The organism is Pelomonas caseinilytica (genome assembly GCF_021353235.1).
GTDB lineage: Bacteria > Pseudomonadota > Gammaproteobacteria > Burkholderiales > Burkholderiaceae_C > Pelomonas > Pelomonas caseinilytica.
In genome coordinates this window covers 165117-391427 of the sequence record NZ_JAJTWT010000004.1, presented here as the reverse complement: position 1 = coordinate 391427, position 226311 = coordinate 165117, and the positions used below count along the sequence as shown (strand labels likewise).

Annotated in this window: 205 protein-coding genes, 2 tRNA genes, 1 pseudogene and 1 riboswitch (2 of these 209 running past the window's edge); of the genes and pseudogenes, 82 read left to right on the top strand and 126 right to left on the bottom strand. The window is 70.8% G+C overall.

What is annotated here, in order from left to right:
• From LXT12_RS12445 to gspG, 17 genes are all read right to left on the bottom strand, one after another.
• Positions 1-835, bottom strand: the 5' portion of a protein-coding gene (locus LXT12_RS12445; RefSeq protein WP_233392482.1) for a ShlB/FhaC/HecB family hemolysin secretion/activation protein. The gene continues 818 nt to the left of window position 1, outside the view; 835 of the gene's 1653 nt are visible here — the first part of the coding sequence; the start codon lies at positions 833-835; the stop codon falls past the left edge of the window.
• 88 nt (positions 836-923) lie between these two features.
• Positions 924-2024: a PEP-CTERM sorting domain-containing protein gene (locus LXT12_RS12440; RefSeq protein ID WP_233392481.1), complete on the bottom strand. Its 1101-nt coding sequence runs from the start codon at positions 2022-2024 to the stop codon at positions 924-926.
• Positions 2025-2183: 159 nt separating this feature from the next.
• Entirely contained in the window at positions 2184-3638 is a 1455-nt protein-coding gene (locus LXT12_RS12435; protein ID WP_233392479.1) for a hypothetical protein, read from the bottom strand.
• Between the two features lie 119 nt (positions 3639-3757).
• Positions 3758-4513 (bottom strand): PEP-CTERM sorting domain-containing protein, encoded by a 756-nt coding sequence (locus tag LXT12_RS12430; protein WP_233392477.1) that lies wholly within the window; start codon positions 4511-4513, stop codon positions 3758-3760.
• 344 nt (positions 4514-4857) lie between these two features.
• Positions 4858-5364 (bottom strand): hypothetical protein, encoded by a 507-nt coding sequence (locus tag LXT12_RS12425; protein ID WP_233392475.1) that lies wholly within the window; start codon positions 5362-5364, stop codon positions 4858-4860.
• Positions 5365-5499: 135 nt separating this feature from the next.
• Positions 5500-7386 carry a methyl-accepting chemotaxis protein gene (locus LXT12_RS26920; RefSeq protein WP_349255019.1) on the bottom strand — a complete coding sequence of 629 codons (1887 nt, stop codon included), beginning with the start codon at positions 7384-7386 and terminating at the stop codon, positions 5500-5502.
• Between the two features lie 395 nt (positions 7387-7781).
• Positions 7782-8597 carry a helix-turn-helix transcriptional regulator gene (locus LXT12_RS12415; protein ID WP_233392473.1) on the bottom strand — a complete coding sequence of 272 codons (816 nt, stop codon included), beginning with the start codon at positions 8595-8597 and terminating at the stop codon, positions 7782-7784.
• A gap of 119 nt (positions 8598-8716) precedes the next feature.
• Positions 8717-9271 carry a type II secretion system protein gene (locus LXT12_RS12410; RefSeq protein ID WP_233392472.1) on the bottom strand — a complete coding sequence of 185 codons (555 nt, stop codon included), beginning with the start codon at positions 9269-9271 and terminating at the stop codon, positions 8717-8719.
• The gene (locus LXT12_RS12405; protein WP_233392470.1) at positions 9258-9638 is read right to left on the bottom strand and encodes a type II secretion system protein; all 381 of its coding nucleotides are present in this window, start codon (positions 9636-9638) and stop codon (positions 9258-9260) included. The genes LXT12_RS12410 and LXT12_RS12405 overlap by 14 nt, the downstream gene beginning before the upstream one ends.
• Before the next feature lie 5 nt (positions 9639-9643).
• Positions 9644-10159, bottom strand: a complete 516-nt coding sequence (locus tag LXT12_RS12400) for a type II secretion system protein (protein WP_233392467.1) — start codon at positions 10157-10159, stop codon at positions 9644-9646.
• Positions 10137-12305 carry a secretin N-terminal domain-containing protein gene (locus tag LXT12_RS12395; protein WP_233392465.1) on the bottom strand — a complete coding sequence of 723 codons (2169 nt, stop codon included), beginning with the start codon at positions 12303-12305 and terminating at the stop codon, positions 10137-10139. Before LXT12_RS12395 ends, LXT12_RS12400 begins: the two co-directional genes overlap by 23 nt.
• Positions 12302-12823, bottom strand: a complete 522-nt coding sequence (locus LXT12_RS12390; protein WP_233392463.1) for a hypothetical protein — start codon at positions 12821-12823, stop codon at positions 12302-12304. Before LXT12_RS12390 ends, LXT12_RS12395 begins: the two co-directional genes overlap by 4 nt.
• Positions 12820-13344 (bottom strand): hypothetical protein, encoded by a 525-nt coding sequence (locus tag LXT12_RS12385; RefSeq protein ID WP_233392461.1) that lies wholly within the window; start codon positions 13342-13344, stop codon positions 12820-12822. The genes LXT12_RS12390 and LXT12_RS12385 overlap by 4 nt, the downstream gene beginning before the upstream one ends.
• Positions 13341-14429, bottom strand: a complete 1089-nt coding sequence (locus LXT12_RS12380) for a PilN domain-containing protein (protein ID WP_233392459.1) — start codon at positions 14427-14429, stop codon at positions 13341-13343. The genes LXT12_RS12385 and LXT12_RS12380 overlap by 4 nt, the downstream gene beginning before the upstream one ends.
• Entirely contained in the window at positions 14410-15948 is a 1539-nt protein-coding gene (locus LXT12_RS12375; RefSeq protein ID WP_233392457.1) for a GspE/PulE family protein, read from the bottom strand. The genes LXT12_RS12380 and LXT12_RS12375 overlap by 20 nt, the downstream gene beginning before the upstream one ends.
• Positions 15945-17129: a type II secretion system F family protein gene (locus LXT12_RS12370; protein ID WP_233392455.1), complete on the bottom strand. Its 1185-nt coding sequence runs from the start codon at positions 17127-17129 to the stop codon at positions 15945-15947. The genes LXT12_RS12375 and LXT12_RS12370 overlap by 4 nt, the downstream gene beginning before the upstream one ends.
• Positions 17130-17134: 5 nt before the next feature.
• Entirely contained in the window at positions 17135-17560 is a 426-nt protein-coding gene (gene gspG / locus LXT12_RS12365) for a type II secretion system major pseudopilin GspG (RefSeq protein ID WP_233392452.1), read from the bottom strand.
• 137 nt (positions 17561-17697) lie between these two features.
• Between gspG and LXT12_RS12360 the strand changes: the two genes are divergently transcribed.
• Positions 17698-19560, top strand: a complete 1863-nt coding sequence (locus tag LXT12_RS12360) for a S8 family serine peptidase (RefSeq protein ID WP_233392450.1) — start codon at positions 17698-17700, stop codon at positions 19558-19560.
• A gap of 15 nt (positions 19561-19575) precedes the next feature.
• Here the strand turns inward: LXT12_RS12360 and LXT12_RS12355 are convergent, their stop codons facing one another.
• Positions 19576-20190: a hypothetical protein gene (locus LXT12_RS12355; protein WP_233392449.1), complete on the bottom strand. Its 615-nt coding sequence runs from the start codon at positions 20188-20190 to the stop codon at positions 19576-19578.
• A gap of 101 nt (positions 20191-20291) precedes the next feature.
• Here LXT12_RS12355 and LXT12_RS12350 point away from each other — a divergent pair, with 101 nt between their 5' ends.
• From LXT12_RS12350 to LXT12_RS12335, 4 genes are all read left to right on the top strand, one after another.
• Positions 20292-21170 (top strand): LysR family transcriptional regulator, encoded by an 879-nt coding sequence (locus LXT12_RS12350; protein WP_233392447.1) that lies wholly within the window; start codon positions 20292-20294, stop codon positions 21168-21170.
• Positions 21167-21547 (top strand): DnaJ family domain-containing protein, encoded by a 381-nt coding sequence (locus LXT12_RS12345; RefSeq protein ID WP_233392446.1) that lies wholly within the window; start codon positions 21167-21169, stop codon positions 21545-21547. Before LXT12_RS12350 ends, LXT12_RS12345 begins: the two co-directional genes overlap by 4 nt.
• An 82-nt stretch (positions 21548-21629) precedes the next feature.
• Complete coding sequence (locus LXT12_RS12340) at positions 21630-22355, top strand: NIPSNAP family protein (protein ID WP_233392444.1); 726 nt, start codon at positions 21630-21632, stop codon at positions 22353-22355.
• A 7-nt stretch (positions 22356-22362) separates the two neighbouring features.
• Complete coding sequence (locus tag LXT12_RS12335; RefSeq protein ID WP_233392442.1) at positions 22363-22857, top strand: DUF1579 domain-containing protein; 495 nt, start codon at positions 22363-22365, stop codon at positions 22855-22857.
• Here the strand turns inward: LXT12_RS12335 and LXT12_RS12330 are convergent.
• The 12 genes from LXT12_RS12330 to LXT12_RS12275 all read right to left on the bottom strand — a co-directional run bounded on the left by LXT12_RS12330 (position 22854) and on the right by LXT12_RS12275 (position 45231).
• The gene (locus LXT12_RS12330) at positions 22854-25367 is read right to left on the bottom strand and encodes a response regulator (protein WP_233392440.1); all 2514 of its coding nucleotides are present in this window, start codon (positions 25365-25367) and stop codon (positions 22854-22856) included. The two genes, LXT12_RS12335 and LXT12_RS12330, sit on opposite strands and share 4 nt — an antisense overlap.
• An 86-nt stretch (positions 25368-25453) precedes the next feature.
• Positions 25454-27031 carry a GH39 family glycosyl hydrolase gene (locus LXT12_RS12325; protein WP_233392438.1) on the bottom strand — a complete coding sequence of 526 codons (1578 nt, stop codon included), beginning with the start codon at positions 27029-27031 and terminating at the stop codon, positions 25454-25456.
• Positions 27028-28605, bottom strand: a complete 1578-nt coding sequence (locus LXT12_RS12320) for a family 43 glycosylhydrolase (RefSeq protein ID WP_233392436.1) — start codon at positions 28603-28605, stop codon at positions 27028-27030. The genes LXT12_RS12325 and LXT12_RS12320 overlap by 4 nt, the downstream gene beginning before the upstream one ends.
• Positions 28602-30038, bottom strand: coding sequence for an MFS transporter (locus LXT12_RS12315; RefSeq protein WP_233392434.1), 1437 nt, complete (start codon positions 30036-30038; stop codon positions 28602-28604). Before LXT12_RS12315 ends, LXT12_RS12320 begins: the two co-directional genes overlap by 4 nt.
• Before the next feature lie 160 nt (positions 30039-30198).
• Positions 30199-31557, bottom strand: a complete 1359-nt coding sequence (locus tag LXT12_RS12310) for a GH1 family beta-glucosidase (protein WP_233392432.1) — start codon at positions 31555-31557, stop codon at positions 30199-30201.
• A gap of 63 nt (positions 31558-31620) precedes the next feature.
• Positions 31621-33969 (bottom strand): glycoside hydrolase family 95 protein, encoded by a 2349-nt coding sequence (locus LXT12_RS12305; protein WP_233392430.1) that lies wholly within the window; start codon positions 33967-33969, stop codon positions 31621-31623.
• Positions 33966-36158 carry a beta propeller repeat protein gene (locus tag LXT12_RS12300; RefSeq protein WP_233392428.1) on the bottom strand — a complete coding sequence of 731 codons (2193 nt, stop codon included), beginning with the start codon at positions 36156-36158 and terminating at the stop codon, positions 33966-33968. Before LXT12_RS12300 ends, LXT12_RS12305 begins: the two co-directional genes overlap by 4 nt.
• Complete coding sequence (locus tag LXT12_RS12295) at positions 36158-37792, bottom strand: DUF5597 domain-containing protein (protein ID WP_233392426.1); 1635 nt, start codon at positions 37790-37792, stop codon at positions 36158-36160. The genes LXT12_RS12300 and LXT12_RS12295 overlap by 1 nt, the downstream gene beginning before the upstream one ends.
• Positions 37793-37855: 63 nt before the next feature.
• Positions 37856-40843, bottom strand: coding sequence for a TonB-dependent receptor (locus LXT12_RS12290; RefSeq protein WP_233392423.1), 2988 nt, complete (start codon positions 40841-40843; stop codon positions 37856-37858).
• A 172-nt stretch (positions 40844-41015) separates the two neighbouring features.
• Positions 41016-42332 carry a xylose isomerase gene (gene xylA, locus LXT12_RS12285; RefSeq protein ID WP_233392421.1) on the bottom strand — a complete coding sequence of 439 codons (1317 nt, stop codon included), beginning with the start codon at positions 42330-42332 and terminating at the stop codon, positions 41016-41018.
• A gap of 9 nt (positions 42333-42341) precedes the next feature.
• On the bottom strand, positions 42342-43814 hold the full coding sequence (gene xylB / locus LXT12_RS12280; RefSeq protein ID WP_233392419.1) for a xylulokinase: 1473 nt from the start codon (positions 43812-43814) through the stop codon (positions 42342-42344).
• Between the two features lie 166 nt (positions 43815-43980).
• Positions 43981-45231 (bottom strand): ROK family transcriptional regulator, encoded by a 1251-nt coding sequence (locus LXT12_RS12275; RefSeq protein WP_233392416.1) that lies wholly within the window; start codon positions 45229-45231, stop codon positions 43981-43983.
• Between the two features lie 331 nt (positions 45232-45562).
• Here LXT12_RS12275 and yicI point away from each other — a divergent pair, with 331 nt between their 5' ends.
• The 5 genes from yicI to LXT12_RS12250 are packed head-to-tail and all read left to right on the top strand — an operon-like array spanning position 45563 to position 53162.
• On the top strand, positions 45563-47836 hold the full coding sequence (gene yicI, locus LXT12_RS12270; RefSeq protein ID WP_233392414.1) for an alpha-xylosidase: 2274 nt from the start codon (positions 45563-45565) through the stop codon (positions 47834-47836).
• Positions 47837-47838: 2 nt separating this feature from the next.
• Positions 47839-49536 (top strand): glycoside hydrolase family 9 protein, encoded by a 1698-nt coding sequence (locus LXT12_RS12265; RefSeq protein ID WP_233392412.1) that lies wholly within the window; start codon positions 47839-47841, stop codon positions 49534-49536.
• Positions 49537-49558: 22 nt separating this feature from the next.
• Positions 49559-51112: a gluzincin family metallopeptidase gene (locus tag LXT12_RS12260; RefSeq protein ID WP_233392411.1), complete on the top strand. Its 1554-nt coding sequence runs from the start codon at positions 49559-49561 to the stop codon at positions 51110-51112.
• Positions 51109-52425, top strand: coding sequence for an MFS transporter (locus tag LXT12_RS12255; RefSeq protein WP_233392409.1), 1317 nt, complete (start codon positions 51109-51111; stop codon positions 52423-52425). The genes LXT12_RS12260 and LXT12_RS12255 overlap by 4 nt, the downstream gene beginning before the upstream one ends.
• Positions 52425-53162, top strand: coding sequence for a polysaccharide deacetylase family protein (locus LXT12_RS12250; RefSeq protein ID WP_233392407.1), 738 nt, complete (start codon positions 52425-52427; stop codon positions 53160-53162). The genes LXT12_RS12255 and LXT12_RS12250 overlap by 1 nt, the downstream gene beginning before the upstream one ends.
• Before the next feature lie 31 nt (positions 53163-53193).
• Here LXT12_RS12250 and LXT12_RS12245 read toward each other — a convergent pair whose 3' ends face one another.
• Positions 53194-54444, bottom strand: a complete 1251-nt coding sequence (locus tag LXT12_RS12245) for a D-alanyl-D-alanine carboxypeptidase family protein (protein WP_233392405.1) — start codon at positions 54442-54444, stop codon at positions 53194-53196.
• A gap of 197 nt (positions 54445-54641) precedes the next feature.
• On the opposite strand from LXT12_RS12245, the gene LXT12_RS12240 reads away from it, so the two are divergent.
• The 9 genes from LXT12_RS12240 (at position 54642) to LXT12_RS12200 (ending at position 65834) form a co-directional block, all read left to right on the top strand.
• Entirely contained in the window at positions 54642-56984 is a 2343-nt protein-coding gene (locus LXT12_RS12240) for a bifunctional salicylyl-CoA 5-hydroxylase/oxidoreductase (protein WP_233392404.1), read from the top strand.
• Entirely contained in the window at positions 56981-57718 is a 738-nt protein-coding gene (locus LXT12_RS12235) for an SDR family NAD(P)-dependent oxidoreductase (RefSeq protein WP_233392401.1), read from the top strand. Before LXT12_RS12240 ends, LXT12_RS12235 begins: the two co-directional genes overlap by 4 nt.
• A complete protein-coding gene (locus LXT12_RS12230) occupies positions 57718-58194 on the top strand; it encodes a MarR family winged helix-turn-helix transcriptional regulator (protein ID WP_233392399.1) in 477 nt (158 codons plus the stop codon). Before LXT12_RS12235 ends, LXT12_RS12230 begins: the two co-directional genes overlap by 1 nt.
• On the top strand, positions 58191-59030 hold the full coding sequence (locus tag LXT12_RS12225) for an enoyl-CoA hydratase family protein (protein ID WP_233392397.1): 840 nt from the start codon (positions 58191-58193) through the stop codon (positions 59028-59030). Before LXT12_RS12230 ends, LXT12_RS12225 begins: the two co-directional genes overlap by 4 nt.
• A 128-nt stretch (positions 59031-59158) precedes the next feature.
• Positions 59159-60289, top strand: a complete 1131-nt coding sequence (locus LXT12_RS12220; protein ID WP_233392395.1) for an acyl-CoA dehydrogenase family protein — start codon at positions 59159-59161, stop codon at positions 60287-60289.
• A gap of 108 nt (positions 60290-60397) precedes the next feature.
• Entirely contained in the window at positions 60398-62002 is a 1605-nt protein-coding gene (locus LXT12_RS12215; protein ID WP_233392392.1) for an AMP-binding protein, read from the top strand.
• On the top strand, positions 62002-62427 hold the full coding sequence (locus LXT12_RS12210; protein WP_233392391.1) for an acyl-CoA thioesterase: 426 nt from the start codon (positions 62002-62004) through the stop codon (positions 62425-62427). The genes LXT12_RS12215 and LXT12_RS12210 overlap by 1 nt, the downstream gene beginning before the upstream one ends.
• On the top strand, positions 62424-62828 hold the full coding sequence (locus LXT12_RS12205; protein ID WP_233392389.1) for a RidA family protein: 405 nt from the start codon (positions 62424-62426) through the stop codon (positions 62826-62828). The genes LXT12_RS12210 and LXT12_RS12205 overlap by 4 nt, the downstream gene beginning before the upstream one ends.
• Before the next feature lie 120 nt (positions 62829-62948).
• On the top strand, positions 62949-65834 hold the full coding sequence (locus LXT12_RS12200) for an MORN repeat-containing protein (RefSeq protein WP_233392388.1): 2886 nt from the start codon (positions 62949-62951) through the stop codon (positions 65832-65834).
• 34 nt (positions 65835-65868) lie between these two features.
• On the opposite strand, the gene LXT12_RS12195 is transcribed toward LXT12_RS12200, so the two are convergent.
• The 11 genes from LXT12_RS12195 to LXT12_RS12145 form a co-directional block, all read right to left on the bottom strand.
• A complete protein-coding gene (locus LXT12_RS12195; protein ID WP_255763584.1) occupies positions 65869-66384 on the bottom strand; it encodes a DUF1697 domain-containing protein in 516 nt (171 codons plus the stop codon).
• A 167-nt stretch (positions 66385-66551) separates the two neighbouring features.
• A complete protein-coding gene (gene fusA, locus LXT12_RS12190; RefSeq protein ID WP_233392384.1) occupies positions 66552-68567 on the bottom strand; it encodes an elongation factor G in 2016 nt (671 codons plus the stop codon).
• A 407-nt stretch (positions 68568-68974) separates the two neighbouring features.
• Positions 68975-69313, bottom strand: a complete 339-nt coding sequence (locus LXT12_RS12185) for a hypothetical protein (protein ID WP_233392382.1) — start codon at positions 69311-69313, stop codon at positions 68975-68977.
• Positions 69314-69431: 118 nt separating this feature from the next.
• Positions 69432-70982 (bottom strand): tryptophan halogenase family protein, encoded by a 1551-nt coding sequence (locus tag LXT12_RS12180; protein ID WP_233392380.1) that lies wholly within the window; start codon positions 70980-70982, stop codon positions 69432-69434.
• Positions 70979-71986, bottom strand: a complete 1008-nt coding sequence (locus tag LXT12_RS12175) for a cupin-like domain-containing protein (protein ID WP_233392379.1) — start codon at positions 71984-71986, stop codon at positions 70979-70981. Before LXT12_RS12175 ends, LXT12_RS12180 begins: the two co-directional genes overlap by 4 nt.
• Before the next feature lie 148 nt (positions 71987-72134).
• The gene (locus tag LXT12_RS12170) at positions 72135-72854 is read right to left on the bottom strand and encodes a SapC family protein (RefSeq protein WP_233392377.1); all 720 of its coding nucleotides are present in this window, start codon (positions 72852-72854) and stop codon (positions 72135-72137) included.
• Complete coding sequence (locus LXT12_RS12165) at positions 72851-74389, bottom strand: tryptophan halogenase family protein (RefSeq protein WP_233392375.1); 1539 nt, start codon at positions 74387-74389, stop codon at positions 72851-72853. The genes LXT12_RS12170 and LXT12_RS12165 overlap by 4 nt, the downstream gene beginning before the upstream one ends.
• 108 nt (positions 74390-74497) lie before the next feature.
• Positions 74498-77446, bottom strand: a complete 2949-nt coding sequence (locus LXT12_RS12160) for a TonB-dependent receptor (protein ID WP_233392372.1) — start codon at positions 77444-77446, stop codon at positions 74498-74500.
• 347 nt (positions 77447-77793) lie between these two features.
• The gene (locus tag LXT12_RS12155; RefSeq protein WP_233392370.1) at positions 77794-78843 is read right to left on the bottom strand and encodes a LacI family DNA-binding transcriptional regulator; all 1050 of its coding nucleotides are present in this window, start codon (positions 78841-78843) and stop codon (positions 77794-77796) included.
• Between the two features lie 154 nt (positions 78844-78997).
• Entirely contained in the window at positions 78998-80410 is a 1413-nt protein-coding gene (locus LXT12_RS12150; RefSeq protein WP_233392368.1) for a carbohydrate-binding protein, read from the bottom strand.
• A 286-nt stretch (positions 80411-80696) separates the two neighbouring features.
• Entirely contained in the window at positions 80697-82418 is a 1722-nt protein-coding gene (locus LXT12_RS12145; protein ID WP_233392366.1) for a glycosyl hydrolase family 18 protein, read from the bottom strand.
• 323 nt (positions 82419-82741) lie between these two features.
• Here LXT12_RS12145 and LXT12_RS12140 point away from each other — a divergent pair, with 323 nt between their 5' ends.
• From LXT12_RS12140 to LXT12_RS12120, 5 genes are all read left to right on the top strand, one after another.
• A complete protein-coding gene (locus LXT12_RS12140) occupies positions 82742-84031 on the top strand; it encodes an ABC transporter substrate-binding protein (RefSeq protein ID WP_233392364.1) in 1290 nt (429 codons plus the stop codon).
• An 802-nt stretch (positions 84032-84833) separates the two neighbouring features.
• Positions 84834-85730: a carbohydrate ABC transporter permease gene (locus tag LXT12_RS12135; RefSeq protein ID WP_233392362.1), complete on the top strand. Its 897-nt coding sequence runs from the start codon at positions 84834-84836 to the stop codon at positions 85728-85730.
• Positions 85727-86545 (top strand): carbohydrate ABC transporter permease, encoded by an 819-nt coding sequence (locus LXT12_RS12130; RefSeq protein ID WP_233392360.1) that lies wholly within the window; start codon positions 85727-85729, stop codon positions 86543-86545. The genes LXT12_RS12135 and LXT12_RS12130 overlap by 4 nt, the downstream gene beginning before the upstream one ends.
• Before the next feature lie 13 nt (positions 86546-86558).
• Positions 86559-87896, top strand: a complete 1338-nt coding sequence (locus LXT12_RS12125; RefSeq protein WP_233392358.1) for a GH1 family beta-glucosidase — start codon at positions 86559-86561, stop codon at positions 87894-87896.
• 34 nt (positions 87897-87930) lie between these two features.
• On the top strand, positions 87931-88833 hold the full coding sequence (locus tag LXT12_RS12120) for a glycoside hydrolase family 16 protein (RefSeq protein WP_304622764.1): 903 nt from the start codon (positions 87931-87933) through the stop codon (positions 88831-88833).
• A gap of 254 nt (positions 88834-89087) precedes the next feature.
• On the opposite strand, the gene LXT12_RS12115 is transcribed toward LXT12_RS12120, so the two are convergent.
• Complete coding sequence (locus LXT12_RS12115) at positions 89088-90161, bottom strand: ABC transporter ATP-binding protein (RefSeq protein ID WP_233392356.1); 1074 nt, start codon at positions 90159-90161, stop codon at positions 89088-89090.
• A 105-nt stretch (positions 90162-90266) separates the two neighbouring features.
• Between LXT12_RS12115 and LXT12_RS12110 the strand changes: the two genes are divergently transcribed.
• Genes LXT12_RS12110 through LXT12_RS12090 form a run of 5 tightly spaced genes read left to right on the top strand, consistent with a single transcriptional unit; the run spans position 90267 to position 95951 of the window.
• Entirely contained in the window at positions 90267-90938 is a 672-nt protein-coding gene (locus LXT12_RS12110) for a response regulator transcription factor (RefSeq protein WP_233392354.1), read from the top strand.
• Positions 90935-92326 carry a sensor histidine kinase gene (locus LXT12_RS12105; RefSeq protein WP_233392352.1) on the top strand — a complete coding sequence of 464 codons (1392 nt, stop codon included), beginning with the start codon at positions 90935-90937 and terminating at the stop codon, positions 92324-92326. The genes LXT12_RS12110 and LXT12_RS12105 overlap by 4 nt, the downstream gene beginning before the upstream one ends.
• A gap of 58 nt (positions 92327-92384) precedes the next feature.
• On the top strand, positions 92385-94403 hold the full coding sequence (locus LXT12_RS12100) for a molybdopterin-containing oxidoreductase family protein (protein WP_233392351.1): 2019 nt from the start codon (positions 92385-92387) through the stop codon (positions 94401-94403).
• A 2-nt stretch (positions 94404-94405) separates the two neighbouring features.
• The gene (locus LXT12_RS12095) at positions 94406-95455 is read left to right on the top strand and encodes an aminopeptidase (protein ID WP_233392349.1); all 1050 of its coding nucleotides are present in this window, start codon (positions 94406-94408) and stop codon (positions 95453-95455) included.
• The gene (locus LXT12_RS12090; RefSeq protein WP_233392347.1) at positions 95421-95951 is read left to right on the top strand and encodes a GNAT family N-acetyltransferase; all 531 of its coding nucleotides are present in this window, start codon (positions 95421-95423) and stop codon (positions 95949-95951) included. Before LXT12_RS12095 ends, LXT12_RS12090 begins: the two co-directional genes overlap by 35 nt.
• Positions 95952-95967: 16 nt before the next feature.
• On the opposite strand, the gene LXT12_RS12085 is transcribed toward LXT12_RS12090, so the two are convergent.
• From LXT12_RS12085 to LXT12_RS12070, 4 genes are all read right to left on the bottom strand, one after another.
• Positions 95968-96402: a putative toxin-antitoxin system toxin component, PIN family gene (locus LXT12_RS12085; protein ID WP_233392345.1), complete on the bottom strand. Its 435-nt coding sequence runs from the start codon at positions 96400-96402 to the stop codon at positions 95968-95970.
• Positions 96399-96653, bottom strand: a complete 255-nt coding sequence (locus tag LXT12_RS12080) for a hypothetical protein (RefSeq protein ID WP_233392343.1) — start codon at positions 96651-96653, stop codon at positions 96399-96401. Before LXT12_RS12080 ends, LXT12_RS12085 begins: the two co-directional genes overlap by 4 nt.
• A gap of 76 nt (positions 96654-96729) precedes the next feature.
• On the bottom strand, positions 96730-97689 hold the full coding sequence (locus LXT12_RS12075; protein WP_233392341.1) for an aldo/keto reductase: 960 nt from the start codon (positions 97687-97689) through the stop codon (positions 96730-96732).
• 87 nt (positions 97690-97776) lie between these two features.
• A complete protein-coding gene (locus LXT12_RS12070; protein WP_233392340.1) occupies positions 97777-98556 on the bottom strand; it encodes a tetratricopeptide repeat protein in 780 nt (259 codons plus the stop codon).
• Positions 98557-98687: 131 nt separating this feature from the next.
• On the opposite strand from LXT12_RS12070, the gene LXT12_RS12065 reads away from it, so the two are divergent.
• Positions 98688-99011, top strand: a complete 324-nt coding sequence (locus LXT12_RS12065) for a polyhydroxyalkanoic acid system family protein (RefSeq protein ID WP_233392338.1) — start codon at positions 98688-98690, stop codon at positions 99009-99011.
• A gap of 167 nt (positions 99012-99178) precedes the next feature.
• Here LXT12_RS12065 and LXT12_RS12060 read toward each other — a convergent pair whose 3' ends face one another.
• The gene (locus LXT12_RS12060; RefSeq protein WP_233392336.1) at positions 99179-99430 is read right to left on the bottom strand and encodes an acyl-CoA-binding protein; all 252 of its coding nucleotides are present in this window, start codon (positions 99428-99430) and stop codon (positions 99179-99181) included.
• 119 nt (positions 99431-99549) lie between these two features.
• On the opposite strand from LXT12_RS12060, the gene LXT12_RS12055 reads away from it, so the two are divergent.
• Entirely contained in the window at positions 99550-100965 is a 1416-nt protein-coding gene (locus LXT12_RS12055) for a wax ester/triacylglycerol synthase family O-acyltransferase (RefSeq protein WP_233392568.1), read from the top strand.
• On the opposite strand, the gene LXT12_RS12050 is transcribed toward LXT12_RS12055, so the two are convergent.
• The 4 genes from LXT12_RS12050 to LXT12_RS12035 all read right to left on the bottom strand — a co-directional run bounded on the left by LXT12_RS12050 (position 100962) and on the right by LXT12_RS12035 (position 103388).
• The gene (locus LXT12_RS12050) at positions 100962-101309 is read right to left on the bottom strand and encodes a hypothetical protein (RefSeq protein WP_233392334.1); all 348 of its coding nucleotides are present in this window, start codon (positions 101307-101309) and stop codon (positions 100962-100964) included. The two genes, LXT12_RS12055 and LXT12_RS12050, sit on opposite strands and share 4 nt — an antisense overlap.
• Before the next feature lie 130 nt (positions 101310-101439).
• Positions 101440-101778, bottom strand: coding sequence for a hypothetical protein (locus tag LXT12_RS12045; RefSeq protein WP_233392333.1), 339 nt, complete (start codon positions 101776-101778; stop codon positions 101440-101442).
• A 144-nt stretch (positions 101779-101922) separates the two neighbouring features.
• Complete coding sequence (locus LXT12_RS12040) at positions 101923-102696, bottom strand: tetratricopeptide repeat protein (protein ID WP_233392331.1); 774 nt, start codon at positions 102694-102696, stop codon at positions 101923-101925.
• Between the two features lie 14 nt (positions 102697-102710).
• On the bottom strand, positions 102711-103388 hold the full coding sequence (locus LXT12_RS12035) for a TetR/AcrR family transcriptional regulator (protein ID WP_233392329.1): 678 nt from the start codon (positions 103386-103388) through the stop codon (positions 102711-102713).
• Between the two features lie 143 nt (positions 103389-103531).
• On the opposite strand from LXT12_RS12035, the gene LXT12_RS12030 reads away from it, so the two are divergent.
• The 16 genes from LXT12_RS12030 (at position 103532) to LXT12_RS11955 (ending at position 114543) form a co-directional block, all read left to right on the top strand.
• Complete coding sequence (locus LXT12_RS12030) at positions 103532-104452, top strand: ABC transporter ATP-binding protein (RefSeq protein ID WP_233392327.1); 921 nt, start codon at positions 103532-103534, stop codon at positions 104450-104452.
• Positions 104449-105204 (top strand): ABC transporter permease, encoded by a 756-nt coding sequence (locus LXT12_RS12025; protein ID WP_233392326.1) that lies wholly within the window; start codon positions 104449-104451, stop codon positions 105202-105204. The genes LXT12_RS12030 and LXT12_RS12025 overlap by 4 nt, the downstream gene beginning before the upstream one ends.
• 39 nt (positions 105205-105243) lie before the next feature.
• Entirely contained in the window at positions 105244-105486 is a 243-nt protein-coding gene (locus LXT12_RS12020) for a BolA family protein (protein ID WP_233392324.1), read from the top strand.
• Positions 105483-106157 (top strand): ATP phosphoribosyltransferase, encoded by a 675-nt coding sequence (hisG, locus tag LXT12_RS12015; RefSeq protein WP_233392322.1) that lies wholly within the window; start codon positions 105483-105485, stop codon positions 106155-106157. The genes LXT12_RS12020 and hisG overlap by 4 nt, the downstream gene beginning before the upstream one ends.
• Entirely contained in the window at positions 106154-107470 is a 1317-nt protein-coding gene (hisD, locus tag LXT12_RS12010) for a histidinol dehydrogenase (RefSeq protein ID WP_233392320.1), read from the top strand. Before hisG ends, hisD begins: the two co-directional genes overlap by 4 nt.
• Before the next feature lie 150 nt (positions 107471-107620).
• Positions 107621-108241 (top strand): PEP-CTERM sorting domain-containing protein, encoded by a 621-nt coding sequence (locus LXT12_RS12005; RefSeq protein WP_233392318.1) that lies wholly within the window; start codon positions 107621-107623, stop codon positions 108239-108241.
• Between the two features lie 59 nt (positions 108242-108300).
• Positions 108301-108555, top strand: a complete 255-nt coding sequence (locus tag LXT12_RS12000) for a CopG family transcriptional regulator (protein WP_233392316.1) — start codon at positions 108301-108303, stop codon at positions 108553-108555.
• Entirely contained in the window at positions 108552-109010 is a 459-nt protein-coding gene (locus tag LXT12_RS11995) for a PIN domain-containing protein (RefSeq protein WP_233392315.1), read from the top strand. The genes LXT12_RS12000 and LXT12_RS11995 overlap by 4 nt, the downstream gene beginning before the upstream one ends.
• Positions 109007-110074: a histidinol-phosphate transaminase gene (hisC, locus tag LXT12_RS11990; RefSeq protein ID WP_233392313.1), complete on the top strand. Its 1068-nt coding sequence runs from the start codon at positions 109007-109009 to the stop codon at positions 110072-110074. Before LXT12_RS11995 ends, hisC begins: the two co-directional genes overlap by 4 nt.
• A gap of 8 nt (positions 110075-110082) precedes the next feature.
• The gene (gene hisB, locus LXT12_RS11985) at positions 110083-110670 is read left to right on the top strand and encodes an imidazoleglycerol-phosphate dehydratase HisB (protein WP_233392310.1); all 588 of its coding nucleotides are present in this window, start codon (positions 110083-110085) and stop codon (positions 110668-110670) included.
• A gap of 1 nt (position 110671) precedes the next feature.
• Positions 110672-111319, top strand: coding sequence for an imidazole glycerol phosphate synthase subunit HisH (gene hisH / locus LXT12_RS11980; RefSeq protein WP_233392308.1), 648 nt, complete (start codon positions 110672-110674; stop codon positions 111317-111319).
• 123 nt (positions 111320-111442) lie between these two features.
• Positions 111443-112192: a 1-(5-phosphoribosyl)-5-[(5-phosphoribosylamino)methylideneamino]imidazole-4-carboxamide isomerase gene (gene hisA / locus LXT12_RS11975; protein ID WP_233392306.1), complete on the top strand. Its 750-nt coding sequence runs from the start codon at positions 111443-111445 to the stop codon at positions 112190-112192.
• Between the two features lie 92 nt (positions 112193-112284).
• Entirely contained in the window at positions 112285-113064 is a 780-nt protein-coding gene (gene hisF / locus LXT12_RS11970; protein ID WP_233392304.1) for an imidazole glycerol phosphate synthase subunit HisF, read from the top strand.
• Positions 113065-113616 carry a 16S rRNA (guanine(966)-N(2))-methyltransferase RsmD gene (gene rsmD, locus LXT12_RS11965; protein WP_233392302.1) on the top strand — a complete coding sequence of 184 codons (552 nt, stop codon included), beginning with the start codon at positions 113065-113067 and terminating at the stop codon, positions 113614-113616.
• A complete protein-coding gene (coaD, locus tag LXT12_RS11960) occupies positions 113613-114107 on the top strand; it encodes a pantetheine-phosphate adenylyltransferase (RefSeq protein WP_233392300.1) in 495 nt (164 codons plus the stop codon). The genes rsmD and coaD overlap by 4 nt, the downstream gene beginning before the upstream one ends.
• 181 nt (positions 114108-114288) lie before the next feature.
• Entirely contained in the window at positions 114289-114543 is a 255-nt protein-coding gene (locus LXT12_RS11955; RefSeq protein ID WP_233392298.1) for a YfhL family 4Fe-4S dicluster ferredoxin, read from the top strand.
• Between the two features lie 42 nt (positions 114544-114585).
• Here the strand turns inward: LXT12_RS11955 and LXT12_RS11950 are convergent, their stop codons facing one another.
• On the bottom strand, positions 114586-115626 hold the full coding sequence (locus tag LXT12_RS11950; protein WP_233392296.1) for a S1/P1 nuclease: 1041 nt from the start codon (positions 115624-115626) through the stop codon (positions 114586-114588).
• 285 nt (positions 115627-115911) lie between these two features.
• Here LXT12_RS11950 and LXT12_RS11945 point away from each other — a divergent pair, with 285 nt between their 5' ends.
• Positions 115912-116481, top strand: a complete 570-nt coding sequence (locus LXT12_RS11945; protein ID WP_233392295.1) for a dihydrofolate reductase family protein — start codon at positions 115912-115914, stop codon at positions 116479-116481.
• 55 nt (positions 116482-116536) lie between these two features.
• Here the strand turns inward: LXT12_RS11945 and nifA are convergent, their stop codons facing one another.
• The 8 genes from nifA to truD form a co-directional block, all read right to left on the bottom strand.
• A complete protein-coding gene (gene nifA / locus LXT12_RS11940; protein WP_233392293.1) occupies positions 116537-118222 on the bottom strand; it encodes a nif-specific transcriptional activator NifA in 1686 nt (561 codons plus the stop codon).
• Positions 118223-118480: 258 nt separating this feature from the next.
• Complete coding sequence (locus LXT12_RS11935) at positions 118481-118780, bottom strand: ferredoxin family protein (RefSeq protein ID WP_233392291.1); 300 nt, start codon at positions 118778-118780, stop codon at positions 118481-118483.
• A 61-nt stretch (positions 118781-118841) separates the two neighbouring features.
• Positions 118842-120149 (bottom strand): FAD-dependent monooxygenase, encoded by a 1308-nt coding sequence (locus LXT12_RS11930; RefSeq protein ID WP_233392289.1) that lies wholly within the window; start codon positions 120147-120149, stop codon positions 118842-118844.
• 13 nt (positions 120150-120162) lie between these two features.
• Positions 120163-121296 carry an electron transfer flavoprotein subunit alpha/FixB family protein gene (locus LXT12_RS11925; protein ID WP_233392287.1) on the bottom strand — a complete coding sequence of 378 codons (1134 nt, stop codon included), beginning with the start codon at positions 121294-121296 and terminating at the stop codon, positions 120163-120165.
• Positions 121297-121506: 210 nt separating this feature from the next.
• Positions 121507-122358, bottom strand: coding sequence for an electron transfer flavoprotein subunit beta/FixA family protein (locus LXT12_RS11920; RefSeq protein WP_233392285.1), 852 nt, complete (start codon positions 122356-122358; stop codon positions 121507-121509).
• 21 nt (positions 122359-122379) lie between these two features.
• Entirely contained in the window at positions 122380-122721 is a 342-nt protein-coding gene (gene nifW, locus LXT12_RS11915; protein ID WP_233392283.1) for a nitrogenase-stabilizing/protective protein NifW, read from the bottom strand.
• Positions 122722-122747: 26 nt separating this feature from the next.
• Complete coding sequence (gene nifV, locus LXT12_RS11910; protein WP_233392281.1) at positions 122748-123908, bottom strand: homocitrate synthase; 1161 nt, start codon at positions 123906-123908, stop codon at positions 122748-122750.
• 194 nt (positions 123909-124102) lie between these two features.
• Entirely contained in the window at positions 124103-125128 is a 1026-nt protein-coding gene (truD, locus tag LXT12_RS11905) for a tRNA pseudouridine(13) synthase TruD (RefSeq protein ID WP_233392279.1), read from the bottom strand.
• Between the two features lie 171 nt (positions 125129-125299).
• Between truD and LXT12_RS11900 the strand changes: the two genes are divergently transcribed.
• Together LXT12_RS11900 and LXT12_RS11895 are read left to right on the top strand one after the other, a co-directional pair.
• Positions 125300-125593: a type II toxin-antitoxin system Phd/YefM family antitoxin gene (locus LXT12_RS11900; protein ID WP_233392277.1), complete on the top strand. Its 294-nt coding sequence runs from the start codon at positions 125300-125302 to the stop codon at positions 125591-125593.
• 7 nt (positions 125594-125600) lie between these two features.
• Entirely contained in the window at positions 125601-126056 is a 456-nt protein-coding gene (locus LXT12_RS11895) for a PIN domain-containing protein (protein ID WP_233392275.1), read from the top strand.
• A gap of 48 nt (positions 126057-126104) precedes the next feature.
• On the opposite strand, the gene LXT12_RS11890 is transcribed toward LXT12_RS11895, so the two are convergent.
• The 6 genes from LXT12_RS11890 to LXT12_RS11865 are packed head-to-tail and all read right to left on the bottom strand — an operon-like array spanning position 126105 to position 130838.
• Positions 126105-126473, bottom strand: a complete 369-nt coding sequence (locus LXT12_RS11890) for a 2Fe-2S iron-sulfur cluster-binding protein (protein ID WP_233392272.1) — start codon at positions 126471-126473, stop codon at positions 126105-126107.
• A complete protein-coding gene (gene hscA / locus LXT12_RS11885; RefSeq protein WP_233392270.1) occupies positions 126470-128386 on the bottom strand; it encodes a Fe-S protein assembly chaperone HscA in 1917 nt (638 codons plus the stop codon). The genes LXT12_RS11890 and hscA overlap by 4 nt, the downstream gene beginning before the upstream one ends.
• 13 nt (positions 128387-128399) lie before the next feature.
• Positions 128400-128723 carry a HesB/IscA family protein gene (locus tag LXT12_RS11880; protein ID WP_233392269.1) on the bottom strand — a complete coding sequence of 108 codons (324 nt, stop codon included), beginning with the start codon at positions 128721-128723 and terminating at the stop codon, positions 128400-128402.
• A 9-nt stretch (positions 128724-128732) separates the two neighbouring features.
• On the bottom strand, positions 128733-129152 hold the full coding sequence (gene erpA, locus LXT12_RS11875; protein ID WP_233392267.1) for an iron-sulfur cluster insertion protein ErpA: 420 nt from the start codon (positions 129150-129152) through the stop codon (positions 128733-128735).
• 26 nt (positions 129153-129178) lie between these two features.
• Positions 129179-129601 carry a Fe-S cluster assembly scaffold IscU gene (gene iscU / locus LXT12_RS11870; protein WP_233392265.1) on the bottom strand — a complete coding sequence of 141 codons (423 nt, stop codon included), beginning with the start codon at positions 129599-129601 and terminating at the stop codon, positions 129179-129181.
• A gap of 16 nt (positions 129602-129617) precedes the next feature.
• The gene (locus LXT12_RS11865; RefSeq protein ID WP_233392263.1) at positions 129618-130838 is read right to left on the bottom strand and encodes an IscS subfamily cysteine desulfurase; all 1221 of its coding nucleotides are present in this window, start codon (positions 130836-130838) and stop codon (positions 129618-129620) included.
• 349 nt (positions 130839-131187) lie between these two features.
• Here LXT12_RS11865 and LXT12_RS11860 point away from each other — a divergent pair, with 349 nt between their 5' ends.
• On the top strand, positions 131188-131559 hold the full coding sequence (locus LXT12_RS11860) for a hypothetical protein (RefSeq protein WP_233392262.1): 372 nt from the start codon (positions 131188-131190) through the stop codon (positions 131557-131559).
• 17 nt (positions 131560-131576) lie between these two features.
• Here LXT12_RS11860 and LXT12_RS11855 read toward each other — a convergent pair whose 3' ends face one another.
• From LXT12_RS11855 to nifH, 15 genes are all read right to left on the bottom strand, one after another.
• Positions 131577-132377, bottom strand: coding sequence for a TOBE domain-containing protein (locus LXT12_RS11855; RefSeq protein ID WP_233392261.1), 801 nt, complete (start codon positions 132375-132377; stop codon positions 131577-131579).
• A 4-nt stretch (positions 132378-132381) separates the two neighbouring features.
• Positions 132382-133458 carry a molybdenum ABC transporter ATP-binding protein gene (modC, locus tag LXT12_RS11850; protein ID WP_233392260.1) on the bottom strand — a complete coding sequence of 359 codons (1077 nt, stop codon included), beginning with the start codon at positions 133456-133458 and terminating at the stop codon, positions 132382-132384.
• The gene (gene modB, locus LXT12_RS11845) at positions 133455-134138 is read right to left on the bottom strand and encodes a molybdate ABC transporter permease subunit (protein WP_233392259.1); all 684 of its coding nucleotides are present in this window, start codon (positions 134136-134138) and stop codon (positions 133455-133457) included. The genes modC and modB overlap by 4 nt, the downstream gene beginning before the upstream one ends.
• Positions 134138-134890 (bottom strand): molybdate ABC transporter substrate-binding protein, encoded by a 753-nt coding sequence (modA, locus tag LXT12_RS11840; protein ID WP_233392258.1) that lies wholly within the window; start codon positions 134888-134890, stop codon positions 134138-134140. The genes modB and modA overlap by 1 nt, the downstream gene beginning before the upstream one ends.
• Positions 134891-134979: 89 nt before the next feature.
• Positions 134980-135420, bottom strand: coding sequence for a nitrogen fixation protein NifQ (locus LXT12_RS11835; RefSeq protein WP_233392256.1), 441 nt, complete (start codon positions 135418-135420; stop codon positions 134980-134982).
• On the bottom strand, positions 135390-135695 hold the full coding sequence (fdxB, locus tag LXT12_RS11830; RefSeq protein ID WP_233392254.1) for a ferredoxin III, nif-specific: 306 nt from the start codon (positions 135693-135695) through the stop codon (positions 135390-135392). The genes LXT12_RS11835 and fdxB overlap by 31 nt, the downstream gene beginning before the upstream one ends.
• Positions 135692-135889 carry a CCE_0567 family metalloprotein gene (locus tag LXT12_RS11825; RefSeq protein ID WP_233392252.1) on the bottom strand — a complete coding sequence of 66 codons (198 nt, stop codon included), beginning with the start codon at positions 135887-135889 and terminating at the stop codon, positions 135692-135694. Before LXT12_RS11825 ends, fdxB begins: the two co-directional genes overlap by 4 nt.
• The gene (locus LXT12_RS11820; RefSeq protein WP_233392251.1) at positions 135882-136340 is read right to left on the bottom strand and encodes a NifX-associated nitrogen fixation protein; all 459 of its coding nucleotides are present in this window, start codon (positions 136338-136340) and stop codon (positions 135882-135884) included. Before LXT12_RS11820 ends, LXT12_RS11825 begins: the two co-directional genes overlap by 8 nt.
• Entirely contained in the window at positions 136333-136749 is a 417-nt protein-coding gene (gene nifX / locus LXT12_RS11815; protein WP_233392250.1) for a nitrogen fixation protein NifX, read from the bottom strand. Before nifX ends, LXT12_RS11820 begins: the two co-directional genes overlap by 8 nt.
• A 19-nt stretch (positions 136750-136768) precedes the next feature.
• Positions 136769-138148 (bottom strand): nitrogenase iron-molybdenum cofactor biosynthesis protein NifN, encoded by a 1380-nt coding sequence (gene nifN, locus LXT12_RS11810; protein WP_233392249.1) that lies wholly within the window; start codon positions 138146-138148, stop codon positions 136769-136771.
• Position 138149: 1 nt separating this feature from the next.
• Entirely contained in the window at positions 138150-139568 is a 1419-nt protein-coding gene (gene nifE / locus LXT12_RS11805) for a nitrogenase iron-molybdenum cofactor biosynthesis protein NifE (RefSeq protein WP_233392247.1), read from the bottom strand.
• A 282-nt stretch (positions 139569-139850) separates the two neighbouring features.
• Positions 139851-140147: a hypothetical protein gene (locus LXT12_RS11800; RefSeq protein WP_233392245.1), complete on the bottom strand. Its 297-nt coding sequence runs from the start codon at positions 140145-140147 to the stop codon at positions 139851-139853.
• 23 nt (positions 140148-140170) lie between these two features.
• A complete protein-coding gene (gene nifK, locus LXT12_RS11795) occupies positions 140171-141730 on the bottom strand; it encodes a nitrogenase molybdenum-iron protein subunit beta (RefSeq protein ID WP_233392243.1) in 1560 nt (519 codons plus the stop codon).
• A 31-nt stretch (positions 141731-141761) separates the two neighbouring features.
• Positions 141762-143225: a nitrogenase molybdenum-iron protein alpha chain gene (gene nifD, locus LXT12_RS11790; protein WP_233392241.1), complete on the bottom strand. Its 1464-nt coding sequence runs from the start codon at positions 143223-143225 to the stop codon at positions 141762-141764.
• 59 nt (positions 143226-143284) lie between these two features.
• Positions 143285-144184 carry a nitrogenase iron protein gene (gene nifH / locus LXT12_RS11785; protein ID WP_233392239.1) on the bottom strand — a complete coding sequence of 300 codons (900 nt, stop codon included), beginning with the start codon at positions 144182-144184 and terminating at the stop codon, positions 143285-143287.
• Between the two features lie 344 nt (positions 144185-144528).
• Between nifH and LXT12_RS26740 the strand changes: the two are divergent.
• The 7 genes and pseudogenes from LXT12_RS26740 to LXT12_RS11750 all read left to right on the top strand — a co-directional run.
• A pseudogene (locus tag LXT12_RS26740) lies at positions 144529-144909 on the top strand (globin domain-containing protein); the annotation flags it as partial.
• Positions 144910-144957: 48 nt separating this feature from the next.
• Positions 144958-145566, top strand: a complete 609-nt coding sequence (locus LXT12_RS11775) for a hypothetical protein (RefSeq protein ID WP_233392567.1) — start codon at positions 144958-144960, stop codon at positions 145564-145566.
• 29 nt (positions 145567-145595) lie between these two features.
• Complete coding sequence (locus LXT12_RS11770) at positions 145596-146414, top strand: NAD(+)--dinitrogen-reductase ADP-D-ribosyltransferase (RefSeq protein ID WP_233392237.1); 819 nt, start codon at positions 145596-145598, stop codon at positions 146412-146414.
• Entirely contained in the window at positions 146407-147336 is a 930-nt protein-coding gene (gene draG, locus LXT12_RS11765) for an ADP-ribosyl-[dinitrogen reductase] hydrolase (protein ID WP_233392235.1), read from the top strand. The genes LXT12_RS11770 and draG overlap by 8 nt, the downstream gene beginning before the upstream one ends.
• Positions 147337-147346: 10 nt before the next feature.
• Entirely contained in the window at positions 147347-147580 is a 234-nt protein-coding gene (locus LXT12_RS11760; protein ID WP_233392234.1) for an FmdB family zinc ribbon protein, read from the top strand.
• 102 nt (positions 147581-147682) lie between these two features.
• The gene (locus LXT12_RS11755; RefSeq protein ID WP_233392232.1) at positions 147683-148003 is read left to right on the top strand and encodes a transcriptional regulator; all 321 of its coding nucleotides are present in this window, start codon (positions 147683-147685) and stop codon (positions 148001-148003) included.
• Positions 147987-148268, top strand: coding sequence for a helix-turn-helix domain-containing protein (locus LXT12_RS11750; RefSeq protein ID WP_233392230.1), 282 nt, complete (start codon positions 147987-147989; stop codon positions 148266-148268). Before LXT12_RS11755 ends, LXT12_RS11750 begins: the two co-directional genes overlap by 17 nt.
• A 23-nt stretch (positions 148269-148291) precedes the next feature.
• Here LXT12_RS11750 and LXT12_RS11745 read toward each other — a convergent pair whose 3' ends face one another.
• The 25 genes from LXT12_RS11745 to pth all read right to left on the bottom strand — a co-directional run bounded on the left by LXT12_RS11745 (position 148292) and on the right by pth (position 169006).
• A complete protein-coding gene (locus LXT12_RS11745) occupies positions 148292-148597 on the bottom strand; it encodes a 2Fe-2S iron-sulfur cluster-binding protein (RefSeq protein WP_233392228.1) in 306 nt (101 codons plus the stop codon).
• Positions 148598-148640: 43 nt separating this feature from the next.
• On the bottom strand, positions 148641-149495 hold the full coding sequence (locus LXT12_RS11740) for an SIR2 family protein (RefSeq protein ID WP_233392226.1): 855 nt from the start codon (positions 149493-149495) through the stop codon (positions 148641-148643).
• Between the two features lie 13 nt (positions 149496-149508).
• Positions 149509-150675 (bottom strand): DegT/DnrJ/EryC1/StrS family aminotransferase, encoded by a 1167-nt coding sequence (locus tag LXT12_RS11735; RefSeq protein ID WP_419964770.1) that lies wholly within the window; start codon positions 150673-150675, stop codon positions 149509-149511.
• A 1-nt stretch (position 150676) separates the two neighbouring features.
• Positions 150677-150889, bottom strand: a complete 213-nt coding sequence (gene nifT / locus LXT12_RS11730; RefSeq protein WP_233392224.1) for a putative nitrogen fixation protein NifT — start codon at positions 150887-150889, stop codon at positions 150677-150679.
• 22 nt (positions 150890-150911) lie between these two features.
• A complete protein-coding gene (locus LXT12_RS11725; RefSeq protein ID WP_233392222.1) occupies positions 150912-152075 on the bottom strand; it encodes a cysteine desulfurase family protein in 1164 nt (387 codons plus the stop codon).
• Positions 152072-152428, bottom strand: a complete 357-nt coding sequence (locus LXT12_RS11720; RefSeq protein WP_233392220.1) for a DUF3024 domain-containing protein — start codon at positions 152426-152428, stop codon at positions 152072-152074. The genes LXT12_RS11725 and LXT12_RS11720 overlap by 4 nt, the downstream gene beginning before the upstream one ends.
• A complete protein-coding gene (locus LXT12_RS11715) occupies positions 152428-152676 on the bottom strand; it encodes a nitrogen fixation protein NifZ (RefSeq protein WP_233392218.1) in 249 nt (82 codons plus the stop codon). The genes LXT12_RS11720 and LXT12_RS11715 overlap by 1 nt, the downstream gene beginning before the upstream one ends.
• A 10-nt stretch (positions 152677-152686) precedes the next feature.
• Positions 152687-153022, bottom strand: a complete 336-nt coding sequence (locus LXT12_RS11710) for a nitrogen fixation protein NifZ (RefSeq protein WP_233392215.1) — start codon at positions 153020-153022, stop codon at positions 152687-152689.
• Positions 153015-153818 (bottom strand): 4Fe4S-binding leucine-rich repeat protein, encoded by an 804-nt coding sequence (locus tag LXT12_RS11705; RefSeq protein ID WP_233392213.1) that lies wholly within the window; start codon positions 153816-153818, stop codon positions 153015-153017. Before LXT12_RS11705 ends, LXT12_RS11710 begins: the two co-directional genes overlap by 8 nt.
• A 13-nt stretch (positions 153819-153831) precedes the next feature.
• Positions 153832-154383, bottom strand: coding sequence for a hypothetical protein (locus tag LXT12_RS11700; protein WP_233392211.1), 552 nt, complete (start codon positions 154381-154383; stop codon positions 153832-153834).
• Positions 154384-154399: 16 nt separating this feature from the next.
• The gene (locus LXT12_RS11695; protein WP_233392210.1) at positions 154400-154783 is read right to left on the bottom strand and encodes a HesB/IscA family protein; all 384 of its coding nucleotides are present in this window, start codon (positions 154781-154783) and stop codon (positions 154400-154402) included.
• A gap of 2 nt (positions 154784-154785) precedes the next feature.
• Positions 154786-154980, bottom strand: a complete 195-nt coding sequence (locus tag LXT12_RS11690) for a 4Fe-4S binding protein (RefSeq protein ID WP_233392209.1) — start codon at positions 154978-154980, stop codon at positions 154786-154788.
• 24 nt (positions 154981-155004) lie between these two features.
• Positions 155005-156576, bottom strand: coding sequence for a nitrogenase cofactor biosynthesis protein NifB (gene nifB / locus LXT12_RS11685; protein ID WP_233392208.1), 1572 nt, complete (start codon positions 156574-156576; stop codon positions 155005-155007).
• Between the two features lie 140 nt (positions 156577-156716).
• Entirely contained in the window at positions 156717-158159 is a 1443-nt protein-coding gene (locus tag LXT12_RS11680; RefSeq protein ID WP_233392206.1) for a cobyric acid synthase, read from the bottom strand.
• On the bottom strand, positions 158156-159139 hold the full coding sequence (locus LXT12_RS11675; RefSeq protein ID WP_233392204.1) for an aminotransferase class I/II-fold pyridoxal phosphate-dependent enzyme: 984 nt from the start codon (positions 159137-159139) through the stop codon (positions 158156-158158). The genes LXT12_RS11680 and LXT12_RS11675 overlap by 4 nt, the downstream gene beginning before the upstream one ends.
• Positions 159136-160062, bottom strand: coding sequence for an adenosylcobinamide-phosphate synthase CbiB (gene cbiB, locus LXT12_RS11670; protein WP_233392202.1), 927 nt, complete (start codon positions 160060-160062; stop codon positions 159136-159138). Before cbiB ends, LXT12_RS11675 begins: the two co-directional genes overlap by 4 nt.
• Before the next feature lie 696 nt (positions 160063-160758).
• On the bottom strand, positions 160759-161328 hold the full coding sequence (gene cobO, locus LXT12_RS11665; RefSeq protein ID WP_233392200.1) for a cob(I)yrinic acid a,c-diamide adenosyltransferase: 570 nt from the start codon (positions 161326-161328) through the stop codon (positions 160759-160761).
• A 4-nt stretch (positions 161329-161332) separates the two neighbouring features.
• Complete coding sequence (locus LXT12_RS11660; protein WP_233392198.1) at positions 161333-162622, bottom strand: cobyrinic acid a,c-diamide synthase CobB; 1290 nt, start codon at positions 162620-162622, stop codon at positions 161333-161335.
• The gene (locus LXT12_RS11655; RefSeq protein WP_233392196.1) at positions 162619-163377 is read right to left on the bottom strand and encodes an ABC transporter ATP-binding protein; all 759 of its coding nucleotides are present in this window, start codon (positions 163375-163377) and stop codon (positions 162619-162621) included. The genes LXT12_RS11660 and LXT12_RS11655 overlap by 4 nt, the downstream gene beginning before the upstream one ends.
• The gene (locus LXT12_RS11650) at positions 163374-164354 is read right to left on the bottom strand and encodes a FecCD family ABC transporter permease (protein WP_233392194.1); all 981 of its coding nucleotides are present in this window, start codon (positions 164352-164354) and stop codon (positions 163374-163376) included. The genes LXT12_RS11655 and LXT12_RS11650 overlap by 4 nt, the downstream gene beginning before the upstream one ends.
• Positions 164351-165211, bottom strand: coding sequence for an ABC transporter substrate-binding protein (locus LXT12_RS11645; RefSeq protein ID WP_233392192.1), 861 nt, complete (start codon positions 165209-165211; stop codon positions 164351-164353). The genes LXT12_RS11650 and LXT12_RS11645 overlap by 4 nt, the downstream gene beginning before the upstream one ends.
• Complete coding sequence (gene cobU, locus LXT12_RS11640; protein WP_233392189.1) at positions 165204-165761, bottom strand: bifunctional adenosylcobinamide kinase/adenosylcobinamide-phosphate guanylyltransferase; 558 nt, start codon at positions 165759-165761, stop codon at positions 165204-165206. Before cobU ends, LXT12_RS11645 begins: the two co-directional genes overlap by 8 nt.
• Positions 165762-165763: 2 nt before the next feature.
• Positions 165764-167632: a TonB-dependent receptor domain-containing protein gene (locus LXT12_RS11635; RefSeq protein ID WP_233392188.1), complete on the bottom strand. Its 1869-nt coding sequence runs from the start codon at positions 167630-167632 to the stop codon at positions 165764-165766.
• Positions 167633-167707: 75 nt separating this feature from the next.
• A riboswitch (cobalamin riboswitch) is annotated at positions 167708-167941 on the bottom strand.
• On the bottom strand, positions 167937-168359 hold the full coding sequence (locus tag LXT12_RS11630; protein ID WP_233392186.1) for a hypothetical protein: 423 nt from the start codon (positions 168357-168359) through the stop codon (positions 167937-167939). (Overlaps the previous riboswitch by 5 nt.)
• Positions 168356-169006 (bottom strand): aminoacyl-tRNA hydrolase, encoded by a 651-nt coding sequence (gene pth / locus LXT12_RS11625; RefSeq protein WP_233392184.1) that lies wholly within the window; start codon positions 169004-169006, stop codon positions 168356-168358. Before pth ends, LXT12_RS11630 begins: the two co-directional genes overlap by 4 nt.
• Before the next feature lie 116 nt (positions 169007-169122).
• On the opposite strand from pth, the gene LXT12_RS11620 reads away from it, so the two are divergent.
• The 4 genes from LXT12_RS11620 to LXT12_RS11605 are packed head-to-tail and all read left to right on the top strand — an operon-like array spanning position 169123 to position 178343.
• Positions 169123-170598 (top strand): MdtA/MuxA family multidrug efflux RND transporter periplasmic adaptor subunit, encoded by a 1476-nt coding sequence (locus LXT12_RS11620; RefSeq protein ID WP_233392182.1) that lies wholly within the window; start codon positions 169123-169125, stop codon positions 170596-170598.
• A 12-nt stretch (positions 170599-170610) separates the two neighbouring features.
• Complete coding sequence (locus LXT12_RS11615; protein WP_233392180.1) at positions 170611-173820, top strand: efflux RND transporter permease subunit; 3210 nt, start codon at positions 170611-170613, stop codon at positions 173818-173820.
• The gene (locus LXT12_RS11610) at positions 173817-176933 is read left to right on the top strand and encodes a multidrug efflux RND transporter permease subunit (RefSeq protein WP_233392178.1); all 3117 of its coding nucleotides are present in this window, start codon (positions 173817-173819) and stop codon (positions 176931-176933) included. The genes LXT12_RS11615 and LXT12_RS11610 overlap by 4 nt, the downstream gene beginning before the upstream one ends.
• 3 nt (positions 176934-176936) lie before the next feature.
• A complete protein-coding gene (locus tag LXT12_RS11605; RefSeq protein WP_233392176.1) occupies positions 176937-178343 on the top strand; it encodes an efflux transporter outer membrane subunit in 1407 nt (468 codons plus the stop codon).
• Positions 178344-178427: 84 nt separating this feature from the next.
• Here the strand turns inward: LXT12_RS11605 and LXT12_RS11600 are convergent, their stop codons facing one another.
• The 6 genes from LXT12_RS11600 to LXT12_RS11575 form a co-directional block, all read right to left on the bottom strand.
• Positions 178428-179054, bottom strand: a complete 627-nt coding sequence (locus LXT12_RS11600) for a 50S ribosomal protein L25/general stress protein Ctc (protein ID WP_233392174.1) — start codon at positions 179052-179054, stop codon at positions 178428-178430.
• Between the two features lie 79 nt (positions 179055-179133).
• Entirely contained in the window at positions 179134-180096 is a 963-nt protein-coding gene (locus LXT12_RS11595; RefSeq protein WP_349255016.1) for a ribose-phosphate pyrophosphokinase, read from the bottom strand.
• Positions 180097-180156: 60 nt separating this feature from the next.
• A tRNA-Gln gene (locus LXT12_RS11590) sits at positions 180157-180233 on the bottom strand.
• Positions 180234-180271: 38 nt separating this feature from the next.
• Positions 180272-181165 (bottom strand): 4-(cytidine 5'-diphospho)-2-C-methyl-D-erythritol kinase, encoded by an 894-nt coding sequence (locus tag LXT12_RS11585; RefSeq protein WP_233392173.1) that lies wholly within the window; start codon positions 181163-181165, stop codon positions 180272-180274.
• Positions 181149-181682, bottom strand: a complete 534-nt coding sequence (locus LXT12_RS11580) for an outer membrane lipoprotein LolB (protein ID WP_233392171.1) — start codon at positions 181680-181682, stop codon at positions 181149-181151. Before LXT12_RS11580 ends, LXT12_RS11585 begins: the two co-directional genes overlap by 17 nt.
• A complete protein-coding gene (locus LXT12_RS11575) occupies positions 181679-183451 on the bottom strand; it encodes a tetratricopeptide repeat protein (RefSeq protein WP_233392169.1) in 1773 nt (590 codons plus the stop codon). Before LXT12_RS11575 ends, LXT12_RS11580 begins: the two co-directional genes overlap by 4 nt.
• A 41-nt stretch (positions 183452-183492) precedes the next feature.
• Between LXT12_RS11575 and mutM the strand changes: the two genes are divergently transcribed.
• The 4 genes from mutM (at position 183493) to LXT12_RS26735 (ending at position 187565) form a co-directional block, all read left to right on the top strand.
• Positions 183493-184311 (top strand): bifunctional DNA-formamidopyrimidine glycosylase/DNA-(apurinic or apyrimidinic site) lyase, encoded by an 819-nt coding sequence (gene mutM / locus LXT12_RS11570; protein WP_233392166.1) that lies wholly within the window; start codon positions 183493-183495, stop codon positions 184309-184311.
• A complete protein-coding gene (mutY, locus tag LXT12_RS11565; RefSeq protein WP_233392165.1) occupies positions 184296-185315 on the top strand; it encodes an A/G-specific adenine glycosylase in 1020 nt (339 codons plus the stop codon). Before mutM ends, mutY begins: the two co-directional genes overlap by 16 nt.
• Positions 185316-185318: 3 nt before the next feature.
• Positions 185319-185621 carry a hypothetical protein gene (locus tag LXT12_RS11560; RefSeq protein ID WP_233392163.1) on the top strand — a complete coding sequence of 101 codons (303 nt, stop codon included), beginning with the start codon at positions 185319-185321 and terminating at the stop codon, positions 185619-185621.
• A gap of 90 nt (positions 185622-185711) precedes the next feature.
• Positions 185712-187565: a methyl-accepting chemotaxis protein gene (locus LXT12_RS26735; RefSeq protein WP_304622763.1), complete on the top strand. Its 1854-nt coding sequence runs from the start codon at positions 185712-185714 to the stop codon at positions 187563-187565.
• Here the strand turns inward: LXT12_RS26735 and LXT12_RS11545 are convergent.
• The 6 genes from LXT12_RS11545 to LXT12_RS11520 are packed head-to-tail and all read right to left on the bottom strand — an operon-like array spanning position 187562 to position 194382.
• Entirely contained in the window at positions 187562-188725 is a 1164-nt protein-coding gene (locus LXT12_RS11545; RefSeq protein WP_233392161.1) for an FAD-dependent oxidoreductase, read from the bottom strand. The two genes, LXT12_RS26735 and LXT12_RS11545, sit on opposite strands and share 4 nt — an antisense overlap.
• Positions 188726-188741: 16 nt before the next feature.
• Positions 188742-190466 carry a M56 family metallopeptidase gene (locus LXT12_RS11540; protein ID WP_233392160.1) on the bottom strand — a complete coding sequence of 575 codons (1725 nt, stop codon included), beginning with the start codon at positions 190464-190466 and terminating at the stop codon, positions 188742-188744.
• Entirely contained in the window at positions 190466-190861 is a 396-nt protein-coding gene (locus LXT12_RS11535; RefSeq protein ID WP_233392157.1) for a BlaI/MecI/CopY family transcriptional regulator, read from the bottom strand. Before LXT12_RS11535 ends, LXT12_RS11540 begins: the two co-directional genes overlap by 1 nt.
• 52 nt (positions 190862-190913) lie before the next feature.
• Positions 190914-191828: an RNase adapter RapZ gene (gene rapZ / locus LXT12_RS11530; protein WP_414708904.1), complete on the bottom strand. Its 915-nt coding sequence runs from the start codon at positions 191826-191828 to the stop codon at positions 190914-190916.
• Positions 191825-193501 (bottom strand): DNA repair protein RecN, encoded by a 1677-nt coding sequence (gene recN / locus LXT12_RS11525; RefSeq protein ID WP_233392154.1) that lies wholly within the window; start codon positions 193499-193501, stop codon positions 191825-191827. Before recN ends, rapZ begins: the two co-directional genes overlap by 4 nt.
• A gap of 14 nt (positions 193502-193515) precedes the next feature.
• Positions 193516-194382, bottom strand: coding sequence for an NAD kinase (locus tag LXT12_RS11520; RefSeq protein WP_233392152.1), 867 nt, complete (start codon positions 194380-194382; stop codon positions 193516-193518).
• Positions 194383-194449: 67 nt separating this feature from the next.
• On the opposite strand from LXT12_RS11520, the gene hrcA reads away from it, so the two are divergent.
• On the top strand, positions 194450-195457 hold the full coding sequence (hrcA, locus tag LXT12_RS11515) for a heat-inducible transcriptional repressor HrcA (RefSeq protein ID WP_233392150.1): 1008 nt from the start codon (positions 194450-194452) through the stop codon (positions 195455-195457).
• A gap of 24 nt (positions 195458-195481) precedes the next feature.
• A tRNA-Ile gene (locus LXT12_RS11510) sits at positions 195482-195558 on the top strand.
• 277 nt (positions 195559-195835) lie between these two features.
• Here the strand turns inward: LXT12_RS11510 and LXT12_RS11505 are convergent.
• From LXT12_RS11505 to LXT12_RS26730, 4 genes are all read right to left on the bottom strand, one after another.
• On the bottom strand, positions 195836-196021 hold the full coding sequence (locus tag LXT12_RS11505; protein WP_233392148.1) for a hypothetical protein: 186 nt from the start codon (positions 196019-196021) through the stop codon (positions 195836-195838).
• A gap of 645 nt (positions 196022-196666) precedes the next feature.
• Positions 196667-197569, bottom strand: coding sequence for a nucleotidyl transferase AbiEii/AbiGii toxin family protein (locus tag LXT12_RS11500; protein ID WP_233392147.1), 903 nt, complete (start codon positions 197567-197569; stop codon positions 196667-196669).
• A complete protein-coding gene (locus tag LXT12_RS11495) occupies positions 197566-198165 on the bottom strand; it encodes a type IV toxin-antitoxin system AbiEi family antitoxin domain-containing protein (RefSeq protein WP_233392145.1) in 600 nt (199 codons plus the stop codon). The genes LXT12_RS11500 and LXT12_RS11495 overlap by 4 nt, the downstream gene beginning before the upstream one ends.
• A gap of 52 nt (positions 198166-198217) precedes the next feature.
• Positions 198218-198352 carry a site-specific integrase gene (locus LXT12_RS26730; protein ID WP_255763581.1) on the bottom strand — a complete coding sequence of 45 codons (135 nt, stop codon included), beginning with the start codon at positions 198350-198352 and terminating at the stop codon, positions 198218-198220.
• Positions 198353-198522: 170 nt separating this feature from the next.
• Between LXT12_RS26730 and LXT12_RS11490 the strand changes: the two genes are divergently transcribed.
• The 5 genes from LXT12_RS11490 (at position 198523) to LXT12_RS11470 (ending at position 203564) form a co-directional block, all read left to right on the top strand.
• Entirely contained in the window at positions 198523-199125 is a 603-nt protein-coding gene (locus LXT12_RS11490) for a TetR/AcrR family transcriptional regulator (RefSeq protein WP_233392143.1), read from the top strand.
• A gap of 96 nt (positions 199126-199221) precedes the next feature.
• A complete protein-coding gene (locus LXT12_RS11485; RefSeq protein WP_233392141.1) occupies positions 199222-199929 on the top strand; it encodes an SDR family oxidoreductase in 708 nt (235 codons plus the stop codon).
• Positions 199930-199990: 61 nt separating this feature from the next.
• Entirely contained in the window at positions 199991-200812 is an 822-nt protein-coding gene (locus tag LXT12_RS11480; protein ID WP_233392139.1) for an oxidoreductase, read from the top strand.
• A 113-nt stretch (positions 200813-200925) separates the two neighbouring features.
• Positions 200926-201912: an alpha/beta fold hydrolase gene (locus LXT12_RS11475; RefSeq protein ID WP_233392137.1), complete on the top strand. Its 987-nt coding sequence runs from the start codon at positions 200926-200928 to the stop codon at positions 201910-201912.
• A 5-nt stretch (positions 201913-201917) separates the two neighbouring features.
• Positions 201918-203564, top strand: a complete 1647-nt coding sequence (locus LXT12_RS11470; protein ID WP_233392563.1) for a GGDEF domain-containing protein — start codon at positions 201918-201920, stop codon at positions 203562-203564.
• 99 nt (positions 203565-203663) lie between these two features.
• Here LXT12_RS11470 and LXT12_RS11465 read toward each other — a convergent pair whose 3' ends face one another.
• Positions 203664-204272 (bottom strand): DVUA0089 family protein, encoded by a 609-nt coding sequence (locus LXT12_RS11465; RefSeq protein WP_233392135.1) that lies wholly within the window; start codon positions 204270-204272, stop codon positions 203664-203666.
• Between the two features lie 335 nt (positions 204273-204607).
• Here LXT12_RS11465 and LXT12_RS11460 point away from each other — a divergent pair, with 335 nt between their 5' ends.
• Positions 204608-205084: a hypothetical protein gene (locus tag LXT12_RS11460; protein WP_233392133.1), complete on the top strand. Its 477-nt coding sequence runs from the start codon at positions 204608-204610 to the stop codon at positions 205082-205084.
• Between the two features lie 45 nt (positions 205085-205129).
• On the opposite strand, the gene LXT12_RS11455 is transcribed toward LXT12_RS11460, so the two are convergent.
• A complete protein-coding gene (locus LXT12_RS11455) occupies positions 205130-205564 on the bottom strand; it encodes a hypothetical protein (protein ID WP_233392131.1) in 435 nt (144 codons plus the stop codon).
• A gap of 452 nt (positions 205565-206016) precedes the next feature.
• Between LXT12_RS11455 and LXT12_RS11450 the strand changes: the two genes are divergently transcribed.
• The 8 genes from LXT12_RS11450 to LXT12_RS11415 all read left to right on the top strand — a co-directional run bounded on the left by LXT12_RS11450 (position 206017) and on the right by LXT12_RS11415 (position 225414).
• Positions 206017-207717 (top strand): ShlB/FhaC/HecB family hemolysin secretion/activation protein, encoded by a 1701-nt coding sequence (locus tag LXT12_RS11450; RefSeq protein WP_233392130.1) that lies wholly within the window; start codon positions 206017-206019, stop codon positions 207715-207717.
• Positions 207718-207796: 79 nt separating this feature from the next.
• Positions 207797-219562 (top strand): YDG domain-containing protein, encoded by an 11766-nt coding sequence (locus LXT12_RS11445; protein ID WP_233392128.1) that lies wholly within the window; start codon positions 207797-207799, stop codon positions 219560-219562.
• 155 nt (positions 219563-219717) lie between these two features.
• Entirely contained in the window at positions 219718-220005 is a 288-nt protein-coding gene (locus LXT12_RS11440; protein WP_233392126.1) for a DUF2249 domain-containing protein, read from the top strand.
• A 33-nt stretch (positions 220006-220038) separates the two neighbouring features.
• Entirely contained in the window at positions 220039-222315 is a 2277-nt protein-coding gene (locus LXT12_RS11435) for a nitric-oxide reductase large subunit (protein WP_233392124.1), read from the top strand.
• A gap of 18 nt (positions 222316-222333) precedes the next feature.
• Entirely contained in the window at positions 222334-222786 is a 453-nt protein-coding gene (locus tag LXT12_RS11430; protein WP_233392122.1) for an Rrf2 family transcriptional regulator, read from the top strand.
• A complete protein-coding gene (locus LXT12_RS11425) occupies positions 222783-223121 on the top strand; it encodes a metal-sulfur cluster assembly factor (protein WP_233392120.1) in 339 nt (112 codons plus the stop codon). The genes LXT12_RS11430 and LXT12_RS11425 overlap by 4 nt, the downstream gene beginning before the upstream one ends.
• Entirely contained in the window at positions 223121-224233 is a 1113-nt protein-coding gene (locus LXT12_RS11420; RefSeq protein WP_233392118.1) for a hypothetical protein, read from the top strand. The genes LXT12_RS11425 and LXT12_RS11420 overlap by 1 nt, the downstream gene beginning before the upstream one ends.
• A complete protein-coding gene (locus LXT12_RS11415) occupies positions 224230-225414 on the top strand; it encodes an NnrS family protein (RefSeq protein ID WP_233392117.1) in 1185 nt (394 codons plus the stop codon). Before LXT12_RS11420 ends, LXT12_RS11415 begins: the two co-directional genes overlap by 4 nt.
• 763 nt (positions 225415-226177) lie before the next feature.
• Here LXT12_RS11415 and LXT12_RS11410 read toward each other — a convergent pair.
• Positions 226178-226311: the 3' portion of a DUF3079 domain-containing protein gene (locus LXT12_RS11410; protein ID WP_233392115.1), read on the bottom strand. 82 nt of this gene lie beyond the right edge of the window; only the last 134 of its 216 coding nucleotides appear in the window; its start codon lies beyond the right edge, outside the window; its stop codon occupies positions 226178-226180.

Sequence of the window (226311 nt, the reverse complement as noted above, 5' to 3'; positions counted from 1 at the left end):
CCTTGCCGAGCACACGTGTGCCGCCCAGGGTGTCGACGTCGCTGCTGCTGTGCACGCCGGTGAAGCTCAGCGAGTCGCCGTCGCCCAGGGGCACGAGGTAGTTGAGGACGAGCACCTGCGACTGGCTGGGCCGCATCGGGGCCGTCAGCGCGGTCAGCGACAGCGAGTGCTCGCGCTGGAAGAGGTTGTCGTAGTGCAGGTTGACGGCGGTGCGCAGGGCTTCGGTGTCGGCGGGGGCGGCGTTGTTCACCTCCACGCTGCCGCCCAGGGGCAGCTTGTCGCTGACCTTGAGTTCGGCCTCGACCGTGCCGGGCTCGCGGCCCGGCCTGAGCACCGGCTGGACTCGGCGTTCGGGTGTCTGGCTCAGTGCGGCCACCTGCTGCTGCACGACGTTGAAGTTCGGCACCTGGCCCTCGGCCAGCTCCGTCGCCACGGCGCGGATGCGGCCTTGGTCGTAGTAGCGCGAGCCGGTCACGTAGAGCTTGTCGACGCGGCCCTCCAGCACCGCCAGCCGCACGAGGCCGCCTTCGATGCGCTGCTCCGGCACGTCGACGAAGACGGTCAGGTAGCCGGCGCCCTGGTAGGCCTTCTCCAGCGCGGCGCGCGCGCCCTCGATGGCGGCCATGTCGCGGCCCTCGCCCAGAAAGGGCATCACGGCGGCCTCGACCTGCAGTGCGCTCAGCCGCGTGTTGCCTTCGATCTCGAACTCGAGGATGTCGAAGCGGAGGTTGGATTGGGCGAGGGCCGTCAGGCCATGGGCACACAGCACCATCGCCATCGCGAGCAAGAAGAACCAGCGGGCCCGCGGGCGGGCGCGCGTCGAAGCGGCGTCCATGAAGTCAGTGTCCCGAGGGCGGGTGAATCGGTCGTGAAAAACGGTGGCCGCCCAGGGGGCGGCCCATGCATGCGGCGGCGAAGCGCGCTCAGCGGCGGCGGCGTGCACGCAGGCCCACCACGGCCAGGCCCAGGCCCATCAGGCCCCAGGTGGCCGGCTCGGGGACGGCGGTGACGTTGTGGCTGCCGCCGAGATCGAGCGTGTCGCCGGCCGGCGACGCGATCAGGCGCGTGCGGCCATAGGCGGCGGCGAAATCGGTGCGCAGGCGCAGCAGAGCGCCTGCGGCGGTGCTGGTCGGCGTCACTGCGGCCTCGAGCGTGTAGCTGAGGATGTAGTTGCCGCTGCCGTCGACGCCCAGGCCCCAGTAGGCGTCATGGCCGCCGCCGGCGATCGTGCCGTTGTCGAACTCGTCGACGGCGATGGGTTCGGTGCTGTTGTCGCTGGTCACCGTGGCGGTGTAGAACCAGGACGAGCGGTTGACGGGATTGAAGATGTTCGGCGCGTGGTCGCCAGCGCCCGACAGCGTGTGGTCGGCCCTGAAGATGCTGCCGGCATACGCGGTCTGGCCCTTGACGTTGAGGTAAGAGCTGTTGTTGCCGTAGTCCGTGGCACAAGCGCCCGAGCAGCTCCCGGCCTGGGCGCTGATGTCGCCGAAGCTCTGGGCGAGCGTGCCCGCGCCGTTGGCGAAGTCGCTGTTGGGCAAGCCGAGCAGGTAGGTGTATTGCGGGTTGAGTGTTCCCGTCGGCGTCGCGGCGTTGAGCGTCGTGAAGAACGAAGTCCCCCCCGCGAACGCGGGCGCATTGGGGTCGTTCGAGACCGCGATGACCGCCCAGATCTGGTTGGCGACGTCCGTCGACTTGGACAAGAAGGACTGGAAGTTCGCGTCGGTGTTGAGCGGGTCGAACAGCTTCTGGTAGCCGGCGTCCTGCTGGCCGTAGATGAACAGGTTGGTCGACGGATCGCCGCCAGCGTAGTTTTCCTTGTAGACGGCGATGCCCAGGTCCTTGGTGTAGGAGACCTCTTTGACCGGGTCCCAGATGATGAGCGCGAGTTCCGGCGTGTTGCCCGCAGCCACGCCTTCGGGCGTGGAATCGCCGACGCGCAGCGCGGCATGGGCCTGCGCTGCGCAGGCGAGAAAGGTCGTCGAGATCGCGAGTCGGACGATGAAGGGCGGACGGTGGAAGTTCATGGGCTTGGGCGATCGTGGACTGTCGGGATGAGCCATCGGACGCGGGCGGATTGCTTTGGCATGCCTGCCGGGTGGCGCGCATGCCGAAGAAATTGCATTGCCTTGACGGAAAGCAGCGCGAAGGGCCGAAGCCCTTCGCGCCCGGGGACTGCCGGTCGATTACTTCGTCATGCGCACGAACGAGCAGCTGTTGGCGCTGATGCGGTTCGTGTGCGAGGTGTAGCTCTTGGTCGTGGCGTCGAGGTCGGACCAGGCGCCGGACACGGTCGACGGCAGGGCGGCCAGGCCGTTCTGCAGGTCGGGGTCGAGGCCCTGCAGGATCGCGGCCTTGCCCATCTCGCTGCGCATCTTGGTCAGCAGGGCCAGGGCGTCGGCGGACGGGGCGTTGGCGGCGCCGGCCTTGGGCCATTGCATCGAGGCCTCGACGGCGAAGTCGTACTCGCCCGAGATCAGGGCGGCACGGCTCGGCGTGGCGCCGCTGAGCTTGACGTAGCGGTAGCCCTTCTCGCTGGGCACTCCGTTGACGACGGCCTGCGGGTTGTTCTCACGACCCAGCACGCCGAAGGCATAGCCGCCGCCGGTGCTGTCGGCCAGGCCCTCGACCGTGCCCAGGCACGTCTCGACGGCGCCGGTGCTGCTGTTCTGCAGCGTGGTCAGCGAGCCCGTCACGGCCAGCGTGGCGGTCGTCGTGCCGGCGGTCGGGACGAACTGGTTGGCCGTGCCGCCGCAGGGGTTGTTGGCGAAGTAGAGGTTGGACGCGGCCTGCGTGCCGGAGCCGGGCGTGCGGCGGCAGACGTTGATGCGCTTGTTGTTGATGTTGCTGTCGACCGAGGCCGGGATCAGCAGGTTCCAGCCCTTCTTGTTGGAGGAGCTGCCGAGCAGCTGGCCCGTCAGGGCGCCGGCGATGAAGCTCTTCGGGATGCTGGGCTGGGCGGCGGCCGACTCGTCGATGTCGGTCGCGCCCGCGGCCACCAGGCCCTGGGCCTTCTGAAGGGCCAGGTAGAGCTTCTTGTTCACGCCGACGGCGAAGATGTTCTGCACGAAGCCGGCGGCGTCGAGGCCGGAGACGTCGAGGCCGGTGCCGCCGTTGACGGTGGCCTGCAGCAGGGCGGGCTCGACGTCGGAGAAGCCGGCGGTGGCCAGGCCGGTCGTCGTGCCGGAGCAGATGAAGCCAGCCTTCTGGATGTCGGTCGCGGGCGAGACGCCGCCGGACGCGGCCGTGCAGCTGGCGTCGACCAGCATGTGGGCCTGGGTGGCGTCGCCGCCGTTCAGCAGCGGCGTCACGCCCTGGGCGGAGCCGCCGGCGTCACGCTTGGTGATCAGCACCGGCGTGCCGACGGGCCAGCCGCCGATGGCGACCTTGGTCTTGAAGGAGTAGGCGCGGTGGTTGGAGCCGGTGGCCGAGTCGAAGAAGACGTCGAAGGTGGCGGGCTGGGCCAGGTCGGACTGGATGTAGGCGCCGACCATCAGGCGCAGGGCCGAGGCGCCGGCCAGGCGGATTTCCTTGAGCGAGCCGTCGGCGCGAGCCGCGGCGATCTCGGTCGGGGTCAGGGCGTGGGCGGCACCGAAGGAGGCCAGGCAGGCCAGAGCGATCAGGGAGGAACGGAGCTTCATGATGGGTCTTTCGTGAGAGACGTTCGGACAGTGCTCCGCCAGGCCGGCCCCTGGAGCGGGGACGGCTGGCGGTCGAAGCGGGAGAGGCCGGGCCGCACGGCCCGGCGGGTCGGCAGGCCTCAGGCCTTGCGGCGGCGGACCATGAAGCCGATGGCGGCCAGGCCGGCAGCCAGCATGGCGTAGCTGCTGGGCTCGGGAACGGCGGCCGTGATCGTCACGTGGGTGCCGTCGAAGTTGGCGGTATAGGCGTTGCCGGCGCTGTTGGCCAGCACGTTGTATTGCGAGGGGGCGTCGCTCGTGTCGCTGGACGGCGTCAGATAGACCATCTGGGCCGCGGTGCCGACCGCGTTGCGCGCGTTGAAGAAGCCGTTGAACGAGGTCACGCCGTTGTCGAAGTAGGTCGGCGTGCCGAAGGCCGCGGCTTGGCGGTTGTTGGCAACCTTCGGGTTGGCGGCGTTGTCGGCCTGCAGGAACCAGGTGGCCAGGTTGTTCGTGCCGTCATTGGACTGGCTGTTCTGGATCGTGCCCAGGGGCTGGTTGACGTTGCGGGTCGTCCAGGCGTTGATTTCGCCGGGGTTGAAGCCCACGTCCAGCGGCTGGGCGGCGATGATGGCCCAGGTCGTGCCCGTGCCGCCGAAGGCCAGGAACTTGTTCCACTCGGTGCCGGCAACGGATTGACTGAAGCTGCCCGTGGAATTCATCAGGGCGGCGACGGCGTCGGTCGAGGTGCCGAGATCCTGAAAGTAGGAGCCGGCCGCGTTGGTGGCGATGAACACGTATTCGGCCTGACCGATCGTGCCGCCCGTCTGGACGGTGGCGAAAGCGGGAGCGGCGACGGCGGCCAGGGCGGCCAGGGCGATGGAATGGAACTTCATGGAAGGTTCTCCGTTGGTCAGTAGTGATGGGACGTCAGCCCGGGATGGGCGGCGGTCCGTCACGCCTGGCTGCCTCCCCTGGATCGCGTCGTGCAATCGGCGGTGGCCTTGGGCGCCTGGGTCGGGTGACCCGATCAAAGAGCGGTGATCGAAAGATCGTTCAGCGGGCATTCTTCTGGCATGCGGTGACATCCGCACCTGGGCAACGTGGGATTAGCAGTCCGAAAGGACTACGCGCAAACCCGTGAGCCGTTCGGCACGGGTCTCTGGCCGGTTTCGACGGCAGGGGCCGCAGCCATGTGCAATGGCGCGGGTGACGGGCAACGGGCAAGACCGTCGGCGGGTCAGGCCGCGGCCTGCGCGACGCGCTCGCGGAACAACTGCGCCCTCTCGGCGCCGGACGCGGCTTCGATGCGGGCCGAAGCATCCGACAGCCAATCCAGGAAACGAGACTCGCTGTTGACCTCGCGCGCGCCGGCGCGCAGGTCGGCATCACGGCCCGCCAGCATGCGGCACGCCAGGTCGAACGCGAACATCTTGGCCTTCATCAGGCGCCGCAGCTCGTCGCCTGCCGATGCCGTGGCGGCCTTCGGTGCCGCTGCAGGAGGCTCCGCAACGAGCGGCGCGGAGGCCGCTTCCGGCAGGCCGGTGACGTAGCCCTCGCGCTGGAGTTCCTCAAGCGCCTGCGGGCCCAGGTTCAGCGCGCGTGCGATGTCCTGCAGTTCCGCGGCGCCACGCTGCCCGTTGACGTTGATCAGGAGCATACGCATCTGCGCGCTGAGCGTGGAACGGGAGCCCGCCAGCAGCACGCGGGCGGCGCGGGTCTTGACGGGATGCGAGCTTGACGACATGGCGGGCTCCGGGGATGCGCGCGCATGGTGTCCAGCGCGGTTGAGGCGCTGATGACAATGCGTTGAAGCCGTGCAAGAGCGTGACGTGCTCCGCATATCGGCCTGCCAGCCGTCGTTGCGGCTGCGCGAGTTCCTTCAGGGCGACGACCGACTCGTCAGGCGAAAACCCGAGGCCAGCGTGGACATCTGTTCGGCTTGATCGTTCATGGAATGCGCCGCCGCCGCCGACTGCTCGACGAGCGCCGCGTTCTGCTGGGTCATCTGGTCGATCTTCATGATGGTCCCGCTGAGGTCGTGCATGCGTGCCGACTCCTGGGATGCATCGGTGGCGATGCCGCGGATCATCATGCTGACCTGGTCGATGCCCTGGGTGACGCGGGTCATCGCGGCATTGGCTTCGCCGATCTGCCTCGAGCCGTTCTCGACCTGCGTGGCCGACGCCTCGATCAGCACCTTGATTTCGCGCGCCGCGGTGGCGCTGCGTTGCGCCAGCGCGCGCACCTCTGACGCCACGACGGCGAAGCCGCGCCCCTGCTCACCGGCGCGGGCGGCCTCGACGGCCGCGTTCAGCGCCAGGATGTTCGTCTGGAACGCGATGCCATCGATGACGCCGATGATCTCGGCGATGCGGCGCGACCCGTCGCTGATGCTCGTCATCGTGGACAGGAATTGCCCCACCACCTGGCCGCCGGCGTCTGCCGAGCGCGATGCGGCCTGCGCCAGGCGGCTGGCTTCGTCCGCCGCCTTGGCCGTGGCCGCCACGGTTTCGCTCAAGGCCTCGACATTGCTGGCCGCCATTTCCATCTGCGCTGCCGATTGCTCGCTGCGCCGGCTCAGGTCCTGGTTGCCGGATGCGATCTCGTCGGCGGCCACGTGGATTTCGCCCGAGGCCTCCTGCAGTTTGCGCACCAGCCGGCGCAAGCGTTGCTGCATGGCCTCGATGGCGTGCAGCACGCGCCCCATCTCATCGCGCCGGTCGGTGTCGACCTGGGTGCTCAAGTCGCCGGACGCGATGCGCTCGGTGGCTTCGATCGCCTGCATGACGGGCCGCAGGATGCCGACGATGGTGCGCCACAGCAGCAGGCCCACGACGCCGAGTCCGGCCGTCACGGTGCCGAGCAGCACCAGGGCATCGCGCTGCAGCCCGCGCTCGCGCGCGTCCAGCCGCTCGTCTACGGCGCCGAGCACCTGGCTTCCCAACTGCGCCTGCAGGTTGGCTGCCTCGACGAAGGTGGCGCTCATCTTGTCCAACGGGTAGTTCACGTCGGCGGCGGACGCGTTCAGCGTGTCGTTGACCATCGCCTGCTGCTTCACCGCGGCGTCACGCGTGGCGAGTTGATCTGCCTTGCGGTCGGGCTCCAGTCGCGCCGCCAGCTCGAGGATCTGGATCAGGCGATGGCTGCTGGCGTTGTAGCGCCCGGCGGCGGCCGCCACATTGGCTACGTCGTCGACCGAGGCTGCTGCGGCGATCGAGCCCAGTTCCGACAGCGCGTCGCCGATCTGCGGCGCGACCTGCAAACCCGCCAGGATCGCGTAGTGCGTGCCGGCATCGGCATCGACGAGCAGCCCCGCCTCGGCGTTCAGCTGTTCGATCTCGTCGATGACGCGATCCGCCAGGGCGCGGTGCCGTTTCAGCAGCATCGGAAACTGCAGGGCCCCCTGCGCCGCCGTGCTGCTGAGCGCCTTGAAGTCGGCGCGGATGGTCTGCAGTCGGTCGCGCCGTTCTTGCGACGCATTGGCCAGCGCTGCTTCGACGTCCGCGAACGCACGGTCGGTGCCGTCGGCAGCTCGCTGGCGCGCGGTTTCTCCGTCAGATGCTGCACGAACGACGGTGGCCGCCAGCCGATGCGCGCTCAAGGCCGAAAGCAGCTTCTGCCAAGCCTTGTTGGCCGGCAGCGCGGCGCGCTCGACCGAGACGGCCTTTAGCCGCACGCTGGCCTGCTGGCCCAAGCGCCAGGTGGGCACCGCGCACAACAAGGCGCACAGCGCCGCAACGAGCACCAGCCGCTGGCGCAGGGTCACGCCGTCGAAGGCTTGAACAAGTCTTTCCATGATGGCCGGGCGCGACCCGCTCCTACTGCTGCGTCGTGACTGCAATGCCCCGAATCGCGGCGCATTCTGACCATGGATGTCCCTCAATTTGGTGACAGGGTTTTCGCTGGAATGGGATCAGTGGAATCCCGCGAAATTCATCCAGACGTCATGAGAAGTCACTAGGGCCCCTGGACCGTTGTGCGCATCGCCACCGAGTGAGTGGCGCTGACATGAATACGACATGTTCGTCCCTCAAGCTGACGAAATTGCTGCACTGCAATATGCACGCGGCGACCCGTTGTCTCCTCCACCGCCTCGGTGGATTTCGCCCGCAGTGATCGTGGATTGCTGCGGGCGTTTTCTCCAGACGGCCGGCGCTTGTTTCAGGAGCGGGGACCGCGTTCGAGCAACTGCAGCGACATGGCCTGCGCCACGGCCTGCGTGCGGTTGGCAGCGCCGAGCTTGCGCAGGATCTTCTGCACGTGGTTCTTCACCGTCAGCGCGCTGATGCCCAACTGCTCGGCGATCTGCTGGTTGCTCTTGCCCTCGCGCAGCCAGCGGAGGATCTCGCGCTCGCGCTGCGTCACGCCACCGGCCTTGGCGGCGGGCACCTGCGCCGGCGCGATGCCGCCGAAGTCGCGCTCCACCGCCTGGACCCGTTGCCAGGCGCCATGGACATGGGGGATGAGCAGCTCCAGCCGGCTCATGTGCGAGTCCGGCGGCGCGCAGTCCTGTACGGCGAAAACGAAGAAGCTCTCGATCTCCTGCGGGCGCTGGGGCCGCGAGACGCCGTGCACCAGCAAGGTGGCGAAGCGCGCCGCCAGCAGCGCGTCGCGGACGTTGCCGAGCGACGCGAAGGGCAGCTCGGCGGCCTGCACGGCGGCGGGCCTGCCGCGGGCGTCGAGCCAGCAGGCCTGCAGGTGGCGCATGAGGAGGCTGCGGCCGTCGGCCAGGGCGTCCATCAGCACCGGCTCGAGGCTGACGCTGTTGAAGACGTCGAACAGCAGCTCGCGCGCCGCACGGTCGTAGCAGCCACAGACGGCCAGCTGGTGGGGCACCAGCCGGCTGAGGTAGCTCTGGGTCCAGACGAAGAACTGGTAACGCCGCCGCACCGTCAGCGCGGATTCGGCCGCGCGGACGATGGCTTCGACCGGGTCGTGCAGGGATGGGTTGGCGGGCTCGGCTTCGTTGAGTGTCATGGAGGGCCCGGGAAGGAGGAAGGCGTTACAAATCTTCGTAACGCGCTCACGAAGCGGAAACTTTAGGAACGGCGCGTGACTGGGCTTTGAAGGCTTGCCGAAGGCATGAGCCGTTCGGCTCATGGCTGCGTCGCGGCCGGCGCGGCGGGGGCGGCCGGCGCCGCCATGAAGACCCAGTCGTGCGCCGTGGCGTGGCCGGCGCTGGCCAGCAGCGGCCGGGCCGAGCGGCTGCGCACGCCGACGATCCCGGTACCCACGGCCGGCGTGGTCGGGCTCGGGGAAGCGCCGCCCTCGCCGGCCGCCCGCCCCACGACCTGCGCCTGGCCCGTCACGACCTCCCAATCCGCCTGGCCGGTGAAGGGGTCGGGATAGAGCTGGCGCAGGTGGCGGCGCTCGCGCGGGAAGCGCCGGTCGGCCAGCAGGTCCTCCAGGCGTTGCGGCAAGGGCAGGTGCCCGGCGGGCGTGGCCTCGGCATAACGCCCCAGGGCCGTGGCAATGGCCTCGCCGCGGAAGCGCAGCTCGGCCTCGCGGTCGCGGCGCTGGCGGGTCAGCTCCTGCTCGCCCAGGGCCGCCAGCGCCACGCCGCCCAGGGCGAGGGCGAAGAGCAGCCACAGATAGGTGAAGCCGCGCTGGCCGCCGGGCCGCGACAGGCGCGCCGCTTCACCAGTCGGCATAGAGGCTTCCGTCGGGCGCACGGCCGGCCGCGCCGCTGCGCACGTCGCCGACCTGGCCGGGCAGATCGGCCGCGGGCGGTGGCGGCAGCAGGACCCAGCTCGCGGCAGAACCGGTCAGCGGGTCTTCCGGCACGGCGCGCAGGTAACGGTCCTGCACGAGCTGATCCAGCGAGTCGGGATAACGGCCCTTGTCAGCGGCGTACTTGTCCAGTGCGTCGCGCATGACGGCCAGCGAGGAGCGCATGCTGTTGGCCTTGGCGCGGTCGACGGCGGCGAAGTAGCGCGGCGCGGCGATGCCGGCGAGCAGGGCCACGATGGCCATCACGACGATGAGCTCGATGAGGGTGAATCCGCGCGAAGCCCGCATGGCCGTCACCAATCGCGGTATCTCGTGCCGTCCAGGGCGGTGCCCTCGGCGCGCGAGTACACGTCGAAGACGTCGCGGCCCGGGGCGGGGGCTTCCGGCGGGCTGTCGTAGCTGCGCAGGCCCCAGGTCGCCGCTGCGGGCAGGGCGGCGTCCGCCATGGGATCGCGGGGCAGGCGGCGCAGGAAGTACAGGCGCCGGCGGCGCTGCGGGTCGCGGGCGTCGGGCACGCCCTGCACGAGGCTGTCGAGGTCGGGCGGGTAACCGCTGTCGCCGGCCTTCAGCGCGATGCGGCCCTCGTGGGCGGCCTGCCAGTAGGCGTCCAGCCCGCCGCGCAGGCTGCGCAGCGCCTGGCGGAGTTCGCTTTCGCGCTGGCGCTTGTGCACCCAGACGGCCAGCGGCTGGGCGGCGGCGGCCAGGATGCCGACGATGGTGACCACCGCCAGCACCTCGACGAGGGTGAAGCCGCGCGCCCGGCCCGGAGCGCGGTGCGGCCGGGCGTCAGTTGGCGCGGATTTCGACATGGCCTTCGCCCTCCACGCGCACCGGCAGGGCCTCGCCCTTGGCATTGGCGGCCCTGGCGTTGACGAACTCCACCATGCCGGACTGCCCCGCCGCGCCCGGGCGGGCGCGCAGCAGCAAGACCTTCTGGCCCTGCGGCGGCAGCTCCACGTCGACGCTGCCGCTGCTGGCCTCGGCCCCGCCGGCGTCGGCGCGGGTGAACAGCGACACGTCGTAGGTCAGCGTGCCCTTGACGCTGGCGGCGCCGGTGTTGGTGAGGCCGACGCTCAGCGTCTCACCGACGGCCGCGTTCGCGCTGGTCTGCATCTCGACGACGGCTTCGCCCGGGCTGCGCGCCACGGCAGCCGGGCCTGAGCCGGCGTGCGGTGGCGAGCCCGCCAGCGGCGCCGCGACGCTGCCCGGCGAGCGCAGGCGCAGGCCCTGTGCGCCGGGGTTGGCGTCGAAGCCGGAGGGCAGGATGGTCTGGCTCGCCTCCGGCAGGCCGATGTTGCGCAGCACATGGGGCGTGATGAGCAGCACGATCTCGGTCTTTTTGCGGCTGTCGGTGTGCACGCCGAAGAGGCGGCCCAGCAGCGGCGCCTCGGAGGCATAGGGCAGGCCGCTGACGTTCTTGCGGTCCTCGTCGTTGATGAGGCCGGCGAGGACCTGGGTCTCGCCGTCGCGCAGGCGCAGCGAGGTCGAGGCCGTGCGCGAGCCGATGCGGTAGGCGCTGGTCGGCTGAGGGCCGCCGGAGCTCTCCTTCGGGCCCAGGCTGCTCACCTCGAGATTGACCTTCATGATGACCTCGTTGTCGAGCTGCACGGTGGGCTCGACCTCCAGCTTGAGGCCCACGTCGATGTAGGTCACGGCCGTGGACACGCCGACGTTGGCCGTCGAGGTGCTGGTGAAGACCGGCACGCGGTCGCCGATCTGGATCTTCGCCTTTTCCTTGTTGCGGGCGCGCAGCTTGGGGCTCGCGAGCAGGTTGCTCGAACCCGAGGCGCCCTTGAGCCGTGCGGCGACGACGGGGTTGGCCACCAGGGTGCGGAAGCTGCCGCGGGCGCTCCAGGGCACCATGGCCGCGCCGTCGAGGCTGCCGAAGCTGGCATCGGTCGCCCAGTTGAGGCCGGCCTCGTCGGTGCGGTCGGTGCCGAGCTCGAGCACCTCCACGTCGAGCATGACCTCGGGCTCGGGCAGGTCCAGGCCGGCCACGAGCTGCTCGATCATGGCGATGACCTCGGGCGTGTCGCGCGCGACGAGCAGGTTGAGCCGCTCGTCGATGAAGAGGTCGCGCGTCTTGGCCATCATGCGCACCAGGGCCTGGGCCTGCTTCACGTCGGCGTTGTTGAGGTAGAAGCTGCGCGTCACCAGCTCCTGGTGCTCGCGCAGCTTCTGCGCCGTGTTGGGGTAGATGAGCACCGAGTTCTCGTTGAGCAGCTTGCGCTCCAGCTGCTGGGTGCCGAGCACCACGCGCATGGCTTCGTCGACGCTCACGTCCTTGAGGTAGAGGCTGACGCGGGCGTCCGCCTTCACGTCCTTGTCGAAGACGAAGTTGATGCCGGCCCCGCGGCCAAGGGCCTCGAAGACGGTGCGCAGCGGTGCGTCGCGGAACTCCAGGCTGACGGGCTTCTGGTAGGCCGCCGCCAGCGTGGACGGCAGGGGTGGCGGCGCATAGCGCTGGCGCAGCTTGCGCTGCAGCGCCAGGGCCTGGGGCTGCCCGGGGTCTTCGGCGAGCACGGCGGTGATCGCTTCGCGTGCGGCGTCGAGCTGGCCGGCCTGGAGCTGCTGCGAGGCCGAGGCCAGCCGGGCCTCGTGGCTGCGGGCGCGGCGCAGTGCGGACTGCAGCGCGCGGGTGCGCGGCGCCTGGGGGTCGAGGGCCTGCATGCGCTGCAGCAGCTCGTCGGCGACGTCGAGCTGGCCGCCGGCGCGGGCGTTCTCGGCCTGCGTGGCTAGGGCCAGCAGGCCGAGGTCGCGCTGGCGCTGGGCCGCCACGCGCAGCTCGGCGTCCTGCGGCGCCGCGCGGCTGGCCTCGCTCAGCAGCCGCCAGGCGCTTTCGTGCTCGCCGCGGCGGGCCAGGGCGTCGGCCTCGCGCAGGGCAGGGTTGGCGGCGCAGGCAGCCAGCAGCAGGGCGGGCAGGGCGGCAAGGGCGAAGGCGGCGATGCGGGTCATGCGGAAGGGCTGCTGGCGAAAGGGACGAACTGGGCCTGTCCCAGGGGCAGGTAGGTCAGGCGCAGGCCGCCGGCGTCGACGGCGTCGACCCGCCACTGGCCCTCCACGACCTCGCCCACGCCGACGACGGCGGTGCGCAGGGCGTTGGTCAGGATGGCGCGCGTCGTGCCGTCGCTCATGCGCCCGACGAACTGGTAAGGAAAGGGCGGCGGGGCGGGTGGTGCGGGGGGCTCGTCGGCGGCCTCGGCCGGCGCGGCGGGCGGGAGGGCGGGCCCTGCGGCCACAGGCGCAACCTCCCCCCAGGCGGCGCGGGCCTGGGGGGCAGGCGCGGGCCAGTCGCCGCGGCTGCGGGGCGTCGCGGTCGCCAGGGTGCCGGTGGATGCGGTCCGGGCCGGGCGCTGCGAGGCCTCGGGGGCGGTGGCGCCATCGTCGTCCTCGACGGCGAACCAGGCCGTCGCCGCCAGGCTCAGGCCGAGGGCGCCGAAGAGCACCAGGCGGCGCGGCGGCAGCCGGCTCACCGCGCCCCCTGCATGAGCAGCACCCAGGCCAGCTCGGCCCTGACCTCGCCGGGGCGCGCCGCGTCGCGGCGCAGGTGCACGCCGTCCAGGGCGAGGGCGGGGTCGCGCCTGAGGGCCTCGGCGACGAAGTCGCGCACGGCGCCGTAGCGGCCGTCGACCTGCATGGCGACGCGGTATTGCGCCACGCCCAGCTCGCGGTCGGCTTCGTAGCGGAACTCGCTGCGCGGCCAGGGCAGGCCGAGCTCGGTGGCCAGGCCCAGCAGCGCGGCCGTGCGCGCGGCGCGCTGGCTGTCCGGCGGCAGGGCGGCGCGCAGGCTTTCGGCATCGCGGGCCTTGGCATCGGCAGGCAGCCGGCGGGCGGCGAGGGCAGCGCGCTGGCGCGCGAGGTCGTGGCGCTGCGCCTGCAGGCCGGCCTGCCCGTGGGACAGCCAGGTTGCGCCCAGCGCCGCCGCCAGGGTCAGCAGAGCCGCCAGCGCCGCTGGCCAGCCGAGCCGCCGCCAGCGCTTCAGCCAGAGCTTCATCGGGCACCTCCGGGGCGCCGCATCACTTCGAAACGCAGGCCGTCGCCGTCGACCGGCGTGTCGGCCTTCTGCAGCCGGGTCAGCACGACCACGTCGCCAGGGGCGGCCTGCAGGCTCAGGCGGTCGACGAGGCGGGTCACCGCGTCGGGGTCACCGGCCCGCCCCTCCAGCCGCAGGGCCCGCCGGTCGAGGTCGAGGGCCGCGAGCTGCAGCCCGGCAGGCAGGGCGCGCTCGACGTCCGTCCACAGGGCCGCCCAGTCGGTGTCGAGCTGGCGGGCGGCGGCAGCCGCGCGAACGCCTGCCGCGGCGGCCGAGGCCTGGGCGGCGAGGGTGGCTGTGGCCGCGGCCGGGCGGCCGGCGCGCTGCAGGCGGTCGATCACGGCGGACTGCTCGGACAGGCGGGCGGCCTCCTGCCGCAGTTCACGGGCCTGGACGGCCACCAGCGCGCAGGCGGCGGCGGCCGAGGCCGCCCAGGCCCAGACCAGGGCGCGCGTGCGCACGGCCCGAGGCCTGGCGATGAAATCGGGCCACGGCGGTCCGCCGGGGCCCGAGAGCAGGGCGGCGGCGTGGAAGACGCTGGCGCCGTCGAGTTCGGCCAGCAGCGCCTCGTCGAGGGGACGCTGCTCCAGCGTCACGAGGCAGCCATCGCGGCGGACGAGGCGGGTCAGCATGCCGTCGTCGAGCACGGCCGCCTGGCCGTCGTCACTCGGCGCCAGCGTCCAGCTCGGGCGCAGCGAGAGCAGGCGCACGCGATGGGTCCGGGCGGTGGCCTGCAGCGTCGCGGGGTCTCCCTCGGCGAGGGCGCAGACCCCGCCCGGCCACGAGGCCAAGGGCCAGGCCTGGGCGGCGGGCCCGAGGTAGTGGGCGAACTGCAGCCGCGCATAGCCGAGCTGCGCGTCCTCGTCGGCCAGGGGCAGGTCGGCGGGCAGGAGCAGGCTGTGCATGCGCCCGGGTCCGGCGAACAGCTCCACGCGCGCGCCGGCATGGGCGGCGCACCAGGCGCCGAAGTCGGCCCAGGTCCGGCCGCGCGCGTCGAGCAGGCCGGTGGCGCCCAACAGCAGCCGCTCAACCGGCGAGCGTGACACGTTCGAGTTCCTCGGGCGTGGACTCGCCGGCCAGCACCAGCGCCACCGCCGCTTCGCGCAGCGAACGCATGCCGCGTGAGCGGGCCGCCTCCTTGATGCGGCCCAGGGGCGCGCGGCCGGCGATGAGGTCGCGCAGTTCGTCGTCCAGCCACAGCAGCTCGCTGACCGCCCGCCGGCCCTTGTAGCCGGTGCCGCGGCAGTGGCTGCAGCCGCGGCCTTGCTGCAGCGCGGCCGTTTCCGGCAGGCCGAGGGCCTGCCGCTGCTCGGCGGTGACGGCCAGCGGTGCGGCGCAGTGACGGCAGTTGATGCGCATCAGCCGCTGGGCGAGCACGCCGTTCAGGGCCGAGACGACGTTGTAGAGGTCCAGCCCCATGTGCATGAAGCGCCCGACCACGTCGAACGCATTGTTTGCATGCACGGTGCTGAAGACGAGGTGGCCGGTCAGCGCGGCCTGCACGGCGATCTGCGCCGTCTCGGCATCGCGGATCTCGCCGACCATGACGCGGTCGGGGTCGTGGCGCAGCACCGAGCGCAGGCCGCGCGCGAAGCTCAGGCCCTTCTTCTCGTTGACCGGGATCTGGACCACACCCTGGAGCTGGTACTCGACCGGGTCCTCGATGGTGATGATCTTGTCGCGGCCGGTGTTGACCTCGCTGATGGCGGCGTAGAGGGTCGTCGTCTTGCCCGAACCCGTCGGTCCGGTGACCAGCAGCATGCCGTGGGGCTGGCGGGCCAGGGTGCGGATCTGGGCGCGTGCCTCGGGTTCGAAGCCGAGTGCGTCCAGCGTGAGCGCGCCCTCGGCCTGGACCTGCGCGCGGTCGAGTACGCGCACGACGGCGTCCTCGCCGAAGACGCTGGGCATGATGGACAGGCGGAAGTCCACCTCGCGGCCTTGCAGGCGCAGCTTGAAGCGGCCGTCCTGCGGCAGGCGGCGCTCGCCGATGTCGAGTTCGGCCATGACCTTGAGCCGCGACACCAGCTGCTCGGCCGCCTGCACGCCCTCGATCTGCTTGACGTCGAGCATCACGCCGTCGACGCGGCTGCGTATGCGCATGCCGCGCGGCTGGCACTCGAAGTGCAGATCGCTGGCACCGTCCTGCAGCGCGTCGTGCAGGGTGGCGTCGAGCAGGCGCACGACGGGGCTGGCCTGCTCGGCCAGGTGCAGCGCAGAGAGCTCCTGCGCGGCCTCGCGCGCAGCGTCGCCGCCAAAGGCACCGTCCACCTCGCCCAGCGCGCGAAAGCCGGCCTGGCCGGCTTCCAGCAGGGCCTGCACCTCGGCCGGCTCGCAGGGCCACCAGAGGATGGGCTTCCTGAGCTGGGACTCGATGCGCAGCCTCAGCAGCGGCTCCAGCGGCCGGTCGGCCAGCAGCGCCAGGCGGCCCTGGCTGGATTGGGCCATCACCGCGCGCCAGCGCTGGGCCTCGGCATGGGGCCAGGGCGCGAAGGTCAGCGACCAGGGCGCGTCCGAGGCCGGCAGGCGCGCCAGCACGTCGGCATCGGCTTGCACGACGGCGCTCATTGCACCTGGTCCACGAGCTGGAAGATCGGCAGGTACATCAGCACCACCACCGTGCCGATGACCAGGCCCATCACCAGCATCAAGACTGGATTGACCAGGCGCGTCACCAGCTCCGACAGGCGCGACAGCTCCTCGTCGTAGAAGCCCGCCGCTTGAGCCAGCATGGCGCCCAGCTCGCCGCTGTGTTCGCCCACGCGCAGCATGCGCAGCGACACCGGCGTGGCCAGGCCTTCGCGCTGCAAGGCCACGGAGAGCCGTTCGCCCAGGGTCACGGCGGCGATGGCGCGCTCCAGGCCCTGGCGCAGGTGGGCGGCGGCCACGCCGCGCGCGTTGGTGAGGGCGGGCACGACGGGCACGCCCGCCAGCAGCAGCATCGCCAGGCAGCGGTAGAGCTGGGCCAGGGCCAGCAGGTGCAGCCGGGGACCCAGGAGGGGCAGCCGCCACAGCCGCGACTGCAGGGCCTCGCGCAGGCCGTGCCGCCAGGCCAGCACCGGCGCTGCCGCCAGTGCGGCGGCCAGCGCCAGCAGCAGGCCGGGATGGGCGCCGCTGAAGGCGCCCACCGCGACCAGGGCCCGCGAGGCCAGCGGCAGCTCCCCGCCCACGCCGTCGAGCAGGCCCGCGAAGCGCGGCACCACGAAGACGAGCAGGAAGATCACCACCGCCGAGCCGGCCGTCACCAACAGCGCCGGGTAGACCGCCGCGGCGACGAGCTTGCCGCGCAGCTGCTCCAGCCAGGCGAGGTAGGCCGCCTGTTCGAAGAGGGCCTGTTCGAGCTGGCCGCTGCGCTCGCTGGCTTCGACGACGGCGACGAAGAGGGCGTCGAAGGCCTGCGGTTGGGTGGCCAGGGCCGCCGAGAAGGCTTCGCCCAGACGGATGCGTTCGACGATGCCCCCCAGCGCGGCGGCCACCGCGGGCGGATTGTCCTGGGACTGCAGGGTTTGCAGCGACTCCAGCAGCGGGATGCCGGCGCGCAGCAGCACGGCCAGCTGCTGGGCGAACTGCCGGCGCGGGAAGCGGCCCGTGGCGGCCCTGCGCGCGGGTGCCGCGACCGGCTCGATCGCCAGCAGCGATGCGGCCGGCAGCCCCAGGGCCTTGGCGATGCCGCCGACGTCCGCCGCCTGCACGCACGCTTCGGCGGGCTGGCGCGCGGCGTCGAGGTAACGGACGCGGAATTCGGGCATCGGAGTCACCAACTGGTCAGGTCCGCGTCCTCGCCTTCGCCGCCGGGACGGCCATCGCGTCCGAGGCTCAGCAGGTCGTACTCGCCGTGCTCGCCGGGGGCGCGGTACTGGTAGTCGTGGCCCCAGGGGTCCCTGGGCAAGGCCTTGGCGAGATAGGGGCCAGCCCAGCGGGGCTCGTCCGACGGGCGCGTCACCAGGGCGCCGAGCCCCTGCTCGGTGCTCGGATAGTGGCCGACGTCCAGGCGGTACTGGTCGAGCGCCTTCTGCAGGCCATCGATCTGGGCGCGTGCGGCCTTGACCTCGCTCTTGCCGATCTGGGCGAAGAACTTGGGCCCGACGTAGCCGGCGAGCAGGCCGATGATGACCATGACGACGAGCAGCTCCAGCAGCGTGAAGCCGCGGCGGCGATGAAGGGTGGTGTGGGCGGTCATGGTCCGGACGGGTCAGGGCGGCGAAGGTTAGGAAGGCGCGGTGACCGCGACGTGAAAGACGGGACGATGACCATCGGCATGGGCCGTCCGGCTCATGTCATGGCCCCTTCACCGCGGCCACCTAACGTGCCGGCGCGATGAAGACCCGACCTCCCGCGCTCACCCCGCCGCCCCTCCCCGCCCCGCGCAGCCTGGGACTCAACCGCGCCGTGGCCATGGCCACCGTCGCCACCGTGGCCGTTTCGGCCGTGGGGCTGGCCTCGCGGCTGCAGCCGGCGCAGGCGGCCGTCTCGGCCTCGCCATCGGCATTGATCGTCAAGCTGGCTCAGGCGCAGGGCGACGATCGGCGCCAGCGGGCCGAGCTGAGCCAGGTGCTCGCCGACGCCGGGCTTCCGCTGCAGGCCGAGCGACCGCTGGGTTCGGGCTGGTGGCGTCTGCAGGCCCGCGTGGCGGCGGACGCGGCGAGCCGCGCGGGCTGGCTGGCACGCCTGCGCGGCGACCGGCGCCTGGCCCATGCCATGGGCGACCTGCGCGAGCAGCGCGCCGCCGTGCCCAACGACCCGCTGTTCCGCGCCGCCGCGGCCACCGACAGCCAGTGGTGGCTGGACGACCAGAACGATGCGACCAATCCGGCCGCGGCCGGATTCACCAAGGCCTGGGACACCACCCAGGGGTCGCCGTCGCCCGTCATCGCCGTGCTGGATTCGGGCGTCACCTCGCACGCCGACCTGAACGCCCACCTGCTGTCGGGCTACAACTTCGTCAGCCGTCCGGAGTTCGCCAACAACGGCGGCACCGGCCGCAGCGCGGGCGCCAACGACCCTGGCGATGCCCTGAGCCAGGCGGAGTTCAATGCCAATGCGGCGCTGTGGGACGGCTGCATCGTCAACCCCGTGAGCAGCTGGCACGGCACCTTGATCGCGGGCCAGCTCGGCGCCGTGACGAACAACGCCGGCGGCGTGGCCGGCATCAACTGGAATGCCCGCATCCTGCCGGTCAGGGTCTCGGGCAAGTGCGGCGCCTCGGTGGCCGACATGGTCGACGGCATGCGCTGGGCGGCCGGCCTTCCCGTGGCCGGCGTGCCCGCCAACCCCAACCCGGCCCGCATCCTCGTCATCGGCTTTGCGAGCGTGAAGCCGGTGTCCTGCAACCCCGCCGACGCCGACCCCGACGTCGCCGCAGCTGCGCGGATGTACGCGGACGCGCTGGCCGAACTGCGCAACCTGGGGGTGCTGGTGGTGGCCGCCGCCGGCAACCAGGGCGGGGCGGTCGGGCGACCGGCCAACTGCGCCGGCGTCTTCGGCGTGACGGCGGCCAATCGCGAGGGCTTCAAGGCCATCTACGCCAATTTCGGCTCGGAGGTCCAGCTGGCCGCGCCTGGAGGCGATGCCGGCAATGGCGCCGACTGCGACACCGAACTTGCCGATGCCGGCATCGTCTCGACGACCAACACCGGCACGACCTCGCCGGCCACGGCAGGCTATGGCGCCGTCAGCGGCAGCAGCTTCGCGGCGCCGCAGGTGGCCGGCGCGGCGGCGTTGATGTGGTCGGCCAACCCCGCGTTGACCCTGGCCCAGGTGGAGACCGGCCTCAAGGCGAGCGCCAGGCCCCATGTGACGGCTTATGCCCTGGGCTATTGCACGAGCCTGAACCACAAGCGCTGCACGCTGAATGCGACGACCGGCGGCGCCGGCCTGCTCGATGCGGCCGAGGCGGTGAAGTACGCCTTGAGCCCCGCGGGCTACGTCGCACCGGCGCGCAGCTCGCTGGGCCTGCAGAGCAGCGGCCTGACCCGCTGCGGCCTCGTGCAAGGAAGCACGGGCATTCCGGTGCCGGCGCCACCGGCTCCGGCGCCTTCGCCCACGCCGGCACCGCCGCCGCCGCCCAGCCCGGCTCCCGCGCCGGCTCCGGCTGGAGGAGGTGGCGGTGGCGGCGCCTCGCCGGCTTGGCTGGCTGCGCTGCTGGGCGCGGCGGCACTGCTGCGGCGGCGCGGCGGCTGAGCGCCGCGGGCCGGCTCAGCCGCCCCTCGGCCGCCCCTGGTCGCACAGGGTCGCGGGGTCGGCCCGGGTGAAGTCGGCCGTCCAGTTGGTCTCCCAGTGGGCGTCGTCGTAGGAGAAGGCCTGCTGCCAGCGGGCGTGGTCGCGGTCCAGGCTTTCCCAGATGAAGCGCACCTTGACCGGCTTGTCGCCGTCCTTGTCCTCGCCGTAGAACTCGCCACGGCGGCCCTCGAAGCCGCCGACGACCGGCACGGGGTCGAAGCGGCCCGATGGCGTGGCCACCCAGTGGATGGACCACTGGCGCTTGGCCGTGTCGAAGGTGCGCAGCGTCAGGCCGCGGCGCTTGAGCGTCGGCATGAAGAGTTCGTCGACGTTGGCGATGCCGTCGAGGTAGGGCGTCATGCACAGGTGGGCGGGGAATTCGTCCCAGTCGTGGCTGCCCACGCCGCGTGCCTTCAGCCGGCGCTGCACGGTGGTCCAGGCGCCGGCGAGGAAGTCGAAGTCGCGGGAGTCGCCGCGGCGCTCGAGGGTGTAACCCGGCGGTTGGGCGGCATCGGCGGCGGGCGAGGCCGCCGCCGCGAGAAAGGCCAGGCCGGCGAGGCAGCGGCGGATTTGGGCGGATGATGGCGTCATGCGGGCGTCCTGGGTTGGGGTGCGAGCCAGTCTAGGAAGAGCCCCGCGCTGCTCAAAACGATGAATGCTGAGCTTCACTTGAAGCCGAACTTCGGATCGCCATGACGCCGCCCCTGCCGCTGGAATCCCTGCGTGTGCTCGCGGCCTGCGTGAGGCATGGCAACTTCTCGCGCGCCGCCGACGAGTTGGCCATCACGCCCACCGCCGTCAGTCAGCGCATGCGGGCGCTGGAGGCCCAGCTGGGCGTGCGGCTGTTCACGCGGCACGGGCCCCGCCTCATCGTGTCGGAGCGCGCCGCGGCGCTGGCGGCCGGCATCGAGCAGGGGCTGGCGCTGATGCGTCGCGCGGTGGACGACTGCCGGTGTGCGCGCCCGCCGCTGCGGGTGACCTGCGCGCCCACCTTCGCCGCCTGCTGGCTGGTGCCGCGCCTGGTCGCCTACCAGGCCCTGCCGGGCGCCGACACGATCGCGCTCGACGCGGGCCAGGGGCTGTCACCGCCGGGCAGCTTCGACGTGGCCGTGCGCAGCGGCACGGGGCCTTGGCCAGGCTATCGCGCGACGCGGCTGCTGGCCGAGCAGGGTACGCCCATGCTCAGCCCGAAGCTGGCCGGCCGCCAGCGCCGCTGGACGGTGGACGAGTTGCTGCGGCTGCCGCTGATCCCGGACCCGCGCTGGGCCGCCTGGCTGGCCGCCGCCGGGCGGCCGGACGCGCGGCCGGACTTCGTCGCGACCCGCTTCCCGAGCTACGAGCTGGAAGCGCGCGCCGCGGTGCAGGGGCTTGGCGTGGCCCTGCTGTCGCCGCGCCTGTTTGCCGACCTCTGCGAGCGCGGCGAACTCGTCGCTCCCTTCGACACCGTCGTCGAGGGCCCCGACCGCTACTGGCTGCTGACGCCTATCGATGCCGGCGAGCCCCATTTCGCGCAGTGGCTCAAGGCCGAGTTCGGCCTTGGTGCGGCGCCCTCCACGCTGCCAACGCCATGACCCGACCGACCGATTCCGAGCGCCGCAAGCAGCGCGATGCCGCCATCCGCTCGCTGGATGAGACCATCGCCGAGCACCTCGCCGAGGCCCAGCGCAGCGGCGAGCTGCGGAGCGCCGAGAGCTATGGCCGGCCGCTCGCCGAGGCCGAGGGCTGGGCGCAGACGCCGGTGGAGTTCCGCCTGCCGTTCAAGATCCTGAAGAACGCCAACCTGCCGCCGGCGGAGGTCGAGATGTTCCACAAGCGCGCGCGGCTGCGCGCCGAGCTGGAGGCGGCCGGCGACGACGCCGCGCGCCGCCGGCTGCAGCAGCAGCTCGCCGAGCTGGAGCAGGCCATCGCGCTGCGGCTGGAGGGCATGCGGGCCAGCGGCCGGTTCTGAACGAGCGGCGGAAAACACGACACGGGTTGTCAGCTTAGGTGGCGCAGACTGCGCCCACCTTGAACTCCATGGACCGCCGCGCATGACGCCGACCCGACCTCCCCCGCCACCCCTGGCCGCCGACTGCCGCGTCGTCGAGCTGCGCCAGTACACCCTGCATCCCGGCCGGCGTGAAGCGCTCATCGAGCTCTTCGACCGCGAGTTCGTCGAGAGCCAGGAGGCCACCGGCATGCGCGTGCTGGGGCAGTTCCGCGACCTCGACGACACCGACCGCTTCGTCTGGCTGCGCGGCTTCGCCGGCATGGCGGGCCGCGCCGCGGCGCTGCAGGCCTTCTATGGCGGGCCGGTGTGGGCCGCACACCGCGATGAGGCCAACGCGACCATGGTGGACTCCGACGACGTGCGCCTGCTGCGCCCGGCCTGGGAGGGCGCTGGCCTGCCCGAGGCGTCGGGCGAGCGGGCCGCGCACGGCGCCGCCGGGCCTGCGCGCGGGCTGGTGCAGGCTCGCGTGCTGCCGCTGCCGGCCGCGCCTGTCGCCGAGCTGCTCGCGCTGTGCCGCGGCCCAGTGAGCCAGTGCCTGCGCGAGGCCGGCGCGCAGGTGGTGGCCTGGTATGCCACCGAAGACGCCCCCAACAACTTCCCGCGCCTGCCGGTGCGCGAGGGCGAGCCGGTGCTCGTCGCACTCGCGCTGTTCGACGGCGACTGCGCCTGGCCCGCCGCGGCCGATGCGCTGCTGCAGCCCTGGCTCGCCGCGCCTGCACAGGCCCTGCGCCTGTCGCCCACCACCCGCTCCACCCTCCACGCCTGAGGCCACCATGGACAGCACGACCTCCTCCACCGCGCAAGACTTCGACTTCCTCATCGGCCACTGGAAGGTGAGCCATCGCCGCCTCAAGGAGCGCCTGCTCGGCTGCCAGGACTGGGAGCACTTCGAGGGCCGCTGCCACATGCAGCCCCTGCTCGGCGGCCTGGGCAATGTCGACGACAACACGCTGGAGCTGCCCTCGGGCCCCTACCGCGCCGTGTCGCTGCGCACCTTCGACCCGGTGAAGCGGCAGTGGGCGATCTGGTGGGTGGACGGCCGCCATCCGCATTCGCTCGAACCGCCGGTCATCGGCGGCTTCGAGGGCGGCGTCGGCGAGTTCCAGTGCGAGGACGTGCTGCGCGGCCAGCCCATCCGCGTGCGCTTCCTGTGGACCGACGTCACCCCGGTCAGCGCGCGCTGGCAGCAGGCCTTCTCGGCCGATGGCGGCGCCACCTGGGAGACCAACTGGGTGATGGACTTCGAGCGCCTGGCCGGCGACCGCTAACCGTTCCGTTCACGGGCCACCGGGGCGATCCAGGCCAGCAGCGTTCGCACCAGCTGCCTGGCGTCGATGGGCTTGCTGACGTGGGCGTTCATGCCGGCGGCCAGGCAGTCCTGGACGTCACGCTCCATCGCGCCCGCCGTCATCGCGATGACGGGCAGGTGAGCGTGCTCGGGCATGGCGCGGATCAGCCGCGTCGCGGTCAGGCCGTCCATCTCGGGCATCTGCATGTCCATCAGCACGGCGTCGAAGCGCTCGTGCCTGAGCCTCTCGATCGCCGCGAGGCCGTTGTCCGCCACCCCGACCTCCAGCCCGGCCATGGCCAGGAAGGCACAGGCCACCTGCTGGTTGACGGGGTTGTCCTCCACCAGCAGCACGCGGGCGCCGCGCAGCGGCTGCGTGGCCTCGGCGATGTCGGCCATGCCGCCGCTCGCCGGCGGCGTCGCGCGGGCCTCCTCGAGCTGCAGCTGGATCACGGCATCGAACAGGCGCGAAGGCGTCACCGGCTTGACCAGCACCTGCGTGGCGGGCCGGCCCTGCAGCGCCTCGGCCACGCGCTCGCTGGCGTGCAGGCTGCCCAGGGCGATGACGGCCGGCGGCGGCGCGCCGCGCTCGGCGGCGATGCGCCGGGCCGCGTCGACGAAGTCGGCCCCGGCCGTCTTCCAGTCGAGCAGCAGCAGCTCGCAGGGGTGCATGGGGTCGGCCTGGCGCAGCCGGTACAGGGCCTCGTCGCCGAAGGAGGCCACGCCCACCTGGAAGCGCCAGCTCTGCAGGATCTGCTGCAGGATGAGGCGCTCGGTGGGCTGGGCATCGACGACGAGGGTGCGCATGCCGCGGATGCGGTGCAGGTCGATGCGCTCGGCGCCAGGGCGGGCCTTGCCGAAGCTGCAGCTGAAGCGGAAGGTGCTGCCCTGGCCCGGCAGGCTGCTGACCTCGAAGCTGCCGTCCATCAGCTCCACCAGGCGCTTGCAGATCGCCAGGCCCAGGCCGGTGCCGCCGTAGCGCCGCGCGATGGAGGCGTCAGCCTGGCCGAAGACCTCGAACAGGCGGCCGGCCTGTTCGGGCGTCATGCCGATGCCGGTGTCGCGCACGCTGATCAGCAGCCGCATGCGGCCGTCCTGCTCGCCGAGGAACTCGGCCCGCACGACGATCTCGCCCTTGGGCGTGAACTTGATGGCGTTGCCGACGAGGTTGTTCAGCACCTGCGTCAGGCGCAGGGCGTCGCCGACGAGGCGGTCGGGCAGGTGCTCGTCCAGCTCGAACAGCAGGTCCAGCCCCGCCTCCTCGAGTCGGGCGGAGAACAGGTGGCCGACGTTCTCGATCAGCTCCTCGGGGCTGAACTCCTCGGCCTCCAGCGTGACCTTGCCGGCCTCGATCTTGGAGTAGTCGAGGATGTCGTTGAGCAGGGCGAGCAGGGCCTTGGACGAGGTCTGGACCTTGGACAGGTAGTCGCGCTGGCGGGTGTCCAGCCGCGTCTCGAGCACGAGGTTGGTCAGCCCGATGATGGCGTTCATGGGCGTGCGGATCTCGTGGCTCATGCTGGCCAGGAAGAGGCTCTTGGCCGCATCGGCGGCCTCGGCGCGGTCGCGTGCGGCGGCCAGCGCCTCGCCCTGCCGGTGGCCGGCCTCGTAGGCGCGGAAGAGGTGGTTGTAGAGGCTGCTGTTTTCCAGCAGCAGCTCCAGCAGCACCACCGAGCAGGCCAGCAGGCCGTAGATGCGGCCGGCGTAGAAGCCCAGGTCGAAGCGGGCCTCGTTGAGCATGGCCGACAGCGCGATGTCGAACAGCCAGGCGAGGCTGACCACCATCAGCCAGAGGTCCAGCACCGTGCGCGGCTGCTGGCGCCATAGCGTCAGCAGCGACGCGAGGCTGAGCAGCCAGACGCAGCCCACCGTGACGCCGAAGTTCAGCGAATAGCGGCCACCCACCAGCAGGTCGGGCAGGGCCTCGTGGCCGAGGGTGGCCAGGGCCACCAGAGCGGTGGCGGCCACCAGGGTGGCCAGCAGCCAGGCCGCCGGCGGCGGCCCGGCCGGCGGGCGCCGCTTCAGCGCCGCGTAGCCCAGCACGAAGAGCGGAAAGCCGCCGTGCCAGAACATGTAGAGCCAGACGGTGGTCTGGCTGGTGGCGCCGAGCAGGCCGGTCGGGCTGAAGAGGCCCGGGAAGCTCAGCGCATGGGCGGTGGCCAGGGTCGCCGTGAACAGGTAGCCGCAGCCCAGGGCGAGCAGGGCCTGCGAGCGCAGGATGCGGTACTGGCCGAACAGCAGCACGGCCGTGATCAGGTCGGTCAGCACCAGGGCCGACTCGTAGATCGGGATGAAGGCCGGCACCGCCGGCAGCTTGAGCTTGGCGAAGGGCACCAGGGCCGCGAAGACGGCGATGGAGGCCAACGCCACGGCCACCGCATGGCGGCGTTCGCGCGGGCCCGCCGGCTGCGTCAGCAGAAAGGCCGGGCCGCCCGGCGGCGGCAACGGCGAGGAAGGGGCGACGCCCTGCGCGGGCGGGCTGCTTGCGTCCAAGTCGGCTCCCTGCTGCGCCCGACGGCACGGGCGGTGCTAACAGGATAGTCGAAGTGCGTCAGCTCCCGCGAGCGCGACGGGAATCGTTACAGCCTGGCCAGGCTCAGCAGCACGACGTCGTGGCTGCGCAGCTTCAGGGTCAGTGTGGCCGAGCCGTTCGCGCCGACGCGGACCTCGCGCTCCGATTCGGGCCGGTCGGTCGTGAGCCCCTGCAGGGTGGCGAGCTGCTGGGCGTCCAATTCCTTGGGCGAGCCCATCTTGAGGTAGGCCGTGTGGGCGTCGTTGACCTCGTAGCCGGTGCGGCGCTGCGTGACGCGGTAGCGGCCGGGCGGCAGATGCCGCAGCTCGACGGTGGCCGTGCCGACGTCGTGCGAGGGCCGCGGCTTGCCGAAGAAGCTGCGGTTGCTGACCTTCTGCTCGGGGTTGCGCCAGTCCCAGACGAGGGCCTGCAGCCGCTGGCCGTCGGTCGATGCCCAGGTGAAGGCGTCGGTCGTCGGCACCTGGCGGCCCTGCAGCGCGGCCATCTCCGCGAGGTAGCGGTAGGCGAACCACACGGGCTTGCGAATGCCCTCGCGCGTCATCATGCCGAAGCCGCCGTGGAAGGGGGCGTCAGGCGGCCCCGGCTCCTCGAACAGGTCGCTGTAGGTCCAGTAGCTCATGGACTGGGCCAGGCCCTGGCTCTGCTTGAGCTTGGTGAGCACGTAGGCCGCGCTCATGTAGCTGTCGTGCACGAGGTCGCGCGGGTTGTAGCTGGTGCTCCATTCGGTGAAGAACAGCGGCAGGCCCGGCAGGTGGGAGGCCTCGATCTGCTGGCGCACCCGGCGCACGTCGCCGACGATGGCGTCGGGGTTGGGCGACAGCATGCGGTCCTCCTGGCCGAACTCGTCCAGGTAGCCGTGGTCCACGCCGTAGGCATGGGTGGTGATGAAGTCCACCGGCGTGTCCGTCGCCTTGGCGTGGGCCAGGAACTCGGGCACCCAGGCCGCGCCGGCCGTGGACGGGCCGCCGACCCGCAGCTGCGCGTCGATGGCCTTGATGGCCTTGGCGGTGCGGGTGTAGAGGTCGAAGTAGGCCTTCTGGTCGGCCTTCTCCCAGAAGCCGTCGAGGTTGGGCTCGTTCCAGACCTCGAAGTACCAGCTGTGCACCTCGGCCGCGCCATAACGCTGCAGCAGGTGGCGGGTGAAGGCTTCGATCAGGGCCACCCAGCCGGTGGGCTCGGGATGCGAGGTGTTGCCCTGCCAGTAGAAGATCTTGCTGTCCGAGGTCTTGAGCGCCAGCGGCGTGAAGCCGAGCTCCACCAGGGGCTTGATGCGCCGGGCGAGTAGGGCGTCGTAGAGCTTGTCGATGCCGGAGAAGTCGAAGACGAGCTGGCCCGCGGCGTCGCGCGTCACGGTCTTCAGCACGTCGTGGAAGATGGCGTGGAAGCGCAGGTAGCGAAAGCCCAGCTCGTCCACGGCCGTCTTCAGCTGCGCGAGGGAGTCGTCGCGGTAGAGCGTGCCGGGGAAGTCGGAGCCGACGCAGTGGTCGAAGAAGCGGTCCAGCGGCTGCCGGGCCTCGGCCAGGTCGAGCACGATGCGGCGCCGGGGCGCGGCGGCGAGCGACGCGGAGGTCAGCGGCAGGGCCGCGGCAGCGGCCAGCAGCTGGCGGCGGTTGGGAGAACTCATGCGTTCAGTCCTTGGTAGGTGAATTGACGGAAGCGGACCTCCCCGGCGCCGGCACTGAACAGCGCCGGACGCAGGCTCAGGAAGCCGCCGAAGACGTTGTGGTGGAAGCCCGAGACCTCCATCTGCCAGTAGTGCTGCCGCCAGGTGCGGCCGTCATCCAGGGAGTAGCGCCAGGTCAGCACGTTCTCGCGGTTGGTGAGCTGCAGCCGAACGCGCTGCACCTCCATGGCCTGGCGCGCCCAGCGGTGCTCGCTGCCGTGGCCGTAGGTGAGCATGTGGCTGCGGCTGAAGCCCACGCCCGCATGGCCGCGCTCGTCGTAGAACAGGGCCATGCCGCCCTGGCCCTCGCCGTGGATCTCGAGCTCGACGCTGACGACGTAGCTGCGGTCACCGGCGATGCAGGTCAACGGCGAGCAGTCGGCCAGGGACTGGCCCTTGCCGCGCATCACGAGGCTGCCGTCCTCCCAGCGCAGGCGCGAGGCTTCGTCCGGCCCCGGCGCGTGGAAGCTCCACTGCACGCCCAGGCGGCTGCGCGAGAAGTCGTCGGAGAGGGCGGCGCCGGCGGGGCCGGCCTTGCCGCCGCGCGGCTTGGCCAGCGGCCGGTCCAGCGTGCCGCCGCGGGCGCGGAACCAGCCGTCGGGTGTCCATTCGATGGGCTGGAGCAGGGCCTGGCGGCCCAGCGTGCGAAAGCCGTTCTCGTAGCCGTGGTAGACCATCCACCAGTCGCCCCCCGGCCCTTCGACGACGCTGGCGTGGCCGCGCGACCACCAGGGCTCGTCGGCGCTCGTCGTGCGCACGATGGGGTTGTGCGGGCAGTGCTCCCAGGGGCCGTGCACCGAGCGGGAGCGGGCGACGGTGACCATGTGGCTGGTGGGCGGCCCGGCCGTGCCGCCAACGGCCGAGACGAGGTAGAACCACTCGCCGCGGCGGAACAGCTTGGGGCCCTCGGGCGCGAACATCTCGACGACCCAGTCCTGCGGGTACTGCCAGGGCGTCCAGGCCTTGTCTTCCAGCGGGCCGTCGGTGGCCAGGCCGTCGTCGGTCAGGCGCACGCGCCGGCCGCCGTTGACGAAGAGGTAGCGCCGGCCGTCCTCGCCGACGACGTGGCCGGGGTCGATGCAGCCCGGGATGTTCAGGTCGACGGGCGCGCTCCAGGGGCCGCGGATGTCGTCGGCGTGGATGACGAAGATGCCCATGCCGGCGTCGCGCAGCACCGGGATGTAGAGGTAGTAGCGGCCCCGGTGCTTGACCAGGTCCATCGCCCAGACCGTGCCGATGTTCTCGTGCAGGGCCGCGGTGACGGGCGTCCAGTTGACGAGGTCGGTGGAGTGCCAGATGACGGCGCCGGGGTAGGACTGGAAGGACGAGAAGGTCATCCAGTAGTCGGCGCTGTCCTTGAGGACGGTGGGGTCGGCGTGGTCGCCGGGCACGATGGGGTTGCGGTAGCTGCCGTCGCCGAGGTCGGCGCGGCGCTGGCCCTCGATGCCGGTGCCGAAGCGCGGCGCGGCGAGTGCCGGCGCGGCGGCAGTACTGGCCAGCGCCGCCTGCAGCGCCTGGCGGCGGGAAACGCTCATACGTGCCCCCGCGTCTCTTCGAGCCGGCGGCGGATGTCCAGCACGCGGTCTTCGGTCAGCTCGAAGCGCAGCAGCGAAATCAGCGCCAGCACCAGGCCGATGACCGGGATGCTCGACAGCAGGATGCGGATCATGAAGATGGCGTGCGGGTCCTGCACGGCCTGCTTGGCGTCGAAGCCGGTGAACTGCAGGATCCAGCCCGAGGCGCCGACGCCCAGCGCGATGCCGAGCTTGGAGATCCACGACTGGCAGGCCGAGAACGACCCCTCGCGGCGCTGGCCGGTCTGCTGCTCGTCGTAGTCGACCACGTCGCCCAGCGTGGCGTTGTAGAGCGTCCAGAAGCCCGCGCCGGTGAAGGCGACGAAGCCGCAGGCGAAGAGCTGCAGGTAGGGCCGCGCGGGGTCGTAGAGCCACCAGTCGCCGATGAAGGCGCAGATGGCCAGCAGCAGGGCCGTGGCCAGGCCGACCCGCTTGCCCCGGCGGCGCGCCACCCAGGCGAAGAAGGGGATGCCGGCGAACCCGAAGGCCATGCCCGCCAGGCCCATGGCGGTGTTCCACTGGGCGCCCTGCACCACGTCGCCGCGGCAGACGTAGTAGACCGTGGCGTAGTAGCCCAGCGTGCTGACCATGGCCGTGCCGGTGCCGTAGGCCAGCATCACGCCCAGGATGCGCCGGAACGGCCGGCAGCGCAGCGTGCGCCAGAGCGTGTCGGCGAAGGGGATGTGGGTCTGCGTGCGGGCCACCAGCTTCTCGTAGTAGCGCTCGCGCACCAGCAGGAAGATGGCGATGGAGGCGGCCACCATGATGGCGCCGAGGATGGCGCAGTAGGTCTGGGCGCCGCGCAGGATGTCGGGCTTGCCGTTGGCGCCGTTGAAGATGGCCAGCGTCGTGAACTGCGCGGCGAAGAACATCGCCAGCTCGGGCCCCTTCTGGATGGCGTTGCGAAAGGCCATCACCGTCGTGCGCTCGTGGTAGTCGGGCGTCATCTCCGCGCCCAGGCTGTTCCAGGGCATGTTGAAGCAGCTCATCACCGGCACGTAGATGATCATGCTGATCAGCATGAACACGAAGTACTGCGAGTCGGTCCAACCGCGGCCGACGGCGAACATCAGCGGCAGGCCGATGCCGGCGAGTACGCCGCCGACGAGGATGAAGGGCCGGCGCCGGCCGTAGCGGGTGCGTGTGTTGTCGGAGATCCAGCCGAAGACGGCATCGGAGCCGGCGTCGATGAAGATCTTGATCATCTGCACCGTCGAGATCAGCCCGGGGGCCACGCCGAGGAAGATGTTGAAGACCTGGTAGGCCAGCGACGGGTAGAGCCAGTGGCCCCACATGTCGAGGATGGAACCCAGGCCGAAGCCGATCTTCTGCCGCAGGGGCAGGCGGTCGGCGGGGCGAACGGCTTGGGTGAGCGGCAGATGTTCCGGTTTCATGGCAGACGTGGATTGGGTTTTTGCGGGCCGAGCGCGCGGCCGTTCCGGAGCCGGCCCGCGCTGGCGACGTGCTCGCGGCTCGATGCCGCGAGCGTCGCCGTCCCCTCGGGGGACCGGTCAGGCGCGCCTGCGTTCAGCACGGCGGGGCTGGACGAGGGGCTCACAGGATGCGGCGCTCGCGCATCACCTCGGCGTAATAGCGGGCCGACAGCTTGGGCGTGCGGACCTGCGTGGCGTAGTCGCAATGCACGATGCCGAAGCGGCGCTGGTAGCCGTCTTCCCATTCGTAGTTGTCGATGAAGCTCCACAGGAAGTAGCCGTGCAGCGGCACGCCGTCGGCGATGGCGCGGTGGGCCTCGCGCAGGTGGTTGCGCAGGAAGTCGCGGCGGTGCAGGTCCAGCACTTCGCCGTTCACCACCGGCTCGTCGTTGTAGCCGCAGCCGTTCTCGGTGATGTAGAGCGACTTGTGGCCGTAGAGCTCGGCGCAGAAGCGCGTGGCCCAGTAGATGGACTGCGGCGCGATGTGCAGCCAGGGGCTGTCGGCGCGCGGGTAGTTGGCCGGCAGCGGCACGGCCTCCCAGGCGGCGCCGTCGCGGCCGGCGCGCACGTAGGTGCCGGTGTAGATGTTCAGGCCGAGGTGGTCGGTGGGCAGGCTGATGAGCTCGAAGTCGCCGGGCAGCACCTGGGGCGCGTCGGCGCCCATGCGGGCCAGGTAGACCTCGGGATAACGCCCGGCATGCATGGCACCCAGCACGTGGGCGTTCTTCTCCAGGAACCAGGCCTGGGCCGCGGCGATGTCCGCGGGCGTCTCGGTGACGGGGATGCAGACGTCGCAGTTGTCGGTGAGGCCGACGACCGCGCCCGCGCCGCCGAACTCGCGCACCGCCCGCACGCCGTGGCCGTGGCAGAGCAGGGCGTGGTGGAAGGTCTGCGCCACCACGGCGGCGTTCTCCTTGCGGCCCGGCGCCTTGGTGCCGCTGCCGTAGCCCAGCAGGGTGAAGCAGCGGATCTCGTTCATCGTGATCCAGTGCTTCACCTCGCCGGCGAAGGCCTTGACGACGGTGTCGGCATAGCGGGCGAAGGCGTCCACGGTGACGCGCGAGGTCCAGCCGCCGCGGTCCTCCAGGGACTGCGGCAGGTCCCAGTGAAAGAGGGTGACCCAGGGCGTGATGCCGTGCTTCTTCATGCTGGCGAAGAGGCGGCGGTAGAAGTCAAGCCCGGCCGGGTTGAGCTCGCCATCGCCGTCCGGGTAGATGCGGGGCCAGGCGAGGGACAGGCGGTAGTTCTTGACGCCGAGCGAGGCCATCAGCGCGAAGTCCTCGTCGAAGCGGTGGTAGTGGTCGCAGGCGACGTCGAGGGTGTCGCCGTCGTGCACGGCGCCGGGGCGGCGGCAGAAGCGGTCCCAGATGGATTCGCCCTTGCCGTCCTGGAAGGCGGCGCCCTCGATCTGGGCGGAGGCGGCGGCGACGCCGAACACGAAGTCGGCGGGGAAGGGGCTGGAGTAGGTCAGTGCGGTCATGGAGTCAGGCGTGGCCGTCAGGGCGCGAGCCAGGGGGTGAGAGCGGTGATGGGCGCGGTCATGTCATTGGAAGTCGGAGGCCAGCAGGGTTCGCGCCTGGCCGGGCTCGAGCCGGAGGTCGACGAGGTGGCGGCCCCAGCGGGCCGTGCCGCCGCCGGCACCGGCGACCGAGCGGATGGTGGCGCGCGTCAGGCGGCCATCGGCCCAGGCGATGTCGACCTCGAAGCCCCCGCGGCTGCGCAGCCCCTTGACGGCGCCGTTCGGCCAGGCGGCCGGCAGTGCGGGCAGCAGCTCGATGATGCCGTCCTGCGATTGCAGCAGCATCTCGGCGATGGCGGCCGTGGCGCCGAAGTTGCCGTCGATCTGGAAGGGCGGATGGGCGTCGAAGAGGTTGGGATAGGTGCCGCCCTGGTTGACCTCGCCGCCGGTCCGGACGCTGCGGGCGCCGGGCGTGGCCAGCAGGCCGCGCAGCAGCTCGTGGGCATGGTCGCCGTCGCGCAGCCGGGCCCAGTAGGCCATCTTCCAGGCCATGGACCAGCCGGTGCTGACGTCACCGCGGGCCTGCAGGGTCTTGCGAGCGGCGGCAGCCAGCTCGGGCGTGCGGGCGGTGGAGATCTGCCGGCCGGGGTAGAGGGCGAACAGGTGGGAGACGTGGCGATGCGTGTCGCGCGGCGTGTCCAGCACCGGGTCGTGCAGTTCCTGCGGCCACTCCAGCAGCTGGCCCCAGCTGCCGATGCGCGGGCCGGCAAGGCGGTCGCGCAGCCGGGCGGCATGGTCGCGCGCGGCCCGGTCGCCCAGCACCTCGGCGGCCTGGGCGATGTTGTCGAACAGGTCCCACAGGATCTGCTGGTCGTAGGCCACGCCGTCCTGGATGGGGCCGTGCTCGGGCGACCAGCCGTTGGGTGCGACGAGGCGGCCGTCCGGCGCGGCGACCAGCCGGTCTTCCCAGAACTCGCCCACCTCCTTGAGCACCGGCCAGGCCTCGTCGCGCAGGAAGGCGCGGTCCTGCGTGAAGGCGTAGTGCTCCCAGAAGTGGCGGGCATACCAGGCATTGCCCGTCATGTTCCAGAGGTAGGTCTGGGCGCCGAAGGGGTTGGTCGCGGTGCGCAGCGTCCAGCCGCGCACGGGGCGCGGGTCGGACGCAGTTCGGCCTTGGGGGCTCACTGAGCTGAGGAAGGTCTCGACGGGCGGCTGCACCGAGTGGTCCCAGGGCGGCGTCTCGGGCGGCAGCGCGGCCGGGTCCTTCAGCGCCTGGGCGGCCCGCTCGGCGACGGGGCGGCGCCATTCGGGGATCAGGCGCTGCACGAAGCGGTGGAAAGGCCGCGCCGTCTCCGCCAGGTTGGTCGGTTCGGCCGGCCAGTAGTTCATCTGCAGGTTGATGTTGCTGTGGTAATCGGCATTCCACGGCGGTGTGAGGCTGTCGTTCCACAGGCCCTGCAGGTTGGCTGGCAGCCCGGGTTGCGAACTCAGCCGCGAGCTGCTGGCGAGCAGGTAGCGGCCGAACTGGAAGTACAACGCCTCCAGTTCGGGGTCGCCGCCGTCGCGGGTGTAGGCGGCCAGGCGCGCGTCGGTCGTCAGCGAGCGGCGCTCGGCGGGGCTGGCGCCGAGGTCCAGCTGCACGCGGCCGAGCAGGGCGGCGACGTCGGCCTCGTGCTCGGCGCGCAATTCGGCCCAGGGCCGGGCGATGGCGGCGGCCACCTGGGCCTGCACGCGCGGCAGCGGCGCCCCGCCGTCGGCAAAGCTGGTGCCGGCGCCGAGGATCAGCGTCAGCGCGTCGCAGCCGCGGAACACCAGGGCGTCGCCCTCGGCGCTCATGCTGCCGCCTTCGTGCAGCACGCGCAGCTGGCTGGCGTAGGCCAGGCCGTTGGGCAGGGCGCCCACGGCGGTGAGGGCGGCGCCCTCGGCGGACAGCGCGGCGCCGTGGCGGTCGGTCAGCCTGAGTCGGCCGCTGTAGCGGCCGGGCCGGTCGGCGGCGAGCCGCCAGACGATGACCTGGGCCGGATGGCTGGCGAAGGCGACGCGCTCGAAGTGCACGCCGCCCTGTTCGTAGGCGAGGCGGTGGCGGGCTCGGGCGAGGTCGAGTTCGCGGCGGTAGCCCTCGACCGGCGCCGCGCCGGCGTCGAGTTCGAGCACGACGTCGCCGAAGGGTTGGTAGGCGCCCAGCGCGCGGCGGTCGCCGGTCCAGAGGGTGATGTCGTTGAACTGCAGCCGGTCGCGCGCGACCTGGCCGAAGAGCATGGCGCCCAGGCGGCCGTTGCCGATGGGCAGGGCGCGCTGCTCCCAGCCCTGGGGCGTGTCGGGTGCGGCCTGGTCATAACGCAACAAGGGCTCGGCGGCCTGCAGCGGCAGCGTGGCGGCCAGCAGCAGAGCGACGACGGAATGCAGCCAGGGTCGCAATTTGAGTGCTCTCATGCTCGGGGCTTCCCGATGACGACGCCGCGCCCTTCGGGGGCGAGGTAGACGACGCCGAACTCCAGCGGGTCGGCCGCCATGGCGTTGAGGCGGCCGTAGCGGTGGCGGTCGTCGTTGATGCGCTGCCAGCTGGCGCCAGCGTCGGTGGAGCGGAACAGGCCTTCGACCGGATCGCCGCCGACCAGCACCCGTCCCCAGACGTAGACGGCGTGGTAGGCCGCGCCCTCGGCGGCCTTGCCGATGGCCACGCGCCAGGGCTCCACGACGCCGCGCAGGGTCTGGGCCCGGGCGTCGGCGCCGGCCACGTGCAGCAGGCCGTCGGGCAGGCAGAGCCAGAGGTCGCGGGCCTTGCCGGGCGCGCAGACGAGCTGGGCGTGCTGCCAGGCTTCGAGCTTGGGCAGGCCGGTGAGGGCGGGCGTGAACGTGGCACCGCCGTCCACGCTGACGAGGATGCGGCCGGCGGCACGATCGTGCACGTAGAACACGCCCTCGACGGCCCGGTCGGCGACGGGGCTGAGCACCACGTCGCGCTCGGCCGGCCAGCCTTCGCTCTGGGACCAGGTCCGGCCGCGGTCGCGGGAGAACAGGGCGGCCTGCCTCTCGGGCACCCAGAGCAGGAAGCCGCCGCGCGCCGAGACGGCGACCTGGCCGGTGGACGCGCGCCAGCCTTGCGGCGTCTGCGTGGCCCGCGAGGGCGAGGGGCCGAAGGGCTGCCAGCTGGCGCCGCCGTCGGTGGACAGGTAGCCGCCGTTCGGCGCCATGTCGGAGGTGCGGGCGAGGATGCCGGGGTTGAGTTCGGCCGAGGCGATGGAGCGGCAGGTCTCGCCAGCGGGCAGGAAGATGCCGCTGCGCGGGCCCTGCGAGAGGTCGTCCCAGGCGGCGCCCGAGACGTCGCCCATGGCGGCCAGCAGCGAGGCGCCGCCGGAGGGGCTCTCCAGGCCGAGGGTGGCGGTCTCCTCGATGTTTTCGACCGTGAAGTCCCAGTCCACGCGCTCGGCGCCGAGGTTGTGGGTCATCCACAAGCCGTAGCCGGTGCCGTAGACGGCATGCGCGCCGTCGTGGGGGTCGAGCTTGAGGTCGGCCAGCCAGTGGCCGAGGGCGTGGTGCTGCTTCTTCTGGTAGGCCTGCAGCCAGGGGTGGCGGCTGTCGTCGAAGCGCGAGCGCGGGCTCAGCGGCGTCCAGCTGGCACCGAAGTCGTCGGAGACGAAGATCTCGTCGCCCGGCTTCCAGCGCTCGATGGTGGAGACGACGAGGCGGCCGGGGCGGGAGGCATCGGCGTCCAGGCCCGAATAGCCGAAGGGCTGGGCGGCCGTGGGCTTCAGCGGCGTGATGTCGCGCCAGCGGCCGTCGGGCGAGCGGCGCCAGACGCTGCCCGTCTTGGCGTAGCTCGGGTTGACGACGCTGCCGGGCGCACCCGCCGCGAGGCTGACGTAGAGCGAGCCATCCGGGCCGAAGGCCGCACGCTGCGGCGCCTGGGCCGGCAGCTCGGCGATGCGGGCGAAGCTGACGCCGCCGTCCGTGGACACGAACAGGCCGGGCTGGTCGTGGCTGCCGGCGTAGACGGTGCGGCAGCCCGTGCCGCCCTGGCCGCTGCGCGGGTCGAAGAGCACGAGGGACACGTGCCGGGCCGGGAAGCCGGCCAGGCGGCTGAAGCTGCGGCCGCGGTCTGTGCTTTGCAGCAGGCCGTCCTGCGAGCTGCCCAGCAGCAGGCGCTCGGGGCGGTCGGGGTCGACCTGCAGGCGCTCGCCCGAGCCGCGTCCGGGGCCGTTGCCCAGCAGCTTGAGGCCGAGTTCGTGCTGCTGCCAGCTGGCGCCGCGGTCGGTGGAGGCGAGCAGGGCGGCGGCGCGGGCGCCACCGTGGGTGTAGAGGCCGCAGGCGGCATAGACGCGGTTGGCGTCCGTCGGGTCCACCGCCAGGCTGAGCACGCCCATCAGGTCGGAATCGGCCCGGCCGAGGTGGTCGAGCAGCGGCTGCCAGCGCCGTGCCGCGGCATCGAAGCGGTAGGCCCCGCCGATGTCGGTGCGGCAGTAGAGCAGGCCGCGCTCACGCGGGTGGAAGACGAAGCCGTCGATGAAGCCGCCGGCGCCGAAGGTCAGGCTGCGCCAGTCGTAGGCGGGCGCGCCTTCCGCCGCCCAGGCGGGCAGGCTCATCAGGCCGGCGGCCTGCAGCAGGTGGCGGCGGCGCAGCATCAACGAGGCCGTCCCATCTTGATCTTGAGCATCACCGGCTCGGCCGGCAGGTTCAGGCCGTAGTCGACCTGGTCGCCGTTCCAGACGCGCTCCATCTGCCAGCGGCCTTCGGCGTCGAAGCGGCCTTGCTCGGCGCGCAGCAGCATGCCGCTGGTGCCGGCGGCCGGCTCCATGCGCACGCGCACGCGCTCGCCGATGAGGATGAATTCGTCAGGCCCGATTTGCGCGATGGCGGCGCCGCCGCCGGGCTCCTCGGTGCCGGGCGCCGGCTTGGCGTAGTCGCCGCCCCAGCTGGCCTCGCCGAAGCGGCCGAGGCGGTAGGTCAGCTTGGCCGTCCAGCCAGGGAAGTCGAGCTGCTGGGGCTTGCGGTCGTCGCCCTCGCCAATGCCCTGGGTCCGGCCCTCGAAGGCCCATTGCGCCCACTGCCGCTGGAGGGGCGCGAACATGCGGTAGACCCGCTCGAAGGGCTGGACGATGGCCTTGTCGGTGGCCTGCGTGCCCAGCGGGTGGTTGGTGTAGTCGAAGTAGTCGATGCCGAAGGGCGAGACGCCGATGGCGCCGCGGCCGAGCATGGCGTAGAGGAAGCGGCCGTAGGCCGGCTTGGAGCCGATCTCGGGAATCCACAGCGCGTTGTCGGGGCGCTGGAACAGGCCGAGGTTGGCGTTCACCTGCGCGGACTCGGGGTTGTAGACGTCGGGGGCGGCGATGTCGATGGCGGGCGCCGCGGCCTTGTAGATGCCGATGACGTCCCAGGTCGGGCCGCCGCTGGCGAAGTTCTTGTTCCAGGGCTTGGGCGGTTGCTCCAGCGGGTCGCGCAGGGCGTTGTTGACGTACATCGGCAGGTCGTAGACGGCGCGGCCGGCCGCCGCGATCTCGCCGATGTATCGGGCCACGGCCCAGGCGTGGAAGTACTCGTCGGCATAGTCGCCGTAGACCTCGCGCCAGCTGCCCGTGGCGGCGGCCCTGGGTTTCTGGCGCTCCAGCACGGCGGCGGGCACGGGCTGCTCGAAGGCGGCCTGGGCGGCGGGGCTGAAGTCACGCACGAGGCCGTAGGTGCCGACCTCGTTCTCGACCTGCACCATCAGCACGGTGTGCCGGTCGCCGTCGATCTTCTTCAGGTGGCCCATCAGCGCGACGAAGGCGCGCTTGTCGGCCTTGAGCGTTTCGGCGCCGAAGGGGCTGAGGCTGTAGTTGGCCTTGCCTTCGCGGTCGACGTTGAAGGGAAAGCGCTGCGGGTCGAGCTTGACCCATTCGGGCGTGTACTGGGCGCTGGTGTTCTTCCAGGTGCCGAACCACAGCAGCACGAGGTGCTTCCCGTGCTCGCGCGCCTGCTTCACCAGCGTGTCGAGGAAGCTGAAGTCGAAGCGGCCCTCCTGCGGCTCCACCTGTTCCCAGGCCACCGGCATCAGCAGGGTATTGGCCTTGAGGTCGTCGATGGCCGGCCATACCGTCTTCAGCGCCTCGGGGTAGTTGCTGGAGTTGTGCGCCTGGCCGCCGAGGATGAGGAAGGGCTTGCCGTCGACGAGCAGGGCGTGGCGGCCGTCGCGCGTGACCAGGCGCGGCGCCTCGGCTGCTGCGGCCTGCAGCGACAGCAGGCCGGCCAGGGCCGCGGCCAGGAGGGAGGAGGTCTTCATCGCATGTTCCGTAAAAGGCCGGGCGGCCCCGCACTGCGGGCCGCCCGGCCGAGGGGCCAACGCTCAGAAAGAGTAGCTGGCCTGCACCGAGTAGCGGCGACCCGTGTAGTTCACGCCGCGGGTCATGTAGCCGATGTTCTGCTGCATCAGCTGCCGGGCCAGCGCGTTGTTCAGGTTCTGCCCTTCGAGGCTGAAGCTGAGGTTGTCGCTGTAGCGGTAGGTGACGCCGGCATCGATCTGCCCATAGGCGTCGCTCCACGTCGGCAGCGCCCAGGCCACGCCGGTGCCGTTGGCCAGTCGACCGTCGCCGCCGTTGGTGCCGTTGACGTTGACGCCCTGCAGGTACTTGGAGCGCCAGCTGTAGGCCACGCGCGCCGAGATCGGGCCGTAGTCGTAGAGCAGGGCCAGGTTGTAGGCGTTCTTGGACAGGTTGAGCAGCGGCAGGTTGCCGAAGGTGCGGCCGTCGGTGTCGCAACCGTTGATGTTGAGGTTGAGGTTGTCGGCGCCGGTGCTGGTGCCCGCGCAGTAGGCGCTGATGACGGGGCTGTAGGGCTTGGTCTTGCTGTCGACGTAGGTGTAGTTGGCCTGCACGCCGAAGCCCGAGAGCCAGCCGGGCAGCATGTCGAAGTAGCGCTGGAAGGCGATCTCCAGGCCGCGGGCGTGGCCCTTGGCGCCGTTGACCGGCGACGTGACGGTGAAGTTCACCGGCGTGCCGCTGCCGTCGGTGAGCTGCACGGTGGCCGACTGGCCGACGATGATGTCCTTGAGCTCCTTGTCGAACAGGGCCAGGGTCAGCGAACCGGTCTTGGAGAAGTACCACTCGCCGGTCAGGTCCAGCTGGTTGGACTTGATGGGCTTGAGCATCGGGTTGCCTTCAGCCTTGCCGGTGAGGCTGACGCTGTCGATGACGACGGTGTTGTCCGGCAGGGTGTGCTTCTGCGTGTCCAGGCTCAGCGAGGTGTAGGCCTGCATCTGGGAGAAGTCCGGCCGCGACATGGCCTGGGCCGCGGCCAGGCGGAACTGCAGCTGGTCGGAGGCCTTGAGGCGCAGGTTCAGGCTGGGCAGCACGTTGGTGTAGGTCTGCGACGCGTCCAGGGCCTTGCTGAAGGCCGCCACGACCGGGATGGGCACGCCGGTGGTGGTGGTGGTGGGCGCGTTGTTCTTGAAGACCATGAAGCCGGCGGCCCTCATGTCGGTGCGCACGACGCGCAGGCCGACGTTGCCGTCCACGGGCATGGGCTGGTCTTCCCAGCCGAAGCGCAGCTGGCCGTAGGCGGCCTGCGTCTTCTCGTGCTGCTCGTTGGTGCCGAGCGGGTCGGTGCCGAAGGTCGCGGGCGCCCAGGCGCCGCAGGCCGAGGCGTTGCCGCCGTGCTGCTCGGTGCAGAGGATGTCGTGGTACTTGTGCAGGTCGGCGTAGGTGCCGGGGTAGCCCTTGGCCAGGGACACGTCGGGAACGTAGATGCTCGGCACGTTCTGGCCGCCGAAGAAGTTCTTGAACTCGTGCAGCGTGACCGGCGCGTTGAAGCGCGGGTCGTTCAGGTAGGCCAGGTGGTTGATGTCCCAGCCGCGCTGCCAGGTCTGGGTGATGGCAGCCCAGTTGTAGCTCGGCGTGGAGTTGATCGTCGTCGCGTCCTTGTCGGTCAGGCGGATGCCGAAGCGCAGGTCCTGCAGCACGGGATGGTCGAAGTTGAACTTCGCATCGGCGCGCCAGACCTTGGAGTTGGCCTTGCTCTTGTCCAGGTGTTCCATCGTGAACGCCCAGTAGTAGTTGCCCTTGTCCTGCAAGGCCGCCAGGTCGGAGGCGTCGAAGACGACGCGCGGCGTGGAGCCGGTCAGGTCCACGGTCTCCTTGGGGATTTGCAGGCCGGTGGCGACGGTGGAGTCGAAGGCGTTGGTCTTGGAGCGCACGACCTGGAAGTCGGTGCTGAAGCTCCAGCGGTCGCTGGCCTTCCACTTCAGGTTCCAGCCGAGGTCGCGGGTGCGCGAGTCGCGCGTCATGTAGCGCGTGTCGGCGCCGAAGTTGATGCCGCCGTCGGTCGGGTCGCTCAGCGTGCCGGTCAGCAGCTGGTTGTTGGCCCCGTAGGTGGCGTTGCTGCCGATGACGATGTTGAAGGGCGAGTTCTGGCTGAACAGCGCGTTCTCGTCCCAGTGCATGCGGTACTTGGACTCGAAGTAGGTCAGCGAGCTGCTGACGTCGGCCTTCTTCCACTGCAGGGCGCCGTAGGTGCCTTCGCGGGTGCGGTCGAAATTGGAGTCACGCCACTGCGAGCCCTTGGGCACCCAGTGCGTGCCGTCGACGTTGTAGTAGGGCTCGACCTGCCAGAGGTCGGTGCGGGTGGTGGTCTTGCTGCGCGCCAGGCTCAGCAGCGCGCCGAACTCGCCGAGGTCGGTCTTCCAGCGGTTGGACAGCAGGCCGGAGACGGCCGGGCTCCACTTGCCCTGCAGGTCGTTGTAGTTGCCGCTGACGGAGACGGCGCCCTTGAGGCCGTTGTAGTCGAAGGGCAGGGCGGTGCGCAGGTTGACGAGGCCGCCGACGGCGCCTTCGACCTGCTCGGCCGACGGGTTCTTGTAGACGTCCACGCCGGCCATCAGCTCGGGCGGCACGTCCTCGAAGTTCAGCGCGCGGCCGCCGTTGGCGGAGAAGGTGTCGCGGCCGTTCACTTCCGAGCGCACCCAGGACAGGCCGCGGATGTTGACGCTCGAGCCTTCCACCGAGTAGTGCTCGGGGTCGCCCTTGGCCATGGTGCGGTCGATGGTCACGCCGACGATGCGCTGCAGCACCTCGGTGACGGATTTGTCCGGCAGCTTGCCGATGTCGTCGGCGTTCACGGAGTCGACGATCTCGTCGGACTCCTGCTTGATCTTCTGCGCGGACTGCAGGGCGGCGCGGCGGCCGCTGACGACGACGGTCTCGATCTTCTGGGTCTTGGCGTCGGTGGCCGCGGGCTGGGCGGCGGGCGTGGTCGTCGCCTGCCCGAAGGCCAGGCCGCTGAAGAGCAGGGCCGCCTGGGCGGCGGCGACGGAAATGGCGGTTCTCTTGGGCTTGTTCACTGTGTCTCCTAGTTCTGGTTTGGGGCTCAAGGCCTCTGGTGGAACAGCGGGTTCGGCGGTGTGGAGGTTTTTCGTCACCCGAGCCGATCAGGGCTGCCTCGGGCGTTTCGACGGGGGTGTTTGGCAGCGTTCTCGGCGAGGGTTGATGGGATGGAGGGCGACGTCGGGATGCTCAGCCGCAGAAGCGGTTGACGAGGTTCTCGAGGACTTCTTGGCGGCCCGACACGGGCGCCACGTCGGTGTTGCGGGCCAGCACTTCGTCGGCGAGGTCGGCGAGGTTGCGGCGGCCCTGCAGGATGTCCTGGCCGGCGGCGGTGTCCCAGCCGGCGTAGCGGCTGTCCACGGCGGCCTTCAGGCGGCCGTCGACGATCATCTTTTCCGCGACCAGCAGGGCCTGGGCGCAGACGTCCATGCCGCCGATGTGGCCGTGGAAGAGGTCCGCGGCATCGATGCTCTGGCGGCGCACCTTGGCGTCGAAGTTCAGGCCGCCCGAGCCCAGGCCGCCGGCCTGCAGCACGTGGTACAGCGCGATGGCCGTCTCGGGCACGTTGTTGGGGAACTGGTCGGTGTCCCAGCCGAGCTGCGGGTCGCCGCGGTTCATGTCCAGGCTGCCGAGGATGCCGAGCGCGCCAGCCGTGGCGATCTCGTGCTCGAAGCTGTGGCCCGACAGCGTGGCGTGGTTGGCCTCGATGTTGACCTTGACCTCCTTCTCGAGGCCGTAGCGCACGAGGAAGCCGTAGACGGTGGCGGTGTCGAAGTCGTACTGGTGCTTGGAGGGCTCGCGCGGCTTGGGCTCGATGAGGATGGCGCCCTTGAAGCCGATCTTGTGCTTGTAGTCGACCACCATGTTGAGGAAGCGGCCGAGCTGGTCGAGCTCCTGGCCGAGGCGCGTGTTCAGCAGGGTCTCGTAGCCCTCGCGGCCGCCCCAGAGCACGTAGTTCTCGCCGCCAAGGGCGAGCGTGGCGTCCATGGCGTCGCGCACCTGCAGCGCCGCCATCTTGAAGATCTCGGGGTCGGGGTTGCTGGCCGCGCCCGACATGAAGCGGCGGTGGCTGAAGAGGTTGGCCGTGCCCCACAGCAGCTTCAGGCCGGTGGCCTGCTGCTTGTCGGCCAGCACCTCGACGATGCGCTTGAAGTTGTCCTGGCTCTCGCGCGGCGTGGCGCCCTCGGGGGCGACGTCACGGTCGTGGAAGCAGTAATAGGGCAGGCCGAGCTTGGCGAAGAACTCGAAGGCCGCGTCCGCCTTCAGCCGGGCCAGTTCCATCGGGCTGCCGCCCTGGAACCAGGGCCGCTCGAAGGTGGCGCCGCCGAAGGGGTCCAGGCCCGTCCAGACGAAGTTGTGCCAGTAGCAGGCCGCGAAGCGCAGGTGGTCCTCCATGCGCTTGCCCAGGACCAGGCGGTCCTTGTCGTAGTGCTTGAAGGCCAGCTCGTTGGGGCTGTCGGCGCCCTCGTAGCGGATGGGGGCGATGTGTTGGAAGTAGCTCGTCATGGTCGGAGTTCAGGCGCCGCGCAGGCGGCGGTAGAGATCGCGGAAGCGCGCCAGGCGCGGAGCCAGGCGAGCCGCCCGCGCGGGGTCGGGGCAATGGAGGGCGGCCACGGGAGGCCGGGTGCAGACGGCGTCGACGCTGCCGCCGGCGGCGAGGAATCCCAGGCGCGCCGCGCCCAGGGCGCCGCCGGCTTCGCTGCCGGCGTGCACGGCGACGTCAACGCCCAGGGTGTCGGCGATGAGGCCGGCCCAGAAGGCACTGCGGGCACCGCCGCCCACCAGGGACAGCTGGTGCACCTCGGTGCCGGCGGCGCGCAACGCGTCCAGCCCGTCGGCCAGGCCGAAGGCCACGCCTTCGAGCACGGCATAGGTGCAGTCGGCGCGCGTCGTGGCCGAGCGCAGGCCGTGGAAGACGCCCGGGGCGAAGGGGTCGTTGTGCGGGGTGCGCTCGCCGGCGAGGTAAGGCAGGAAGATGGGGGCGCTGGCGGTGCGGTCGACCCGGTCGTTGACTACGCTGTCATCGGGCGCGAGTTCGGCCAGCAGCGTCGCTTCGTCGCTGCCCACGAGCTGGCAGAACCAGCGCAGACAGCTCGCGGCCGACAGCATCACGCTCATCTGGTGCCAGCGCTGGGGCAGGGCGTGGCAGAAGGCGTGGACGGCCGACGCCGGGTTGGGGCGGTAGCGGTCGTTGACGACGAAGAGCACGCCCGAGGTGCCCAGGGAGATGAAGCCGTCGCCCGGCCGCGTGGCGCCGATGCCGATGGCGCTGGCGGCGTTGTCGCCGGCACCCCCGGCCACGACCACCTCCGGCCCAAGGCCCCAGGCCTTGGCCAGTTCCGGCTTGAGCACGCCGCTGGGCTGGCTGGCCTCGACCAGGCGCGGCATGTGGGCGCGCGTCAGGCCGCAGGCGGCGAGCAGTTCGTCGGACCAGTCGCGGCGCGCCACGTCCAGCCACAGGGTGCCGGCGGCGTCGGACGGGTCGCTGACCTTGTCGCCGGTGAGCTGCAGGCGCAGCCAGTCCTTGGGCAGCAGCACGCTGCGCACCTGCGCGAAGGTCTCGGGCTCGTGCTTCCTCACCCACAGCAGCTTGGGCGCGGTGAAGCCGGGCATGGCGAGGTTGCCGGCGATGTCGTGCAGGCGCGGCGCGGCGGCTTCCAGCTCGGCGCACTCGGCGTGACTGCGGCCGTCGTTCCAGAGGATGGCGGGGCGCAGGACGGCATCGCCGTCGTCGAGCAGGACGGCCCCGTGCATCTGGCCCGACAGGCCGATGCCGCGCACGGCGGCGAACTCGGCCGGGTGGGCGGCGCGCAGCCTGGAGACCGCCTCGCCGGTGGCGCGCCACCAGTCCACGGGGTTCTGCTCGGACCACAGCGGCTGCGGCGACGACAGCGTCAGCGCGCTGCCGGCCGTGCCGACGATGCGGCCATCGCCGTCGAGCAGCAGCAGCTTGACTTCGGAAGTGCCGAGATCGATGCCGAGGTACATCAGGCGGCCCTCTCGAACGGGTAGGCGCGATGGAATGTTGATCTCATTTCAGTGGTTCGTGGTGCTGGGGCATGAAACGAGACGAGAAATACGACCGTGCAGGGCAGGCAGAGATCGCCGCGTTGGCTCGCCTCCGTAGCTCTGCGGGTTGCCTTCAGGTCCCACTTCATGCCGCCTCCTCCGTGGCGATGGGCGTCGTCGTGCCGCTGGCGGCAGTGCGGCTTTCCGCCAGCGGCAGGGCCGGGCGGGTCAGGCGGTAGCGCGCCAAGGCCGCGGCACCGACCGCCACGGCGTTGGCGCCGAAGCGCGAGGTCCGCACGCTGGGCGGCGTCAGGTTGGCCGCGGCGGCGTAGTCGTTCAGGGTGTCGAAGGCCGGCTTGAGGAAGGGCTCGCCCAGCTCCACGACGGCGCCGCCGAGGACGATGCTGCCGGGGTCGTAGGCGGTGGCCAGGTTCTGCAGCAGCACGCCGAGGTAGCGGCCGGCGGAGGCCACGGCCCTGAGGGTCTCGGAGTCTTCGTCCACCAGATGGGCGCGCACCTCGGACAGCGAGCGCAGCGCGGCCGTGTCCTCGCTGCCGCCGAGCATGGCGCGGGTGGCGATCAGGGCTTCGGCGCAACCGCGGCGCCCGCAGGAGCAGCGCGGCCCGTTCAGTTGCAGCACCATGTGGCCGACCTCGCCCGCGAAGCCGCGGCTGCCGGTCAGCAGGCGGTCGCCGACGATGACGCCCGCGCCCAGGCCCTGGTTGATGGACACGTACAGCAGCGGGTCGGAGGCGGGCGCGGCGTTGAACTCCATCTCGCCCAGGGCTGCCACGTCGGCCTCGTTCTGCAGGAAGAGGGGCACGCCGGCCAGCTCGGTGCCCTGCAGCTTCTCGCCGAGCAGGGCGCCGAAGGGCAGGTCGCGCCAGCCGAGATTGGGGGCGAAGTGCAGCACGCCGCGCGCCTCGTCCACGCCGCCGGGCAGGCCCACGCCGATGCCGAGGATGCGCTGGCCGGCGTCGAGCTGGCGGCGCACCTTGAGCAGGGCGCCGGCGAGGCTGGCGATGCAGGCCTTGGCCGTGCGGCTGGCGCCGTAGTTGGCGACCGTGAAAGCCAGCACCTCGCCGGTCAGCGAGGTGGCGACGACGCGGACCGATTCGATGCCGACCTCGGCACCGAGCAGGAGCAGCCGGGCCGGGTCGATGAACAGGGGCGTGGGCCGGCGGCCGAGGTCGCCGGTGGCGACGACCTCGCGCTCCACCAGCCAGCCTTCGGCGATGAGCTCGCGCACCAGCAGGCTGACGGTGGACTTGGTGAGGCCCACGGTGCCGGCGAGGTCGGCCCGCGACAGGCCCGGGTTGGCGCACAGATGGCGCACCAGGGCCATGCGGTTGATGACCTTGAGCAATTGCTGGGCGCCGGCGGCTTCAGCCTGCAAACCTGTCTCCTCTTGTGACCGCCTGATGACGGTTTGCGGCCATATTAGTTCGACCGTCGCACGAAGTAAATAGGGTGAAAGCACCTAGCCGAGTTGGTGCGTCCACGCCGAAGATCGCGCCGCCGACCACCAACGAGGCCGCAGACGAACAAAGCCACGGAGACATGGAGACACAGAGGCGATCGGCCGACGCCCTCGCAGTGATCCGGTGTCTCCGTGGCTGTGTTTTGATGTCTTTGGAGATGCCCTGACGGGCTTGTCCGCAGACCGGCACCGCACGAGGCGAATGGCCACGAGGCCTGCCTTTCACGGAGACAACAAGGACCGATTCATGAAGTTCACTGACGGACAGTGGATGCTTCAGCCGGGCGTCGCCGCGCATTACGCGGCCGAGGCCTATGCGGTGGAAGCCCACTCAGACCGCCTCGTCGTGCTCGCCACGACCCGCCCCATCAAGCACCGTGGCGACACGCTGCAGGGTCCCACGCTGACCGTGACGCTGACCTCGCCGCTGCCCGGCGTCATCCGCGTGAGCGTGGAGCACTACACGGCCTCCAGCGCCCCGCGCCTGCACGTGCCCATGGTGGGCGCCACGCAGCCGGCGGTGCAGGTCGCCGAGACCGACACCCACGCCACGCTCACCTCCGGCCCCATCTCCGTGGAGGTGAAGAAGGGCGAGGGCTGGAGCCTGGTCTTCCGCGAAGGCGGGCGCGTCCTGACCAAGAGCGACTGGCGCAGCCTCGGCTATGTCCAGTGGGCCGGCAAGGGCAACCACGTGCACGAGCAGCTGACGCTGGCCGTCGGCGAGAACGTCTATGGCCTGGGCGAGCGCTTCACGCCCTGGGTCAAGAACGGCCAGGTGGTGGAGAACACCAACAAGGACGGCGGCACGGCCTGCGAGCAGGCCTACAAGAACGTGCCTTTCTACCTGACCAACCGCGGCTACGGCGTGCTCGTCGACGAGGCGGGCCCCGTGTCCTTCGAAGTCGGCTCCGAGAAGGTGGCCCGCGTGCAGTTCAGCCGCGAGGGCGAGAGCCTGGCCTACTGCGTCATCGCCGGCCCCAGTCCCAAGGACGTGGTCTCCCGCCTGACCGCGCTGACGGGGCGCGCCCCGCTGCCGCCGGCCTGGAGCTTCGGCCTGTGGATGACGACCTCGTTCACGACCAAGTACGACGAGGCCACCGCCACCCACTTCATCGACGAGATGGCGCGGCGCGAGCTGCCGCTGTCGGTCTTCCACTTCGACTGCTTCTGGATGCGCGAGTTCCAGTGGTGCGACTTCGAATGGGACCGCCGCGGCTTCCCCGAGCCCGAGGCGATGCTGAAGCGCCTGCACGCCAAGGGCCTGAAGATCAGCCTTTGGATCAACCCCTACGTGGCCCAGAAGTCGCCCCTTTTCGCCGAGGGCGTCAAGCACGGCTACTTCATCAAGCGGGACAACGGGCTGACCTTCCAGACCGACCAGTGGCAGCCCGGCATGGCCATCGTCGACTTCACCAACCCCGCGGCCAAGGCCTGGTACCAGGGCCATCTGCGCCGCCTGCTGGCCACCGGCGCCGACTGCTTCAAGACCGACTTCGGCGAGCGCATCCCGAGCGAGGGCGTCGTCTATCACGACGGCTCCGACTCCGTGGAGATGCACAACCTCTACGCCCTCAAGTACAACGAGGCCGTCTTCGAGCTGCTGCAGGAAGTGCAGGGCAAGGAGGCCATCGTCTTCGCCCGCTCCACCTACGCCTCGGGCCAGCGTTTCCCGGTGCACTGGGGCGGCGACTGCTGGAGCACCTTCGAGTCCATGGCCGAGAGCCTGCGCGGCGGCCTGTCGCTGACGAGCTGCGGCTTCGCCTTCTGGAGCCACGACATCGGCGGCTTCGAGGGCAACCCGCCGCCGGCCGTCTACAAGCGCTGGATCCAGTTCGGCCTGATGTCCTCGCACAGCCGCCTGCACGGCAGCAGCAGCTACCGGGTGCCATGGCTGGTGGACGAGGAAAGCTGCGACGTGCTGCGCCTGTTCACCCGGCTCAAGCACCAGCTCATGCCCTACCTCTACGCCAAGGCGCACGAAGCCACGCAGACCGGCGTGCCCATGATGCGGGCCATGCTGATGGAGCATCCGCGGGACCCGGCCTGCGCGCCGCTGGACCGGCAGTACCAGCTCGGCGAGGCCCTGCTCGTGGCGCCCATCTTCACCGAGGACGGCGAGGTGGACTTCTACCTGCCCGAGGGCACGTGGACCCATCTGCTCAACGGCGAGAAGAAGCAGGGCGGGCGCTGGCACCGCGAGGTGCACGGCTTCCTGTCCATGCCGCTCTACGCCGCGCCGGGCAGCGTCATCCCCTGGGGTGCCGAGACCGAACGGCCCGACTACGACTACACCCGCGGCACGGTGCTGCGCGTCTTCGAGCTGGCCGACGGCGCGAGCGCGGCCTTCACGGTCGTGGGCGTGGACGGCCAGGTCGCGGCCCGCGGTGCGGTGAAGCGCGAAGGCAGCCGCTACACGGCCCAGGTGAGCGAAGGCGCGCTGCGCGACTGGGCCCTGGAGGTGGACGGGCGCCGCAGCCCGGTGCAGGCCGAGGGCGGCGCCCTCAGCTGGCAGGCGGACTGAGCATGCGCCGCCTGCTCCTCACGGCCGCGCTGGCCGTGCCGCTGGCTGCGCCCGCGCAGGACGAGATCGCCGTCAACCAGGTCGGCTACCTGCCGGGGGCGGCCAAGGTCGCCGACGTGCCGGCCGGCCGGGCGACGGCCTTCAGCGTCATCGACGCCGAGGGCCGCACCGCGCTGCGCGGGCGCCTCGGCGCCGCGTCGACCTGGGCGCCTGCCGGCCAGGCCGTGCGGCTGGCCGACTTCTCCGCGCTGAAGCGGCCCGGCCGCTACCGGCTGCGGGTGGAGGGCCTGCCCGACTCGCCGGCCTTCGACATCGGCGCCGAGGCCTATGCCGCCCTCAACGCCGGCGCCATCCGGGCCTACTACTTCAACCGTGCGAGCACCCCGCTGTTGGCCGAGCATGCCGGCCCCTGGGCCCGCGCCGCCGGCCACCCCGACGACCACGTCATCGTCCACGCCTCCGCCGCCGGGCCCGGCCGGCCGGAAGGCAGCGTCATCAGCGCGCCCAAGGGCTGGTACGACGCCGGCGACTACAACAAGTACATCGTCAACTCCGGCATCACCGTCTACACGCTGCTGGCCGCGTGGGAGCATTTCCCCGAAGTCCTGCGCGACCAGGACCTGCGCATTCCCGAGAGCGGCAATGGCCTGCCCGACCTGCTCGACGAGGCCCTGTGGAACCTCGAATGGATGCTGGCCATGCAGGACCCGGCGGACGGCGGTGTCTATCACAAGCTCACCAACAAGGGCTTCGACGGCGTGGTCATGCCGGCCGACGCCAAGGGCGAGCGTTATGTCGTGCAGAAGACGACGGCCGCGGCACTCGACTTCGCCGCCGTCATGGCCCAGGCCAGCCGCGTGTTCGCGGCCTTCGAGACCGAGCGGCCGGGCCTGTCGGCCCGCATGCTGACGGCGGCTCGGCGTGCCTGGAGCTGGGCCCAGGCCCATCCCAGGGAGATCTACCGGCAGCCGGCGGACATCCACACCGGCGAGTACGGCGACCCGGAACTGTCCGACGAGTTCGCCTGGGCCGGCGTGGAGCTGTGGGTCAGCACCGGCGAGGCGGCCTTCCGCCCCGACCTGGAGCGGCTGCCCATCGGCGTGCCGTCCTGGGGCGACGTGAAGGGCCTGGCCTGGGTAACCCTAGGCAGCCATCGGCAGGATCTGAGTCAGAATGACAGCGTTGTCGTCAAAACTCGCATCATGGCCCTAGCGGATCAACTCACTGCCACCTGGCGGGCCTCGGCCTACCGTGTCGGCATGCGTGCCCAGGACTACGAATGGGGCAGCAGCTCCGTCATGCTCAACCGGGCCCTGATGCTGATCCAGGGCTATCGGCTGGCGCCCAGGCCCGACACCCTGGCCGCCGCCCAGGCGCTGTTCGACCACGTGCTCGGCCGCAACCCCATGGGCCGCTCGCTGGTCACCGGCTTCGGCAGCCGGCCGCCTCGCCATCCCCACCACAGGCCCTCCGAGGCCGACGGCGTCGACGAGCCGGTGCCGGGCTTCGTCGTCGGCGGCCCCAACCCCGGCCAGCAGGACCAGCCGGGCTGCCCCGTGCGCTACGCCTCGCCGCTGCCCGCACGCTCCTGGCTCGATCATTTCTGCAGTTATGCCAGCAACGAGGTGGCCATCAACTGGAATGCGCCGCTGGTTTACGTGTCGGCGGCGCTGCAGGCGCTGACGCCGAAGGCCAGGTAGGAACGGAGCCGGCGGGACGGACATGCAAGCTCGCAACTGGCTGACCGCGCTGTTGCTGGCCGCGCTCGCCGCGGCTGCCGGGCCGGCTCGTGCCTACCAGTGGGTGGAGGCCGAGTCGCCGCACTTCCACGTGCTGGCACGCGGCACGCGAGTGATGCTGGAGCAGCGCCTGCAGAAGCTCGAGCAACTGCACCACGCCATGCTGCTGTCCCTGGGCGTCGGGGAAGGCCAGGCGCTGAACCGCCCGCCGTTCGAGATGGTGTTGAAGGACGACGAGAACGTCGTCGCCAGCTTCTTCCCCAAGCTGCGTGACCGGGCGTCGGGTGTCTTCATCCTGGATGAAGGGGGCTCCCTGGCCATCTCCACCGCCTGGCTGGACCAGGGGCGCCGGGACTACACGGGCATGGTGCTGTATCACGAGTACGCCCACCGCGTGATGTACCAGTACGCCCGCATCCCCTATCCGCGCTGGTATGTGGAAGGCTTTGCGGAGTATTTCGGGGCGACCTACATGGATACCGAAGCCGTCGAGCTGGGCGCTGCCCTGCTGTCGGCCCACGTGCTGAACCACGAGCGCTGGGTGGAGGCTGCGCAGCTGCTGAAACCCGGCAAGACCGCGGCCGGCAAGGACTTCGATCCCCTGGACAGCCCGACCTTCTATGCCCAGTCCTGGCTGCTGACCCACTACATGCTGGCGGACAGCGCCCGGACCCAGCGTTTCAACGACTACTTCCGCCGGGTGGCCGCAGGTGAAGACGCGCTGGCGGCCTTCGAGCCCGCCGTCGGCATCGCCGTGGACAAGCTCAACGACGAACTGCGGGGCTATCGCGACAAGATGTACGCCGCGCGCATTCCCAACAGCGCGTTTCCGAAGGTCGAGCTGCGGGTCAAGCCCCTGCCGCAGGCCGAGGCGGAGGCCGAGTTCGACCGGCTCGTCGTCTTCGCGAGTCCCAAGGCGGAGGTGGGCAAGGCGGCCCTGGAGCGGCTGCGCGCGGCCGTCGCCAAGGCCGGTGGCGACCAGGCGCCGGAGCGCATCCGCCTGGCCCTGGCCTATGCCGAGATCCGAGGTGGCGACCTTGCGCGCGCCTTCGAGATCCTGTCCTTCTGGGCCCAGCGCGACGACGCGCCGTTCATGGCCAACCTGCAGCTCGGCCTGGCCTGGCAAGCCGAAGCCGAACACCTTCAAGGCGCGGAGCGAAGCCAGGCGCTCGACCAGGCCCGCGCCTTCCTCGTGGCGGCCTACAAGCAACGACGCAACGATGCGCCCACGCTGTACCAGCTCGCCCGGGTGCTGCTCGAGGGCAAAGGCCTGAGCCCCAGCGTCATCAACGCGGCGGACGGGGCGGCCTCCTACGAACCGCAGGTCGGGGCCTATGCCCTGCTGGCGGCATCCGTCAACGTGCAGGCGGGTCATCGCGACAAGGCCCTGCGCCCGCTGCAGATGCTGGCCAGCAACCCGCACGGCGGTGAGGGGGCCGAGCGCGCCCGCGCCGCCCTCCAGGCCCTCCAATCCAACCAGGACGCCGCCGCCATCGCCGCGCTGCTCAGCGGCAGCAAGAAGCCCACCCCACCATGAAACCATCCTCCCGCCACCCGCTCGTCTGGGTACCTTCGCTCTACCTGGCCATGGGCCTGCCCAACGTGATGGTCGGCGTGGTCGCGGCCATCATCTACAAGAACCTCGGCGTCGCCAACGAGGACATCGCCCTCTACACCTCGCAGATGTACCTGCCCTGGGTGCTCAAGCCACTGTGGGCGCCGCTGCTGGAGGCCTATCGCAGCAAGCGCTTCTGGGTCATCAGCATGGAGTTCACCATGGCCGCCGGCCTCGGCCTGGTGGCGCTGAGCCTGCCGCTGGAGGGCTTCTTCAAGCTCTCGCTGGCCTTCTTCTGGATCGTCGGCTTCGCCTCGGCCACGCAGGACACCTGCGCCGACGGCGTCTTCATGACCACCGTCAGCAAGACCGACCAGGCGCGCTATTCCGGCCTGCAGGGCATGTGCTGGAACATGGGCGCCGTCATCGCCTCGGGCCTGCTGGTGTCGCTGACGGGCTACCTGCACAACCACATGGCCATGAGCTGGGTGCAGTGCTGGGTCGTCGTCGTGTCGCTCGCGGCGGGCGCCATGGCGCTCTTCGGCGTGTACCACCTGCGCGTGCTGCCGCCGGGCTCGCCGTCGGCCCTGCAGGGCCAGGGCATGGCCGTGGGCCTGCGCGCCACCGCCGAGGCCTGGCTCACCTTCTTCCAGAAGCCGCAGATCTGGATGATGCTGGCCGTCATCTTCTTCTACCGCTTCGGCGAGGGCTTCATCGAGAAGTTCGGCCCGCTCTTCCTGCTGGATGGCACGGCCGCCGGCGGCCTGGGCATGGACAACGAATCCCTCGGCCACATCAACGGCACCGTCGGCACGCTGACCTTCATCGCCGGCGCCTTCCTGGGCGGCTTCTTCGTCGCCAGGCGCACCCTGCCGCGCAGCTTCTTCACGCTGGCCCTGGTGCTCAACATCCCGCACCTGACCTACTTCTACCTCGCGCAGACCATGCCGACGGACACGACCACCATCGCCGTCATCGTCGCCATCGAGAAGTTCGGCTTCGGCATGGGCTCGGTCGGCCACATGCTCTACATGATGCAGCAGATCGCCCCCGGCCCCTTCCGCATGGCCCACTACGCCATGGCCACGGGCGTCATGGCGCTCACGAAATGGGGCACGGGCAGCGTCAGCGGCCTGCTGTGGAACATGGTGGACCACCACTACGTCAGCTTCTTCGGCTGGGTGCTGGTGTTCTCCATCCCGCCGGTCATCCTGGCCTGGCTGGCACCCTTCCCGCACGACCACGAGCAGGCGCCGGAGAACCACGGCGAGGCCGCCGTGGTGGGAGGCCACTGATGCGCAACCTACTCGGCATGGCCCTCGCCGCCGCCGCGGTGTCGGCGGCTTCAGCCGCCCCCGCCGCCCCTGCCTGCGCGCCCGATGCCCTGGGCACCTCGCGTACGCTGGCCCTGCCGCGCGCCGCGGGCGCCTGGGGCACGGTCCAGCACGCGCCGCTGCCGGGCCTGGCGCCCAGGGAAGTGGTGCTGACCTTCGACGACGGCCCCCGGCCCGAATCCACGCCCCTGGTGCTGAAGGCCCTGGCCGACCAGTGCGTGAAGGCCAGTTTCTTCATGAACGGCGAGCCCATGGCCCGTCACCCGGAACTGGCCCGCCAGGTGCGCGACGCCGGCCACAGCGTGGGCATGCACGGCTACCGGCACGACAACTTCTCGCAGATCCCGGCCGAAGGCCAGCTCCGCGACCTCGAATCCATGATCTCGACCTACGTCGAGGTGCTGGGCGAGGCGCCCCCGGCCTACCGCTTCCCTTTCCTGGCCGAGTCGCCGGTGCTGTTGCAGGCGCTGGACCAGCGCGGCATCACCGTCATGTCCGTCGACGCCGGCGCCGAAGACTGGCTGCCCGACCAGACGCCGCAGATGCTGGCCGACAAGCTGCTGGCACAGCTCGCCAAGCCGGGCGGCGGCATCATCCTGCTGCACGACGCCCAGGACCAGACGGCCCGGGCGCTGCCTTTCCTGCTGCAGACGCTGAAGGCGAACGGCTACCGGGTGGTGCAGCTGCGCTGGCAGTAGCCGGCGCCGCCGCTGACCCTCCCCGAAAGTCCTACTTCGAGAACCAGCCGGCCACACGCTGGCGCAGGCGCTCGAAGAAGCCGGCGCGGGCCACGTCGGCGAGGGCAACGACGGGGGCTTCGCCCAGCGCCTTGCCATTGGCCGTGGCGACGATCTTGCCGATCACGGCGCCCTTGGCGATGGGCGCCTCGAGCGCGGGGTTCAGCGAGACCGCGGTCTGCACGGCCGCCGCCTGGCCCTTGGGCACCACCAGGGTCCAGGGCTGCGCGATGCCGGCGTTCACCGTGGGCGCCACGCCGTAGGTGACCTTGGCGCTCGTCAACGTCGCGCCCGCCTGCGCGGGGGACGCTTGCTCGAAGTTGGCGTAGCCCCAGTTGAACAGCACGCGGGTCTGGTCGGCGCGGGCCTGCTTGCTGTCGGCGTTCATGATGACCGAGATCAGGCGCATGCCGTTGCGCTTGGCCGATGCGGTCAGGCAATAGCCCGCTTCTTCCGTGTGCCCGGTCTTGAGCCCGTCGACCGTGGGGTCGGTGTACAGCAGCGCATTGCGGTTGCCTTGCTTGATGCCGTTGTAGGTGAACTCGCGCTCCGCGTAGATCGGGTAGTACTCGGCGCTGTTGCGGATGATGGCGGCCGCCAGCACGGCCAGGTCGCGTGCCGAGGCCTTGTTGTTGGGGTCGGGCAGCCCCGCCGCGTTCGCGAACTGGGTCTTGGTCATGCCCAGCTTCTTGGCCTCGGCGTTCATCATCGCCACGAAGCCCGACTCCGAACCCCCGACGTGCTCCGCGAGGGCCTTGGAGGCGTCGTTGCCGCTGGCGATGACCACGCCGCGCAGCATGTCCATCAGGGAGGCCTGGGCGTTGAGGGGCACGAACATGCAGCTGTCGCCGTCCTTGCCGCCGCGGCACCAAGCGCTCTCGCTCATGGTGACCTTGTCGTCGGGCTTGAGCTTGCCGCTCTTGAGCCCCTGCTCCACCAGGTAGCTGGTCATCATCTTGGTCAGCGACGCCGGCGGCAGCGGTTCGTCCGGGTTGGACGAGGCCAGGATCTGCCCGTTGTCGAAGTTCATCAGCACCCACGCCTTGTTGGCGAGGACGGGCACCGACTGGCCGTTGGCGTCGGTGGTCATCGTGGGTTCGACCGGGGCGGTGGCCTTGGGCTTGTGGGCCGCGGCGCGCGCCTTGGCGTGGGGTGCGGCAAGGACGGCGGCAGGCATGGCCACGACGAAGGCGCTGGCCAGCGAGAGGGAAATCAGGCGGGTGGAGGGGAGGCGGTACTTCATGGGATCTACTCATCAACGGGGCGGCACGGCCGGGCATGCCCGATCAGGCATTGCACCGGGCAACGATGGCGATTGTCGCGGTCCCGCGCGGATGGCCCCGCCGCAGTCGCCCAGGCCGCCTCCCTTGGGGTTTCCCTGGCTGCGAGGGATGAGGGTAGATGGTTGACGTTTCAACTATTGATTCCTAAAGTGGTGCGATGCGCATCACCTGCATCGGCGGCGGTCCGGCCGGCCTCTACTTCGCCCTGTTGATGAAGAAGGCCGACCCGGCTCACGAGGTCCGGGTGCTGGAGCGCAACCGCGCGGGCGACACCTTCGGCTGGGGCGTGGTGCTGTCGGACCAGACCGTGGACGCCCTGCGCGAGGCCGACCCCGAGACGGCCGGGCAGATCGCCGACGCCTTCAACCACTGGGACGACATCGCCGTGCACATCGGCGGCCGGCGCATCGTCTCGGGCGGCCACGGCTTTTGCGGCATCGGCCGCAGGAAGCTGCTCAACATCCTGCAGGAGCGCGCCCAGGCGCTGGGCGTCGAGCTGGCCTACGAGACCGACGTGGCCGACGACGCCGGCCTGGACGCCGACCTCGTCATCGCGGCCGACGGCCTCAACAGCCGCATCCGCCAGAAGTACGCCGCCACCTACCAGCCTGACATCGACCTGCGCCGCTGCCGCTTCGTGTGGCTGGGCACGACCCGTCTCTTCGACGCCTTCACCTTCGACTTCCAGCGCACCGAGTGGGGCTGGTTCCAGGCGCATGCCTACCGCTTCGACGCCACGCACTCCACCTTCATCGTCGAGACGCCCGAGGAGGTCTGGCGCGCGGCAGGCCTGGAGGCCATGGGCAAGGCGGAGGGCATCGCCTTCTGCGAAAAGCTCTTCGCCGGCGTGCTCGACGGCCATCCGCTGATCTCCAATGCCGCTCACCTGCGCGGTTCGGCGCAGTGGATACGCTTCCCGCGGGTGGTGTGCCGGACCTGGGTGCACCGCCGCGCCGAGGACGGCGTGCCCGTCGTGTTGATGGGCGACGCCGCCCACACGGCCCATTTCTCCATCGGCTCGGGCAGCAAGCTGGCCCTGGAGGATGCCATCGCGCTGGCGCGGGACATCCAGGCCCACCCGGGCGACCTGGCCGCTGCGCTGCAGGCCTACGAAGCCAGCCGCAGCGTCGAGGTGCTGCGCATCCAGAACGCCGCGCGCAACTCCACCGAATGGTTCGAGAACGTCGAGCGCCACGCGCGCCTGGCGCCCGCGCAGTTTGCCTACTCGCTGCTGACGCGCTCGCAGCGCATCTCGCACGAGAACCTGCGGCTGCGCGATCCGCGCTACGTCGGCGATTTCGAGCGCTGGCTGGCCAACCGCAGCGGCGTGGACGCCCAGGTGCCGCCGATGTTCACGCCCTTCACGCTGCGCGGCCTGACGCTGAAGAACCGCGTCGTCGTCTCGCCCATGGCCCAGTACAGCTGCCAGGACGGCGTTCCCGGCGACTATCACCTCACCCACCTCGGCGCCCGCGCCCTCGGTGGTGCCGGCCTCGTCTTCGCCGAGATGACCTGCGTGTCGCCCGAGGCCCGCATCACCCCCGGCTGCCCGGGGTTGTGGAGCGACGAGCAGGGGCGGGCCTGGCAGCGCATCGTCGACTTCGTCCACCGCAACAGCGGCGCGAAGATCGCGATGCAGCTCGGCCATGCCGGCCCCAAGGGCTCGACCTGCGTGCCCTGGGACGGCGGCGAGGACCAGCCCCTGCCCACCGGCGGCTGGCCGCTGGTGGCGGCGAGCGAGCAGCAATACCTGCCTGGCGTCAGCGCCACCGCCCGGGCCATGACTCGGGCCGACATGGACCGGGTGCGCGACGATTTCGTCGCCGCCACGCGCCGCGCGGCCGAGGCGGGCTTCGACCTGCTGGAGCTGCACTGCGCCCATGGCTACCTGCTGTCGAGCTTCATCTCGCCGCTGACCAACCGGCGCACCGACGGCCACGGCGGCTCGCTGGAGAACCGGCTGCGCTACCCGCTGGAGGTCTTCGCCGCAATGCGCGCTGCCTGGCCCGAGGAGCGGCCGATGTCGGTGCGCTTCTCGGCCCACGACTGGGTGCCGGGCGGCACCACGCCCGAGGACGCCGTGCACATCGCCGCCGCTTTCAAGGCCGCGGGGGCGGACCTCATCGACGTGTCCTCCGGCCAGGTCAGCAAGGCGCAGAAGCCCGTCTACGGCCGCATGTGGCAGACGCCCTTCGCCGAGAGCATCCGCAACCGCGTGGGCATCGCCACCATGGCCGTGGGCGCCATCTCCGAGGCCGACCATGTCAACAGCATCGTCGCGTCAGGCCGGGCCGACCTCTGCGCCATCGCCCGGCCTCACCTGGCCAACCCGGCCTGGACGCTGACCGAGGCCGCGCGCATCGGCTACGCCGGGCCCGTGGGCCTGGCATGGCCGGTGCAGTACCTGTCGGGCAAGGCCCAGCTCGAACGCGAGTTCGAGCGCCAGCGCGCGGGCAGCGTGGCCGCCGCCGAGCAGGCCAACCGGGCGCTGGGCGTATGAGGCCGCTGCACGCCGTGGTGACGGGCGGGGGCAGCGGCATCGGCGCCGCGGTGGCCCGGCGGCTGCTGGCCGACGGCCTGCGCGTGACACTGATGGGCCGCAGCCTGGAGAGGCTGCTGGCGCAGCAGGCGGCGCTCGGCGACGTGGCCGTGCAGGCCTGCGACGTGGCCGACGAGGACGGCGTGACCGACGCCTTCGCGGCCGTCGGCGAAGTGGACGTGCTCGTCAACAACGCCGGCCAGGTGGAGACGGCGCCCCTGGCGCGCACCTCGGTGGAGCTCTGGCAACGGATGCTCGGCGTCAACCTCACCGGCAGCTTCCTGTGCAGCCGCGCCGTGCTGCCCGGCATGCTGGCGCGCCGCCATGGCCGCATCGTCAACATCGCCAGCACCGCGGCGCTGAAAGGTTATGCCTACGTTGCCGCCTACTGCGCCGCCAAGCACGGCGTGCTCGGCCTCACGCGCGCCCTGGCGTTGGAGGTGGCGGCCATGGGCGTGACGGTGAATGCCGTCTGCCCCGGCTACACCGAGACCGACATCGTCGCCGCGGCCGTCGACAACATCGTCGCCAAGACCGGCCGCACGGCGGAGCAGGCGCGCGCCGAACTCGCCCGGGCCAATCCGCAGGGCCGCTTCATCCAACCCGAGGAGGTGGCCGGCACGGTCGCCTGGCTGGTGGGCAATGCGGCGGTGAACGGCCAGGCCATCGCCGTCTGCGGCGGGGAGACCTCGTGATGAACGCGGACCTCGACCTCGAGACCCGCCTCTCGGCCGACGACCACCAGGCCCTCAAGCTCTGGCTGCGGTTGCTCTCGTGCACCACCCGCATCGAGGATCTAATCCGCCAGCGCCTGCGCCAGGAGTTCGGCACCACGCTGCCGCGCTTCGACCTGCTGGCCCAGCTGGAGCGCCACCCCGACGGGCTCACCATGCGCGAGCTGTCCAGGCGGCTGATGGTGACGGGCGGCAACGTCACCGGCATCACCGACCAGCTCGAAGCCGAAGGCCTCGTCCTGCGCGAGACGCGCTCGGACGACCGCCGCAGCTTCATCGTCAAGCTCACGCCCCAGGGGCGGCGCCAGTTCAAGCGCATGGCCACCGTCCATGAGGCCTGGATCGTCGAGCTCTTCGCCGGCTGGTCGCCGGCCCAGAAGAGCCAGGTCCACGAGCTGCTCGCCCACCTCAAGACGCACCTGAAGGACATCGCATGACGCCCCACCTGGCATCGGGCAACCGGCAGACCCTCGCCGGCTTCGCGCCGCAGCACTTCGGCTGGCAGCAGCAGGGCGCCGTGGGCGTCGTCACGCTGGACCGGCCCGAGCGCAAGAACCCGCTCACCTTCGAGTCCTACGCCGAGTTGCGCGACCTCTTCCGTCGCCTGGCCTACGTGGACGAGGTCGGCGCCATCGTGCTGCACGGCGCCGGCGGCAACTTCTGCTCGGGCGGCGACGTGCACGAGATCATCGGCCCGCTCACCGGCATGGCCATGCCCGACCTGCTGGCCTTCACCCGCATGACGGGCGACCTGGTCAAGGCCATGCGCGCCAGCCCCCAGCCCATCGTGGCGGCCATCGACGGCGTGTGCGCCGGCGCGGGCGCCATCCTGGCGATGGCCTCGGACCTGCGCGTGGGCACCTCGCGCAGCAAGACGGCCTTCCTCTTCGCGCGGGTCGGGCTGGCGGGCTGCGACATGGGCGCCTGCGCCATGCTGCCGCGCATCGTGGGCCAGGGGCGAGCGTCGGACCTGCTCTACACCGGCCGCAGCCTGGGCGGCGACGAGGCGCTGGCCTGGGGCTTCCTCAACCGTTTGGTGGCGCCCGAGCAGCTGCAGGGCGAGGCCACGGCCTGGGCCGCCGAGATCGCCGCCGGCCCGGGCTTCGCTCACGCCATGACCAAGCGAATGCTGCACCAGGAGTGGTCCATGGGCGTGGACGAGGCCATCGAGGCCGAAGCCCAGGCCCAGGCCATCTGCATGATGACGCGGGACTTCCACCGCGCCTACGAGGCCTTCGTGGCCAAACAGAAGCCGGTCTTCAAGGGGGATTGAGATGAAGTCCGAACAAAGCCACAGAGGCACGGAGGCACAGAGGCGGCGGGATGGAGGTCTCTCTGTGACTCTGTGCCTCTGTGGCTGTGTTTCCTTGGGGCTGCCTCGGCAACCGGAGTTCGCCTGACATGCAGCACCTCGACTGGCCCTTCTTCGATGACCGGCACCGCGAGCTGGCGGCTTCGCTGGACGCCTGGTGCGCGGACCACCTGCGTGTGGCCCACGCCGCCGACGTCGATGCGCAATGCCGCGCCCTGGTGGCCCAACTGGGCGCAGCCGGATGGCTGCACCACGCCGTGGCCGGCGAGGGCGAGGCCCTCGACACGCGCGCCCTCTGCCTGATCCGCGAGACCCTCGCCCGGCATGACGGCCTCGCGGACTTCGCCTTCGCGATGCAGGGCCTGGGCTCGGGTGCCATCTCGCTGCAGGGCACGCCCGAGCAGCGCGCGCGCTACCTGCCGCGCGTGGCCCGCGGCGAGGCGCTGGCGGCCTTCGCCCTTTCCGAGCCCGAGGCCGGCTCCGACGTGGCCGCGATGCAGTGCCGCGCCGTGGCCGATGGCGACGACTATCTCCTCGACGGCGAGAAGACCTGGATCAGCAACGGCGGCATCGCCGACTTCTACGTGCTCTTCGCCCGCACCGGCGAGGCGCCGGGCGCGCGGGGCATCAGCGCCTTCATCGTCGATGCCGGCCTGCCGGGCTTCGAGATCGCGGAGCGCATCGACGTGATCGCGCCCCATCCGCTGGCGCGGCTGCGCTTCACCGGCTGCCGCGTGCCGCGCAGCCAGATGCTGGGCACGCCGGGCGAGGGCTTCAAGGTGGCCATGCGCACGCTGGACGTGTTCCGCACCTCGGTCGCCGCCGCGGCCCTGGGCTTCGCCCGCCGCGCCCTGCAGGAGGGCCTGGCTCAGGCGCAGTCACGGCCGATGTTCGGGGCCCGCCTGGCCGACCTGCCGCTGACGCAGGCCAAGCTCGCCGACATGGCCTGCACCGTGGACTCGTCGGCCCTGCTGGTCTACCGCGCCGCCTGGCTGCGCGACCAGGGCCGCACGATCACGAAGGAAGCCGCGATGGCCAAGCTCATGGCCACCGAAGGCGCCCAGCGCGTCATCGACGCGGCCGTGCAGCTCTTCGGCGGGCGCGGCGTGCGCCGCGGCGAGGTCGTCGAGTCCCTCTACCGCGAGATCCGTGCGCTGCGCATCTACGAGGGCGCCAGCGAAGTCCAGCAACTCATCATCGGCCGCGAGTTGATGAGATGAATCCAAACAAAGCCACAGAGGCACAGAGACACAGAGGCAGCGGGATGACAGTCCCTCTGTGCCTCTGTGCCTCTGTGGCTGTGTTCATTGGCTGTTGAAGGAGTCTCGATGCATCCCAGCGCCCACGTCGACACCTTCGCCCGCGACCACCTTCCGCCGCAGGACCAGTGGCCCGAGTTGCTGTTCGACCTGCCCGAGCTCCAGTTCGGGCCGTGCCTGAACGCGGCGACCGAACTGCTGGACCGCTGGGTCGAGCAGGGTCTCGGCGACCGCCCCTGCGTGCAGGGGGCCGGCCTGCGGTGGAGTTATGCCGAGCTGCAGGCCGAGGCCAACCGCATCGCCAACGTCCTCGTGCAAGAACTCGGTGTCGTGCCGGGCAACCGCGTGCTGCTGCGCGGCGCCAACACGCCCCAGCTCGCGGCCTGCTGGTTCGCCGTCGTCAAGGCCGGGGCCATCGCGGTGGCCACCATGCCGCTGCTGCGCGCGGGCGAGCTGGGCAAGGTCATCGCCAAGGCCGAGGTCAGCCACGCGCTGTGCGACGCGGCCCTGGCTGACGAGCTGCTGGCGGCGCAGGCCCGGCACCCGGTGTTGCGCCAGGTCTGCCTGTTCCGCAGCGCCGCGCCGGACGGCCTGGAGGCGCGGTCCGCCCGCCAGCCGGCCCGCTTCGCCAACGTCGACACCGCCAGCGACGACTGCGTGCTGATCGCCTTCACCTCGGGCACCACCGGCCAGCCCAAGGGCACGATGCACTTCCACCGCGACGTGCTGGCCATCTGCCGCTGCTGGCCGCCGCACTGCCTGCAGGCCGGCGCCAGCGACGTCTTCATCGGCAGCCCGCCGCTGGCCTTCACCTTCGGCCTCGGCGGCCTGCTGCTCTTCCCGATGAGCGTGGGCGCGTCGACCGTGCTGCTGGAGAAGGCCTCGCCCGAGCTGCTGCTGGCGGCCATCGTCGAGCACCGGGCCACGGTCTGTTTCACTGCGCCCACGTCCTACCGCGCCATGGCGGCCCAGGTGGCGCAGCATGACGTCTCGTGCCTGCGCAAATGCGTCAGCGCGGGCGAGGCCCTGCCGGCCGCGACGCGGGCGCTGTGGAAGCAGGCCACCGGCATCGAGCTGATCGACGGCATCGGCGCGACCGAGCTGCTGCACATCTTCATCTCCCACACCGAGGCGACGGCCAAGCCGGGGGCCACCGGCCGGCCCGTGCCGGGCTACCAGGCCTGCATCCTCGACGACGCCGGTCGCCGCCTGCCGCCGGGCCAGGTCGGGCGCCTCGCCGTGAAAGGCCCCACCGGCTGCCGTTACCTCGCGGATGAGCGGCAACTCCAGTACGTGCACGACGGCTGGAACCTGACCGGCGACGCCTACCTGGTCGACGCCGACGGCGACTACGTCTACCAGGCCCGCACCGACGACATGATCATCTCCGGCGGCTACAACATCGCCGGCCCCGAGGTCGAGGCGGCGCTGCTCAGCCACCCGGCCGTGGCGGAATGCGCCGTCATCGGCGTGCCCGACGAGGAGCGCGGCCAGCTCGTCAAGGCCTTCGTGGTGCTGCGCGAGGGCCAGGGCGGCGACGTGAAGGCACTGCAGGACCACGTCAAGGCCACCATCGCGCCCTACAAATACCCCCGGGCCATCGAGTTCCGCGCCAGCCTGCCGCGCACCGAGACGGGCAAGCTGCAGCGCTTCAAGCTGCGCGAGGCGCCGTGATGGCCGATGGCATCGCCTTCCAGCGCGAGCAGCTCGTGCGCTTCGGCCACTGCGACCCGGCCGGCATCGTCTTCTATCCCCGCTATTTCGAGATGCTCAACGAGCTGGTCGAGGACTGGTTCGCCCAAGGCCTGGGCCTGCCGTTCGAGCAACTGATCGGCCAGCGGCGCCTCGGCCTGCCCACGGTCCACCTGGACACCCGCTTCAGGCGCATGAGCCGCCAGGGCGACCGGCTGCTGCAGCGCCTGCGCCTGCGGCGCGTGGGCGGCAGCTCGCTGGCCCTGACCGTGAGTTTCGACGGTGACGACGGCACCCGGGTCGAGTTCGACCAGGTGCTGGTGTGCACCTCGCTGGACACGCACGCCGCCTGCCCGCTGCCCGACGACCTGCGTGCCGCGCTGGCGCGCGCCGAGGAAACGCCATGACCCACAAACAGATCCTCCAGCCCGCCGGCTGGGCCGCACCCCGCGGCTATGCCAACGGCGTCGCTGCCAGCGGCCGGCAGATCTTCGTCGCCGGCCAGATCGGCTGGAACGAGCGCTGCGAATTCGACAGCGACGACTTCATCGCCCAGGTGCGCCAGGCCCTGCTCAACGTGCGGGCCGTGCTCGCCGAGGCCGGCGCGGGCCCCGAGCACATCGTGCGCATGACCTGGTACCTCGTCGACAAGCGCGAATACCTCGCCCGCGGGCGCGAGGTGGGCCAGGCCTACCGCGAGGTGATGGGCCGCGACTACGGCATCGCGATGAGCGCCGTGCAGGTGGCCGCGTTGATGGAGGATCGCGCCAAGGTCGAGATCGAGGTCACGGCCGTGGTGCCGGGCTGACAGTCGCCGGTCGCGGCGGCGCGCGGCCAGCGCAATGCGTCACGCCTGGCCCCGGTTTGCGCCCGGGCCGCGCCGGGCTGCGTGTGAACATGGCCCGACCCCCAGCTCCTCGGCGCCACCATGTTCCATCCTCCGGGCCGTGCGGCCGCCCTCGTCCTGTTGCTTTGCGCTGGCGCCGCCCAGGCCGACAAGTGGCTGTCCATCGACAAGGCTTCCGGCCAGGGCGTCTACGTCTGGGACTCCGGCATGCGCTACGAAGGCGGCGTGGTGCAGGGCAAGCGCCAGGGGCGCGGCGTGCTGACCTGGCCCGACGGCCGGCGCTTCGAAGGTGTCTTCCTCAAGGACGAGATGACCATGGGCCGGCTGCGCTACCCCAGCGGTCAGGTCTATGACGGCGACTTCTCCAACGGCAAGCGCGCCGGCCGCGGGGTGCTGACCGAGGCCGACGGCGCCCGCTTCGAAGGCCAGTTCGCCAATGATGAACCGGAGAAGGGCGTGCGCGTCCTGGCCGACGGCAAGCGCTACGACGTCGACCTCTCCATGGTCACCGGCCGCAAGACCGGGCCGGGCGTGCTGCAGCAGTTCAACGGTGACCGCTACGAGGGCGACTTCGTCGCCGGCCGCATCGAGGGCCAGGGGCGCATGAGCTATGCAAACGGCCAGACCTACGCTGGCGGCTTCCTCAACGGTCGGCGCGCCGGCCGGGGCGTCTACACCTGGCCGAGCGGCCAGCGCTACGACGGCGAATGGCAGAACGACCGCTACCACGGTGCCGGCACCCTGGCCTACGCCGACCGCTCGCGCTTCGAGGGCCAATTCGTCGACGGCCAGCTCGCCAAGGGTGTGACCATCAAGGCCGACGGCAGCCGGGTCGAGGTGGACCGGGAGTTCGCGACGGCCCGGCGCACCGGGCGCGGGGTGGTCACGGGCACCGACGGGCGGCGCTATGAAGGCGACCTGGTGGCCGGCAAGTACGAGGGCCAGGGCGTGCTCGTGATGGCCAATGGCACCCGCTACGAAGGCCAGTTCGCCCAGGACCAGTTCCGCCAGGGGCGGGTGGTGTACGCCAATGGCCAGGTCTACGAGGGCGGGGCCGACGCGGAGGGCCGCCTCGACGGCCCGGGCGTCTACCGTTTCCCGTCCGGCACGGTCTACGAGGGCGAGTTCAAGGCCGGCAAGTTCCATGGCCAGGGCCGCATGAAGGAGCCGGACGGCAGCGTCTTCGAGGGCCGCTACGTCGAGAACGCGACGGCCAAGGGCGTGCAGACCCGACCCGACGGCCGACGCATCGACGTGGACCTGGAGTTCGCCGTCGACAAGAAGACGGGCAACGGCGTGACCGTCGGTGTCGACGGCCAGCGCTACGAGGGCGAGTTCGTCGAGGGCCGGCGCCATGGCCGCGGGGTGCTCAGCTTCGCCAACGGCGAGCGCTTCGAGGGCGAGTTCGCCGACGGGCAGAAGCTCAGGGGGCGCTACAGCTTCGCCAGCGGTCAGGTCTACGAAGGCGGCTTCGACGCCAAGGGCCAGCGCTCGGGGCCGGGCGTGTTCACCTGGCCCAGCGGCCAGCGCTACGAGGGCGAGTTCCTGGCCGGCCAGTTCTCGGGCCACGGCAAGCTCAGCTTCAAGGACGGCGGCTACTACGAGGGCGAATTCCTCAACGACAAGTACAACGGCAAGGGCGTCTACCAGTACGCCAGCGGCGCGCGCTACGAGGGTGATTTCGTCGATGGACTGCGCAGCGGACAGGGCGTCATGGTGGAGGACAGCGGCTCGCGCTACGAGGGCGGCTTCCTCGCCGGCAAGCGGGCCGGCTTCGGCCGCGAGCGCTACGCCGGGGGCCAGGCCTACGAGGGCGGCTATGTCGACGGCAAGCGCTCGGGCCAGGGCGTCTACACCTGGCCCGACGGCACCCGCTACGAAGGCGAGTGGGTCAACGGCGAGCAGCACGGCTACGGCGTCACCACCTGGGCCGATGGCGACCGCCACGCCGGCCAGTACATCGACGGCAAGCGCCAGGGGCCGACGGAGATGGCCGCCCGCAAGGCCGAGTCCGAGTCCTCCTCCTCCGACAACGGCAAATGGGTGGCCGGCCTGATCGGCGCGGCCATCATCGGCAAGGCGCCGGGCCTGAGTTCGGCCGAGAAGGTGCGCATGGCCAGCGGCTTCATCTCCGACGTGGCCACCGACGGCCAGGGCCGGGGCATCCAGGCCGCCGGGGCCGACATCCAGGCCGCCCGCAACCAGAGCGCCGCCGTGCAGCAGGCCATGCTGGAGCAGCAGCGCCGGGCCGCGGAACTGCAGCAGGCCCGGGCTCGCGCCGAGGCCGAACGCCGCGAAGCCCAGGCGGCGCAGCAGCGGTCCGCGGCCCAGTCCTCCCCGTCCGCACAGACGGCGACAGCCCGCGCCGCCGCGGCGCCGGGCGGCATGACCGTGGCCTCGGCGCAGACCGCCCAGGCCCAGGCCGCCCAGCAGCGCGAGCAGGAGGCCCTGCGCCAGAAGCAGGCGCAGGACAAGCTCGCCGCCGATCGGCTCGCACAGGAGAAGGCCGCGCAGGAGAGGCTGGCCGCCGAGAAGCTGGCCCAGGAAAAGGCGGCGCAGGAGAAGGCAGCCCGCGAGGCCGCCCGCAAGGCCGAGCAGGAGGCGGCGCGCCTGGCCAAGGAGAAGGCCGCGGCCGAGGAGGCCCGGGCGGTCACCGACTACCTCGATCAGCTGCGCCGCGGCACGCGGCTGGCCGCGCGCCACTGCCCCGATGGCAAGGGCAGCTACTACGTCGAAGGCCTACGGCCGCGCATCAAGCCCGAGAAGGTGTCCTGCGTGGACGTGCACTACGAGGCGCTGTGTCCGGGCCAGGTCCAGGGCAACGGCGTGCGCGGCGTCGCCAAGAACTTCACCGGCCTGGCCACCGACTGCTTCATGGGCGACTCGGTGGAGATCAGCCCGACGCCGTCCTGCCCCGTGAAGGAGGTGCGCGTGGAGGTGAGGGACGTGCGGGGCTGCGGCGACTGACGGAGCCCATCGCCTCGGCGGGATCAGGCCTTGGCTAGGCCGACGCGCACTTGCGCACGGTGTCCAGCGTCCGCGTCGTGATGTCCGTGCCGAACTTGCGTTCGATCAGGCTCATGAAGCTCGGCGCCTTGGGACCGGGGATGTAGGCGGCCAGCACCTCCGAGCCGATGACGGCCAGGATGCTGGCGCCGTCCTTCTCCAGGGGCAGGGCGAGGCGGGTGTCGGCCGGGCTGCCGAGGAAGGTGATGACGCGCTTGGCCGCCGCGGGCAGCTCGAAGGGGGCGAAGGGATCGGCCTCCAGCAGCTCCTGCAGGTAGGCGGCCCGGCGGACGATGGTGCGGAAGCTGCGGCCGAGCGACGCCTGCATGGCCCTCTCGGCGCGCCGCTCCAGCGCGCTCGCCGACGACGAGCGGGCGTTGAAGACGACGTTGCCGCTGGACAGCAGCGTTCGCACTTCGCCGAAGCCCTCGGCCTCGAAGCAGGCCCTGAGTTCCGGCATGCGGGCGTTCATGGGGCTGACCCCGCGGAGGAAGGCAACGTATCGGGGCATGGCGTGCGGTTGCGTCAGGGTGGGGCAGCAGGGCCCGCCGGGCCTCGCTGCTCGAACGCTGCGATTCTGGCGCCCTCCGCCCGCCCGCGCATCCATGCGCTCGAAAGTCTCGTCAGGCGACGGCAAAAAAGGGCGGCAGCCGTTGCCGGCTGCCGCCCCAGCTGCCGTCAGGCCGCCGCCAGCGCTGCCCGGGCGGGCAGCTCGGCGTAGTGGCTCAGCTGCATCGTGAACTGCGCCCGCCCCGAACTGAGGGCGCGCAGCTGCCCGATGTAGCCGAACATGCGCTCCAGCGGCACGTGGGCCGTCACGACGACCGCGTTGCCGCGGCTGTCCTGGCCCTGCACCTGGCCGCGCCGGCGCAGCAGGTCGCCGATGACGTCGCCCAGCGACTCCGCGGGCGTGATGACCTCGACGGCCATCACCGGCTCCAGCACCACGGGCGCCGCCTTCAGCGCGGCCTCGCGCAGGGCCGCCCCGGCCGCCAGCTCGAAGGCCATGGCCGAGGAGTCGCGCACGTGGTGGCTGCCGTCGACAAGCACGGCCTCGAAGTCCACCAGCGGGTAGCCGGCCACGGGCCCCGCCTGGGCCGCGCGGCGAATGCCGGCCTCGACCGCCGGGATGAACTCGCGCGGAATGGCGCCGCCCACCACCGTGCTCTCGAAGCGCAGGCCCGCGCCGCGCGCCAACGGCGCCACGCGCAGCGTCAGCTCGGCGAACTGGCCCGGGCCGCCGCTTTGCTTGCGGTGCACATGGCGCACCTCGGCTGGCGCCGTGATGGTCTCGCGGTAGGCGACCTGCGGCCGGCCGACGGCCACGTCCACGCCGAAGCGCGAACGCAGCTTCTCGACGGCGACTTCGAGCTGCAACTCGCCCATGCCGGACAGCAGCGTCTGGCCCGAGTCCACGTCCTGGCGCAGGCGCAGCGACGGGTCCTCGCGGACGAGCACGGCCAGCCCCTTGGCCAGGGCGGCCGTGTCGGCCTGGGCCTTGGCCTCGATGGCGAGGTCGATGACGGCCTCGGGCACCGCAATGCTTTCGAGCACGGGCGCGTCCTTGCGGTCGGCCAGCGTGTGGCCGGTCAGCACGTCCTTGAGGCCCACGATGCCCGCGATGTCGCCCGCGACGAGCGCCTCGCGTTCGACGCGGCGGTCAGCATGGATCTCGTACAGGCGCGCCACCCGCTCGGCCTTGCCGGTGCTGGCGTTCCAGACCGTGTCGCCGCGCTTGAGGCTGCCGCTGTAGACGCGCACGAACACCATGGCGCCGTGGTCGTCGGCGGTCAGCTTGAAGGCGAGGGCAGACAGCGGGCCGCCAGGCGTGACGGCGCCCGGAGCTTCACCCGGAGCGGGCAGGTAGGCGACGACGGCGTCCAGCAGCGGCTCCACGCCGCGGTTGCGGAAGGCCGAGCCGGCGAGCACGGGGACGACGTCGCCGGCCACCGTGGCCGCGCGCAGGCCGGCGCGCAGCGCCTGCACCGAGGGCTGCCGGCCTTGCAGCCAGGCGTCGAGCAAGGCGTCGTCGCGTTCGACTACGGCTTCCACCAGGCGCGATCGCGCGGCCCGGGCGGCATCCAGCAGCTCGGGCGGGATCTCGGTGACGCGGGGCGGCGCCGAGGCGTCGTCGCGCTCCCAGACGAGGGCCTGCAGTTCGAGCAGGTCCACGACGCCGCGGACCTCGCCTTCGGCGCCGATGGGCAGCTGCAGCGGCAGCGCGTTGGCGCCGAGGCGCTCGCGCATCATCGCCACGACGCGCCCGAAGTCGGCGCCGGCGCGGTCGAGCTTGTTGACGAAGGCAATGCGGGGCACGCGGTAGTCGTCGGCAAGGCGCCAGTTGGTCTCGGTCTGCGGCTCCACGCCGGCGACGCCGTCGAAGACGACGACGGCCCCGTCGAGCACGCGCAGCGAACGCTTGACCTCGATGTTGAAGTCGATGTGGCCGGGCGTGTCGATGAGGTTGATCTGCGTGCCCTGCCAGTGCACGGTGGTGGCCGCACTGTGGATGGTGATGCCGCGCGCGCGTTCCTGGGGGTCGAAGTCCATCGTCGTGCTGCCGTCGTGCACTTCGCCGATGCGATGGTTTTCGCCCGTGTAGAACAGGATGCGTTCGGTGGTCGTGGTCTTGCCGGCGTCGACGTGGGCGATGACGCCGATGTTGCGCAGGTTGCGGAAGGTGTTCGAGTTCATGTGGGTTCCTGTTTCGGGTGGTGTGGCCAGCCCGTGGAGGACCCACGGGGCTAGCGCGAATGCAAGACGCCGAAGCGCGCACGCGACAGGCAGGGCCGAGCCGCGCTCCGGCGCTCGGGAATCGTGGCGATCAGCTTGTCGAAGGTGCGCATGCGCATGTGGAAACTCGCAGTCAGGAAAAACAAAACCCCGGGAGGTGCGAGCCTGCCGGGGTGGTGGGGACCGGAAGGCAGCGGGCGCCTTCCGAACACGGTCGAAGGGCGCTCAGGGGCTGAGGCGGGCTTGGACGGTGGGGTTGAGCTTCATGATGGGTGCGATTGTCCGCGGGGTGCAACGGCCTTGTGGCGTGTGGGGAAATCTGGTGGCGGCGGGGTGGGCTTCAAGGCCTGTGGCAGGCATGAGCCTCTTCACTGTCCTGTGCCGCTTTCGTGCCACTGCCAGATGTCCGCGACATCGACGGAGATGGCGTTCTCCGCCGTCTTGATCATGACGCGCTTGACGGCATCTTTGGACGGAATCGCCTGCGTGTGGGACATCGCGATTGGCGTGATGACCTGGAGAGAAGGTCCGTGGGGCGGCACGGCCTCGAAGGAGAGCTCGAGGCAACCGTCCCTGATTGGGCTTGCCACCAGGATCGGCTCCGACCATTGGGAAGTCGGCACCCGGCCGCGAGCCACGACGGTCAAGTCGAACGGCCTCTTGATGACCACGGCTTGATCCACTTCCATCACCTGCCTGGTTGCCATCTTTCTCTCCCTTGACTCGTTGAATTGACCCGCTCAGGGACTTCGCCGGGGAAGCGCAGGCCAGTGTAGGACGCAGGAAACCAGTCGCATCCACAAGACTGTGGAGACGCGCTGTCGCTCATGCCCTCAGCGGCGTGGCCGCCAGCTGCGCCGTCGAAGCGTTGCGGTAGGGCGCGCACAGTTGCTCGACGTAGGCCTGGTGGCCGGGCAGGCCGGCCACGGTGCGGGAGACCTTGAGCTGGATGTCGCCGAGGAAGTTCGTCAGTTCGGCGGGGCCCATCAGGTCGGCCACGGGGTGGTAGCCCTGGGGCTGGATGCCCTGGCCCATCATGACCTGGATCCAGGAGTTGGGCGCGAAGAGTTCGTCGCTGGGGTGGAAGACCCGGGCGCTTTCGCGGAAGAGCTCGATGCGGTGGCGCAGCGTGGCGGGCACCTGCATTTCGCGCACGTGGCGCCACAGCTCGGAGTCGGTGCGCTCGTTGGCGTGGTAATGCAGGACGATGAAGTCGCGGATGTGCTCGAGCTCGCGCTGCGACTGCTGGTTGAACTCGTCGACGTCGGCCGGCTTGATGCCGCCGGCCGGGAAGAGCTGCATCAGCCGGATGGCCGAGCGCTGGATGAGGTGGATGCTGGTGGACTCCAGCGGCTCGATGAAGCCGCTGGCCAGGCCGACGGCGATGCAGTTGCGCTCCCAGACCTTGTGGCGCTGTCCCGGCAGGAACTTGATGACGCGCGGCTGGATCAACAGTTCGCCTTCGACGTTGCGCTTGAGCACCTCGGGCGCGTCGGCGTCGCTGAGCAGCTTGCTGCTGTAGACCAGGCCGTTGCCCACGCGGTGCTGCAGCGGGATGCGCCACTGCCAGCCGAAGGGGTGGCAGATGGAGCGGGTGTAGGGCCAGGCCTCGCGCACCGAGGCGGTCTGCACGGCCACGGCGCGGTCGCAGGGCAGCCAGTGCGACCAGTCTTCGTAGCCCACGCCCAGGGTCTCGCCGAGCAGCAGGGAGCGAAAGCCCGTGCAGTCGATGAAGAGCTCGCCGTCGATGCGGCTGCCGTCCTGCATCTGCAGGGCGGTGATGTCGCCGGCCTTGCCGTCGGGGCCGTCCTGCAGCACGGCGGCGATCTTGCCCTCGATGCGCTGCACGCCGTGGGCCTCGCTCATGGCGCGCAGGTATTTGGCGTAGCGGCCGGCGTCGAGGTGGTAGGCGTAGTTCAGGCCGTTGCGCGGCAGGTGGGCGAAGCGGTTGGCGTGGGCGGCGACCGTCTCGGGGTTGTAGTCGGTGTAGGGGCGGGCGATGCCCTCGGCGCGGCCCTTGAGCCAGAAGTGCTGGAAGCCGGCGCTCCAGTGGTCGGTGCCGGTGGTGCCGAAGGAGTGGAAGTAGTCCTGGCCGATGTTCTTCCAGCCCTCGAACTGGATGCCGAGCTTGAAGGTCGCGTTGGTGGCGGCCATGAACTCGGGCTCGTTGATGCCGAGCAGGTTGTGGAAGGTGTGCAGGGCCGGGATGGTGGCCTCGCCGACGCCGACGGTGCCGATCTCCTCGGACTCGACGAGCTTGATGTCGAGCTGGCGGCCGAGCAGCTTGCTCATCAGGGCGGCCATCATCCAGCCGGCGGTGCCGCCGCCGGCGATGACGATGCGGCGCATGGGCTTGTGGGCGGACGTGTTCATCATCGTTTGAGCTGGTTCAGGAGTTGGGTGCGCGCCTGGCGCGACAGGGTCTCGTCGATGGGGCCGAGCAGGCCGCGGGCGGCCTCGGGGATGTGGGCCCAGGTCGCGTCGTCGGCGGCGAAGACGAAGTGCTGGAGGTGGTGCTGCCAGATGCGGCGCTCCTTCTCGGGCAGGTCGCGCAGCGTCAGCAGGGCCAGGTGAAGGGCGTTCAGCGGGGAGTCCACGTACCGCGGCGTCTGCCGCCACCAGGCGTTGATGAGCAGGTTGACCGGTGCCAGCCCCTCGACGTGGTGGAACCACATGCTGGGGATGAAGAGGGCGTCGCCCGGCTCCAGCTCGGCGGCCTCGCCGGCCGCGAGCGCCTCGGCGAAGCGCGGGAAGCGCTCGAAGTCGGGCGCCGCGAAGTCGACGAGGCTGACGGGCTGTCCGGCCGGCGTGGGGTCGAGCGGGCCCATGTAGAGGTTGTGGATCTGCTCGGGCGGGAAGAGGGTGAAGCGGCGCCGGCCGGCGGCCACGACGGCGAGGTTGTCCGGCAGGTCGTAGTGGGCGGCGATGCGGGTGCGGTTGCCCAGCCACAGGCTCACGAGCGCGTCGCGGGTGCCGAGGCCCAGGCGGTTGGCGTCGAGGAAGCCGGGCAGCACGGCGTCCACCGTGGTGGAGCCGACGTAGAGCGCGGGAGGCTCGGCGGTGCCGGCCAGGCCGAGCAGGCCGGCGAGCACCTGGTCCAGCGTGGCGATGTGGCGCGTGAAGTTGAAGCCGGTCAGCGTGTCGTCGCTGTAGAAGGCACGGCCTGCGGCCTCGGGCGGCATCTGGAAGAGGCCGACGCGCATGCCGTTGTAGAGGCCGATGAGATAGCGGGCCAGGGCGTCGTCGGACTCGCGTGCCGCCTGCACGACGGGCCAGTGCGCGAAGCCGCCGCGCACGAGCCAGGGCCGCTCGGCCGCCAGCAGTTCGGCCGGCAGGTCGTCCGGGTCGAAGGGGCCGGTCCAGGTGGGGATGTCGCGCATGTCGGTCAGCTGTGGGTCAGCGCTCGGATGCTGGCGGCGGCAGGCTGCCACAGAGGCCCAGAGACACAGAGAGATCACCGGATCGCCGCGGATGCGCCATCTCTCTGTGCCTTTGTGTCTCTGTGGCCGTGTTCTGCGTCGCGACGGCTCAGCCGCCCGCCACGCGCCGGTTGGCGCGCTCCACCAGGCCGGGCAGTTGGGCCAGGGACGCCAGCTGCATGTAGATGGGCAGCAGGTGGCCCTCGCGTTGCAGGGCCTCGAGGGCGGCACCTGGCAGCGCGGCCAGGCGCTCCTCGTGGATGGTGTAGAGGCCGGCCAGCCGGCCCTGCTCGCCGTTGGACAGCTCGATGTCGAGGGCGAAGGGTTCGAGCAGCTGGTGGCCGGTCAGCGCCTCGATGAAGGCCGGCAGGCGCTGTGCCTGGGCATGCAGGTGCTCCATCAGGCCGACGACATGGTCCAGGTAGTCGCTGTGGCCGCCATGGGGCATGAAGACGGCAGTGCCGACCTCGCCTTCCTCGGGCCGCACGATGCGCGGGCTGTCGAGGTCGACGTGCAGCTGCAGGCCCTCGGCACCGCGGCCGATCATGAAGGGATCGCGCTGCAGCGCCATGGGCACGACCGGCGCGTCCCAGCCCGCTTCCGTCAGGAAGAGGTTCTGCTCCTCCTCCAGGCCCAGCAGCACGATGGGCTGGAAGCCCGCGCCGCCGTCCACGTGCTGGAAGACGATGGGGAAGTGGGCCTGCAGCTGGCGGAATTCGGCGGGCAGGGCGAGGGCCGACTGGCGCGCATCGCCGAGGGCGGCGGAGCGTTCGGTGCGCACGCGCAGGTGGCGGTGGGTGACGTTGTCGAGAAGGGCGGGGCGGGTCATGGGTGCAGGATGTGGTCGATGAGGGCGCGGTGCCCGGGCAACCCCGGCACGAGGCGCCGGGCCTGGCGGGCGGCCTCGTCGAAGCAGGCCCGGCCGGCCTCCAGTGTGTGCGCAGACGCGTTGGCAGGCTCTGGGCGGAAACCCATGCCGTAGAGGACGTATTGATAGCTGGCCGCCGGGAAAACCTCGTCGATGCGGCCGAAGTCGTGCCGCGCGGGCGGGCGCAGCTTCCACATCGGCAGCAGCTCGCGCAGCCGCACGGGCCAGGTGGCGGGGTCGCGGTGGGCGCGCCAGTAGTCGCTGTCGTCGCGGCGGCTCAGGGCGTAGTGCAGCTTCAGGAAGTCGATGACGCGGGACCAGCGGTAGCCGAAGTCGTCGTTGAAGCGGCGGGCGACGGTGTCCATGGATGAGCGCGTCATGGGCAGCTCGTCGCACAGCCGCGAGGCGGACAGCTCGACGAGGGCCAGGGCCGAGGCCTCCAGGGGCTCGATGAAGCCGGAGGACAGGCCGATGGCCACGCAGTTGCGCACCCAGAACCGCTCGCGGTAGCCGGGGTCGAAGCGGATGGCGCGCGGCGCCGGGCGCTCGGTCGGCGCGCCGGTGGCGTCGAGATAGGCCGCCAGGGCGGCCTGGGCCTCGTCGTCGCTGGCGTGGGCGCGCGAGTAGACGGCGCCGACGCCGCGGCGCATGGGCAGGCCGATGTCCCAGATCCAGCCCTTGGCCCAGGCCGTGGCGATGGTGCAGGAGGCCAGCGGCGCGTCGGGCGCCGCGTAGGGCACCTGCACCGCCAGCGCGGCGTCGTTGAAGAGGACCTCGCGCTCGCTCCTGAGCGGCACGCCGAAATGCTGGCCGATCAGCCGGGCCGCGAGGCCGGAGCAGTCGACGAAGAGGTCGGCCTCCAGCCGGCCATGACCGCGCGTCTGCAGGGCGGCGATGTCGCCGTCGTCGCGGGCCAGCACCGCATCGACATGGTCGACGACGTGGCGCACCCCCAGGCGCGACACCGCGTGCTCGCGCAGGGCCTGGCCGAAGAGGCCGGCGTCGAAGTGATAGGCGTAGTTGGCGACGGCGGCGAACTCGGGTGTCTGCGGCTGCTTGGGCGCGCGGCCGGCGTCGATCAACTGCGGGGAGGGGCTGGCCAGGTGGGCGAAGGGGCGGCCGGCGGGGTCGGCCAGCCAGGCCGGCACGACGTCGACGTCGCCGTGGCCGACGGGCAGCATGAAGGGGTGGTCGTAGCGGTCTCCCGCGCTGCCGGCCTCGCCGCGCATCCAGCCCTCGAAGCGCGACCCCTGCTTGAAGGACACGTGGCAGCGGCGCACGAAGTCGGCCTCCGACAGGCCGATGCGGCGCAGGGTGTCGCGCATCGACGGCCAGGTGCCTTCGCCGACGCCGATGGGCGGGGCCTCGGTGGACTCGACCAGGGTGACCTTCAGGCCGCCCTGCGGGCCGCCGTGCACGGCGGCCAGCAGGGCGGCCACCAGCCAGCCGGCTGAGCCACCGCCGAGCACGACCACTTCACCCAGCCTGTCTTCCACGATCCTCTTCCCGGAAACAAAAAGGGCCGCTTGCGCGGCCTCGCCAAGTGGCGAACAAGGGCGGCACCCCAGAGAGCAAGCGCCGCCGAACCAGACTGTGACCCAGCCTCAGAACTTGTAGCGCGCGCCGATCATGACGCGGCGGCCGAGCTGGGTGACCGAGCCGATCTGATTCTCCGTCCGCATGTGGGTGCGGGTGTACTCGTCGGTCAGGTTGATGGCCTCGAGTTGGAAGGTCAGGTTCTTGTTGAAGTTGTAGCCCAGGCTGATGTCGACCTGGCCATAGGGTTCCACGTACAGCGGCTGGGCGCCGTCCGTGCCGCCGTAGTTGGCGGCCAGGTACTTGCCACGCCAGTTGTAGGCCACGCGGGCGCTGTAGGTCGCGTCCTCGTAGAAGCCGACGACGTTGCCCGAGTCGCCCAGGCCGACGAGGGCGAACTGCGCACCGACGAGGCCGTCCTTGAAGGCCAGGCCGGAACGCACGCGGGTGTAGTTGACCGAGGCGCCGAAGCCGTTGCTGAAGGTGTGCTGCGCATTCAGCTCGATGCCGTTGAGGCTGGCCTTGCGGCTGCTGTTGGCCTGGGTGGCGAGCTTGAACACGAGGGCGGGGTCGGAGGCCTGCGCGGTGATCACCTTGTTGGCCACGTCCACGCCCGGCGCGTTGGGGAAGTTGGCAAAGATGTAGTCGCGGATGCAGCCGGAGTCGGTCAGCGCGCAGCCGCCGGCGCTGATGGCCTGGTTGTACATCGTGCCGCCCACCGGCGTGTGCAGGTCGAAGGGCGTCGCGTTGGCGATGACGGACTCGATGTAGTTGGTGATCGACTTGTGGAAGTAGCTCGCCGAGATGTAGCTGCCCTTGCTGTAGTAGTGCTCGGCGGAGAAGTCGATGTTGCGCGACTTCAGCGGCTTCAGGTCGGGGTTGCCGACGGAGCCTTCGCCGCCGTTGATGCGGGCCAGGCCATTGAGCGTCTGGCCGCCCTGGATGGCTGACCAGCCGGGCCGGCCGATGGTCTGGCCGTAGCTCAGGCGCAGCTTGGTGTCGGGCGTCACGTCGGCGGCGATGTCCAGCGAGGGCAGGAAGTAGCCGTACTTGCCCGAGCGGGAGGCGCTGCGCGTGCCGTTGAAGGTGATGGGCAGCTCGTTGGCGGAGACCCAGCGCACGGTCGTCGGGATGGACTCGACGCTCGGCGAGTTGACCTTGGTGCGCTCGTAGCGGGCGCCCAGGGCGGCCTCGAAGGGCACGCCCCACTCCCAGCCGGTGTTGTACTGGGCGAAGAGGGCCTGCGACTTCTCCGTCGTGCGGTAGTCGTCCTTGAAGTCGAAGGAGGCCTTCAGCAGCGCGTCCGAGCCCAGCGCCTTGATGGCGGCGTTGCGCAGGTCGTCGAAGTTGAAGACGAACATCTGGTTGTACAGGCGCGGGTCGTTGGAGCCCGGGATGCGGCTGAAGTACTTGCTGACGGAGTCGGCATGCCAGATGTCGTCGGGCATGGCGGCGGGGCCGCCCGCGGCGCCGCCGCCCCAGGTGTCGCGCTGCACGTTGGCGAAGGCGGAGCGGTTCTTGACGTTGGTGAGCGACAGGCCGAAGTCCAGGTTGCTGTCGGCGTCGATCTTCCAGTTGCCCCGGGCCTGCACCTGGTCCACCTGGTTGCGCTGGTAGCTGTTGCCGAACACCGAGCCCTGCAGCTCCTGCAGCGCGGGGTTGAGCGGCGCGTTGGCGATGCTCAGCACGGGGAACTTGTTGCTGAAGTCGACGAAGGTGTCGCCGCGGTTGAGCGAGGCGGTGCCCATGGTGACGCTGGTGCCCAGCGGGTCTGCGGCGCCGGAGGTGGCCGTGGAGTGGTGGGCGTCGAGGTCGAAGTTCAGCGCGTCGGTGGCCTTCCACTTCAGGTTCAGGCCGAGCGACTGGTTCTTGTTCTTGGTGCGGATGCGCGACGCGCCCATGGCGACGTCGGAGTTCGTCATGTGCTCGCCGTAGATGATGGGCGAGGAGATCGGGCCCGGGCTGTATTCGCCGAACTGGCCGCCGAAGTTGAACCAGGCCGAGATGTCGTTGCGGGTCTGACGGAACTTCTGCTCGGACATCGTGTAGTCCAGCGTGCCCACCAGTTCCTTCACCGGGCGGAACTGCAGCACGAGCTGGCCGTTGAGCCGCTCGCGGTGGATGCCCGTGAACGAGTAGTTCATGTTCTGGGGCACGCTGTAGATGTCGGTCGCGCCGGGCCGGTTCTTGACCTCGGGGGCCGGGTTGGGCAGCGGGCCCCAGCCGCTGTCGCTGCCCTTGAAGGTGTGCCAGCCGCTGCTGACGTTGGCCTGGTTGTAGCCGGAGTCGCGCTCCTGGTAGCTGCCGATGAGGGCGATGCCGAACTTGCCGTCGGCGAGCTGGGTGCTGTAGATGCCCGACAGCTCGGGCGTGACGTTCTTGCCCTTCTCGGGGTCGGGCAGGCGCTGGGCCGACTGGTCCTTGACGAGCTTGACGCCGACGCTGGCGATGGTCTCCTTGCTGTCGAAGGGCCGGGGCGTGCGGATGTTGATGGTGGCGCCCATGCCGCCGGTGGGGCTGCCGGCGCGGCTGGTCTTGTAGACCTCCAGGGCCGACACGCCTTCGGCTGCGAGGTTGGAGAAGTCGAAGGAGCGCGAGCTGGGTGCGCTGCCGTCCACGTTGGAGCCCGGCATCTGGCGGCCGTTGAGCAGCACCAGGTTGAAGTCCGGGCCCATGCCGCGCACGGTGACCTTGGTGCCTTCGCCGTTGGCGCGGTCGATGGACACGCCGCTGATGCGCGACATGGCTTCGGCCAGGTTGGTGTCGGGGAACTTGCCGATGTCCTCCGCGACGATGCCGTCCACCAGGCCGGAGGCCGAGCGCTTGAGGTTGACCGAGGTCTCGAGGCTGCGGCGGATGCCGGTCACGACGACGGTTTCGAGCTGCTGGCTTTGCGGCGCGCTGGCGGCCGTGGCCGGCGCGGCAGCGGTTTGCGCCTGGGCTGCAGCGCCCGCGAACAGCAGGCTGCTGGCGGCGGCCAGGCGGGTGAGGCGAAGGGCAGGGCTAGGCTGTCTCATTCACGTGTCTCCAGAGTTGTGATCTTGTCGTGGCGCCCTGGATGGGCTGAAAGCGCTTTCAAGAATACGGTATTGGCAGCGCTTTCAACCTAGGCATCACCCTTGGTTGCGGCGTTAAGGCAACGCGTGGCCATCAAGGAGATGCCGTACCCGGATGTCCTCCGGCGACGCGGGGCGGATCGCGCTCCTGGGGGCGGAACCGCGTTTTGAGCGTCCGGGGGTCGATCGGGGTTGAAAAGCGACGAAACCGTGAAGCGACTGAAAGCGCTTTCAGTTCATCATGCAGCGCTGCGCCGGATGGCGGCCACATGGTTTACCCGAGGCGGGCAACAGCGGACGGCGTGCCGTCAGCGCTGCATGCGCCGGGTGCTCTCGCGCACCACCAACTCGGGCTGGGGCAGTTCCACCTTGGGCGTGGTGCCGCGCAGCAGGCCGAGCATGGCCGTGGCCGCCTCGCTGCCGATCTCGTAGACCGACTGGCGCACGGTGGTCAGCGGGGGCATGGAATAGCGCGCCATGATGAGGTCGTCGAAGCCGACGAGGGAGACGTCGTCGGGCACGCGCAGGTTGCGGCGGTGCAGGCCGAGGCAGGCGCCGATGGCCATCTGGTCGTTGGAGGCGAACAGGGCCGTGAAGTGGGCGTCGCGCTCCAGCAGGCGGCTCACGGCCAGCATGCCGCCGGCCTCGGTGAAGTCGCTCTGCACGATGAGATTGGCGTCCATGGCAATGCCGGCGGCCGCCAGCGCGTCGAGGTAGCCGTTCTGCCGCTCGACGGCGTCGTCATGGATGAGGTCGCCGGCGATGAAGGCGATGCGCCGGTGGCCCTGGTCGATGAGGTGCTGCGTGGCCGCGCGCGCACCGGCGCGGTTGTCGAAGCTGAAGCTGTAGAGCTGGGGCCCTTCGAGCTGGCGGCCGACGACGACGGTGGGCAGCCCGGCGGTGAGGCTCAGCAGGGCCTCGTCGGCCAGCCGGCCGGCGAGCACGATGATGCCGTCCACGCGCCGCGACAGCAGGGTCTCGATGGCCTTGCGCTCGTCCTCCTCGTGCCAGTTGCCCGAGACGAAGAGGGGCACGTAGCCGGCCTGCTCGAGCTCGCGCTCGATGCCGAGCAGGGCCTCGCCGTAGAAGGGGCTGGAGATGATCTGCGTGACGACGCCGACGGACAGAGTGCGCCCACCTGCCAGGCCGCGTGCCACCGGGTTGGGCCGGAAGCCCAGCGCCTGGATGGCGGCCTGCACGGCGTCCTTCTTGGCCTGGCTGACGGCGGCGGTGCCGTTGAGGATGCGTGAGACGGTGCTTGGCGAGACGCCGGCGGCCTCGGCCACCTGTTCCAGCGTGACGACGCCGTCCGGTCGCGTCGGCAGCGCTTTCTTGGCAGGTGGCGTCTTGTCTTTCATCGGTGCCCGAGTGTAGGGGCGGGCCCGAGGCGGGGTGTCACGATCCGGCCGCATGCAGCGCAGGCGCAAATGCAACCACGGAGGCACGGAGACACGGAGAGAAGGTTCTCCGTGTTTTCTCTGTGCCTCCGTGACTCTGTGGTGGGCTTGTCGTTCACAGCTTGGTGAACTTGATCCAGTTCAGATTCCACCCGCCCTGCTGGGCGAACACGCCGACGTTGTAGGTGCCCGCGTTGATGTTGACCGTGTGCGAGATGGTGGTCCAGTTCTGCCAGCCGCCCGTGGCGGGCACGCCGAGCTGGCCGAGCGGGATGCTGCCCGCGTTCAGGTCGAGCGACAGGGTGCCGCCGCCCACGCTCGCCACCCGGTACTCCACGCGGTAGGCGCCGCTGGTGGGAAAACTGATGGCGTTGTAGGCCATCCAGTCACCGGTATCGATCCACCCGACGTTCAGCCCGCCCTCGGTGCAGGCCTCGGTCTGCACGCCGGCCTGGGCGCTGAAGGACTCGGCCTCGACCTGCTGCGACCAGGCCGGCGCGGCCTTGGAGACGACGATGGACGTGGCCCGGTCGTTGAAGGCCTGGTCGACCAGGCAGCCGGTGTCGGCCGTGCGCACGACGCTGGCGCCGCTGAAGTTGTCGCCGTCGAAGAGCTGCACCTGGTAGCCGGCGGCGACGCGCAGCGACGACAGGTCGTTGTCCCGCACGCCGCGGGCCTGCAGTTGGGCGAGCGTGTAGCTGCCCTCGGGCAGGGCGGCCGCGTAGCCGGCGTAGTTGCAGTCCTGGTAGACGGTGGCCACGCCGCTGCCGGCCGGTGCATAGACGCGCACGTAGTCGACATACATCTTGGCCGGCAGCGCGGCGGTGTTGACGTTGAAGCCCGGCCAGTTGCCGCCGATGGCGAAGTTCAGCAGCAGGAAGAAGTCCTTCTGGAACTCCTCGGTGCCGTTGATGCCGCCGGCGATGTTGGCCTCGTGGTACTTGGTGCCGTCCACGTACCAGCGGATGGCGCTCGGGTCCCACTCGACGGCGTAGACGTGCCAGTCCGTCACCGTGGCGGCCGTGTTGCCGCCGTACTGGGCGTACTGGCCGTTGTTGTCCTGCCAGTGGATGGTGCCGTAGACCTTGTTCTCGTCGTTGACGTGTTCCATCACGTCGATCTCGCCGGAGGCCGGCCAGCCCACCTGCGGCAGGTTGGCGCCGAGCATCCAGAACGCCGGCCAGGCACCCAGGAAGGCCGGCAGCTTCATGCGCGCTTCCATGCGGCCGTACTTGAAGGTCTTGAGCCCCTGGGTCTTCATGCGCGCCGAGGTGTAGGCCGCACCGCCGAAGTCCTCGCGCCTGGCCGTGATGACGAGGGCGTTGTTCTCGATGGTGGCGTTCTCGCGGCGGTAGTACTGCAGTTCGTTGTTGCCCCAGCCGCCGGCACCGGTCTCGAAGACCCAGTCGGGGCCGATGCTGCCGTCGAACTCGTCGCTCCAGACGAGCTGCCAGCCCTGGGCCTGGGCGAGGCCAGCCGTGACGGCCAGCAAGCCGGCCAGCAGGGGCCGGATGAAGGAGGGAAGCAATTTTATGAGGTGTCTCCAGCTGTGGTGGGGGGGCTTGCTGCCTGTGTCGGCAACTTGAAAGCGCTTTCAGTGCGCGGCGAAAATTTAGGCGGACGACCGGCCACGTGGCAACACCGGCCTGTGCCCTAACGGAGGGACGGGTGGACCCGCAGGGGCGGGGACGTTGCTGCCACGTGGCGGGCGCGGTCGTCGCGCCCTCGGGCCTCGGCGGCCAGGAGAACTCGGTTACACCGCCGCCGGCTTCCGCGGAGGCGGGACGGCGGCGGTGCGGGGGAGTGCCGTGGGCCTACTTCCAGGGCGCGTTCTGCAGCGCGGGGTCGTCCACCAGGCCCAGGCTGCCCGCGGCCTTCCTGCCGATGCTGCCCGGGGTGGCCAGCGGCGCGCTGCCGCAACTGCCGGAGGCCGTCTTCAACGCCTGCCACAGCATGGCGCCGTCACGCGGGTTGCGGTTGGCCAGGGTGCTGCCGGTGACGGCGTTCAGGTAGCGCTCCACCGAATAGGGCTGGTTGACGTTGGCGCCGTAGCTGTTCTGCAGGATGACCGAGCCGGTGCATTGGGCATCGCCGTTGTTCACCACCAGTTGGCCGCCGGCCCAGCCTTCGGGGGCCGTCTCGAAGCCGATGGAGACGATGGTGCCGCTCGGGAAGAGCTTGCGGTACTGGTTCCACGCGGTCACGCCGTCGTAGTGCTCGTAGCGCGCGTCGTAGCTCATGATGTTGACGATGTTGAAGGCGCCGGCCAGCGTCGGGTAGGCACTGACGAGCTGGCGCTCCAGGCCCGCCTTGCCGCCCCAGTAGCTCACGCCCACGCCGGCGCACTGCGGGTCGTTCTGCGTGGCGCCGGTGCAGTCCGCGCCGGTGGACCAGGCGGCCACCGTGAGGATGCGCCCGCCGCCGGCCAGGTCGACCGCCTTGCGCATGGCCTTCACGGCGCCGGCATAGGCGTCCAGGCCCTCGATCTCGAAGTCCACGTCCAGGCCGTCGAAGCCCACGTCCTTCATGACGTTGGCCAGCGCGGTGATGGTCGGTCCGCTGCCGGCGTGGCCTTCGGCCGACAAGGTGCTCCAGCTGTTGTAGGTGGCGCCGCCCACGGCCAGGATGACCTTGATGTTGCGGGCGTGCAGCACGTCGATGGCCGCCTTGATGTCCGACGGCCGGCCGTTGAAGTTGATGCCCGTGCCCGACCAGTTGTTGGCCGCCATGCCGCCCCAGCTGAAATTCGGCTGCGCGAAGGCCGCCACCACGTGGGTGTAGTTGGCCGGGATGCGCGCGAAGTTACTGGCCTGGAAGACCTGGTCCAGGGTCTTGCCGGTGGCGTCGAACCAGTTGTCGCTCCAGCTCGGGTAGTAGACCGTGTAGGCCCGGCCGGCCTGGGTGGCCGACTTGGCATTGGGGTCGCTGAGGCCGGGTGCGGGGGCGGGGCTCGGGGACGGCGAAGGCGAAGGGGAAGGTGATGGCGAAGGGGAAGGTGATGGCGAAGGGCTGGGGCTCGGCGAGGCCGAGCAGGCGCCTTGCGACGTCCAGGGCTGGCCGCTGCCCGAGGGGCCGTTGTTGGTGGCGGGGTCGTTGCCTTGGGTCCACCAGTTCGCCTTGTAGTTGGTGCTGCCCTCGCTGGCGATCTCGCCGCCGCCATAGGCCTTGGTGCTGACCCAGGCCGGCGCGCAGCTGCCGCTCGGAGCGGGTGCGGGCGAGGGCGCCGGCGTGGGTGCCGGGGTGGGCGCGGGCGTCGGGGCTGGCGAAGGCGCAGGCCCCGACGTGGCCCCGAGGTCGGTCCACAGCGAGGTGTTGGTCGGGTTCCAGCCGGTCGAGGCGTAGTCGGTCTGGTTGACCAGGGCCCTGTAGAGGTGGCCGTTGTAGCTCACGACCGTGCCGGCCGTGTAGTAGACGTCGGGCGCCCACGCGGGGTAGGTCTGGGCGTGGGCTGCGGCGGTCAGCGCGAAGGCTGCCGCGGTGATGGCGGCGAGGCGGCGCAACTGGTGCGACGGGATGGCGGTGGAGGGCTGCTTCATGGGGTTGTCCTATGCATGGCCATGGGCACGTTGGGAAGGACGGGCATGGCCCGTCCGGCGGCTGACCTGCCTCTCCATGCAGGCTCGTGAGCTGGTTCTAACTGGTATTACTCCAGTTTGAGACTGCTATCACCTCTTGAATACCACTTTGCGAAACCGCGCCCGAACCGTCACCGGTGGAAACCCGGAGCAAGGGTGACAAAACGTTGCCCGCACGGGGTTCTAGGGAGGCGTCGTCGCCGGCCGCCCTCCCGCAGCTCGCCTCCCGAGGGCCGGCCTAGGGTTTGTTCGGCTGGGGCCGGCCATGGCATCACTGCACAATCTTGAAAGCGCTTTCAAACATGCACGACACGCCGTTTATCTCCCGCCGCCAACTGCTGGCCGCCGCCGCTGCGGGCGGTACGGCCGGGCTGGCCTGCGCCTCGGAGCCCGCGCCGTTGACCGTGGCGGCCTTCCCGCTGGTGGACGTCATCGCCCGCGACGTGCTCAAGGGCTGGAGCCAGCGCCATCCCGGTGTGCGCACCCAGGTCATCAGCCGCCAGTACGACGACCATCACACGGCGATGACGACCGCGCTCTCCACCTCGGGCCACCTGCCCGACGTCATCGCGCTGGAGACCAGCTACCTCGGCCGCTTCTCGCTGGGGTCGGGCCTGGAGGACCTGTCGGCCGAGCCCTTCGGCGCCGAGCGCTTCAAGGACCGCTTCGTCCCGTTCGCCATCGAGACGGCGCGCAACCGCGAGGGGCGCATCGTTGCCATGCCGACCGACGTGGGCCCCGGCTCGCTGTTCTACCGCGTGGACCTGCTCGCCCAGGCCGGTCTGAAGGAGGCCGACCTGACGCGGTCTTGGGAGGACTATGTCGCCGCCGGCGCCCAGCTCAAGGCCAGGGCCGGCGCCTACCTGATCGGTGACGTGCGCCTGCTCAAGGACATCATCGTGCGGGCCGGCACGCCGCCGGGGGAGAGCCAGTTCTTCGACCGCGAGGGCCGGCCCCAGGTGACCTCGCCGCGCTTCGTGCGTGCCTTCGAGCTGGCGCGCCAGGTGCGCCGCCAGGGCCTGGACGCGCGTGTCGAGGTCTGGTTCAACGACTGGGCGGAGATGCTCAAGCGCGGGCGCCTGGCCACCGAGATGTCGGGCGGCTGGATGGCCGGCCAGATGGCCAACTGGGTGGCGCCGGGCACGGCCGGCAAGTGGCGGGTGGCCCAGTTGCCCGAGGGCACCTACTGCTCCTACGGCGGCACCTACTACGCCATCCCGCGCCGTTCGGCGCCGGAGCGCAAGGCGCTCGCCTGGCAGCTCATCCAGGAGCTGACGCTGGACCGCCAGCGCCAGCTCGAAGCCTTCCGCTCCCAGGATGCCTTCCCGGCGCTCCTGGCGGCCCAGGACGACCCCTTCTTCGACCAGCCCGTGCCCTTCCTCGGCGGCCAGCGTGCACGCCTGCTTTGGCGCGACGCGGCACGGCGCATCCCGGTCGTGAGGATGCACAAGCAGCACAAGTTCGCCGACGAGGTGGTCAATGCCGAACTCGACAACGTGCTGGAGTACGGCAAGCCGATCGAGCAGGCGTTGGCGGATGCGCAGGCGTTGCTGGTTCATAGGGCGAACCGGTGATGGGAATGTTCGTTGGCGGGGTGCCTTTGCGGTCTGCGGTTTGGTGGCGAGGCCCATGCCGGGAGTTCGCCCCGGCGGGCGACCTACTTTTTGGGCGACCAAAAAGTAGGCAAAAAGTCGCCCCCGAACCGCCCGCCCCGCCGCTGCGCGGCGGGGTTCCCTGCGGTGCTCGCACCTTGAGGCGCCGCGCAAAACTCGCTTCGCTACGCTGCGCTCAGACAGTTGCGCGGAGTCAGTTGTTGAAGCGCGCTGCGCGCGCGGCCTCAAGGTGCTGCGCTCCTCGGCGGGCTCAAAGGGGGAGTGAAGGAACAGCCGGCACCAGCCGGCTGGCGCGTTTGGCTGTTGGCTGTTTCGGCTGTTTGGGGCTTCCCCTTCTAAACCGCCGAGAAGCGCAGGAGCCCGGGGCGCGCGCGCAGCGCGCTTCAACAACTGACTTCGCGCCCCTTTGTCTGAGCGTAGTGAGCGCAGTGAACGAAGCGAGTTGGGCGCGGCCCCGGGCTTCGACGCACCGAGGCAGGACCGAGTGCAGTGCCTGCGCACTGCGCGACGCCTGCCGAGGGACTTGCCGCTTGCAAGCGGCAAGGCACGCAGGGCACCCCGAAGGGGCGGTTTTGCAGGGGCCGCTCTTTGCCTACTTTCTGGCGGGCCAGAAAGTAGGTCGCCCGCCGGGGCGAACTCCCGGCATGGGCCTTCGCAACAAGACGCTGCACGCAAGAGCAACCCGCTCGGACTTCCCACCTCGAGCGATCAGGCGCCCCGCAAAAGCAACCGACCACCCCGTCCCACCAGTCGAGGAGAGCACATGACCCTGCGCATCCCCAGCCGCTGGGCCCCCTACCTCCTGGTCAGCCCCTTCCTCATCCTCTTCGCCGTCTTCGGCCTGTTCCCGCTCGTGTTCTCAGCCTGGCTGGCCTTCCAGTCCTGGGAGCCCACCAGCGGCATCGAGTCGATGAAGTTCGTCGGCCTGTCGAACTTCGTGTTCGCGCTGACCGACGGCTGGTTCTGGAAGGCCCTGCGCAACACGCTGTGGCTCGCCGTGGCCTCAGGCCTGCCGCAGCACCTCGTGGCCCTGCCGCTGGCCGTCTTCCTGCACCAGTCCTTCGGCTGCTGGCGCGGCCTCTTCTCGGGCGCCTACTTCCTGCCCTACATCACCTCCACCGTCGCCATCGCCATGTTGTTCGGCTCGCTGTTCTCGACGGACTACGGCCTGGTCAACCAGGCCCTGCATGCCCTCTTCGGCATCGAGCACATCAACTGGATGCGCTCGCCCGAGGCCATCAAACCCGCCGTGGCCCTCATCGTGTTCTGGCGCTACGTGGGTTTCAACCTCGTGCTCTACCTGGCCGCCCTGCAGACCATCCCGCACGACCTCTACCAGGCGGCGCGGCTCGACGGCGCGGGGGCCTGGCAGCAGTTCCGGCGCATCACGCTACCCGCGCTCAAGCCCATGATCCTCTTCGGCGTGACGCTGTCCATCATCGGCGGCCTGCAGCTCTTCGAGGAGCCCTTCATCCTCACCAACGGCAAGGGCGGCGCCGACCAGCAGGCCATGACCGTGGCCATCTACCTCTACCGCCTGGCCTTCGACTTCAGCGACTTCGGCGGCGCCAGCGCCCTGGCCTGGATCATGTTCGGCCTCATCGCCTTGCTGACCTGGCTCACGAACAAGGCCTTCGCCGACCGGCAGGTGCAGGCATGAAGACGCTGCCCCGGTTCGCGGCCTATGCCATCGTCGCCGTCGGCGCGCTCATCATGCTCGCGCCCTTCTACTTCATGTTCGTGTTCGCCACCCAGTCGCGCACGGACATCTTCAACGTGCCGCCGCCGCTGTGGTTCAGCGGCGAGCTGCTGAACAACATCAAGGTGCTGACGACGCGGCTGCCGTTCTGGAAGAACGTCGGCTGGAGCCTCTACGTCGGCCTGATGTCCACGGCGCTGACGCTGCTGTTCTGCTCCATGGCGGGCTATGCCTTCGCGATGCTGGAGTTCCGCTTCAAGAAGGCCCTCTTCGCCCTGGTGATGGCCACCATGATGGTGCCCAGTTTCATGAACATGATCCCGAGCTTCATGGTCATGGACGCCCTGGGCTGGATCGACACCCACCGGGCGCTGTACCTGCCGGGCGCCGCCAGCGCCTTCGGCATCTTCCTGATGCGCCAGTTCGCCGCCTCGACCGTGCCGCGGGAGCTGCTCAACGCGGCGCGCATCGACGGCGCCAGCGAACTGGGCATCTACTGGCGCATCGCCCTGCCGCTGATGAAGCCCGCCCTGGGCACGCTCGGCCTCATCACCTTCATCAGTTCATGGAACAACTTCATGAACCCGCTGATCGTCATGCGCTCGGCCGAGAACTACACGCTGCCGCTGGCCCTGCGCAGCCTCTTCAGCACCACCAGCACGGAATGGGGGGCGCTGATGGCCGGCTCGGCCATCGCCACGCTGCCCCTGCTCGTCCTCTTCGTCATCTCCTCGCGCCAACTGATCGCGGGCCTCACGGCCGGCGCCGTCAAATAACAACGACCTTCCCATGTCCCAAGCTCCCCTGCATCGCCAGTTCCCTCCCGATTTCGTCTGGGGCGTGGCCACCAGCAGCTTCCAGATCGAAGGCGCCGCCCGCGAGGACGGCAAGGGCGAGTCGATCTGGGACCGCTTCTGCCGCCAGCCCGGCGCCATCGCCGACGCGAGCAATGGCGACGTCGCCTGCGACCACTACCACCGCCTGGACGCCGACCTCGACCTCATCGCCTCGCTCGGCGTCGACTGCTACCGCTTCTCCATCGCCTGGCCGCGCGTGCAGCCGCTGGGCCATGGCGACTGGAACCCGAAGGGCCTGGATTTCTACGAGCGCCTCGTCGACGGCCTCCAGCGCCGCGGCATCCGCGCCTTCGCCACGCTCAACCACTGGGACCTGCCGCAGGGCCTGCAGGACCGCGGCGGCTGGAACGACCGCGACACCGTGCACCGCTTCGTCGACTACGCCCGCCACGTGCAGGCCCGCCTGGGCGACCGGCTGGACGGCATCACCACGCACAACGAGCCCTGGGTCGTCGCCGTGCTGGGCCATGAGCAGGGCAACTTCGCTCCGGGCATCAAGAGCCGCAAGATCGCCACGCAGGTCTGCCATCACCTGCTGCTCAGCCACGGCCTGGCCCTGCAGGCGCTGCGGGCCGACGGCGCCAAGAGCCGCCTGGGCATCGTGCTCAACCTCTCGTCCTGCATGCCGGCCACCGCCATGCCCGAGGACATCGCCGCCGCCCGCATGGCCGACGCCCGCGGCCGGCGCTGGTATGCCGACCCGCTGTTCAAGGGCGCCTATCCCGACGAGGTCATGGCCGAGCTCGGCGCGGACGCGCCCGTCGTCGAGCCCGGCGACATGCGATCGATCGCCCAGCCCATGGACTACCTCGGCGTCAACTACTACACCCGCTCCGTCGTCTCGGCGGATGGCCAGGAATGGAAGGCTGGCGACCGCGGCCTGCCCATCACTGACATGGGCTGGGAGGTCTACCCCGAGGGCCTGACCGACCTGCTGCTGCTGCTGCACCGCGACTACCCCGGCCTGCCGCCGGTCTACATCACCGAGAACGGCGCGGCCTTCAAGGACGAGGCCGTCGTCGACGGTCGCGTGCAGGACGCCGACCGCACCGCCTACCTGCGCGACCACATCGCCGCCGTGGCCGCCGCCCTGCGCCAGGGCGTGCCGATGGCAGGCTATATGGTGTGGAGCCTGATGGACAACTTCGAATGGGCCAGTGGCTACGAGAAGCGCTTCGGCATCGTCCACGTCGACTACGCCACCCTCGCCCGCACGCCCAAGGCCAGCGCCGACTGGTACCGCGACTTCATCCGCGCCTGGCGCGGCTGAGCCCACCTCATCCAACGACCATGGAGACCACCGCATGAACGACATCGCCCGCCCACCCCGCCCCTGGCGAGGCCTGCTGCCTGCCTTCGCCGCCGTGCTGACCGCCTGCGGTGGCGGTGGCGGCTCCGCCACGGCCGCGCCGGCCCCGGCCCCTGCGGCCTCGACCCCGGCGCCGTCGAACAGCTGGACCCTCGTCTGGAGCGACGAGTTCGACGGCGCCGCCGGTGCCGTGCCCAATGCCGCCAACTGGAACTACGACCTCGGCAACGCCGAGAACAGCGGCTGGGGCAACCACGAGCTGGAGTACTACACCTCCAGCGCCCGCAACGCCCAGACCGACGGCAACGGCATGCTCGTCATCACCGCGGAGAAGGCCAGCAACCCCGGCCCCTGCTGGAACGGCTCGCCCTGCCCCTACACCTCGGCCCGCATCCACACCAACGGCAAGGTCGGCTTCACCTACGGCAAGGTCGAGGCGCGCATGAAGCTGCCGGCCGGCGCCGGCATCTGGCCGGCCTTCTGGGCCCTGGGCACCGACCTCGCCACGGCCGGCTGGCCCAACTCGGGCGAGATCGACATCATGGAATTCGTCGGCAAGACGCCCAACACCGTCTACGGCACCCTGCACGGCCCCGGCTACTCGGGCGCCCAGGGCATCAACAAGCCCTACGACCTGGGCTCGGCGGTGTCGGCCGACTTCCACACCTACACCATCATCAAGCGCCCCAACGAGATCATCTGGCAGGTCGACGGCAAGGACTACCACCGCCTCACGCCGGCCTCGCTGCCGGCGGGCGCCAACTGGGTCTTCGAGAAGCCCTTCTTCGTCATCCTCAACCTCGCCATCGGCGGCGACTGGCCCGGCTCGCCGGACGCCAACACCGTCTTCCCGGCGCAGATGAAGGTGGACTGGGTGAGGGTCTACAAGGAAAACTGAAGTAAGACAGCCCCCGGCCCAACCCCGCGCGCTGAACGCGGCGCGGGTCTGGTCCGCCCCCCGAGGGGGCGGCGATGCTTGCGGTATCGAGCCGCAAGCACATCGCCAGCGCGGGCCGGCTCGGGAGCGGCCCAGCGCTCGGCCCGCAAATACCCTGTTTCCTCGGCTGCGGGTGGCGCGCAGCACCATGGAGAACTGAAGAGGCCCGCCTGCCGGCCGGGCGGGGCGCCATCGAGGCCCCGCGCCGGCCCGGACTAGGCCTGGGCCGGAACTTCCAGCCGGGTCCCCTCGGCATCGAACCACAGCATCTTGGCCGCGTCGAAGCCGAAGGCGACGCGGGCGCCGTCCGCCACCTCAGGCTGCCCCGGCAGCACGGCCGAGACCGTGGTGCCGGCGCAGTTCATCCAGACGACGTGCTGGTTGCCCAGGGGCTCGATGAGCTGGATGTCGGCGGAGAAGGGCTGGCCGCTGCCCAGCCGCACGTTCTCGGGCCGCACGGCCAGAGTCAGCACCTCGCCCTGCGGACGCGAAGCCAGGCCGGCCGGCAGCGGCAGGCTCAGGCCCGGCGCGACGAACTGGCCGCCTTCGCCCACCCGGCCCTCGATGCGGTTGATGGCGGGCGAACCGACGAAGCCGGCCACGCGCAGGTTGTCGGGCTTGTCGTAGACCTCGGCCGGCGTGCCGATCTGCTGGATGACGCCCTGGTGCATGACGACGATGCGCGTGGCCAGCGTCATGGCCTCGACCTGGTCGTGCGTCACGTAGATCATGGTGTTGCCCAGGCGGGCATGCAGGGTCTTGAGCTCGCGCCGCAGGTCGGTGCGCAGCTTGGCGTCCAGATTGGACAGGGGCTCGTCCAGTAGCAGCACCTTGGCCTCGCGCACCACGGCCCGGCCGATGGCCACGCGCTGGCGCTGGCCGCCCGAGAGCTGGCCGGGGCGGCGCTCCAGCAGGGGGCCGAGCTGCAGCATCTCGGCCGCGGCGGCCACGCGCTTCTCGGTCTCGGCCTTGCCCATCTTGGCCATCTTGAGCGGGAAGGCGAGGTTCTCCTTCACCGTCATCGTCGGGTAGAGGGCATAACTCTGGAACACCATGCCGACGCCGCGCTGGCTGGGCTCGGCCTGGGTCATGTCCTGCTCGCCGATACGGATGCTGCCGCCGCTGACCGGGTTGAGCCCCGCGATGGTGTGCAGCAGCGTCGACTTGCCGCAGCCCGAGGGACCGAGCAGCACGAGGAACTCGCCGCTGTGCACGTCGAGGTCGAGGCCCTTGATGACCTCATGGTTGCCGAAGCGGATGCTGAGGTCCTGGATGTGGACGCGGGTCAAGGCGGTCTCCTGCGGAGTCGTGTGCTGTCGCGCGCATGATTACCGGCAATTAATAAACTTAAAAGCGGATTAACCATGAGGCCGGCCGAGACTACAGTGGTTCCCATGAACGTGCTGCTAGCCGAAGACGACACCCTGCTGGCCGACGCGCTGCAGCAGCAGTTGCTGAACGCCTCGTTCAAGGTCGAGTGGGCCGAGAACGGGGCGGTCGCCGAATACCTGCTGCGCAAGCAGGACTTCGACGTCGCCATCCTCGACCTCGGCCTGCCCCTGGTCGACGGCCTCACCGTGCTCAAGCGCGTGCGCGAGGCGGGCCGCACCCTGCCCATCCTGGTGCTGACGGCGCTCGACGCGCTGGAGCACCGCGTCGCCGGCCTGCAGGCCGGGGCCGACGACTACCTCACCAAGCCCTTCGACTTTCCCGAGCTGGAGGCCCGGCTGCATGCCCTGATGCGGCGCAGCCGGCCGGCTTCGCAGGCCCAGCAGCTGCGCCGCCTCAGCCTGGACCGCGCCGCCCGCCGCGCCAGCGTAGCCGGCGAGGCCCTGGAGCTCAGCCCGCGCGAATGGGCCCTGCTCGATCTGCTGGTCACCGAGCGCGACCGCGTCGTCACCAAGCCGCAGATCCTGCAGGCCTGGGACAGCGACGACGGCACGGGCGGCGGCTCCATCGAGGTCTACATCCACCGCCTGCGCAAGAAGCTGGAAGGCTCGGGCCTGGCGGTGCGCACGGTGCGCGGCCTGGGCTACCTGCTCGAGGCGGCCTCGTCGGCATCGTGAGCCCGCCGGCCGGGCGCTCCCTGCACCGGCAGCTGCTGCTGTGGCTGCTGCTGCCCCAGGTGGTGCTGTGGCTGGTGGCTGCCTTCGGTGCCTACCGCCTCGCCAGCCGCCACGCCGACGAGCTGGTGGACGAGAGCCTGCTGCAGGCCGCCCGGGCCCTGGCCCGCCAGATCAAGCCGACGGCCACCGGCATCTTCATCGACCTGCCGCGCTCGGCCCAGGACATCCTGACCGCCGACCCGCAGGACCGCGTCACCTACCGCGTCAGTTCGCCGCCCGGCCAGCTCCTGCTCGGCGACATGCGGCTGCCCGAGCCGCCGCGTGCGGCCGCGGTGGGCGAGCCGGTGTTCTACGACGCGACGGTGCCCGAGCCCATGCGCGTGGTCTCGCTGGACCTGCACCTGGCCGCGGCCGGCGCCGCCGACTCGGCCCTGCGCGTGCAGGTGGCCCGCTCCAGCGCGCCGCGCGAGCTGCTGGCGCGGCGCATGCTGCTGGACACGGCCTTGCCGCTGTCCGTCCTCATCGCGCTGATGAGCATGGGCGTGTGGGCCGGCATCCGCCGCGGCCTGCGTCCGTTGGCCGAGCTGCAGAGCCAGATGGAAGGCCGCCGCGCCGACGCCCTCGACCCCGTGCAGCTGCAGTCCGCGCCGCCCGAGGTGAAGGCGCTGGCCGGTGCCGTCAACGAGCTGCTCGGCCAGGTGCAGCAGAACCTTGCCGTGCAGCGCCGCTTCATCAGCGACGCGGCCCACCAGCTGCGCACGCCGCTGGCCGGCCTCAAGAGCCAGACGGAGCTGGCCCTGCAGGCCGTCGACGCCACGGCTGACCCGGCGCTGCGCCAGCGCCTGGAACGCGTGCACGAGAGCGCCGTGCGCGGCGCGCGCCTGGTGTCGCAACTGCTGGTGCTGGCCCGCACCGACCCCGAGGCCGTTGCCGCCCAGGGCTGGGCCGACGTGGACTGCGGCCAACTGGTGCACGACGTCACGGCCGAGTGGGTGCCGCGTGCCCTGGCCGCCGGCTGCGACCTCGGCGCCGACATCGGCCTCGGGCCCCTGCATGCGCAGGGGGTGGCGCTGCTGCTTCGCGAGGCCCTGGTCAACCTCATCGACAACGCCCTGCGCTACGCGGGCCGGGGCGCGACCGTGACCGTCCGGGTGCGCCGGGCGGGGGACGACATCTGGCTGGACGTCGAGGACAACGGCCCCGGCCTCGCGCCCGAGCTGCGCGAGCGCGCCTTCGAGCGCTTCGTGCGGGGCTCGACGCAGGGCGAAGGCTGTGGCCTGGGCCTGGCCATCGTGCGCGAGATCGCGGAGCGCCATGGCGGCAGCGCCGAGCTGCTGCCCGCCGCGCCGCACGGCTGCATCGCGCGCCTCACCTTGCCCGCGGTCTGAAGGGTCTTCCCGCCGAGTGGCGACAATCGGCGCTGTCCGATCCGACCGCCGCAACACCATGACCACCCGCACCGTCTACGGCGCCTGCCCTCACGACTGCCCTGACACCTGCGCCCTGCAGGTGACCGTCGAGAACGAACGCGTCGTCAAGGTCCAGGGCCGGGCCGAGCATCCCAGCACGCACGGCGCCCTGTGCACCAAGGTGTCGCGTTATCCCGAGCGCACCTACCACCCCGAGCGCGTGCTGCATCCCCTCAAGCGCGTCGGCCGTAAGACCGAGGCGCCGCGCTTCGTGCAGGTGAGCTGGGCCGAGGCCCTGGCCGACATCGCCGCGCGGCTCAAGGACATCGCCGCCCGAGACCCCCAGGCCATCCAGCCCTACAGCTATGCCGGCACCATGGGCCTGATCCAGGGCGAGGCCATGGCCGGCAGGCTCTGGAACGCCCTCGGCGCCGCGCGGCTGGACCGCACCATCTGCGCCTCGGCCGGCGGCACGGCCCTGGCGGCCACCTACGGCCACAAGCTCGGCATGCACACCCGCCACTTCGCGGGTGCGAAGCTCATCGTCATCTGGGGCAGCAACAGCATCGCCTCCAACCTCCACTTCTGGACCTATGCCAACCAGGCCAGGCGGGAAGGGGCCAAGCTCGTCTGCATCGACCCCCGCAAGACGGAGACGGCCGACAAATGCCACCAGCACATCGCGCTGCTGCCCGGGACGGACGGCGCCCTGGCCCTGGGCCTGATGCACGAACTCATCCGCAACGACTGGCTGGACCACGACTACATCGAGCGCCACGTCGACGGCTGGCCCGAGCTGCGCGGCAAGGCCCTGGACTGGCCGCCCGAGCGCGTCGCCGAGGTCTGCGGCATCACGGCCGACGAGGTGCGCGGGCTGGCGCGCGACTACGCCGCCCTCAAGCCTGCCGCCATCCGCATGAACTACGGCCTGCAGCGCGTGCGCGGCGGCGGCAACGCGGTGCGGCTGATCGCGCTGCTGCCCTGCCTGACAGGGGCCTGGCGGCACCCGAGCGGCGGCGTGCTGCTGTCGTCCTCGGGCTGGTTCGCGCCCTACAAGAACCCCGAGCTGGAGCGCCCCGACCTGCTCGCCGGCCGCCAGCCGCGCATGGTCAACATGAGCACCATCGGCGACGCGCTGCTGGCCGAGGCCTCGCCGGCGTTCGGGCCGCGCATCGAGGCCCTCGTCGTCTACAACAGCAACCCGGTGGCGGTGGCGCCCGAGTCGCCCAAGGTGGTCAGGGGCTTCCAGCGCGAGGATCTCTTCACCGTCGTGCTCGAGCACTTCATGACCGACACCGCCGACCTGGCCGACTACGTGCTGCCGGCCACCACCCAGCTCGAGCACCTGGACGTGCACACCGCCTACGGCCACACCGACGTGCTGATGAACCAGCCCGCCATCGCGCCGCTGGGCGAGGCCAAGCCCAACAGCCAGATCTTCCGCGAGCTGGCCGCGGCACTCGGGCTGGACCACCCGGCCCTGCGCGAGACCGACGAGGAGCTGGTGGCCCAGGCCTTCACGGCCGAGATCGACCTCGGCCTGCTGCGCACCCAGGGCTGGCAGCCCCTGCCCATCCCCGAGGCGCCCTTCGCCGAGGGCGGTTTCCGCACGCCCAACGGCCGCGCCCAGGCGGCGGGCGCCGACTTCGTGCCCAACTACGAGAGCGTGCAGAGCGCGCCCGAGCTGGCCGCGCGCTATCCGCTGGCCATGATCTCGCCGCCGGCGCGCAACTTCCTGAACAGCAGCTTCGTCAACGTGAAGAGCCTGCGCGACATCGAAGGCGAGCCGCTGATCGAGATGCATGCCGCCGATGCCGCCGCCCGTGGCCTGGCCGACGGCAGCCTGGTGGCGGCCTACAACGACCGCGGCCGCTACGTGGCCCGCCTCAAGGTCAGCCCGCGGGCGCGGCCCGGCGTGGTCAACGGCCTGGGCGTGTGGTGGCGCAAGCTCGGGGTGCAGGGCACCAACGTCAACGAGGTGACGCATCAGCGCCTCACCGACATGGGCAACGCGCCGGCCTTCTACGACTGCCTGGTGCAGATCGAAGCGGCCTGACCTTGCGACGCCTGCTGCTGTTGCTGACGCTCTTCCTGAGCGGCTGCAGCGCCGTCGGCCATTGGGGCCAGGCGGCGGGCGGCCACCTGGCCATCATGCGCGCGGCCAGGCCGGTGGACGACTGGCTGGCCGACCCGGGCACGCCGGCCGACCTTGCCGAGCGGCTCAGGCTCTCGCAGCAGATGCGCGACTTCGCCACCGCCCGCCTCGCCCTGCCCGACAACAACAGCTATCGCCGCTACGCCGATCTCGGCCGCGCGGCCGTCGTCTGGAACATCGTCGCCGCGCCCGAGTTCGGCTTCAGGCTCAAGACCTGGTGCTATCCCATCATGGGCTGCGCCGGCTACCAGGGCTGGTTCGACGCCGGCGAGGCGAGGCGCCACGCCGACGAGCTCAAGGCCGAGGGCTGGGAGGTGCAGGTGCAGGCCATCCCGGCGTACTCCAGTCTCGGCTGGAGCCGCTGGCTGGGCGGCGACCCGCTGCTCAACACCTTCATCCGCTACCCGGAAGGCGAGCTGGCGGCCATGATCTTCCACGAGCTGGCCCACCAGCGCGTCTACGTCAGCGACGACACCGGCTTCAACGAGGCCTACGCCAGCGCCGTCGAACTGCTCGGCGCGCGGGCCTGGCTGGCCGGCAAGCCCGAAGCCCTCGCTGCCTTCGAGGGCGGCCGTGCGCGACGCGCCCGCTTCCTCGCCTTCGCGCGGGCCGGGCGCGAGCGGCTCGCTGCCGTCTATGCCGGCTCGCCCGAGCGCCGCGCCGAGGGCAAGGCCGCCGTGATGGCCGACCTGCGCGCGCGCGCCCGCGACGAGGCGCCCGGCTACGAGGCCTGGTTCCAGCGCGCCAACAACGCGAGCTTCGCCATCCTCTCGGCCTACGACGACCTCGTGCCGGCCTTCCTGCGCCTGTTCGAGCGCGAAGGGCGCGACTGGCCGCGCTTCCATGCGGCCGTGGAGGGCCTCAAGCCGCTGGCGCCTGCCGAGCGGCGCGCTACATTGCGCAGCCTGGGAGGTCCCGATGAACCTGATCCTGCGCCGCGCCCGGCCCGCTGACGCCGCCGCCCTGGCGGAACAACTGGCCGAACCCGACGTCTTTCCCGGCCTGCTGCAACTGCCCTACGCCAACGTGGAGCTGTGGCAGCAGCGCCTGAACACGCCGCCCGCGGCCGGCTCGGCCGACCTGATGCTGGTCGCCGAACTCGACGGCAAGGTGGTCGGCAGCGCCGGCCTGCATCCCGTCAGCGCCCAGCTGCGCCGCCGCCACGCCATGATGCTGGGCATCTCCGTGTCCGCCTCGTCGCAAGGGCAGGGCGTCGGCAATGCCCTGATGGCGGCGCTGCTGGACTATGCGGACAACTGGGCGCAGGTGCTGCGCATCGAGCTGACCGTCTTCCACGACAACCAGCGGGCCATCCGGCTCTACGAGCGCCACGGCTTCGCGCCCGAGGGGCGGCTGCGCGCCTACGCGATGCGCAACGGCGCCTACGAGGACGTGATCGCCATGGCGCGGCTGCATCCGAGGCAGCCATTGCTGGGGGAAGTGCGCTGACAACTCGCCGAGGCTGTCATCCTGATTGCCTCGACTTGATGGCTTGAGCCACCGTGACGATAGGCACGCCAGCGAACGCCTTGAGCACGAGCAAGTCCTCATCGCCGGACACGATCAGATCGGCGTGAGCCGCCATGGCACAGGCCAGCACGTCGTCGTCATCGACGTCGCGTGACACCCGAACGTCGAGGTTTCGCACCGCCACTGTCGTTGCGACGAGCCGGTAGTTGGCCAGCAACTGGTCGGCAGTCATGCCCGTTGCGGCGACGTACTTGGTCAGCTTTTTCTTTACCAGAGTCGCGGCGAGTTCAGCCAGCAGTGCCCGGCTGGTGAATAGCTGCACGGCCTGCTCCTCCACGGCCAACTCGATCAGGCGCCCCGGGGTGCCTCGCCACAGCAGCGCCGAGACGACCACGTTGGTGTCGACGACCCAACGAGGCCGACGCTTCATGCCGCCTTGACGCTCTTCGCCTTGCGCTCGCGGCGCACCGCGTTGATTTCGCTCTGCAGCGCCTTCATCGACAGCGGCTTGCTTCCGGCCGCGCTTGCTCGCTGTGCTCCCGCCAGCAGCGCCTGTGCAGCGCGACGCTGCATGGCATCCTTGACCATCTCGCGCAATGCTTTGGGCGTCAGAAGGCCGGCGGCCGTCGCGTCCCGGACCAGCCGGTCGGGCAGATCAAGCTTGATTTCCAGCGTCGTCATGGCTTTTCTTTCCTGGCGAGAGGCTCCATTGTGAGCCAAGCTTCAATCACTGAGCAGCGGCCAGCCCGCCAACGGCTCAGGGCAGCGACTGACCGCGCGCGGCCACATACAGCCGATACCACTCCTCCCGGCTCAGCGCGATCCGGGTCGCATCGGCACACGCATGGATGCGTTCGGGGTTGCCGCTGCCGATGACCGGCTGGATGCCCGCCGGGTGGCGCAGCAGCCAGGCCAGCAGCACGGCGTTCGGCGTCGTGCGGTGGGCCTCGGCGACTTCGTGGACGGCCCTGGCGGCGGCTGATGCGGCCGGGTCGTTGAAACGGCCTTGCGCCAGCGAGCCCCAGGCCTGGAGCTGCACGCCATGCCGCTGGGCGTACTCCAGCGTGCCGGCCCAGGCCATGGCGCCGGGGCGGGCGGCAGCCTGCGGGTCGTTGAAGGTGGTGCCGGCGTCGAGGGCGTCGAGCTTGGCCAGGCTGATCTCCAGCTGGTTGGCCACCAGGGGCTCGGCCAGCGTCGATTGCAGCCAGGCCATCTGGCCGGCATGCATGTTGGACACGCCGAGGTGGGCTACCTTGCCGGTGGCCTTGAGGCGGCCGAAGGCGCGGGCGACTTCGGCCGGCTGCATCAGCGGGTCGGGCCGGTGCAGCAGCAGGATGTCGATGCGGTCGACCCCGAGGCGCTGCAGCGTGCCGTCCACGCTCTTCTCGATGTGCTCGGCGCTGAGGTCATAACGCCCCGGCGCCGCGTCGTCGGCGAAGCGGATGCCGCATTTGCTCTGCAGCCGGATCCGCCCGCGCAGGCCGGCGTCGCGCCTGATCAGCTCGCCGAAGACGGCCTCGGCCTTGCCGCGGCGGTAGATGTCGGCGTGGTCGAAGAGCTTGATGCCGATGTCCAGGGCCGCTTCGACCGCCGCATGGGCGTGGGCGACATCGGCTTCCGAGACCGGGCCGCCGCCCCAGTCGCCGCCCAGGGCCATGCAGCCGTAGACGAGGGGGCCGACGTCGGTGAAGTGGGCGTTCAGGGGCAGAGAAAACATGAGGTCGCTTCTGTTGGGTGATTCTTGGCGGGCCGAGCGCCGGGCCGCCCCCAAGCCGGCCCGCGATGGGCGAGGGGCTGATGCCTGTCATGCGATGGACGTGGGGCCGGCATCATGCGCCAGCGGAGTGCCGCCGCGCCAGCCGAACCAGCCGGCCAGGGCGGCGGCGAGGCCGGCGACGACGGCGGTGAAGCTGGCTGCGCGCAGCAGGCGGCGGCGGCGGGCGTGGAAGCGGCGCCGGCGCCGCGGGTGGTGGGCGAGTTCGAGCATCAGGGCGATCTCGTGCTGGCGCTCTTCGACGACGTGGGCGAGGTCGCTGCCCCGCTCGAAGCGCCGCGCCAGGTCGCGCACCGCCTCCAGCTCGCGCTGGCGCACGCGCAGGCCCGGCGGCTTCAGCGGGCTGCCCAGGGCGCGGGCGCGCAGGTAGAGGGCCTTGGCGGCGAGCCGGTCGGGCTGGCAGCCCCAGCCGGCGTCCAGGCAACTGGCGAGGTTGAAGGTGGCGTCGGCATGGCCCAGGGCCGCGGCGGCCGTGTAGAGGGCCACGCCGCGGGCGGCATCGGGGGCGCCGCCCCAGCCGGCGAGCAGGGCGCGGGCGAGATGGAAACGGGCGGTCAGGCTGCCCTCGGCGGCGGCCCGCTCCAGGCGTTCGCGGGCCTGGCCGGCGTCGCGCGGCAGGCCCAGGCCTTCGAGCTGGCACAGGGCCAGCATGGCCAGCCCCTCGGTGCTGCCCGAGTCCGCCGCGACGCGAAACCAGTACACCGCCTGCTCGTGGTCGGGCTCGGCGGCGCCGAAATGCCGCAGGCCTTCGGTGAGCGGGTCGAGCGAATGCGGGTCGAGGGCGTGCGGGTCGGGGTCGACAAGGCGCATGGATCATCCTCCCTGGTCCGGCGGGTTTGGCGCCCGCTCTGCGAGGCGCAGTATGCGCGCAACCGCGGTGTTCGCGCCGCGGCCGGGCCTTCTCGCGTAGAGTGCGGCGCAGCCAACAAGGAGAGCCATCGATGGCGGAGATCCGCATTCATCGCGACCATGACCTCGGCCTGGCCAAGGCCCGCGAGATCGCCTGGAAATGGGCCGAGCAGGTCGAGGGCAAGTTCGACATGGAATGCACGGTGCTCGAGGGCGAGTTCAGCGACACCGTGGAGTTCACGCGCAGCGGCGTGAAGGGCGAGCTGACCGTGGCACCCGACCACTTCGAGCTGGTCGCCCACCTCGGCTTCCTGCTCGGCGCCTTCAAGAAGACCATCGAGACCGAGATCGAGAAGGAACTCGACGCGCTGCTGGCCGCCCCGAAAAAGGCGCCGTCGAAGAAGAAGGCGGGCTGAGGCCGGCTGCTTGGGCGCAGGATGTCAGTCATCCTTGGCGCCGCGCGCCGCTGCTGTGCATGCCAAGAAGGCGGAAATGCAACCACAGAGGCACAGAGACACAGAGAGAGGCGGTCTTCTCCGTGTTGGCTCTGTGCCTCTGTGACTCTGTGGTTGCCTTTGGGGCTCTACTTCAATGATTCGATGAGGTCGATGTACTGCTGCATCGCGTCCTCGGACGAGGTGCCCTTGAGTTCGTTCCAGGCGTCCCACTTGGCGCGGCCGACCATGTCGGTGAAGCCGGGGCGCTTGCCGTCCACGTCGCCGCTGCTGGCCTGCTTGAACAGGGCGTAGATCTTCAGCAGCGTCATGTTGTCGGGCCGCTCCGGCAGGTTCTTCGATTCGGCGACGGCGGCTTCGAACTGGTCTTTCAGGCTCACGGGGTTCTCCAGGCTGAATCAGGGGCGCCGATCTGGTGACAATCGACCGGCGGCGCCGGGAGTTTAGGCCGCCAGAACAACACCTCGAGGAGACCGACTTGGCCCACACCAGCGAACGCATGTCCAAGGTGGACACCGCCTGGCTGCGCATGGACACCGAGGCCAACCTGATGATGATCGTCGGCGTCTGGTCCATCCGGCCGCGCATCACGCTGGCGGCACTGCGCGAGCGCGTGGCCGAGCGGCTGCTGAAGTACCCGCGGTTCAGGCAGAAGGTCGTCGAGGATGCGCTGCTCGGGGCCCAATGGGTGGCCGACCGGCAGTTCGACATCGCCCGCCACGTGGTGGCCGAAGTGCCGCTGCCGCTGCCCGGCGAGAGCCGCGAGCAGGTTCTGCGCGAGCGCGTGGCCGAGCTGTGCTCCCAGCCGCTGGACCACGATCACCCGCTGTGGCAGATGCAGCTCATCGAGGACATGGGCGACGGCTCCAGCGCCCTGATCTGCCGCATCCACCATTGCATCGCCGACGGCATCGCGCTGATCGCCGTCATGCTGTCCATCACCGATGGCGGCAAGGCGCCGCCCGACCGGGCCGCCGGGCCCGAGGGCCAGGAGGCCCATGAGGGCGACTGGCTGCTCGACGCCTTCCTGCGGCCCATGACCAGCATGACCCTCAAGGCCATTGGCATGACGGGCAAGGGCATGGCGCGGGGCGTGGACGCGGTCATGGGGGGCGCCACGCCGGTGGACTCGTCGCTGGAGATGGCGCGCATGGGCTACCAGGCGGTGTCCGACGTGGCCGCCTTCGCCCTCATGCCCGACGACTCCCACACGCGGCTCAAGGGCAAGCCGGGCGCGGCCAAGACGGTGGCCTGGGACGACAGCCTCGCCCTCGACGAGGTCAAGGCCGTGGGCAAGGCCTTGGGCGCCTCCATCAACGACGTGCTGCTGGCCTGCGCGGCCGGCGCCATCGGACGCTACCTCGCCGACAGAGGCGAGGACCCCGCCGGCAAGGAGATCCGCGCCATGGTGCCCGTCAACCTGCGTCCGCTGGAAGACGCCTGGCAGCTCGGCAACCGCTTCGGCCTGGTGCCGCTGGTGCTACCCATCGGCATCGCCAACCCCATCGAGCGGCTGTTCGCGGTGCGGGCGCGCATGAGCGAACTCAAGGGCAGCTTCCAGCCGGTGATGGCCTTCGGCCTGCTGTCGGTGGCGGGCCTGCTGATCAAGCCGGTGCAGCACGCCATGCTCAACATCTTCGCCAGGAAGGCGACGGCCGTCATGACCAACGTGCCGGGGCCGGCCGAACCGCTGAAGTTCTGCGGCTCGACGGTGGAGAAGGTGATGTTCTGGGTGCCGCAGTCGGGCGACATCGGCATGGGCGTGAGCATCCTCACCTATGCCGGCCGCGTGCAGTTCGGCCTCATCACCGACCGCGGCCTGTGCCCCGACCCCGAGGCCATCGTCGCCAACTTCGCGCCGGAGTTCGAGAAGCTGCTGCTGCTGTCGTTGATGCTCCCCTGGGCAGACGCCTAGCGGCCGGAGCCGGAAGCGGCCGTCGCCGGCTTCTTGGCCTTGGGCCGGCCGGCGGCGCTCGGGTAGGCGCGCATCACCAGGGCGGGGTCGGCCTTGTCGAGGTAGGCGGCCAGCTGCTCTTCGGTGCAGGGCTTGGCGTCGCCGTAGTGGGTGGTGTCGCCGGGGGACTTGTCGCCCCGGTATTCGGACGCATTGCCCGCCGGTTGATGGGCGATGAAGCTGGCGTAGCTCTGGGCACAGCCGGCACGCAGCTCGGCCCGGGCCTTGTCCATGCCGGCGTCGTCGGCGGCCAGGGCGGTGCCCGAGGCGGCCAGGCAGGCGAGGGCGGTGATCCAGGTCTTCATGGCGATGCTCCTTGAAGGGTGCGTGTAATCACAAGATTAGGCTGCCGATGCCGCGAGCGCAAAACAAAAGGCGCTCCGAGGAGCGCCTTTTGTCTGTGAACAGGCTTTTTTCGGTGACCGGCTGAAACGGTCAGAGGCGGAAGGGCTCGACCTTCTTCTTGGCGGTGGGGCGGCCGGCGGCCGTCGGGTAGGCGGCCATCACCTTGGCGGGGTCGGCCTTGTCGAGGTAGGCGGCGTACTGCTGCGCGGTGCAGGGCAGCAGGCGGCCGGGCTTGGCCTCGCCCTTGTACTTGCCGTTGGCGTAGACGAACTGGTACTCGTTGGCCGCCACGGGCGTCGAGATGCTGCTGGTATCGCTGTAGCTCTTGGCGCACTCGGCACGCAGCTCGGCCTGCTCGGGCGTGGCGTTGTTGCCGGCCTGGGCGGCGAACGCGGTCACGGCGGCGATGGCGGGGATCAGGAACTTCATGGCGCGGTCTCGTCGGAGGGGTGGGTGATGGGAGCGAAGCTTACGACTCGGCGCGCGGACTTGCACCCCCGGAGGCACGGGTGCTGCGGCCGTGACATGCGTCACGAACGGCCCGGCGCCTCGGGGTTTCCACGGCTTCCCGCTTCAGTCCTCCAGCTCTTCCCGCGCCAGCTCGATGTCGAGCAGCTCCATCGCGTCCATGGCCTCGCAGGCGGCGGCATCGGCATAGAGCTTCTCGGCTTCCTTCATGCGCTTGTCGCCTTCGAGCATGACGAGGCCGTTGGCCCGCTCGATCATGGCGATGGCGCTGCCGGGGTTGAGCTTCAAGGCCTGCTCGAACATCTTCAGGCCGGTGGCAGCGTCGGCGCCCTGGGTCTTGCCGAGCAGCTTGCCGACCTTGTCGATGACCTCGGCATGGAAGGCGCCCAGGGCGATGTGGGCGTCGGCATGCTTGGGCGCGAGCTTGATGGTGGTCTCCAGCGCCGTCTTCACCTTGCTGCCCAGGCCCTGGGCCAGCGCCTTGGCCACGCTGATGCCCTGGCCGTAGCGGCCCAGGGCGTAGGCCTGCCAGTACCAGGCGTTGGGGTTCTTGGGCTCCTCGGCCTGCTGGGCTTCGGCCCGCTCGGCGATCTCCAGGAACATCTCCAGCTTCACCTTCTCCTTCTTCTCGAGGTAGTTGGCGTAGATGCCCTGGGCCTTGTTCGCGACGGTGATGCCGGCGCCGCCCGCGGCCAGGCCGGCGTCGTAGGCGGCCTGGAAGTCGCCGGCATGGAAATGGATCCAGGCCTGCAGCACGTCGGCGTCCTTGGGCAGCGGTTCGGCGTCGCCGGCATGCAGCCGCGCCCAATGCTTCTTCAGCGTGGCCGACGTGTAGACAAAGGCGCTGTTGTCGTAGGGAAAGGCGGTCCACTTGGCCATCGCTGTCGTCTCCTTCAGGGTTGTTGTGCTTGGGCTTGGGCTTGGTATTGGCCCGCGAGCTTGAAGAGATGGTCGCGCGACGCGGGCTCGAGGTAGGGTAGCAGCAGGCTCAGCGCATGGAAGGCCCCGCGCATCAGGGCGGCCCCGGCGCGGTCGGGCTCCAGGGCGTGCCGCGGGTCGCGCACGTATTCGTAGCTCAGCCAGTAGCTGACGACCACCACCATGGCGTTGGCCGTCGGGGCGGCGTCGCGCAGCTCCATCTTCAGGGCGCCGCCCAGGTGCAGCCCCGACAGCACATGCCGCATCGCCTGCTCCTTGGCCGCCAGCAGGCTCTGGAAGTGGGTCTCCAGGCGGCGGTTCTTGAAGAGCAGGTCGTTCAGGTCGCGGTAGAGGAAGCGGTATTTCCAGATCAGCTCGAAGAGCATGTGGAAGAAGAGCCAGGCGTCCTCCACGTTGCGCACGTTGTCGGCGGCGGCCAGCAACGCGTTGAGCTCGGCCTCGTAGCGGCCGAAGAGGGCGTTGACCAGCTCGTCCTTGGCGGGGTAGTGGTAGTAGAGATTGCCCGGACTGATCTTGAGCTCGGCCGAGATCAGCGTCGTCGACACGTTGGGCTCGCCGAAGGCGTTGAAGAGATCCAGCGTCACCTCCAGGATGCGCTCGGCGGTGCGGCGGGGGCGTTTGGGCGTGGGCATGTCAGGAGCGCGCGGCCGCCCGGAGCGACTGACGCGCCCCCGCGGGGGGCAGCGAACGCAGTGAGCGTGGGGGCAGACAGTTCATCGGGTCATTCTGTCAGCGATCAGCGGCCGCAGAGGGCCCACTTTTAGAATCGCGCTCCATGCCCCATGCCGCCTCCCCGCCCGCCATCTCCTTCGAGAACGTCAGGAAAACATACCGGGGAGGGCAGGTCAGGGCGCTGGACGGCGTCAGCTTCGACATCCCCTGCGGCGAGTTCTTCGGTCTGCTGGGCCCCAACGGCGCCGGCAAGACGACGCTGATCAGCGTGCTGGCCGGCCTGGCCCGCGCCACCGAAGGCCGGGTGCGCGTCATGGGCCACGACGTGGTGGATGACTACGCGGCAGCCCGCAAGGCCCTGGGCGTGGTGCCGCAGGAACTGGTGTTCGACCCCTTCTTCAGTGTGCGCGAGTCGTTGCGCATCCAGAGCGGCTATTTCGGCGTGGCGCACAACGACGACTGGATCGACGAGCTGCTGCACAACCTCGGCCTCACGGACAAGGCCAATGCCAACATGCGCCAGCTCTCCGGCGGCATGAAGCGCCGGGTGCTGGTGGCCCAGGCCCTGGTGCACCGCCCGCCCGTCATCGTGCTGGACGAGCCCACCGCCGGCGTCGACGTGGAGCTGCGCCAGACGCTGTGGCAGTTCATCGCCCGGCTCAACCGCGAAGGCCACACGGTGCTGTTGACCACCCACTACCTCGAAGAGGCCGAGGCCCTGTGCCAGCGCATCGGCATGCTCAAGGCCGGTCGTCTCGTGGCCCTGGACCGCACCTCCCAGCTGCTGGCCGGCACGGCCCACACCATGCTGCGCTTCAAGACCGACGCCACGCTGCCGGCCGAGATCGCGGCCCGCGCCCGCGTGACCGGCCGCATCGTGCAGGTGACGGCCCACGACGCCGCCGAGGTGGAGTCCACCCTGGCCGAGTTGCGCAAGGTCGGCTGCCCCGTCGAGGACCTGGAGATCGGCCGCGCCGACCTCGAGGACGTGTTCATCGAGATCATGCAGGGAGCCCACCAGTGAACGGCGCCTCCACCCTCTTCTACAAGGAGGTGCTGCGCTTCTGGAAGGTCAGCTTCCAGACCGTCGCGGCGCCGGTGCTCACGGCCTGCATGTACCTGCTGGTCTTCGGCCACACGCTGGAGAACCACGTCAAGGTCTACGACACGGTGGGCTACACGCAGTTCCTCATCCCGGGCCTCGTGATGATGAGCGTGCTGCAGAACGCCTTCGCCAACAGCTCGTCCAGCCTGATCCAGAGCAAGATCACCGGCAACCTCGTCTTCCTGCTGCTGACGCCGCTGTCGCCGCTGGCCTGGTTCGTGGCCTACGTGGGCGCGGCCGTGGTGCGCGGACTGGCGGTGGGCCTGGGCGTGTTGCTGGTGACGGCGTGGTTCGCTCCGCCGGGCCTGGACAACCTGCTCTGGGTGCTGGCCTTCACGGTGCTGGGCGCCGGGCTGATGGGCACGCTGGGCCTCATCGCGGGCCTCTGGGCCGAGAAGTTCGACCAGCTCGCCGCCTTCCAGAACTTCATCATCATGCCGATGACGTTTCTCTCGGGCGTCTTCTACTCGGTGCACTCGCTGCCGGGCTTCTGGCAGGCCGTGAGCCACCTCAATCCCTTCTTCTACATGATCGACGGCTTCCGCCGCGGCTTCTTCGGCGTCAGTGACGTGTCGCCGTGGCTGAGCCTGGCCGTCGTCGCGAGCAGCTTCGTCGTCACGGCGGGGCTGGCTTTGTCCCTGCTGAAGAAGGGCTACAAGATCAGGTCCTAGGGTCTCCCTAGAATCACGGGTTTCCACCGAGGACCCGTGATGGCCGACCCGACCCCGCTCGAAGTACGCGATTTCATCGCCGCAGGCCTGCCCTGCGCGCACCTGGAAGTCGAGGGCGACGGCCGCCATTTCTTCGCCACCATCGTGTCGGCCGAGTTCGCGGGGCTGTCGCGCATCAAGCGCCACCAGCGCGTCTACGCCGCCCTGGGCGAGCGCATGCGCGAGGAGATCCACGCGTTGTCGATGAAGACGCTGACCCCCGATGAGTGGAGCGCCCAATGAGCGCCGGCCTGACCCTCGCCCTCTCCAAGGGCCGCATCTTCGAGGAGACCCTGCCGCTGCTGCGCGCCGCCGGCATCGAGGTGCTGGAAGACCCCGAGACCTCGCGCAAGCTCATCCTGCCCACCAACCGTGACGGCGTGCGCGTGGTGCTGGTGCGCGCCAGCGACGTGCCCACCTACGTGCAGTACGGCGGCGCCGACCTCGGCGTGGCCGGCCGCGACGTGCTGCATGAGCAGGCCCTGGCCCAGGGCGGCTCCCACGGCCTCTACCAGCCGCTGGACCTGGGCATCGCCCGCTGCCGCATGAGCGTTGCGACGCGCGCCGACTTCGACTACGCCACCGCGGTCAAGCAGGGCTCGCGCATCCGCGTGGCCACCAAGTACACCGAGATCGCCCGCCAGCACTTTGCCGACAAGGGCGTGCACGTGGACCTCATCAAGCTCTACGGCTCCATGGAACTGGCCCCGCTGACGGGCCTGGCCGAGGCCATCGTCGACCTGGTGTCCACCGGCGGCACGCTGCGCGCCAACAAGCTGGTCGAGGTGGAGCGGATCATGGACATCTCCTCCCGCCTCGTCGTCAACCAGGCCGCGCTCAAGCTCAAGCGCGCGGCCCTGCGCCCCCTCATCGACGCCTTCGCCGCGGCTGCGCGCCCGGCCACCTCCGCATGACACTCGTCCGCCGCCTTTCCACCGCCGCCGCCGATTTCGATGCCGAGTTCGCGCGGCTGCGCCACTGGTCGGCCGAGACGGATTCGGCCATCGAGGGCCGGGTCGCCGAGATCCTCGCCGACGTGCAACGGCGCGGCGACGCGGCCGTGCTCGAGTACACCGCCCGCTTCGACCGCATGCGCGTCGACGGCATGGCGGCTCTCGAGATCGGCCAGACCGAGCTGCAGGCGGCGCTGGCCGCCATCCTGCCCGCACAGCGCGAGGCCCTGGAGGCCGCGGCCCGGCGCGTGCGCGCCTACCACGAGCGCCAGCTGCAGGCCTGCGGCCTGTCCTGGAGCTATCGCGACGAGGACGGCAACCTGCTGGGCCAGAAGGTCACGCCGCTGGACCGCGTCGGCCTCTACGTGCCCGGCGGCACGGCCGCCTACCCCAGCAGCGTGCTGATGAACGCCATCCCCGCCCAGGTGGCCGGGGTGAAGGAAATCATCATGGTCGTGCCCACGCCCGACGGCGTGCGCAACCCGCTGGTGCTGGCCGCGGCGGCCGTGGCCGGCGTGCACCGCGTCTTCGCCATCGGCGGCGCCCAGGCCGTGGCGGCCCTGGCCTACGGCACGGCCACCGTGCCGCGCGTGGACAAGATCACCGGCCCGGGCAACGCCTACGTGGCCTCGGCCAAGAAGCACGTCTTCGGCCAGGTGGGCATCGACATGATCGCCGGGCCCAGCGAGATCCTCGTCATCGCCGACGGCACGACGCCGCCCGACTGGGTGGCCATGGACCTCTTCAGCCAGGCCGAGCACGACCAGCTCGCCCAGAGCATCCTGCTGTGCCCGGATGCCGCCTACCTGGACGCCGTGCAGGCCAGCATGGAAAGGCTGCTGCCCAGCCTGCCGCGCGAGGCCATCGTCCGCGCCTCGCTCGAAGGCCGCGGCGCCCTCATCCACACCCGCTCGATGGAGGAGGCCTGCGAGATCAGCAACAGCATCGCGCCCGAGCACCTGGAGATCAGCGCCGCCGAGCCGCAGCGCTGGGAGCCGCTGCTGCGCCATGCCGGCGCCATCTTCATGGGCGCCTTCACGAGCGAAAGCCTGGGCGACTACTGCGCCGGCCCCAACCACGTGCTGCCCACTGCCGGCACGGCGCGCTTCTCCTCGCCGCTGGGCGTCTATGACTTCCAGAAGCGCAGCAGCCTCATCGCGGTCAGCGCAGCGGGTGCGCAGGTGCTGGGCGGCATCGCCTCGACACTGGCCCACGGCGAGGGCCTGCAAGCCCATGCACGGGCCGCCGAACTGCGTCTGTCGGACCGGGCCTGAAGCAGCGCTTCGCCCCGCCCCCCCCTGACTGAGGCCCGCCATCGGCCCGCGCAGTTGCGGGGGGTGCCCGCCCATCCGTGAACTCCGCACAGGAGATGCCTACAGCCGGCGACAACAATTCGCCATCCCTAATCTGCAGAGCATTTATCCATGCGCAATCGTCTTCTCGCCGCCCTGGCTCCCCTGGCCCTGGCCGCATCCGCTCACGCGGCGCCCGTCAATCTCGTCGTGAACGGCAGCTTCGAGGCCAACGCCGTTCCCAACGGCGTGTGGATGAACGTCGCCAGCGTCCAGGGCTGGCAGGTCGTCGGCGGCCCCGGTACTGGCTTCGAAGTGCGTGACAACGTTATCGGCACGGCCCATGGCGGTCGAAACTTCATCGAACTGGACACCAACGGCAACACCACCATCGAGCAGGTGTTCGGCAACCTCGTCGGCGGTGCCGCTTACGACCTCAGCTTCTGGTATTCGCCGCGCGTCGGTCTGCCCGCCGCCACCACGGGCATGGGTGTGCTGTGGAATGGCCAGTCGCTGGCCGGAACCATTGCTGCCGCGGGTGGCAACGCCAACCTCTGGACCGAGTACCACTTCACCGTGACGGCTCAATCCGGCGTCAACTCCCTGCGCTTCGCGTCGCTGGGCACGAGCGATTCACTGGGTGCTAACCTGGACGATGTGTCCCTGGTTGCCCAGGTGCCCGAACCCTCCACGCCGGCCCTGCTCGGCCTTGGCCTTTGCGGCCTGGCCTGGATGCGCCGCCGCAAGGCCTGAAACTCGTCTTGGAATTACACGAAGTTCGTGCAACACGAACTTCGTGTAATCTACGGGCCATGAAGAACGTCACCGTCTCCATGGACGACGCCGTCGCCGACTGGGTGCGCATCGAAGCCGCCAAGCGCAACACCAGCGTGTCTCGGCTGGTGGGCGAGATGCTCGCCGACAAGATGCGGCACGACGACGCTTACGAGCGCGCCATGCGCGAGGCCCTGGAGTGGCGCAGCTGGGGCAAGTCCACCGGGCCCTACCTGACGCGCGAACAAGCCAATGACCGCGCCTACCTCCGCGGTCGCGCGGATCAGCCGTGAGTGCCGTCTTCGTCGACACCAATGTCCTGCTTTACGCTGTGGACGACAAGCTGCCGGCCAAGCGGGACGGTGCAAGGCAGTGGCTGGCGGTCTGCTGGCAGCGTCGCTGCGGGCGGCTGAGTACCCAGGTCCTCAACGAGTTCTACGCCAATGCGCGGCGCAAGTTCTCCAGTGCCATCTCGGCCGGCGACGCGCGCGCCGAGGTACGTCGATACCAGGTGTGGCAGCCCTGGCAGATCGACCATCCCACCGTCGAATCGGCCTGGGCGGTCGAGAGCCGCTACGGCCTGAGCTACAGGGACGCCCTGATGGTGGCCGCTGCCCAGCAAATGGGCTGCACGCTGTTCCTCACCGAAGACCTGCCGCACGACCAGCGCATCGACAAGCTGCGCATCGTCAACCCCTTCGTCCTCGGCCCCGAGCTGCTCGACGACCTGCCCCCCGAAACCCCATGAGCCGCTTCTGGAGCGAGGTCGTCCACGGCCTCACACCCTACGTCCCCGGCGAGCAGCCCCGCATCGAGGGGCTGGTCAAGCTCAATACCAACGAATGCCCTTATCCGCCGAGCGAATCAGCCCAGCAGGCGATCGCCGCAGCGGTGGGGGAATCGCTGCGGCTCTATCCAGATCCTGAAGCCCGGGCGCTGAAGGAGGCGATTGCGCGCCACCACGGCGTGCCGGTCGAGCAGGTCTTCGTCGGCAACGGCTCGGACGAAGTGCTGGCGCACGCCTTCCACGCGCTGCTGCGCCATGAATCGCCGCTGCTCTACCCCGACGTCAGCTACAGCTTCTATCCGGTCTACGCCAGGCTCTACGGCATCGCGGCGCGCGAAGTGGCGCTGGCCGAGGACTTCAGCCTGCGCGTCGACGACCTGCTGGCCGCCAGCCCCAACGGCGGCATCATCTTTCCCAACCCGAACGCGCCGACCGGCATGGCCATGCCGCGCGCCGAGGTCGAAAGGCTGCTGCGGGCCAACACCGGCTCGGTCGTCGTCGTGGACGAGGCCTATGCCGAGTACGGCGCCGAAAGCGCGATTCCCCTGGTCGCGCAGCATGAGCAGCTGCTGGTGGTGCGCACCCTGTCCAAGTCCCACGCCCTGGCCGGGCTGCGCGTCGGCTATGCCATCGGGCAGGCGCCGCTCATCGAGGCCTTGACCCGGGTGAAGGACAGCTTCAACTCCTACCCGCTGGACCGCCTGGCCATCGCTGGCAGCGTGGCGGCCCTGGACGACACGGCCTGGCTGGCGCGCACGCTCGAGCGCGTCGTCGCCACGCGCGAGCGCATGAGCGAGGCCCTGCGCGCCCGCGGCGCCGTCGTGCTGCCCTCGGCGGCCAACTTCATCTTCGCGAGCTTCCCCGGTCGCGACGCCGCCGAACTGCTGACGCTGCTGCGCGGCCACAAGGTGCTGGTGCGCCATTTCAAGCGCCCGGCGCGCATCGCGCCCTTCCTGCGCATCAGCGTCGGCACCGAGGCCGATACCGATTCGCTGCTTGCCGCCCTCGACGCCATCCTCGCCTGAGACGCCCCATGAGAATCGCCGAAGTCACCCGCAACACCCGCGAGACCCGCATCACCGTGCGCGTCAACCTCGACGGCACGGGCCAGTCCAAGCTGCACACCGGCATCGGCTTCTTCGACCACATGCTCGACCAGATCGCCCGCCACGGCATGATCGATCTCGACATCCACTGCGAGGGTGACCTGCACATCGACGGCCACCACAGCGTCGAGGACGTCGGCATCACCCTCGGCATGGCGGTGGCGCAGGCCGTGGGCGACAAGGCCGGCCTCACGCGCTACGGCCACAGCTACGTGCCGCTGGACGAGGCCCTGTCGCGCGTGGTCATCGACCTGTCCGGCCGCCCGGGCCTGCACATGGACGTGAAGTTCACGGCCGGCAGCATCGGCCAGTTCGACACCCAGCTCACCTACGAGTTCTTCCAGGGCTTCGCCAACCTGGCGCTGGCCACGGTGCACGTCGACAACCTCAAGGGCCACAACGCCCACCACCAGGCCGAGACCATCTTCAAGGCCTTCGGCCGCGCCCTGCGCATGGCCACGACGCCCGACCCGCGCTCGGCCGGTGTCATCCCTTCCACCAAAGGCAGCCTCTGACATGAAGCGAACCGTGGCCGTGGTCGACTACGGCATGGGCAACCTCCGTTCGGTCTCGCAGGCCGTCATCCACGTGGCCGCCGGGACCGGGTTCGACGTGGCCATCACGGCCGACCCCGACGTCATCCGCGCCGCCGAGCGCGTCGTGCTGCCGGGCCAGGGCGCCATGCGCGACTGCATGGCCGAGCTCGCCGCCTCGGGCGCCAAGGAGGCCGTGCTCGAGGCCGCCGCCACCAAGCCGCTGCTGGGCGTTTGCGTGGGCATGCAGATGCTGCTCGACCACAGCGAGGAGCAGGACACGCCCGGCCTCGGCCTCATCCCGGGGCGGGTGCAGCGCTTCCGTCTCGAGGGCCGGCTGCAGGAGGACGGCAGCCGCTACAAGGTCCCGCAGATGGGCTGGAACCGCGTGCACCAGTCGCGTGCCCATCCAGTTTGGGATGGCATCCCGGACGACAGCTGGTTCTACTTCGTCCATAGCTTCTATGCGACGACCGGGTCCCCCGAGCACGCCGCCGGCGAAACCGACTACGGCTTGCGCTTTACCTGTGCAGTGGCCCGGGATAATATTTTTGCGACCCAATTCCACCCCGAGAAAAGTGCTGCGCTGGGCCTCGCCCTGTACCGCAATTTCCTGCACTGGAGTCCCTGAGAGGCTGGGAGCCATGCCCTCATGCCCGCTCGTTCCGCCCGGACGCCGCTCGGGCACTCGCGCACGGCTCACAGCCTCTTTGCCGCACCTTTTTCCCACCCTCTTGCGTCCCTGCCACCAGCCATGCTGCTGATCCCTGCCATCGACCTGAAAGACGGTCGCTGCGTCCGCCTCAAGCAAGGCGACATGAACGACTCCACCACCTTCGGCGAAGACCCCGCCGCGATGGCGCGCCGCTGGCTCGACGCCGGCGCCCGCCGCCTGCACCTGGTGGACCTGAACGGCGCCTTCGCGGGCAAGCCGGTCAACGAACCGGCCATCAAGGCCATCATCCAGGAGGTGGGCGACGAGATCCCCATCCAGCTCGGCGGCGGCATCCGTGACCTCGACACCATCGAGCGCTACCTGGACGACGGTCTCTCCTACGTCATCATCGGCACCGCGGCGGTCAAGAGCCCGGGCTTCCTGAAGGACGCCTGCAGCGCCTTCGGCGGCCACATCATCGTGGGGCTGGACGCCAAGGACGGCAAGGTCGCGACGGACGGCTGGAGCAAGCTCACCGGCCACGAGGTCGTCGACCTGGCCCGCAAGTTCGAGGACTATGGCGTCGAAGGCGTCATCTACACCGACATCGGCCGAGACGGCATGCTCACCGGCATCAACATCGACGCCACCGTCAAGCTGGCCCAGGCCTTGACCATCCCTGTCATCGCCTCGGGCGGCCTCTCGGACATCGCCGACATCGAGCGGCTGTGCGCCGTCGAGAGCGAAGGTGTCGAAGGCGTCATCTGCGGGCGCTCCATCTACACCGGCGCCCTCGACTTCGCCGCCGCCCAGGCGCGTGCCGACGCGCTGCTCGCCGCCGCGAGCTGAGCGCGCTTCCCGCGTCGTCGCCCGGCCGGCCAGGCGCCGCCGGGCGGTGCCGGCGCGCCCGGGATAATCCGGCCTCCTCCCGACTGCCCGCCATGCTCGCCAAACGCATCATTCCCTGCCTCGACGTCACCGCCGGCCGCGTGGTCAAGGGCGTCAACTTCGTCGGCCTGCGCGATGCCGGCGACCCGGTGGACATCGCCGCCCGCTACAACGAGCAGGGTGCCGACGAGATCACCTTCCTCGACATCACCGCCACCAGCGACGGCCGCGACCTCATCCTGCACATCATCGAGGACGTTGCCAGCCAGGTCTTCATCCCGCTGACGGTGGGCGGCGGCGTGCGCTCGGTGGCCGACGTGCGGCGGCTGCTCAATGCCGGCGCCGACAAGGTCAGCTTCAACTCCGCGGCCGTGGCCGACCCCGAACTCATCCGCGCCGCCAGCGACCGCTACGGCGCGCAGTGCATCGTCGTCGCCATCGACGCCAAGCGCCGCCAGGGCGACGACCTCGCCGCGCGCGGCCCCGGCTGGGACGTCTACACCCACGGCGGACGCAAGAACGTCGGCCTCGACGCCGTGGCCTGGGCCCGCCAGATGGCGGAGTTCGGGGCCGGCGAGATCCTGCTGACCAGCATGGATCGCGACGGCACCAAGAGCGGCTTCGACCTGGAACTCACCCGTGCCGTCAGCGACGCCGTGCCGGTGCCCGTCATCGCTTCCGGCGGCGTGGGCACGCTGGACGACCTGGCCGACGGCATCACGAAAGGCGGCGCCGACGCGGTGCTGGCCGCCAGCATCTTCCACTTCGGCCAGCACACGGTGGGCGAGGCCAAGGCCCTGATGGCCGCGCGGGGCATCCCCGTCAGGACCTGAATGGGCGAGGTCCGCATCATCGGCGGGCAGTGGAAGCGCTCCAAGCTGCCCGTGCCCGACGCACCCGGCCTGCGCCCCACGTCCGACCGCATCCGCGAGACCTTGTTCAACTGGCTGGGCCAGGCGCTCACCGGCTGGCGCGTGCTCGACGCCTTCGCCGGCAGCGGCGCCCTGGGCTTCGAGGCGGCCTCGCGCGACGCGGCCGAAGTCGTGCTCGTCGAACGCGACGCCCGGCTGGCGGCCGGCCTGCGCGCGAGTGCCCAGCGGCTGAAGGCGACCACCGTCAGCGTCCACACCGCCGACGCGCTGGCCTGGATGCGATCGCAGCCGCCTGGCCGCTTCGACCTCATCCTGCTCGACCCGCCGTTCGCCGCCGACCTCTTCGACGCCGCCCTGCAGGCCGCCGCGCCGCTGCTGGCCGAGGGCGGCCTGATCTACGTCGAGGCGCCGCGCGACATCGCCGCGCCGGCCGGATTCACCGTCTGGCGCGAGGGCCGTGCCGGCGCCGTGCACTACCGGCTGCTGCGCCGGGGGGACAATCCGGCGCCATGACCACGCGCACCGCCATCACCGCCGTCTACCCGGGCACCTTCGACCCCATCACCCTGGGCCACGAAGACCTGATGCGCCGGGCTGCCGGCATGTTCGAGCGGCTGGTGCTGGCCGTGGCCGTGGGCCACCACAAGAAGACCCTGTTCTCGCTGGACGAGCGCCTGGCCATGGCCCAGGAAGTCGCCGCGCCGCTGGGCAACGTCGAGGTCATCGCCTTCGACGGCCTCCTGCGCGACTTCGTGCGCGCCCACAGCGGGCGTGTCGTCGTGCGCGGCCTGCGCACCGGTGGTGACTTCGAATACGAGTTCCAGATGGCCGGTATGAACCGCAAGCTCATGCCCGAGGTCGAGACCATCTTCCTGACGCCCGGCGAGAAGCACCAGTACACCTCCAGCACCTTCGTCCGCGAGATCGCGACGCTGGGCGGCGAGGTGGCGGAATTCGTGTCGGCGGGCGTCCTGGCCCGGCTGAACGGTCGGACCGCCAAATGAGAGGCCTGGCTTTGCAATCGGCCATGAACATGGCCACAGAGGCACAGAGACACAGAGGGCCCGGTTGGCTTCGCACGAGCTTCTCTGTGCCTCTGCGCCTCTGTGGCTGTGTTTTGAGGCTTGTGTCGAGAGATGTCCGGGCGTCAGCTGTATCCGTGAGCCCAGCCATCGGGAGCAAGCCATGGCGCTGATGATCACGGACGAATGCATCAACTGCGACGTCTGCGAACCGGCCTGCCCGAACAACGCCATCAGCATGGGCGAGGAGTTCTACAGGATCGACCCCGCCAAGTGCACGGAATGCGTCGGCCACTTCGACGAGCCGCAATGCGTGGCGCTCTGCCCCGTGGCCTGCATTCCGGTGAACCCGGCCCACATCGAAAGCCGCGAGACGCTGATGCAGAAGTACCTGCGCCTCACCGAGGCCGCCACCTGAGGCCACGGCGCCCGGCGCCTGCTTCGGCGCTTGCTTGGACGTCTACTTCGGGAACACCGCCTTCAGCACCGCCGCCAGCCGCGCGCCAGCAAGCGTCAGCTGCTCGCGCTTGATCGCCTCGGCCTTGGCGCTGTAGCCGCCCGGCAGGCTGACGTTCCAGTGCGAACCCTCCTTGGGCGAGAAGCTCAGGCCCTCGAAGGCCACGCCGGCCTCCTCCAGCGACTGCGTGGCCCAGCGTGCGGGCCAGTCGGCCGGGTCGCCCCGGTTGGCGTGAACCTTGCGCGCCTGCGCCAGCCAGGCGGCGTCGACACGGCCGGGCTTGAGCCGGTCGGGCACGCCGTCCCACAGCGAATGCATCTTCAACGGCCCGAAGGCCGCCGCCAGCTCGGGCTGCGCCGCGGCCGGCTTGGGCGCGGCCACCACGAACAGGCTGTTGCCGCCCACGGTGAAGCTCGCGGGATCGAAGCCGGTCTTGTCGGGGTCGACGCGCCGGCCGGTAGCGTCGAGATAGGCCGCGCCGACGTGCAGCGGCTGGTGCACGTCGCCCACCAGGTGGGCCAGCACCAGCAGCGCTTCCCGCTGGGACTTGTAGTTCGGCTGGCCCGTCGTCGGCCGGCCCTGCAGCACGAGGATGGCCTGGCGCAGTGCGCCGACGACGTCGTCCGGCCGCGTGCCGGTGAAGCCCGGCAGGTAGCGGCTGCGCTGCAGCGGCACGTCGGCGTAATGCGTCTGCTTGTGGCAGCTGTCCTCGTCCATGCCGATCTTGCACTGGCGGTCGTTGCGCCTGACGTAGTCGGCCATCTCGGCGATGCGTTCGGGCGTTTCCAGCGCGGCGCACTCGGCGTATTTGCCGGGCGTGGGATAGGTGTAGGGCTGGGCCGGCGAGATGCCCTTGGCGCAGTCGGCCCAGATGGCCGCCAGCGGCAGCGGCATGTCGCCGAGCAGCGCGGCGACACGAGCCTCGACCGGCGTGCCCTTGATGAGGCCGGCCGCGATGGCGCCCACCGTCTGGTGGCCGTCGGCCCCCCAGGCCTGGACGAGCAACGGGGTAGCGAGCAAGGTGGTGACGAGCAGGCGGCGCATGGCGGTCCTTCGGACGGTCGAGGTCGCCATCTTGCCTGGGCGGCGAGGCGGGTCAATGAAGGAGGTGGCGAATTTGGCGTGACAGCGGAGCGGCGGCACAGGACCGCCGTCTGTCCCCGCACCTCGAATCCGGAATCTCAGGGGTGCGCCTGCGAACCCCAACATCATGATCGACCGAATTCGTCGAGGGACCACGGGCAAAAAACTGAAGCGCTCACGTCGATCCTGCTTCACATCGCTCGTCGTAGGTGCATAGGCCATCGTTTCGAGGGCCAGGAGACGCCCATGTCTGCATCGGTACTGTTCATGTCAATGTCGCTCGACGGATATATCGCGGGTCCGAACGACGAAGTCGGCAACCCCGGAGGCGACGCCTTCGACCGGCTACACGAGTGGTATGGGGACTTCTCCCGGCCGTCAGGGGCCGTCGGAGAACTGTGGGACGAGTGGAACCGGCCTGGATCGATATTGGCGGGCCGGCGTACCGTGGAGCAGATCGATCACTGGGGCGGTGACAACCACGGCGTCCCCATCTTCGTGCCCAGCCGCCGGCCGCCCGGCCCATCCGTCGCGAACTACCCGTTGGTGACGTATGTGCGTGACGGAATCGAGAGCGCGATGGCGCAGGCGAAGGCGGCCGCCGGCAATCTGAACGCGCTGGTGCTCGGCGCGTACACAGCCCAGCGGGCGCTCGAGGCCGGTGTGCTGGACGAACTGCAGATCCATCAGATTCCTGTGCTGTTCGGCGGCGGCCGTCGGCTGTTCGACGTATTGCCATCGCGGATTGAACTGGAAATCGTTCGGGTGATCGACACGCCGGATGCCACGCACATTCGCTATCGCGTTCGTCGCTGAGCGGGCGGCGCGCCACCGGCATCCGCGCGATGTCTCGCTCGAGCGCAGTGCGCGATCAGAACTTGCGCACCTCGATGCGGTTCTTCTGCAGGGCGTAGCCCAGCTGGCGAGGCGTGACGCGCAGCAGCCGGGCCGCCTTGGCCTGCACCCAGCCGCATTGCTCCATCGCCCAGATGAGGCGATCGCGCTCGTCCTGGGGTGGGTCGGCCGCGTCGGCTGACGCCGGCTGCGGGGCGGCCGGCAGCGAGTGCGTGGGGCCGATGCGCGTCACCTCCGAGGGCGCTGTCGCCACCGGCTGCGACCCGCGGGAGGACGGCATCGACGGTGCCGCCGCGGCGACCGCGTCGGCCTTGTCCAGGAAATGCAGGGTCTGTGTCAGGCAGCGGTTCTGCCGGCACGGGAAGGCCAGGTCGCGGATGGTGTCGCCCTGCACCATGGTGGCGGTGCGCTCCACGCAGTTTTCGAGTTCGCGCACATTGCCCGGCCAGTAGCAGGCCGAGAGCACCTTCATCGCCTCGGGCGTGACCTTGAGTTCCCGCCGGTTCTCCTTGTTGAAGCGGTCGATGAAGTGCGCGACGAGCGGTGGGATGTCCTCGCGCCGCTCGCGCAGCGGCGGCAGCGTGATGGAGACGACGTTGATGCGGTAGTACAGGTCGGCGCGGTACTCGCCGCGCTGCACCATCTTCTCCAGGTCGCGGTTGGTGGCGCAGATCAGGCGCACGTCCACCTTCACGGCCTTGCTGCCGCCCACGCGTTCGAACTCGCGCTCCTGCAGCACGCGCAGCAGCTTGGCCTGGAAGGCCGGCGACACGTCGCCGATCTCGTCCAGGAAGAGCGTGCCGCCGTGCGCCAGCTCGAAGCGGCCCTTGCGGTCGCCGACCGCGCCGGTGAATGAGCCCTTCTCATGGCCGAAGAGTTCGCTCTCCAGCAGGCTCTCGGTCAAAGCCGCGCAGTTGACCTTGATGAAGGGCGCGTCCTTGCGCGGCGACAGGAAATGGATGGCCCGGGCGACGGCCTCCTTGCCGGTGCCGCTTTCACCGCGCAGCAGGACCGTCGCGCGCGACGGTGCGGCCTGGTGGACTTCGGCGAACACCTGCTGCATGGGCCTGGAGTGGCCGATGACGTTGTCCAGCACGTAGCGCCCGCGCGGCTCGCGCTGCAGCGCCTTCTGCAGCCGCGTGGTCTCCTGCTGCAGGCGCCGGTGCTCGTCGCTGACCGCCCTGTGCAGCGAGGCCGCCTGGGCGAGCAGCGTGGCGACCATGGTCAGGATGCGCTGGTCGTCCGCTAGCCGGGCGCCGCCCTTCACCGCACGCTGGGCCGCCAGCACGCCGACGACCGCGTTGTCCGTCTTCAGCGGCACGACGACGAAAGCCATCATCTGGCCCTCCGCGGCGCCGAAGGCCTGTGTGCGGTCGATGAACTCCGGGGCCTGGGCCACGTCCGGCACCACCACGGGCATGCCCGTGGCGAACACGTGCCCGATGACGCCTTCGCCGTGCTTCCACACGCCGCGCTCCTCCTGCTCTCGCGTCAGCCCGATGGAGCAGTGCACGCGCAGCCGGCCTTCCTCGGCGTCGGGCAGCACGATCATGGCCCGGTCCAGGCCGACGTGGGCCGCCATCACGTTCAGGGCGCCGCGGAAGGTGCGCCCGATGTCCAGCGAGGCTCCCAGGATCCGGCAGATCTCGTAAATCGTGATCAGTTCCAGATGGGACCGATGGTCATGGGTTGTCCGGCTCAACGACACCGCGCACCTCCTTGATCGGCTGCTCGGCACGTCGCCGGTGCATGGGCCCGCCGCCGTTGGAGGCCATGCATCGGCGCGGGGCAGTCGGCCCCCGTGCTCCGCACTCGATGAGGGAAAACGCAAGAACCGCGCCACGCCCGCGGCCGGCGGCCGTCACGCGGCACGGGCGGCCATCGGCTCGTGCGACATGGCCGCTTTGTGCTGCGGCGTCACCGCAGGGCGCTGCAAGGCCGCGACACCGTCCATGGCCGCTCACCCGAACTTGAACAGGATGCCGTGGCCGCCGCGCGGGTACTCCCAGGCGACGTTGAGGTGCTCGCTGCAGATCACGCGGCAACTGCCGCACTCCAGGCAGCCGTCGGTGATCAGGGTCACCCCGCCATTGCCCTCGGCCTTGTAGCAGGAGGCGGGGCAGATGTAGGTGCAGCTTTGCTGCCGGCACTCGTTGCTGCAGACGGCGGCGTCCTTGATGCGGATGTGCGGCCGGCCGTGGTCGACCCGGTAGCGGTTCTGGAACAGCTTCTCTTCCACGTTGACCGTGATCGTGCTCATGGTTTGACCTCACGCAGGGCGTTGCAGGGGGCGCGGCGCTGCCGCGTCGGGGCGGGGCCCGTCATCTGAAGGCCCTCCAGAGCTTGACGGCGTCGCCCAGCAGGCCGCGCCAGCGGCGTGCGGCCTTGAAGCTGCCGAAGATCGCGCGCTCCTTGGCCTTCTTGTCGATGCCGTCGACCGTGAACATGGTCTTGGCCGCGCGGTTGACCAGGGCCGGGTAGGTGGTGAAGAACTGCGGGCTGTCGTGCAGCACCTGGGGCATGTCGCGGTACTTGTGCAGGTCCTTCATGACGAAGCTCTCGTCCAGGCTGTCCTTGTAGGCCTTGAGCGTCCTGGCGGTGAGCGGCCGGCCGGCTGCCTTGGCGGCGATCACGGTCTCCGCCGCCAGCCGCCCGGTGGTCATCGCGAGGTTGCTGCCCTCGCGGTGCACGGCATTCACGAAGCCGCCGGAGTCGCCGACGATCATCCAGCCTTCGCCATAGACCTTGGGCACGGCGTGGAAGCCGCCTTCGGGGATGAGGTGGGCGGCGTACTCCTTCATCTCTCCGCCCTCGATCAGCGGCGCGATGCTGGGGTGGCGCTTGAGCTTGTCCAGCAGGGCATAGGGCGTCGTGCGGGCCGGGTTCTTCTTGAAGTCGCTCAGCATGCAGCCCACGCCGATGGTGAGCGAGTCCTTGTTGGTGTACAGGAAGCCCGTGCCCACCATGCCTTCCGTGACCGTGCCCATCATCTCGATGACCACGCCTTCCTCCTCGCCGATGTTGAAGCGCTGCTGGATGACCTCCTCCGGCAGGAAGAGGATCTCCTTCACCGCCAGCGCCACGTTCTCGCCCTTGAGTTCGCCATGGAAGCCCGCTTTGCGGGCCAGCGTGCTGTTGACGCCGTCGGCCAGGATCACCACGTCGGCGTAGACCTCGCCGCCCTTGCGGTCGCAGCGCACGCCGATGCAGCGCTCGCCGTCCATCAGCAGCTCCTCCACCGTGGTCTCGCAGATCAGCAGCGCGCCCGCCTCCCGGACCTTGGAGCTGAACCACTTGTCGAACTGCGCCCGGATGATGGTGTAGCGGTTGTAGGGCGGCTTGTTGTAGTCGTCGCTGCGGTAGTGGGTACCCACGAAGCTGTTGTCGTCCAGCACCCAGACGCGCTGCTCGATGACGTGGCGTTCGAGCGGTGCGTCGTCGCGGAAGTCGGGGATGACCCGCTCCAGTGCGTCGGCGTAGAGGATGGCGCCCTGCACGTTCTTGCTGCCCGGGTATTCGCCGCGCTCGATCTGCAGCACCTTCAAACCCGCCTTGGCCAGCGTGTAGGCGGCGGTGTTGCCCGAGGGGCCGGCACCGACGACGATGGCATCGAACTTTTCCTGGCTCATGAGGCGTCTCCTTTCACGCTGCCTTGCGGATGCGTTTGTCGAGGTGGGTTCTGAAGGCCTGGGTCAGCACCGGCAGCACCTGCATCGCGTTGCCGACGATGCCGTGGTGGGCGAAGTCGAAGATGGGTGCGTTGGGGTCGGTGTTGATCGCGACGATGACGTCCGAGCTCTCCATGCCCACGCGGTGCTGGATGGCGCCGCTCACGCCGGCGGCGATGTAGAGCTTGGGCCGCACCGTCTTGCCCGTCTGGCCCACCTGGCGCTCGGCCTCGCACCAGCCGGCCTGGGTCACGGCGCGCGTGGCGCCTACCTCGGCCCCCAGCGTGCGCGCCAGCTCCCACACCAGCTTGAAGTTGTCGGCGTTCTTCAGCCCCTTGCCGCCCGTGACGATGATGTCGGCGTAGGCCAGGTTCACCGTGTTGCGCGTGGTGTCGGGGATGAAGTCCAGCAGCTTGGTGACGATGTCGGTCTCGATCATGCCCAGCGGCATCTCGGTGATGCCGCCGCTGCGCGTGTCGTCGCGCCGCGGCATGGGCGCGGTGCGCGGGCGCATGGTCGCCATCTGCGGCCGGTAGGCCAGGGTCATGATGGTGCACAGCAGGCTGCCGCCGAAGGTCGGGCGCGTTGCGGCCAGGGCGCGGCCGTCGATGTTCAGCTCGGTGCAGTCGGCCGTCAGGCCCGTGCCCAGGGTGGTGGCCACGCTGCCGGCGAGGTCGCGGCCCATCGTCGTGGCCCCCAGCAGCATGATCTCGGGCTGGTAGCGGTTGACCAGGTCGGTCAGGCCCTTGGTGAAGGGTTCGTTGCGGTAGCCCTGCAGCACCGGGTCGCGCATCACGTAGCAGTGGTCGGCCCCGTAGGCGTAGGCCTCGCGGGCGAAGTCGTCCAGCCTGTCGGCCGGACCGCCCAGCAGCACGCCGCTCACGTCGACACCCAGCTTGTCGGCCAGCTTGCGGGCCTCGCCCATCAGCTCCCAGCTCACGCCGTGCACCTGGCCGCGGTCGTGCTCGACGAACACCCACACGCCCTTGTAGGCCTTGAGGTGCTCGGGCAGCTCGGTGTTGCGCCCGCTGCGTCCGGCGGTTTTCACGGCACCAGCCGCGGCGGCGGCAGCCATGGGCGGTGCGGCGGGAGGGGTGGATTGGCTCATGCGGTGCTCCTCAGTTGTCCATGGTGCTTGGCGCCACCCCGGCGGGCGTGAAACCGATGTATTGCGGGCCGAGCGCTGGGCCGCTCCCGAGCCGGCCCGCGCCGGCGATGTGCTTGCGGCTCGACGCCGCAAGCATCGCCGTCCCCGCGGGGGACCGACCGGACTCGCTCGCGTTCAGCGATGCGAGGGTGGGCGAGGGGCTGCTTCATCTCATGCGGACAGCCGGTCCACCGTCTCTTGTTCGAGCGTCGGGTGGGTGGTGAAGATCTTCTGCAGCAGGTTCAGGCAGACGTCGTTGACGCCGCTGCCATCGCCCACCTCCTGCATCTCGGCGCGCTGGCTGCGGGCCTTGGGGGCGAACACCTTGCTGACGATGGTCGGGCTGCCCTTCAGGCCGATCTTGGTGACGTCCTCGATGCCGGCGTCTTCCTTGTTCCACTTGCGCACCGGGCAGCGGCCGGCGCGCAGCATGTCGTCCATGCTGGCGAAGCGCATCTCGTTCGTGCCCTCCAGCATCGTGATGAGGGAGGGCAGCCGCGTCTGCAGCACCTGCACGCCGCCTTCGGCCCGGCGCTCCACCACCAGGCGGCGCGCATCCAGGTCCACCTCCACGACGCGGCTCACATAAGTCAGCAACTGCAGGCCCAGCCGCTTGGCCACGCCGGGGCCGACCTGCGCGGTGTCGCCGTCGATGGTCTGCTTGCCCGTGAACACCAGGTCCACCGCCTGCTCCTGGCCGATCTTGCGGATGGCGGCCGCCAGTGCGTAGCTGGTGGCCAGCGTGTCGGCACCGGCGAAGGCGCGGTCGGTGACGAGGATGGCGTCGGTGGCCCCGAAGCTGATGCACTTGCGCAGCGCGTCTTCCGCCTGCGGCGGGCCCATGCACAGCACGGTCACGCGGCCGCCGAACTGGTCCTTCAGGCGCAGGGCCTCCTCCAGCGCGAAGAGGTCGTAGGGGTTGACGATGGCTGGCACTCCCTGGCGCATGATGGTGTTGGTGACGGGGTGGACGCGGATCTGCGCCGAATCCGGCACCTGCTTGATGCAGACGACGATGTGCATGTCGCTCTCCTGGGGCCGGGGTCAGGCGGCGCGGCGGCGGCCCGCCAGGCTCTCGCGCAGGCTGCTGAGCTGCACATGCTGCTGGCCGTCGCCGGTCTGGAACACCTTGAAGACCTTCTCCCGCTGGGCGTTGGAGTGCACGAAGTCCTCGTAGGCCTGCATCAGCAGCTCGCGGTAGCGTGCGAACAACTCCACCTCGCCGAGCCCCTCGACGCCCTCCGTGCGGTTGAGGTACTGGAAGTAGCGCTTGAGGATGTGCAGCCGGTTGACCTGCACCACGCGCTCATCGAAGGGCACGCCGAAGAAGTTCAGGAAGTCCTCGGCGCTGGACAGCGCCTTGAGCCGGTTCAACAGGGTTTGCATCGGAAGCTCCTTCATGCGTTGCTCGCTCAGGCGGCATGCGCTGCCATGCGGGGCAGCAATTCGGTATAGAAGCGGATCAGGTCGGCGTCGTCCGGCGCGCGCTTGGTGCGCATCACGTGTTCACGCACGCAGGCCAGCAGGGCGTGCACCAGCGCCTCGTCGGGCACCAGCCCCAGGCGCGCATAGGCCTCGCGCACGCCGTGCGTGCCCGAGTGCTTGCCCAGCACGAGGCGGTGGTGCCCGCCCACTTCCTCGGGCCTGAAGGTCTCGTAGTTGCGGCGGTCCTTCAGCAGCCCGTCGACGTGGATGCCCGATTCGTGCGTGAAGACGGCTTCGCCCACGATGCTCTTGCCCGGCGCCACCGGCCGGCCCGAGGCCCGTGCGACCAGGCGCGAGATGGCCGGAAGCCGGGTCGTGTCGATGCCGCATTCCATCGCGTAGAGGTGGCGGGCCGCCATGGCCACCTCTTCCAGCGGCGCATTGCCCGCGCGCTCGCCCAGGCCGTTGACGGTGGTGCTGGCATGCGTGGCGCCGGCGCGCAAGGCGGCGAGCGTGTTGGCGGTGGCCAGGCCCAGGTCGTCGTGGGCGTGGATCTCGATGTCGAGATCCACCTCGCGGCGCAGGCCGGCCACCAGCGTATGCGTCTGGAAGGGGTCGAGCAGGCCGAGGGTGTCGGCCACCCGCACGCGCACCGCGCCGTGCCGTTGGGCCACGCCGGCCATCTCGGCGAGGAAGGCGGGGTCGGCGCGCGAGGCGTCCTCGAAGCCCACGCTCACCGTGGCGCCGGCGTCGATCGCCCGGTCCACCAGGCGGCGCACGGTGGACAGCACCCAGGCGCGGTCGCGGCGCAGCTTGCGCTCGATCTGCAGGTCAGACGCCGGGATCGCCATGTGCACGATGTCGGCGCCGCAGGTCAGTGCGGCGGTGAGGTCCGCGTCCGCCATGCGGGCCCACACCATGGTGCGCGCCCGGTACACGGAGCCGGTGATGTCCCGGATCAGCGCCACCTCCTGCGCCCCCATGGCCGCGATGCCGACCTCCATCTCCGGCACGCCCGCCGCGTCCAGCGCGTGGGCGATGGCCAGCTTTTCGGCGTCGCTGAAGGCCACGCCCGCCGTCTGCTCGCCGTCACGCAGGGTGGTGTCGTTGATCGTGTAGGGACAGGTGTCGGAGATGGGGGCGGTCATGGCGATGTGCAGGCTCCTCGGCCCTTCCATCGCAAGGCGTATGCCACCCCGGGCCCTGGCCCCCAAGTCCTTGTCAGGCCGCGACTTTTGCCGCGCGGGCGCAGGCCCCGGCGACTGTGGGCTTTGTGAGGTTCACGACAGCCCGGCGGCCGATGGCGCGGCGCATCGGGATCGTCTTGGCGACGAGGGCCGCGTCAGTCGGCCGCCGCGGCCTCGCTCTCCGTGTGCCGCTCCGGCTCCGTGGTGGCGAGGATTTCGTTCAGGACGGACGTGGCGTAGTTGCCGGCGGGCAGGGAGAAGGTGAGCACGAGTTGATCGGCTTGCGGCCATTCCCATGACATGTCCACGGGACTCGCCACCAGGGCGCGGCGCTCCTGGTCCAGGCCGGCGTGTTCCATGCCGTCGCACAAGGCGGCGTGACGCTCGGCCACGCCGTTTTCCAGGGCCTGGGCCTGATCGGTGGTGGTCACGCGGCCCCGCCCCCACAGCGGTCCGGTGGGCCGGCCCGCCTCGTCCAGCACGTCACCGGGCAGGGTCTTGCCCCACAGTCCCTGCCGGATCCGCAGCGCCAGCACCTCATTGAAGAGGAAGGAGCGCACCGCCGACAGGTAGATGCCCTTCTTCTTCGGGTTGCGCACACGGATCTCGCGCGCCAGCATGGCCCGGCCCTGCTCGACGTTGCCGCCGTCGTGCCCGAACCGCTGGGCGCCGAAGTAGTTGGGCACGCCTTGCGACGCCACGGCCTTCAGGTTGGCCTCGATGGCATCGCGGTCGCCGGCCACGTCCCGCAGCACGATGCGGAACCGGTTGCCCTGCAGGTCACCGGGGCGCAGCTTCTTCACGTGGCGGCTCTGGCTCAGCACCTTGAACTCCGGGTGCTGAAGCTGGGTGAGGTCGGGCGTTTCGCCTTTTCCTTTCCCGTTCGGCAGATAGATGCTGAACCACTGCCGGGTGATGGCGTAGCGGTCCTTGAGGCCGGCATAGCCCACGTCCCTGTCCTGCACGCCGGCGGCCTCGGCCAGCCGCTGGGCGACGAAGGCGGTGTTGGCCCCGTTCTTCTCGACGTCCAGCCAGAGATGTTCGCCCTCGCCGGAGGGCAGCTGCAACGGCAGCTCCGTCACGATGAAATCCTCGTTGAGGCGCTTCAGCGTGGCGCTGGCGCCGCTGCCCGGATAAGCATTGGGCCATTGCGGCAAGGTCGTGTAGTGAGCGTCGGTCATGAAGGGTCTGGCGGCAACGGCTGCTGGACGGGGATGGGCTGTCCGGCCGGTGATTCTCCCCGCGCGCGCATGCCTGGGCGAACGTCAAGGGACGCGGCTCCGTTCCGTTCTTGTTGTTGTGTACACAATGATGCACAATGCCCTGCGCGCAGGGTGCGCGTGGAGTTCCACATGGAAAGCGCAAGGGTCGGTATTCGCGAGTTTCGCGCGGGGCTTGCCGAGTTCATCGCGTCGGACACGCCCGTCGCGGTCACCCGGCATGGCCAGACGGTGGGCTACTTCATCCCGACGCATGGCCAGTCCGAAGCGGATGTCGTTGCCCTGAAGAAGGCCGCGGCTGAACTGGACCGCCTGCTGGCTGCCAGGGCGGTCGACGTCGACGAGGTCGCATCGGAGTTCAAGGCTGCACGAAAGGCTGGCGCAAAGCTGCAAACAAAGACGGTCGCCCGTTCGAAACGCGCGTGATCAGACGATGAAGCGGCGCGCGATCGTCCTGGATGCAAACATCTTGATCCGCGCTGTTCTCGGGCAGCGTGTGCGCGAGCTGATCGCGGAGTCCCTGGCTGACGTGAGCTTTTTTGCTCCGGCCGCCGCCTTCGACGAAGCGCGCAGGTACCTTCCGGGATTGTTGGAGAAACGAGGTGTCGACGGCGCGGTGGCCCTGGCCACGCTCGGCGCACTTGAGGCCGTGGTCCGCCCGCTGGATGCAGAGCTGTACCAGGCATTCGAGCAGCGCGCCCTCGCGCGCATCGGGGAACGCGATGCCGACGATTGGCCAGCTTTGGCCTGTGCATTGATGTTGGACTGTCCGGTTTGGACCGAAGACGCGGACTTCTTCGGCACGGGTGTGGCCACCTGGACGACCAGCCGAGTCAAGTTGTACTTGTCGCCTGACGACTCTCCCTCGCCCGAAGAGCCTGCTGGGTGAATCGACTGGGGCGCCTCTCGCGTCCCATCCCCCCGCCAACGCCACCCCTCACCCCTCCCGCGCGTGGTTCTTGGTGTAGCGCGGCAGCTCGATGACCAGCTCCGGGCCCTTCAAGCGCACGCAGCAGGACAGGCGCGACTGGGCGTCCAGGCCCCAGGCGTCGCCGAGCTGGTCTTCCTCGTCTTCGTCCGCCGCGGCGAGGTGTTCGCCGCCCTCGCGGACGTGCACGTGGCAGGTGGCGCAGGCGCCGACCTTCTCGCAGGCATGTTCGATGGCAATGCCCTGTGCCAGCAGTTCGTCCACCAGCTTGCGGCCGGCGCGAGCCTCGAACTCCAGGCCGGCGGCGCAGAGGTCCGGATGCGGCAGCACGCGCACGCGAGTGGCCGGGGCCGTGGGCTTGGCGTCCGGGCTCATCATGCGGCGAGCTGGTCCAGCCGTTGGCCGGACAGCGCCTGGCGCACGCGCGCGTCCATGCGGCGGCCGGCGAAGGGCGTGGTCGCCTGGTTGAGCGCATCGGTGGCGGCGCGCAGCGCCTGGCGCAGCGCCTTGTGTTCGTCGGGCGTCGTGCCCTCGCCGTCGGCGCACTGGGTCAGCAGGTCGGCCACGTCCTGCATGGCCTTCAGGATGGCGAACTGCTCGCGGGGCTGCAGCAGCTGGTCGCCGTCTTCGCGCAGGGCGGCGTCGGTGGCGTCGAGCAGGCGGCGCGCGTCGAGCTCGGCCTCGCGCAGCATGCGGGCCGCGGCGTCGGCCTCGGCGCCGGTGAGGGCGGAATGCAGCATCTCCGCGATCGTGCCCGTGGCCAGGCCATAGCTGGGCTTGACCTCCACGTGGGCCTGCACGCCGGTGCTCTGCTCCACGGCGCTGACCGACAGCAGGCCGTCGGCATCGATCTGGAAGGTGACGCGGATGCGCGCGGCCCCGGCCACCATGGGCGGGATGCCGCGCAGCGTGAAGCGGGCGAGCGAGCGGCATTCGCCCACCAGCTCGCGCTCGCCCTGCACCACATGCAGCGCCATGGCGGTCTGGCCGTCCTTGAAGGTGGTGAAGTCCTGCGCCCGGGCGGTAGGCACGGTGCTGTTGCGCGGCACGATCTTCTCGACCAGGCCGCCCATGGTCTCCAGGCCGAGCGACAGGGGGTTCACGTCGAGCAGCAGCAGGCCGTCGGCGCCCTCGCCATGGCTGCGGTTGCCGGCCAGCTGGTCGGCTTGGATGGCGGCGCCCAGGGCCACGGCCTGGTCGGGGTCGATGCCGGTCAGGGGCTCGCGGCCGAAGTGCGCGGCCACGGCGGCGCGCACGGCCGGCATGCGGGTCGAGCCGCCCACCAGCAGCACGCCCTTCACGTCGGCGGCCTTGAGCCGGGCATCGCGCAGGGCGCGGCGCAGCGGCGCCAGCGTGCGGTCGACCAGGTCGCGGGTCAACGCGTCGAAGCGTTCGCGGTCGACCTCGCGGCAGGCCTCGCTGCCGTCGGCGCGGACGCAGCGCATGGTCACGACGGGAGCGTCGGTCAGCGCCTCCTTGGCCGCGCGGGCCGCCGCGTGCAGCGCGCCCATGTCCACGGCGCTCCAGGCGCCGCCGGTGTCGCGCATGAACCAGTCGGCCAGGCGCTGGTCGAAGTCGTCGCCGCCGAGCTGCGCGTCGCCGCCGGTGGCCAGCACCTCGAAGACGCCGCGCGTCAGCCGCAGCACCGACACGTCGAAGGTGCCGCCGCCCAGGTCGTAGACCACGTAGATGCCTTCCTCGGCCGACTCCAGGCCGTAGGCCACGGCCGCGGCGGTGGGCTCGTTGAGCAGGCGCAGCACGTTGAGGCCGGCCAGTGTGGCGGCGTCCTTGGTGGCCTGGCGCTGGGCGTCGTCGAAATAGGCCGGCACGGTGATGACCGCGCCCACCAGCGGGCCTCCCAGCGCCGCCTCGGCGCGCGCCTTCAACGCGTGCAGCACCTGGGCGCCGACAGCGACGGGGCTCACCTGGCCCTGGCAGGTGCGCACGCCGACGGACGTGTCGGACAGGGCCTCGACCGCGTAGGGCAGGCTGCCCGGGGCGATGTCGGCCGGCGCGCGGCCGATGAGGCGCTTGGCCGAGGCGATGGTGTTCTGCGGGTCGGTGGCGGCCATGGCCAGGGCCTCGGCACCGACGCGGCAGCTGCCGTCGGCGGCGTAGTGCACCACCGAGGGCAGCAGCGCGCGGCCTTGCTCGTCGGCCAGCACGGTCGGGACGGCGCTGCGCACGGTGGCGACCAGCGAGTTGGTCGTGCCCAGGTCGATGCCGACGGCCAGGCGGTGCTGGTGCGGTGCCGCCGCACGGCCGGGCTCAGCGATCTGCAGCAGCGCCATGGCCCGCTCCTGGCTAGACGGCGAAGGACTCGCCGCAGCCGCAGGTGGCGCTGGCGTTGGGATTGCTGAACTTGAAGCCCTCGTTCAGCCCCTCGCGCACCCAGTCCAGCTGCGTGCCGTCCAGCAGCGGCAGGCTGCGGGCCTCCACCAGCAGCTGCACGCCTTCGCTCTCGAAGGCGAGGTCGTCGGCCGCCGCCGCGTCGGCGAACTCCAGCGCATAGGCGTAGCCGGAACACCCGCTGGTCTTGACCGCCACGCGCAGGCCCATGCCGCCGCCGCGCTTGGCCAGCGCCTTGCGGATCTGCGTCGCCGCCTTCGGTGTCACCGAGATGGACATGAGGATCTCCTAAACCGAGAACGAGCTGCCGCAGCCACAGGTGCTGGCGGCGTTGGGGTTGCGGATGACGAAGCGGGCGCCTTCGAGGTTGTCCTCGTAGTCGATCTCGGCGCCCACGAGGTACTGCAGGCTCATCGCGTCCACCACCACGTTGACGGGGCCGCGCGTGATGCGCAGGTCGTCGTCCTTGCGCTCGTCGTCGAAGGCGAAGCCGTACTGGAAGCCCGAGCAGCCGCCGCCCGTCACGAAGATGCGCAGCTGCAGCGACGCGTCGCCTTCCTCGGCCAGCAGCTCGGCGACCTTGTCCACCACGGAGCTGCTGATGCGGATGGGCTCGACGCCCTCGGGCAGCGTGAACTCGCGGGAGGCCAGCGGGGCGGAGGTGGCGCAGGTCGAGCCGCCGTGGCCCTGGGATTGGCATGAAGACATCGGGTTCTCCTTGGGGTCGTGAAGGCTCAGTGGGACGCCGGCGCGCAGGCGGGCTGCTCGACGGTGGCGGACTGGCGGCTGCGGTAGTCGGACACGGCCGCCTTGATGGCGTCCTCGGCCAGGATGGAGCAGTGGATCTTGACGGGCGGCAGCGCCAGCTCCTCGGCGATGGCCGTGTTCTTGATGGACAGCGCCTGCTCCAGCGTCTTGCCTTTGACCCACTCCGTCACCAGGGAGCTGGAGGCGATGGCCGAGCCGCAGCCATAGGTCTTGAAGCGCGCATCCTCGATCACGCCCGTGGCCGGGTTGACCTTGATCTGCAGCTTCATCACGTCGCCGCAGGCCGGTGCGCCGACCATGCCGGTCCCCACGCTGGCGTCGGCCGCGTCCAGGCTGCCCACGTTGCGGGGGCTCTCGTAGTGGTCGATGACTTTCTCGCTGTAGGCCATGTGGCGCTCCGTCGGTTCAGTGGCTTGCCCACGCGATGGTGGAAAGGTCGATGCCGGCGCAATGCATGTCCCACAGCGGGCTCAGCGTGCGCAGGCGCTCCACCGTGGCGCTGACCTGCGCGATGGCGCGGTCCACCTCCTGCGCGGTCGTGAAGCGGCCGATGGAGAAGCGGATGGAGCTGTGGGCGATCTCGTCCGGCAGGCCCAGCGCGCGCAGCACATAGCTCGGCTCCAGGCTGGCGGAGGTGCAGGCCGAGCCGGAGGACACGGCCATGCCCTTCATGCCCATCAGCAGCGACTCGCCCTCCACGAACTGGAAGCTGACGTTGAGGTTGTGCGGCACGCGCTGCTCCTCGTGGCCGTTGAGCCGCACCTCGGGGATGGTGCGCAAGCCGGCCCACAGCCGGTCGCGCAGGCTGCGGATGCGCTCGGTCTCGGCGCCCATGGTCTCGCGGGCGAGCCTGTAGGCCGCACCCATGCCGACGATCTGGTGCGTGGCCAGCGTGCCGCTGCGCATGCCGCGTTCGTGTCCGCCGCCATGCATCTGCGCCTCGATGCGCACGCGCGGCTTGCGGCGCACGTACAGCGCGCCGATGCCCTTGGGCCCGTAGGTCTTGTGGGCGGACAGGCTCATCAAGTCCACCGGCAGCGCGTCCAGGTCGATGACCACCTTGCCGGTGGCCTGGGCCGCATCCACGTGCAGGAGCACCCCGCGGGCGCGGCACAGCGCGCCGATGGCGGCAATGTCCTGGATGACGCCGATCTCGTTGTTGACGAACATGACCGAGACCAGCAGGGTGTCCGGGCGGATGGCCGCCTCCAGCGCGCCGAGGTCGAGCAGGCCGTCCGGCTGGACGTCGAGGTAGCTCACCTCGAAGCCCTCGCGCTCCAGATCGCGCATCGTGTCGAGCACCGCCTTGTGCTCGGTCTTGAGCGTGATGAGGTGGCGGCCCCGGGCCTTGTGGAACTGCGCCACGCCCTTGATGGCGAGGTTGTTGGACTCGGTGGCCCCGCTCGTCCAGACGATCTCGCGCGGATCGGCGCCGATCAGCTGCGCGACGTTCTCGCGGGCGATCTCCACCGCTTCCTCGGCGGCCCAGCCGAAGGCATGGCTGCGCGAGGCCGGGTTGCCGAACTGTTCGTACAGATACGGCACCATCTGCTGCGCCACACGCGGGTCGACGGGCGTCGTGGCGGCGTAGTCCAGGTAGATCGGCTTGCTGTCCTGCGGGTCCATGGTCGGGGCTCCGTTGCCTGTGCTCGGGCTGGCTGATCGCACGGACCGTGCCAGCCGGCCGGGCGCCGAGAAAGCCCAGTGGATTCAGGCAATTGCGGCGCATCTCCCTCCGCGGCGAACCCGCCGCAGAGCGCGTGCATGTCGGCTTTGTCGACTCGCCGACAAAGCCTGCGGCGCACGCGGCGGCTTCGACCAGGCGCTCCCAGGAGCGCCGGCGCTGGCATCCAATTTGCGATCAGGCCGTGCGCTGGGTATTTCTGTACATAACGTGCCGTTCGACCACCGCCGTGGAGGCTCCGATGACCCTGATTGACTATCGCCTCACGGCGCCTGGACGCGCCGTTGCGTCATGACTGAAGGCGCCGCATCGCGCCCGGGCTGGTCGCAGGGCCTGCCTGGAACCTACCGCGCCGCGGTCGTCGTGCCGGCACGCTTCGACACGCATGTGGACGAGGCGGCCTGTGCCCGCAAGCTCAACGGTTTCGATGCCGGCGGACGGCGCTGTTTCGTACGCCACGACCACACGGCATGCGTCGACACCTTCGACATCGACGAGTTCCCGCTGACGGTGGCTGTGCGCCACGAGCGCCGCACGGCCTGGCGCTTGCAGTCGGGGCAATGGCTGATGAGCGTGGACCGCATCGAGCGCCTGGACAGCTGTGCGCCCCGGGTCGTCAATGAAACCTGGCTTGCCGCGACAGAAGCCCAACTCGGCCTGTGAGCGGCGCGCGTGCGCCGTCAGGGCTGGGTGGCGACCATCACGGCGGAGGCCTTGAACACGGCGGTGGCCGGCACGCCGACCTTCAGCCCCAAGGCCTCGACACCCTCGTTGGTCACGCTGGCCGTGATGGCCGAGCCCCCCGGCAGCGTCAGCACCACCAGCGATGACACCGCGCCGCGCTCGATGCGCGAGAGGGTGCCCTGGAGCTGGTTGCGGGCACTGAGCTGCCAGCCGGCGAAGTCGGTCACCAGCACCACGGCGCTGGCCTTGATGAGGGCCAGGGCCTCCTGGCCCGGGGCCAGCTCGAGACGCTGGGCGGCGGCACTCGTCATGGTGGTGGTGATCTCAACGCCGGAGGCCAGCGTGATCGTGACCTGGGCCGACACCGGCCCGACCTCGACCGCACCGACGGTGCCTGCGAACTGGTTTCGTGCGGTGGTTTTCATGGACATCCTTCGGATCAGCCCGTGCAGGGCCGGCAGTTGTGCCAGGCGTGCTTCCTGCGCCTGGATGAAGTCGCGGTGCTCCGCCTGGAGGTCTTGCCAGGCCGCCAGAAGCGCCAGGGCCGCTTCGGTCAGGCGAGTGCCGCCGCCGCCCGCGCCGCCGGTGGCGGTGTGCAGCAGCGGCTCGTTGGCGAGGTTGCAGGCCTGCTCCAGCAGCAGCCACGCCCCCTTGTAGCTCAGGCCCGCCGTGCGGGCGGCGCGGTTGATGGAGCCGGTGTCCTGCAGGGCCTTCAGCAGCGCGAAGAAGCGCGCGTCCAGGCGGCCGGCGATCTTCAACTCCGCCGTCAGCAGCGCGCCGTCACTCGTGGGCTTCATGCGTTCATTCCATCAGCGCGACGGACTTGACCTGCGCCCAGACGGGCAGGCCCACCTCCAGCCCGAGGCCTTCAGCCGAGCGGCGTGTCAGCCGCGCGACCACCGGGCTGGTGCCGACGCGAACGCGCACCAGCGCCAGCGACGGATGCTCGTCGTCGGCGATCGCTTCGACCGTGCCGTGCAACTGGTTGGCGATGCTGGTGCCGGTCTGGGCGGCCAGCGTCAGGCTCACGTCGCGGGCCAGCAGACGCACGCGAACCGCCCGCCCCACGGGAAGGCCCAGGTCGCGTGCCCAGACGCTGAAGTCCGCCGTGCCCACGCTCAGCCGGGCCAGTTGCCAGGGGGCGTCGTGCTCGGCAATGACGGCGTCCAGCACCACGCCGGCGCCCTCGCCATGGGCGGTGGGCAGGTCCAGCCGCGCCATCACGTCGCCCAGCGGCCCGGCGGCCACGACGCGGCCGGCCTCCAGCAGCACCACGTGGTGGGCCAGCCGGGCGACCTCGTCGATGGCATGGCTGACGTAGACGATGGGAATGCCCAGCTCGCGGTGCAGGCGGTCCAGGTAGGGCAGGACCTCGGCCTTGCGCGCGGCGTCCAGGGCCGCCAGGGGCTCGTCCATCAGCAGCAGGCGCGGGCTGGTGGCCAGGGCCCGGGCGATGGCCACGCGCTGCCGCTCGCCGCCGGAGAGGGTGTCCGGCCGGCGGCCCATCAGCGAGCCGATGCCCAGCAGCTCGACGGCCTGGTCCAGCTCGATGCGGTGCTCGCCCGGGGCGATGCGGCGGCGGCCGAAGTCCAGGTTGCGGCGCACGTCCAGATGCGGGAAGAGCGCGGCCTCCTGGATGACGTAGCCGATGGCGCGGCGGTGCGTGGGCAGGAAGAGGCCCCGCGCGTCGTCCTGCCAGACCTCGCCGCCCAGTGCGACACGGCCGGCTGCACGCTCCAGGCCGGCGAGGGCGCGCAGCACGGTCGTCTTGCCGCAGCCCGAGGGGCCGAACAGCGCGCTCACGCCGCTGGCGGGCAGCGTCAGGTCCACATCGAGGGTGAACCCCGCGCGGGGCAGGCGCAGCGCGGCGCGGATCACGCGGCCCCCTTGCGCGCGGGCCGGTTCAGCACGTGGAGCGTGACGAGCACCAGCATCGCGAATGCCACCATGCCGGCGGCCAGCCGGTGGGCGTCGGCGAACTCCAGGGCCTCGACGTGGCCGTAGATGGCCACCGACAGCACCCGCGTCTGCCCGGGGATGTTGCCGCCGATCATCAGCACCACGCCGAACTCGCCCACCGTGTGCGCGAAGCCGAGCACACTGGCCGTCAGCAGCCCGGGCCTGGCCAGCGGCAGCGCCACCGTGAAGAAGCGATCCCAGGCGCCGGCGCGCAGCGTGGCCGCCGCTTCCAGCGTGCGCTCGGGAATGGCCTCGAAGGCCTGCTGCAGGGGCTGCACGACGAAGGGCATGGAGTACAGCACCGAGGCCACCACCAGCCCCCCGAAGGTGAAGGGCAGCCGCCCCAGCCCCAGGGCCTGCGTGAGCTGGCCCACCGGCCCTTGCGGACCCATCAGCAGCAGCAGGTAGAAGCCCAGCACCGACGGTGGCAGCACCAGCGGCATCGCCACCAGCGAGGCGACCACGGGCTTGAACGCCGAACGCGTGCGCGCCAGCCACCAGGCCACCGGCGTGCCGGCCACCAGCAGCAACGCGGTCGTCAGTGCCGCGAGTTGCGCGGTCAGGCGAACGGCGGCCCAGTCGTCGGCGGGCAGCGTCATCAGAGTCCGTAGCCGAACGACTTGATGATGTCACGGGCCTTGGCGCCCTTCAGGTAGGCCAGCAGCGCAGCCGCGGCCGGCTTGTTCGCGCCGGCCCTGAGCAGCACCGCGTCCTGGCGGATTTCGCCGTAGAGGTTGGACGGCACGAGCCAGTACGAGCCGACCGTCGGCTTGCCCGGCACGGCGACCTGCGACAGCGCCACGAAGCCCAGCTCCGCGTTGCCCGTGCTGACGAACTGGTAGGCCTGGGCGATGCTTTCGGCCGTGACCAGCTTGGGCGCGACGGCTTCACCGAGGCCGCGGGCCTTGAGCACCTCCATGCCCGCCGCGCCGTAGGGTGCGACCTTGGGATTGGCGATGGCCAGGTGGGCGAACCTGCCCGCGGCCAGCACGGCGCCCTGGTCATCCACCAGGCCGGGTTGGGCGCTCCACAGCACCAGCTTGCCGACGGCGTAGGTGAAGTTGCTGCCCGTGACTGCCAGGCCCTCGGCGATCAGCTTCCTGGGCGTCTCGTCGTCGGCGGCGATCAGCACGTCGAAGGGTGCACCGGCCACGATCTGCGAGTAGAACTTGCCCGTGGCGCCGGCCGAGATCCTGAGGCTGTGGCCGGTGGCGGCCGTGAAGCCCTCGCCGAGACGCGCCAGCGGCACGGCGAAGTTCGCGGCCACGGCCACCTGCACCTCGTCGGCGCGGGCACCCAGCGCGGCGAGCGTCAGGGATGCGACAAACAGGACACGGGGGATGGGCTTCATGGCAGTTCCGGGGTTATGTGGCGTCGTACACAACGATGCCAAGCAAGTGCCGGGCCCGATTCGCCCGGCCCAGCCGTCCGGAACGTTCGTCAGCTCTCGGGGCCGAAGCAAAGCGGCTGGTCTGCGCAGACCGCGCAGCTCGGCGACTTGCAGATCAGGATCTCGGCCTGCACGCACAGCTGGCGGTAGAGGAACTTCTTCCACTTCATGTCGCCGACGTTCCTCTCGACGAGGGCCGGGAACCAGTGGCGCATCAGCGCCGAAAGCTCGCTGCGCGAGCCCAGCCCCAGGTCCTGCCAGAGGTGGTTGTCGCCCAGGCTGGCCAGGGCGACCGCGAGCGCGACCGCGTCGATCTCGGCGGCCGTGCCGGCGGCGGGGTCGGCGTGGCCGCGCAGCAAGGCCAGCAGGTCGTCCACCTCGTCGTCCCGCGTGAGGCGGCGCTCGTGCACGGCGGGGTGCAGCTGGAAGTGCAGTTCGCGCGCGCCCACCTCAGGCCCCTTCAGGCGCTGGCCGCCGCGTGCGTGTAGCACTTCTTGGGGCAGATCCGAGAGCAGGCCGTGCAGCCGATGCACAGCGCCTGGCGGGCGATGGTCATCACCTTCTTCTCGTATTCCTCTTCCTCGTCGCCGTCGGGATCCAGCGCGATGCGCCCGCCGTCTTCGTCCAGGCCGACGAGCTCCAGCACGCCGCGCGGGCAGACGCGAAAGCACCGCCCGCAGCCTATGCACTTGTCCTCGTTGATGGCCTGCACGAAGGTCGGCGTCCAACTGGCGCCGGAGGGCAGGGTGATGGTGAAGTCGCTCATGGCGCGGCCTCCGCGAGCTGGCGGCGTGCCGCCATCAAGGCCGCATGCGCGTCGTGCGCGGCCTGGGCGACGTCCAGGATGCGCTCCCAGTTCGTCGGCAGCTCCTCGCTCAGGTCGTGCAGGTCCATCTTGGCCTGGGTGGCGCGGGCGTTGAGCTTCTTCAGCTCGGCTTTCAGGGTATCGACGTCAGCCATAGTGGGCCACCTCCGGGTACTTCTCGATCAGGTCCACGCCTTCCTTCACCAGCTTGTTGCCGGCCTCGGCGAGCTTGGCCAGGCTGGGGAAGCCGAAGCGGTGCACGTCGCGCAGGTAGCGGTTGACGACGATGAGCCGGCCGGTGGTCAGCACCGCGCGGCCGAAGCCCTCGTGGCTCATCTTCATCATGGGCGAGACCATGCATCGCGTCGCCCGCTCGATGGTCAGCCCCACGGCGTTGTGGAAGAGGTCCAGCCGCCACAGGGTGTCGGGGTCGGGGTCGCCCATGATGGGCAGGGCGCGGCGCTGCTCGGCGGTCACGATGAAGGGCTCCAGCAGCTGTGCGTCGCTCCTGCCCTCCCAACTGCCGTGGGTGTCCTGTGCCCGCAACTGCTTGACCAGCTCGCGCACGAAGGGGTCGGCCAGCGCTTCGGCGGTGGCTTCAGTCATTCTTCACCTCGTCGTCTTCCTCGAAGTCGTGGACCCGCGCCTGGCCTTTGAGCAGCGCCTTGCGCAGCCAGGGTGGCGGCATGCCGGCGAGGGTCTCCTGCAGTTTGTCCAGGATGTCCAGGATGGGCTCGGGCTGGGTGACCTTGACCGGGTGGATCTTGCTGGCCACCACGCGCGCCGCGGCCGAGCCGCCGATGGCGGCCACGTAGACGATGGCGCAGTCGTGGATGGCGGCGAGCTTGGGCGAGAGCTTGTCTTCGTTGCCGTCCTCCGCCAGGTCTTCGCCGAAGGGGAAGTCCTGCAGGAAGCGGTAGCCCGAGGGCGAGACCTCGTAGACGGCGAGGTGCTTGGCCCAGCCGAAGTGCGCGTCGACGCGCTGCTGGTCCTGGGTGGCGAAGGCGACTTTCATGGCATCTCCGTGGGGGTGTTCAGGCGCCGGCGGTGGCGGGCCGGCCCGGTTGCGCGGCGGCCAGCGAGGCGGCGGGCAGCGGCCAGTCGTCGGGGCCGTGGTGGGGCGCGTGGGCCATCAGCAGGTTGCCCACCTCGTAGACGAAGTTGCGCGTGCCCCGGTAGCCCGCGTGGCAGATGTGGGAGTTGCCGATGCGGTCGAACATCGGGATCCCGATGCGGAACAGCGGCAGGCCCAGGCGCTCGGCGGCCTGGCGTCCGTGCGAGTGCGTCATCAGCAGCTCGCAGCCGGCGGCGCGCGCCGATTGCTCGAAATCCTCCAGGTCGCCGACCAGCACCTCGGCACTGGGCATGCGTTCGAGCAGCGGCGAGCGGGTGGTGGTGACGCACACGGCCAGCTCGGCGCCCATCTCCGCCAGGAAGCTGCCGGCGCTCCACAGCAGGTCGGGCTCGGCGGCCAGCGCCACGCGCACGTTGCCGAAGTGGAAGTGGCCGTCGAGCATGGCGTCCACCAGCTGGCTGCGCTGGCGGCGCAAACGGGCGGGCACCGCGCGGCCGGAGAGTTCGGCCAGCCGGGCGACGAAGGCGTCGGTGGCGGTAAGGCCGGTGAGTCGGTCGAACACCGTGAACGGCACGCCGCAGCGCGCCTGCAGCGCCAGCGCGGCGGGGCGCATCTGCTCGCCCAGCGCCAGGGTGTGCTCGGCCGTGCCCAGTTCGCGCAGCGCCGCCAGCGGCGTGCCCCCGAGCGTGGTGCCCAGCCAGGCCTCGGGAATGTGGCCGTCCAGCGAGCCCGACACGTCGGGCACGAAGACCGGCGTGAGCCCGAAGGCCTCGATCATGTCGCGCACTTCCTCCAGGTCGCCGGGCGTCAGGTGGCTGCCGGGCAGCACGTTGACGAGGCCGGCCCGGCGCGGGGCCTGCGGTGCGGGCAGCTGGGAGACGAGGGCCGTGACCGCTCGCGCCCAGCCGTCCTGGAAAGCGCCGACGTAGTCGGGCGTGGAGACGTAGACGATCTCCGTGTCGGCCAGCTCCGGGTGGCGCTGGCGGATGAGCCTCAGGTGGCCTTCGACATCGTCGCCGCGGGTTTCGGTCAGGCCCGTCGAGCAGATGGCGATCAGCGCCGGCCTGGCGCGCTGTCGGATGTTGAGCAACGCCTTCTCGATGTTGTCGTAACCACCCATCACCGTGGTGGCCTCGTTCATCGCGGTGGTCTGCAGCGGGATGGCTTCCTTGAAATGGCGCACCAGCACCACCAGGCCGAAGGAGGTGCAGCCTTGCGAGCCATGCATGACGGGCATGCAGGACGCGAGCCCCATGAACGCGTAGGCCGCGCCCAGCGGCTGGCTCATCTTGAGCGGATTGACGGCGCAGGCCTTACGGGATTCGCTGACGTGGGCCATGTCACACCGCCTCGCCCAGCAGGGCCGCTTGCGTCTCCCATGGCGCCGGCGTCCGCACCTGCTGCCACACCGGGTTGAACAAGGCCTTGTCGATCTCCGCGATCATGGTCACCATGCCCTCGTAGCCGGCGAAGGCGTGGTGGCGCTCCTGGTTGATGTCCATCCAGGGCATGCGCGCCTTCAGAGCCACGAACTGGCTGCGCCCGCCGCTGAGCATGATGTCGGCCTTGGCGTCCTTGAGCATGGCGTACATCTCGCGCGGGCTCAGGTCGTCGATCATGTGGGCATCGGCGCCGTCGCCCATCAGCTCGCGGATCTTCTCCTTGTCCTCGCGGGTGCTCTTCTTGACGCTGGTGCCCACCACCTCCAGCCCCGCCTCCTGCAGCGCCGAGACGACCGACCAGCTCTTCACGCCGCCGGTGATGAGCAGCACCTTCTTGCCCGACAGCCGCTCGCGGTAGGCGCGGATGCGCTCCCAGGCGCGCGCCTCCTCGGCGGCGATCAGCGCCTCGGCCCGGTCGGCCAGGTCGGCTGGCGCGCCGCGCGCCACCAGCAGCCGCGCGATCTCGCGCAGCGTCGTGCTCATGTCGCTGATGCCGTAGAACGAGCCTTCGAAGTAGGGGATGCCCCAGCGCTGCTGCATGCGTGTGGCCACGTTGATCATGGACTTGCTGCAGACCATCATGTTGGCGCGCGCCCGGTGGGCCCCGGCGATGTCGCGGTAGCGCCCGTCGCCGCTGATGCACGACAGCACGCGCACGCCCAGGGCGTCCAGCAGCGGCTTGACCTGCCAGAGCTCGCCGCTGAGGTTGTACTCGCCGATGATGTTGATGTCGGTCGGCGTCGTGACCTCGGGCTCCACCGTGCCGATGACGTGATCCAGCAGCGCCTCGGCACCGAGCTTGTTGCCCAGGTTCTTGGGGCCGGCGAAGCCCGGCGCGTTGACCGGGATCACCGGCTTGCCGAAGCGCTCGGCGGCGCGCCTGCACACCGCCTCGATGTCGTCGCCGATCATGCCGGTGACGCAGGTCTGGTAGACGAACACCGCCGCCGGGTCCTGGCGCTCGATGACCTCACGGATGCTTTTTAACAGGCGCTTCTCGGCGCCGTAGATCACGTCCAGCTCGTTGATGTCGGTTGTGAAGCCGGTGCGGTAGGTCTGCGGGCCGGAGCTGGCGCTGTGGCGGTTGTCCCAGCTGTTGCCTTCGCAGGCGATGGGGCCGTGCACGAGGTGGGCCACGTCCACGATGGGTTGCAGCGCGATCTTGGCGCCGTCGAAGGCGCAGCCTCCGGCCGCGGCACCGGGCGTGAGCTGCTTGGTGCACCCCTTCTTGCGCTCCTTGGCGCTCTTGGCCTGGTTGACGTCGCAGCCAGGCTCGTCGAAGACCTCGGCGATCTTGGCGTTCAGGCTGGCGGACATCGGGGCCTCCCGGAGTGGCGGACGAGAGGCTCAATGCAGGATCGATGCCAGGGCCGCGCAGGTCCCGCAACGCTGTCGGATCAAGGACTTGGAGAGGCCAGGGGCCGAGGCCGGTGTGCGCTGAGCTGGCGGGTTTGCGACAAACACGACGCGCCTGGGAGACACGGAGGGGCCTTCATTCCGCTGCCTCTGTGTCTCTGCGTCTCTGTGGCCGTATGCCTGGCTCCAAGCGCCACGGACAGCGCGGTTCGCCCGGCCTCCCGGCCCCGGCGGCTGCCTCGCTCAGAGGTCGTCCGCCAGCACGTCCAGCGCGACGAGCTGCTCACGCAGGGCCTGGCGGGCGCGCCAGCCGCGGCCCTGCCACAGCGGGTCGTCCCCGCGCTCGAAGGCGGCGGTGGCCTCGGCCTCGTTCCAGAAGATGCGGCATCGCGCAGCCGCAGGCGCGGTGGCCGCGCCCGGTTCCTGCAGCGCGAGCAGGCCCGGTGCGCGGCATTCGATCTTGCCGAGCAGGTCGTCCACGTCGAACGCGAACCAGGCCGAGGGTTCGGCCTGGTCGGGGACTTCGATGACGAAGATCATGTCGCCGCGCGGGCGCCGGACGTTCAGCGGATGATGTCGTAGGAGTAGTCGGTCTTGCCGGGCACGATGGTGTTCGCGTCCAGCGTCTCGAAGAATTCGTCCAGCAGCATCGTGAACAGCCACAGGGCGCCGTTGTAGCCCCAGGTGGGGAAGCGGTGGTAGTGGTGGCGGTCGAAGATGGGGAACACCGCCCGGATCAGCGGCGTGCCGGCGTCGCGCTCCAGGTATTTGCCATAGGTGTTGCCGATCAGGAAGTCCACCGGCTCGGTGAAGAGCAGGCTGCGCAGGTGCCAGAGGTCGCGCTTGGGGTAGACCTTGCAGCCGGCGCCGTAGGACGAGGCGTCGAACACGGCCTGCACCTTCTTCGCCCACTCTTCGCCGCCATTGGTGGCCAGCACGTGGGCCGGCTCGGCACCCAGTTCCAGCAGGAACTCGGCATAGCCGATCATCTGGTCGGGATCGCCGTAGAGGGCGTAGCGCTTGCCGTGCAGGTGGCTCTGGCTGTCGGCCATGGCGTCCACGAGCTGGCCGCGCTCCTTCTCCAGCTCGGCCGGCACCGGCTTGCCGGTCAGGCGGCTGATGGCCATCAGGAAGCGGTCGGTGCCGGCCACGCCCACGGGGGCGTTGAGCAGCACGACCTCCTGGCCCTTCTCGGCGATGTACTTGGCCGTCTTCTCGCAGCAGAACTCCTGGAAGACGATGGTGGCCTTGGCGTTGAGCGCGGCCTCGACGGTCTCCTTGGTCGTGCCGCCCTGGTACATGCGGAACTCGCCGTCGGTGGGCGTGTTCCAGACTTCGCTCGGGTCGCAGATCACGTTCACCGTCACGCCGAAGAGGCTGAAGATGCGCTTGATCTCCTTCATGTTGCCGACGACGAAGCCGTCGAAGCCGCCGATGAAGTTGATGCTGTCGTCGGGCACGCGTTGCAGCGCCGGCGCCGTGCCGGCCTTGCCGTCCCAGAAGTGCTGCAGCACGCCCAGCAGCGCGTTGTCGTAGCCGGTCACGTGGCTGCCGACGAAGGCGGGCGTGTGGGCGAAGGGCACGTCGAACTCGGCCGGCACGCTGCCCTTCTCCTTGGCGGTCTTGATGAAGGCGTTCAGGTCGTCGCCGATGACCTCGGCCATGCAGGTGGTGCTGACCGCGATCATGTCGGGCTTGTAGAGGCTGTAGGCGTTGCTCAGGCCGTCCACCATGTTGTTGAGCCCGCCGAAGACGGCGGCGTCCTCGGTCATGGACGAGCTGACGCAGGAGGTCGGCTCCTTGAAGTGGCGGCTGAAGTGGCTGCGGTAGTAGGCCACGCAGCCCTGGCTGCCGTGCACGAAGCTCAGCGTCTTGTTGAAGCCGTTGGCCACGAACACCGCGCCCAGCGGCTGGCAGGCCTTGGCGGGGTTCACCGTCAGCGCCTCGCGGGCGAAGTTCTTTTCCTTGTACTCCGGCGTCTTGGTCCAGTTGCGGATCTCCTCGATGCGCACGTCGGCATGGTTGAACTCGAAGTTGGCCTTCTTGTCGGCGAAGAGCTTCTGGTATTCCGGCTCGCGGAACAGCAGTTCGTGGTCGATGACCTTTTCTGCGGTCTGGGGCATGGTGTTCTCCTGGCGGGGATGAGTCGGTTCTTTACGCGGCGGTCTTCCAGGGCGCGGACTTGGCCAGCTTCCAGATCGGGGAGCTGATGGCCATGTCCATGTCGCGGGCGAAGATGGCGAAGCCGTCGTAGCCGTGGTACGGGCCGCTGTAGTCCCAGCTGTGCATCTGGCGGAAGGGCACGCCCATCTTCTGGAAGACGTACTTCTCCTTGATGCCGCTGCCGATCAGGTCGGGCTGGATCTTCTCGACGAACTTCTCGAACTCGTAGCCGGTCACGTCGTCGTAGATCAGCGTCGCGTCGCCGATGTAATGGGTGGTGCGCTGGTAGTCGTCGTTATGGCCGAACTCGTAGCCGGTGCCGACGACCTTCATGCCGAGATCCTCGTAGGCGCCGATGACGTGGCGCGGGCGCAGGCCGCCCACGTAGAGCATCACGGTCTTGTCCTGCAGGCGCGGCCTGTATTTGGCGATGACGGAGTCCACCAGCGGCTGGTACTTGGCGATGACGGCCTCGGCCTTGGCCTTGATGCTGTCGTCGAAGTGGCTGGCGATCTCGCGCAGGCTCTCAGCGATCTTGGTCGGGCCGAAGAAGTTGTATTCGACCCAGGGAATGCCGTACTTCTCCTCCATGTGCCGGCTGATGTAGTTCATCGACCGGTAGCAGTGGATGAGGTTGAGCTTGGCCCGCGGCGTGTTCTCCAGCTCGGCGATGGTGCCGTCGCCCGACCACTGCGCGATCACGCGCAGGCCGATCTCCTCCAGCAGGATGCGGCTGCTCCAGGCGTCGCCGCCGATGTTGTAGTCGCCGATGATGGTGACGTCGTAGGGCGTCGACTCGAAGGCGTGCTCCTTCTTCGTCGTGCCGTCGAACACCCAGTCGCGGATGGCGTCGTTGGCCAGGTGGTGGCCCAGCGACTGGCTCACGCCGCGGAAGCCTTCGCAGCGCACCGGCACGATGGTGTGGTCGCCATGCTCCTTGCTCTTCCTCTTGGACACGGCCTCGATGTCGTCGCCGATCAGGCCGATGGGGCACTCGCTCTGGATGCTGATGCCCTTGTTGAGCGGGAACAGGTCCTGGATCTCGTCGATGATCTTGTCGAGCTTCTTGTCGCCGCCGAAGACGATGTCCTTTTCCTGGAAGTCGCTCGTGAACTGCATGGTCACGAAGCTGTCCACGCCGGTCAGGCCGATGTAGTAGTTGCGCCGCGCGGCCCAGCTGTACTGGCCGCAGCCCACCGGGCCGTGGCTGATGTGGATCATGTCCTTGATGGGCCCCCACACCACCCCCTTGGAGCCCGCATAGGCGCAGCCGCGGATGGTCATCACGCCAGGCAGCGACTTGATGTTGCTCTTCACGCCGCAGTCCGGCTTGCCTTCCTCGTACTGGCCAAGGTGCTTGGCGCGGCGCTTGGCCATCTTGTCCGGGTAGGCCCTCAGGACTTCATCGATCAAGGCCTTGTTGGCGGCCTTGCGCTCTTCAACCGTCATGCTCATGGTGTTCGCTCCGCGATGGTGTGGGGAGCGGTGGCGCCGCTGCGCCACCGCGTTCGGGGTCAGGCCGCGAGGGCGGATTCGGCGGCCAGTTCGGCGGCGGACTTGCCCACCAGCGATTCGTCGATCGACTTCATGATCCCGTGCTCCATCAGCAGGTCTTCCAGCTGGTCCATCGTGATGGGCGTGGGGATGGTGCCGTTGCCGGCGTTGGCGTGGATCTTCTCGGCCAGCGTGCGGTACTCCTGCGCCTGCTTGGAGTCGGGCGCGTACTCCAGCACCGTCATGCGGCGCAGTTCGGCGTGCTGCACGATGTTGTCGCGCGGCACGAAGTGGATGAGCTTGCTGCCCAGCATCTTGGCCAGCGACTCGGCCAGCTCCAGCTCCTTGTCGGTCTGGCGCTCGTTGCAGACCAGGCCGCCCAGGCGCACGCCGCCGCTGTTGGCGTATTTCAGGATGCCCTTGGAGATGTTGTTGGCCGCGTACATGGCCATCATCTCGCCCGACATGACGATGTAGATCTCCTGCGCCTTGTTCTCGCGGATGGGCATGGCGAAGCCGCCGCAGACCACGTCGCCCAGCACGTCGTAGGAGACATAGTCCACGCCGTCATAGGCGCCGTTCTCCTCGAGGAAGTTGATCGAGGTGATCACGCCGCGGCCGGCGCAGCCCACGCCCGGCTCGGGGCCGCCGGACTCCACGCAGCGGATGTCGCGGTAGCCGATCTTCATGACGTCTTCCAGCTCCAGGTCCTCCACCGAGCCGGCCTCGGCCGCGAGGGAGAGGATGGTGTCCTGCGCCTTGGCGTGCAGGATGAGGCGCGTGGAGTCGGCCTTGGGGTCGCAGCCGACGATGAGGATCTTCTGCCCCATCTCGGCCAGGGCGGCGAGGGTGTTCTGCGAGGTGGTGGACTTGCCGATGCCGCCCTTGCCGTAGAAGGCGATCTGCCGAAGTTTTGCCATTTCAGTGCTCCAGTCGTGTGGATGAGAAGTTGACGATCGAGAGGGTTCGTCGCGATCTCTATGCAGCCTTCGGTGCCTTGGATAGGTCTTCTTATGAAGGTTCCTCGGGGCCTGACATCGGATGTCGCGCAGCCCTGCTAACGCAATGGGCGTGCCACCCCGCGGCAGGCCGCTCAAGTGTTTGTTTTGCCTGGAGAAACGTCGCGGCGGGCCGGCGGGAGGACCTTGTCGCGCCTGTGTTCGAAACCCGACAAACCGGGCCGCTTGTCGGCCTTGCGCTGCCACCGCGCCTGGCTCGCGCCCTGTGGAGACCGGCCTGGTACGGGCGTTGCTCTGGAAGAGGCATGAGCGTGCTGTCCACCATCGCCGTCGTCGCCAACCCGCACTTCGCGCGGCTGGGCGGCGAGGCGGCCGTGGCGCGGCTCGTCTCGGCCTTCTACGCGGCCATGGACAGCCGGCCCGACGCTCGCGCCATCCGCGCCATGCATGCCGCCGACCTCGCCGCCACAAAGGCCGTGCTGGTGACCTACCTGTGCGAATGGCTGGGCGGCCCGCGGCGCTACACGGCCGAGCGCGGCGCGCCGCGCCTGGGCCGCGTCCACCGGCCCTTCGCGCTGGACGCCGCCGCGGCCGACGCCTGGCTGGCCTGCATGCGCCAGGCCCTGCACGAGTGCTGCGCCGATGCCGCGCTGCGCGACGAACTGATGGCGGCCTTCACCAAGGTGGCCCGCCACCTCGCCACTCCCGTTTCCGACCACCACCGAAAGCCACTGATGAGCACCACCTTCGCCGAACCCGGCCTCGCCACCACCGCCTTCGCCCGCCTGGAGGCCGAGGGCCGCCTGCTCAACCCGGTGCTCAAGGGCCCGACCCGAAAGCCCGGGCGCTTCGGCTTCCGCGGCGAGCTGGCGCTGCGCTTCGCCACCCGGTTGGCCGACGAGGCCCGCCCGCCCGAGCTGACCTGCGACCAGGTCATCGCCGTGGCCCAGGTGGGCGACCCCAAGCTCGCCTTCTTCGCCGGCTACCTGCTCAGCTTCGAGCACCTCAAGGACGTCGCCGAGGCCCTGGGCGACACCCTCGGTGCCGGCGGCAAGTACTTCCTGTTCTGCAACAACATCGACCTCAGCAAGAAGTACCAGGTGGCCATGAACGGCGCCGTGTTCTACGTGCTGCCCATCGACGAAGCTACCGTCTACAACGAGCTGCTGGAGCTGTTCTACCTGGACAAGTCGGAGCTGAAGAAGCTGGACACCGCCGGCAAGACCGACCGCGTGGCCGATGCCGCGCTGAAGTTCGACCTCGGCTTCGACACCATCACCTACGCCGAGGGCCTTGCGCTGATGGGCCCGGTGCGCAACCCCAACGAGAACCGGCCAGTCTGACGCAGCCTGCTGCGGCCCGGCGAGACGACGTGGGCGACGAGCATGATCCCGCGGGCTGGTACACGACGAACCTGGTCGGCATCCCGGCGCCGGTGCTCGCCAGCGCCGGCTTCAATGCCCACCCGCAGCCCTTGCACGTGGCCGGGGTGCGCGAGTCGCATGCCGGCCTGTTCGCGCTGCTGCAACGCTGCACGGACGCGGCCGAGGCCCGCGGCGTGTTCGCGCACTACATGAGCCTGGCCTTCGGGCTGCAGCGGCGTGCCGCCGGGAGCGACGCCGCCGAGCCGCGGCGTTGGCGGGCCAGCTACCTCAAGCTGCTGCAAGGCTGGGGGCTGGACGCCAACGGCGCGGCCGGCGCGGTGCTGAAAGGCTGGGTGGAGAGCCGCTTCGGCATCGTGCCGGTGTTCCACCGCGCGGTCCTGGCACGCTTCCCCTCGCCGGCCTGGACGACCTACCTCGAGGAAAAGGCCGGCAGCCGCTTCCACAACAACAACATCTTCCAGCAGCTGGACCTGCTCTACGAGTTCAGCCAGTGGATGCTGGCGCGCTTCCAGCCGCTGGGCGGCGCGCCGCGCGTGACGCTGTGGCGCGGCAGCACGCGCTGCGAGGAGCAGGTCCTGGCCGGCTCGCTGCGGGGCCGGCAATGCACCGTGAGGCTGAACAACCTCGTCTCCTTCAGCCTCGCGCGCGAGCAGGCCGGCTGCTTCGGCGACTGGCTGCTGCAGGCCGAGGTGCCGCAGGTCAAGCTGCTGCTGTGGCCAGGCCTGCTCGCCAGCGCCACGCTGCAGGGCGAGTCCGAGGTGCTGGCCATCGGCGGCTGCTACGAGGTGCTGGCGCGTTATGACTGAAGCCGCCGAGCTGCTGCCCATCTGGGACCGCGCCCTCGGGGCCTATCTGGGCCTGGCCCTCGGCGACGCCCTGGGCGCCACCCTCGAGTTCATGACGGCGCGCGAGATCGCCCAGGCCTATGCCGCCCAGGGCGGCGTGCACCGCCACATCACCGGCGGCGGCTGGCTCAGGCTCGCGCCCGGCCAGGTCACCGACGACACCACCATGAGCCTGGCCCTGGGCGATGGCCTGCTGCGTGGCCAGGCGCTGGGTCGCCCTTTCGACACCGGGCTCATCGCCGACGCCTTTGCCGCCTGGTGGCGCGCCAAGCCGGTGGACTGCGGCAACACCTGCCGGCGCGGCATCGCGCGCTACCTGCGCGACGGCTCGCTGCAGGGGCCGCCCAACGAGGCCGACGGTGGCAACGGCGCGCTGATGCGCAACCTGCCCGCCGTGCTCGCGACGCTGGGAGACGACGCCGCCTTCGAGCGCGTGTCGCTCGCCCAGGCCCGCATCACCCACCACCATCCGCAGTCCGATGCCGCCGTGCTCGGCATCGGCCACCTGCTGCGCCGGCAGCTTGCCGGGGCCGATGCCGAGGCCATGGCGCGGCACGTCGCCGATTGGGTCGCCGCCGAGCCTGACTTCCGCTTCGAGCGGTATCCCGGCCGCGCCAGCGCCTACGTGGTGGACACCGTGCAGACCGTGCTGCACGCGTTCACGCGGCATGCCGGCTTCGAGGACGCCGTCGTCGCCGCCGTCAACCGTGGCGAGGACGCCGACACCACCGGCGCCCTGGTCGGCATGCTCGCCGGCGCCCGCTGCGGCGCCGGCGCCCTGCCTCGCCGCTGGCTCTCCCGCTTGCAGACCGCGACGCGCCAGGCCATCACCGACCAGACCGGCGCCCTGCTGGCCCTGGCCCGAACCTTCCAACCCCGCTGAGGAGGCTTCCATGCCCATCTACGACTACCGCTGCAGCCATTGCGGCCAGAGCTGCGAGCTGCTCGTGCGCAGCAGCACCGTGCCCACCTGCCCGCACTGCGCCAGCACGGCGCTGGAGCGCCAGGTCTCGCTGACGGCCCCGCAGGGCACCAGCGCCGCCACCATCGCCACCGCCCGCCGCGCCGCGGCGCGGGAGGGGCATTTCAGCCATTACAGCCGGGCGGAGAGGGCGAGGGTGAAGTAGGGGCGGTGGACGTTGGGGGGAGGGCGGCTTGCGGCCAGCCGGTGCGGCGACATCGACTCTTGGGGTCTTGCAGAACATACGGCATTGCCGTATAGTTTCGACGTGCGAACCGTAGCTGAAACGCCGATTTTCCAGCGCTACGCTGCCGAAGTCTGGGCCGATGCGGAACGAGTTGAGTTCATCAACTGGATCGCAGCCAATCCAACAGCCGGAGATGTCATCCCCGGCAGCGGCGGTTGCCGGAAGGTCCGTTGGTCGCGGGCAGGTGTAGGCAAGCGCGGCGGCGCAAGGGTGATCTACTTCAATGCCGACGAGACGACGATCTGGCTACTCATCGTCTACACCAAGGCCAAGTTCGACAACCTCCCGTCCACTTTTCTGGCCGAGCTCAGGCAAGGAGTTGAAGATGCCCTCGGAAATTGAAGCGTTCAAGCGTGACCTGCTTGAGTCGGTCAAGCAAATGCGTCGTGGGCAGGCTGCCCGCGTCACGAAGGTCAAGCTGCCGCAGGCGGCCGAGGCGCGTTCGCGCGTGGGCCTGTCACAGCAGGAGTTTGCTCGGCTCTTGGGCGTGTCGGCCCGCACGCTGCAGGACTGGGAGCAGGGTCGAAGGGAGCCCACCGGAGCGGCAAAGATGCTGCTTCGTGTCGCTGTCGCCCATCCCGAAGTCCTTCTCGAACTCCACGGCTGAGGCCCTCCGTCAAGGGCCCTGCCTCAGCCCGACAACGCCCCCAGCAGTTCCACCGTCACGTCCTCGGTCCCGGTGAACTGCGCCTGGCAGGCCAGGCGGGACTTGCTGCCGATGCCGACCAGGGTGTCGAGCTTGGCGTTTTCCGCGGGGGTCACGCGGGTCAGGCCTTTGCGGCCGGCGGTGACGAAGACGTGGCAACCGCCGCACTTGGCGCCGCCGCCGCAGGGGTTCACGAGCTTGCCGCCAGCGTCGAGGATGGCTTGCAGCAGCGAGGCGCCGGCGGCCACTTCAAGGGTCAGCCCGGCGGGCATGAGGGTGAGCGTGCTCACGGTGTGCTCCTGTGATGAAGGGAAGAGATGACGAAGGGCCCGCTCAAGCCGCCACGGAGGCCGGCTGGGTGAGCGCGGCGGCCACCGCGGCCAGCGGCATCGCGATGCGCGTGATGCCCTGTTCGGCCAGGAAGCGCGCCTCCATGCGGGTGGGCGCGTCCGGCAGCACCGCGAAATGCGGGCCGGCGGAGCGCTTCATGATCTGGCGCGCAAAGGCCCTGGGCAACTGGTCGTTGAAGCGGCAGCCCAGGAAGACGAAGCCCAGGTGCTTGCGGCGCAACTGCACGGAGGCGGGGATGGGCGTCTGGATGTCGATCTCGGTCAGCACCTCGACGAAGTCGCTGTCCGACACCAGGAAGTTGGCGGCCGGCGCGTGGCCGCCCCAGGGCTTGTAGAGCAGGGTGGGCGCCTCGATGGGGTCGGGCTGGGCGCCGCCCTGGGCGTCGTACCAGCCGGCCCAGGTGCCGAAGTGCTCGCTTTGCGACAGCCCCTGCACCTCGGCCCAGTCGACGCGGTCGCTGGCCGCGGCCAGTGCGGTGCGCAGCGTGTCGTCGTACCAGGCGTCGACGATCAGCGGCGTGCGCAGGCCGGCCAGCCAATGGTGCAGCGGCGAGGGCTCGGCGGCGGTGGCGTAGGCCTCGGTCATGGCCTTCACCAGCGTCTTGCGGTGCTTGAAGTTCTCGATGAACTGCGCCGCCGCCGTGAGGCGGTTCCTGATCTTGCCGGGCACGGAGACCTTGGCGGTCAGCACCGCGGCCAGGGCCAGCGGGTCGGCGGGCGGCGTGGACCCGAGGCATAACGACAGCATGCCTGGCCCGAGGTAGGGCGCCAGCTTGCCGGCGCGCAGGCCCTGCGCCACGTCGGGCGGCAGGTCGTCGAGGGTGTCGAAGGTGCTCATGGCAGATCCCCTTTCAGTAGATGGCCGCGCCGGCGCCGACGTTGACGGAGGAGTCCTTCAGCGTCTTGACGATGAAGCCCACTTGCTCGGGCGAGAGGCCGCCGTGCAGGGGCAGGGCCAGCGCGCGGTCGGCGATGCGCTCGGCCAGGGGCAGCTGCCCGCGGCGCCAGCCCTGGGCGGTGTAGTGATGCTGCTGGTGCAGGGGCTGGCAGTAGAGCGCCGATTCGATGCACTCGGTGCGCAGGTCCTCCACCACCTGCGCCACGGCGCTGGCGGTGAAGCGCTTGCCCAGGTGCACGAGGTAGAGCATCCAGTGCACCTCGTCCACGTCGGGCGCGATGTAGGGCGGCTTGATGCCTTCGAAGCTCAGCATCTGCTCCAGGTAGGCGGCCTCCACGGCCTTGCGCCGCTCCAGGATCTCGTCGATGCGCGCGAGCTGCGCCACGCCCAGGGCCGCGGTGACCTCGCTCATCGCGGCCTGCAGCGGCACGCGCGCGCCGACCGAGACGGACTGCCGGTCGGCCACCGACCGGGCACGCAGGTAGCGCAGCTCGCTGGCCAGCGCCGCGTCGTCGGTGACCAGCATGCCGCCCTCGCCGCAGCACAGCGCCGAGGGTTGGGAGAAGTCGAAGACCGACACGGTGCCGAAGCTGCCCACCGGCCGCCCGCGGTAGCGCGAACCGATGGATTCGGTGGCGTCCTCGACCAGGGCCAGGCCGTGTTCGCGGGCCAGCGCGCCCAGCGCCTCCCAGGCCGCCGGGTGGCCGTTGACGTTGCCGGCGACGAGGGCGCGCGTGGCGGGCGTGACCTGGGCCGCGGCCCGCACAGGGTCCAGGCAGCCGCTCCAGTAGTTGATGTCGGAGAACACCGCTCGCGCGCCCGCCAGCGTCACGGCCTGCGCCACCTGGTGCCAGCCGTAGGTGGAGGCGATGACCTCGTCGCCGGTCCCTATGCCCAGCGCCCGCAGCGCCAGCCAGGTGCCGAGGGTGCCGCTGGGCACGGCCACGGCATGTCCGCGGCCCAGCCAGTCGGCGAAGCCCCGCTCGAAGCGCTCCACCATGCGCCCGCTCGACCAGCGCGGCGCGCTCAGCGCGGCCTGCACCAGGCGGGCCTCGAGCGGGCCGGCATCCGGCTCGGACAGCAGCAGCCAGTCGTTGGGGGCGTCGTCGGGCGCAGTCACCTCAGTCTCCCGACAGGCGCCGGGCCTCGACGGTGACCGGCAGCGTGGTGCCGGCTGCCATCTCGGGCAGGGCCAGCGTCCAGCCATTGGCCAGCGTGATGCTGCCGCCCCAGAGCTCCGCGCGTTCCTGGGCCACGATGGGCTCCTCCAGGTCCTTCTTGGGCACATAGGCCGACAGGGCGCCGGAGGAGGTCTTGCGGATCATGACTTTCATGCGGGGTCCTTGGAGTGAGGGGTCAGGCGGCCATGCCCGCCTCGGTCTCGGCCAGCAGCGGTGTGAGGGCTCGCGCGGCGGCGGCGATGGCGAAGTCGATGTCGGCCGCGGTGGTGCCGGGGCCGAGCGAGAAGCGCACGCCGCAACGCGCCTGCCGCGCGTCCAGGCCCATGGCGAGCAGCACGTGCGAGGGCTGGGTGCCGCCGGCGCTGCACGCGGCGCCGGAAGAGGCCACGATGCCCGCGCGCTCCAGCCGCGCGAGCACGGGCTCGGCCTCCAGCTCGCCGAAGCGCAGGCACACGGTGTTGGGCAGGCGCTCGGCGGCATGGCCGAGCACGCAGGTGCCGGGCAGGGCACGCAGCAGGCCCTGCTCCAGCCGCTGGCGCAAGGCGAGCTGTCGCGCCAGGTCTTCGGCCAGGGTCGCGGCGGTGCGCCCGCAGGCCGCCGCGAAGCCGGCAATGCCCGCGACGTTCTCGGTGCCGCCGCGCCGCTGGCGCTCCTGCCGGCCGGCGATCAGGGGCGCCAGGGCCTGGCCCTTGCGCACGAGCAGGGCGCCGACGCCCTTGGGGCCGCCGATCTTGTGGGCCGACACCGACATCAGCGCCGCGCCGCTGGCCGCGAACGACAGCGCCTGCTTGCCGGCCAGCTGCGTGGCATCGACGTGCAGCGGCACGCCATGGGCCTGGGCCAGCTCGGCGAGCTGCGGCAGCGGCATCAGCACGCCGGTCTCGTTGTTGGCGCCCATGACGCTCAGCAGGGCCACGTCGTCGCCGAGCAGGGCCTGGGCGGCGTCAAGGTCCAGCCGGCCCTGGCCGTCCACCGGGATGAGGTCCACCGGCCTGCCCTCGCCGCGCAGGCGCGCGGCCAGCGCCAGCAGCCCGGGGTGCTCGACGGACGACATCACCACCCGCCGGCGTCCTTCGGGCGCGGCGGCCAGCGTGCCCAGCACCGCGAGGTGGTTGGCCTCGGTCGCGCCGCTGGTGAAGACGAGCTCGGCCGGCGTCGCGCCCAGGAAGGCGGCCACCCGCAGCCGCGCGTCCACCAGCACGCGGCGGGCCGCCTGGCCGGGGGCATGCGTCGATGAGGGGTTGGCCCAGGCGTGCCGCAGCGTGTCGAGCATCTCGGCCACCGCCTCGGGCCAGACCGGGGCGGTGGCGTTCCAGTCCAGGTAGACGGTGCCGCTCATGGCCAGAACACCCGCAGCGGGTCCTCGCAGACACGCTGCAAGGCTTCCTCCAGCGTCAGACCCGAGGCCTCGACGCGCCAGCAGCCGGCGCGGTGGTCGCGCGAGTGCAGCAGCCAGTGCCCGCCGTCGAGCGGCACGAACCAGGCGATGGCGATGTCGCCTCCGGACCGGTCCACGTTGCGCGAGCAGTTGGGGCTGACGACCTTCCAGCCGCGCCCTTCGCGCTCGACCCGCGGCACCACGTAGCGGTAGCGGGCGCGCCGCGACAGGGCGCGCTCGATGCGCGCCTGCGCCAGGCTGCGCACGGCCCGGCCCTCCGTCGAGGGCGGGCGGCGCGGCAGCGCGGCGGCCATCACGCCAGGGCCTCCACCGCCGGCGCCAGCTCCTCTTCCAGGCAGCCCAGCACCGCGACGCCGAAATCCACCAGATAGACCGGCACGTTGGCCTCGGCATGGTGGCCCACCTGCACGATCTCGCCGGGGCCGCCGGCCACCACCAGCAGCAGGTCCTCGGCAACCTCGGGCAGGCTGCCGTCGTTGTAGAGATCCTCCGCGGCCAGCACGGCCTGGCCCCAGCGGTACTTCGGTTCGCGGCGTTCCATGGTGAGGTCCTCAGCGCAGGGAGGAAAGCAGCGCGGCGCGCTCGCCGAGCTGGGCGAGCACGTCGTCGGGCAGGTGGTCCAGCGTGCACAGCTCCTTGGCACGCATGCCGACCTGGTGGCCGCTGTCGGTGAACTCGACGGCGTAGATGTAGAACTGCTGCAGGAAGGTACCGATGGAGCGCACATAGCCCACGTCGCCCTTGTGCACCAGCACGGCGCCGATGTCGTAGCCGCGGTAGGTACCGTCGTTGCGGATCACGCTGCGGCTGGCCACGCGCTCGCCCATGGCGAAGCGGGGCGGGTGGGCGAGCTCGACGGTGTCGTCTTCGCGGGCGATGTCAGCCATGCTGGGCCTCCAGCCCCGCGGCGGCCAGGCGCAGGCGCCGGGCCGCCTGCTCGCGCACCTCGGGTTCGACGTCGTGCAGCAGGCCGGTCAGCAGCGGGGCGTCGGCGCGGCCGGCCACCTCCCAGCGCACGGTCCAGTCAGGGTCGTGGGCCAGGCGGCACAGGCCGGCAGCCGGCAGGCGCTGCGCGGCGATGCGCCTGACCTCGGGCGCGGGGTCGTCCTGCAGCCGCCACAGCGCCGGCATCTCCACACGGCGCGCGGCCTGCAGCCGCACCTGCAGGTCGCCGTCGTCCAGCAGCCGCGGCAGCGCCGCCACGGGCAGGCGCTGCGCCGCGATGGCGCGGACCTGGTAGTCCGGGTCGTCGGCCATGGCGGCCAGGTCGTCCAGGGCGATGCGGTGGGCCACGCGGATGCGCACCTCGCGGTGGGGGTCGTCGCGCATGGCGCGTAGCAGCCGCTGCGGCACGCGCAAGGCCACCTGCAGGCGCACGGTCTCGTCGGGGTCGCTCATCAGCGGCGGCAGGTGGAAGAGGTCGGCGTGCCGGGCGGCGATGGCGCGCACCTCGAAATAGGCGTGATCCAGGTGGTCGTTGGCGAGCGCGCGGTGGCTGCGGAAGAAGCGGTCGATGCGGCGGGCGTAGGCGTCCTGCATGCAGCTGTGGCCCGGCTCGCAGCCGCCCCCGGCCCTGAGCGCGGCGTGCTCGCAGGCGGCGCAGCGCGCGCGCGTGATGGGCTGGCCCTGCCAGTCGATGGCGGGGATGGCGCCCGTGGTGCCGTCCGCCGGCGCTGCGCTCATGGCCGGCCTCGCTTCATGCCAGGCTCGCCCAGGCTGCGGCGCCGGTGGCCTGCAACGCAGGGGTAGCGTCGTCTTCGCCCGGCCCCGCGAGCGAGCGCCGGCGCACGGCCTCCAGCACCGCCGCGCCCACGCAGTCCTGCGGGTCCAGTGCGCGCAGCAGGGCGAGGGCGTCGCCGGCTTCGGCCAGGTCGTCCAGGCGCAGGCTCAGGTAGGCGTAGCCCTTGAGCGCGAACAGGTAGAAGCGCGTCGTCGCGTCGTGGCGCGCGCCGGCCAGGGCGAGGCGGGGCACCTCGCGCCACACCCGCGGCAGTCCCAGCGCCTGCGCGCCGACGGCCAGCGCGCGCCGCACCACGTGGCGGGCCTGGCGCGGGCGGTGGCCGTAGAAGTAGTGGCGGTAGAAGGCGATCAGCACGGCCGGGTGCTCCGGCGCCAGTGCCTGCGCGCGCATCAGGGCGGCCATGGTGGCGCAGGCATCGCCGCGGCAGGTGCCGGCCTCGCGCAACGCGGCCTCGACGCCGGGCGGCATGGCCAGCCCGAGGACCGCGGTGTCGAAATCGGCGTCCATGCCGGGGGCGCGCCCGCTACAGCCGCCTGATGGACGACAGCGACACGGCGGCCTGCGCCGGCGGCTTGGCCGCGTCCGACGTCGAGCACCCGCAGGCCGCGGCGTTCGGGTTGACGAAGGTCAGGCCCGACTGCGTGGGCGTGTCGGCAAAGTCCACCGTCACGCCGTCGAGCATCAGGCGGCTCTCGGCGGGCAGGAAGACGCGCAGGCCGTTGACGGCCAGTTCGCTGTCGCCCTGGCGCGGCGCCGCCTCGACGCTGAACTCCGACGCATAGCCCGAGCAGCCGCCTGGCGTGACGGTCAGGCGGAAGCCGCCGGCCGGGTGTTCGGAGAAACGCACCATGCGGCGCATGAATTTTTCCGCCGCCGCGGTGACGGTGAGCTGGGTGAGCGAGGCCATCGTCAGACCTTCTTGATGCAGCCGTCGACCGGGCAGACGGCGATGCACTGGGGCGCATCGAAGTGGCCCTCGCATTCCGTGCACTTGGCCGGGTCGATGATGTAGGTGCCGCCCTTCTCGCGGATGGCGACGTTGGGGCACTCGGGCTCGCAGGCGGAGCAGGCGGTGCACATGGAGGCGATGATCTTCAGGGCCATGGAGGTCTCCTCGGGACGGTCAAATCAGGCGGCAGCGGTGAAGGCGCCCTGCCGGATGCGCGCGTCGCCGCGCGGTTCATGCACGATGCGGCCACTGGCCACACGCTCGCGGTAGCCGGCGAACCAGGACAGCGCGGCCTTCTCGATGAACTCGTGGGCATAGGCGTCCACCGGCTCGATGCCGGCGGCGGTCAACTCGTCGCGCGGGCAGGCGCCGATCTTGGACACGAGCACCGCGTGGCAGTCGTTGATGGCGCCCACGATGGAGGGCAGCTGCTCGTCTTCGCCGTAGCCGCCCTGGCAGTACAGGTCGACGCGGCGATGGCCGACGAACAGCGCCTGGCTGCGGCTGACTTCGAAGATCTGGAACTCCGTCGCGTGCCCGAAATGCTGGTTGACCTTGCCGTGGCCCTCGGTGGCCACCGCCACCAGCACCTTCATCTCATCCGCCTGCGGCTCGCCGCCGGCCGCCGCCTGCAGGGCCTGCAGCTTGGCCTGATGCTGGGCCTGGCGCTCGGCCTCGACCCGGGCCTGGTAGGCGCGGCGCTTGTCGAGGTCGTAGACGACCTCCATCTGGTCGATCCGGTCGAGGGTGAACTCGTCGCTGCGGTCTTCGCCCAGCAGGCCCACCGCGTCGGCGCGGCACTGCCGGCAGTGCCGCATCAGGTTGGCGCCGCCCATGCAGGCGTCCTGCACGGCCTTGAGCTCCTGGGCCGTCGGGCCGCGCTGGCCGGTCAGCCCGAACACGGTGCCATGTTCGGCCTCGCTGATCAGCGGCATGATGTTGTGCAGGAAGGCGCCGCGCTTCTTGACCTCGCGGTTCACCTCGAACAGGTGCTCATCGTTGATGCCGGGGATGAGCACCGAGTTGATCTTGGTGAGCACGCCCCGCGCGGTCAGCATCTCCAGGCCCAGCATCTGCTGGCGGTGCAGGATCTCGGCGGCCTCGCGGCCGGTCACGCGGCGGTGGTCCCAGAAGATCCAGGGGTAGATCTTCTCGCCCACGGCGGGGTCCACCATGTTGATGGTGATGGTGACGTGGTCGATGTTGTACTTGCAGATCTCGTCCACCATCTGCGGCAGCGCCAGGCCGTTGGTGGACAGGCAGAGCTTGATGTCGGGCGCCTGCTCCTGGAGCATGCGGAAGGTGTCGAAGGTCTTCTTCGGGTTGGCCAGCGCATCGCCCGGGCCGGCGATGCCCAGCACCGTCATCTGCGGGATCTCGCTGGCCACGGCCACGACCTTCCTGACCGCCTGTTCGGGCGTGAGCTTCTGGCTCACGACGCCCGGGCGCGACTCGTTGCTGCAGTCGTACTTGCGATTGCAGTAGTTGCACTGGATGTTGCAGGCCGGCGCCACGGCCACGTGCATGCGGGCGTAGTGGTGGTGGGCCTCCTCGGAATAGCAGGGATGGTTCTTGACCTTCTCCCAGATCTCGGCGGGCATGTCGTCGGGCCCGCCGGAGGAGCCGCAGCTGGCCTTGCCCGCGCCTCCGCTGGTCGAGCAGCCGCCCGCGGCGGCCGTCTCCACGACCTGGCTCACCGCCTGGCGGCCCTTGCGGAGGTCGCCGATCGACACGAAGGCAGTGTTGCTCATGGCCAGGTCTCGCTGCAGTGGAGGATGCGAGACCCGTATTGCGAGAGCCGTGCCAGCGCACGCCCGCCATGTGAATCAAAGGCTTAGCGGCGGATCAGCGAATGTGCGCCCCGTGCGGTTTGCGACAAAACGAACAGGCCCTAGTCAAGCAGGCCGGCCAGCGCGCCCGGCTGGAAGTGCAGGTCGATGAAATCCGCCAGGCCGTCGAAGACCTGGTCCAGCGATCGGCCGGGCTGGCCGAAGAGGGCCTGCAGCACCGCCGGCTGCTCGAAGAGGCCGTGGGCGTAGACGCCCAGCACCCGGCCGGCCTGCCAGCCGATGGCCTCGCCGGCCGCGTTGCGCAGCGCCACGCGGGGGGGCGGCAGGCCCGGATGGGGCTGGGTGCGGCCGTGGCGGATCTCATAACCCTCGGCCTGCGTGCCGGCGAGCTCGGCCCAGGGCGCCTCCAGCGCCTCGAAGCGCAGGGCCGTGTTGCGCAACAGCTTGTCGGGCTCGAAGACGGTCACCAGCGGCAGCAGGCCGAGGCCCGGCGCGTTGCCGTCCACGCCGTGCGTGTCGATCAGGGCCTCGCCCAGCATCTGCAGGCCGCCGCAGATGCCCAGGATGCGGCCACGGTGGTGGTTCAGGGCGGCGTCGAGCTTCTGGGCGCGCAGCCAGGCCAGGTCGGCCGCCGTGGCCTTGGAGCCGGGCAGGATGACCCAGTCGGCCCCCGCCAGGTCGCGCGGTTCGCGTGCCCACGACAGGCGCACGCCGGGCAGCTGGCGCAGGGGCTGGAACTCGTCGAGGTTGGACAGGCGCGGGTAGGCGATGACGGCGACGTGCAGGCCCGCGCCGGTGGCCGCGCTGTCGAACACGCCGTCCTCCTCGGGCAGGCCGTGGCCGCGCCACATCGGCAGCGTGGCCAGCGTGGGCACGCCGGTCAGCTGCTGCAGCTGTTCGGGCCCGGGTGCCAGCAGCCCGGCATCGCCGCGGAAGCGGTTGAGCACGAAGCCGCGCACCTGGCGGCGCACGTCCTCGGGCATGAGCTGGTGGGTGCCGTAGAGGTGGGCGAAGGCGCCGCCGCGGTCGATGTCGGTCACGAGCAGGCAGGCGGCCCTCGCGTCGCGCGCGGTGCCGAGGTTGACGTAGTCGCTCGGCGCGAGGTTGATCTCGGCCGGCGAACCCGCGCCCTCGATGACGACGACGTCGTTCTCCCGCAGCAGCTCCAGCAGGGCCGCCCGCGCCCGCGGCTTGAGCAGGACGCTGCGCTCGCGCCAGGGCATGCGGGAGAGCTGGGCGTCCACCTCGCCCAGCACGACGACCTGGCTCTGCGTGTCGGCCTCGGGCTTGAGCAGCACCGGGTTCATGCGTACCTCGGGCAGGCGCCGCGCCGCCAGCGCCTGGAAGTACTGGGCGCTGCCGATCTCTCCCGCGCCGCCGTTCAAGCCCGGCACGACGCGGGCGTTGTTGCTCATGTTCTGCGCCTTGAAGGGCGCCACCTTCAGGCCCTGGCGGGCATACCAGCGGCACAGGGCGGTGGCCAGCCAGCTCTTGCCCGCTCCGCTGGTGGTGCCCAGCACCATCACGGCTTTTCCTCGACTCATCGTTCGTCTCCCTGGATGTCGATCAGCGCCCGGCGCAGCGCGGCCTGGGCCTCGGGGGGCTGGGCCGACACGCGCACCCATCCGGCCAGGCCGAAGGACGCCGCGTCGCGCACGCGCAGGCCGTGCCGGCGCAGCCGCATGGCCATGTCGGCGCGCGGTGGGCGCGCCAGCCAGAAGTTCGTGCAGCTCGGCCGCTGCGTCCATCCCATGCCGGCCAGCATCTCGCGCTGCGAGGCGGCCCAGCCGCGCAGCTGCGCGCGGGCCTCGCCCAGCCAGCGCAGCGTCTCGCCGCTCGGCCAGTGCGTCAGCAGGGCCACGCCTTCGGCCGACAGCACCCAGCTCGGCGCCAGCGACGCGGCTCGCGACCAGACCTCGTCCGCCGCGGGGGCGACGACATAGCCGGCGCGCACGCCGGTCAGCCCGACCGCCTTGTTCGGGCAGACGAGCTGCCAGGCGCCCGGCGGCAGGGCGGGCGCCTCGCCGTGCAGGCGTAGCGGCTCGTAGGCGCGGTCCACCACCACCAGCTGCCCGGCCAGGTCGGGCCAGGCGGCCACGCTGTCTCCCGTGGGGTTGCAGGGTTCGCAGATCCACACCAGGGCCGGTGCGCCGGGGCGCAGCTCGGCGGGCGAGGCATAGGGCTTCACGGCCAGGCCCAGGGCCTGGGCTGCCAGGGCGTAGTCGCCGAAGCCGGGCTGCGGCACCCAGGCCTCGCGGCGCCCGTCGAGCGCCGCCGCCAGCGTGAGCCGGCGTATGCCCTCGGCGCCCCCGGCCGTGGGCAGCACGAGGTCGGGATCGCCGCTGCCGGCCAGCAGGCGGCGCAATGCGCGGTAGTCCGGGTCGGGATAGGCCTGGCGATCCGCGGCCTGCACGGCGGCCCACAGCGCGGGCGGTGGCCCCAGCGGGCTGGCGTTGGTGGAGAAGTCGTGGGCCACGGCCGCTCCGCCGTCGGGGCCGCCGTGCTCGGCGCGCAGCGGCCTCATGCGGGAGCCCTCGCGAGCAGGGCCAGCGCGGCCATGAGCCCGCCGCCGGCGAGCACGGCCTGGGCGGCCAGGCGGCGTGCGGCGGCGAGGTCTGCGAGCCGCACGGCGCGCGCCGCGGCGTTCAGCGTGTAGACGCCGGGCTTGCCCAGCGCCACGCCCAGCCGCAAGGCCATCGCGGCCATGGGCCAGCCGCTGTTGGGCGACGGCGTGCGGCGAGCCTCGCCGGCGAGGCGGGCGAGGGAGGGCGGACGCAGCAGCCAGGCGGTGAGCCGTGCCGGCAGCCACGACAGCAGGTCGTCGGCCCGTGCGGCCCACTTGCCGCTCCATTCGCGCTCGTCGCGGTAGCCCCACATGGCATCAGCCGTGTTGGCGAAGCGGTAGACGGCGGCGCCGGGCAGGCCCAGCAGGGCGAACCAGAAGAGGGGCGCGACGACGGAGTCGTTGAGGTTCTCGGCCAGGGTCTCAATGGCGGCTTCACGGACCTCGGTCTCGGTGAGGGAGGCGGTGTCGCGGCTGACGAGGCGGGACAGGCGTGCGCGGCCGGCGTCGAGGGACTGCTGCAGCGCGGCTTCGACGGCCATGGCTTCCTCGGCCAGCATGCGCCAGGCCAGCAGGGGCTTGAGCAGCAGGCCGGTCAGCAGGGCGGCGGCGGCCAGGCGTAGCGGCGAGGCGTCGGGGTGCAGCCGAAGCAGCAGCGTGCCCTGCAGCCACAGGGCGATGACGGCGACGAGAGCGGCGCCGAGCAGCCAGGCGAGGGCGCCGGCCGCGAAGGCGAGGGCCGGGGGCAGGCGGGTCAGTTTGAAGCCGCTCAGATAGCGGCCCATGGCGACCACGGGGTGAGCCCATGCCGGGGGCTCGCCGAGGACGCGGTCGATGAGGAGGGCGGTGGGGATGGCGAGGGCGAGCAGGAGGCCAGTGCTCATGTCCGCCTCCGGTTGGGGGTCTTTGCCTCCGGTGTCTTGCTGGCGAGGCCCATGCCGGGAATTCGCCCCGGCGGGCGACCTACTTTCTTGGGCGCCCAAGAAAGTAGGCAAAGAAACCGCCCCCGAACCGCCCGCCCCGCCGCTGCGCGACGGGGTTCCCTGCGCTGCTCAGGCCTTGAGGGCCCGCGCAAAACTCGCTTCGCTACGCTCCGCTCAAACAATTGCGCGGAGTCAGAAGTTGAAGCGAGCTTCGCTCGCGCCCTCAAGCCCTTGCGCTGCTCGGCGGGCTCAAAGGGGGAGTGAAGGAACAGCCGGCACCAGCCGGCTGGCGCGTTTGGCTGTTGGCTGTTTCGGCTGTTCCGGCTGTTTGGGGTCTCCCCTTCTAAACCGCCGAGAAGCGCAGAAGCCCGAGGCGCGCGCGCAGCGCGCTTCAACAACTGACTCAGCGCCACTGTCTGACCGTAGCGAACGCAGTGAGCGGAGGGAGTTTGGCGCTGGCCTCGGGCTTCGAGCATCGCAGGGCACCCACCCGCATTGCGGGTGGGCGGTTTTGCAGGGGCCGTTTTTTGCCTACTTTTTGTCGGGACAAAAAGTAGGTCGCCCGCCGGGGCGAATTCCCGGCACGGTGCAACGGGCACAAAGGTTCGAAGCAAAAGCCACCTGTCCATCGACATCAGCGATGTGGCCACGCCCTCATCAATCCTCGATGCCCCTCTGCGCCGGCACCCCCGCCCGATAGTGATGCTTCACCATCCCCATCTCCGTCACCGTGTCGGCCACCTCGATCAGTTCCGCCGGCGCGCCCCGCCCCGTCAGCACCACGTGCACGTGCGACGGCCGCTCGCGCAGGCAGGCCAGCACCCGGTCCAGCGGCACCCAGCCATAACGCAGCGGATACATGATCTCGTCGAGCACGACGAGGAAGTGCTCACCGCCGCGGATGGTGGCCTCGGCCCTCGCCCAACCTTCGAGGGCCAGCGCCGCCGAGTTCTCCAGGTCCTTGCTCTTCCAGGAAAAGCCGTCGCCCAGGCCGATCAGCGGCACGCCGAGCTGCTCGAAGACGCGGTGCTCGCCGAAGCGGGCGCTGGGCACCTTCATGAACTGGTAGATGAGCACCGGCTTGCCGCGGCCGTGGGCGCGCAGGGCCAGGCCGAAGGCGGCCGTGCTCTTGCCCTTGCCGTCGCCCGTGTGCACGAGGACGAGGCCGCGGCGCTCGCCGCTGGGGACGACGCGTTGGCGGTCCACTGGAGGTTGTTCGATTTGCATGGCTTCACCCGGCGAAGAAGGCGGCGATGGCTTCGGTGTTGGACGGGAAGTAGTGGTGCACGTAGCTCGCGCGCACCGAACCGCTCTGGTAGAGGGCCTCGGCGGTGCGGCCCCCGTTGGGGTTGCTCGCGACGGCCAGGGGCGGCAGCGGCGTCTCCAGCGTGGAGTAGTGGTAGCTGTGGCCGCGCAGTGGGCCCTCGGGCCAGGCGATGGCCTGCAGCCCCAGCGCCGCGAGGCGCGACTGCACGTGGGCGCGCCCGGGCAGCAGGCCGGCCATGGCATGGCGGCGGCCTTGGGCGTCGGTCAGCGTGTCCAGCAGGGCCAGCATGCCGCCGCATTCGGCCAGCAGCGGGCGGCCGGCGGCGGCATGGGCGTGCAGGCCGGTGAAGAAGCCGGCGTTGGCGGCCAGGCCGTCGGCATGCAGCTCGGGGTAGCCGCCGGGCAGCCAGGCGGCATCGCACTCGGGCAGGGCCTCGCCGGCCAGCGGCGAGAAGAAGCTCAGCTCGGCGCCCAGCTCACGCAGCAGGTCCACGTTGGCGGCGTAGATGAAGCCGAAGGCCGCATCGCGGGCGATGGCGATGCGCCGGCCGGCCAGCAGCGGCGCGGGCGCGGCGGCGTCGCTCGCCTCGAAGCGCGTGGGCTTGAAGTCGAAGCCGGGCCGCAGGCCTGCCTCCCAGGCGTCGGCCCAGGCGTCGAGCTGGCCGTCCAGGCCGGGCTGCTCCAGGGCCTGCACGAGGCCGAGGTGGCGCTCCGGCAGGATGAGCCGCGGCTCGCGGGGCAGGGCGGCGATGAGCGGCAGGTCGTCCGGCAGGCCCTCGCCCACCATGCGGCCGTGCGCGGCACTGCCGACGCGGTTGGCGATGACGCCGCAGTGGTGCAGCTCGGGCCGGTAGCGCGCCAGCCCGGTGGCGAGGGCCGCGAAGGTCTGGGCCATCGCTGACGCGTCGATCACGCAGACCACCGGCAGGCCGAAGGCCGCGGCCAGGTCGGCGCTGCTGGGGTTGCCGTCGAACAGGCCCATCACGCCCTCGACGAGGATGAGGTCGGCCTCGGCGGCGGCCCGGGCGAGCAGGCCCTGGCAGTGCGCGAAGCCGCCCATGAAGAGGTCGAGCTGGTAGACGGGCCGGCCGCTGGCGCGCTCGAGGATGCTGGGGTCGAGGAAGTCGGGGCCGGTCTTGAAGACGCGCACATGCCGGCCGCGGCGGGCGTGGGAGCGCGCGATGGCGGCCGTGATGCTGGTCTTGCCGGCGCCCGAGGACGGGGCGCTGATGAAGAGGGCGGGACAGGAGGTCATAGCGGCAGGGCCACCCAGCGGCCCTCGATCTGGACGATGTGCAGGCGCGGCCCGAAGACGCGTTTCATCGCATCGTGGGTGGCCGGGTCGGCCGGGGCGCCCGTGTGGACGATGCGGCCGTCGGCCATCAGCACGAGATGGTCGGCCTGCAGGGCGAGGTGGAGTTCGTGGAGGACGCTGACGACACCGTGCCCGGCCGCCGCGCGGCCGCGCACCAGGGCCATCCAGTCGGCTTGATGAGGCGGGTCGAGGTGGGCCAGGGGTTCGTCCATCAGCGTCAGCGGCGCGTCGACGGCCAGCACGCGGGCCAGCAGCACCCGCTGGCGCTCGCCGCCCGACAGGCTGCCCAGGCGGCGGTCGCGCCAGGCCCAGCTCTGCGTGGCCTGCATCGCGGCCTCGGCCGCAGCGCGGTCGGCCGCGGTGGGCGGTGTGAGCCAGGGGCGGTGCGGCAGGCGGCCGAGCATGACGACGTCCAGGGCGGTGAGGTCGTCGGCGCCGCTTTCCTGTTGGCCCATCCAGGCGAGCTGGCGGGCGCGCTCCTGGGCCGGCCAGGCGTGCAAGGCCCGGCCGGCCAACTGCACCTCGCCCTCGCAGCGCTGCAGGCCGGCGACGGCGCGCAGCAGCGTCGACTTGCCGGCGCCGTTGGGCCCGACGATGGCCGTCCAGCGTCCGCGCGGCAGGGCCAGCTCGATGTCGTGCAGCAGGTCGCGCCCGTCGATGCGGACGCGTTCGATGCGGGCATGCAGCAGCGTCATCGGCGTGGGGCTCCGCGCCTGTGCATGAGGACAAGGAGGTAGACGCCGCCCAGCAGCGCCGTCACGAGGCCGACCGGCAGCTCCTGCGGGCGCGTGAGGCCGCGGGCGAGCACGTCGGCGGCCAGCAGCAGGGCGCCACCGGCGGCGGCCGACAGCGCGATGAGGCGGCCGTGCAGCATCGGGCACAGGCTGCGCACGAGGTGGGGCGCCACCAGGCCCACGAAGGCGACGATGCCGGTCTGGGCCACGGCCGCACCGGTGGCCAGGGCGAAGGCGAAGATCAGCAGCAGGCGCACGGCCGGCAGGCGCACGCCCAGCGACGTGGCCGTGGCCTCGCCGAGGGTGAGGGCGTCGAGGGCGGGGCTGGCCAGCAGCCCGACCGCCAGCGCGGCCACGCCGCAGGCCGCCATGACGGCCACGCTGCTCCAGCCCAGCAGGCCGGTGTTGCCGAGCAGGAAGGCCTGCATGGCGCGCAGGATGTCGGGCGCCCACAGCGTGGCCAGGCCGGTCAGCGCGTTCAGCACCACGCCGACGACGACGCCGGCCAGCAGCAGGCGCAGCGTCTGCTCCACGCCGCGGGCCAGCACCAGGGTGAGGCCCACGCCCACCAGCGTGCCGACGAAGGCCACGCCCGTCAGCCCGACGCGGGCCAGCAGCGACGAGGTCTGCGGCGACACGCCCGTCAAGGCCAGGGCGACGGCCACCGCCAGGCCCGCCCCCGAGGCGCTGCCGAGCAGGTAGGGGTCGGCCAGCGGATTGCGGAACAGGCCCTGGGCCATGGCGCCGGCCATGCCCAGCAGGGCGCCGGCCCACCAGGCGCCGAGGGAGCGCGGCAGGCGGATGTCCCACAGGATGACGGCCATGCCCTCGTCGCCGAGGTCGGCCCAGCCGGTGCTGCCGATGAGCACGCCCGCGACGATGCCCGCCGCGCCGAGCAACAGCAGCAACGCGAGCAGGACGCCGGGGCGCAGCGTCATGAACCCGCCTTCTCTCGCAGGCACCGGGCCATGATCTGCGCCGCCTCCGCCATGCGCGGCCCGGGGCGCGACAGGATGTCGCCCTCGTCGGGCTTGAAGACGCAGATCCGGCCGCGCCTGACGGCGTCGATGCGGCTCCAGCCCGGCCGCTCGGCCAGACCCTCGGCACCGCGCGAGCCGACCATGATGACGCCCGGGTTGGCCTTGACGACGAACTCCGGGTTGATCTTGGGGAAGGGGCCGAGCTCGGCCGGGATGATGTTGCCCGCGCCCAGCCGCGCCAGCGTCTCGCCCATGAAGGAGGCCGTGCCGGCCGCGTACAGGCCGCTGGCCACCTCGTAGTACACGCGCAGGCCGCGCGCCGCGGGCGGCACGCTGCCGGCGGCCGCGGACACGCCGGCCTCGATGTGGCGCCACACGCGCTGGGCGTCGGGCACGGCCAGCACCTGGCCGATGACGCCGAGCACGCGCTGCACGTCGCGGTAGCTGCGCGGCTCCAGCGCGATGACCTTGAGCCCGAGGGCGCGCAGCCTGTCGGTGACGCGCGAGGACACCGCCACCAGCACCACGTCGGGCCGCAGCGAGGCGATGAGCTCGACATTGGTGTCGTCGATGCCGCCGACCTTGGGCAGGGCGTTCACCGAGGCGGGGTAGTTGGAGTAGCGGTCGACGCCGACGAGCCGGCCGCAGGCGCCCAGTTCGCACACCGTTTCGGTCAGCGAGGGCAGCAGGCTGACGATGCGTTGCGGCGGAGCCGCCAGCGTCGTCGCCTGGCCGAGGTCGTCCTTGATCTCGATGGCCGCGGCGGCCGGCAGGGCCAGGGCGAGCAGGCACAGGGCCAACAGGCGTTCAAGCATGGGAAGGGTCCTCCACGGGTCGGGTCCAGGCCTGGCCCGCCACCATCAGCGTCAGTGTGGCGCAGCGCCGCGCCACGTCCTGGTTGAGCCGGCCGAGTTCGTCGACGTAATGCCGCGCTTCGCGGCCCAGGGGCGACACGCCCCAGCCCACCTCGTTGGAGACGAAGACCACGGGCGAGGCCAGGCGCGGCAGCAGCTCCAGCAGGGCGGCGCGCTCGGCCGCCCAGCCCGCCTCGTCGACGGGGCCGACGGGGCCGGCGGCGGGCATCAGCCAGTTCACCAGCCACAGCGTCAGGCAGTCGACGACGAGCAGGGTGCCCGCGTCGTCAGCCTGGCGCAGCGTCGCGGCCAGGGCGAGCGGCGCCTCGACGGTCTCGAAGCCCGCGGGCCGCATGGCGCGGTGGCGGGCGATGCGCTCGCGCATCTCCTCGTCGGCCGCCAGCGCCGTCGCCACGACCACGACGCGGCCGGGCCAGCGCCGGGCCAGTGCCTCGGCCCGGCGCGACTTGCCGCTGCGCTGGCCGCCGACGATGAGCTGGTGGGCCGCCATGCTCAGAGCTGGGGACTCCAGCGCAGGCTGATTAGCGCTGTGCGTGGCGTCGAGGCATAGCCGTAGGCCGTCGAGGTCTCGCGGTCGAAGGCGTTGTCCACGTTGAGCTGCAGGCGCAGGTCGGGGCGGATGCGGTACTGCAGGCTGGCGTTGACGAGGGCGTAGCCGCCGAGCTTGCGCGTGTTGGCGGCGTTGTCCCAGCGGGCGCCGGAGGCCTGCACGCCGGCGCCCAGCAGCCAGTCGCCCAGGGCGGTGTCGGCATTGAGCGTGGCGGTGTGCCTGGCGCGGCGCGCCAGCCGCTGGCCGGTGGCCGCGTCCTTGGGCGACTGCAGGTCGACGGTGGCGCGCAGGTTGACGATGCCGGCCGTGGTGCTGCCGGCCAGGCTCAGGCCCTGCAGCCGCGCCGCGGCGACGTTCTGGTAGCAGCCGAAGGCGCTGCGGCAGCTGCCCGCCGCGCCGAAGACGATGAGGTTGCCGACGCGGTTGCGGTAGGCCGTGGCGCTGACCTCGGTGTCGCCGCTGCCGTACTTGAGGCCGAACTCGACGTTATGGCCGCGCTCGGCCTGCAGCGCCTGCACGCCCGGCTGGGACAGGTCGGGGCCGTAGACGGTGCCTTGCTGGTAGAGCGTCGGCGCGCGGAAGGCGTTGCCGGCGGAGCCGACGATGCGCAGCCCCTTCGCGATCTCGTAGCCCGCCAGCAACGTGCCGGTGCTGACGCCGCCGAACTCGCTGTCGTCGTCGTGGCGGGCGTGGGCCTGCAGGCTGAAGGCGCCCGCATTGAAGAGATAACCCGCGCCTATGGCATTGCGGTGGCGCTTGCCGACGCCGGCGGTCACGAGGCCGCTGTTCTCCAGCTTGTCCTCGATGCGCTCGGCCTGGAAGTTCAGCTGCGAGCCCGCGCCCAGCAGGTAGGAGCCGGTCAGCGCGAGGTTCCTCACATGGGTGATGGTGAGGTAGGGCGAGGGCCGGGTCTCGTAGCGGTCGCGCGACTCGCCGTAGCTCAGCTGGGTCTGCAGGGCCGGCGTCCACTGCCCGGTCCAGGACAGGCGGGCGGCATCGGTGTCCTGCAGGGCGCGGTCGTCGTTCTGGGGCTGGGACTTGGAGGCGTCGTACTGGCCGTTCACGTGGCTGCGCAGCACCACGCCTTCCACGCGCTGGCCGTCGGCGAGCCGGGCGCCCAGGCGCAGGCTGGCCTGGTGCTTGCGCCAGCCGTCTCGGTCGGGGATGTAGCTGAAGGAGCCGGGCACGTCGAGGGTGGCATTGAAGCCGTCGCTGCGCTCGCCGGCCAGCGTGACGGCGTAGTCGAGCGGGCCGGTGCCGCCGAAGATGCCGCCGTCGAGTTTGCGCGTGCCGAGGTTGCCGACGCCGACGCCGAGGTCAGCGCTGGTCTTGCCGCCGCCCTTGCGGGTGAAGATCTGCACCACGCCGCCGACGGCGTCGGAGCCGTAGATGGCGCTGGCCGGGCCCTTGAGCACTTCCACGCGCTCGACCTGGGCCAGCGGAATGCCCTGCCAGCTCGCGCCGCCAGTGGCCTGCGAGTCCATGCGCACGCCGTCGACGAGGACGAGGGTGTGACGCGTGTCGGCGCCGCGCAGGTAGAGGGAGGTGGTGGAGGCGGCGCCGCCGTTGCGGACCATCTCGGCGCAGCCGTTGTTGCGCAGCAGGTCGGCCACGCTGGCGGCGGCCTGGCGCTCGATGTCGGCGCGGGTGATGACGGTCAGGTCGGCCAGCACCTCGGACAGGCGCTGCGGCGTGCGCGTGGCGGTGGTGACGACGGTGTCGAGCTTGTTCTGGGCGTGGGCGGGCAGCGCCAGGGCCAGCACGGCCAGGGCGGACAGCGACCGGCGGGCCGCGGGAAAGGACAGGGACATGGAAGGGACGCAAACGTGTCGCTCAGCCGTGCTGACCCCCGCAGCACCGCTGAAAAACGGCTCGCGCGCCTTGGCGTGCGAACCCCGTCGTTGGCCGGTATCCGGGCTGATGGACGTCTTCGCAATGCCTTCCCGGTGCCGAGGCACCAGTGGCGCGTGATTGCGAGGTGAGGCGCGAGGGCCTCGTCCACTTACCGTTGCGGGGACAGCTCAGGTTAGGCGCGCCGCGTGGCGGCTTGCCCTCCTGATTCCCGTTGAACTGCTTGCGCCTTGAGGGCGTTCGCGAGCACCAACGCGGCGGATTCTATCGGCCCGCGACGGAGGCGGCCGGCTTGTGCGGCTTGGCCGGGCGGGCCAGATGCGGGCGCTTGGGCGGCGGCGGGAAAGCCGGCGAGCTGGCGGCTTGGGCCGGCGGCGGCAGGCTCTGCAGGCCCACGGCCAGGCTGCGCTGGTGGCGCGCTTCGGCCTCGCTGGCCCGGCGCGCGGCGGCGAGGGCACTGGCCTGCCTGGCCTCGGCCAGGTGGCGCTCGCGGGCGGCGCGGCTGTCGGCGCTGCTGGGCTGGTCGTAGTCGACGGTGCCGCTGGCCTGCGGGCCGGCCGGGCAGGGGGAGTCGCGCAGGTCGCGGCCGTCGGTGCCGCAGCGGTAGACCTGGGCGCGGCGCACCTGGGTCTGGGCCAGGGCGGGCAGGGCGAGGCCCAGGGCCAGGGCCAGCAGCAGGGGTTTCATGGCTTGGGGGCCTCTTCGGTGGCCGGCGCCGGCTGGGCGGCGGCCGGGCGCGGTGGCTTGGGGCGGGGCGGCTTGGCGTGGATGCGGGCCAGGGCCTTGTCCATCTCGCCGCGCAGCATCAGCTCGACGGCGTCGTAACTCTTCTGGATGCAGTCCTCCACGGCCTGGCGTTCCGCCAGCGGCGGCTTGCGCAGCACGTAGCCCGCCACCTCCGCCTTGTGGCCGGGATGGCCGATGCCCAGGCGCAGCCGCCAGAAGTCGCCGCTGCCGAGCTGGGCCTGCATGTCCTTCAGGCCGTTGTGGCCGCCGTTGCCGCCGCCCTTCTTGAACTTCATCTCGCCGGGCGGCAGGTCCAGCTCGTCGTGCACGGCCAGGATCTCCTCCGGCGCGATCTTGTAGAAGCGAGCCAGGGCCGCCACCGACTTGCCCGAGAGGTTCATGTAGGTCATGGGCTCCAGCAGCCAGATGGGGCCGGCGGCGCCGGGCGCATGGTTTGCCCGGGCGACGAGGCCGTGGTAGGCCTTGTCGGGCTGCAGGCTGAGCTTGAGGCCGCGCGCCAGGCCGTCGATCCACCAGAAGCCGGCGTTGTGGCGGGTGTCTTCGTATTCGGGGCCCGGGTTGCCCAGGCCGACAAGCAAACGGATCATGCCCGGCATCCTAGAGCCTGTCCGGGCCGGACCGCCACGGCCAGGCTTAGGCTCGCAGAAATGAGCCAGCTACATTCGGCCGGGACACTCGCCGGCTGTCACCAGGAGTGGACCGAATGGAGAACAAGAATTCCAGATCCGGCCTGTCGGCGGGTGCGGCGAGGACCGGCGTGCTCGTCGTCGCGGCGCTGGCCGCCCTTGCGCTGGCCGTGTGGTGGTGGAAGGGCCGGGGTGGCGACGGGGCCGACGGGCCTGCAGCGGCGGCCTCCGCCGCGCCAGGGGCCTCGGGACCGGGGCGCGGCGGCCCGGGCGGCGGGCGCTTCGGCCGCAGCGGCCCGCAGCCGGTGTCGGTGGCCGCGGTGCAGCGGCGCGACCTGGCCGTCACGGTCGACGCCATCGGCAGCATCGCTTCCGCCAACACGGCCGTGGTGCGGGCCAAGGTCAGTGGCGAGCTGAAGGCCCTGTATTTCAAGGAAGGGCAGCCGGTGAAGGCCGGCCAGGCGCTGGCGCTGATCGACCCGCGGCCCTTCGAGATCGCCCGCGACCAGGCCCAGGCCGCCCTGGCCCGCGACCAGGCCCAGCTCGAGAACGCCCGTGCCGACCTGGCCCGCTACCGCGACCTCGTCGCCAAGGAGGCCGCGCCGCGCCAGCAGCTGGACACCCAGCAGGCCCTGGTGCGCCAGCTCGAGGCCACCGTGCTGTCGGACAAGGCGGCCGTCGCCAACGCCGCGCTGCAGCTCTCCTACACCCGGGTCACGGCGCCGATCTCGGGCCAGGCCGGCCTCAAGCAGGCCGACCTGGGCAACACCGTGACGCCGAGCGACGCCAACGGCCTGCTCAGCATCGCCCAGACCCAGCCGGCGGCGGTCGTCTTCGCCGTGCCGGACGCGCGGCTGGCGCGCATCCGGCAGCAGCTTGCCGGAGGGCAGCCCCTCGCCGTGCAGGCCTGGGACCGCGAGCGGCGCCAGATGCTGGCCGAGGGCCGCGTCGCCAGCACCGACAACGCCATCGACGCCAGCACCGGCACCATCAAGGTCAAGGCCCTGTTCCCCAACACCGACGGCGGCCTCTTCCCCAACCAGTTCGTCAACGTGCGCCTGCAGCTGGACACGCTCAAGGACGCCCTCGTCGTGCCGACGGCGGCGGTGCAGCGCGGCGCGCCGGGCACCTTCGTCTACGTCGTGGCCGACGGCCAGGTGTCGCTGCGGCGCGTGCAGGTGCTGGCGGCCGACGGCGACTCTACCGCCGTGCAGGCCGAGCTGCGCCCGGGCGAGCAGGTCGTCATCGACGGCGCCGACCGCCTGCGCGACGGCGGCAAGGCCGAGGTGATCCGCGTGCCGGCGGGCGGTGCCTCCGCGCCGGGCGGCCGTGGCGGGCGCGGGCGCGCGCCGGGCGCGGCGGTCAGTGCGGCCAATGCCGTCAGTGCGGCGCCGGTACCTGCATCCGCTTCGGCCGCCGCAGCGGATGCTGGCGAGCGCCCGCGCTGGATGGACCGCGTGCCGCCCGAGGTGGCCGAGAAGCTCAAGGCCATGAGTCCCGAGGAGAGGCGGGCCTGGTTCCAGCAGCACCGCGCCTCTGCCGCGGCGCAGTAGCGGGTCAGCGCGATGAACCCGTCACGCCTCTTCATCGAGCGGCCGGTCGCCACCTCGCTGCTGATGCTGGCCATCGTGCTGGCCGGCGCGCTGGCCTACCGGCTGCTGCCCGTCTCGGCGCTGCCGGAGGTGGACTATCCGACCATCCAGGTCACCACCCTCTACCCCGGCGCCAGCCCCGACGTGATGACCTCCTCGGTCACCGCGCCGCTGGAGCGCCAGTTCGGCCAGATGCCGGGGCTGGCGCAGATGTCGTCCACCAGCTCGGGCGGCGCCTCGGTCATCACGCTGCGCTTCGACCTCAGCCTGTCCCTCGACGTGGCTGAGCAGGAGGTGCAGGCGGCCATCAACGCCGGCAGCAACCTGCTGCCGTCCGACCTGCCCATGCCGCCGGTCTACAGCAAGGTCAACCCGGCCGACGCGCCGGTGCTGACGCTGGCCGTCAGCTCGGCCACGCTGACGGTGCCACGCGTGCACGACCTCGTCGAGAGCCGGCTGGCGCAGAAGATCTCCCAGGTGCCCGGCGTGGGCCTGGTGGCCATCGCCGGCGGCCGGCGGCCGGCCGTGCGCATCCAGGCCAACCCCGGCTCGCTGGCGGCGCTGGGGCTGTCCATCGACGACGTGCGCACCGCCATCTCGGCGGCCAACGTCAACCAGTCCAAGGGCAGCTTCGACGGGCCACTGCGCGCCTCCACGCTGGACGCCAACGACCAGCTCAAGAGCGCGGCCGAGTACGCCAATCTCGTCATCGCCTACAAGAACGGCAACCCCGTGCGCCTGCGCGACGTGGCCCAGCTCGTCGACGACGCCGAGAACCTGCGCCTGGCCGCCTGGGCCGGCCGGCCCGGCGGCGCCTCCACGGCGGCCGTCATCCTGAACGTGCAGCGCCAGCCGGGAGCCAACGTCATCGAGACCGTGGACCGTGTGCGCGCCGTGCTGCCGCAGTTGCAGGCCAGCCTGCCGGCCTCCATCGACGTGCAGGTGTTGTCCGACCGCACGACGACCATCCGCGCCTCGGTGCGCGACGTGCAGCACGAGCTGCTCTTCGCCGTGGTGCTGGTCATCGGCGTCATCTTCGTCTTCCTGCGCAGCCTGCCGGCCACGGTCATCCCAGCGGTGGCGGTGCCGGTGTCGCTGGTGGGCACCTTCGGCGTCATGTACATGGCGGGGTTCTCGATCAACAACCTGACGCTGATGGCGTTGGTGATCTCGACGGGCTTCGTCGTGGATGACGCGATCGTGATGATCGAGAACATCGCCCGCCACCTCGAAGAGGGGGCGGGCGATGTTCCGGCGCAGGCTCACGTCGGCGACGCCGACGTGAAGGGCGCGGATGCGCCCGGCCGCAGCCAGAACATGGTGCCCGAAGCCCGGATCTCCCCCTTTGCCGCGGCCCTCTCGGGCTCCAAGCAGATCGGCTTCACCATCATCTCGCTGACGGTCTCCTTGATCGCCGTGCTCATCCCGCTGCTCTTCATGGGCGACGTGGTGGGCCGGCTCTTCCACGAGTTCGCCATCACGCTGGCGGTGTCCATCCTGATCTCGGCCTTCGTGTCCCTCACGCTCACGCCCATGATGTGCGCGCGGCTGCTCAACCACGAGCACGAGGCGGGCCATGGCCGGCTGTGGCATGCGGTGGGCCGGGCCTTCGACCGCACCATCGCCGCCTACGGCCGCATGCTGGACTGGGTGCTGGACCGCTCGGCCGCCACCCTCGTCGTCTTCCTGGCCACGTTGCTGTTGACCGGCGTGCTCTACCTCATCGTGCCCAAGGGCTTCTTCCCGGTGCAGGACACCGGGCAGATCCAGGGCATCACGGAGGCGGCCCAGTCCACCTCCTTCGCGGCCATGGCCGAGCACCAGCAGCGCATCGCCGAGCGCGTGCTGCAGGACCCGGCCGTCGAGAGTGTCTCGTCCTTCATCGGCGTGGACGGCGCCAACACCACGCTCAACCAGGGCCGGCTGCAGATCGCCCTCAGGCCCAAGGAGGCGCGCGGCGAGAGCGCCGCCGCCGTGGCCCGCCGCCTGAGCGACGCGGCGGCGGCCGAGCCCGGCATCGCGCTGTACCTGCAGCCGGTGCAGGACCTCACCATCGAGGACCGCATCGCCAAGACGCAGTACCAGTTCACGCTGTCCTCGCCCGATGCCGCCGAACTGAGCCGTTCGACCCTGGCCGTCCTCGACCGGCTGCGCGACGTGAAGCAGATCGCCGACGTCGCCAGCGACCAGCAGGAGCAGGGGCTGCAGGCCTATGTCGACATCGACCGCGACGCGGCCGGGCGCCTGGGCGTCAGCGTGGCGGCCATCGACAGTGCCCTGTACAGCGCCTTCGGCCAGCGGCTGATCTCCACCATCTTCACGCAGAGCAACCAGTACCGCGTGGTGCTGGAGGTGGCGCCCGACTTCCGCGCGGGGCTGGACGGCCTGCGGCGGCTCTACGTGCCGGGTGCGGGCGGCGTGCAGGTGCCGCTGAGTTCGGTGGCCCGCTTCGCCGAGCGCCAGGCGCCGCTGGCCGTCAACCACGTGGCCCAGTTCCCGGCGTCGACCATCTCCTTCAACCTGGCGCCGGGCGCGTCGCTGGGCGAGGCGGTCAAGGCCATCCGTGCCGAGGTCGAAAGCCTGCAGCTGCCGCTGAGCGTCGAGACCCGGTTCGAGGGCGCGGCCCTGGCCTTCCAGGCGTCGCTGACGAGCACGCTGCTGCTCATCCTCGCGGCCATCGTCACGATGTACATCGTGCTGGGCGTGCTCTACGAGAGCACCATCCACCCGCTGACCATCCTGTCCACGCTGCCCTCGGCGGGGCTGGGCGCGCTGCTGGCCCTGCTGGCCTTCCGGCTCGACCTGGACATCATCGCCATCATCGGCATCGTGCTGCTGATCGGCATCGTCAAGAAGAACGCGATCATGATGATCGACTTCGCGCTCGAGGCCGAACGCGACGGCAAGCTCCGGCCGCGCGAGGCCATCCACCAGGCGGCGATGACGCGCTTCCGGCCCATCCTCATGACGACCATGGCGGCCCTGCTCGGCGCCCTGCCGCTGATGCTGGGCACGGGCGTGGGCAGCGAGCTGCGCCATCCGCTGGGCGTGGTCATGGTCGGCGGCCTCATCGTCAGCCAGCTGCTGACGCTGTTCACGACGCCGGTCATCTACCTCGGCTTCTCGGCGCTGGCCGCGCGTCTGCGCCGGGGCCGCGGGCAGGCGCGCGAGGAGGCGGCGTGAACCTGTCGCGCGTCTTCATCGAGCGGCCGATCGGCACGGCCCTCATCACCTGCGGCCTGGCCCTGGCGGGGGCCATCGCCTACCTGCTGCTGCCCATCGCACCGCTGCCGCAGGTGGAGTTCCCGACCATCTCCGTCAGCGCCTCGCTGCCCGGCGCCAGCCCCGACACCATGGCCGCCACGGTGGCCACGCCGCTGGAGCGCACGCTGGGCACCATCGCGGGGGTCAACGAGATCACGTCCTCCTCGTCGCTGGGCAATACGCGGGTGACGCTGCAGTTCGACCTCGGCCGCGACATCGACGGTGCCGCGCGCGACGTGCAGGCCGGCATCAACGCCGCCCGCGCCCTGCTGCCGACCGGCATGCCGAGCAACCCGACCTATCGCAAGGTCAACCCGGCCGACGCGCCCATCATGATCGTCGCGCTGACCTCGAACACGCTGACGCGCGGCCAGATGTACGACGCCGCGTCCACCGTCATCGCCCAGCGGCTGTCGCAGGTGGAAGGCGTGGGCCAGGTGACGGTGGGTGGCGGGGCGCTGCCGGCGGTGCGCATCGAGCTGGACCCGAACAAGCTGTCGGCCCAGGGCCTGTCGCTGGAGCAGGTGAGGGCGGCCGTGGTGGCCACCAACGCCAACCGCCCCAAGGGCGTGCTCGAGGAAGGCGGGCGCTACTGGCAGATCGCCGCCAACGACCAGGCCAAGGCTGCCCGCGAGTACGCGCCCCTGGTGCTGAGCTACCGCAACGGTGCGGCGGTGCGCCTGCGCGACGTGGCCGACGTGCAGGACAGCGTGCAGGACCTGCGCAACGACGGCCTGGCCAACGGCCGCCAGGCGGTGCTGCTCATCCTCAACAAGGCGCCCGGCGCCAACATCATCAAGACGGTCGACACCGTTCGCGGCCTGCTGCCGCGGCTGCGCGCGTCCATCTCGCCGGCCATCGACGTCGACGTGGTGATGGACCGCACGGCCACCATCCGCGCCAGCATCACCGAGGTGCAGCGCACGCTGGCCATCGCCTTCGGCCTGGTCATCGTGGTCGTCTTCGTCTTCCTGCGGAGGCTGCGCGCGGCCCTGCTGCCGGCCGTGGCCGTGCCGGTGAGCCTGGCGGGCACCTTCGGCGTCATGTACCTGCTGGGCTACAGCATCGACAACCTGTCGCTGATGGCCATGACGGTGGCCACCGGCTTCGTCGTCGACGACGCCATCGTCGTGCTCGAGAACATCTCGCGCCACATCGAGCGGGGCATGGCGCCGCGCGAGGCGGCGCTGCGCGGTGCGCGCGAGATCGGCTTCACCGTCATCTCCATCTCGCTGAGCCTGATCGCCGTCTTCATCCCCATCCTGGCCATGGGCGGCATCATCGGGCGGCTGTTCCGCGAGTTCGCGGTGGTGCTGTCGGTGGCCATCCTCGTGTCCATGGTCGTGTCGCTCAGCACCACGCCGATGATGGCCGCGACCCTGCTCAAGCCGCATGGCGAGAGCCGGCCCGCCGGGCGCATCGGCCGCCGCGTGGCCGCCTGGCAGAAGGCGGTGATGCGCGGCTACCGGCGCAGCCTGCGCTGGACGCTGCGCCACCAGCCGGTCGCGCTGCTGGCGCTGGCGGGCGTCGTCGCGCTCAACGTGTCCCTCTACGTGAGCGTTCCCAAGGGCTTCTTCCCGCAGCAGGACACGGGCCTGATGTTCGGCGGCGTGCAGGCCGACCAGGCCAGCTCCTTCCAGTCCATGCAGGGCAAGCTGCGCACCTTCCACGACATCGTGCGCGCCGACCCGGCGGTCGCCAACGTGATGGGCTTCACCGGCGGCGGCCAGCGCAACAGCGCCAACATGTTCATCGCGCTGAAGCCGCGCAGCGAGCGCAAGGAGAGCGTCGACGACGTGATGAACCGGCTGCGCGGCAAGCTGGCCAAGGTGCCGGGGGCCAACCTCTTCCTCGCGCCGGTGCAGGACATCCGCATCGGCGGACGCCAGTCCAACGCCTCGTGGCAGTACACGCTGCAGGCCGACGAGCTGGCCGAGCTGCGCACCTGGGAGCCGCGCATCCGCCGGGCGCTGACCGAGGTGCCCGAGATCACCGACGTCAACACCGACCAGCAGGACAAGGGCCTGCAGACCTCCCTCGTCGTCGACCGCGACGCCCTCGTGCGCCTGGGCCTGACCATGAGTGCCGTGGACAGCACCCTCAACGACGCCTTCGGCCAGCGCCAGGTCGGCGTCATCTACAACCCGCTCAACCAGTACCGCGTCGTGCTGGAGCTGGCGCCGCCCTGGCTGCAGAGCCCGCAGACGCTGGACCGGCTGATGCTGACGGCCGGCGGCGGCCAGCAGGTGCCGCTGTCCGCCGTGGCGCGCGTCGAGACCACCAGCACGCCGCTGGCCGTCAACCACCAGAGCGGCACGCCGGCCAGCACCATCAGCTTCAACCTCGCGCCGGGCGCGGCCCTGTCGGATGCGGTGGCGGCCATCAACGACGCGGTGGCCGGCAGCGGCGCGCCGGTGTCGGTGCGCGGCAGCTTCCAGGGTACCGCCCAGGCCTTCCAGGCCTCGCTCAAGTCCCAGCCCCTGCTCATCCTCGCGGCCATCGTCACCATCTACCTGGTGCTGGGCATGCTCTACGAGAGCCTCATCCACCCCATCACCATCCTGTCCACCCTGCCATCGGCGGGCGTGGGCGCGCTGCTCGCGCTGATGCTCTTCAAGACCGACTTCACCATCATTGCCCTCATCGGCGTCATCCTGCTGATCGGCATCGTCAAGAAGAACGCCATCATGATGCTGGACTTCGCGCTGTCGGCCCGGCGTGCGGCCGAGGCGCGCGGCCGGCCGCTGGGCGCGGGCGCGGCCATCTACCGCGCGGCCCTGCTGCGGCTGCGGCCCATCCTGATGACGACGGTGGCTGCCATCTTCGGCGCCGTGCCCCTGGCCATCGGCCATGGCGACGGCGCCGAGCTGCGCGTGCCCCTGGGCCTGTCCATCGTCGGCGGCCTGCTGCTGAGCCAGCTGCTCACCCTCTACACCACGCCGGTCGTCTTCTGCGGCATGGACCGGCTGAGCCGCAGGCGCCGCCGCGCCGCGCCCGTGCCGCCCGCCGCCCTGCCTGCCGCCGCCTCCTGAGCCATGAACCACTCCGCCCTCGCGCCTCTCGCGCCCCTCGCCGCCGCCTTGCTGATGGCCGGCTGCGCCGTGACCTCGCCGCCTCTGCCCGCCGAGCCGGCCATGCCGGCGGCCTTTGCCGGTTCCAGCGAGTGGCAGCGCCTGCCCGCCACCGGCGCCGCCGTGCCCGAGGCCTGGTGGACCCTCTTCCACGACCCCGTGCTCGACGGCCTGCAGGCCGACCTCGTCGTCGGCAACCAGAACCTTGCCGCCGCCCTGGCCCAGCTCGCCTCGGCCCGCGCGGTGCTGCGCGCCAGCGGCTCGGCCATCTGGCCGACGCTCTCCCTCGGCGGGGCGACGACGCGCTCGGCCAGCGAGAGCAATGGCCGCCGCACGGTCTCCACGTCCGACGCGCTCACCGCCAACGCCGCCTGGGAGATCGACCTCTGGGGCCGGCTGGCCGAGGCCGTCAAGGTGGCCGGCGCGAGCTACCGCGCCAGCCAGGCTGACCTCGCGGCGCTGCGGCTGTCCGCCCAGGCGACGCTGACCCAGACCTATTTCGCGCTGCGCACGGCCGAGGCCCAGCAGGCGCTGCTGGAGCGCACCGTGGCCGCGGACCGGCGCGCGCTGGAGCTGACCCAGGACCGCTATGCCGGCGGCGTCGTCGCCCAGACCGACGTGCTGCAGGCCCGCACCCAGCTGCGCAACGTCGAGTCGCAGCTCAGCGAGATGCGCAGCCAGCGCGCCCAGCTCGAGCATGCGCTGGCCGCGCAGCTGGGCAAGCTGCCCGGCCAGTTCCGCGTGCCGGCGGCGGCCGACGCTCACCTGCCGGAGCTGCCACCGGTGCCGGCCCTGGTGCCGTCCACGCTGCTGGCCCAGCGGCCCGACCTGGCCGCGGCGCGCGAGCGCCAGCGCGCCGCCTATGCCCAGATCGGCGTGGCGGACGCCGCCTTCTTCCCGGCGGTGGACCTGTCGGCCTCGGGTGGCTATCGCGGCTCCTCGTGGTCCCACCTCGTCTCCGCACCCAACCTGATCTGGTCGCTCGGCGCGGCGGTGACGGCCCCGCTCTTCGACGGCGGCCAGCGCCGCCTGGCCAGCGACCAGGCCCGCGCGTCGGCCGAGGTGGCCACAGCCAACTACCGCCAGGCCGTGCTGACGGCCTTCCAGGAGGTGGAGGACAACCTCGTGCAGTTCGCCGAGACGGGCGCCGAGGTGGCCCTGCAGCGCGACGCGCTGGAGGCCGCGCAGCGCAACCTCGACATCGTCATGGCGCAGTACCGTGCCGGGACGGTGAGCTACCTGAACGTCAGCGCGGCACAGAGCTCGCTGCTCTCCGCCGAGGGCAATGTGCTGACGGCCCGCAACCGCCAGCTGGCGGCGGCCAACCTGCTGCTCAAGAACCTGGGCGGGCGGCTGCCGCCAGCGGCCTGACCCGGCGCGCTCGTCACGCGACGGGGCACCAACGAAAAAGGGCTCCTTGCGGAGCCCTTCGTCTTGGCTTGAAGCCGGCAGGAATTACTTCTTGCCCTTCTTGCCCTTCTTGTCGTCGGCGGCCGGTGCGGCGGCGGCCACGACGATTTCCTCGGTCACGGGCTCGACCGGCGTCGCGACGACGGGGTTGGGCTTGCCGTGGGTCACGACCTTGATGCCGGCGGGCAGCTTCACGTCATTGACGTGCAGCGAGTGGCCCTTGGTCAGGCCGGAGAGGTCGACCTCGATGAACTCGGGCAGTTGCTGGGCCAGGCAGGTGATCTCCAGCTCGGTGATCACGTGGTTGACCGTGCACTTGTCGGTCTTGACGGCGACCGAGTTCTCCTCGCCCACGAAGTGCAGGGGCACCTTCTTCGTGATCTTGGTGGTGGCGTCCACGCGCTGGAAGTCGATGTGCTGGACTTGCGGCTTGTAGGGGTGCATCTGGAAGTCGCGCAGCAGGACCTGCGTGACCGAGCCGTTGAGCTCCATGTCCAGCAGCGAGCTGTGGAAGGCTTCCTTCTTGAGGGCGTGGAAGAGGGCGTTGTGGTCCAGCTCGATGAGGGCGGGCTCACCGGCGCCATAGACGATACCCGGCACCTTGCCGGCCACGCGCAGGCGGCGGCTCGCTCCGGTCCCCTGCTGCTTGCGCTCGAAAGCGACGAACTTCATGGTTTTCTCCAAAAAGAGAACGGCGCCCGCGACCAGGCACCGTGTGAAAAAGCCGTCTTGCGACGGCCGGATGTTCCGGTCAGAAGTTGTTGTTCTGCTCGGAGAAAAGGCTGGTGACCGACTCGCCATCCGAGATGCGGCGGATGGTTTCGGCGAACAGGAAGGCCACCGACAGCTGGCGGATCTTCTTGCAGGCCTTGGCGGCGTCGGTCAGCGGGATGGTGTTGGTGATGACGACTTCGTCGAGCTGCGAGCTGGAAATGCGCTCGATGGCCGGGCCCGACAGGATGGGGTGGGTGCAGTAGGCGAACACGCTCTTGGCGCCGCGGGCCTTCAGCACCTCGGCCGCCTTCACGAGGGTGCCGGCGGTGTCGATCATGTCGTCCATGATCACGCAGTTGCGGCCGTCGATGTCGCCGATGACGTGCATGACCTCGGAGACGTTGGCCGCCGGACGGCGCTTGTCGATGATGGCCAGGTCGCAGCCGAGCTGCTTGGCCAGGGCACGGGCGCGCACCACGCCGCCGACGTCGGGTGAAACGACCACCAGGTCGCTGTAGTTGCGGCTCTTCAGGTCGGACAGCAGCACCGGCGAGGCGTAGATGTTGTCGACCGGGATGTCGAAGAAGCCCTGGATCTGGTCGGCGTGCAGGTCCATGGTCAGGACGCGCTCGACGCCGACGGTCTCCAGCAGGTTGGCCACGACCTTGGCCGAGATCGGCACGCGGGTCGAGCGGGGGCGGCGGTCCTGGCGGGCGTAGCCGAAGTAGGGGATCACGGCCGTGATGCGGCGGGCGCTGGCGCGCTTGAGCGCGTCCACCATGATCAGCAGCTCCATCACGTTCTCGTTCGTCGGCGCGCAGGTGGGCTGCACGACGAAGACGTCACGGGCGCGGACGTTCTGCTGGATCTCGACGGTCACCTCGCCGTCGGAAAAGCGGCCGACGACGGCCTTGCCCAGCTCGAGGCCGAGATGGGTGGCGATTTCCTGGGAGAGGACCGGATTCGCGTTGCCGGTGAAGAGAACCGTGTTGAGCAGCACTGGGAGCCTCTGGTGTCAGTGGCTCGCTGAAGCAAGCCGGTTCAGCGAAACGAAAAAATTTGGCAGGGGAGGAAGGACTCGAACCCTCGCATGTCGGAATCAAAATCCGATGCCTTGACCAACTTGGCGACTCCCCTACACAGGACACAGCAGAGCTGCTGCACCCCAAAACCTTTCAGTCGGCCCAACCCGCGAGCGGGTGCGAGGCCAGACTGCGGCAGATTCGACCGGTCCACCCTCCAGGTTGTGCCTGGAGCAATGTCGCCAGGGACTGGTCGTCCTCGCCTTCTTTTCCATCCTCGGCCAGTATCGAGAACACGGCGGCACCCGAGCCCGTCATCCGGGCGTTGCCGAATGTCTTCGACAACAGGGCCAACGCGTCTCGCACTTCACTGCTGATTTCTTCGGCGGCGGGTTGAAGGTCGTTGCGACCAAAACCCCTCGCGAGGATTTCTGCAGTTCCTGCCAGGGCGGGAAAGCCCGCGACTATAGCCAACTTTTCCGACCTTGCCAACCGTTGACTCGAAAAGATGTCCTTGGTGGCCAGCCCGGCCGGGCCCTTGAGCACGGCGAAGCGTTGCGGCGGCAGGGCCAGCGGATGCAGGATCTCACCGACGCCTTCGACGAAGGCCGGCCCGCCGCCGAGGAAGAAGGGCACGTCGGCGCCCAGCTTGAGCCCGAGGGCCATCAGGCGCTCCAGCGGCAGGCGCAGGTCCCACAGGCGGTTCAGCGCCAGCAGCGTGGTCGCCGCGTCGGACGAACCGCCGCCCATGCCGGCACCGGCGGGCAGGCGCTTCTCGAGGTGGATGTCGGCACCCAGGGTGCAGCCGGTCTCGGCCTGCAGCAGTCGTGCGGCGCGCAGGCAGAGGTCGTCGGCCGGCAGGTCGCCGCCGAGCACGTCGTGGCGCTGCAGTCGACCGTCGCCGCGCCGCTCGACGTGCAGGGTGTCGGCCCAGTCGATGAGCACGAAGACCGACTCCAGCAGGTGGTAGCCGTCGGGGCGCTTGCCGACGACGTGCAGGAAGAGGTTGAGCTTGGCCGGCGCGGCCAGGTCATGGAGTGCCTTCATCGCCTCCATCCAGCCTGGCGCGCAGGGTCACGGTGGGTTCGGCCAGGCGCGTGGCCACGAGGCTGGGCAGCCGGGGCTCGATGCGCCAGCCGAGCTGCTCGAAGCCGCCCGCCGTGGCCCGGTGCGGCGCGGCGCCCCAGGGGCGGGCCCGGAGCCAGTCGAACAGGGCGGCGACGGGCACCGGCTCACCGAGCAGTTCGCGGGTCAGCGCGTCGAGGTCGTCGAAGCGGCGCTCGTCGCCGGGCGTCTGCAGCGAGGCCACGCCCGGCCGCCATTCGGCGCGCGCCACCAGGGCGCCCAGCGGCGAGGTGAGCTCCAGCCGGCCGGCCTCGGGGCCGCCGAACAGCTCGAAGCTGGCCGCACCGCCGGTGCCGCGGTTGTGGACATCGCCCGCCACCGTCACGCTGATGCGTCCGCTCAGGTGGCCGGCGGAGGCGTCCGCGGGTGGCGCCTTGGGCAACTGGGCGCAGCCCGCCAGGGCCGCAGCCAGTGCCAGCACGGATGCGGCGATCCTCAAGGCTTGACCTTCAGCCGGCCCAGCGTCTCGCGCAGCGCCTCGTTGTCCGGTTCGCGCTGGGCGGCCTCGGCCAGCACGCGCCGGGCCTCGTCCTGCTGGCCGCTGGCCCACAGCACTTCGCCGAGGTGGGCGGCGATCTCGGCGTCGGGGCGGCCGGCATGGGCCTGGCGCAGCAGCTTGGCCGCCTCGGGCAGGTTGCCGAGCCGGAACTCCACCCAGCCGAGGCTGTCGACGATGACGGGTTCGCCGGGGGCCAGCTTCAGGGCGCGCTCGATCAACTGCTTGGCCTCGGGCAGGCGCACGTTGCGATCGGCGAAGGAATAGCCCAGGGCGTTGTAGGCGTGGTGGTAGTCGGGCTTGATCTCGATGACCTTGCGCAGCAGCGCCTCCATGTCGTCGTACTGGCCGAGCTTCTCGGCCATCATGGCCTGCTCGTAGATCAGGTCGGTGTCGCCGGAGAAGCGCTCCGTGGCCGTCTTCAGCACGCCGAAGGCTGCCGCGTAGTCGTGCTGTTCGCGCAGCAGTTGGGCTTCGGCCAGCAGGGCGGTGCGGGCATCGGCGTCGCTGGCGTCGGCCGCGGGTTGCAGCAGCTTGCGGGCGTCGGCCAGCTTGCCCTGGCGGGCCATCAGGCTGGCACGGCGGTAGCGCACGTCCAGGCCGTTGCCGTCCACCTTCTTGAGGGCGGCTTCCGCGGCCTTCAGGTCGCCGCGCTGCTCGGCAGCCTGGGACAGCATCAGCCAGGCCTGCTGCCGGCCGTCCGCGCGGGCGCGGATCTCCGTCTCGGTGCCGGCGGCCGGCGTGTCGAAGCGCTTCAGACTCTCGCGCAAGGCGGACTCGGCGGCGGTGGTGTGCTTGAGGTCGAGCTCGAGTGCGCCCAGGGCCAGCCAAGGCGCGGGGTTGTCGGGCGTGGCGGTGGTGAGGATGCGGAATTCGCGCGCGGCATCGACCGGCCGCTGCGCCTGCACCAGGGCGCGGGCATAGGCCTGGCGCAGGGCGTGCTGGTCGGGCCTGAACTTGAGGCGCTCGGTGATGAGGCCTTCCGCCTGGGGCTCGGCCGGCAGCAGGTCGACGGCCAGCTGCATGGCATCGTCGCCGTCGGGCAGGGCTGCGGCGAGTTCGCGCGTCAGCGCCAGCGCGCGGGCGTTCTCGCCGGCATTGATGGACAGCCGCGCTTCGGCATAGAGGGCGGCGGGCTTGAGGGCGCCGGTCTGGGCCTGCAGCACCGGCCCGAGGGCGGCCAGCACCGACTTGGGATCGGGCGAGCGCTGGAAGAGCCGGGGCAGGGCGGCGATGAGGCCGGGGCGCTGGACCTCGGGGGCGATGCGCAGCAGGGCCGTCAGCGGCTGCGGGACTTCCGCCGGCTTGTTCATCAAGGCCAGCAGCTGTACGACGCTCTGGTGGGCGTCGACTGAATTCGGCAGCGTCTCGGCCCAGGCGCGGGCCGCCATCAGGGCCTGGTCGCCGGCACGCGCCTGCAGGGCGATGTTGACGACGCGCTTGAACAGCTCCTCGTCGCTGGTGCGCCGGGCGGCGTCGAGCAGCACCTGGAAGGCGACGCCGGCCTGGCCGTTGCCGAGTTCGATCTCGCCGATCAGCAGTTGATAGAACAGCGGCGCATCCATCGCCGAGTGCGTGGGCGGCTCGGCCGGCGGCGCGGCGGGGGCGGCCTCGTCGGCGCGCACCTGCAGGGCGGCCAGCAGGGCGGCGGCGGCGATCACGCGGCCGGCGGCACGAGCGCGGCGGTGGGCATGGCGATGGGTCAGGGGCATTCGTACTCCGCAGGACAGGGCCTGATTATGATTTCCGCCCCATGCCCGAGTTGCCCGAAGTCGAAGTCACGCGCCGCAGTTTCGCCGGCGCCATCCAGGGAGCCCGGGTGACGGGGCTGCGCCTGGGAAAACCCCTGCGCTGGCCCCTCGGCGCAGACCCCGAAACCCTGCTCGGAAGCCGCGTCGGCGCCGTGCAAAGAAGGGGTAAATATTTGTGGCTGCCGCTCGAAGGCTCGGGCGGGCTGCTCATGCACCTGGGCATGTCGGGGTCGCTGGCCTTCCTCGGCGGCACGCCGGCGCCCGGCGCCCACGACCATTTCGACCTGCATACCGACCGCGGCCTGCTGCGCCTGACCGACCCGCGCCGCTTCGGCGCCGTGGTGTGGGCGCCGGCCTTGGATGCCGAGCCCGTGTCGACCCTGCTCGGCGGCCTGGGCCTGGAGCCCTTCGACGAGCGCTTCGACGGCCCCCACCTGCACGCCGGACTGAGCGGCAGGCGCGTGCCGGTCAAGCAGGCCCTGCTTGCCGGCGACATCGTCGTGGGCGCCGGCAACATCTACGCCTGCGAGGCCCTCTTCCTCGCCGGCATCGACCCGCGCCTGCCCGCGGGCAAGCTCAGCCGTCCGCGTGCGAGCCGGCTCGCCGAGGCGGTGCGCACCGTGCTGGCGCAGGCGCTGGAGGCCGGCGGCACGACGCTGCGCGACTTCCGCGACGCCCACGGCGTGGCCGGCAGCTTCCAGATGCAGGCCCAGGTCTATGGCCGCGAGGGCGAAGCCTGCCGGCGCTGCGGGGCGGCCATCAGGCGCATCGTGCAGGGCCAGCGCTCCACCTTCTACTGCCCCTCATGCCAGAAGCGCTGATCGACGATTTCGGCCCGACGGTCGTGGCCTGGCAGCGCCGCCACGGCCGCCACGGCCTGCCCTGGCAGGCCACGCGCGACCCCTACCGCGTCTGGCTGTCGGAGATCATGCTGCAGCAGACGCAGGTCTCCACCGTCCTCGGCTACTACGAGCGCTTTCTCGCGCGCTGGCCGCGGGTGACCGACCTCGCCGCCGCCACGCTGGACGAGGTGCTGGCCATGTGGGCGGGGCTGGGCTACTACAGCCGCGCGCGCAACCTGCATGCCTGCGCCCGTGCCGTGGCCGAGCAGCATGGCGGCGAGTTCCCCGGCACGGCCGCCGCGCTGCAGGCCCTGCCCGGCATCGGCCGCTCGACGGCTGCGGCCATCGCCGCCTTCTGCTTCGGCGAGCGCGTGGCCATCCTCGACGGCAACGTCAAGCGAGTGCTCGCGCGGGTGCTGGCTTTCGACGGCGACCTGGCCAGCAGCGCGGCCGAGAAGCGCCTGTGGGACCGCGCCACCGAGCTGCTGCCCGCGCAGCACGTCGACACCTACACCCAGGGCCTGATGGACCTCGGCGCTACCGTCTGCACGGCGAGGTCGCCCGACTGCCTGCTCTGCCCGGTGCAGTCGATGTGCCGCGGCCAGCGCGAAGGCGACCCGACCCGCTGGCCGGTCAAGACGCGCAAGCTCAAGCGCGGCCGACGCGAGAACTGGTGGCTGTGGATCGAGAAGCAGGGCCAGGTCTTGCTGCAGCAGCGCCCGGCCACCGGCGTCTGGGCCGGGCTGTGGACGCTGCCGATGTTCGACGACGAGGCCGGCGCCCGCCAGGCCCTGCCCGGCGTCGCCTTGGAGACACTGCCGCGTATCGAGCATGCCCTGACCCATTTCGACTGGGTGCTCCACACCGTCCGCGCGGACGTGGCCGGCGCGGGCATGACCCCTGGCGGCACCTGGGTCGCGCGGGAGAATCTCGCCGACTACGCGCTGCCCGCGCCGCTGAAGAAACTGTTCGAGGAGAGCTGAGCCATGAAAGCGCACATCAAGAGTGGCGTCGAGTACGCGCTGATCACCCTGCTGGTGGCCGGCCTGTGTCTGTGGCAGCTCATCGCCGGGGCGCAGGAAGACGAGGCGCCGGTGGCGAGGCTCGTCGTCCTCGGCCTGGCGCTGATCGTCGCCGGCGCCATGCATTGCGTCTTCATGATGCAGCTCGTGCGCCGCACGGGGCGGCCTTTCCTGCCGTGGTTCGTGGCCATCGTCGTCTTCATGCCGGTGGGCACCGCGGTGTTGCTCGCGATGCTCCTGGGCGAGGCGGACGCGGCGGAAACGTGACTTTCGCCTGATCCCGCGCCCGCTCTGCGTTGCCGGCCCGGCGTGAACCGGGCACAGTCCCATCGATAACATCGTTTCGAGGGGACAGCGTTGGACGCTTTGAAGAACCTGCGTGTCGGCATGCGGCTGGGCCTGGCTTTCGCCGTGGTGCTGGCCTTGCTCCTGGTGATGGCCGGCGTGGGCTCGATGCTCGCCAAGTCCATCAACTACTACGCCGAGTACTACCCCGAGGACATCCTGCCCTCGCTGCGCACCATCCACCAGATCGACGCGGCCATCTCCGATGCCCGCCGGCTGGAGCAGCACCACATCCTCAGCGAAGACGACAAGGAAAAGAAGTCGCTGTCGGCCCGCATCGCCAAGGCCCGGGCCGACCTCCAGCAGCGGTTCAAGGACTACGAGCTCCTCATCTCCGACGACCAGGACCGGGCGCTGATGAAGAAGGCGGCCGACGGCCTGTCCGCCTACCTGGCGGTGCAGGACAAGGTGCTCAAGGCCTCGGAGGACAGCGCCTCCGACCCCACCCAGGGCACCGCCGCCAAGGAGCTGACCTTCGGCGCGGCCAGCACGACCTTCGTGGCTGTCCGCGAAGCGATCGCCCAGTGGTGGGACTACAACGAGAAGCTGGCCGGCCAGACGGCCGAGGCGGCCGACTCGGCCTACCGCCGCGTGCAGTGGACCTTCGCCATCGTCTGCCTGGTGGCCCTGGCCGTGGGCGCCGCGGCGGCCGTGGCCATCACGCGCTCCATCACGCGGCCCGTGCAGCAGGCGGCCGAGGCCGTCAAGGCGGTGGCTGCCGGCGACCTGACGCAACGCCTGCAGGCCGGCTCGCGCGACGAGCTCGGCCAGCTGCTGGGCAGTCTGGACGAAATGACCCAGAACCTCGCCCGCATGGTGGCCGGCGTGCGCCAGGGCTGCGAGCAGCTCAACGTGGCGGCGGCCGAGATCGCGCAGGGCAATGCCGACCTGTCGGCCCGCACCGAGAGCCAGGCGTCGAGCCTCGAGGAGACGGCCGCGTCGGTGGAGGAAATGGCCGCGCAGATCAAGGCCAACGCCGACAACGCGCGCCAGGCCGACCAGCTCGCCAACCATGCCTCGGAGGTGGCTGGCGCGGGCGGCACGGCGGTGGCCGAGGTGGTCACCACCATGGACGCCATCTCCACATCCAGCCGCAAGATCTCCGACATCATCGGCGTCATCGACGGCATCGCCTTCCAGACCAACATCCTCGCGCTGAATGCGGCGGTGGAGGCCGCGCGGGCCGGCGAACAGGGCCGCGGCTTCGCGGTGGTGGCCGGCGAGGTGCGCTCCCTCGCCCAGCGCTCGGCCGAGGCGGCCAAGGAAATCAAGAGCCTGATCGGCGACAGCGTCGGCAAGGTCGAGAGCGGCAGCGGCCAGGTGCTGGCGGCGCGCGAGACCATCGGCCAGATGGTCAGCGAGGTCCGCAAGGTCACCGACCTCGTGGCCGAGATCACGGCCTCCAGCCGCGAGCAGAGCGAAGGCGTCGGCCAGATCAACGCCGCCGTCAGTCAGCTCGACCAGGCCACCCAGCAGAACGCCGCCCTCGTGGAGCAGACGGCCGCGGCGGCCGAGAGCATGCGCATGCAGACGGCCAAGCTGGCCGAGGCCGTGGCGGTGTTCCGCGTCGCGGCGGGGGCGGGCGGCTCGCCCGCGGCGGGCCCTGGGCTGGCGCCGAAGCCGTCACCCGGGTCGGCACCCCGATCGCCGTCCAGGCCGGCGCCGAAGCCGGCGCTAAAGCCGTCGTCCAGGCCGTCGCCAAAGCCGGCGTCCGCCCAGGCCGCCCCTTGGCCGATGGCCGCAGCGGCGCCGGGCAAGCCGGCCTCGCCCGCCCCCGTCGCTCCGGTGCCGGCGCCCGTGGCGCCGTCCAGAGCCGCCTCGCCGGCGGCGTCGAGCGGCGACGACGGCGACTGGGAGACCTTCTAACCAGCAGCCTGCGCGGCGCCAGGCTGGAACAACGCGGCCAGGCGGCGGACGGCGTCCTCCGACTGGGCGCGGTCGGGCCGCAGGTCGTCATTGCCGAAATCGTCCTCGCCCATGGCGGCCACGAGCAGGCCGTCGCGGCGCGGCACCACCACGAGGTTGTGGCCGCGGTAGATGAGGGCGTAGTCCACCTCGGGCTGCGGGATGAGGCGGGCCGTCTGGCCGCGCACGGGCGTGAGGCTGGCGTCGCCCAGCAGCTTGCGGGCGCCGTCGCCGGTGCAGTTGACGGCGAGGCGCTCGGGCAGCCGGGCGAAGTCGCGCGGCTCGCGCAGGTCGCGCTGCACCAGCTCGCCGCCGTCGCGGGCGAAGTCGTCCAGCAGCAGGCGCTGGTAGGCCGGGATGTTGAAGACCAGCTGCGTGAAGCGGCGTGCATGGGGCGAGCGGAAGGGATGCTCGCCGGCCGCCAGGGCCTTGCCGTGGGGGCGCAGGTCGGCGATGCGTTGGGCCAGGTCGGGGTAGTCGGGTTCGCCCACGTGCCCGGGCAGCGGCGTGTCGAAGCCGTCGTCGGCGAGCAGGTAGCCGTCATGCCATTCGACGGGGCCCGAGGGCAGGCCGAGGTAGCTCTGGTGCACCTTGAACGAGGCGCGGGCCATGGCTTCCCAGCCGCCGATCCAGTCGTCGCTGGCGTGTTCGGCCGTGACGATGCGCGAGTCCGGCGTCCACAGCCCGGTAGCGGCCGAGGAGTGCACCCGCGGCGGCCGGTCGCGGCTGTACAGCCTCACCTTGAAGCCGGCCTGCTGGGCCGTGCGGGCCGTCGTCAGGCCGATGGCGCCGCAGCCGATGACGGCGATGCGCTCGCCCGGCTTCACCCCGGCGCCTTGGATCAGCGCCAGGGCCCGCTGGGCCGAGCCCCAGGACAGCGACCAGCCGCTGCCGCCATGGCCGTAGTGGTGGACGAGGGTCTTGCCGAAGCGCCGTTCGGCCTCGATGCGCGGGCCGCGCGCGCGGAAGGGCCGGATGCCGACGGCGATGTCGACGAGGCGGTCGACATCGGCGCGGATGGTGGCCGGCGCCGGGCGCGGCGCGAAGTCCAGCGCGTGGGCGTGGGGTGGCGACGAGGCGAGCGCGGCGGCGCCCGCACCGAGCAGGTGGCGGCGTTGCATGGGAGCAGTCTCCGGTTCAGTTCTGGGCGCCGAGCAGGCCCTTGCGGATGAGGGCCGCGTCGCGCAGGCGTTGGGCCGAGCCGTCGGCGTCGAGCAGCACGACGGTGACGGGGCGCTTGCCGTTCATGATGCGCATGGCCAGGCAGCGGCCGGCCTCTTCGGTGTAGCCGGTCTTGGAGAGGCGGATGTCCCAGCCCTTGGTGCCCACCAGCCGGTTGGTGTTGTGCAGCTCGCGCGGCTTGCCGTCCACGGGCACCTTGGCCTTCTTGACGCTGGTGATGCGCTCGATCTCGCCGTAACGCGAGGCCGCCGCGACGATGGCGGCCATCTCGGAGGCCGTCGACGTGTTGGCCGGCGACAGCCCGGTGGGGTCGTTAATGGTGGTGCGGTTCAGGCCCAGGGCGCGGATCTTGGCGTGCATGGCCTTGGCGAAGCCGTCCTCGCCGCCGGGGAAGGTGCGGGCCAGGGCGAAGGCGGCGCGGTTTTCGGACTCCATCAGTGCCATCTCCAGCGCCGCCTGGCGCGACATCTGCGTGCCCACGCGCACCCGCGACTTGCTGTGCTTCAGCGTGTCGACGTCGTCGCTGGTGATGCGCAGCTTCTCGTTGGGATCAAGCTTGGCGTCGAGCACCACCATGGCGGTGAGCAGCTTGGTCAGCGAGGCGATGGGCACCACGGCGTCGGCGTCGCGGGCCATCAGCACCTTGCCGCTGGCGTCGTCCACGACGACGACGTGCTTGGCGTTGACCGGCAGGCGCAGGGGCGGCGCGGTGGCGGCATCGGCGCTGGCCGAGGGCGGCACCGGCGCGTCGGGCGCGTTGCGGCCCTTGGCCTGCACGACGAAGCTGGTGGCGGCGATCAGCAGCGCCGGCAGGGCGAGCTTCCAGCCCGTGGCCTGGGGCCGCGGGGCGAGCAGCCGCTCGACGCGGTGCAGCAGGTCGCCGCCGCGTGCGGCGAGGGCGACGCCCGGCAGGGGCCGCAGCTGCAGCTCGCTCAGAGCATGCAGGGCCTGGGCGAGGCGGCGCCCGCCGTCGCCGCCGCCGATCACCTCGACCGAGATCTCGTCGGCCACCAGCTCGCGCTCGGCGCGCAGGCGGGCCGACAGCCACCACACCACCGGATGGAAGAAGAGCAGGGCCTCGACGGCGCTTTGCAGCAGGTTGGCGAGGTAGTCCCAGCGCCGCACGTGCGCCAGCTCGTGGGCCAGCAGGGCCTCGATCAGCTCGATCGGCAGACGGCTCAGCAGGGCCGCGGGCAGCAGCACGCAGGGGCGCAGCGTGCCCAGGGCGATGGGGCCGTCCAGCTCGGGCAGCAGGCGCAGGGCGATGGGGCGCTTCAGGCCGAGGCGGCGGGCGAGGGCGTCGAGGCGTGCCTGCCAGTCGGCCGGGGCGGCGGTGCTGCGCCGGCGCGCGCGCTGCACCCAGGCCAGGCCGAGGGCCAGGCGCGCGAGCATCAGGCCGGCGCCCAGGGCCCAGGCGGTGACCAGGGCCGGCATTTGCTCCGCCAGTGGCGGCAGCTCGCCGACGAACTCGGCCTCGGCCCCGCCCAGGTCCAGGCACTGGGCCAGCGGCAGGGCCAGACACAGGCCGAGGCTGGCCGCACTGACGGCGTAGCGCCAGCGCGCCGGCGCACCGCGCAGCAGGGCCAGCAGCAGGGCCGCGGCCAGGCCGACGGCGGCCCCCTGCCAGACGAAGTTCACGAGGGCCCAGCCCCAGGCGTTCATGGCGATGTCCAGGCGCATCAAGCGTCTTCTCCGGTGTTCTTGGCCAGCAGCTGGCGGATCTCGGCGCGGTCCTTCGCGCTGACGTGGTTCTTCAGGGCCGCCAGCACCAGGGCCTTGCCCGAGCCGGCAAAGGCACGGGCGATGAAGTCCTTGACGAGGGACTGCTGCAGCTTGTCCTGCGCCTGCACCGGCGCGTAGAGGTGGGGGCGGTGGTCCTCGTCGCGGGTGAGCAGGCCCTTGGCATGCATGACCTGCAACTGGCGCAGCACGGTCGCGTAGGTGGCGTCGGGCCGGTCGGGCAGCAGGGCCTCGTGCACGGCCTTGGCGTCGGCCGGGCCGACCCGCCACAGCACCTGCAGCAGGTCGAGTTCGGCAGCGGTGGGGCGGGCCGCGGGTGCGGCGTTCTGAGGCATGGCCGCAGAATAAGTGTTCTAGAACTTGTTGTCTAGAACTTTTATTCTGAAATCACCGTGCGTCCAGTTCCCGGTGACGCTTGAGCACATGGCCGTGGTGGCTGAACTGCCGCGCCAGCATCTCGACGAGGTAGACCGAGCGGTGCTGGCCGCCGGTGCAGCCGATGGCGACGGTGAGGTAGCTGCGCTGGTCGGCCGCGAAGTTGGGCAGCCAGCGCGACAGGAAGCCGGCGATCTGGCCCATCATCAGCCCGACCTCCGGCTGGGCCGCGAGGTAGGCAGCCACCGGCGCGTCGCGGCCGGTGAGGGGGCGCAGCTCGCGGTCGTAGTAGGGGTTAGGCAGCACGCGCACGTCGAAGACGAAATCCGCGTCGCTGGGCACGCCGTGCTTGAAGGCGAAGCTCTCGAAGACGAGGGTGAGCTTGGTGCCCGCGCCCGGGCCGACGAGGTCGCCCAGCCAGGCGCGCAGTTGGGCCGGGCGCAGCTGGCTGGTGTCGATGACGGTGGACTCGGCCTTGAGCCCGCCGAGCAGCTCGCGCTCCAGCTGGATGGCGTCGAGCAGCAGGCGGTGGCTGTCCTCGGCGCTGCCTTCGAGGGCGCCGAAGTTGGTGTCGCGGTCCTGGCGCAGCGGGTGGGGGCGCCGCGTCTCGGAGAAGCGCCGCATCAGCGCCTCGTCGCTCGCGTCCAGGAAGATGGAGCGCACGGCCACGCCGCGGCTGCGCAGGTCCTTGATGAGGGGCAGCATCAGCGGCAGCGAGCCCGCCGAGCGCACGTCCACGGCGATGGCCACGCGCCGCTCGCCGCGCTGCTGCTCCAGCCGCAGGAAGTCGAGCAGCAGCTCGGCCGGCAGGTTGTCCACGCAGAAGTAGCCGGCATCCTCCAGCGCGTGCATGGCCACCGATTTGCCGCCGCCCGACATGCCGGTCAACAGCACCACGTCGCCCTGCAGGTCGTGATCGGTGTTCATGACTTGGCCTTGCGCGTGCGGGCCGAGGCGGCCAGCATCTCCTCGGCGTGGGCGAGGCTGGTGGAGGACAGCCGCTCGCCGCCCAGCATGCGGGCGATCTCGGCCACGCGCGCCTCGCCGGCCACCGGCGCCACGCGGCTGGCGGTGGCGCCGCCTTCCAGGCTCTTGGCGACGACGAGATGGCGGTCCGCGCAGGCGGCCACTTGCGGCAGGTGGGTCACGGCCAGCACCTGGCGCTCGCGTCCGAGCTGCTTCATCAGCCGGCCCACGGTCTCGGCCACGGCGCCGCCGATGCCCACGTCGATCTCATCGAAGATCAGCGTGCCGGGCGCGTTGTCGGTGGCGTTCTGGCTCGTCGTCACGGCGATGGCCAGGGCGATGCGCGACAGTTCGCCGCCCGAGGCCACCTTGGCCAGCGGGCGCGGCGTGCTGCCGGCATGGCCGGCAACGAGGAATTCGGCCGACTCGGCGCCATAACTCTGCGGTGCGTCGGCCGGCTGCAGGGCGATGTCGAAGCGCCCGCCGGCCATGCCGAGCTGCTGCATGGCCGCCGTGACGGCCGCCGCCAGCTCGGGCGCGGCCTTGCGGCGGGCCCGGCTCACGCGCCCGGCTTCGGTGTCGAAGGCCTTGCGGGCCGCGGCCAGGGCGGCTTCGAGCTGGGCCGGGTCGCTGGCGGCGTCCAGCTGGGCCAGCTCGGCACGCCACTGCGCGAGCAGGGCAGGCAGGTCCTGGGGCGGGCGGCGGTAGCGGCGGGCCAGGGTGAGCCAGGCCGAGACGCGCTCGTCCAGCTCGGCCAGCCGGGCCGGGTCCAGGTCGGCCTTGTGCAGGTAGGCGGCCAGGGTGTGGCTGGCGTCCTGAAGCTGGGCCTGCACGTCGCGCAGGGCCTGCACGGCGGGCAGCAGGCGGGGGTCGTGGTCGAGCACGCGCTCAAGCTGGTCGAGCGCACTGCCGGCCAGGGACTGGGCACTGGGCTCGGCGTCGTCCAGCGCGCCGAGGGCCGACTGGGCCGCGTCGATGAGGGACTGGCCGTGCGACAGGCGCTGGTGCTCGGCGTTGAGCTCCTCCCACTCGCCCTCGCCCGGCGCGAGGCCGTCGAGTTCGCCGATCTGCCAGGCCAGGCGCTCGCGTTCGCGCTGGGCCTCGGCCTGCAGGCCCTGGGCCTTTTCGAGCGCCTCGGCCGCCTGCTTCCAGGCCGCGTGGGCGCGGGCCAGCGGCGCGGTGTCCAGGCCGGCGAAGCCATCGAGCAGCTCGCGCACGGAGGCCGGGCGGGTGAGACCCTGCCAGGCGTGCTGGCCGTGGATGTCCAGCAGGTGGTCGGCCAGCTCGCGCAATTGCGTGACGGTGGCCGCGCCGCCGTTGATCCACGCCCGGCTCTTGCCGGCGGCGTCGATGACGCGGCGCAGCAGCAGGCCCTCGTCGGGCTCGAAGCCGGCGTCGTCCAGCCACGCGCGCAGATGGGGCGGGGTGTCGAACTCGGCGGTGATCTCGGCGCGGGCGGCGCCCTCGCGCACTACGCCCGCGTCGCCGCGCCCGCCCAGGGCCAGCTGCAGGGCGTCGATGAGGATGGACTTGCCGGCGCCGGTCTCGCCGGTCAGCACGGCGAAGCCGGGCTCGAAGTCGAGCTCCAGCGCGGGGACGATGACGAAATCCTTGAGGCTCAGATGCCGCAGCATGGTCTAGGCAGGAATCAGACGTACCAACGCAGTTTGCGACGCAGGGTCGCGTAGTAGCTCCAGCCCTTGGGGTGGAGGAATCGGACCTGGTGCTCGCTGCGCCGCACGGTGATGGTGTCGCCGTGCAGCAGGCTGGCGAGGCTTTGCATGTCGAAGCTCACCGAGGCGTCGCGGCCGGCGACGATCTCCATGCGCACCTCGCCGCCGTCCGGCAGCACGATGGGCCGGTTGGACAGCGTGTGCGGCGCGATGGGCACCATCAGCCAGCCGGCGATGCTGGGATGCAGGATGGGCCCGCCGGCCGAGAGGGCATAGGCCGTGGAGCCGGTGGGCGAGGCCACGATGAGGCCGTCGGCCCGCATATTGGCCACGAACTGCTCGCCGACCTCGATCTTCAGCTCCACCATGCCAGCCGTCCCGCCGCGGCTGACGACCACGTCGTTCAGCGCCAGGCCCGAGAAGATGGACTCGCCGTCGCGCAGCACCGAGCCCTCCAGCATGGCGCGGGGTTCGACCTCGTAGTCGCCGGCCAGCACCGGGGCCAGCGACTCGCGCCAGCGCTCGATGGGGATGTCGGTGATGAAGCCCAGCCGCCCCTGGTTGATGCCCAGCAGCGGGACGCCGTGGCAGGCCATCTCGCGGGCGAAGCCCAGCATGGTGCCGTCGCCGCCGATGACCACGGCGAGGTCGCAGGCGCGGCCGAGTTCGTCGTGGGACAGGGCGTCATAACCGGTCAGTCCGGTGTTCAGCGCCGTGTCCGCCTCCAGCGAAACGTCGAGGCCCTGGCTGCACAGGAAATGGGCGATCTCCTCCAGCACCGGCCGGATGCCAGGCGCCTGATGCTTGCCCACGATGGCGACATGTCTGAAGCGCTCGGCCATGCGGCAAATTACACCACAGGGGTATCGCCTCTCCCGGAGAGAACAGGGGTGTTCTTAGAATGGTGCCATGCTCGACGAGCGCTCCAAATCCCTGCTGAAAACCCTGGTCGAACGCTATATCGCCGACGGCCAACCCGTCGGCTCGCGGACCCTGTCGAAAGCCTCGGGCCTGGAGCTGAGCCCGGCCACCATCCGCAACGTGATGGCCGACCTCGAAGACCTTGGCCTCATCGCCAGCCCGCATACCAGCGCCGGCCGCGTGCCCACGGCGCGCGGCTACCGCCTCTTCGTCGACACCATGCTGACGGCCCAGCCCGGCCTCATCAGCGTCGAGACCGCCCAGCTGCAGCCCGACCAGCCCCAGCGCGTCATCGCCAACGCCGCGCAGATGCTGTCCAACCTGTCCAGCTTCGTGGGCGTCGTCACGGCGCCGCGCAAGCCCAGCGTCTTCCACCACATCGAGTTCCTGCGCCTGGGCGAGCGCCGGGTGCTCGTCATCCTCGTGTCGCCCGACGGCGACGTGCAGAACCGCGTCATCTTTACCGCGCAGGACCTCAGCCAGTCCGAACTGGCCGAGGCCAGCAACCGCCTGAACGCCGGCTACTCCGGCCTCACGCTGGAGGCCGTGCGCGAGCGCCTGCGCCACGAGGTCGACGCCCTGCGCGGCGAGATCGGCCAGCTGATGAGCGCGGCGGTCGACGTCGGCTCCGAGGCGATGGAAAAGCAGGACGAGCAGGTCATCGTCTCCGGCGAGCGCAACCTGCTGACCGTGCAGGACTTCAGCCACGACATGGGCAGCCTGCGCCGCCTCTTCGACCTCTTCGAGCAGAAGACGCAGCTGATGCGCCTGCTCGACACCTCCAGCCGCGCCGAGGGCGTGCGCATCTACATCGGCGGCGAAAGCCAGGTCGTGCCCTACGAGGAGCTGTCCATCGTGTCGGCCCCCTACGAGGTCGACGGCCAGGTCGTCGGCACGCTCGGCGTCATCGGCCCCACCCGCATGGCCTACGACCGCATGATCCAGATCGTCGACATCACCTCGCGCATGGTGGGGCAGGCGCTGAGCCAGCGCTGACTAGAATCCGCCCCTCCTCCCCGGGGGCCGTTAGCTCAGTTGGTCAGAGCAGAGGACTCATAATCCTTTGGTCATTGGTTCAAGTCCAATACGGCCTACCAAATATTCCCGTTTGGTATCAACAGCTCAGCGCTTGTGTTGTTGCGTCGACGGCTATTCACCATAGCCCCAAAGGTCACAGTTCCGGTACACCTTCACCCGAAGGAGACCATTCGTGGCCCCCGCCCCAAGCGCGATGCTGAAGACTGGTAAGCAGTTCTCGCCATACATCATGAAGCGATGCCCGCACTGCGCTGCCCGCTCGATACCGCTGCTTGCCGCCGTTCGGTCGAACAAGCGTAGCCCTGTTCGATGCGCCCGCTGCGACGAACTCAGCCATCAGCCGCCAGTCGCGACGTTGTTGACCGGGTCGGCCTTGGAGTTGCTGTTGATCATCGCCTTGCTGCTTTCTGGATGGCTTGGCGGTATCAGCGTCTTGTACGCTGCTTGCGCCCTCACGGCGATCTTGATTGGCGGCATCGCCGTCTTGTGGCCGCTGAGACCGATTTCCTCACCCAGGGACAAGGTCTCCTTCTCTCGCCCCTCGCCTTTTCATCCCGGCAGTTCATGAAGTTCCGCGTGTGACGCGGATCGGCGAACTGCTCGCCGGCCCGCCGCCACGGCTCATGAAGTACCCGCAAAGCCCCGCCGGCATTGACTGGCAGGTCAGCTTCCAGTCAGGCGCGCACTTCTAGCCTGACATTCCGAAAGCATCAGTCCACCGGTTCGCAGCTCCAGGTGCCGGTGCCGTGCAGCTCATTGAAATGGATGACATGAAGTTCCTGGCCGCGTGCGAAATCATCCGCTGCTGGAACCAATGGCCGCCGGCCCGGGGGCGGAGGTGGCTTGGCGGGCGGCGGCTTGGGCTGCTCTTGATCGCCGGGCTTCTTCCGCTGAGCGCTGCGGCGGTCGAGTGCTCAGAGAGCCGGCCGGAGCACTTCGCCGACTTCTTCATGACTTTCGCGAGCGACACCAGGTTCGCCATGGCGAGAACGGTACTGCCGCTTTTGACGGAGCGCTGGAGCGACGACGACTGGTTCGATGAACTGGCCGAACCCGCGGACGTGTGGATCACGCCCGAGGACTATGCGCGACGTCCGAGCCTGCAGAGCCGGAGCACCGCGCAGCATCTGGTCCTGCAGGTCGGCCGGCGCGTCCGCTATTTGGCGCTTAGACCCAGCGCAGGACCTCGGGGCGCCAAGTGGCTGTTGCCAGACTGCCAGCGACGGCGACCTGGGTCGGTGGCCACAGCAGGTCGTCCAGCAGTGCGACGGTCTCACCCAGGCTCGCGGCTTCGATGCGGTTCTTGTTCAGGAAGGCTCGCCACTGGCGTAGCTTTGCGGCGTCTTCACTGAACTGCTTGGTCAGTGCCAAGGGCCGCTCGGTGGGCAGGGCGGTCTGGCGTCGGGCAAAGGTGGCGGCAATGGCTGCCGCCAGCGTGGCACCGTCCAGTTCCGTGCGCCGTGCAATCACAGCAAGGTCGAAGAAGTCCTTCATGCGGCTGTTCGCTTGCCCCAGCATGACCATGGCCTGGTATTTCTCGGCGATCACGGTGTAGACCGGATAGACCCGCAGCATGGGGGCTGGGAAGTCGCCCAGCAGAGTCGGGTAAGCCACCGTCTGTGGCCCCGGTGTCACGGCGTCACCGAAGCCCACGTCGATCTGCAGGGCACAGCGTGCGGAACCGATGCGTGCCACCAGCGTGATGCGGGTGCCGCCGTAGGTGTTGTCCTCGCGAATGGCGTCGGCCTTCACGGAGTCGGGGTCGAACACGATGCCGTCGCCCAAGTCCATGGCGGCGATGTCGCGGAAGGTGGCGATCAGGTTCGCCTCGTCGTCAGGGCCGAAGCCCAGCAAGTCTGCGTCCCGTGTCGGTCGGTGCGGGGTGTCGTACCAGAGCGCAAAGAGCAGGGCGCCCTTCAGCAAGAAGCGATCGGCATGCGTTGAGGTGCTGACGCGAGCAAGCAGGCGCTCCATGCCGAAGCGGTTCAGCAGCAGGCTGTAGTCGTCGCCGCGCTGTTTGGCGATAGTCAGAAGCCGGGCCAGGATGGACGCGGCGAGGCTTCCGGTCATTGCGTCACCGCCTCCAAATAGGGCTGCATGACACGTTCGACTCGGTTGATCTTCGCAAAGTGACTCAGCTCGGCCATGGTGACCTTGCGGCTGCGCCAAGCGTCTTTCAGTGCCTCCAGCGCCACGTCCTGGCCGATCTTGTTGCGGAACTTGAAGCAGTCGGTCACCGTCTTGGCGGCGCTGTATACGCGGATGGGGGCGCCGTGGTCGGTCACGGTCTGGATACCGTCGCTGTAGGCGGTGCCGCGCAGGCGCGTGATGCGCAGCGTGGGATAGCTCAGCGCCGGGGTCTGACTGCCTTCAGGCAGTGCAATCCACACTTCGTGCGGCAACTGCGTGCCGATCTCATGGAATTGCAGCGCACTCAGCAGGCACAGCACGGCTTTGGGCACGCGCTGGCAGACCTCGATCAGTGTCTGATGCTCGGTGACTTCAGCGTCAGGTAGTCCGTACAGGCCACGGGCGAACCGTTGCAGCTTGCCGGACTGGTGCAGCCGGATCAGCAGCTGCGGTGACCAGCCGTGCTCGCGCACATCCGCCGCCCGCAGCACGCGCCGGTGCCGGGCCAGTTCGAGGATGTGGTCAGACTGGCTCATGGAGGGGAGTTTAATATTCGCATTACTTCTGTTCAAGTGATGCGAAATTCAATCAGTTCCGTACCGTGGTTTCGGCCTCCGGGGTCTTGTGGTTCAGAGCCCTGCCGATGATTGGCAGGCTGGTGCCGCCGCTGGCCAGCCAAGAGCCCAGCGTGCGGCGCAGGTCATGGATGTGCAGGTCACGCATCTCGTAGTGCTGCAAGTGCAGTCCGTGCTTCTCCGCCAACGGCGTGTATTCGCCATAGCCCCCAAGGTCACAGTTTCGGTACGCCTTCACCCGAAGGAGACCATTCGCGGCTCGACCCATTTGGGTGTCCCATCACCCACCCCCACTTGCAGGCAAACTCGCGTTCAAATATGATGATCGTCATACGATGGCGCGACATGAAAAAAAGCCCTACCCCGTCCCGCAAGGAAATCTCTCACGAGCGCATCCTCGATGCGGCCACGCGCGCCATCCGGCGCAGCGGTTATGCCGGCACGGGCGTGGCGGACATCATGAAGGAGGCCGGGCTCACGCATGGTGGCTTCTATGCGCACTTCGAGTCGCGCGACGCGCTGCTGGCCGAAGCGGCGGATCGCGCGGGGCAGCAGACCGTCGCCACGCTGAGGCAGCTTGTCGAGGCGGCGCCCCCCGCCGAGCGCTACCGCAGGCTGGTGGCGGCCTATCTGTCGCGGGCGCATGCCGACCTGGTGGAAACCGGCTGCCCGGTGGCCGCCGTCGGCTCCGAGATGCCGCGACAGGCTCCGGAAGTGCGCCACGCGGCCACGCGCCGCATCAAGGACATGATCGACCTGGTGGCCAGTGTCTCGCCGGGCCGGGGCGGACCGGGTGGGCAGGCGCAGGCCTTGTCGGCAACGGCCACGATGGTCGGGGCCCTGATCCTCGCGCGTGCCGTCGACGATCCAAAACTGGCCGACGCGGTGCTCGAGTCCGCGTTGCACCACCTGGCAGGCTGAGGTCCGCATGGCGTTCGCCCGGCGGGCCGTTTTTTTCACGTCGAGTATGACGATCGTCATATTTTGTTCCATCGTTGCCCATTGAAAGGGGTCCTCATGAAGATCAAAGGTTCTGTCGCTCTCGTCACCGGCGCCAATCGTGGCCTGGGTGCGGCCTTCGCCCGCGCGCTGCTGGCCGGTGGCGCAGCCAAGGTCTACGCTGCCGCCCGCAATCCAGCCAGCATCACGCAGCCCGGGGTGGTGCCGGTGCCGCTGGATGTCACCAAGCCGGATCAAGTGGCCGCGCTGGCGCGCGACTTGAAGGATGTGACGCTGCTGGTCAACAACGCGGGCATCTTCGAGGCCGGCCCGCTGCTGGCGCCCAACGCTGAGCAGGCACTGCTGCGCCAGATCGAGACGAATGCGGTCGGCCCGCTGCGCCTGGTGCAGGCGCTCGCGCCGGTGCTGGCCGCCAATGGCGGTGGCGCGGTGGTCAACATGCTGTCGGTGCTGAGCTGGCTCACCATCGCCAACGTCAGCGGCACCTACAGCGCGTCCAAGGCCGCAGCCTGGGCGCTGAGCAATGCGCTGCGCCAGGAGCTGAAGGGGCAGGGCACCGCGCTGCTGTCCGTGCATGCGGGCTTCATCGACACCGACATGGCCAGCGGCGTGCAGATGCCCAAGACCTCGCCCGACGAGGTGGCGCGCCGGGCATTCCAGGCGCTGGAGGCCGGCGAGAGCGAGGTGCTGGTCGACGACATCACCCGCAATGTGCGGGCGGGTTTCGGCGCGACGCCGGCGGTCTATCTCGGCGCGGGTGCGTGATGTCCGACCCTGCTGGCGGCGCTCTCCCGCAGCCCTCCTTCCAGACCTCTCCTGATCGATCATGACCCCAGCCTCGACCTCCACCTCCCGCCCCGTTGCACTCGTCACCGGCGCCAGCAGCGGCATTGGCGAGGCCTCCGCGCGCGCCTTGCAGGCCGCCGGCTACCGCGTCTTCGGCACCTACCGCAAGCCCCTGACACAGTGGGCCGGAGGCATCGAGTACCTCGCCTGCGACGTCACCCGCGACGAGTCCGTCAGCGCGGCCGTGCAGCAGGTGCTGCAGGCCACGGGGCGCATCGACCTGCTGGTGAACAACGCAGGCATCGGTCTGATCGCTGGCGCCGAGGAATCGTCGGTCGAGCAGGCCCGGGCGCTGTTCGAGGTCAACCTGTTCGGCGCCATCCGCATGGCCCAGGCGGTGCTGCCCGCGATGCGCCGGCAGCGCTCGGGCCGCATCGTCAACCTCAGCTCCATCCTCGGCGTCATCCCTTCGCCGTATTCCGCGCTGTACTCCGCCACCAAGCACGCAATGGAGGGCTACTTCGAGTCGCTGGACCACGAGGTGCGCGGCTTCGGTATCCGCGCCTTGCTGGTGGAGCCGGCCTACACGCGGACCTCGTTCGAAGGCAATGTGCTGCATGCCGACCGCAAGCTGGACGCCTACCAGGCCGCCCGCACCCAGGCCGAGGCGTTGGTGCGCACGGTCATGCAGCAGGCCGACACGCCAGAGACCGTGGCGCAGGTGGTGCTGCGAGCCGCCCAGGACCCCAAGCCGCGGCTGCGCTACACCGCCGGCAGCGTCGCCAGGCGCGTGAGCCTGCTCAGGCGCTTCGTGCCGGCCGCCGCCTTCGACAAGAGCTTGCGTCAGCAGCTCGGTCTCTGAACCCCCTCGATCCTCGAGTTCGCACTCGAGCGCATCGCCACGTTCCCACCCCGCGGCCGTTCACCCGCCAGCAGGACGGTCGCGCTTCAACGTCGGCACTCAGGAGCCATGCCATGAACGAAACCACCCCTCAAGACGCAACCAGCATCCCAGCCGAGGCAGGCCTGGCCACCCGCCGGCAGGCGCTGCTCGCGGGCGCCGCCGCCACCGCTGCCGCGCTGGCGCTGCCCGCCGACGCCCAGGCCGCGGAAGCCTTCTCGGCGTCCGCGGCTACCCGGTTTGTCGAAGTCAACGGCCGCAAGCTGGCCTACCGCTCCGTGGGCCGGGGCAAGCCCCTGGTGCTGTTCCACCGCTTCCGCGGCGTGCTGGGACTGTGGGATCCGGCCTTCATCGACGCGCTGGCCGCCGAGGGGTTCCAGGTCATCACGTTCGACTACTCCGGCCTCGGACTTTCGACCGGCGAGCCCAGCTACAACCCGGCCGCGATGGTCAAGGACGCCAAGGACCTGATCGACGCGCTGGGCCTCAAGGACGTGGCAATCGGGGGCTGGTCCATCGGCGGCATCGTCGCCCAGATCTACCTGGCCATGTTCGGTGCCAACGTCAGCCACGTCGTGCTGCTGGCGACGACGCCGCCCGGCAAGCTGGTCAAGCCGGCCGAACAGCTCTTCTACGATGCCGCCGCGGTGCCCGGCATCGGGCTGGACAACTTCACCACCATCTTCTTCGAGCCCGCGGACGAGGGCAGCCGCAGCGCGTCGAAGCGGTCCTTCGACCGCATCATGGGCCAGAAGGTGCCGCGCAGCCCCGATGTGCCGGCCGACTGGGCGATCGCCCAGATCGGCAACGCGCCGCGCAACCCGGTGTTCCCCGTGGAAGAGGTGCTGCAGATGCTGAAGACGACCAATGTGCCCATCCTCCACCTGGGCGCCGACCACGACATCATCTTCCCGGTCGAGAACTGGTACGCCCTCAACGGCCAACTGCCCACGATGCGGCTGGTCACATTCCCCAAGACCGGGCACGGCCCCCATCACCAGTACCCGGAAGAAGCCGCCAAGCACATCGCCGCGTTCGTGAGCACGACGCGCAAGGCTTGAACCTCATGCACGCCCCGGACGACGCGTTGCGCCAGCAGGAGCTGATGCGCCGCGCAGACCCGGCGTCGAACCTGGAGCCTGCGCAGGCCGAGCAGGCTGCGCGCGAGGCCGAGGCCTGGAGCCGGCGCCTGGGTTTGACGCGGGAGACGCTCCAGGCTGGCGTGTGGTTGGCGCGGCACCTGTTCCACCTCGGCCGCCATGCGCAGGCGCTGGCCCAGGCGCAGGCCGTCCTGGCCAGCCCGCCGGCCGGCGCCGAGTCGGCGCTGGTCGCCGAAGCCTTGCGGTTGACGGCCCTGGCGGCGTGTGAACTCGGCCAGTTCGACGTGGCCATCGATGCCGCGCAATCGTTGATGCAGCGGGCCGCCGCCGCAGAGGACGCCGCGACTCCGCTCAATGCGGCGATCGCGCTGGCCGTCTGCTTCGAGCGGCTTGGCGACATGTGGCAGGCGGAGCGCCTGCTGTCGCGGGCGCTCGAGGCGCATGGCGAGCGGGGGCCGGACGTCGTGGTGGCGTCCGCGTGCAACGCGCTGTGCGCCGTCTGCGCGCAGGTGGCCCGCCTGTTGCACGACTCCGACGCCCCGGAGGAGCGCCTCTCGGTGCTGGAGCGCGGACGGGTTGCCGGAGAGAAGGGCATGCTCATCGCGGGACGGCTGGGCAACGCGCTGTACCAGGCCGTGCTTCAGACCAACCTCGCCGAGGTCCTGATCGGAGCCGGCCGGTACGACCAGGCCTGCCGGTTGCTCGAGCAGGCGTTGGCGATCGCCGAGCGCCAGGGGCTGTCAACCTATGGGCAGTACGCCCGGATGCTGCTGGCCGATGCCTGGCTCCACCGCGGCGACGCCTCCCGGGCGTTTCGGCTCGCCGTCGGCCTGTTGGCCGAGGCGGGCGACGGTACGGCTGCAGCGACGCTGTCGCGCCTGCATGACGTGGCGGCGCGGGCCGCCAGCGCCATGCGACGCTACAAGGTGGCCAACGACCATCTCGTCGCGGCCCAGCAGATAGAGCGCCGCCTCCTGACCACGCAGATGCGCATCCAGTCCGAGCTGCTGGTGACCCGCAGCGAGGAGCTGAGGGCACGGCAGGAGGCCGACCGGGCGCGCCGTGATGCCCGCGAACAGCAGGCCAGGGCCGCGCAGCTGCAGGCCGATGCCGAGCGTGATTCCCTCACCGGCATCGGCAACCGGCGCCACCTGGAACGGCGGGCCTCGGAGTTGCTGAGCGCCCTCAGCGAGGGGGCGCAGGCCCTGACGCTGGTGATGTTCGATGTCGATCACTTCAAGCAGGTCAATGATCGTCATGGGCATGCGGCGGGCGACGCCGTCCTCGTGGCGCTCGCGAGCCAGGCGAGTCGCTGCATCCGGGGCGGCGACGTCCTCGTGCGTCATGGTGGCGAGGAGTTCGTTCTGCTGTTGCCAGGCGCCGGGCTGGCCGAGGGCCAGGAGATCAGCGAGCGACTGCGCGGCCAGGTGGAGCGGATGACGGTCGAGAGCCCTGGCGGGACGAAGCTGTCGGTGACGATCAGCATCGGCCTGGCGGCGGCACCGGCGTACTCACTGCCTGAACTCCTCGCCAGGGCTGACGCCGCGCTGTACGAGGCCAAGCGAGGCGGGCGCAACCGGGTGTGCCTGGCGGCCGCCCAGGCCGAAGGCTGAGGCTGGATTCGCGGACGAGGTCAGACGCGGACCGAGGCCGGGCCTCGCGCTCATGCCGTCGTGCCGGACCTGCGCGTCGCCGACGCGACGGGCGCTCTGTCAGTGCTGCGGGAGCCGTGAACCTTGATGGGCCAGCACCGCGCCCGCCAGCGCGACGAGCAGCAGCCCCAGGCTCCCCGGTTCCGGCAAGCGCCCCACGTCCGAGGTCGTCAGCAGCAGCCGGTAGGACCCGTCGCCGAAGTCGCTGCCGCCCAGGCCGGTGAAGCCGTCGCCCAGCGTGCCGCTGCCGTAGTTCTCGGCGAAGGACATGTTCATGTACAGGCCGATGGCGACGGTGTAGTCGCCGGCCAGCAGCATCACGGTCTCGTCGAAGTCGCCCACCGCCGCACCCGCGAAGGAGCGCACGAAGGTGGCGGGGTCGCCCGTACCCGAGAAGAGCGAGACGTAGGGGTCGATGCCGCCGGCCGCGTAGCCGAGGCTCTGGAACCTGACCGCCTGGTTCGCCGCAAGATTGAAGGCGTACAGCGCGACGTTTTCCATGCTGTCCAGCGGGTCGGCCGTGAAGACCGGCGGCGCGCCGAAGGACCCGATGAGCGCCGTGTTGGCGGCGTCGTCCAGGCGGCCGGACAGCGTCTGGACGGCGGCCTGGGCCAGGCCGCCGACGAGCATCACGGCCATCACCGTGGCACGGGCGAAGGACTTCAACATGAGGGTCTCCTGCGGTTGCGACATGCCGCCATGAGCGTCCGCAGGATAGCCAAGGGGTGGTGCGCGCGCCCCCCGTACATCAGGGGATGGGGACCGACAAGCAGATAACGCGGCATTTGCAAGCGCGAACCTCCCCGTGGATGCAGGGACTCCCATGCTGCCGGTGTAGGGCGCCCGGATTTCCGTTTGCCCGAAGAATGACCGCGGCAGAGGCGTCGGGCCCGCATAGCCCCAGTGCAGCGGGCGCCTGCTCGGCACAACACCAACCGGAGAGCGCAATGCGTCAAAGTCCCCAAGCGTCGAGTCCGTCAATCTGCAGCAGGCTCGCGGTGCCCTTGCTGGTTTCCCTGGCCTGCCTGGGCGCTGCGAGCGCGGCGCTGGCGCAGACCCGGCCGGCCCTGGTCCGCAGCGTCGACGAGCCGGCGCGCGTGCCTTATGGCGGCACGATGGTTCCCTCGTGCACCTTCAGCAACCAGTGCTCGGCCACCTATCCCACAGTGCCGGCCGGCAAGCGGCTGCGCGTGACCGAGATCGCCGCCTATGTCCGCTCCAACACCTCGTCAGGGTCGCACCTCCTCGCGCTGCACCGCAACGACATGAGCGGCGTCAACGCCGTCTACCTGACCATGATGCCGCCGATGAACGCCGCCTATTACGGCCCGGTCGCCTCCACGACGCAGGCGGTCGACGTGATCTACGAGGCGGGTGAAGTGCCCATCGTGGAATTGGGCCTGGGCGCCGGGTTCGGCGGCATCACCGGAGCGAATGCGCGGCTGACGCTGACCGGCTATCTGGTGGACGTCGCTCCCTGAGCCGCCTTGCCGGCGTGACGCCGCTGCCGCAGGCGTCCGCCGGGATCACCTGAGTTCCGGCTGCGACGACGGGCGGCCCGGCAGGGGCGCCGCGACGCGCTCCGGAAGGGCCGGTGCCGGCGCGGCCGACGACGGCGGCGGCGGCGCCACGGTCAGCTCGGGCAGGCTCTCCGGCTTCGGGCCGGGCATGGCCTGTTGCCGGCGTTCCGGCAAAGGTGCTCCGCCGGGAATGGGCGCCTTGTCGGCCTGAGCGCGTTCGAGGCTCGCCGGCCGGGCGAGGGGTGCCGCCTCCTGCACAGGGCTGGCCTGAGAGGCGGCTTCGGCTGCGGCCGACGCGGGCTCGAGCGCCCGGGCGGGCTGCATGCCTTGCACGCTGGCGGTCTGGGGCGCGGCGGCCTTCTCCGCGGGTTCGGAGGCCGGGCTCGACCGCGTGGACCCATACCAGGCCGCGGCCAGCGCCACGGCCAGGATCGAACCCAACACCGCCCGTCGCGAGCCGCCGCGCCGGTTCGCCGGCTGCAGTGCAGACGCGGCGTCAGCTTTCTCGAGCGGGCGCTCGCGGGCGTCAGGAGCGGATGCCATCGTCGTATTCCCCGCTGTTCAAGAGTGCGCAGGCACGGTCGGTCAGACCTCGGCATTCTGCCCCTGAGCTTGGGCGTCGCCCCGCGGGCCTGACGTCCGGCGTTGCTTCGTGGCCTCATGCCGTCATAACGCCGCAGTAAGCGTCAAAAAGTGCACTTTCCTCCGGGTTGGCTGGCGGCCCTCTCGGGAAGAATGGCTGCACTGAACGACGGCCGGCCCGCCGACTGCGAGCAAGCGGCCCGTCCAGGCAAAGAAGCCTCACGTCGGGCCAACGCCGGCCCATCCATCGCGCAGCACTCTTGCCGGGACGGCGGCGAGTCGTCGACCCGATTCCTTCCGTGGAGACGCCGATGATGCAAGCCCCCCCGAGTCTGAAACCGCTGGCCACCGCGGGGCTGCTGCTGACCCTGGCCTCGCTGGCCCAGGCGCAAACGCCACCATCGGGTGAAGACCTGCTGCGCGAGGCCGAGAAGGCCACCAGCCGCGCCCGGCGTCCCGATCTCCCCGCGCCCCCGCCGCCCGCTCCGTCCCGCCCCGCCGCAGGCGTGGCGGTCGTCGTGAAGCGCTTCGACGTGCAGGGTGCCCGGCTGCTGGATGCGGACACGCTCCAGGCGGTGCTCCAGCCCTGGGTCGGCCACAAGTCCGACCTGGCTTCGCTGCAGCGCGCGGCCGACGCCCTCGTCGAGGCCTACCGGCGCAGCGGCTACCTGGCGCGGGCCTGGCTGCCGGAGCAGGAGATCCGTGACGGCGTGGTGGTCATCCGCGTGGCCGAGGGACGGCTGTCGGGCCTGCGCATCGACAACCGCGGTGCCCCGCGCGCCCTGCCCGAGGCCCAACTGCGCGAGTTCATGCTCGCCCGCCAGCGCGAGGGCGAGGCGCTGCGCACGGACGATGTGCAGCGCGCCGTGACCCTGCTCAACGAGGTCCCCGGCCAGCATGTCGCTTCGGTGCTGGAGCCCGGCGAGCGGGACGGCGACAGCCGCATCGTCCTGGCCGTGACGGACGCTCCCCTCCTCAGCGGCAGCGCATTGCTGGACAACACCGGAGCGCGGGCGACCGGGCGGGCGCGCGCCGCCGTCAACCTGGCCCTGAACGGCCCACTGGCCCAGGGCGACCAGTGGACCCTGGGCACCTTCGCCAGCCAGGGCTCGAAGTACGCGCGGGGCGCCGTCTCGCTGCCGCTGGGCCGCGACGGCCTGCGGGTCTCGCTGCAGGTCTCGGGCCTGCACTATGGCTACGACCTCAACGCCGTGCGCTACGCCGGCAACGCGAGCACCGTGGGCAGCACGTTGAACTATCCGGTTCGGCGCAGCGCCGAGCGCAACCTCAGCCTGCAGGCGACGCTGGAGCACAAGAGCTTCGCCAACCGCGTGGCCGGCATCGAGCTCAGCCGTAAGCACATCGACCTGGGGACGCTGGGACTCAACCTGGACCGGCTGGACGACTGGGGCGGCGGCGGCGTGTGGATCGTTTCGGGCCAGCTCGCGGCGGGCCGGCTCGACCTGGGCGCCAACGCGGCCGACCTGGCCAGCGACCAGCTCGCCAACGGCCCCGCTCGCAACGGCCGCTTCGCCCGCATCGGCGCCACGCTGACGCGCATGCAGCGCCTGGATGAACGCCAGACCCTCACGGTCTCGGCCTCTGGCCAGGTCGCCAGCAAGAACCTCGACCCGGCCGAGAAATTCCAGCTCTCCGGCCCCTATGCCGTGCGGGCCTACAGCGTCTCCGAGCCGAGCGTGGACACGGGGGCGCTGCTGACCCTGGAATGGAAATACAAGCTCGCCGACCGCTGGGCCGTGGCCGTCTTCCATGACGAGGCGGCGGGCTGGCGCGACGAGAAGCCCAACCTGGCGACCCTGCAGCCCAACTGGCTGCACCTGCGGGGCTCCGGCGCGGAGCTGAGCTGGGACGGGCCCGGCGCCGTGCAGGTGCGCGCCGCCCTGGCCCACCGCCACGGCAGCAACCCGGCGCGCAACCCCGTGACGCTGGCCGACGCCGACGGCACCCGCAAGGAGACGCGGGCGCTGCTGTCCGTGTCCAAGTGGTTCTGAGCCGGCCGGTCACGGCATGGCGTCCCATTGAAGCAGACGAATTCAGAGGTGTGAGATGAAGGCTCGTGGACCCGGTGCGATGAATCGTGCGTTCAGGCTGGTGTGGAACGACGCGCTGGGCGCGTTCGTGGCCGTGGCCGAACATGTGAGCGGACGCGGGAAGGGCCGCTCGGGCTCCTCCAAGGCCGTGGTCGGCGCGGTGCTGGCCGGTGCGGCCCTGTCGGCCTTCGCCCAGCAGGCGCCTCCGGCTGCCAATGCCCTGCCCCAGGGCGGCGTGGTGACGCAGGGCCAGGCGCAGTGGACCCAGAGCGGCGCGCGGCTGGACGTGAACCAGAGCAGCAACCGGGCCGCCATCAACTGGCAGAGCTTCGACATCGGTGCGCAGGCGCAGGTCCGCATCAACCAGCCCGGCGCGGGCTCGGTGGCGCTGAACCGCGTCGTCGGCAGCGACGTCTCGCAGATCTTCGGCAAGCTCTCGTCCAACGGCCAGGTGGTGCTGGTCAACCCCAACGGCATCGTCTTCGGCCAGGGCGCCCAGGTGGACGTGGGCGGCCTGGTGGCCTCCACCCTCAGCCTCGCTGACGACGACTTCATGGCCGGTCGCATGCGCTTCACGCGGGGTGCCACGGCCGGCGCCGTGGTCAACCAGGGCAGCCTCTCGGCCGCGGCGGGGGGCTATGCCGCCCTGCTGGCGCCCGAGGTGCGCAACGAGGGCGTCGTCAGCGCCCGCCTCGGCACGGTGGCCCTGGCCGGCGGCGACGCCGTCACCCTCCACTTCGATGGTGCCCAACTGCTGGGCATCAAGGTCGAGGCGGGCACGCTCAGGACGTTGATCGAGAACCGCCAGGCCCTCGTGGCCGACGGCGGGCAGGTCATCCTCGCGGCCGGTGCGGCGCGCCAGCTGCAGCAGCAGGCGGTGGCCGGCGGCAGCAGCGCCACGCAGATGCTGGAGCAGGACGGCGTGGTGCGCCTGGTGAGCAACACGGGCAGCATCTCGGCCCAGGCGGGCCGCGTGCAGATCGATGGCGGCAACGTCGAACTCGCCGGCAGCATCGCAGCGCGCGAGGGCGGTCGCATCCAGGTGCAGGGCGACTACGTGGGCCAGTCCGGCAGCCTGGACGTCTCGTCCACGCGGGGTGTCGGCGGCGCGGTGCAGTTGCAGGCCGAGACCCTCGTGCAGACGGCCCAGGCCGCCATCACGGCCGACGGCGCCGCGCAGGGCGGGCGCATCGCGGTGACGGGCAGCACCGGCGCGGGCAGCGCTTCGACGATCTACAGCTCCGGCCGCTTCAGTGCCCAATCGGGCGCGGGGCAGGGCGGCAGCATCGACCTGACCGCCTCCAGCGTGCAATTGCGCGCGGCCATGCTCGATGCGAGCGGCGCCCAGGGCGGCCGTCTGCGCGTGGGCGGGGGCTTCCATGGTGCCGATGCCGACCTCGGCAACGCCACCACGGTGGGCGTGAACGCCTCCACCGTGCTGCGCGCCGACGCGACCGGCATGCGCGGCGACGGTGGCCAGGTGGTGGTGTGGTCCGACGCCAGCACGCAGTTCGCCGGGGCCGTGAGCGCCCACGGCGGTGCGCTGGCCGGTGCAGGCGGCCAGGCCGAGGTGTCAGGCAAGCAGGACCTGGTGTTCCAGGGCCGGGCCGATCTCGCCAGCCACGACGGCCGCGCCGGCCGGCTGCTGCTGGACCCGCGCAACATCATCATCGACAACGCCGGCAGCTCGCTGGCCAGCCTGGACCTGGCCGACCCGACGCCGTCCGCCACCAACGGCTTCGGCACCTTCACCCAGGTGCTGGGCAACGGCAACGTCATCATCTCCGCGCCCAACGCCAGCACCGGGGCTACCACCTCCACCGGTGCGGTCTACCTGTTCAACAGCCAGACGGGCGCTTTGCTGTCCAACCTGCGTGGCAGCAATGCCGGCGACCAGGCGGGCAGCGGTGGCGTGCAGGTGCTGGCCAACGGCAACTACCTGGTGCTCAGCCCCAAGTACGGCACGATCAGCGGCGTCAACACCTTCAGCCTGGCCACGGGCGACCCCTACAGCTCGGCCGGGGCCAGCGCCTACGCCATCCAGTCCGGCAGCACGGCCTCGGCCGGCGCCATCACCTGGCAGAGCGCGGCGGGCAGCGGCAGCGCCTCCATCGGCAGCGGCAACAGCCTGGTGGGCAGCACCGCCAACACCGACAGCGTCACCTCGCACGGCTATTCCGGCCTGACAGTGACCAACGGCGCCAGCGTGACCATCACGGCCAACGACCGGCTGGGCAACGTCACCACCTACGACGCCTGGGGCAGCGTGGCCGTCGAGGGCACGACCCGCATCGTCGAGCTGACCGATGGCAACGTGGCCATCGCCGCGCCCAACTGGTTCAACGGCCGCGGCGCGGTCGCGTGGATGAACGGCAGCACCGGCGCGCTGGCCAATGCCGCGGCCGGCGGGGCGGTCTCGTCCGGCACGGCCCTGGTCGGCAGCACCGGCATCCGCAGCCTGGCGCCGGTCGACACCGACAGCAACAGCAAGTCGGTCTACGTCATCGGCCTGAACGCCTCGCTGCCCCTGGTGAACAAGGACAGCGGCAACGCCAACCTGCGCACGGCGCCTCCGGGCGCGGGGGGCGATGCGGTGGGCAACACGCTGACGGCCCTGTCTGGCGGCGCCTACGTCGTCGCCAGCCCGCAGTTCACCGATGGCGCGAGCGTCTACACCGGCGCGGCCACCTTCGGCGCGGCCGGCGGCAGCGTCGGCGCCGTCTCCAGCGGCAACAGCCTGGTGGGCAGCCACAGCTACGACTTCGTCTCCAGCGGCGGCGTGCAGCCGGTGGGTGCCGGCCAGGGCTACGTGGTGGCCAGCCCCTACTGGGCGGACGGCGCCAATGGCACCGCGGGGCACTTCCTCCAGAACAGCCCGAACGGCGCCGTCACGTGGGTGAACGCCACGAACGGCAACATCTTCGGCCTGGGCGCCACGGGCGGCGCGGTGGGCAGCAGCAACAGCCTCATCGGCGGCGTGGGCGACCTGCTCGGCAGCCTCTCCAACGGCAGCAGCCTGCCCACGTCGACGCGCATCTACAACGGCAGCGACACGCTCAGCACGCGGGCCACGGCGTCCGGCACCGGCGTGAAGCTGCTGAAGAACGGCAACTACCTCGTCGTCGATACCGACTGGAACAGCGGCCTGGGCGCCGTCGCCTTCGCGGCGGGCGGCACGGGCCTCGCCGGGGCGGTGAGCGCCAGCAATGCGCTCGTGGGGGCGAGCGCCGGTGACGGCGTGGGCTCGGGCGGTGTCCTCGAGCTCTCCGGCAGCCACTACGTCGTGCTTTCGCCCAATGCCGACGTCGGCGCGGTCGATGGCGGCGCGGCCACCTGGGGCTCGGGCACGGCCGGCATCAGCGGCGCGCTGTCCGCCAGCAACAGCCTCTACGGCACGACCGCCAGCAGCCGCGTCGGCTCGGGCGGCGCCATTGCCGTGGGCACGACGGGCGGCGACGGCCTGAGGCCCAACGCCATCGTGCTGAGCCCGCAATGGGGCAACCGCAGCAGCGACACGAGCACGGTGTCCTACGGTGCCGTCACCTGGCTCGACGGCGGCACCGGCTACGCCACCGGCCAGAGCGCCGCGGGCGGCGCGGTTTCGTCCGCCAACAGCTTGGTGGGCAGCCACGCCGGCGACTACGTCGGCAGCCTTCACTACGCCGACCAGCGCGCCACCAATTACACCAGCGACGGCAGCAACCTGTCGCAGGTGACCGGCGCCTGGAATGCCGTGCTCAGCGCCACCGTGGACCTGCTGGCCAATGGCGACTTCCTCGTGCGCAGCCCAGGCTGGGACGGCGGCAAGGGCGCCGTCACCTGGGGCAGCGGCGGCACGGGCCTGGCGGGCGCGGTGTCATCGTCCAACAGCCTGGTCGGCAGCACGGCCGACGTGGTCTCGACGAGCAGCAGCGTCGCCACGCGCGGCGGCCTGAGCTTCACCGACACGACCTACCGGCTCACCACCACGGGCGATCACGTCGGCCTCGTCGGCCAGGCCCTGGCCAACGGCAACTACGTGGCCATCAGCCCCTACTGGAACGGCGGCCGCGGCGCGATCACCTGGGTGGGCAGCGGCAACCGCGCCGGCACCGTGTCGTCGGCCAACAGCCTCGTGGGCAGCACGCCCGACACCTACAGCGACGCCAACCAGAGCGCCATCACCGCCACCGGCGACCGGCTGGGCACCCTGCCGAGCACCAACTGGGTGGTGCCGGTGGTGAGCGAGACGACGGTCGGCGGCAACACCCACACGACGGTGAACTTCCTGCCGGTCGGCCCGTATTCCTTCGCCACCGCCAGCGTCGTGAAGACGGACGCGGCCTTCGGCGCAGGCGCCAACATCACCATGGGCAAGAGCTACAGCGTCGCGCCCGCGCACAACGCCTCGCTGGACGAGTCCTACGGCTACCTGACCACCAACTTCCTCTACAACGGCTATCCCATCGTCCAGCAGCTCGCCAACGGCAACGTGCTGGTGGCCAGCCCCGGCTGGAACGACACCGGCGCCGCGCAGGCGGGCGCCATCTCCTGGATCAACGGCGCCACGGGCGCGCTGGCCGGCGGCGGCAGCGGCGGCACGCTGTCCGCGGCCAACAGCCTGGTGGGCAGCCATGCGGGCGACGTGCTGGGCTTCCGGCTGCCGGTGGACGGCTTCACCGAACTCGGCAACGGCAACTTCGTGCTGCTCAATCCGCAGTGGTGGGACGAGCGCGGCGCGGTCACCTGGGGCAGCGGCACCGCCGGCGTCACCGGCACCGTGGGCAGCGCCAACAGCCTGGTCGGCGACACGGGCTCCGGCAGCGTCGGCTTCACCGTGCCCAACGCCGTCTACAAGATCGTGCGCGGCCATGTGCTGACTGCCGACTGGGTGGACCGCAGCTCCGACAACGCCGGCGACCGTGTCGGCGACGGCGGCGCTACGGTGCTGGCCGACGGCAACGCGGTCATCGGCTCGCCGCTGTGGCAGCAGAGCACGCCATGGAGCAAGACCGCCGCGCCCTCGTCGCTCGGCGCCGTCACCTGGCTCAACGGCGCCAACGGCCAGCTGCGCACCGGCGCGGCGGGCGGCAGCATCAGCGCCACCAACAGCCTCGTGGGCACGCAGGCGGGCGACGCCGTCGGCTACTCCGCCTGGGTCGACCCCAGCTCGGGCCAGCACTACATCACCCCGGGCGTGACGGCGCTGGACGCCGGCCGCTACGTGGTGGCCAGCCCCTGGTGGAGCAACGGCGCGACGAACGGCGTCGGCGCCGTCACCTTCGCGGCCACGGGCGGCATCGCCGGCACCGTGTCGGCCGCCAACAGCCTGGTCGGCGCCACGGCGGGCGACCACGTCGGCCGCAGCCTCTCGAGCTACGACCCCTACACCTTCGGCGCGCAGATCGACTCCGGCGTCGTCGTGCTGCGCAGCGGCGGCGCCACCCACTACATGGTGCGTTCGGTGGACTGGACCAGCACCTACGGCAACGGCGGCGCCACACCGGCCGCCGGCGCAGGAGCCGTGACGTGGGTGGACGGCAGCAATGGCCACGCCTACGGCGAGTCGGCGGTCGGCGCCGCCGTGTCCGACGCCAACAGTCTCACCGGCAGCAGCGCGGGCGACGCCGTCGGCGGCCAGAGCATTGCGCTCAAGCGCAACGTCAGTGGCAGCCTTGTCGAGACCGGCGACCTGCTGCTGCTCAGCCACTACGCCTTCTGCGGCGTCGCGGGCGCGGGCGCCATCACGCTGTTCTCCGGCGCGCATGGCGCGGCCGGCCCGGTGAGCTGGCGCAACAGCCTGATCGGCGCCTTCTCCGCCGCCGACGGCCTGGCCACCACCGGTTTCGACGGCTGGAGCTTCACGAGCGACGTGCGCGCCACCGTGCTGCCCGCCGCCGTCACCAGCGCCGAGCAGGTCGCGTGGCGGCCGCTGGTCTGGGCGGCGCCCAACGCCAGTTCCGGCAACAACGCGAGCCATGCCTACGGCCTGACCCTGCTGGCCGACAGCGCCGCCGCGCCCACGACGGTCGACCAGGTCAACGGCAGCGGTGGCAACGCCAACTGGGCGGGCAGCCTCTTCGCCGGCAATGCCGCCGGCCTGACGAGCGCAGGGCTGAGCAGCGGCACCCTGGGCTTCGCGGCCAACACCGGCGCCGACGTCGTCATCACGCCGGCCGCGCTGACGGCGCTGCTCAACGCGGGCACCAGCGTCACGCTGCAGGCCAACAACGACATCACCGTGCTGCGCGACGTCATCGCCTCGGCCGGTGGCGCCGGCGGCAGCCTGACGCTGGAGGCGGGCCGCTCCATCCACCTGCGCGCCAACATCGGCACCGACGGCGGCAACTTCGCCGCGCACGCCAACCTCAGCACCGGCGTCGTCGATGCCGACTGCAGCGTCTGCACGGCCATCATCACGCAGAAGGCCGGCACCACCGTCTCCACCGGCGCGGGCAATGCCGAGTTCACCATCGCCGAGAGCAGCAGCAAGACCTACAACGACGCGGGCACCCTGCGCCTGGCCTCGGTGGACGCCACCCAGGTGCTGGCCAGCAACGCCGGCGTCGACGCCAGCAACCGCGGCCAGGGCGTGCGCTTCCAGCCGGGCGCCGTCGTCGGCAACAGCGCCACCGAATACCTGACGCTGCGGGCCCGCGGCACCAGCGCCCTTGGTGGCGGCCTGGTGGTGGGCACTGACACCCAGCTCGTCGGCGCGCCCTGGGCCGTCATGTGGGCGAGCGCCTCCCTCGACAGCCTGGCCGTCACCTTCGGCGGCAGCACCAGCACCGGCTTTGCGATGACGGCCGGCGAGATGGGCCAGCTCATCCAGCACACCAGCGGCTTCGGCGGCCTGATCTTCGGTGGCGGCGGCCAGGCGGGCCTGACGACCGTCGGCAACGTCGACTTCACGCAGGCCTCCATGCAGCGCGGCGGCGGCGCCCTCGATCTCGGCGTGGTCTTCGAGACGGGCAGCGGCGGCATCAACCTGACCGGCGCACTCAAGTCCGGCGCCGACGCCGACCACGGCCTGGAGCTGACGAGCTGGGGCGGCAACATCAACCTGGCGGCGACCTCGTCGCTGGTGGCCACCTCGGCCGGCTCGCTGTCGCTGCGGGCGCCTTCGGGCGGCTCCATCACCCAGGCCAGCGGCTCGACGCTCAACGCCAACCGCGTCAACCTCGACAGCGACGGCAGCATCGCCCTGAGCAACGGCACCAACACCATCGGCACGTTGACCGGCCAGGCCGGCAGCCTGGACCTCAAGACCAGCGGCAGCCTGACCGTGGGCGTTTCCGGCGGCAGCGGCCTGCAGGTGAATACCGGCGCCGTGATCCGCACCGTCGGCGCGACGGCCGACCTGACGCTGGACAAGCCCGTCAGCACCAACAGCGGCGACCTCGTGCTGGCCGCCGGCCGCAACTTCGTCAACAACAACGCCGTCGACACCGGCCTGAGCGTGGGCACGGGCCGCTACCTCGTCTACGCGGCCACGCCGTCCGGCACCACCGAAGGGATGACCGGCTACGGCAAGCACTACGCGCAGGCCTACAGCGCCGGCAGCACGCCGGGCTACGCGGGTAGCGGCAGCTGGTTCCTCTACAGCACCGCGCCGACGCTGAGCGTCAGCGTCGGCGCCGGTGCGACCATCACCTACGGCGACCCGGGCAGCGTGCCAGGCGTCGCCGTCACGGGCTTCATCGACGGCGACACCCTGGCGTCGGCCACGACGGGCAGCCTCAGCGTCACCACGGGCAGCTACACGCCCTCGGGCGCGGGCTTCATCCCGGTGGGCACCTACGCGGTCAACCTCACGGGGCAGGGCACGTTCGCGTCGTCGCTGGGTTATCAGATCAGCGTCACGACGGGCAGCAGCAATTTCGTCGTCAACCCCAAGGCCATCAACGTGAGTGGCCTGAGCGCCGCCAGCAAGGTCTACGACGGAACGACCACAGCGCAGGTGACCGGGTCGGCCTCCATCGCCTCCGGCGGCAGCACCAGCGGCGACGGCAAGGCACTCAACGGTGACGTCATCTCCATCTCCGGCACGGGCAGCGGCGCCTTCGCCGACCGCCACGTCGGCACGGCCAAGTCGGTGACGCTCTCCGGCCTCACCCTCGGCGGCGCGGACGCCGGCAACTACACCATCAGCGCAGGCTCCGTGCAGGCCGACATCACGCCCAAGGCGCTGACGGTCGGCGGGCTGAGCGTCGCGGCCAGCAAGGTCTACGACCGCGGCACCGCCGCCACCGTCATCGGCAGCGGCACCCTGCTGGCGAGCGAGGCAGGCGGCGCGGGCAGCACGGCCGACGGCAAGCCCTACAGCGGCGACACCGTCTCGCTCACGGGCAGCGCCACGGCGACCTACGACAGCAGCCAGGTCGCCTTGGCCTCGCTCGTGCAGTTCGGCGGGTTGACGCTGACCGGCGCCCAGGCCGGCGACTACACACTGAGCTTCGGCACCCAGGCGGCCACCATCACGCCCAAGGCGCTGACCGTGACCGGCACGACCGTGGCGAACAAGGTCTACGACGGTGGCATCGTGGCGGCGCTGAGTGGCGGCAGCCTCTCCGGCGTCGTCAATGGCGACACGGTCACGCTGACCCAGGCCGGCCATTTCGCCGACAAGAACGTGGGCACGGCCAAGGCCGTCACGGCGGCAGACAGCCTGGGCGGCACCGACGCCGGCAACTACGCGCTGACCCAGCCGACCAGCCTGGCGGCCGACATCACCGCCAAGGCCCTGACCGTGACGGGTACGACGGTGGCGAACAAGGTCTACGACGGCGGCACCGCGGCCACGCTGACGGGCGGCAGCCTGCAGGGCTTGATCAATGGCGACACGGTCACGCTGACCGAGACGGGCCATTTCGCCGACAAGAACGCCGGCACGGCCAAGGCCGTGACCGCGGCCGACACGCTCGGCGGCGGCGACGCCGGCAACTACACGGTGACGCAACCGACCGGCCTCGCGGCTGACATCACGCCCAAGGCCTTGACCGTGACCGGCACGACGGTGGCCGACAAGGTCTACGACGGCGGCACCGCGGCCACGCTGACGGGCGGCAGCCTGCAGGGCGTGGTCAATGGCGACACGGTCACGCTGACCCAGGCCGGCCATTTCGCCGACAAGAACGTGGGCACGGCCAAGGCCGTCACGGCGGCAGACAGCCTGGGCGGCACCGACGCCGGCAACTACGCGCTGACCCAGCCGACCAGCCTGGCGGCGGCCATCACGCCCAAGGCCATCACGGTCATCGGCACGACGGTGGCCAGCAAGGTCTACGACGGCGGTATCGCGGCGGCGCTGAGTGGCGGCAGCCTCTCCGGCGTCGTCAATGGCGACACGGTCACGCTGACCCAGGCCGGCCATTTCGCCGACAAGAACGTGGGCACGGCCAAGGCCGTCACGGCGGCGGACAGCCTGAGCGGCACCGACGCCGGCAACTACGCGCTGACCCAGCCGACCAGCCTGGCGGCCGACATCACTGCCAAGGCCCTGACCGTGACGGGCACGACGGTGGCGAGCAAGGTCTACGACGGTACCGCTGCCGCGACGCTGGGCGGCGGCAGCCTCGTCGGCGTGGTCGATGGCGACACGGTCACGCTGACCGAGACGGGCCATTTCGCCGACAAGAACGCCGGCACGGCCAAGGCCGTGACCGCGGCCGATACGCTCGGCGGCAGCGACGCCGGCAACTACAGCCTCGTCCAGCCCGCCGCGCTGACGGGCACCGTGACGCCCCGCACCGTCACCGTCACGGGCACCGCCGTGGCCGACAAGGTCTACGACGGCACCACGTCGGCGACCCTCGTGGGCGGCAGCCTGGTGGGCGTGCTGGGCGGCGATGCCGTCACGCTGGTCCAGGCCGGCGACTTTGCCGACCGCAATGCCGGGGCTTCCAAGGCCGTGATCGCCGCCGATGCGCTCACCGGTGCTGATGCCGGCAACTACAGCGTCAGCCAGCCCACCGGCCTGAGCGCCGCCGTGAGCGCGCGCACGGTCACCATCAGCGGCAGTGTCGCCAGGGGCAAGGTCTACGACGGCACGACGCTGGCGACCGTCACCGGCGGCAGCATCGTCGGCCTGGTCGGCGGCGACGCCGTCACCCTCGTCCAGTCCGGGCTGTTCGCCGACAAAAACGTCGGTACCGGCAAGGCGGTTACCGTCACTGACACGCTGGCCGGTGCCGCGGCAGGCAACTATGCCGTCAGCCAGCCCACGGGCCTCACGGCCGACATCACGCCGCGGGCCCTCACGGTCACCGGCCTGCAGGCGCAGGACAAGGTCTACGACGGCACGCTGGCCGCGCAAGTCAGCGCACAGGGCGTGCAGTGGCAGGGCCTGGTCGCGGGCGATCAGGTGCGCGTCGACAGTGCCAGCGGCAGCTTCGCCGACAAGAACGCCGGCGTGGGCAAGGTGGTGGCCGTGCTCGCCTCCCTCGGCGGCGTGGACCTGGGCAACTACGCCGTCACGGTGCAGTCCCAGTCGAGCGCCGCCATCACGCCGCGCGGCCTCACCGTGACGGCCGACGACCAGCACAAGGTCTACGGCGACGCCGACCCCACGCTGACCTACCGCGTCGGCGGCCAGGGGCTGGTGGCCGGCGACTCGGTGGCCGGCAGCTTCGCGGGCCAGCTGGCCGCCGACACCGGCGCCCAGGCGACCGCCGGCAGCCACGCGATCACGCTGGGCACGCTGAGCGTGGACGCGAACTACCGCATCACCCAGTTCGTGCCGGCCACGCTCGCCGTGGACAAGGCGCCGCTGACGCTCACCTTCAACCCGCAGACCAAGGTCTACGGCGCCGCGGATCCCGCCGCGACCTGGAGCGTCGATGCCAGCCAACTGAAGTACGGTGACGGCTCGGGCGTCGTCCAGCTCGTGAGCGTCTCGACCGCACAGGGTGCGCAGGCGACGGCGGGCACCCATGCCATCAGCGGCGCCGCGACGGCGAGCAACTACCAGGTCAGCGTGCGCGACGGCGTGCTGACCGTGACCCAGGCCCCCCTGACCGTCACGGCGGACGACAAGACCAAGACCGCGGGCGAACAGGACCCGGTGCTCACCTGGTCGCTCGACGCCAGCCAGCTGCGCTACCAGGACACGGCGGCGGTCGTGCAGAACGCCAGCCTCAGCGCACCCACCGGTGCCGGCACGCCGCCGGGCAGCTATGCCATCCAGGTCCACGGCGCCACCGCTCAGAACTACGCGCTCACGCTGGTGGACGGTGTGCTGACGGTCAAGCCGTCGCCGGCCGTCAAGTCCGAGAACCTGCAGGTGCAGGTGAACGAGACGCCCGCGGCTGCGCTGGCCCATGCGACCGTCACTCAGCCGGTGCTGAACGCGCCGCTGCCGGCCGCCGGCAGCTCGGGCATGGGGCCCGCCGGTTCCCTGACGGTGCTGGGCGGTGGCGTCGCGGCGCCGCCGGCCCCCGCCATTGGGGATGCCGCGGTGACCGGCCCGGCCGCCGCGCCCGCTGCGGTGGCGCCCGGCGTTGCCGGCGGTGCGGCGCCGCAGCCCGCCGCGGCCTCGGCCGCGCGGCTGGTGGTGCTGCAGCCGGTGCTGCAGGTGCCGCCCTTCGACCTCGCCCAAGGCATCGCGGTCGACCGGCTCTTCAGCCCGCCGGCCGGAGTGCAGGTGACCTACCGCGCCACGCTGGCCGACGGACGTCCGCTACCCGGCTGGCTGCGCATCGACGCGCAGTCCGGCCGGCTGCAGGGCCTGCCGCCCGCGGGCGTGGGTGTGGTGGAAGTGCGGATCGTGGCGCAGACCTCCGACGGCCAGTCGGCCCAGGCACGCATCCGCCTCGGCGACGACCGCTGATCCGGCGCAGCCCGGTTCCCCGGCCCCGATGCGTTGGCGCGCACCGGGGCCTTTTTACGTGTGCAGGTCGCCGCACTTGACCTGGGTCAATTCCCGCAGCGAGGGCGTTTCCTAACATTCATACATCTGAAATGCATGTTCAAAAGGAGCGGTCCATGACTCTCGCCAGCTACGGCACCAGCCTCGACCTGCGGGCCCTCGACCCGCGCGAGCGGCATCCCCTCGTCTTCAACACCTTCCGTGCCCTGGGGGCGCGCGAGTCCGTCGAGTTCATCAGCGACCACGACCCCCGGCCGCTGAAGGAGGCCTTCCAGGCCGCGCTGCCCGGAGGTTTCTCGTGGGACCCCCTCCAGGGCGGCCCTGACGTCTGGCGCGTGCGCGTCACCAAGCTGGCGGCCGGCCATGGCGATGGCCGCTGCTGCGGTTCCTGCGGCGGCGCCTGACCTCCCACGCCACGGCAACTTCAAGGAAACATCATGAAATCCACAAGCAGGCTCTGGCGTTGGCTGGGGCTGATCTTCGTCCTGTCGTTCGGGGCCCTGGGCTACCTGGGCTGGCAGATCTACCTGTCGGCACCGCCGATTCCCAAGCAGGTCGTCGCCGCCAATGGCGACGTGCTCTATACCGGCGAGCAGATCCAGCTCGGCCAGCAGGCCTGGATGTCGGCCGGCGGCCAGCAGCTCGGCACCGTCTGGGGCCACGGCGCCTACGTCGCGCCGGACTGGTCGGCCGACTGGCTGCACCGCGAGGCCGAGGCGCTGCGCGCGCGGCGCTTGGCCGAGCAGTCTGAGGGCGGCCAGGCACTGACCGCGGCCGACCGCGGCGCGGTCGACGAGGCCGTGCGCGAAGAGATGCGCCGCAACACCTATGACGAGGCCACCGGCACGCTCAAGGTGTCCGACGCCCGTGCCCGCGTCATCCGCGAGGTGGCCGAGCACTACGAAGGCCTCTTCGGCACCGACCCCAAGCTCGACCAGCTGCGCGACCAGTACGCCATGACGGCCGGCGCGCTGCCCGAGGCCGAGCACCGCCGTGCGTTGACCGGCTTCTTCTTCTGGTCGGCCTGGGCCGCGACGACCGACCGCCCCGGCGAGGCCGGCCTGTCCTACACCAGCAACTGGCCGCATGAGCCGCTGGTGGGCAACACCATGACGCCGTCGGCCGCGATGTGGTCCATGGCCAGCATCGTGCTGCTGTTGGCCGGCATCGCCGCCATGCTGTGGCTGCACAAGGGCGAGGGCCACGAGGAAGAGGCCGCCGTGCCCGCGGCCGATCCGCTGCTGGGCGCCAAGGCCACGCCGTCGATGAAGGCCACGCGCAAGTACTTCTTCACCGTCATCGGCCTGATGCTGCTGCAGATCGGCATGGGCGCCATCACCGCCCACTACGCCGTCGAGGGCCAGTCCTTCTTCGGCATCCCGCTCGCGCAGGTCCTGCCCTACACCATCAGCCGCACGGTGCACACCCAGATTGGCGTGTTCTGGATCGCCACTGCCTGGCTGGCCACGGGCCTGTACGTCGCGCCGCTGCTCTCGGGCCGCGAGCCCAAGCTGCAGAAGCTCGGCGTCGATGCGCTCTTCTGGGCCCTCATCGTCGTCGTGCTCGGCTCGACGATCACCGGCTGGCTGGGCACACTGCAGCACCGCGGCGTCGACTTCAGCTTCTGGTTCGGCAACCAGGGCCTGGAGTTCACGAGCATGGGCCGCTTCTGGCAGATCCTGCTCTTCGTCGGCTTGCTGTTCTGGGTCTTCCTGCTCGGCCGCGCCCTGTGGCCGGCGCTGAAGAAGCCCTCGGAGACCCGCGGCCTCATCGCCATGGTCTTCCTGTCGGCGACCTGCATCGGCGGCTTCTACGCCACCTCGCTCGCCTGGGGCCAGCACACCCACTACTCCATGATCGAGTACTGGCGCTGGTGGCTGGTGCACCTGTGGGTGGAAGGCTTCTTCGAAGTCTTCGCCACGGCCGTCGTCGCCCTCATCTTCACCAACCTCGGCCTCATCCGCGCGGCGTCGGCCAACCGCGCCATCGTCGCGGAGACCATCGTCTTCCTGTTCGGCGGCATCCTCGGCACCCTGCACCACCTCTACTGGACGGGCACGCCGACCTCGGTCATCGCCGTCGGCTCGGTGTTCTCGGCCCTCGAAGTGGTGCCGTTGACGCTGATCGGCCTGGAGGCCCTGCAGACCTGGCGCCGTTCCAAGGGCGTGGCCTGGCTGGGGGCCTACATGTGGGTCATCCTGTCCTTCGTCGCCGTGGGCTTCTGGAACACCGTCGGCGCCGGCCTGCTCGGCTTCGCCATCAACCCGCCGGCCTCGCTGTACTACGTGCAGGGCCTGAACATGACGGCGGCCCACGGCCACGCGGCGCTGTTCGGCGTCTACGGCATGCTGGGCATCGGCCTGATGCTGTTCTGCCTGCGCGGCCTGTATGACCGCACCCTGCATGCCGACCGCTTCCTCAAGCCCGCCTTCTGGAGCCTGAACGTCGGCCTGGCGATGATGGTGTTCATGTCGCTGCTGCCCGCCGGCATCTACCAGGCCTACGAGAGCATCACCAAGGGCCTGTGGTATGCGCGCTCGCCGGAAGTCATCCACTCCAAGCTGATGGAGACTCTCGTCTGGCTGCGCGTGCCGGGCGACATCGTGTTCGCCGCGGGCAGCGTCTTCCTCGCCATCTATGCGCTATACCTGCTGCGCCGCTCGCCGGCCAGGCAGGCGGTGGCCACCGGCGCCCTGCCGGCCACTGGGCGCTGAACCCGAACGGAGCAACTCGTGAGACTGACCGCCTTCACCGACTACAGCCTGCGCGTGCTGATCTACCTCGCGGCCAGGCCCGAGCGGCGGGCGACGGTCTCCGAGATCTGCTCCGCCTTCGACGTCAAGCCCAACCACCTGACCAAGGTCGTCCACCACCTCGCCAAGTGCGGCTGGGTGGCGACGGTGCGCGGCAAGGGCGGTGGCCTGACGCTGGCCCTGCCGGCCGAGGAGATCCTCATCGGCCGCGTCGTGCGCGACACCGAAGGCGCCGTGACACCGGCGGAATGCTTCGCCACGGAGAAGAGCGACACCTGCGCCATCGTCCGCAACTGCCGCCTCAAGGGCGTGCTGGCCGAGGCCGTGAACGCCTTCTACGCGGTGCTGGACCGCTACACCCTGGCCGACATCACCCGCAACCGCGAGGTGCTGGCCCAGGTGCTGCACATTCCGCGGGCGGTGAACGGATGAACGCCTCGGCCGCGCCCTTCCCCTACGACGGCCCGGAGGCGTTGCGCGAGCCGCTCACCCAGGCCATGCGCCAGGTGATGGACCCCGAGGTGGCCCTGTCCATCGTCGACGTGGGCCTCGTCTACGGCGTGGCCGTCACGCCCGAGCGGCTGCACGTGAGCCTGACCATGACGTCCATGGCCTGCCCGGTCGCCGACGTCATCGTCGACGACGTGCTGGCCGAGCTGGACCGTGTGGCACCCGAAGGCCTGCCGCTGCAGGTCGAACTGGTGTGGGAGCCGCCGTGGACGCCCGAGCGCATGAGCCCCTACGCCAAGACCTTCATGGGCTGGTGATGAAGCCCGGGCTCGCCGCGCGCTGGCTGCTGCGGGCCTGCCTCATCGCGCTGCCGGTGCTGCTGGTGGCCGGCGTCTTCGGCGGCCTGCTCCGGGCCGGTGCCGCGCCCGCGGCCGTGGGTGGCGACTGGCTCGCCGCCGCGGCGACGGGCCATGCCTTCCTCGTGATCTGCGCCTTCATGGGCACCGTCATCGGCATCGAGCGCGCGGTGGCCCTGCGCCACGTGCTCGGCTTCGCCGGGCCGGCGGCCTCGGCCGGTGCGGGCCTGGCCTGGCTGGCCGGCGCGCCAATGGCCGCGGCGGGCATGGCGCTGGGCGCGGCCCTGGCCTTCGTCGCCGTCAACGCCGTCATCATCCGGCGCCAGCCGGCCCCGCACACCGTGGTGCTCGGCCTGGGCGCCCTGGCCTGGGCCCTGGGCTGCGCGGCCTTTGCCGGTGGCGCCGGGCCTGCGGCCGTGCTGCCGTGGTGGCTCGCCTTCCTCGTGCTCACCATCGCGGCCGAGCGCCTGGAGATGACGCGCCTGGCGCGCCGCCGTGCCGGTGCCGCCGAGACGCTGTACGCCTTCGTCGCGCTGCTGCTGGCCGGCGCGGCGGCCTCGGCCCTGCCCGGCCCCTGGGGCGGGGCGCTCTACGGCCTGGCCCTGGCGGCCCTGGCCGCCTGGCTCGTGGCCTTCGACATCGCCCGCCGCACCGTGCGCGCCCACGGCCTGAGCCGCTACATGGCGGTCTGCCTGTTGCTCGGTTATGGCTGGCTCTTCGTGGCCGGCGCGGCCTGGGTCGCGGCGGCCTTCGGCCACCCGGCGCGCGACGCCGCGCTGCACGGCCTGGCGCTGGGCTTCGTCATGGGCATGGTGTTCGCCCATGCCCCGGTGATCCTGCCGGCCATCGCCCGCATCAAGGTGCTGTTCGGCTGGCCCTTCTACCTGCCGCTCGCCCTGCTGCATGCCTCGCTGCTGCTGCGGCTGGCCGGCGGTGCCGCGTCGCCGCACTGGCTGGCGGCGGGCGCGGCCGGCAACGCCCTGGCCCTGGCGGCCTTCGCCGCCACGCTCGCCGGTGCCGCGCTGGCCTGGCGGCTGAAGGCACCCGACGGTGCCCGAAAGACTCTCGCATGATGCTCACCATCGAAGAACCCTCTGCCGCGCCCAAGCCCGGCTTCGCGCTGTTCGCCCTGGGCTTCCGGCCCTTCTATCTGCTGGCCAGCCTGCTGGCGGCGCTGTCCGTGCCGCTGTGGGCCCTGCAGTACTCCGGCCGCCTCGGCCACCCCTACCTCGCCGGGCCGCTGTGGCATGCCCACGAGATGCTGTTCGGCTTCGCCCTGGCCGTCATCGTCGGCTTCCTGTTCACGGCGGGGCGCAACTGGACCAACCTGCCCACGCCCACCGGCTGGCGCCTGGCCGCGCTGTGCGCCCTCTGGCTGGCAGCGCGTGTGCTCGTGCTGACGCCCTTCGCCATCGCCGCGGCCGTGGCCAACGTCGCCTTCCCGCTGGCGGCGGCCATCGCCCTGGCCGTGCCCTTCTTCAAGGCCAGGAGCCGGCGCAACTACTTCTTCGTCGGCCTGCTGGTGCTGCTGGCCGCGGCGGCCGGCTTCTTCCACCTCGGCCAGCTCGGCCTGGCCAGCCTGCCGGCCCGGCGCGGCATCACCGTCGCCCTCGACGTGGTGCTCTTCATCCTCGCGGTGATGGGCGGGCGCGTCATCCCGATGTTCACCAACAACGGCGTGCCGGGCGCCGGCGCGACGCGGCAGCCCGTCGTCGAGAAGCTTTCGCTGGGCCTCGTGCTCGCCCTCGCCGCGGCCGACATCGCCGGGCTGCAGGGCGCGCCCGTGGCCGCCGTGGCCCTGGCCGCCTGCGGGGCCCATGCCTGGCGCTGGCTGCTGTGGCAGCCATGGCGCACGCGCCGTGTGCCTCTGGTGTGGGTGCTGCACCTGGCCTATGCCTGGGTGCCCGTGCACCTGCTGCTGCGCGGCCTGGCCGAGGCCGGCGCCGTCACGCCCTCGCTCGCCACGCATGCGCTGACCGTGGGCGCCATCGGCGGCCTGGTCATCGGCATGGTGACGCGCACCGCCCGCGGCCACACCGGCCGGCCCTTGAAGGCCGACGGCTTCGAGACCGCCTGCTACGTGCTCGTGCTGCTGGCGGCCCTCGTGCGTGTCGCCCTGCCGCTGGCCGCGCCCGCGCTGACGATGCCGGCCGTGCTGGCCTCGGCCGCGCTGTGGTCGGCCGGCTTCGGGCTGTACGCGGTGCGCTACTGGCCCGTGCTGTCGCGGCCCCGGGTCGACGGGCGCCCTGGGTGAGCGCACGCGCTTGACAACGATCAAGCACTAACGCGCGTGTCGGACGGAGTATCCGGGCCTCGTGCCGCGGCCCGCGCCGCGCCACCTTCCCGCAATCGGACCTGGCGGTGCGCCCATGAACATGCCTTCTTTCTTCGATGAAGTTCCGCGGCTCACCGTGCAGGACCCGCTGGCGCGAACCTTCGGCTGCGCGCAGGACGGCATCCTGGAGTACGGCTTCGCGGACGCGGTGCGCCTGACCGGCCATGCCTGCCCCACGGTCGCCACCGCCTACTGGCTCACCTGCCTGGCGCTGGAGCACCTCTACCCCGGCGCACTCCCGCAGCGCGGCGGCGTCAAGGTCGAGTTCCGCGACGACGCCCGCGCGGGCAGCACCGGCGTCATCGCCACGGTGGTGCAGATGCTGACCGGAGCCTCCGGCAGCTCCGGGTTCAAGGGCATCGCCGGCCGCTTCGCCCGCGCCGGCCTCATCCGCACGCGGCCTGACCTGCTCGACCTGCTGCGCTTCACCCGCCTGGACAATGGCGACGCGGTGGACGTGGGCGTGGACATGGCTCAGGTGCCGGCCGATCCGGCCATCGAGCCGCTGTTCAAGCGCTGGACCGACGGCAAGGCGAGCGCGGAGGAAGAGGCCGAGCTCGGACGGCTGTGGCTGCAGCGGGTGCGCAGCCTGCTGCTGGACTGCGGGCGCGACCCCTCGGTCTTCCTGCTGCGTCCGGTGAGGCGCCACGCCGCGGGACCGGCCTTGCGCCTGGATGGCCGGTCAGCGGTCGCCGCCCTCGGCAGCCGGGTCGTCGACCGCCGCCGCGGGGCGGGCGTCCAGCCCCCAGTCCTGCCAGTCGTCGCCGAAGAGCTCGGCCGGGTGGGGCGTGGCGACGCTGCCGTTGCCGCATTGCA

Bases quoted from the DNA above. Each gene is read 5' to 3' on its own strand.
- LXT12_RS12440 (WP_233392481.1), bottom strand. From the start codon at position 2,024: ATGAACTTCCACCGTCCGCCCTTCATCGTCCGACTCGCGATCTCGACG.
- LXT12_RS12435 (WP_233392479.1), bottom strand. From the start codon at position 3,638: ATGAAGCTCCGTTCCTCCCTGATCGCTCTGGCCTGCCTGGCCTCCTTC.
- LXT12_RS12430 (WP_233392477.1), bottom strand. From the start codon at position 4,513: ATGAAGTTCCATTCCATCGCCCTGGCCGCCCTGGCCGCCGTCGCCGCT.
- LXT12_RS12425 (WP_233392475.1), bottom strand. From the start codon at position 5,364: ATGTCGTCAAGCTCGCATCCCGTCAAGACCCGCGCCGCCCGCGTGCTG.
- LXT12_RS12415 (WP_233392473.1), bottom strand. From the start codon at position 8,597: ATGACACTCAACGAAGCCGAGCCCGCCAACCCATCCCTGCACGACCCG.
- LXT12_RS12410 (WP_233392472.1), bottom strand. From the start codon at position 9,271: ATGCCGACTGGTGAAGCGGCGCGCCTGTCGCGGCCCGGCGGCCAGCGC.
- LXT12_RS12405 (WP_233392470.1), bottom strand. From the start codon at position 9,638: ATGCGGGCTTCGCGCGGATTCACCCTCATCGAGCTCATCGTCGTGATG.
- LXT12_RS12400 (WP_233392467.1), bottom strand. From the start codon at position 10,159: ATGTCGAAATCCGCGCCAACTGACGCCCGGCCGCACCGCGCTCCGGGC.
- LXT12_RS12395 (WP_233392465.1), bottom strand. From the start codon at position 12,305: ATGACCCGCATCGCCGCCTTCGCCCTTGCCGCCCTGCCCGCCCTGCTG.
- LXT12_RS12385 (WP_233392461.1), bottom strand. From the start codon at position 13,344: ATGAAGCTCTGGCTGAAGCGCTGGCGGCGGCTCGGCTGGCCAGCGGCG.
- LXT12_RS12375 (WP_233392457.1), bottom strand. From the start codon at position 15,948: ATGAGCGCCGTCGTGCAAGCCGATGCCGACGTGCTGGCGCGCCTGCCG.
- LXT12_RS12370 (WP_233392455.1), bottom strand. From the start codon at position 17,129: ATGCCCGAATTCCGCGTCCGTTACCTCGACGCCGCGCGCCAGCCCGCC.
- gspG (WP_233392452.1), bottom strand. From the start codon at position 17,560: ATGACCGCCCACACCACCCTTCATCGCCGCCGCGGCTTCACGCTGCTG.
- LXT12_RS12360 (WP_233392450.1), top strand. From the start codon at position 17,698: ATGAAGACCCGACCTCCCGCGCTCACCCCGCCGCCCCTCCCCGCCCCG.
- LXT12_RS12355 (WP_233392449.1), bottom strand. From the start codon at position 20,190: ATGACGCCATCATCCGCCCAAATCCGCCGCTGCCTCGCCGGCCTGGCC.
- LXT12_RS12350 (WP_233392447.1), top strand. From the start codon at position 20,292: ATGACGCCGCCCCTGCCGCTGGAATCCCTGCGTGTGCTCGCGGCCTGC.
- LXT12_RS12345 (WP_233392446.1), top strand. From the start codon at position 21,167: ATGACCCGACCGACCGATTCCGAGCGCCGCAAGCAGCGCGATGCCGCC.
- LXT12_RS12340 (WP_233392444.1), top strand. From the start codon at position 21,630: ATGACGCCGACCCGACCTCCCCCGCCACCCCTGGCCGCCGACTGCCGC.
- LXT12_RS12335 (WP_233392442.1), top strand. From the start codon at position 22,363: ATGGACAGCACGACCTCCTCCACCGCGCAAGACTTCGACTTCCTCATC.
- LXT12_RS12325 (WP_233392438.1), bottom strand. From the start codon at position 27,031: ATGAGTTCTCCCAACCGCCGCCAGCTGCTGGCCGCTGCCGCGGCCCTG.
- LXT12_RS12320 (WP_233392436.1), bottom strand. From the start codon at position 28,605: ATGAGCGTTTCCCGCCGCCAGGCGCTGCAGGCGGCGCTGGCCAGTACT.
- LXT12_RS12315 (WP_233392434.1), bottom strand. From the start codon at position 30,038: ATGAAACCGGAACATCTGCCGCTCACCCAAGCCGTTCGCCCCGCCGAC.
- LXT12_RS12310 (WP_233392432.1), bottom strand. From the start codon at position 31,557: ATGACCGCACTGACCTACTCCAGCCCCTTCCCCGCCGACTTCGTGTTC.
- LXT12_RS12305 (WP_233392430.1), bottom strand. From the start codon at position 33,969: ATGAGAGCACTCAAATTGCGACCCTGGCTGCATTCCGTCGTCGCTCTG.
- LXT12_RS12300 (WP_233392428.1), bottom strand. From the start codon at position 36,158: ATGCTGCGCCGCCGCCACCTGCTGCAGGCCGCCGGCCTGATGAGCCTG.
- LXT12_RS12295 (WP_233392426.1), bottom strand. From the start codon at position 37,792: ATGAAGACCTCCTCCCTCCTGGCCGCGGCCCTGGCCGGCCTGCTGTCG.
- xylA (WP_233392421.1), bottom strand. From the start codon at position 42,332: ATGACGAGCTACTTCCAACACATCGCCCCCATCCGCTACGAGGGCGCC.
- xylB (WP_233392419.1), bottom strand. From the start codon at position 43,814: ATGTACCTCGGCATCGATCTCGGCACTTCCGAAGTCAAGCTGCTGCTG.
- yicI (WP_233392414.1), top strand. From the start codon at position 45,563: ATGAAGTTCACTGACGGACAGTGGATGCTTCAGCCGGGCGTCGCCGCG.
- LXT12_RS12265 (WP_233392412.1), top strand. From the start codon at position 47,839: ATGCGCCGCCTGCTCCTCACGGCCGCGCTGGCCGTGCCGCTGGCTGCG.
- LXT12_RS12260 (WP_233392411.1), top strand. From the start codon at position 49,559: ATGCAAGCTCGCAACTGGCTGACCGCGCTGTTGCTGGCCGCGCTCGCC.
- LXT12_RS12255 (WP_233392409.1), top strand. From the start codon at position 51,109: ATGAAACCATCCTCCCGCCACCCGCTCGTCTGGGTACCTTCGCTCTAC.
- LXT12_RS12250 (WP_233392407.1), top strand. From the start codon at position 52,425: ATGCGCAACCTACTCGGCATGGCCCTCGCCGCCGCCGCGGTGTCGGCG.
- LXT12_RS12245 (WP_233392405.1), bottom strand. From the start codon at position 54,444: ATGAAGTACCGCCTCCCCTCCACCCGCCTGATTTCCCTCTCGCTGGCC.
- LXT12_RS12240 (WP_233392404.1), top strand. From the start codon at position 54,642: ATGCGCATCACCTGCATCGGCGGCGGTCCGGCCGGCCTCTACTTCGCC.
- LXT12_RS12235 (WP_233392401.1), top strand. From the start codon at position 56,981: ATGAGGCCGCTGCACGCCGTGGTGACGGGCGGGGGCAGCGGCATCGGC.
- LXT12_RS12230 (WP_233392399.1), top strand. From the start codon at position 57,718: ATGAACGCGGACCTCGACCTCGAGACCCGCCTCTCGGCCGACGACCAC.
- LXT12_RS12225 (WP_233392397.1), top strand. From the start codon at position 58,191: ATGACGCCCCACCTGGCATCGGGCAACCGGCAGACCCTCGCCGGCTTC.
- LXT12_RS12220 (WP_233392395.1), top strand. From the start codon at position 59,159: ATGCAGCACCTCGACTGGCCCTTCTTCGATGACCGGCACCGCGAGCTG.
- LXT12_RS12215 (WP_233392392.1), top strand. From the start codon at position 60,398: ATGCATCCCAGCGCCCACGTCGACACCTTCGCCCGCGACCACCTTCCG.
- LXT12_RS12210 (WP_233392391.1), top strand. From the start codon at position 62,002: ATGGCCGATGGCATCGCCTTCCAGCGCGAGCAGCTCGTGCGCTTCGGC.
- LXT12_RS12205 (WP_233392389.1), top strand. From the start codon at position 62,424: ATGACCCACAAACAGATCCTCCAGCCCGCCGGCTGGGCCGCACCCCGC.
- LXT12_RS12200 (WP_233392388.1), top strand. From the start codon at position 62,949: ATGTTCCATCCTCCGGGCCGTGCGGCCGCCCTCGTCCTGTTGCTTTGC.
- LXT12_RS12195 (WP_255763584.1), bottom strand. From the start codon at position 66,384: ATGCCCCGATACGTTGCCTTCCTCCGCGGGGTCAGCCCCATGAACGCC.
- fusA (WP_233392384.1), bottom strand. From the start codon at position 68,567: ATGAACTCGAACACCTTCCGCAACCTGCGCAACATCGGCGTCATCGCC.
- LXT12_RS12185 (WP_233392382.1), bottom strand. From the start codon at position 69,313: ATGGCAACCAGGCAGGTGATGGAAGTGGATCAAGCCGTGGTCATCAAG.
- LXT12_RS12180 (WP_233392380.1), bottom strand. From the start codon at position 70,982: ATGATGAACACGTCCGCCCACAAGCCCATGCGCCGCATCGTCATCGCC.
- LXT12_RS12175 (WP_233392379.1), bottom strand. From the start codon at position 71,986: ATGCGCGACATCCCCACCTGGACCGGCCCCTTCGACCCGGACGACCTG.
- LXT12_RS12170 (WP_233392377.1), bottom strand. From the start codon at position 72,854: ATGACCCGCCCCGCCCTTCTCGACAACGTCACCCACCGCCACCTGCGC.
- LXT12_RS12160 (WP_233392372.1), bottom strand. From the start codon at position 77,446: ATGAGACAGCCTAGCCCTGCCCTTCGCCTCACCCGCCTGGCCGCCGCC.
- LXT12_RS12155 (WP_233392370.1), bottom strand. From the start codon at position 78,843: ATGAAAGACAAGACGCCACCTGCCAAGAAAGCGCTGCCGACGCGACCG.
- LXT12_RS12145 (WP_233392366.1), bottom strand. From the start codon at position 82,418: ATGAAGCAGCCCTCCACCGCCATCCCGTCGCACCAGTTGCGCCGCCTC.
- LXT12_RS12135 (WP_233392362.1), top strand. From the start codon at position 84,834: ATGACCCTGCGCATCCCCAGCCGCTGGGCCCCCTACCTCCTGGTCAGC.
- LXT12_RS12130 (WP_233392360.1), top strand. From the start codon at position 85,727: ATGAAGACGCTGCCCCGGTTCGCGGCCTATGCCATCGTCGCCGTCGGC.
- LXT12_RS12125 (WP_233392358.1), top strand. From the start codon at position 86,559: ATGTCCCAAGCTCCCCTGCATCGCCAGTTCCCTCCCGATTTCGTCTGG.
- LXT12_RS12120 (WP_304622764.1), top strand. From the start codon at position 87,931: ATGAACGACATCGCCCGCCCACCCCGCCCCTGGCGAGGCCTGCTGCCT.
- LXT12_RS12110 (WP_233392354.1), top strand. From the start codon at position 90,267: ATGAACGTGCTGCTAGCCGAAGACGACACCCTGCTGGCCGACGCGCTG.
- LXT12_RS12100 (WP_233392351.1), top strand. From the start codon at position 92,385: ATGACCACCCGCACCGTCTACGGCGCCTGCCCTCACGACTGCCCTGAC.
- LXT12_RS12090 (WP_233392347.1), top strand. From the start codon at position 95,421: ATGAACCTGATCCTGCGCCGCGCCCGGCCCGCTGACGCCGCCGCCCTG.
- LXT12_RS12085 (WP_233392345.1), bottom strand. From the start codon at position 96,402: ATGAAGCGTCGGCCTCGTTGGGTCGTCGACACCAACGTGGTCGTCTCG.
- LXT12_RS12080 (WP_233392343.1), bottom strand. From the start codon at position 96,653: ATGACGACGCTGGAAATCAAGCTTGATCTGCCCGACCGGCTGGTCCGG.
- LXT12_RS12075 (WP_233392341.1), bottom strand. From the start codon at position 97,689: ATGTTTTCTCTGCCCCTGAACGCCCACTTCACCGACGTCGGCCCCCTC.
- LXT12_RS12070 (WP_233392340.1), bottom strand. From the start codon at position 98,556: ATGCGCCTTGTCGACCCCGACCCGCACGCCCTCGACCCGCATTCGCTC.
- LXT12_RS12065 (WP_233392338.1), top strand. From the start codon at position 98,688: ATGGCGGAGATCCGCATTCATCGCGACCATGACCTCGGCCTGGCCAAG.
- LXT12_RS12055 (WP_233392568.1), top strand. From the start codon at position 99,550: ATGTCCAAGGTGGACACCGCCTGGCTGCGCATGGACACCGAGGCCAAC.
- LXT12_RS12050 (WP_233392334.1), bottom strand. From the start codon at position 101,309: ATGAAGACCTGGATCACCGCCCTCGCCTGCCTGGCCGCCTCGGGCACC.
- LXT12_RS12045 (WP_233392333.1), bottom strand. From the start codon at position 101,778: ATGAAGTTCCTGATCCCCGCCATCGCCGCCGTGACCGCGTTCGCCGCC.
- LXT12_RS12040 (WP_233392331.1), bottom strand. From the start codon at position 102,696: ATGGCCAAGTGGACCGCCTTTCCCTACGACAACAGCGCCTTTGTCTAC.
- LXT12_RS12035 (WP_233392329.1), bottom strand. From the start codon at position 103,388: ATGCCCACGCCCAAACGCCCCCGCCGCACCGCCGAGCGCATCCTGGAG.
- LXT12_RS12030 (WP_233392327.1), top strand. From the start codon at position 103,532: ATGCCCCATGCCGCCTCCCCGCCCGCCATCTCCTTCGAGAACGTCAGG.
- LXT12_RS12020 (WP_233392324.1), top strand. From the start codon at position 105,244: ATGGCCGACCCGACCCCGCTCGAAGTACGCGATTTCATCGCCGCAGGC.
- hisG (WP_233392322.1), top strand. From the start codon at position 105,483: ATGAGCGCCGGCCTGACCCTCGCCCTCTCCAAGGGCCGCATCTTCGAG.
- hisD (WP_233392320.1), top strand. From the start codon at position 106,154: ATGACACTCGTCCGCCGCCTTTCCACCGCCGCCGCCGATTTCGATGCC.
- LXT12_RS12005 (WP_233392318.1), top strand. From the start codon at position 107,621: ATGCGCAATCGTCTTCTCGCCGCCCTGGCTCCCCTGGCCCTGGCCGCA.
- LXT12_RS12000 (WP_233392316.1), top strand. From the start codon at position 108,301: ATGAAGAACGTCACCGTCTCCATGGACGACGCCGTCGCCGACTGGGTG.
- hisC (WP_233392313.1), top strand. From the start codon at position 109,007: ATGAGCCGCTTCTGGAGCGAGGTCGTCCACGGCCTCACACCCTACGTC.
- hisB (WP_233392310.1), top strand. From the start codon at position 110,083: ATGAGAATCGCCGAAGTCACCCGCAACACCCGCGAGACCCGCATCACC.
- hisH (WP_233392308.1), top strand. From the start codon at position 110,672: ATGAAGCGAACCGTGGCCGTGGTCGACTACGGCATGGGCAACCTCCGT.
- hisA (WP_233392306.1), top strand. From the start codon at position 111,443: ATGCTGCTGATCCCTGCCATCGACCTGAAAGACGGTCGCTGCGTCCGC.
- hisF (WP_233392304.1), top strand. From the start codon at position 112,285: ATGCTCGCCAAACGCATCATTCCCTGCCTCGACGTCACCGCCGGCCGC.
- rsmD (WP_233392302.1), top strand. From the start codon at position 113,065: ATGGGCGAGGTCCGCATCATCGGCGGGCAGTGGAAGCGCTCCAAGCTG.
- coaD (WP_233392300.1), top strand. From the start codon at position 113,613: ATGACCACGCGCACCGCCATCACCGCCGTCTACCCGGGCACCTTCGAC.
- LXT12_RS11955 (WP_233392298.1), top strand. From the start codon at position 114,289: ATGGCGCTGATGATCACGGACGAATGCATCAACTGCGACGTCTGCGAA.
- LXT12_RS11950 (WP_233392296.1), bottom strand. From the start codon at position 115,626: ATGCGCCGCCTGCTCGTCACCACCTTGCTCGCTACCCCGTTGCTCGTC.
- LXT12_RS11945 (WP_233392295.1), top strand. From the start codon at position 115,912: ATGTCTGCATCGGTACTGTTCATGTCAATGTCGCTCGACGGATATATC.
- LXT12_RS11935 (WP_233392291.1), bottom strand. From the start codon at position 118,780: ATGAGCACGATCACGGTCAACGTGGAAGAGAAGCTGTTCCAGAACCGC.
- LXT12_RS11930 (WP_233392289.1), bottom strand. From the start codon at position 120,149: ATGAGCCAGGAAAAGTTCGATGCCATCGTCGTCGGTGCCGGCCCCTCG.
- LXT12_RS11925 (WP_233392287.1), bottom strand. From the start codon at position 121,296: ATGAGCCAATCCACCCCTCCCGCCGCACCGCCCATGGCTGCCGCCGCC.
- LXT12_RS11920 (WP_233392285.1), bottom strand. From the start codon at position 122,358: ATGCACATCGTCGTCTGCATCAAGCAGGTGCCGGATTCGGCGCAGATC.
- nifW (WP_233392283.1), bottom strand. From the start codon at position 122,721: ATGCAAACCCTGTTGAACCGGCTCAAGGCGCTGTCCAGCGCCGAGGAC.
- nifV (WP_233392281.1), bottom strand. From the start codon at position 123,908: ATGACCGCCCCCATCTCCGACACCTGTCCCTACACGATCAACGACACC.
- truD (WP_233392279.1), bottom strand. From the start codon at position 125,128: ATGACCGACGCTCACTACACGACCTTGCCGCAATGGCCCAATGCTTAT.
- LXT12_RS11900 (WP_233392277.1), top strand. From the start codon at position 125,300: ATGGAAAGCGCAAGGGTCGGTATTCGCGAGTTTCGCGCGGGGCTTGCC.
- LXT12_RS11895 (WP_233392275.1), top strand. From the start codon at position 125,601: ATGAAGCGGCGCGCGATCGTCCTGGATGCAAACATCTTGATCCGCGCT.
- LXT12_RS11890 (WP_233392272.1), bottom strand. From the start codon at position 126,473: ATGATGAGCCCGGACGCCAAGCCCACGGCCCCGGCCACTCGCGTGCGC.
- hscA (WP_233392270.1), bottom strand. From the start codon at position 128,386: ATGGCGCTGCTGCAGATCGCTGAGCCCGGCCGTGCGGCGGCACCGCAC.
- LXT12_RS11880 (WP_233392269.1), bottom strand. From the start codon at position 128,723: ATGTCCATCTCGGTGACACCGAAGGCGGCGACGCAGATCCGCAAGGCG.
- erpA (WP_233392267.1), bottom strand. From the start codon at position 129,152: ATGTCTTCATGCCAATCCCAGGGCCACGGCGGCTCGACCTGCGCCACC.
- iscU (WP_233392265.1), bottom strand. From the start codon at position 129,601: ATGGCCTACAGCGAGAAAGTCATCGACCACTACGAGAGCCCCCGCAAC.
- LXT12_RS11865 (WP_233392263.1), bottom strand. From the start codon at position 130,838: ATGGACCCGCAGGACAGCAAGCCGATCTACCTGGACTACGCCGCCACG.
- LXT12_RS11860 (WP_233392262.1), top strand. From the start codon at position 131,188: ATGACTGAAGGCGCCGCATCGCGCCCGGGCTGGTCGCAGGGCCTGCCT.
- LXT12_RS11855 (WP_233392261.1), bottom strand. From the start codon at position 132,377: ATGAAGCCCACGAGTGACGGCGCGCTGCTGACGGCGGAGTTGAAGATC.
- modB (WP_233392259.1), bottom strand. From the start codon at position 134,138: ATGACGCTGCCCGCCGACGACTGGGCCGCCGTTCGCCTGACCGCGCAA.
- modA (WP_233392258.1), bottom strand. From the start codon at position 134,890: ATGAAGCCCATCCCCCGTGTCCTGTTTGTCGCATCCCTGACGCTCGCC.
- fdxB (WP_233392254.1), bottom strand. From the start codon at position 135,695: ATGAGCGACTTCACCATCACCCTGCCCTCCGGCGCCAGTTGGACGCCG.
- LXT12_RS11825 (WP_233392252.1), bottom strand. From the start codon at position 135,889: ATGGCTGACGTCGATACCCTGAAAGCCGAGCTGAAGAAGCTCAACGCC.
- LXT12_RS11820 (WP_233392251.1), bottom strand. From the start codon at position 136,340: ATGACTGAAGCCACCGCCGAAGCGCTGGCCGACCCCTTCGTGCGCGAG.
- nifX (WP_233392250.1), bottom strand. From the start codon at position 136,749: ATGAAAGTCGCCTTCGCCACCCAGGACCAGCAGCGCGTCGACGCGCAC.
- nifN (WP_233392249.1), bottom strand. From the start codon at position 138,148: ATGGCCCACGTCAGCGAATCCCGTAAGGCCTGCGCCGTCAATCCGCTC.
- nifE (WP_233392247.1), bottom strand. From the start codon at position 139,568: ATGTCCGCCAGCCTGAACGCCAAGATCGCCGAGGTCTTCGACGAGCCT.
- LXT12_RS11800 (WP_233392245.1), bottom strand. From the start codon at position 140,147: ATGATCTTCGTCATCGAAGTCCCCGACCAGGCCGAACCCTCGGCCTGG.
- nifK (WP_233392243.1), bottom strand. From the start codon at position 141,730: ATGCCCCAGACCGCAGAAAAGGTCATCGACCACGAACTGCTGTTCCGC.
- nifD (WP_233392241.1), bottom strand. From the start codon at position 143,225: ATGAGCATGACGGTTGAAGAGCGCAAGGCCGCCAACAAGGCCTTGATC.
- nifH (WP_233392239.1), bottom strand. From the start codon at position 144,184: ATGGCAAAACTTCGGCAGATCGCCTTCTACGGCAAGGGCGGCATCGGC.
- LXT12_RS11775 (WP_233392567.1), top strand. From the start codon at position 144,958: ATGAGCACCACCTTCGCCGAACCCGGCCTCGCCACCACCGCCTTCGCC.
- draG (WP_233392235.1), top strand. From the start codon at position 146,407: ATGACTGAAGCCGCCGAGCTGCTGCCCATCTGGGACCGCGCCCTCGGG.
- LXT12_RS11760 (WP_233392234.1), top strand. From the start codon at position 147,347: ATGCCCATCTACGACTACCGCTGCAGCCATTGCGGCCAGAGCTGCGAG.
- LXT12_RS11750 (WP_233392230.1), top strand. From the start codon at position 147,987: ATGCCCTCGGAAATTGAAGCGTTCAAGCGTGACCTGCTTGAGTCGGTC.
- LXT12_RS11740 (WP_233392226.1), bottom strand. From the start codon at position 149,495: ATGAGCACCTTCGACACCCTCGACGACCTGCCGCCCGACGTGGCGCAG.
- nifT (WP_233392224.1), bottom strand. From the start codon at position 150,889: ATGAAAGTCATGATCCGCAAGACCTCCTCCGGCGCCCTGTCGGCCTAT.
- LXT12_RS11725 (WP_233392222.1), bottom strand. From the start codon at position 152,075: ATGAGCGGCACCGTCTACCTGGACTGGAACGCCACCGCCCCGGTCTGG.
- LXT12_RS11720 (WP_233392220.1), bottom strand. From the start codon at position 152,428: ATGGCCGCCGCGCTGCCGCGCCGCCCGCCCTCGACGGAGGGCCGGGCC.
- LXT12_RS11715 (WP_233392218.1), bottom strand. From the start codon at position 152,676: ATGGAACGCCGCGAACCGAAGTACCGCTGGGGCCAGGCCGTGCTGGCC.
- LXT12_RS11710 (WP_233392215.1), bottom strand. From the start codon at position 153,022: ATGGCTGACATCGCCCGCGAAGACGACACCGTCGAGCTCGCCCACCCG.
- LXT12_RS11705 (WP_233392213.1), bottom strand. From the start codon at position 153,818: ATGAGCGCAGCGCCGGCGGACGGCACCACGGGCGCCATCCCCGCCATC.
- LXT12_RS11700 (WP_233392211.1), bottom strand. From the start codon at position 154,383: ATGGACGCCGATTTCGACACCGCGGTCCTCGGGCTGGCCATGCCGCCC.
- LXT12_RS11695 (WP_233392210.1), bottom strand. From the start codon at position 154,783: ATGGCCTCGCTCACCCAGCTCACCGTCACCGCGGCGGCGGAAAAATTC.
- LXT12_RS11690 (WP_233392209.1), bottom strand. From the start codon at position 154,980: ATGGCCCTGAAGATCATCGCCTCCATGTGCACCGCCTGCTCCGCCTGC.
- nifB (WP_233392208.1), bottom strand. From the start codon at position 156,576: ATGAGCAACACTGCCTTCGTGTCGATCGGCGACCTCCGCAAGGGCCGC.
- LXT12_RS11680 (WP_233392206.1), bottom strand. From the start codon at position 158,159: ATGAGTCGAGGAAAAGCCGTGATGGTGCTGGGCACCACCAGCGGAGCG.
- LXT12_RS11675 (WP_233392204.1), bottom strand. From the start codon at position 159,139: ATGAGGCCGCTGCGCGCCGAGCACGGCGGCCCCGACGGCGGAGCGGCC.
- cbiB (WP_233392202.1), bottom strand. From the start codon at position 160,062: ATGAGCACTGGCCTCCTGCTCGCCCTCGCCATCCCCACCGCCCTCCTC.
- cobO (WP_233392200.1), bottom strand. From the start codon at position 161,328: ATGCAAATCGAACAACCTCCAGTGGACCGCCAACGCGTCGTCCCCAGC.
- LXT12_RS11660 (WP_233392198.1), bottom strand. From the start codon at position 162,622: ATGACCTCCTGTCCCGCCCTCTTCATCAGCGCCCCGTCCTCGGGCGCC.
- LXT12_RS11655 (WP_233392196.1), bottom strand. From the start codon at position 163,377: ATGACGCTGCTGCATGCCCGCATCGAACGCGTCCGCATCGACGGGCGC.
- LXT12_RS11650 (WP_233392194.1), bottom strand. From the start codon at position 164,354: ATGACGCTGCGCCCCGGCGTCCTGCTCGCGTTGCTGCTGTTGCTCGGC.
- LXT12_RS11645 (WP_233392192.1), bottom strand. From the start codon at position 165,211: ATGCTTGAACGCCTGTTGGCCCTGTGCCTGCTCGCCCTGGCCCTGCCG.
- cobU (WP_233392189.1), bottom strand. From the start codon at position 165,761: ATGGCGGCCCACCAGCTCATCGTCGGCGGCCAGCGCAGCGGCAAGTCG.
- LXT12_RS11635 (WP_233392188.1), bottom strand. From the start codon at position 167,632: ATGTCCCTGTCCTTTCCCGCGGCCCGCCGGTCGCTGTCCGCCCTGGCC.
- LXT12_RS11630 (WP_233392186.1), bottom strand. From the start codon at position 168,359: ATGAAACCCCTGCTGCTGGCCCTGGCCCTGGGCCTCGCCCTGCCCGCC.
- pth (WP_233392184.1), bottom strand. From the start codon at position 169,006: ATGATCCGTTTGCTTGTCGGCCTGGGCAACCCGGGCCCCGAATACGAA.
- LXT12_RS11620 (WP_233392182.1), top strand. From the start codon at position 169,123: ATGGAGAACAAGAATTCCAGATCCGGCCTGTCGGCGGGTGCGGCGAGG.
- LXT12_RS11615 (WP_233392180.1), top strand. From the start codon at position 170,611: ATGAACCCGTCACGCCTCTTCATCGAGCGGCCGGTCGCCACCTCGCTG.
- LXT12_RS11605 (WP_233392176.1), top strand. From the start codon at position 176,937: ATGAACCACTCCGCCCTCGCGCCTCTCGCGCCCCTCGCCGCCGCCTTG.
- LXT12_RS11600 (WP_233392174.1), bottom strand. From the start codon at position 179,054: ATGAAGTTCGTCGCTTTCGAGCGCAAGCAGCAGGGGACCGGAGCGAGC.
- LXT12_RS11585 (WP_233392173.1), bottom strand. From the start codon at position 181,165: ATGAAGGCACTCCATGACCTGGCCGCGCCGGCCAAGCTCAACCTCTTC.
- LXT12_RS11575 (WP_233392169.1), bottom strand. From the start codon at position 183,451: ATGCCCCTGACCCATCGCCATGCCCACCGCCGCGCTCGTGCCGCCGGC.
- mutM (WP_233392166.1), top strand. From the start codon at position 183,493: ATGCCCGAGTTGCCCGAAGTCGAAGTCACGCGCCGCAGTTTCGCCGGC.
- mutY (WP_233392165.1), top strand. From the start codon at position 184,296: ATGCCAGAAGCGCTGATCGACGATTTCGGCCCGACGGTCGTGGCCTGG.
- LXT12_RS11560 (WP_233392163.1), top strand. From the start codon at position 185,319: ATGAAAGCGCACATCAAGAGTGGCGTCGAGTACGCGCTGATCACCCTG.
- LXT12_RS11545 (WP_233392161.1), bottom strand. From the start codon at position 188,725: ATGCAACGCCGCCACCTGCTCGGTGCGGGCGCCGCCGCGCTCGCCTCG.
- LXT12_RS11540 (WP_233392160.1), bottom strand. From the start codon at position 190,466: ATGCGCCTGGACATCGCCATGAACGCCTGGGGCTGGGCCCTCGTGAAC.
- LXT12_RS11535 (WP_233392157.1), bottom strand. From the start codon at position 190,861: ATGCCTCAGAACGCCGCACCCGCGGCCCGCCCCACCGCTGCCGAACTC.
- rapZ (WP_414708904.1), bottom strand. From the start codon at position 191,828: ATGAACACCGATCACGACCTGCAGGGCGACGTGGTGCTGTTGACCGGC.
- recN (WP_233392154.1), bottom strand. From the start codon at position 193,501: ATGCTGCGGCATCTGAGCCTCAAGGATTTCGTCATCGTCCCCGCGCTG.
- LXT12_RS11520 (WP_233392152.1), bottom strand. From the start codon at position 194,382: ATGGCCGAGCGCTTCAGACATGTCGCCATCGTGGGCAAGCATCAGGCG.
- hrcA (WP_233392150.1), top strand. From the start codon at position 194,450: ATGCTCGACGAGCGCTCCAAATCCCTGCTGAAAACCCTGGTCGAACGC.
- LXT12_RS11500 (WP_233392147.1), bottom strand. From the start codon at position 197,569: ATGACCGGAAGCCTCGCCGCGTCCATCCTGGCCCGGCTTCTGACTATC.
- LXT12_RS11495 (WP_233392145.1), bottom strand. From the start codon at position 198,165: ATGAGCCAGTCTGACCACATCCTCGAACTGGCCCGGCACCGGCGCGTG.
- LXT12_RS26730 (WP_255763581.1), bottom strand. From the start codon at position 198,352: ATGCGTGACCTGCACATCCATGACCTGCGCCGCACGCTGGGCTCTTGG.
- LXT12_RS11490 (WP_233392143.1), top strand. From the start codon at position 198,523: ATGATGATCGTCATACGATGGCGCGACATGAAAAAAAGCCCTACCCCG.
- LXT12_RS11485 (WP_233392141.1), top strand. From the start codon at position 199,222: ATGAAGATCAAAGGTTCTGTCGCTCTCGTCACCGGCGCCAATCGTGGC.
- LXT12_RS11480 (WP_233392139.1), top strand. From the start codon at position 199,991: ATGACCCCAGCCTCGACCTCCACCTCCCGCCCCGTTGCACTCGTCACC.
- LXT12_RS11475 (WP_233392137.1), top strand. From the start codon at position 200,926: ATGAACGAAACCACCCCTCAAGACGCAACCAGCATCCCAGCCGAGGCA.
- LXT12_RS11470 (WP_233392563.1), top strand. From the start codon at position 201,918: ATGCACGCCCCGGACGACGCGTTGCGCCAGCAGGAGCTGATGCGCCGC.
- LXT12_RS11465 (WP_233392135.1), bottom strand. From the start codon at position 204,272: ATGTTGAAGTCCTTCGCCCGTGCCACGGTGATGGCCGTGATGCTCGTC.
- LXT12_RS11450 (WP_233392130.1), top strand. From the start codon at position 206,017: ATGATGCAAGCCCCCCCGAGTCTGAAACCGCTGGCCACCGCGGGGCTG.
- LXT12_RS11445 (WP_233392128.1), top strand. From the start codon at position 207,797: ATGAATCGTGCGTTCAGGCTGGTGTGGAACGACGCGCTGGGCGCGTTC.
- LXT12_RS11440 (WP_233392126.1), top strand. From the start codon at position 219,718: ATGACTCTCGCCAGCTACGGCACCAGCCTCGACCTGCGGGCCCTCGAC.
- LXT12_RS11435 (WP_233392124.1), top strand. From the start codon at position 220,039: ATGAAATCCACAAGCAGGCTCTGGCGTTGGCTGGGGCTGATCTTCGTC.
- LXT12_RS11425 (WP_233392120.1), top strand. From the start codon at position 222,783: ATGAACGCCTCGGCCGCGCCCTTCCCCTACGACGGCCCGGAGGCGTTG.
- LXT12_RS11420 (WP_233392118.1), top strand. From the start codon at position 223,121: ATGAAGCCCGGGCTCGCCGCGCGCTGGCTGCTGCGGGCCTGCCTCATC.
- LXT12_RS11415 (WP_233392117.1), top strand. From the start codon at position 224,230: ATGATGCTCACCATCGAAGAACCCTCTGCCGCGCCCAAGCCCGGCTTC.